The sequence below is a fragment of the Pedobacter polaris genome (assembly GCF_005116505.1).
GTDB classification, from domain to species: domain Bacteria; phylum Bacteroidota; class Bacteroidia; order Sphingobacteriales; family Sphingobacteriaceae; genus Pedobacter; species Pedobacter polaris.
Genome location: NZ_SWBR01000001.1, coordinates 1,153,425 through 1,384,110, shown reverse-complemented (window position 1 = coordinate 1,384,110; position 230,686 = coordinate 1,153,425). Strand labels below are relative to the sequence as shown.

General features: G+C 34.4%; 202 protein-coding genes, 4 tRNA genes and 1 riboswitch (1 of these 207 running past the window's edge). Of the genes, 75 read left to right on the top strand and 131 right to left on the bottom strand.

What is annotated here, in order from left to right:
• Positions 1 to 229: 229 nt before the first annotated feature.
• A complete protein-coding gene (locus FA048_RS06175) occupies positions 230 to 565 on the top strand; it encodes a TfoX/Sxy family protein (protein ID WP_136839314.1) in 336 nt (111 codons plus the stop codon).
• A gap of 226 nt (positions 566 to 791) precedes the next feature.
• Here FA048_RS06175 and FA048_RS06170 read toward each other — a convergent pair whose 3' ends face one another.
• Positions 792 to 2,063, bottom strand: a complete 1,272-nt coding sequence (locus FA048_RS06170) for a DUF1501 domain-containing protein (RefSeq protein ID WP_136839313.1) — start codon at positions 2,061 to 2,063, stop codon at positions 792 to 794.
• A gap of 7 nt (positions 2,064 to 2,070) precedes the next feature.
• A complete protein-coding gene (locus tag FA048_RS06165) occupies positions 2,071 to 4,044 on the bottom strand; it encodes a DUF1800 domain-containing protein (RefSeq protein WP_136839312.1) in 1,974 nt (657 codons plus the stop codon).
• 340 nt (positions 4,045 to 4,384) lie between these two features.
• On the opposite strand from FA048_RS06165, the gene FA048_RS06160 reads away from it, so the two are divergent.
• Positions 4,385 to 8,104 (top strand): caspase family protein, encoded by a 3,720-nt coding sequence (locus FA048_RS06160; protein ID WP_169306817.1) that lies wholly within the window; start codon positions 4,385 to 4,387, stop codon positions 8,102 to 8,104.
• Positions 8,105 to 8,170: 66 nt separating this feature from the next.
• Here FA048_RS06160 and FA048_RS06155 read toward each other — a convergent pair whose 3' ends face one another.
• The 13 genes from FA048_RS06155 to FA048_RS06095 all read right to left on the bottom strand — a co-directional run bounded on the left by FA048_RS06155 (position 8,171) and on the right by FA048_RS06095 (position 20,938).
• Entirely contained in the window at positions 8,171 to 9,625 is a 1,455-nt protein-coding gene (locus FA048_RS06155) for a glycoside hydrolase family 30 protein (protein WP_136839310.1), read from the bottom strand.
• Between the two features lie 102 nt (positions 9,626 to 9,727).
• On the bottom strand, positions 9,728 to 10,993 hold the full coding sequence (locus FA048_RS06150) for an MFS transporter (RefSeq protein ID WP_136839309.1): 1,266 nt from the start codon (positions 10,991 to 10,993) through the stop codon (positions 9,728 to 9,730).
• 4 nt (positions 10,994 to 10,997) lie between these two features.
• Complete coding sequence (locus FA048_RS06145; protein ID WP_136839308.1) at positions 10,998 to 11,222, bottom strand: hypothetical protein; 225 nt, start codon at positions 11,220 to 11,222, stop codon at positions 10,998 to 11,000.
• Positions 11,223 to 11,228: 6 nt separating this feature from the next.
• A complete protein-coding gene (locus FA048_RS06140) occupies positions 11,229 to 11,819 on the bottom strand; it encodes a TetR/AcrR family transcriptional regulator (protein ID WP_136839307.1) in 591 nt (196 codons plus the stop codon).
• Between the two features lie 52 nt (positions 11,820 to 11,871).
• Positions 11,872 to 13,179, bottom strand: a complete 1,308-nt coding sequence (locus FA048_RS06135; protein ID WP_136839306.1) for a M23 family metallopeptidase — start codon at positions 13,177 to 13,179, stop codon at positions 11,872 to 11,874.
• Positions 13,180 to 13,234: 55 nt separating this feature from the next.
• Positions 13,235 to 14,950, bottom strand: a complete 1,716-nt coding sequence (locus FA048_RS06130; protein ID WP_225872482.1) for an STN and carboxypeptidase regulatory-like domain-containing protein — start codon at positions 14,948 to 14,950, stop codon at positions 13,235 to 13,237.
• 23 nt (positions 14,951 to 14,973) lie between these two features.
• On the bottom strand, positions 14,974 to 15,939 hold the full coding sequence (locus tag FA048_RS06125; RefSeq protein ID WP_136839304.1) for a FecR family protein: 966 nt from the start codon (positions 15,937 to 15,939) through the stop codon (positions 14,974 to 14,976).
• A complete protein-coding gene (locus FA048_RS06120; protein WP_205943427.1) occupies positions 15,939 to 16,517 on the bottom strand; it encodes an RNA polymerase sigma-70 factor in 579 nt (192 codons plus the stop codon). The genes FA048_RS06125 and FA048_RS06120 overlap by 1 nt, the downstream gene beginning before the upstream one ends.
• A gap of 57 nt (positions 16,518 to 16,574) precedes the next feature.
• Entirely contained in the window at positions 16,575 to 18,077 is a 1,503-nt protein-coding gene (locus FA048_RS19690; protein WP_169306816.1) for a DUF4833 domain-containing protein, read from the bottom strand.
• A gap of 10 nt (positions 18,078 to 18,087) precedes the next feature.
• Positions 18,088 to 18,741, bottom strand: coding sequence for a head GIN domain-containing protein (locus FA048_RS06110; RefSeq protein ID WP_136839303.1), 654 nt, complete (start codon positions 18,739 to 18,741; stop codon positions 18,088 to 18,090).
• Positions 18,742 to 18,776: 35 nt separating this feature from the next.
• Complete coding sequence (locus tag FA048_RS06105) at positions 18,777 to 19,961, bottom strand: hypothetical protein (protein ID WP_205943426.1); 1,185 nt, start codon at positions 19,959 to 19,961, stop codon at positions 18,777 to 18,779.
• A 222-nt stretch (positions 19,962 to 20,183) separates the two neighbouring features.
• Complete coding sequence (locus FA048_RS06100; RefSeq protein ID WP_136839302.1) at positions 20,184 to 20,489, bottom strand: GNAT family N-acetyltransferase; 306 nt, start codon at positions 20,487 to 20,489, stop codon at positions 20,184 to 20,186.
• Between the two features lie 35 nt (positions 20,490 to 20,524).
• On the bottom strand, positions 20,525 to 20,938 hold the full coding sequence (locus FA048_RS06095; RefSeq protein WP_136839301.1) for a DUF1573 domain-containing protein: 414 nt from the start codon (positions 20,936 to 20,938) through the stop codon (positions 20,525 to 20,527).
• Positions 20,939 to 21,180: 242 nt separating this feature from the next.
• On the opposite strand from FA048_RS06095, the gene FA048_RS06090 reads away from it, so the two are divergent.
• Positions 21,181 to 21,555, top strand: a complete 375-nt coding sequence (locus FA048_RS06090; RefSeq protein ID WP_136839300.1) for a hypothetical protein — start codon at positions 21,181 to 21,183, stop codon at positions 21,553 to 21,555.
• Between the two features lie 56 nt (positions 21,556 to 21,611).
• Positions 21,612 to 22,784, top strand: a complete 1,173-nt coding sequence (locus FA048_RS06085; RefSeq protein WP_136839299.1) for an MFS transporter — start codon at positions 21,612 to 21,614, stop codon at positions 22,782 to 22,784.
• A gap of 90 nt (positions 22,785 to 22,874) precedes the next feature.
• On the opposite strand, the gene FA048_RS06080 is transcribed toward FA048_RS06085, so the two are convergent.
• From FA048_RS06080 to FA048_RS06035, 10 genes are all read right to left on the bottom strand, one after another.
• Complete coding sequence (locus tag FA048_RS06080; protein WP_136839298.1) at positions 22,875 to 24,749, bottom strand: RagB/SusD family nutrient uptake outer membrane protein; 1,875 nt, start codon at positions 24,747 to 24,749, stop codon at positions 22,875 to 22,877.
• A gap of 13 nt (positions 24,750 to 24,762) precedes the next feature.
• Positions 24,763 to 27,810, bottom strand: a complete 3,048-nt coding sequence (locus tag FA048_RS06075; RefSeq protein ID WP_136839297.1) for a SusC/RagA family TonB-linked outer membrane protein — start codon at positions 27,808 to 27,810, stop codon at positions 24,763 to 24,765.
• Between the two features lie 489 nt (positions 27,811 to 28,299).
• Positions 28,300 to 28,524 (bottom strand): CDGSH iron-sulfur domain-containing protein, encoded by a 225-nt coding sequence (locus tag FA048_RS06070; protein WP_136839296.1) that lies wholly within the window; start codon positions 28,522 to 28,524, stop codon positions 28,300 to 28,302.
• Between the two features lie 86 nt (positions 28,525 to 28,610).
• The gene (locus FA048_RS06065; RefSeq protein WP_169306815.1) at positions 28,611 to 29,291 is read right to left on the bottom strand and encodes a GNAT family N-acetyltransferase; all 681 of its coding nucleotides are present in this window, start codon (positions 29,289 to 29,291) and stop codon (positions 28,611 to 28,613) included.
• Between the two features lie 401 nt (positions 29,292 to 29,692).
• Positions 29,693 to 31,666, bottom strand: coding sequence for a heavy metal translocating P-type ATPase (locus FA048_RS06060; RefSeq protein WP_136839294.1), 1,974 nt, complete (start codon positions 31,664 to 31,666; stop codon positions 29,693 to 29,695).
• 44 nt (positions 31,667 to 31,710) lie between these two features.
• Entirely contained in the window at positions 31,711 to 32,124 is a 414-nt protein-coding gene (locus tag FA048_RS06055; RefSeq protein WP_136839293.1) for a Fur family transcriptional regulator, read from the bottom strand.
• A gap of 440 nt (positions 32,125 to 32,564) precedes the next feature.
• Entirely contained in the window at positions 32,565 to 33,809 is a 1,245-nt protein-coding gene (locus FA048_RS06050) for a hypothetical protein (RefSeq protein ID WP_136839292.1), read from the bottom strand.
• A gap of 48 nt (positions 33,810 to 33,857) precedes the next feature.
• A complete protein-coding gene (locus tag FA048_RS06045) occupies positions 33,858 to 34,193 on the bottom strand; it encodes a potassium transporter KefB (RefSeq protein WP_136839291.1) in 336 nt (111 codons plus the stop codon).
• Positions 34,194 to 34,445: 252 nt separating this feature from the next.
• Positions 34,446 to 35,777: a DUF3472 domain-containing protein gene (locus FA048_RS06040; RefSeq protein WP_136839290.1), complete on the bottom strand. Its 1,332-nt coding sequence runs from the start codon at positions 35,775 to 35,777 to the stop codon at positions 34,446 to 34,448.
• Positions 35,778 to 36,248: 471 nt separating this feature from the next.
• Entirely contained in the window at positions 36,249 to 36,821 is a 573-nt protein-coding gene (locus FA048_RS06035) for a dihydrofolate reductase family protein (RefSeq protein ID WP_136839289.1), read from the bottom strand.
• A gap of 452 nt (positions 36,822 to 37,273) precedes the next feature.
• Here FA048_RS06035 and FA048_RS06030 point away from each other — a divergent pair, with 452 nt between their 5' ends.
• Positions 37,274 to 38,329, top strand: a complete 1,056-nt coding sequence (locus FA048_RS06030; RefSeq protein ID WP_136839288.1) for a hypothetical protein — start codon at positions 37,274 to 37,276, stop codon at positions 38,327 to 38,329.
• A 415-nt stretch (positions 38,330 to 38,744) separates the two neighbouring features.
• Here the strand turns inward: FA048_RS06030 and FA048_RS06025 are convergent.
• The 4 genes from FA048_RS06025 to FA048_RS06010 all read right to left on the bottom strand — a co-directional run bounded on the left by FA048_RS06025 (position 38,745) and on the right by FA048_RS06010 (position 39,297).
• A tRNA-Glu gene (locus tag FA048_RS06025) sits at positions 38,745 to 38,816 on the bottom strand.
• Between the two features lie 78 nt (positions 38,817 to 38,894).
• Positions 38,895 to 38,967, bottom strand: a tRNA-Met gene (locus FA048_RS06020).
• Positions 38,968 to 39,067: 100 nt separating this feature from the next.
• Positions 39,068 to 39,139: transfer RNA gene (locus FA048_RS06015), tRNA-Glu, on the bottom strand.
• A gap of 82 nt (positions 39,140 to 39,221) precedes the next feature.
• Positions 39,222 to 39,297: transfer RNA gene (locus FA048_RS06010), tRNA-Met, on the bottom strand.
• A gap of 113 nt (positions 39,298 to 39,410) precedes the next feature.
• Between FA048_RS06010 and era the strand changes: the two genes are divergently transcribed.
• The 3 genes from era (at position 39,411) to FA048_RS05995 (ending at position 42,711) form a co-directional block, all read left to right on the top strand.
• Positions 39,411 to 40,301 (top strand): GTPase Era, encoded by an 891-nt coding sequence (era, locus tag FA048_RS06005; RefSeq protein ID WP_136839287.1) that lies wholly within the window; start codon positions 39,411 to 39,413, stop codon positions 40,299 to 40,301.
• Positions 40,302 to 40,575: 274 nt separating this feature from the next.
• Positions 40,576 to 41,877 (top strand): ribosome biogenesis GTPase Der, encoded by a 1,302-nt coding sequence (gene der, locus FA048_RS06000; RefSeq protein WP_136839286.1) that lies wholly within the window; start codon positions 40,576 to 40,578, stop codon positions 41,875 to 41,877.
• 312 nt (positions 41,878 to 42,189) lie between these two features.
• The gene (locus FA048_RS05995; RefSeq protein ID WP_136839285.1) at positions 42,190 to 42,711 is read left to right on the top strand and encodes a GNAT family N-acetyltransferase; all 522 of its coding nucleotides are present in this window, start codon (positions 42,190 to 42,192) and stop codon (positions 42,709 to 42,711) included.
• A gap of 183 nt (positions 42,712 to 42,894) precedes the next feature.
• Here FA048_RS05995 and FA048_RS05990 read toward each other — a convergent pair whose 3' ends face one another.
• Complete coding sequence (locus tag FA048_RS05990; RefSeq protein WP_136839284.1) at positions 42,895 to 44,505, bottom strand: S41 family peptidase; 1,611 nt, start codon at positions 44,503 to 44,505, stop codon at positions 42,895 to 42,897.
• 471 nt (positions 44,506 to 44,976) lie between these two features.
• Between FA048_RS05990 and murQ the strand changes: the two genes are divergently transcribed.
• The 5 genes from murQ (at position 44,977) to FA048_RS05965 (ending at position 48,141) form a co-directional block, all read left to right on the top strand.
• A complete protein-coding gene (gene murQ / locus FA048_RS05985) occupies positions 44,977 to 45,783 on the top strand; it encodes an N-acetylmuramic acid 6-phosphate etherase (protein ID WP_136839283.1) in 807 nt (268 codons plus the stop codon).
• 118 nt (positions 45,784 to 45,901) lie between these two features.
• Positions 45,902 to 46,468, top strand: a complete 567-nt coding sequence (locus FA048_RS05980) for a hypothetical protein (protein ID WP_136839282.1) — start codon at positions 45,902 to 45,904, stop codon at positions 46,466 to 46,468.
• A gap of 35 nt (positions 46,469 to 46,503) precedes the next feature.
• Positions 46,504 to 47,262: a Bax inhibitor-1/YccA family protein gene (locus tag FA048_RS05975; protein ID WP_136839281.1), complete on the top strand. Its 759-nt coding sequence runs from the start codon at positions 46,504 to 46,506 to the stop codon at positions 47,260 to 47,262.
• 103 nt (positions 47,263 to 47,365) lie between these two features.
• A complete protein-coding gene (locus FA048_RS05970) occupies positions 47,366 to 47,674 on the top strand; it encodes a hypothetical protein (RefSeq protein WP_136839280.1) in 309 nt (102 codons plus the stop codon).
• A 53-nt stretch (positions 47,675 to 47,727) separates the two neighbouring features.
• Positions 47,728 to 48,141 carry a hypothetical protein gene (locus FA048_RS05965; RefSeq protein WP_136839279.1) on the top strand — a complete coding sequence of 138 codons (414 nt, stop codon included), beginning with the start codon at positions 47,728 to 47,730 and terminating at the stop codon, positions 48,139 to 48,141.
• A 239-nt stretch (positions 48,142 to 48,380) separates the two neighbouring features.
• Here the strand turns inward: FA048_RS05965 and thrC are convergent, their stop codons facing one another.
• The 7 genes from thrC to FA048_RS05930 all read right to left on the bottom strand — a co-directional run bounded on the left by thrC (position 48,381) and on the right by FA048_RS05930 (position 55,841).
• Positions 48,381 to 49,688, bottom strand: coding sequence for a threonine synthase (gene thrC / locus FA048_RS05960; RefSeq protein ID WP_136839278.1), 1,308 nt, complete (start codon positions 49,686 to 49,688; stop codon positions 48,381 to 48,383).
• Between the two features lie 79 nt (positions 49,689 to 49,767).
• Entirely contained in the window at positions 49,768 to 50,697 is a 930-nt protein-coding gene (locus tag FA048_RS05955; protein ID WP_136839277.1) for a homoserine kinase, read from the bottom strand.
• An 8-nt stretch (positions 50,698 to 50,705) separates the two neighbouring features.
• Complete coding sequence (locus FA048_RS05950) at positions 50,706 to 51,167, bottom strand: DinB family protein (protein ID WP_205943425.1); 462 nt, start codon at positions 51,165 to 51,167, stop codon at positions 50,706 to 50,708.
• An 8-nt stretch (positions 51,168 to 51,175) separates the two neighbouring features.
• Complete coding sequence (thrA, locus tag FA048_RS05945; RefSeq protein WP_136839275.1) at positions 51,176 to 53,632, bottom strand: bifunctional aspartate kinase/homoserine dehydrogenase I; 2,457 nt, start codon at positions 53,630 to 53,632, stop codon at positions 51,176 to 51,178.
• A gap of 331 nt (positions 53,633 to 53,963) precedes the next feature.
• Entirely contained in the window at positions 53,964 to 54,554 is a 591-nt protein-coding gene (locus FA048_RS05940; protein WP_205943424.1) for a hypothetical protein, read from the bottom strand.
• Positions 54,529 to 55,032, bottom strand: coding sequence for a hypothetical protein (locus FA048_RS05935; protein ID WP_136839273.1), 504 nt, complete (start codon positions 55,030 to 55,032; stop codon positions 54,529 to 54,531). The genes FA048_RS05940 and FA048_RS05935 overlap by 26 nt, the downstream gene beginning before the upstream one ends.
• Entirely contained in the window at positions 55,032 to 55,841 is an 810-nt protein-coding gene (locus FA048_RS05930; RefSeq protein WP_136839272.1) for a TIGR04255 family protein, read from the bottom strand. Before FA048_RS05930 ends, FA048_RS05935 begins: the two co-directional genes overlap by 1 nt.
• A gap of 306 nt (positions 55,842 to 56,147) precedes the next feature.
• Between FA048_RS05930 and rsgA the strand changes: the two genes are divergently transcribed.
• Genes rsgA through FA048_RS05900 form a run of 6 tightly spaced genes read left to right on the top strand, consistent with a single transcriptional unit; the run spans position 56,148 to position 59,756 of the window.
• Positions 56,148 to 57,068 carry a ribosome small subunit-dependent GTPase A gene (gene rsgA / locus FA048_RS05925; RefSeq protein ID WP_136839271.1) on the top strand — a complete coding sequence of 307 codons (921 nt, stop codon included), beginning with the start codon at positions 56,148 to 56,150 and terminating at the stop codon, positions 57,066 to 57,068.
• A gap of 19 nt (positions 57,069 to 57,087) precedes the next feature.
• On the top strand, positions 57,088 to 57,540 hold the full coding sequence (dtd, locus tag FA048_RS05920; RefSeq protein ID WP_136839270.1) for a D-aminoacyl-tRNA deacylase: 453 nt from the start codon (positions 57,088 to 57,090) through the stop codon (positions 57,538 to 57,540).
• Between the two features lie 38 nt (positions 57,541 to 57,578).
• A complete protein-coding gene (locus FA048_RS05915) occupies positions 57,579 to 57,956 on the top strand; it encodes a nucleotide pyrophosphohydrolase (protein ID WP_136839269.1) in 378 nt (125 codons plus the stop codon).
• Between the two features lie 18 nt (positions 57,957 to 57,974).
• The gene (locus FA048_RS05910) at positions 57,975 to 58,289 is read left to right on the top strand and encodes a hypothetical protein (RefSeq protein ID WP_136839268.1); all 315 of its coding nucleotides are present in this window, start codon (positions 57,975 to 57,977) and stop codon (positions 58,287 to 58,289) included.
• Between the two features lies 1 nt (position 58,290).
• Positions 58,291 to 58,626, top strand: a complete 336-nt coding sequence (locus FA048_RS05905; protein WP_136839267.1) for a hypothetical protein — start codon at positions 58,291 to 58,293, stop codon at positions 58,624 to 58,626.
• Positions 58,626 to 59,756 carry a glutathionylspermidine synthase family protein gene (locus FA048_RS05900; RefSeq protein ID WP_136839266.1) on the top strand — a complete coding sequence of 377 codons (1,131 nt, stop codon included), beginning with the start codon at positions 58,626 to 58,628 and terminating at the stop codon, positions 59,754 to 59,756. The genes FA048_RS05905 and FA048_RS05900 overlap by 1 nt, the downstream gene beginning before the upstream one ends.
• Positions 59,757 to 59,832: 76 nt before the next feature.
• Here the strand turns inward: FA048_RS05900 and FA048_RS05895 are convergent, their stop codons facing one another.
• The 6 genes from FA048_RS05895 to rsmA all read right to left on the bottom strand — a co-directional run bounded on the left by FA048_RS05895 (position 59,833) and on the right by rsmA (position 63,739).
• The gene (locus FA048_RS05895) at positions 59,833 to 60,225 is read right to left on the bottom strand and encodes an HIT family protein (protein WP_136839265.1); all 393 of its coding nucleotides are present in this window, start codon (positions 60,223 to 60,225) and stop codon (positions 59,833 to 59,835) included.
• 67 nt (positions 60,226 to 60,292) lie between these two features.
• Entirely contained in the window at positions 60,293 to 60,766 is a 474-nt protein-coding gene (greA, locus tag FA048_RS05890; RefSeq protein WP_136839264.1) for a transcription elongation factor GreA, read from the bottom strand.
• A 139-nt stretch (positions 60,767 to 60,905) separates the two neighbouring features.
• Positions 60,906 to 61,382: an OsmC family protein gene (locus FA048_RS05885; RefSeq protein WP_136839263.1), complete on the bottom strand. Its 477-nt coding sequence runs from the start codon at positions 61,380 to 61,382 to the stop codon at positions 60,906 to 60,908.
• 89 nt (positions 61,383 to 61,471) lie between these two features.
• Positions 61,472 to 62,395: an NAD(P)-dependent oxidoreductase gene (locus FA048_RS05880; RefSeq protein ID WP_136839262.1), complete on the bottom strand. Its 924-nt coding sequence runs from the start codon at positions 62,393 to 62,395 to the stop codon at positions 61,472 to 61,474.
• The gene (locus tag FA048_RS05875; RefSeq protein ID WP_136839261.1) at positions 62,392 to 62,940 is read right to left on the bottom strand and encodes a hypothetical protein; all 549 of its coding nucleotides are present in this window, start codon (positions 62,938 to 62,940) and stop codon (positions 62,392 to 62,394) included. The genes FA048_RS05880 and FA048_RS05875 overlap by 4 nt, the downstream gene beginning before the upstream one ends.
• A gap of 16 nt (positions 62,941 to 62,956) precedes the next feature.
• Entirely contained in the window at positions 62,957 to 63,739 is a 783-nt protein-coding gene (rsmA, locus tag FA048_RS05870) for a 16S rRNA (adenine(1518)-N(6)/adenine(1519)-N(6))-dimethyltransferase RsmA (RefSeq protein ID WP_136839260.1), read from the bottom strand.
• A gap of 157 nt (positions 63,740 to 63,896) precedes the next feature.
• On the opposite strand from rsmA, the gene pdxA reads away from it, so the two are divergent.
• From pdxA to FA048_RS05810, 12 genes are all read left to right on the top strand, one after another.
• Positions 63,897 to 64,976 (top strand): 4-hydroxythreonine-4-phosphate dehydrogenase PdxA, encoded by a 1,080-nt coding sequence (gene pdxA, locus FA048_RS05865; protein ID WP_136839259.1) that lies wholly within the window; start codon positions 63,897 to 63,899, stop codon positions 64,974 to 64,976.
• A 67-nt stretch (positions 64,977 to 65,043) separates the two neighbouring features.
• A complete protein-coding gene (locus tag FA048_RS05860; protein WP_136839258.1) occupies positions 65,044 to 65,784 on the top strand; it encodes a hypothetical protein in 741 nt (246 codons plus the stop codon).
• A gap of 8 nt (positions 65,785 to 65,792) precedes the next feature.
• Entirely contained in the window at positions 65,793 to 66,644 is an 852-nt protein-coding gene (locus tag FA048_RS05855) for a sulfurtransferase (RefSeq protein WP_136839257.1), read from the top strand.
• 99 nt (positions 66,645 to 66,743) lie between these two features.
• A complete protein-coding gene (locus FA048_RS05850; RefSeq protein ID WP_136839256.1) occupies positions 66,744 to 67,277 on the top strand; it encodes a YceD family protein in 534 nt (177 codons plus the stop codon).
• A gap of 17 nt (positions 67,278 to 67,294) precedes the next feature.
• The gene (gene rpmF, locus FA048_RS05845; protein ID WP_131552139.1) at positions 67,295 to 67,486 is read left to right on the top strand and encodes a 50S ribosomal protein L32; all 192 of its coding nucleotides are present in this window, start codon (positions 67,295 to 67,297) and stop codon (positions 67,484 to 67,486) included.
• Positions 67,487 to 67,582: 96 nt separating this feature from the next.
• Positions 67,583 to 68,521, top strand: a complete 939-nt coding sequence (plsX, locus tag FA048_RS05840; RefSeq protein ID WP_136839255.1) for a phosphate acyltransferase PlsX — start codon at positions 67,583 to 67,585, stop codon at positions 68,519 to 68,521.
• 99 nt (positions 68,522 to 68,620) lie between these two features.
• Positions 68,621 to 69,616, top strand: a complete 996-nt coding sequence (locus tag FA048_RS05835) for a beta-ketoacyl-ACP synthase III (RefSeq protein ID WP_136839254.1) — start codon at positions 68,621 to 68,623, stop codon at positions 69,614 to 69,616.
• A gap of 151 nt (positions 69,617 to 69,767) precedes the next feature.
• Positions 69,768 to 70,241, top strand: coding sequence for an acetyl-CoA carboxylase biotin carboxyl carrier protein (accB, locus tag FA048_RS05830; protein WP_136839253.1), 474 nt, complete (start codon positions 69,768 to 69,770; stop codon positions 70,239 to 70,241).
• Between the two features lie 120 nt (positions 70,242 to 70,361).
• Positions 70,362 to 71,702: an acetyl-CoA carboxylase biotin carboxylase subunit gene (gene accC / locus FA048_RS05825; RefSeq protein ID WP_136839252.1), complete on the top strand. Its 1,341-nt coding sequence runs from the start codon at positions 70,362 to 70,364 to the stop codon at positions 71,700 to 71,702.
• 79 nt (positions 71,703 to 71,781) lie between these two features.
• A complete protein-coding gene (tatC, locus tag FA048_RS05820; RefSeq protein ID WP_205943423.1) occupies positions 71,782 to 72,657 on the top strand; it encodes a twin-arginine translocase subunit TatC in 876 nt (291 codons plus the stop codon).
• 61 nt (positions 72,658 to 72,718) lie between these two features.
• Complete coding sequence (gene rpiB / locus FA048_RS05815) at positions 72,719 to 73,159, top strand: ribose 5-phosphate isomerase B (protein WP_136839250.1); 441 nt, start codon at positions 72,719 to 72,721, stop codon at positions 73,157 to 73,159.
• Between the two features lie 146 nt (positions 73,160 to 73,305).
• Positions 73,306 to 74,931 (top strand): M28 family peptidase, encoded by a 1,626-nt coding sequence (locus tag FA048_RS05810; RefSeq protein ID WP_136839249.1) that lies wholly within the window; start codon positions 73,306 to 73,308, stop codon positions 74,929 to 74,931.
• A 62-nt stretch (positions 74,932 to 74,993) separates the two neighbouring features.
• On the opposite strand, the gene FA048_RS05805 is transcribed toward FA048_RS05810, so the two are convergent.
• Positions 74,994 to 75,221, bottom strand: a complete 228-nt coding sequence (locus FA048_RS05805) for a hypothetical protein (protein ID WP_136839248.1) — start codon at positions 75,219 to 75,221, stop codon at positions 74,994 to 74,996.
• A 251-nt stretch (positions 75,222 to 75,472) separates the two neighbouring features.
• Here FA048_RS05805 and FA048_RS05800 point away from each other — a divergent pair, with 251 nt between their 5' ends.
• The 3 genes from FA048_RS05800 (at position 75,473) to FA048_RS05790 (ending at position 79,522) form a co-directional block, all read left to right on the top strand.
• Positions 75,473 to 75,826, top strand: a complete 354-nt coding sequence (locus tag FA048_RS05800; protein WP_136839247.1) for a helix-turn-helix domain-containing protein — start codon at positions 75,473 to 75,475, stop codon at positions 75,824 to 75,826.
• A gap of 292 nt (positions 75,827 to 76,118) precedes the next feature.
• Positions 76,119 to 77,507, top strand: a complete 1,389-nt coding sequence (locus tag FA048_RS05795) for a LutB/LldF family L-lactate oxidation iron-sulfur protein (RefSeq protein WP_136839246.1) — start codon at positions 76,119 to 76,121, stop codon at positions 77,505 to 77,507.
• Between the two features lie 38 nt (positions 77,508 to 77,545).
• Entirely contained in the window at positions 77,546 to 79,522 is a 1,977-nt protein-coding gene (locus tag FA048_RS05790) for an alpha-ketoacid dehydrogenase subunit alpha/beta (RefSeq protein ID WP_136839245.1), read from the top strand.
• Between the two features lie 23 nt (positions 79,523 to 79,545).
• Here the strand turns inward: FA048_RS05790 and FA048_RS05785 are convergent, their stop codons facing one another.
• The 5 genes from FA048_RS05785 to FA048_RS05765 all read right to left on the bottom strand — a co-directional run bounded on the left by FA048_RS05785 (position 79,546) and on the right by FA048_RS05765 (position 85,994).
• Complete coding sequence (locus FA048_RS05785; RefSeq protein WP_136839244.1) at positions 79,546 to 80,835, bottom strand: HlyD family secretion protein; 1,290 nt, start codon at positions 80,833 to 80,835, stop codon at positions 79,546 to 79,548.
• Positions 80,836 to 80,862: 27 nt separating this feature from the next.
• Entirely contained in the window at positions 80,863 to 81,477 is a 615-nt protein-coding gene (locus FA048_RS05780; RefSeq protein ID WP_136839243.1) for a hypothetical protein, read from the bottom strand.
• A gap of 61 nt (positions 81,478 to 81,538) precedes the next feature.
• Positions 81,539 to 81,745, bottom strand: a complete 207-nt coding sequence (locus FA048_RS05775) for a hypothetical protein (RefSeq protein WP_136839242.1) — start codon at positions 81,743 to 81,745, stop codon at positions 81,539 to 81,541.
• Positions 81,746 to 81,955: 210 nt separating this feature from the next.
• Positions 81,956 to 84,172 carry a peptidase domain-containing ABC transporter gene (locus tag FA048_RS05770; RefSeq protein WP_136839241.1) on the bottom strand — a complete coding sequence of 739 codons (2,217 nt, stop codon included), beginning with the start codon at positions 84,170 to 84,172 and terminating at the stop codon, positions 81,956 to 81,958.
• Positions 84,173 to 84,401: 229 nt separating this feature from the next.
• Positions 84,402 to 85,994 carry a cysteine peptidase family C39 domain-containing protein gene (locus FA048_RS05765; protein ID WP_136839240.1) on the bottom strand — a complete coding sequence of 531 codons (1,593 nt, stop codon included), beginning with the start codon at positions 85,992 to 85,994 and terminating at the stop codon, positions 84,402 to 84,404.
• A 190-nt stretch (positions 85,995 to 86,184) separates the two neighbouring features.
• Between FA048_RS05765 and FA048_RS05760 the strand changes: the two genes are divergently transcribed.
• The gene (locus FA048_RS05760) at positions 86,185 to 86,454 is read left to right on the top strand and encodes a helix-turn-helix domain-containing protein (RefSeq protein WP_136839239.1); all 270 of its coding nucleotides are present in this window, start codon (positions 86,185 to 86,187) and stop codon (positions 86,452 to 86,454) included.
• A 55-nt stretch (positions 86,455 to 86,509) separates the two neighbouring features.
• Positions 86,510 to 87,325, top strand: a complete 816-nt coding sequence (locus tag FA048_RS05755; RefSeq protein ID WP_136839238.1) for a hypothetical protein — start codon at positions 86,510 to 86,512, stop codon at positions 87,323 to 87,325.
• On the opposite strand, the gene FA048_RS05750 is transcribed toward FA048_RS05755, so the two are convergent.
• The 9 genes from FA048_RS05750 to FA048_RS05710 form a co-directional block, all read right to left on the bottom strand.
• Positions 87,277 to 87,858, bottom strand: coding sequence for a SprT-like domain-containing protein (locus FA048_RS05750; protein WP_136839424.1), 582 nt, complete (start codon positions 87,856 to 87,858; stop codon positions 87,277 to 87,279). The two genes, FA048_RS05755 and FA048_RS05750, sit on opposite strands and share 49 nt — an antisense overlap.
• 46 nt (positions 87,859 to 87,904) lie before the next feature.
• Positions 87,905 to 90,013 carry a ferrous iron transport protein B gene (gene feoB, locus FA048_RS05745; protein ID WP_136839423.1) on the bottom strand — a complete coding sequence of 703 codons (2,109 nt, stop codon included), beginning with the start codon at positions 90,011 to 90,013 and terminating at the stop codon, positions 87,905 to 87,907.
• Positions 90,014 to 90,026: 13 nt separating this feature from the next.
• The gene (locus FA048_RS05740; protein ID WP_131552127.1) at positions 90,027 to 90,242 is read right to left on the bottom strand and encodes a FeoA family protein; all 216 of its coding nucleotides are present in this window, start codon (positions 90,240 to 90,242) and stop codon (positions 90,027 to 90,029) included.
• Positions 90,243 to 90,356: 114 nt separating this feature from the next.
• Positions 90,357 to 93,137 (bottom strand): outer membrane beta-barrel family protein, encoded by a 2,781-nt coding sequence (locus tag FA048_RS05735; protein ID WP_136839237.1) that lies wholly within the window; start codon positions 93,135 to 93,137, stop codon positions 90,357 to 90,359.
• 276 nt (positions 93,138 to 93,413) lie between these two features.
• Positions 93,414 to 93,821, bottom strand: coding sequence for a VanZ family protein (locus FA048_RS05730; RefSeq protein ID WP_136839236.1), 408 nt, complete (start codon positions 93,819 to 93,821; stop codon positions 93,414 to 93,416).
• A gap of 2 nt (positions 93,822 to 93,823) precedes the next feature.
• The gene (gcvH, locus tag FA048_RS05725; protein WP_136839235.1) at positions 93,824 to 94,204 is read right to left on the bottom strand and encodes a glycine cleavage system protein GcvH; all 381 of its coding nucleotides are present in this window, start codon (positions 94,202 to 94,204) and stop codon (positions 93,824 to 93,826) included.
• An 88-nt stretch (positions 94,205 to 94,292) separates the two neighbouring features.
• A complete protein-coding gene (sov, locus tag FA048_RS05720; RefSeq protein ID WP_136839234.1) occupies positions 94,293 to 101,459 on the bottom strand; it encodes a T9SS outer membrane translocon Sov/SprA in 7,167 nt (2,388 codons plus the stop codon).
• 12 nt (positions 101,460 to 101,471) lie between these two features.
• On the bottom strand, positions 101,472 to 102,056 hold the full coding sequence (gene ruvA, locus FA048_RS05715; RefSeq protein WP_136839233.1) for a Holliday junction branch migration protein RuvA: 585 nt from the start codon (positions 102,054 to 102,056) through the stop codon (positions 101,472 to 101,474).
• Positions 102,057 to 102,062: 6 nt separating this feature from the next.
• On the bottom strand, positions 102,063 to 104,378 hold the full coding sequence (locus FA048_RS05710) for an NADP-dependent malic enzyme (RefSeq protein ID WP_136839232.1): 2,316 nt from the start codon (positions 104,376 to 104,378) through the stop codon (positions 102,063 to 102,065).
• A 422-nt stretch (positions 104,379 to 104,800) separates the two neighbouring features.
• On the opposite strand from FA048_RS05710, the gene FA048_RS05705 reads away from it, so the two are divergent.
• Genes FA048_RS05705 through FA048_RS05695 form a run of 3 tightly spaced genes read left to right on the top strand, consistent with a single transcriptional unit; the run spans position 104,801 to position 110,757 of the window.
• Positions 104,801 to 108,091, top strand: a complete 3,291-nt coding sequence (locus FA048_RS05705; protein ID WP_136839231.1) for a SusC/RagA family TonB-linked outer membrane protein — start codon at positions 104,801 to 104,803, stop codon at positions 108,089 to 108,091.
• A gap of 24 nt (positions 108,092 to 108,115) precedes the next feature.
• Positions 108,116 to 109,891, top strand: a complete 1,776-nt coding sequence (locus FA048_RS05700) for a RagB/SusD family nutrient uptake outer membrane protein (protein ID WP_205943422.1) — start codon at positions 108,116 to 108,118, stop codon at positions 109,889 to 109,891.
• Positions 109,892 to 109,920: 29 nt separating this feature from the next.
• The gene (locus FA048_RS05695; protein ID WP_136839230.1) at positions 109,921 to 110,757 is read left to right on the top strand and encodes an endonuclease/exonuclease/phosphatase family protein; all 837 of its coding nucleotides are present in this window, start codon (positions 109,921 to 109,923) and stop codon (positions 110,755 to 110,757) included.
• Between the two features lie 284 nt (positions 110,758 to 111,041).
• On the opposite strand, the gene FA048_RS05690 is transcribed toward FA048_RS05695, so the two are convergent.
• The 13 genes from FA048_RS05690 to FA048_RS05630 all read right to left on the bottom strand — a co-directional run bounded on the left by FA048_RS05690 (position 111,042) and on the right by FA048_RS05630 (position 123,441).
• Positions 111,042 to 112,451 (bottom strand): lytic transglycosylase domain-containing protein, encoded by a 1,410-nt coding sequence (locus tag FA048_RS05690; RefSeq protein ID WP_136839229.1) that lies wholly within the window; start codon positions 112,449 to 112,451, stop codon positions 111,042 to 111,044.
• Positions 112,452 to 112,526: 75 nt separating this feature from the next.
• Positions 112,527 to 113,951: an Asp-tRNA(Asn)/Glu-tRNA(Gln) amidotransferase subunit GatA gene (gene gatA / locus FA048_RS05685; RefSeq protein ID WP_136839228.1), complete on the bottom strand. Its 1,425-nt coding sequence runs from the start codon at positions 113,949 to 113,951 to the stop codon at positions 112,527 to 112,529.
• A 31-nt stretch (positions 113,952 to 113,982) separates the two neighbouring features.
• Complete coding sequence (locus FA048_RS05680) at positions 113,983 to 114,183, bottom strand: Sec-independent protein translocase subunit TatA/TatB (RefSeq protein WP_169306814.1); 201 nt, start codon at positions 114,181 to 114,183, stop codon at positions 113,983 to 113,985.
• Positions 114,184 to 114,222: 39 nt separating this feature from the next.
• Positions 114,223 to 114,585, bottom strand: coding sequence for a Sec-independent protein translocase subunit TatA/TatB (locus FA048_RS20005; RefSeq protein WP_262709717.1), 363 nt, complete (start codon positions 114,583 to 114,585; stop codon positions 114,223 to 114,225).
• 48 nt (positions 114,586 to 114,633) lie between these two features.
• Positions 114,634 to 115,917, bottom strand: coding sequence for a murein hydrolase activator EnvC family protein (locus FA048_RS05670; protein ID WP_136839227.1), 1,284 nt, complete (start codon positions 115,915 to 115,917; stop codon positions 114,634 to 114,636).
• A gap of 20 nt (positions 115,918 to 115,937) precedes the next feature.
• Positions 115,938 to 116,732, bottom strand: a complete 795-nt coding sequence (locus FA048_RS05665; protein WP_136839226.1) for a DUF4292 domain-containing protein — start codon at positions 116,730 to 116,732, stop codon at positions 115,938 to 115,940.
• Positions 116,710 to 118,407: a tetratricopeptide repeat protein gene (locus FA048_RS05660; RefSeq protein ID WP_136839225.1), complete on the bottom strand. Its 1,698-nt coding sequence runs from the start codon at positions 118,405 to 118,407 to the stop codon at positions 116,710 to 116,712. The genes FA048_RS05665 and FA048_RS05660 overlap by 23 nt, the downstream gene beginning before the upstream one ends.
• A gap of 24 nt (positions 118,408 to 118,431) precedes the next feature.
• Positions 118,432 to 118,863, bottom strand: a complete 432-nt coding sequence (gene dut, locus FA048_RS05655) for a dUTP diphosphatase (RefSeq protein WP_136839224.1) — start codon at positions 118,861 to 118,863, stop codon at positions 118,432 to 118,434.
• Positions 118,864 to 118,896: 33 nt separating this feature from the next.
• Entirely contained in the window at positions 118,897 to 120,387 is a 1,491-nt protein-coding gene (locus FA048_RS05650) for a lipopolysaccharide biosynthesis protein (protein ID WP_225872479.1), read from the bottom strand.
• Positions 120,388 to 120,499: 112 nt separating this feature from the next.
• Complete coding sequence (locus FA048_RS05645) at positions 120,500 to 120,784, bottom strand: acylphosphatase (RefSeq protein ID WP_136839223.1); 285 nt, start codon at positions 120,782 to 120,784, stop codon at positions 120,500 to 120,502.
• A gap of 145 nt (positions 120,785 to 120,929) precedes the next feature.
• On the bottom strand, positions 120,930 to 121,307 hold the full coding sequence (locus FA048_RS05640; RefSeq protein WP_136839222.1) for a hypothetical protein: 378 nt from the start codon (positions 121,305 to 121,307) through the stop codon (positions 120,930 to 120,932).
• A 6-nt stretch (positions 121,308 to 121,313) separates the two neighbouring features.
• Positions 121,314 to 122,267, bottom strand: coding sequence for an NAD(P)H-dependent flavin oxidoreductase (locus tag FA048_RS05635; protein ID WP_136839221.1), 954 nt, complete (start codon positions 122,265 to 122,267; stop codon positions 121,314 to 121,316).
• Positions 122,268 to 122,271: 4 nt separating this feature from the next.
• Positions 122,272 to 123,441, bottom strand: a complete 1,170-nt coding sequence (locus FA048_RS05630) for an amidohydrolase family protein (RefSeq protein WP_136839220.1) — start codon at positions 123,439 to 123,441, stop codon at positions 122,272 to 122,274.
• Positions 123,442 to 123,655: 214 nt separating this feature from the next.
• Here FA048_RS05630 and FA048_RS05625 point away from each other — a divergent pair, with 214 nt between their 5' ends.
• Complete coding sequence (locus FA048_RS05625; RefSeq protein WP_136839219.1) at positions 123,656 to 123,964, top strand: hypothetical protein; 309 nt, start codon at positions 123,656 to 123,658, stop codon at positions 123,962 to 123,964.
• Between the two features lie 73 nt (positions 123,965 to 124,037).
• The gene (locus FA048_RS05620; RefSeq protein ID WP_136839218.1) at positions 124,038 to 125,354 is read left to right on the top strand and encodes a sigma-54-dependent transcriptional regulator; all 1,317 of its coding nucleotides are present in this window, start codon (positions 124,038 to 124,040) and stop codon (positions 125,352 to 125,354) included.
• On the opposite strand, the gene FA048_RS05615 is transcribed toward FA048_RS05620, so the two are convergent.
• Positions 125,351 to 127,807 carry a hybrid sensor histidine kinase/response regulator gene (locus FA048_RS05615; protein WP_136839217.1) on the bottom strand — a complete coding sequence of 819 codons (2,457 nt, stop codon included), beginning with the start codon at positions 127,805 to 127,807 and terminating at the stop codon, positions 125,351 to 125,353. The genes FA048_RS05620 and FA048_RS05615 overlap by 4 nt on opposite strands.
• Before the next feature lie 70 nt (positions 127,808 to 127,877).
• On the opposite strand from FA048_RS05615, the gene FA048_RS05610 reads away from it, so the two are divergent.
• The 6 genes from FA048_RS05610 to FA048_RS05585 all read left to right on the top strand — a co-directional run bounded on the left by FA048_RS05610 (position 127,878) and on the right by FA048_RS05585 (position 133,683).
• A complete protein-coding gene (locus FA048_RS05610) occupies positions 127,878 to 128,567 on the top strand; it encodes a helix-turn-helix transcriptional regulator (RefSeq protein ID WP_136839216.1) in 690 nt (229 codons plus the stop codon).
• Between the two features lie 146 nt (positions 128,568 to 128,713).
• A complete protein-coding gene (locus FA048_RS05605) occupies positions 128,714 to 129,211 on the top strand; it encodes a DinB family protein (RefSeq protein WP_136839215.1) in 498 nt (165 codons plus the stop codon).
• Between the two features lie 116 nt (positions 129,212 to 129,327).
• On the top strand, positions 129,328 to 130,317 hold the full coding sequence (gene rluF, locus FA048_RS05600) for a 23S rRNA pseudouridine(2604) synthase RluF (protein ID WP_136839214.1): 990 nt from the start codon (positions 129,328 to 129,330) through the stop codon (positions 130,315 to 130,317).
• Positions 130,318 to 130,442: 125 nt separating this feature from the next.
• Positions 130,443 to 131,495: a 23S rRNA (adenine(2503)-C(2))-methyltransferase RlmN gene (rlmN, locus tag FA048_RS05595; RefSeq protein ID WP_136839213.1), complete on the top strand. Its 1,053-nt coding sequence runs from the start codon at positions 130,443 to 130,445 to the stop codon at positions 131,493 to 131,495.
• Between the two features lie 97 nt (positions 131,496 to 131,592).
• Complete coding sequence (locus FA048_RS05590) at positions 131,593 to 132,291, top strand: ComF family protein (RefSeq protein WP_136839212.1); 699 nt, start codon at positions 131,593 to 131,595, stop codon at positions 132,289 to 132,291.
• 3 nt (positions 132,292 to 132,294) lie between these two features.
• Positions 132,295 to 133,683: a hypothetical protein gene (locus FA048_RS05585; RefSeq protein WP_136839211.1), complete on the top strand. Its 1,389-nt coding sequence runs from the start codon at positions 132,295 to 132,297 to the stop codon at positions 133,681 to 133,683.
• Positions 133,684 to 133,789: 106 nt separating this feature from the next.
• On the opposite strand, the gene FA048_RS05580 is transcribed toward FA048_RS05585, so the two are convergent.
• Together FA048_RS05580 and glyA are read right to left on the bottom strand one after the other, a co-directional pair.
• Positions 133,790 to 136,561 (bottom strand): PAS domain S-box protein, encoded by a 2,772-nt coding sequence (locus tag FA048_RS05580; RefSeq protein WP_136839210.1) that lies wholly within the window; start codon positions 136,559 to 136,561, stop codon positions 133,790 to 133,792.
• 17 nt (positions 136,562 to 136,578) lie between these two features.
• Entirely contained in the window at positions 136,579 to 137,850 is a 1,272-nt protein-coding gene (glyA, locus tag FA048_RS05575) for a serine hydroxymethyltransferase (RefSeq protein ID WP_136839209.1), read from the bottom strand.
• A gap of 232 nt (positions 137,851 to 138,082) precedes the next feature.
• Between glyA and dxs the strand changes: the two genes are divergently transcribed.
• The 5 genes from dxs (at position 138,083) to FA048_RS05550 (ending at position 146,598) form a co-directional block, all read left to right on the top strand.
• Positions 138,083 to 140,011 carry a 1-deoxy-D-xylulose-5-phosphate synthase gene (gene dxs, locus FA048_RS05570; RefSeq protein ID WP_136839208.1) on the top strand — a complete coding sequence of 643 codons (1,929 nt, stop codon included), beginning with the start codon at positions 138,083 to 138,085 and terminating at the stop codon, positions 140,009 to 140,011.
• 18 nt (positions 140,012 to 140,029) lie between these two features.
• Positions 140,030 to 140,956 (top strand): GDP-L-fucose synthase, encoded by a 927-nt coding sequence (fcl, locus tag FA048_RS05565; protein WP_136839207.1) that lies wholly within the window; start codon positions 140,030 to 140,032, stop codon positions 140,954 to 140,956.
• A gap of 124 nt (positions 140,957 to 141,080) precedes the next feature.
• A riboswitch (SAM riboswitch) is annotated at positions 141,081 to 141,184 on the top strand.
• A gap of 158 nt (positions 141,185 to 141,342) precedes the next feature.
• On the top strand, positions 141,343 to 145,041 hold the full coding sequence (gene metH, locus FA048_RS05560) for a methionine synthase (protein WP_136839206.1): 3,699 nt from the start codon (positions 141,343 to 141,345) through the stop codon (positions 145,039 to 145,041).
• A gap of 185 nt (positions 145,042 to 145,226) precedes the next feature.
• Positions 145,227 to 145,601, top strand: coding sequence for a four helix bundle protein (locus FA048_RS05555; RefSeq protein ID WP_136839205.1), 375 nt, complete (start codon positions 145,227 to 145,229; stop codon positions 145,599 to 145,601).
• 43 nt (positions 145,602 to 145,644) lie between these two features.
• A complete protein-coding gene (locus tag FA048_RS05550; RefSeq protein WP_136839204.1) occupies positions 145,645 to 146,598 on the top strand; it encodes a methylenetetrahydrofolate reductase in 954 nt (317 codons plus the stop codon).
• Between the two features lie 142 nt (positions 146,599 to 146,740).
• Here FA048_RS05550 and FA048_RS05545 read toward each other — a convergent pair whose 3' ends face one another.
• From FA048_RS05545 to FA048_RS05315, 47 genes are all read right to left on the bottom strand, one after another.
• Entirely contained in the window at positions 146,741 to 148,342 is a 1,602-nt protein-coding gene (locus tag FA048_RS05545) for a gliding motility protein RemB (RefSeq protein ID WP_136839203.1), read from the bottom strand.
• Positions 148,343 to 148,357: 15 nt separating this feature from the next.
• Positions 148,358 to 150,292, bottom strand: coding sequence for a polysaccharide biosynthesis protein (locus FA048_RS05540; protein WP_136839202.1), 1,935 nt, complete (start codon positions 150,290 to 150,292; stop codon positions 148,358 to 148,360).
• 157 nt (positions 150,293 to 150,449) lie between these two features.
• Complete coding sequence (locus FA048_RS05535) at positions 150,450 to 151,421, bottom strand: MraY family glycosyltransferase (protein WP_136839201.1); 972 nt, start codon at positions 151,419 to 151,421, stop codon at positions 150,450 to 150,452.
• Between the two features lie 68 nt (positions 151,422 to 151,489).
• Positions 151,490 to 152,629 (bottom strand): mannose-1-phosphate guanylyltransferase, encoded by a 1,140-nt coding sequence (locus tag FA048_RS05530; RefSeq protein ID WP_225872478.1) that lies wholly within the window; start codon positions 152,627 to 152,629, stop codon positions 151,490 to 151,492.
• A complete protein-coding gene (locus tag FA048_RS05525; RefSeq protein WP_136839200.1) occupies positions 152,613 to 153,548 on the bottom strand; it encodes a GDP-L-fucose synthase family protein in 936 nt (311 codons plus the stop codon). Before FA048_RS05525 ends, FA048_RS05530 begins: the two co-directional genes overlap by 17 nt.
• 56 nt (positions 153,549 to 153,604) lie before the next feature.
• On the bottom strand, positions 153,605 to 154,732 hold the full coding sequence (gene gmd / locus FA048_RS05520) for a GDP-mannose 4,6-dehydratase (RefSeq protein WP_136839199.1): 1,128 nt from the start codon (positions 154,730 to 154,732) through the stop codon (positions 153,605 to 153,607).
• Positions 154,733 to 154,757: 25 nt separating this feature from the next.
• On the bottom strand, positions 154,758 to 155,663 hold the full coding sequence (locus FA048_RS05515) for an NAD-dependent epimerase/dehydratase family protein (RefSeq protein WP_136839198.1): 906 nt from the start codon (positions 155,661 to 155,663) through the stop codon (positions 154,758 to 154,760).
• 4 nt (positions 155,664 to 155,667) lie between these two features.
• Entirely contained in the window at positions 155,668 to 156,408 is a 741-nt protein-coding gene (locus tag FA048_RS05510) for a WecB/TagA/CpsF family glycosyltransferase (RefSeq protein WP_136839197.1), read from the bottom strand.
• A gap of 29 nt (positions 156,409 to 156,437) precedes the next feature.
• The gene (locus FA048_RS05505; RefSeq protein WP_136839196.1) at positions 156,438 to 157,436 is read right to left on the bottom strand and encodes an NAD-dependent epimerase/dehydratase family protein; all 999 of its coding nucleotides are present in this window, start codon (positions 157,434 to 157,436) and stop codon (positions 156,438 to 156,440) included.
• 5 nt (positions 157,437 to 157,441) lie between these two features.
• Positions 157,442 to 158,554 (bottom strand): glycosyltransferase family 4 protein, encoded by a 1,113-nt coding sequence (locus FA048_RS05500; protein WP_136839195.1) that lies wholly within the window; start codon positions 158,552 to 158,554, stop codon positions 157,442 to 157,444.
• A gap of 5 nt (positions 158,555 to 158,559) precedes the next feature.
• A complete protein-coding gene (locus FA048_RS05495; protein ID WP_136839194.1) occupies positions 158,560 to 159,645 on the bottom strand; it encodes a hypothetical protein in 1,086 nt (361 codons plus the stop codon).
• A complete protein-coding gene (locus FA048_RS05490) occupies positions 159,646 to 160,236 on the bottom strand; it encodes an acyltransferase (protein ID WP_136839193.1) in 591 nt (196 codons plus the stop codon).
• Positions 160,237 to 160,257: 21 nt separating this feature from the next.
• Positions 160,258 to 161,502 (bottom strand): glycosyltransferase, encoded by a 1,245-nt coding sequence (locus tag FA048_RS05485; RefSeq protein WP_136839192.1) that lies wholly within the window; start codon positions 161,500 to 161,502, stop codon positions 160,258 to 160,260.
• Positions 161,503 to 161,530: 28 nt separating this feature from the next.
• Positions 161,531 to 162,649 carry an N-acetyl sugar amidotransferase gene (locus tag FA048_RS05480; RefSeq protein ID WP_136839191.1) on the bottom strand — a complete coding sequence of 373 codons (1,119 nt, stop codon included), beginning with the start codon at positions 162,647 to 162,649 and terminating at the stop codon, positions 161,531 to 161,533.
• Positions 162,650 to 162,654: 5 nt separating this feature from the next.
• Positions 162,655 to 163,422 carry an AglZ/HisF2 family acetamidino modification protein gene (locus FA048_RS05475; RefSeq protein WP_136839190.1) on the bottom strand — a complete coding sequence of 256 codons (768 nt, stop codon included), beginning with the start codon at positions 163,420 to 163,422 and terminating at the stop codon, positions 162,655 to 162,657.
• A complete protein-coding gene (hisH, locus tag FA048_RS05470; protein ID WP_136839189.1) occupies positions 163,423 to 164,046 on the bottom strand; it encodes an imidazole glycerol phosphate synthase subunit HisH in 624 nt (207 codons plus the stop codon). It abuts the gene before it with no gap.
• 27 nt (positions 164,047 to 164,073) lie between these two features.
• Positions 164,074 to 165,144: a non-hydrolyzing UDP-N-acetylglucosamine 2-epimerase gene (wecB, locus tag FA048_RS05465; protein WP_136839188.1), complete on the bottom strand. Its 1,071-nt coding sequence runs from the start codon at positions 165,142 to 165,144 to the stop codon at positions 164,074 to 164,076.
• A 40-nt stretch (positions 165,145 to 165,184) separates the two neighbouring features.
• Complete coding sequence (locus FA048_RS20060; protein WP_317130517.1) at positions 165,185 to 165,562, bottom strand: acyltransferase; 378 nt, start codon at positions 165,560 to 165,562, stop codon at positions 165,185 to 165,187.
• A 254-nt stretch (positions 165,563 to 165,816) separates the two neighbouring features.
• Entirely contained in the window at positions 165,817 to 167,097 is a 1,281-nt protein-coding gene (locus FA048_RS05455; protein WP_136839186.1) for a lipopolysaccharide biosynthesis protein, read from the bottom strand.
• Between the two features lie 9 nt (positions 167,098 to 167,106).
• The gene (locus FA048_RS05450) at positions 167,107 to 168,150 is read right to left on the bottom strand and encodes a Gfo/Idh/MocA family protein (RefSeq protein WP_136839185.1); all 1,044 of its coding nucleotides are present in this window, start codon (positions 168,148 to 168,150) and stop codon (positions 167,107 to 167,109) included.
• Positions 168,150 to 168,731: an acyltransferase gene (locus FA048_RS05445; RefSeq protein ID WP_136839184.1), complete on the bottom strand. Its 582-nt coding sequence runs from the start codon at positions 168,729 to 168,731 to the stop codon at positions 168,150 to 168,152. Before FA048_RS05445 ends, FA048_RS05450 begins: the two co-directional genes overlap by 1 nt.
• On the bottom strand, positions 168,721 to 169,854 hold the full coding sequence (locus FA048_RS05440) for a DegT/DnrJ/EryC1/StrS family aminotransferase (RefSeq protein WP_136839183.1): 1,134 nt from the start codon (positions 169,852 to 169,854) through the stop codon (positions 168,721 to 168,723). Before FA048_RS05440 ends, FA048_RS05445 begins: the two co-directional genes overlap by 11 nt.
• A gap of 3 nt (positions 169,855 to 169,857) precedes the next feature.
• Entirely contained in the window at positions 169,858 to 171,060 is a 1,203-nt protein-coding gene (gene lhgO, locus FA048_RS05435) for an L-2-hydroxyglutarate oxidase (protein ID WP_205943421.1), read from the bottom strand.
• Between the two features lie 5 nt (positions 171,061 to 171,065).
• Complete coding sequence (locus FA048_RS05430; RefSeq protein WP_136839182.1) at positions 171,066 to 172,340, bottom strand: nucleotide sugar dehydrogenase; 1,275 nt, start codon at positions 172,338 to 172,340, stop codon at positions 171,066 to 171,068.
• A complete protein-coding gene (locus FA048_RS05425) occupies positions 172,337 to 174,694 on the bottom strand; it encodes a GumC family protein (protein ID WP_136839181.1) in 2,358 nt (785 codons plus the stop codon). Before FA048_RS05425 ends, FA048_RS05430 begins: the two co-directional genes overlap by 4 nt.
• A gap of 17 nt (positions 174,695 to 174,711) precedes the next feature.
• Entirely contained in the window at positions 174,712 to 175,518 is an 807-nt protein-coding gene (locus FA048_RS05420) for a polysaccharide biosynthesis/export family protein (protein WP_136839180.1), read from the bottom strand.
• 156 nt (positions 175,519 to 175,674) lie between these two features.
• On the bottom strand, positions 175,675 to 176,418 hold the full coding sequence (locus FA048_RS05415) for a tyrosine-protein phosphatase (RefSeq protein ID WP_136839179.1): 744 nt from the start codon (positions 176,416 to 176,418) through the stop codon (positions 175,675 to 175,677).
• 221 nt (positions 176,419 to 176,639) lie between these two features.
• Complete coding sequence (gene gmd / locus FA048_RS05410; RefSeq protein ID WP_136839178.1) at positions 176,640 to 177,776, bottom strand: GDP-mannose 4,6-dehydratase; 1,137 nt, start codon at positions 177,774 to 177,776, stop codon at positions 176,640 to 176,642.
• A gap of 171 nt (positions 177,777 to 177,947) precedes the next feature.
• Positions 177,948 to 178,808 (bottom strand): glucose-1-phosphate thymidylyltransferase RfbA, encoded by an 861-nt coding sequence (gene rfbA / locus FA048_RS05405; protein WP_136839177.1) that lies wholly within the window; start codon positions 178,806 to 178,808, stop codon positions 177,948 to 177,950.
• 62 nt (positions 178,809 to 178,870) lie between these two features.
• Positions 178,871 to 179,428 carry a DUF3109 family protein gene (locus FA048_RS05400; RefSeq protein WP_136839176.1) on the bottom strand — a complete coding sequence of 186 codons (558 nt, stop codon included), beginning with the start codon at positions 179,426 to 179,428 and terminating at the stop codon, positions 178,871 to 178,873.
• A gap of 36 nt (positions 179,429 to 179,464) precedes the next feature.
• Positions 179,465 to 180,235, bottom strand: a complete 771-nt coding sequence (locus FA048_RS05395; RefSeq protein WP_136839175.1) for a DUF3108 domain-containing protein — start codon at positions 180,233 to 180,235, stop codon at positions 179,465 to 179,467.
• A 91-nt stretch (positions 180,236 to 180,326) separates the two neighbouring features.
• Positions 180,327 to 180,842 (bottom strand): DUF2480 family protein, encoded by a 516-nt coding sequence (locus FA048_RS05390; protein WP_136839174.1) that lies wholly within the window; start codon positions 180,840 to 180,842, stop codon positions 180,327 to 180,329.
• A gap of 64 nt (positions 180,843 to 180,906) precedes the next feature.
• Entirely contained in the window at positions 180,907 to 183,003 is a 2,097-nt protein-coding gene (locus FA048_RS05385) for a peptidylprolyl isomerase (protein ID WP_136839173.1), read from the bottom strand.
• A gap of 127 nt (positions 183,004 to 183,130) precedes the next feature.
• Positions 183,131 to 183,706, bottom strand: a complete 576-nt coding sequence (locus FA048_RS05380; protein WP_225872477.1) for an LptA/OstA family protein — start codon at positions 183,704 to 183,706, stop codon at positions 183,131 to 183,133.
• The gene (locus tag FA048_RS05375) at positions 183,706 to 185,037 is read right to left on the bottom strand and encodes an OmpP1/FadL family transporter (protein ID WP_225872476.1); all 1,332 of its coding nucleotides are present in this window, start codon (positions 185,035 to 185,037) and stop codon (positions 183,706 to 183,708) included. The genes FA048_RS05380 and FA048_RS05375 overlap by 1 nt, the downstream gene beginning before the upstream one ends.
• Complete coding sequence (locus FA048_RS05370; RefSeq protein ID WP_136839172.1) at positions 185,018 to 185,752, bottom strand: type III pantothenate kinase; 735 nt, start codon at positions 185,750 to 185,752, stop codon at positions 185,018 to 185,020. The genes FA048_RS05375 and FA048_RS05370 overlap by 20 nt, the downstream gene beginning before the upstream one ends.
• A 98-nt stretch (positions 185,753 to 185,850) precedes the next feature.
• Complete coding sequence (locus tag FA048_RS05365; protein ID WP_136839171.1) at positions 185,851 to 186,831, bottom strand: DUF6427 family protein; 981 nt, start codon at positions 186,829 to 186,831, stop codon at positions 185,851 to 185,853.
• Positions 186,832 to 187,034: 203 nt separating this feature from the next.
• Positions 187,035 to 188,021 carry a glycosyltransferase family protein gene (locus FA048_RS05360; protein WP_136839170.1) on the bottom strand — a complete coding sequence of 329 codons (987 nt, stop codon included), beginning with the start codon at positions 188,019 to 188,021 and terminating at the stop codon, positions 187,035 to 187,037.
• 115 nt (positions 188,022 to 188,136) lie between these two features.
• Positions 188,137 to 188,988, bottom strand: coding sequence for a UDP-2,3-diacylglucosamine diphosphatase (locus FA048_RS05355; RefSeq protein ID WP_136839169.1), 852 nt, complete (start codon positions 188,986 to 188,988; stop codon positions 188,137 to 188,139).
• 326 nt (positions 188,989 to 189,314) lie between these two features.
• A complete protein-coding gene (locus FA048_RS05350) occupies positions 189,315 to 190,838 on the bottom strand; it encodes a DUF4394 domain-containing protein (RefSeq protein WP_136839168.1) in 1,524 nt (507 codons plus the stop codon).
• Positions 190,839 to 190,881: 43 nt separating this feature from the next.
• Positions 190,882 to 191,181 (bottom strand): hypothetical protein, encoded by a 300-nt coding sequence (locus tag FA048_RS05345; RefSeq protein ID WP_205943420.1) that lies wholly within the window; start codon positions 191,179 to 191,181, stop codon positions 190,882 to 190,884.
• Between the two features lie 127 nt (positions 191,182 to 191,308).
• A complete protein-coding gene (locus FA048_RS05340; RefSeq protein ID WP_136839166.1) occupies positions 191,309 to 193,801 on the bottom strand; it encodes a YfhO family protein in 2,493 nt (830 codons plus the stop codon).
• A 131-nt stretch (positions 193,802 to 193,932) separates the two neighbouring features.
• Complete coding sequence (locus FA048_RS05335; RefSeq protein WP_136839165.1) at positions 193,933 to 194,196, bottom strand: DUF4834 family protein; 264 nt, start codon at positions 194,194 to 194,196, stop codon at positions 193,933 to 193,935.
• A 180-nt stretch (positions 194,197 to 194,376) separates the two neighbouring features.
• Positions 194,377 to 194,577, bottom strand: a complete 201-nt coding sequence (locus tag FA048_RS05330; protein ID WP_136839164.1) for a YwbE family protein — start codon at positions 194,575 to 194,577, stop codon at positions 194,377 to 194,379.
• A gap of 97 nt (positions 194,578 to 194,674) precedes the next feature.
• Positions 194,675 to 196,711 carry an excinuclease ABC subunit UvrB gene (gene uvrB, locus FA048_RS05325; protein ID WP_136839163.1) on the bottom strand — a complete coding sequence of 679 codons (2,037 nt, stop codon included), beginning with the start codon at positions 196,709 to 196,711 and terminating at the stop codon, positions 194,675 to 194,677.
• A 280-nt stretch (positions 196,712 to 196,991) separates the two neighbouring features.
• Positions 196,992 to 199,400, bottom strand: coding sequence for a M1 family metallopeptidase (locus FA048_RS05320; protein WP_136839162.1), 2,409 nt, complete (start codon positions 199,398 to 199,400; stop codon positions 196,992 to 196,994).
• 11 nt (positions 199,401 to 199,411) lie between these two features.
• The gene (locus FA048_RS05315; protein ID WP_136839161.1) at positions 199,412 to 199,996 is read right to left on the bottom strand and encodes a HupE/UreJ family protein; all 585 of its coding nucleotides are present in this window, start codon (positions 199,994 to 199,996) and stop codon (positions 199,412 to 199,414) included.
• An 89-nt stretch (positions 199,997 to 200,085) separates the two neighbouring features.
• Between FA048_RS05315 and FA048_RS05310 the strand changes: the two genes are divergently transcribed.
• Positions 200,086 to 200,607 (top strand): DUF6702 family protein, encoded by a 522-nt coding sequence (locus FA048_RS05310; RefSeq protein WP_136839160.1) that lies wholly within the window; start codon positions 200,086 to 200,088, stop codon positions 200,605 to 200,607.
• A gap of 63 nt (positions 200,608 to 200,670) precedes the next feature.
• The gene (locus FA048_RS05305; RefSeq protein WP_136839159.1) at positions 200,671 to 201,975 is read left to right on the top strand and encodes a polysaccharide deacetylase family protein; all 1,305 of its coding nucleotides are present in this window, start codon (positions 200,671 to 200,673) and stop codon (positions 201,973 to 201,975) included.
• 4 nt (positions 201,976 to 201,979) lie between these two features.
• Here the strand turns inward: FA048_RS05305 and FA048_RS05300 are convergent, their stop codons facing one another.
• Positions 201,980 to 203,911: a glycoside hydrolase family 172 protein gene (locus FA048_RS05300; RefSeq protein WP_136839158.1), complete on the bottom strand. Its 1,932-nt coding sequence runs from the start codon at positions 203,909 to 203,911 to the stop codon at positions 201,980 to 201,982.
• Positions 203,912 to 204,049: 138 nt separating this feature from the next.
• On the opposite strand from FA048_RS05300, the gene upp reads away from it, so the two are divergent.
• The 9 genes from upp to FA048_RS05255 are packed head-to-tail and all read left to right on the top strand — an operon-like array spanning position 204,050 to position 211,348.
• Positions 204,050 to 204,694, top strand: a complete 645-nt coding sequence (upp, locus tag FA048_RS05295; RefSeq protein WP_136839157.1) for a uracil phosphoribosyltransferase — start codon at positions 204,050 to 204,052, stop codon at positions 204,692 to 204,694.
• Positions 204,695 to 204,697: 3 nt separating this feature from the next.
• A complete protein-coding gene (locus FA048_RS05290) occupies positions 204,698 to 205,015 on the top strand; it encodes a low molecular weight protein tyrosine phosphatase family protein (protein WP_136839156.1) in 318 nt (105 codons plus the stop codon).
• 38 nt (positions 205,016 to 205,053) lie between these two features.
• On the top strand, positions 205,054 to 205,746 hold the full coding sequence (locus tag FA048_RS05285; RefSeq protein ID WP_136839155.1) for a YjjG family noncanonical pyrimidine nucleotidase: 693 nt from the start codon (positions 205,054 to 205,056) through the stop codon (positions 205,744 to 205,746).
• Between the two features lie 25 nt (positions 205,747 to 205,771).
• Positions 205,772 to 206,296 (top strand): DinB family protein, encoded by a 525-nt coding sequence (locus tag FA048_RS05280; protein ID WP_136839154.1) that lies wholly within the window; start codon positions 205,772 to 205,774, stop codon positions 206,294 to 206,296.
• Between the two features lie 26 nt (positions 206,297 to 206,322).
• On the top strand, positions 206,323 to 206,919 hold the full coding sequence (locus tag FA048_RS05275) for a hypothetical protein (protein WP_136839153.1): 597 nt from the start codon (positions 206,323 to 206,325) through the stop codon (positions 206,917 to 206,919).
• Between the two features lie 33 nt (positions 206,920 to 206,952).
• Positions 206,953 to 208,281, top strand: coding sequence for a flippase (locus FA048_RS05270; RefSeq protein ID WP_136839152.1), 1,329 nt, complete (start codon positions 206,953 to 206,955; stop codon positions 208,279 to 208,281).
• Complete coding sequence (locus tag FA048_RS05265; protein ID WP_136839151.1) at positions 208,278 to 208,925, top strand: class I SAM-dependent methyltransferase; 648 nt, start codon at positions 208,278 to 208,280, stop codon at positions 208,923 to 208,925. Before FA048_RS05270 ends, FA048_RS05265 begins: the two co-directional genes overlap by 4 nt.
• A gap of 10 nt (positions 208,926 to 208,935) precedes the next feature.
• Positions 208,936 to 209,850 (top strand): glycosyltransferase family protein, encoded by a 915-nt coding sequence (locus tag FA048_RS05260; protein ID WP_136839150.1) that lies wholly within the window; start codon positions 208,936 to 208,938, stop codon positions 209,848 to 209,850.
• A 52-nt stretch (positions 209,851 to 209,902) separates the two neighbouring features.
• On the top strand, positions 209,903 to 211,348 hold the full coding sequence (locus FA048_RS05255) for an alpha-L-fucosidase (RefSeq protein ID WP_136839149.1): 1,446 nt from the start codon (positions 209,903 to 209,905) through the stop codon (positions 211,346 to 211,348).
• A 70-nt stretch (positions 211,349 to 211,418) separates the two neighbouring features.
• Here FA048_RS05255 and FA048_RS05250 read toward each other — a convergent pair whose 3' ends face one another.
• On the bottom strand, positions 211,419 to 212,168 hold the full coding sequence (locus FA048_RS05250) for a class I SAM-dependent methyltransferase (protein ID WP_136839148.1): 750 nt from the start codon (positions 212,166 to 212,168) through the stop codon (positions 211,419 to 211,421).
• Between the two features lie 125 nt (positions 212,169 to 212,293).
• On the opposite strand from FA048_RS05250, the gene FA048_RS05245 reads away from it, so the two are divergent.
• The 3 genes from FA048_RS05245 (at position 212,294) to FA048_RS05235 (ending at position 215,137) form a co-directional block, all read left to right on the top strand.
• Complete coding sequence (locus FA048_RS05245; RefSeq protein ID WP_136839147.1) at positions 212,294 to 213,565, top strand: glycosyltransferase family 4 protein; 1,272 nt, start codon at positions 212,294 to 212,296, stop codon at positions 213,563 to 213,565.
• The gene (locus tag FA048_RS05240) at positions 213,562 to 214,317 is read left to right on the top strand and encodes a glycosyltransferase family 2 protein (RefSeq protein ID WP_136839146.1); all 756 of its coding nucleotides are present in this window, start codon (positions 213,562 to 213,564) and stop codon (positions 214,315 to 214,317) included. Before FA048_RS05245 ends, FA048_RS05240 begins: the two co-directional genes overlap by 4 nt.
• A gap of 259 nt (positions 214,318 to 214,576) precedes the next feature.
• Positions 214,577 to 215,137, top strand: coding sequence for a type 1 glutamine amidotransferase domain-containing protein (locus FA048_RS05235; protein WP_136839415.1), 561 nt, complete (start codon positions 214,577 to 214,579; stop codon positions 215,135 to 215,137).
• Positions 215,138 to 215,253: 116 nt separating this feature from the next.
• Here the strand turns inward: FA048_RS05235 and FA048_RS05230 are convergent, their stop codons facing one another.
• The 8 genes from FA048_RS05230 to FA048_RS05195 all read right to left on the bottom strand — a co-directional run bounded on the left by FA048_RS05230 (position 215,254) and on the right by FA048_RS05195 (position 223,401).
• Positions 215,254 to 215,970 carry a 3-ketoacyl-ACP reductase gene (locus FA048_RS05230; protein WP_136839145.1) on the bottom strand — a complete coding sequence of 239 codons (717 nt, stop codon included), beginning with the start codon at positions 215,968 to 215,970 and terminating at the stop codon, positions 215,254 to 215,256.
• A gap of 182 nt (positions 215,971 to 216,152) precedes the next feature.
• Positions 216,153 to 217,091, bottom strand: coding sequence for a lysophospholipid acyltransferase family protein (locus FA048_RS05225; protein ID WP_136839144.1), 939 nt, complete (start codon positions 217,089 to 217,091; stop codon positions 216,153 to 216,155).
• Positions 217,092 to 217,425: 334 nt separating this feature from the next.
• Complete coding sequence (typA, locus tag FA048_RS05220; protein WP_136839143.1) at positions 217,426 to 219,228, bottom strand: translational GTPase TypA; 1,803 nt, start codon at positions 219,226 to 219,228, stop codon at positions 217,426 to 217,428.
• A 340-nt stretch (positions 219,229 to 219,568) separates the two neighbouring features.
• Complete coding sequence (locus FA048_RS05215) at positions 219,569 to 220,348, bottom strand: alpha/beta hydrolase (protein WP_136839142.1); 780 nt, start codon at positions 220,346 to 220,348, stop codon at positions 219,569 to 219,571.
• 74 nt (positions 220,349 to 220,422) lie between these two features.
• Positions 220,423 to 221,010: a Crp/Fnr family transcriptional regulator gene (locus tag FA048_RS05210; protein WP_136839141.1), complete on the bottom strand. Its 588-nt coding sequence runs from the start codon at positions 221,008 to 221,010 to the stop codon at positions 220,423 to 220,425.
• On the bottom strand, positions 221,011 to 221,466 hold the full coding sequence (locus tag FA048_RS05205; RefSeq protein WP_136839140.1) for a VOC family protein: 456 nt from the start codon (positions 221,464 to 221,466) through the stop codon (positions 221,011 to 221,013).
• A gap of 263 nt (positions 221,467 to 221,729) precedes the next feature.
• A complete protein-coding gene (locus FA048_RS05200) occupies positions 221,730 to 222,500 on the bottom strand; it encodes an ion transporter (protein WP_136839139.1) in 771 nt (256 codons plus the stop codon).
• Between the two features lie 82 nt (positions 222,501 to 222,582).
• Positions 222,583 to 223,401: an alpha/beta hydrolase gene (locus tag FA048_RS05195; RefSeq protein ID WP_136839138.1), complete on the bottom strand. Its 819-nt coding sequence runs from the start codon at positions 223,399 to 223,401 to the stop codon at positions 222,583 to 222,585.
• 161 nt (positions 223,402 to 223,562) lie between these two features.
• Here FA048_RS05195 and FA048_RS05190 point away from each other — a divergent pair, with 161 nt between their 5' ends.
• From FA048_RS05190 to FA048_RS05150, 9 genes are all read left to right on the top strand, one after another.
• On the top strand, positions 223,563 to 224,267 hold the full coding sequence (locus FA048_RS05190; RefSeq protein ID WP_169306813.1) for an esterase family protein: 705 nt from the start codon (positions 223,563 to 223,565) through the stop codon (positions 224,265 to 224,267).
• A gap of 90 nt (positions 224,268 to 224,357) precedes the next feature.
• Positions 224,358 to 225,446, top strand: a complete 1,089-nt coding sequence (locus FA048_RS05185; RefSeq protein ID WP_136839137.1) for an ATP-grasp domain-containing protein — start codon at positions 224,358 to 224,360, stop codon at positions 225,444 to 225,446.
• Between the two features lie 25 nt (positions 225,447 to 225,471).
• Positions 225,472 to 226,575, top strand: a complete 1,104-nt coding sequence (locus tag FA048_RS05180) for a carboxylate-amine ligase (protein WP_136839136.1) — start codon at positions 225,472 to 225,474, stop codon at positions 226,573 to 226,575.
• A complete protein-coding gene (locus FA048_RS05175) occupies positions 226,576 to 227,403 on the top strand; it encodes a type 1 glutamine amidotransferase (RefSeq protein ID WP_136839135.1) in 828 nt (275 codons plus the stop codon).
• Between the two features lie 148 nt (positions 227,404 to 227,551).
• Entirely contained in the window at positions 227,552 to 228,739 is a 1,188-nt protein-coding gene (locus tag FA048_RS05170) for a hypothetical protein (protein ID WP_136839134.1), read from the top strand.
• 63 nt (positions 228,740 to 228,802) lie between these two features.
• Complete coding sequence (locus tag FA048_RS05165; protein ID WP_136839133.1) at positions 228,803 to 228,964, top strand: FeoB-associated Cys-rich membrane protein; 162 nt, start codon at positions 228,803 to 228,805, stop codon at positions 228,962 to 228,964.
• Between the two features lie 6 nt (positions 228,965 to 228,970).
• Positions 228,971 to 229,558 (top strand): Crp/Fnr family transcriptional regulator, encoded by a 588-nt coding sequence (locus tag FA048_RS05160; RefSeq protein WP_136839132.1) that lies wholly within the window; start codon positions 228,971 to 228,973, stop codon positions 229,556 to 229,558.
• Between the two features lie 168 nt (positions 229,559 to 229,726).
• Positions 229,727 to 230,257: a YceI family protein gene (locus FA048_RS05155; RefSeq protein ID WP_136839131.1), complete on the top strand. Its 531-nt coding sequence runs from the start codon at positions 229,727 to 229,729 to the stop codon at positions 230,255 to 230,257.
• A gap of 49 nt (positions 230,258 to 230,306) precedes the next feature.
• Positions 230,307 to 230,686: the start of a pirin family protein gene (locus FA048_RS05150; RefSeq protein WP_136839130.1), read on the top strand. It continues 487 nt past the right edge of the window; the window shows 380 of its 867 coding nt (coding positions 1-380); its start codon is at positions 230,307 to 230,309; its stop codon lies beyond the right edge, outside the window.

The following is a 230,686-nucleotide window of genomic DNA, read 5'->3' as shown; positions in this document are numbered from 1 at the left end:
AAGTTACAGGAAGAGCGAGGAGATAGGAACAAGGATAAAAAGCAAAGACAAAAGCGCTGCACCTTCTCCAAAAACCGCTCGCCCTGTTTAGTTCGTCATTGCCAGCTTGACTGGCAATCTTAATGCTATGAAAGGCTGTTTTAAGACGACACACTACAAAGACGAAAGTGGAGAAATAATAATTAAATTCGTACTACTAAATAACTGAAATAAAATAAGTAAGATATAGATGGCATCAGAACAGAAATTTGTAGATTTTATCGCTGACCAAATTGGTTTTCCAGAACACGTAACGAACAAAAAAATGTTTGGTGAATACGGATTGTATTTCGACAACAAATTATTTGGTCTTATTTGCGATAATAAATTATTTATTAAGCCAACTCAATCTGGAAGATTATATATAAAAGACGTTGTTGAAGCATCGCCATATACAGGAGCAAAACCAAGTTTCTTAATTGAAGAAAAAATAGAAGATAGAGAATGGTTACAAAAATTAGTAAAAATTACAGTTAATGAATTGCCAGAGCCAAAACCTAAAAAAAGTAAGCTCAAAGACAAATAATATAATTTACTAATACAACACAAAATAACGAACCGCTAACATCTGTTAAGCAAAAGTAGGTCTGATGTGTTAAATTGAGCATTTGTGTGCTTCTAATATCTGCCTTTACCAAGCCGCAAAACGTTAATACAACTTATAACAACTTAGCCAAACAAAAAATGGCTCGTAATTTCACGAACCATCTCTATATACTCTATATACTAAGTACTAATTACTATATACTCCTTTAAACCCCTCTCATTACACCAATCTGCTTGCCTACCCAGTCTGGGAACAAAACTTTATCATTATGAATACCTAAATGTTTGTCAGCTACTTCACTAAATACAGCTCTAAAATCTGTAGTTACTGCTAAGTCTCTACCATCTTCTAAATTTTCTTTAGCTAGTGGATTAACGAGCCCATGAACCATACCTCCACTTACACCATTGCCTAAAATGAAGTTACATGAAGCACGACCGTGATCTGTACCGCCTGTTCCATTTTGCGCAACTGTACGGCCAAATTCTGTCATGGTCATTACTGTAACTTCATCTTGATATCTTCCCATATCAGTCCAAAAAGCCATGATACTATTACTTAAATCATTTACATTACGAGCAAAAATTCCAGTTTCAGTACCTTGATTAAAGTGAGTATCCCATCCTCCAGATTCTGCAAAAGCAACTTCCATGCCCACATCCATTTTAATTAACTGGGCAATTTGTTTTAATGCATTTCCTAAAGCTGTGGCAGGATAAACAGCATTATTTTCTGGTTTGTAGTTTTTAGTATCTGTTTTTTGAAGCATTTTAACGGCATCAAAACTTTCTTTACCAGTATTTTTTAGCAAGCCTGAAGAAGTTTGATCATATAAATCTTCGAAACTTTTTGAGGCCATATTTGCTCCGGCCTGGTTGCCTTTCAATTGAATGTTAAAGTCAGCTAGATTTTTAATGGCTACGGCAGAATTATCTCCATAAAATGACCTTGGCAATGATGAGGTTAAACTTACAGCTTGAAGCGGTGTAGCCGCATCATGGCCTAATAAACCAACTGCACGATTTAACCACCCGCTTGCAGTACCTTTATTAAATGGTGTGCCTGATTCCATATAATCTTGCGCATCAAAATGAGACCGTGTATTATTTGGCGATCCTATACCGTGTACAATAGCCATACGTTTTTCTCTAAACATTGGTTCGAATGCACTCATTGATGGATGTAATCCAAATTTACCATCCAGGTCTATTAATGGCTTATTTTTTCCACCTTGTGCTGCGGTCATAAACAAACCTGGTCTAGCCGCTTTTAAATATTGATCTGTAAATGGCGTTACTGCCATTAGGCCGTCCATTGCACCTCTTTGAAAGATGCAAACCATAATTTTTTTCTTTTTAAATAAACCTGGGGTTGTTGTACCAGCAACGGCATCTGCTAAAAAACTAGGTATACCGCCTAAGCCGATACCAAATAATGCTAATCCTCCTGCTTTAATAAATCCTCTTCTTGAAGTCATGATAAATCTATTTACGTTGAAATTCTGGTGAACCTATAATTACTCCTACTACTTGCGAAAGCATGGTGTTTGTTCCTGCTTTTTGTCCTGGAGTTCCGTTAGCTATTGCTTTTTTTCCTTTTTTAATTTTCTCTGCCCCATCATCCATAATGTTGGCATCTTCATTAGCCATGGTATTCATTTGCATTGTAGGTGTACTTTGCTCGGCTGCTTTTGCTACATTACTTTCTAGATTAGGATCATTAAGCATGGGTTTTAGTCTGGCAATTGTGGCCTCTAATTTTCGCTCTGGCATAAACAACTTGCTATAAATGTTTAATGCTGCTTCTGCACTTTCTGGCTCATGGTTATTATTCATTGCCGCCAAATTAAAAGTAATGCCTGGAATTCTTTGTGAGGCCAATGCCAATCCAAAATTCATTCTACTTAACAAAGAACCAGTATTAATCCAATATTGCCCCTTATCTGGGAAACCAGTAGGTGCTTGATAATAGTACATTTGTTGTCCCATTTTATTAATCCAAGCATACAATTGGTAAGGTTGATTTATCTTGGCATCTAAAGCTCTAACTGAGCTTATTGCCAGCTCAAATGGAGATTTTGTTTTTTCTCTTAAAGCATCAGTCGACCAAAATTCTGGAGCAGTTGCCATAGTAATTAAAACCTTTTTAATATCCCCGTCTGTACTTAGGAAAGTTTTAGCCATTTTATCTATTAAGCTTTGAGGTGGGTTATCACTTACAAAACGAACCGCAATTTTCTTTGAAATAAATTTAGCAGCCGAGTTGTGGTGTGCTAGCATTTTTAACAATTCAACACCTTCTTCATAACCTCCTCCAGCTGGGAATTTTTTACCTAAAACAGTTTTCGCGGCATTGTCGTGTCTATTGGGCACGAAAAGAAAATCTCCTTCATGTACAAAACCACGTTTGCTCAGGTTATTGTCTCCAACTCTTTCCATCAGCTTTTTCATAGGAGCTCCGTAGCCATTATCGCCCATTGGTGCTATTGTCCATCCTGTTAAAATACGAGCTGCTTGTGTTACATCGCTTTGCGTATAACCCCCATCAACACCTAGTGTATGCAATTCCATTACCTCACGGGCATAATTCTCATTTAATCCTTGCTTGCCTTTTTTCTGCTTATTTGCCTGCACCTTTTGCATTGCAATTTGCGCTTTCTTATTACGAGTTTTTGCTGGCTGCATAGTACCCATAACCATTTCACTACCTGGCTCTTCCATCGAGACATTATTGCCAGAACTACTAAAATTATCTAAATACATTAGCATTGCTGGAGATTTAGCAGTGCTTAAAACCAATGTTTCGAACCTGCCAAATACATTCGGACGGATCACATCTCTTTCATAAGCTGGGATGTAAGCTGCACATTGATTTTTACTCAATGAGACATTGAAATGGTTAAACCAAAAATCTGTCATTAATTCTTTTAACTGATTATTTGTATATGCTGCTCTTAATATTTTCTGATTGATGAATTGACGATACAAATCTTGTTGAGGTCTGTAACCTTTCTCTTTCATGTAAGATGCAATAGCTGACCGATATTCCTTGCCATTAGCTTTGTTTACCGAATCTTTATGAATTGCGCCATCTTTAATTGCAAACCTTACCAGTTGTGCATTGCGAGGGTAAAGATTTTCTACTTGGGTATTAGTTAGGTTAATTGCATCGAAATTACTTAGTTTCGAATCTAAATCTGTATCCTCTAAATTCCCTTCCAATTGTTGTGCTAACCATTTTTCTAATCCTGTTTTTAAAACATTGTCAATGTCTCCAGATTTAGCACCGTATGTAAAGCGGCTAATTAAATGGGCAGCTGCTTGTTGTTCTGTTAATCCTGCTTGTTTATAAGGTAAAACAAACTGTCCTTTTTCTTGAGAATTTCTTACAAATGAAGAAAAAGCTAGTGCGCAGCTAAATGCAAGAATGCAGATGTAAAAACTGTTGATTTTTTTCATGTCTTATGGCAATTACATTCGTATGACAACAAAAATTTAATAAAGATTAATCGGTATCAGAAATATTAAAAGAATAATTAAAAAAAAATCTCTAAAATATTATCCAATAGGTTTTTTTAATGGTTTTTGATTGTAAAATATTTTTCCTCTTCTATAATAATATACCACTTATTAGGTATTGGTTTAGCCCAATTTTGATATTAACTTGTACGAAGTTTTTCCGGTTATGCTTATTTACCAATTCTCTTTTTTTAAAGTATGTAAACTTAGACTAATAGTGCTCATCGCACTTTTCTTTAGCCTTTCACCTTTTTATTCAAAAGCTCAGCAGCCTAAATTGATGGCTCCTACTGGCCATGTTTTAAGCGTGAGTGATGTAGATTTCAGTAAAGACGGAAAATACATGGTTACTGTCGCTGATAATGAAATTAAATTTTGGGAAACTGAAACCGGAAGATTAATCTATAATTTAAAAGGAAATAGTTATGAGGGTTTTATCAATAACGGCAAAACACTTATCACTACGGAGCTTAAAAATGATTCGATTGGCAAGATAAAATTTTGGGATTTAAATTCTGGAGAAGTTATCGATTCTTTACCTGGCATTACAGTTCGATTTAGCGACGATGAGAGTCTAATGTTGCTAAGTTCTGGTTTAGATAGTGTTGACATTATTCAAGTAAAAACTAAGAAAAAAATAGGCAGTTTACCTGGAAGCATTGGATTTTTTGTGAATAGCGATAAGTTAATTTTTACAGCAACTATATTGGCAGATGATACAGGCTATAAAATGATGTTCTGGGATGCGAAGACTCATAAACACATTAACCAGTATAATGCAGCTTTGGCAGGAGCAAGTAAAAATTTATTTGTTTTAGAGCACGATTCTACCTCGAAGATTTTAGACTTGAATAAAAATGAAATTGTTCAAGTTTTTAATAGGCCTAAATATAACGACAGTAAGAACCATATCTCTTACAAAATGAAGTTTAGTCCAGACCATAAGTTGCTGATGTTTTTTCCGAGAGACAATTATGTGGCGATAATTGACAATGAAACTTATGCGTTAAAAAAAACATTAAATCTTGGCTTTAACATTAGAGATTTAATTTTCAATGAAGATGGATCAATGTTCATTACCACCGATGAAGATAGTAGTGCCACTGCTTGGGATACCAAAACTTTTGAAAAACTATATAGCTTAAAAGGGCATAAGAAATGGATCAATGAGCTAGTTTTTAGTAAGGATAATAAATCTATATTAACCTCTTCGTTTGATAATACTGCCATTTTATGGAATGCAAAAGATGGTTCTTTCATTAGAACATTTACAGGAAAGAACGCAACTATAAATAAAAGCTTAATGAGTACTAATGGAGATTTCATTGCACAGCAAAGTGGCGATTACATTTTCGTGTGGGAAACAAAAACAGCAAAAAAAATTGCCTCTATTAAATGCAAAAGCGATCAAATTAGATTCTCCAGTGATAATAAATACTTGATTGTTAATCAAAATTATGGCTCAAGTGCTTCTGAAACTCGTACACTAATTTTAGATTTAAATATTCAAAAAATTGTTAAAGATCTTTATTTCAGAGGAAATCCTAACAAATACATTATCAGTAATGATGCCCAATACTTTTCTGTTTTTAATGACACAGCAAAAGCTTTAAATGTTTTTGATCTTGATGACAATTTGGTTCTTAGCATAAAAACTCCTGAAGGTAAAATAATTACCAACTCTAATTTTTCTCAAGATCACCAAACACTCATTATTTGTTACCAATTAACCAGTGGTGACAGAACTGGCAGAGAATTAGTGGCTTATCAACTTTCTAACAAACAACAATTATGGAATTATCGGAATAGACTTATTTATGATGATTTTACCGTTACTAAAAACAACAAGTATCTTATTGCCCGCATGGCGGCAGATTCATTGATATGCCTAGATTTGAAAACTGGAGAATCTTTTTATATGTCTTTCGAATCAAAAGGATCTAAATGGAGTGACAGAACTATTGAGAGCAGTGTAGATGGAAAGTATTTATGGGTTTACGATTCTTATGGACTATCAGTTTTTGATTTAATTAGTCGCAAGCAAATTATCAATCATAAAAGTGAAGACTGGATAACTATGGTTAATATAAGTAATGATGGTTATTTAATTGTTGGAGACGTTGCCAATCATCTAAATTACATTCAATTAAGCACAGGAAAAACTACTAAAACCTTAACTACAAGGGGATATGCGTCTGCCTTTTCAAATGGATATTTACTAACCAGCGATAGAACGTTCCTACATTTACACAAAGACACTAAATTACTTTATAGCCTGTTAAATGTTGAAGAGAATGACCAAATTATTGTTGATCCATCTGGAAGATATGATGGAACGGAAGCAGCGAGAAAACTATTATATTTTACCTGTGGCAAAGAAATAATAAGCTTAGAACAAGTAAAGGATTTATTATGGGTGCCAAATTTAGCAGAGCGAATAAGCAAAGCTGAAGTCATAAATGCACCTAAACTTTCTGATCTAGCCATTTGTGGTTTAACTCCCGAAGTAGAATCAATAGACAATAAAACTGATCAGCATGAATTTAAGATTAATCCACGAAAAGGTGGTTTGGGTGAAACCGTTCTTTATATCAATGAAATTGAAGTAAAAAGATACCTTCCTAATCAACTTGTTAAAATAGGCTTAAGCTACAGTTTAAAAATTCCAAAAACCAGTTTAGCTAGTTACTTCATAGCCGGGAAAGAGAATTTTGTAACAGTAAAAGCCTACACAGCTAAAAATGACATTTCATCTCGTGGGGCAAAAGTAACCAACCTTAAAACTCCTGTAAGTTCATTACCACCAAATTTATATGCCGTAGTTGTTGGGGTAAGTGATTATAAGGGCACAGAGCTCGATTTAAAATATGCTGCAAAAGATGCAAATGACATTGCCAATGCTTTAGGAAATAGTGCAAGAAAACTTTTGAATACTGATGGAAAAGAACATGTTTTTATTTACAACCTTAATACTTCAAAAGAAGGTCAATTTCCAGAAAAGCTAAGTATTAAAAATGCCATTGCAGATGTAGGCAAGAAAGCAACGGCCAATGATGTTTTTATTGTATTTTTTGCTGGCCATGGTGTAATGGAGGGTGCCAAAAAACAGTTCTATTTTTTAACTGCCGATGCATCTAAAGCTAGTTTGGCTGCACAAGTTGGTATTAGCACTGATGAACTGAGTGAATGGATGAAACCAGCCAATATTAAAGCTCAAAAACGAATTCTAATCTTCGATGCTTGCAATAGCGGACAGGCTGTTAATGAATTGGTAAAAATTGGGCAGGCAAATCAGCAATATTTGGCAGCAAGGAATGATGACAAATCTCAGCAGATTAAAACCATTGAAAAGCTCAATGAGAAATCAGGATTATTCATTCTATCAGCCTCTGCTAGCAACCAAAGTGCTTACGAAATGGGAAGATTCTCACAGGGCCTTTTAACCTATGCATTACTGAAAGCAATGAAAGAACAGCCAGCTATTTTAGACGATAACAAATTTCTTAATGTTGGCAAATGGTTTACGGCTGCAGAAAAAACCGTTAGTGATATTGTTAGAGAAAGTGGCAATAGGCAAGAACCTCAAGTAGTAAGCATGTCTAATTTTAACATTGGTATTGTTGATCAAGAAGTGATGGCCAAAATTATTTTACCACAAGAAAAAGCATTGTTCGCCTCAAGTAACTTTCAAAATAACGATGAGGCAATTGCTGATGATGATTTGGAATTAAGCAAATCGATTAATCAGGCATTAAACAATATCTCTTCAAGAGGAGTCGATGCAAATATTACTTATGTAATAGGTACAAACTCTCCAGAGGCTTTTGCACTAAGTGGAAGATATGAAGTTAAAGGGGATGAGATTATCGTAAAAGTTAATATTAGGCAGCATAAAGAAATAAAACATAGGTTTGAGCTAAAAGGAAAAAAGGAAAATTTAGCTGCATTAGCAGAAACCATTGTACAACTAGCTGCACAGTGGAGTGCTAGAAAAGAATAGAAAACCACAGATGCACTGATTAAGAATAACAAAATCTGCGTATCTGCGGCCATTTATAGTAAATAGTTACTTTATCACCAAAGTACTAATAGAATGTGGCATGCTTGTAGTTTCTGCAGCATTACCTTGCACCCATAATTGGTATGGTAATTTCTGATCTGTATTGTTCATTACTACTACTACAATAGAACCGTCTGGATTTTTAAACGCTGTGCTAATTAACATGCTACGGCTAGGAGAGCTGATAATCCTTTTCGCTCCTGGCTTAATAAATTTAGAAAAATGACCAATGTAATAAAAGGAGTTTGTATAAAGTAATTTACCAGTTCTTGTGTCGGCATGAATTGGTGCAAAGCAAAAATTACCTACATGATTAGGGCCACCATTTTCATCTAAAAGGATATTCCAATCTGTCCAAGTAGTTGTTCCTGAATTAAAATCGTTGATCATTGATAAGCCGTAACGTTCGCCCAAAGCCCAATCGTTAATTCTATCAAAGCTAAATTTCTCTACACAACCCTCTGTAAAAACCAATTGCTTATCAGGGAAAGCTTCGTTTACTCTTTTAAGGTTTTCAAAATTTTGCGTACTCCCAGTCCATGTTTCATACCAGTGGAACCCAATACCCCAAATGTATTTTGCTGCTTCAGGATCACTTAATAAAGTGCTCGCTCTTTGATAAATTAAATCACGGTTATGGTCCCAAGCAATTAATTTTTTAGTCGCCATTTTATTTTTTTGCAAAGTTGGGCCTAAAAAGTTTTTAATGAAATCTCTTTCTTGTTCAGCACTATACACACATGACTCCCATCTCTGGGTAGCCATTGGCTCATTTTGTACAGTCAAACCCCAAATAGGCATACCCGCTTTTTCATATTCCTGGATAAATCTCACATAATAGTTTGCCCATGATTGATAATAGTCTGGCAACAAATTACCACCTTTTAACATGCTATTATTGGTTTTCATCCAAGCTGGGGGGCTCCATGGACTTACATATAAGTTAATTTTACCTCCAGCAGTTGCTGTAGCTTGCTTAATTAAAGGAATTTTAAATTTACGATCGTGCGCTATATTAAAGGTTTTTAAAGCCTTATCATTGTCGGCAACATAAGTATACATATCACTACTAAAATCGCAACTATTTATGTTTGTGCGTGCAATTGTATACCCAATTCCTTTAGTTTTATCGTAATATGAGGTGAGTAATTCTTGTTGTGTCGATTTTGGTAATTTTGCAAAAACTTCAGCAGAAGCATCTGTTATAGCGCCACCTATGCCAATAAAAGTTTGGAAAGTTTTATTTGGATCTATAAAAACCATTGTTTGGGTTTCTAAAGGTTGCTTTAACGTTTTAAAAGTTAACACATCCGTCTGCTCCATTGGCTTACCAGCATCTTTTACTGTAGAAAATACAGTTACTTTTTTGGCAGCATAAACAACTGGTTTTTGTTGAGCAAAGGTAGCTGTTGAGGCTAAAATAAAACCTGCAAGCAAGATTACTTTCGAATATCTATTCATTACATTTTAATTTGGACCTGCAATTTGCCCAAATAAATTTCCTTAAACAATAGTTATCGAAATTAAGTGTGTAAAATTTACACTATTGAAATAAAATTCCTATTATTCGCTAATAAAAACTTCATCTTTAATCACATCCGTTTTAATCGTTTTATCAGCTACTAATTTGCTTACCCTGTACATTAAAAGTATACTTATGATAGAGATAACTATAATTAAGTAGCCTACTATATTGTAATTTTCTAATGGACTGAATTGGGTTTTTTGTACTACAATTAAGCCCGAAACCGCAGCAGCAACCCCACCTGCAATTTGTTGCAAAGAAGAATTGATACTCATAAATGCTCCCCTATCTGCCATATCGGGCACTGCGCTAGTTAATGCTGATGAGGGCACCATTCTGCTCATGATTCCCATCATCATTAAAATATTTAAAACAACTACTAGCCAGAATGGAGTTGCGCCAAGATTGGTATAGATTACACACATGATCATCATCCAAGTAGATGCAATTGCAAATATTTTGAATTTGCTAACACGATCACTTAAACGGCCAATTGCAGGCATGATCAGTAAAGAACATAAACCAGAAATGGTAAATAACAATACCAACTGTTCATTAGAAATTTTTAAGTTATTAATGGCGAAAGCGCTACCAAATGGCATCATCATAAAACCACCAATAGATAACAATGCCGTAGCCATGAAACCAATACGATGTTTACGTTTTCTGACGGTATGCCATAAGTGTAAAAATACTGATTTATCTTTTTGGATTGCCAAGTGAAGATTAACAGGCTGCAATTTAACAATGATAATTATTGCAATTACGATTGCCAATCCAGCAATCATAAAAAATGGTGCTTCCCAATTCCATTTGTTAGCTAAGGCTAATCCAATTGGCACACCTAAAACCTGGCTCGCACCAAAACCCATTTGTACAAATCCCATTACTCTGCCTCGCTGTTGAAGATTAAAGATATCAGTAATAATGGCCATGGAAATAGAGCCTATAACACCACCAAATAAACCTGTAATGATACGAGCTGCAACAAGTTCTGCATAAGTGTGTGCTAAACCGCAAAAAATTGTTCCGGCAATAAAACCAATATAAAAGAACAGTAATAACTTTTTACGGTCAAAACGATCTGCAAAACCTGCAGTGAGCAATCCAGAAATACCAGCACTGAAGGCATAAGCAGAAACTGCAAAACCAAATGCTTTAGGCTGCAATGCCATTGATTTCATCAATATATCTCCTAATGGAGACATTACCATAAAATCTAATATTACTGTAAATTGTGTAATTGCTAAAAGGAATATAACGAGTTTTTGATAGCCAGTAAACGGTATAACTTCTTGTTTCATTATATTATATTAATTCACAGCAAAAATGACCATGATTATTTATCAATTCAATTATTTGTTGGTGGTTTAAAGTAAAAGACTCTACCCTAAGCACGCAATCTTGATCATCAAGTGCGATATTCCATTTAGCAATACCCTCATGGCCATCTAAAATATTTTGAAGCTTAGATTTGCATTCCTCGCTTGTAATGTCTGTTTTAAATAATAAGATATGATCTAAATTTTCCATTTGCTTTTAATTTTTTAATGCTTTGATCACTAAGTCGAATGTTTGCCATAAAACCCGATCTGTCATTTTAAAGGGCATGCCACCTACACTTTGTCCCTCCCTGTCAAAACGTATTAACGAGTAAAGTGGGGCATAAGCTACAGACCAGAAAACTTCTAATGGCATCATATTAATTTCGCCTCTACCTACTACATTGTGCATAAATTCACTAATGATAACTTTGAATTTTTTCATAAAGTTTTCTAGAAACTTTACTTGATAAGTTGAAGTTCTGAGTTGTTCGAAAAATAAATAAGCGAGTGGGTTCTCCATAACGTATTCATACCTATTCTTCCATTGAATACGCATTCCATCTTCAAAAGAGGCTTTTGGGTCAAAATTTTTAATCATTGCGTCAGCCATTTTATCGCCTTCTTCTTTAGCAATGCTGATAATTAAATCATCTTTATCCTTATAATAGATGTACAGCGTAGCTACAGAAATATTGCAATTTTTGGCAAGCTTGTTCATGCTAAAGCCTTCAAAACCATCCTTTACGAAGCTTTCTAACGCTTTTTGTTTAACAAGATTAACCTTATCCTCATCTCTAATTCTCATGCAACAAATATAAATGAATATTCATTCATTTATAAAGTATTTTTAAATATTTTTATTTGTTAATCCAACCCGATTGATTGTTGCTATTTAACACTAACTGATAATCTCCAAAACTTCCCAGTACGCTAACTATTTCCCCATTTTTAAGGTTAAGTTTAATTGCAGCTGTTGTGTCTGGCTTATCGAAAACAGCTTGGTCATCTATATTTATTTTATATTTTGCAATCGCCTTTACAGTTGGTGAAAGTTTATTACTCCCCAAATAACCAATACTTCCATCAGGCAATTCTATTCTATAATCATTTCCAGTTGCAGCCATAACCCTTAAAATAGTTCCCGCTTTTAATGAGACTTCTTGATTGTCATTTATCTTTAAAATGGCATTGGCATTAGTTCTCATAGTAGCATTTAAGGCAGTTGTTGAACTTAAGATTTTTGGTGGTGCTTGTATCTCTGGATTGATAAAAGGAAACGGATCTATTGCCCCATTGTTTGTATAAATTCCGAAGTGCAAATGCGGTGGTGTTGTTTTTGCATTCCCTGTATTACCCATTCTGCCTAACGTATCGCCTTGCAAAACTGCCTGTCCATCTGTTACCATTTGTTCATCTAAATGGGCATAATACAAAGTGTAATTTTTACCTTCTGGACGAAACCAAACTACTTTACCACCCAAATTATTTGAATTTACCCGAGTTACAGTACCAGCAGAAACTGCCAATACTGGAGTACGGAAGGTTGAAAAAATATCAATTCCTTCATGCTGTCTTGCACCTTCATCTCTTCCAACACCGTACAAACTTTGAATTTGGTTTTTGTTGGCTGATTTTAATGGATAACCTAAAGAGGGGCCAGTTGTAATGGCTAAAGTATATGATCCGCTACCTAACAACTCGGGCTGTAATCTTAAAATGTAGGTACCAGTTTTATCAACATCTAATTGGATGTTATTGCCAAGCGTATCAGCAGATGCAATTAATTTATAATTTACTCCTTCATGTTCCCAAATATCTAGGTAAATCATAAATTCGCTAGTTGGTTTTCTATCTAAATTTACTTGAAGCTTTTGCCCTCTGGTTAATTGAAATTTAAAGGCAACAGCTTCAATTTTATCTGCAGAGAAATATCCCTTTTCTTGGAAAGGTAGTTTAATAGAAAGCGCTTTCTGCAAGCTTTGCTGGGCATTGTTAATCCACATGGTACCCATAGCAGTTTGATTCAGTCCTGCACTAACTAATTTCCTCTCATAAGCCTCATGCGGTGTTGCAGGTTTTAACAAATTAAATGGCCCACTTTTACAAGAAACCAGAATTAAGCTTAACAGCAAAAAACAAAAGACTAAAACACTTAACTTTCTCATTAATTTACAGTTATATTTTTACAACAATAAAAAAGCAATGATGTTTTAGCAGCAATTACATTATGGTTATACCGGCATTAAAGCCTAACCAACCTTTGTAACCGTTTATGGTTTGGTGTTTATTCGGCACAATTTGTTGTTTATAATTTGTAGCACTAGAACCTATTGGAGCATTACTGAAATAGTAATTATAGGTTGGTCCGCCAAAAATGCTAAAACCTTTAAACAATTGTATTTGAAGATTTGCCTGAAACTTGGTTAAAATGTTTGAGTAATCCCAGTTGCCTAAATGTAATTGTTGTGCTGTTAATTCGGTTGCAATTGAGATGGTTTTGTTAAAAATAAAATCATGCCCAAAGCCTAAACCAAAAGTTTCGATTGTTGCAGTGTCAGAAAAGTTTTTTCCGGCCATAAGTATAGTATAGAGTGATGCATTTCCAGTTTTTAAGGAAATATTGGCATTAATCAGATCATTAGTTGATAAGCTGATTTTATGATAACCTGTTTTTACAAAATTGAGCAAACCAAAACTTATCCCAGTTGAGGTATCAGCAACGTTAATTAATCCCAGTTGAAACCCTTTGTTGTTTCTGGTGTAATTAAAAATCCCTGCTATTTGCATCCCCTTTAGTGTCCTAGAACTCATATTTCCTAAGGCTGCTATTTGCATTCCATTCATTTCACGACTACTAATATTTGCCAAACCAGTTAGCTGAACCCCTTTCATACTTTTGGAAGCAACATTACCTAGAGCAGAGATTTGAAATCCCTTTACGTCTTCCTTAACCATGTTCGCTAAGCCAAGTTGTACCCCTCTTGTATTACCCCGAACGTTATTTATTAAACCTGCAACTTGCACTCCATTAACAGAGCCACCAACCACATTAAATAAACCTGCTACCTGTACCTTATTTACATCGCCTTTGGTTAAATTAAATAAGCCAGCAACTTCTACACCATTTACACCTGCAGTATAACCACCTAATAAATTTAAAGAAACCTTATTTACTACTTTAGAACTCATCATTCCATGAGAACTCAACCCAGGCGTTAATGAAGCCTGGAAGGGAGTATTTGCTAAAAAATTAGGAATATTTATATTCTGAATGCGTTGCTTAGTAGATAGAAAAAATTTGCCAATCCCTAAATCTTCTATTGCATTAGAAAAAAATGCTCCTTTTTCTTTATCTGGATCATCATAACCTTGTGGCCTGATATCAATACTAGATAAAAAGACCAATGCTGTATCTCTGTAAGTCTCTTTACTTGCTGTTAAAATAATAGCTGAATGCTCACCCTTAAACTTTAAGTTAAAAAAACCATCGTCATCTGTTAAGGTACTTTGTAGTAGTTTTTTCTCATAAACGCTTGCCTGTTTTACCTTTTTTCCAGTTTCTGTATCAATTACATAACCGCTAATCATGTATAAATTTTCAGCTGTTGTAATGTTCTCTGCTTCTATTGTAAAATGGTTTACCGCATAGCGAAGAATGATATATTTATCGTTCTCTTTGTAATCTACTTTTCCATCAAAAATCTGATCTAACACATCTCTAACTGGTAAACTTTTAGCATTTAACGTTACTAAGCTATCTTGCTTAAACAATGCACCATTGTATGCAAAATAAAAATTTCCGGCAGTGCTAATTTGCTGCAACACTGTACTAACTTTTTGTTTTTTAATATCAAATGTTACTCTCTTAGAAAGATTGTTCTGGTGATTAGCAACAGGCGTTTGTGCGTTACAAAAACTGGCTAAAAAAATAAACATTAGAAGTAGTTTGCTGTTCATTACTATTTATTAGACAACAGAATTTCTTGTTGGTTACGAGAAACTTTTAATTTCAATACATCGCAGATATACTTTAGGTTATTTTCTAAAGAACCTAATTCTAATGTGATATAAATGGTTAAGTTTTTAACATCATCCGTTAATACAATATGGCTACCGTAGGCTTCATTTAAAACTTCTACTAACTTAGGAAGCGGTGTATTATTGGCAATAAAAAGTTGTGTTCTGTAATAGTTATATAACTGATCTTCACTTTTATTTTTGATTAGTTTTTTAGTATTTGCATCTATTAAAATTCGCTCTCCTTTAATTAGTTTAACTTCTTCATTACCCAAAGAAACTTTAACAATTCCGCTTTCTACAACTACTTCAATTTGATCTTTTAGGTGTTTGATATTAAATGATGTGCCCACAACTTCTACAGCAACCTTATCAATTTCAATTACAAAAGGACTACTCTTGTCGTGTGCAACATTAAAGAAAACATCTCCCTTTTTTAAATGTACACTTCTGTTATTTCTAAAATTTCTGGCAAAGCTGATTTCAGAATTTTTATTGATTGTTAATTCAGAACCATCTGGAAGTGTTTGACTGATGATCTCATTTCCAGAAACAATGTCTTTATAGGTTGCTGCAAAGAAATTATAAGCTGACCAAGTACCAATTGCAATTACAAAAACAGCGGCAATTTTTAACCATGTATAATTTCTTTTTAATGGCTTAACTATAGTCTCTTTCTTAACTGGAATAGCCACTGTTTTGGCCTTAAACTTAACCCAAGCTTCATTTTCATCAACAACTGTTTGTTCATTTAAATCGTCACTAGCATCCCATATTTTTTCAAATTGGGCAAAATAAGTTGCGTTCTCGGTACTGGCCGATAACCAATTTTGCACTTCAGCATTTTCTTCCTCGTTAGTTTCTTTAAGCAGAAACTTTATCAATAATTCATCGTTCATGCTTTCCATTAATTTATAAAATCTTTATAATGAGCCATTCCTATTAAGAATAAAATCAGGAAATCTACCAATTTCAAACGCAAAATTTTAAGTGCCTTACCCATTTGGTTTTCTACCGTTTTTATAGATATGCCCAATTGTTCAGCAATTTCCCTATATTTTAGTTCTTCAAATCTGCTCATCTGAAATATTGTTCTGCATTGCTCTGGTAATTCATTTAATGCAATCCTTAAGTTAAATTGCAATTCAGTTAATTCTATTTTAGCAGCGGCAGATTCACTTAATTCGCTTGTCGTGTTTTTTGTAAAATCCTGGTATTTTACTTTCACTTTTTCATGCTTTAAATAATTGAGGCTATCGTTATAAATGCTTTTATATAAATAAGCTTTAATCGAAGTCTCTACATTTAACAAATCTCTTTTCTCCCAAAATCTTAAAAACATATTTTGCACTATTTCTTCTGCAAGGTCTAAGTCTTTTAAAATCATGTTGGCATAAGCATGCAAAGCCTTATAGTGAGCTTTAAATAAGTGCTCAAAAGATTGATCGTTATACGTATTTATAGGAATTGTTTGCGTTAAATTCACTTGTTCTCTTGTTGTTTCAAATATATTGGTTTTTAAGCTTAAGCATGATTCTTAAATTTAACCCAAATTAATTCTTTTTAAAATCTCTATTCCATTTGCACTGCTTGTGGTAAAAAGATCTATATATTCTACTTTTGGAAACCAAAAAGAACCACCCTTAACCTTTACAAAAACTCTTTTTAGCAATAAATTTTTGCCTTCATCTTTAATGTACATTCTATATTGCTGGTCTTCTTCAGATTTTAATAAATACATGGCCATTTTCTGATATGCAGCCAATCTGATCTCAAAGGCTCCATTACCAATTGCTTTACATTTTACACCATAAGCAAACCTTTTTTCAATAGCTGTTAAATCTTTACACCTGCCATTTTCAGTATATCTAATCCAAGAGCCTTTAACTGGCGACTTATAATTTATTGAACCATCTGCTTCATAATTGAGCTCATAAATTACGGTGTTTGCATCAGGGGTTCTTTGTAAAAAAAACAGTAAATCTTTCCCCCTTGGTACTGGCAAATTAGCTTGTTTAGGTTCTTGTGCAATAACCAATTGGCTTAACACAAGCATCAATAAAATAACCACGGTTTTAATTGCTATTGTATTTACTTTTTTAGTTTTTAGCACTGATTTTTCAACCTTGTTTAATTTATGCTTGTATATTTTTGCCGGACTAGCAAAAATAAAGAACAACATTTCTTTAATTCCATCGCTATGTTTTACATCATATAGCATATCTCTATATTCATGGAAATTAAGTACAAACGGATTGGTTTTGTTCTCTACTGGAGTTGTTAATCCATATACAGGTTTTTCTTCTTCATATTGAAAAGAGCCAAAAATATGATCCCAAATCATCAACGTAGCACCAAAGTTTTTATCTAAATATTTCTCTTGACTTCCGTGATGTACACGATGATTTGAAGGTGTGCCGAAGTACTTCTCAAAAAATGGATGCAATTTGCCTATAGCTTCTGTGTGTACCCAAAACTGATAAAGTGTACTTAGTTGACTTGCCACAAAAAATATTACCGGATGAAACCCTATTAGTGCAACCGGAATAAAAAATATAGTTTTAAAATGCTGCACCCAGCTTTGCCTAAAAGCTACCGTTAAATTGTAATGCTCAGCCGAATGATGTACCACATGTGTTGCCCAAAAGAAACGATTGTAATGAGAAAATCTGTGCGACCAATAACTACAAAAATCATAAGCAATGAAACAAGCGATTAGCGTCCACCAGTTCAATTCAATTCGCCATGAGAGTTGATTATAAATCCAAATGGCCCCAGTTATTAACACGGTTTTCATTAATAGATTTACTATTAAATTGCCCAAACCAACCCATAACGACCCCTGTGTTTCTTTGTTCTCATAAGTTTTATGTTCGCTAAAATATGATCCAACAAACTCTAAAACAGTAAATAAAATAATTGCGGGCATGGTATAAACCATTAGGTTTGGAGCATTACTTTGTAAATGATATACATCTGTTAAGGCAATTTTTTCAGCTCCAAAAATAGAGCTGAAATATTGCAAATAAGGTTGAAGGTTGATCATAATCTTAGCTTTAAAGTTTGATTACTTTGCCAGATCCACTGATGTGGGATTCTACTGTTGCATTGCCTGAATAATAGACCTTACCGCTGCCACTAATAAATGCTTTCAGCTTATCTTTAATCCTAATTTTTGCATCTCCACTTCCAGAAATAGTAACATCAGCATAATCACATGTTATTTTTTCAGCGTCTGCCTTACCAGACCCAGAAATGTTAATGTCCATTTCCTCAACAAGCATATTGCTTTTGGCAATAATATCTCCAGAGCCACTGATCTCAAAACTTAAAAAATCAATGAATGGAAAATTTCCATTTAGACCAATTGTTCCACTTCCACTTATAGCTACACTTTTAATGGTTGGCATGGTAACAAATATTTCAATGTCATTCCGTTTAACATTAACATGTTCATAACTTAAGTGCAGTTTTCCGTTTACAACATTGGTTTTAAAGTAAGGTATCAAGTTGCCAGAGCCTTTAAGTTCTACTTTATATTCATTTCCATAATTGACATGAACATTGTTAGATCCGCTGGTATAAATTTTAGTAAAAGTTCCTGGATTCCTTGTTTCTGAAATTACATTACCATCTGCAGTAATCCTATCCTTTTCACAAGAGGTTAAGCATATAATGGCTATAAAACTAACTGTGATTAATTTTTTCATAATAGTAAGATCTGTGTGTGTTAATAATTGGTGATTTAAAAAATGATATTGATACCGCCTCCATAGCCAACATATAGAGTCTGCTGAAAATCAGACCGTTGATTTTGCCATTGTTCAATATGTTTTTTTGGATTTAAAGCCTTGCCTTCAATTGTGTTTGTGCTTACAAAATTCAAAGCAGGTCCACCGAAGATTTCGAGATGTTTACCAAGTTTAAGGGCAGGCAAAAGCTTAAAAGATGTTTTAAAATATTCGCCTTCTTTAAAGCTTTCTATTGAACCTCCTGTTAATTCGACATTAAGCCTGAAGGTGCTAGATTGAAAGAAATGAGCCCCAAAGCCAGCTTCGAAAGCATAAACTTCATCTTCGTTTTTAAAGTTATAGCCAACTCCAAGTATGCCATATAAAGTTCTACCACCAGACCTGAAAGTGAGCATGGTTGTCTGATTTTCATCTGCACTAAGCCCAATGCTTTTTTCTCCGTTTTTAACAAAGTTGAGGATACCAATCGGAAAATCGCTACTGTCTGCAATGTTAATGAAACCGGCTATTTGTGTGCCTTTAACTTTTCTAGCAATATTGATAAACCCAGCAAATTGCGAACCTTTTACATCTTTTGCCTTGTTCATAAAACCTGCTAACTGTGAGCTTGAAGCATTTTTTGCAATGTTCATAAAACCAGCCATTTGAGGGCCTTTAATGTTTGATGACTTATTAAGAAAACCTGCAAATTGAGCCCCATTAACATTCATGGCCACATTGGTAAATCCTGCAAATTGTACGCCTCTTAAATTTCCATGGGCAATATTAGCAAAGCCTGCAAATGCAGCGCCATCTCCTTCATGATAGGTGTTTGCAAAACCTGCAAGTAATGCACCATTTGCTTTTTGACCAATATGATTATAGAAACCTGCAAACTGAGTACCGTAAGTATCGTTACGTACTATATTGGCAACACCTGCAAAAGCAAAGCCTTTTTCTACAGACGAAACTCCGGCTAATAAATTTATCGAAAGGTTATTTGTGTCTAATACAGCATGTTTGCCATTGCTGCTTATCGGATAAATTAAACCAACATGTACTTTTGTTGAATTTTGCTGTTGAGCTTTGCCAATATATCCGCTGGTTAAAAATGCCAGCAATATAATGGCTTTGAAGAATGAGAGACTAAATCTAGTTTTAGCTTTAAAATTATTGTTTTCGTTGGGAGTAATTTTCATTTTTTTGTCTGATTTTAAAATGAGACAACGAAAAGAAGCTTTACCCCTACGTGAGTATAAAAAATATTTTAACTTATATTTAAATATCTATTTATCAAATAATTAAAATAAACTTAAGTTTGTATTTTAAAAGGAAACTAGATTAATTTACTCCTTAAATGCAAGTTTTAAAACCGTTTTTTACTAAGGAAACGGCTGACAAACATGCTGAACTATTGTACTTTACTGATCTTCTTTGGCTTTATTCCAAATATCTTCAAAGTCTGCTGGATGCCTTTTAAATTGAGCATGTACATAGGGACAAAGTGGCGTAACTTTTAAACCTTTTTCTCTTGCATAGGCAACCATTGCATTTAGCATCAACTTTGCTAAACCTTGTCCTTCTGCTTTAGGCAAAACTTCGGTATGGTAAACAACCATTTCCTTATCGAAAATAGCCAGCGCCATTTCTCCTAATTGCTCTTCTCCATCCAAAATGAGGAAAGCACCCCTACCTTGTTCATTTAATTTTAATACTGGATTATTCATCTGTAGCAGTTAGTAAATAAAAAGGGATAGTGGTATTATTTAGAAGATGTTTTTGTTGTTGTTGACTCTGCAATAACTTCACCTTTAAAATAAACAGCCTTTGAAGGTTCTGTTGCATTAGATTTAACGGTAACATTTTTATTAAATGTACCCAATGCTGCTGCATTATAGGTTAAAGTAATTGAGCCCATTTTGCCCTTTAACACAGGTGTGGTGGTAAACTTAGCTATTGTACATCCACAAGTTGGCTCTACACTGCTAATAATTAAAGGTTTATCACCTATATTGGTAAATTTCATTTCTACCGAAACTGGTTTCCCCTGTATAATTTTCCCAAAATCGTGACCATTTGGTTCAACAAACTTAAATTGAGGTTCTGTATCAATTTTCATAGCTGTAATTGCAATGAAACCTAGCACTAGTGTAAATAGGAAAATTAATTTTTTCATGGAATGTTTTTTAATAAACGAATATAAATTCAAATCATTTAAAAACCTAAAATTTAAACAACAATAGCTCATTATATTAAAAAATTCTGCAAATTCTTATCAAAAATAGAGTTGTTAGACCTTAATATAAACTCGTAAAAAATTAGTAGTTAACACTTTAAGTGATTATTACTGTAAAAAAATTTGCTGCTGTATAATTAAATATCGATATTTACCAATCTCCCTAAATTTAATTAATGCTTATGAAAGTAAAGTTTTTAGATTATTACAACATTGCATCCAATTTAGTGCTTTGCACTTTCGTACTTGGATTCATTAATGTTTTTGTTCGCGGGCTTACTAGCACAGAAGATTTAATTATAGCTGGATTAGTGTTGGTTTTAAGGTATTTTTCTGCTATTCTTATTAAAAGACGCTTTGCAATAGGCAAATACTTATTACTTATTTTAATTGCCAGAAACATATATAAGCTTTGTGACATTACAGTATCCACAGGCGCCGATACGGTAGCGATATCACTTATTGTAATTCAAATCATAATGACGGTAGGTGCACTTGTTTTAATTACCAAACTACCTGCAAAATTTGATTTTAGAAAAAAATACATCCGCTCCTAACATTATTGCATATTACTTATTTAAAGCATTATTTTTAAAAAATTAATGCTTTTTTAATGAACAGGATTTTACCCACAATTGTTATCTCTCAGTTTTTCTGTACTTCATTGTGGTTTGCAGGAAATGCCGTAATGGCTGATATTGCACTTCGTTTCAACTTATCTAATAGCTATTTAGCCTACCTTACAAGTGCTGTACTTTTAGGTTTTATTACAGGTACATTAGCCTTCGCGGTTTTGGCAATTTCAGACCGGTTTTCTCCCTCAAAAATATTCTTTAGCTGTGCTATAATTTCTGCTGTAATTAATTTGGGCATTACCCTAAATGAAATTAGTTCAGTAGAGTTAATGTTGTTTAGATTTTTAACTGGATTTCTGCTTGCTGGCATTTATCCCATTGGGATGAAAATTGCAGCAGACCACTACCAAAAAGGATTGGGGAAATCATTAGGCTTTTTAGTAGGAGCTTTAGTTATTGGCACTGCATTTCCCCATTTTTTAAAAAGTATGTTGGCAACATTGCCTTGGAAATATGTTATCTATTCTACATCATTACTTTCAACAATTGGTGGTTTCGCCATGTTGTTTTTAGTTCCTGATGGACCCTTTCGCAAAACTAGTCAAAAACTAAAGTTAAACAGCTTTATGCAGAGTTTTAAAAATGAAAAATTTAAATCTGCAGCATTTGGGTACTTCGGACACATGTGGGAGCTTTATTCTTTTTGGGTCTTTGTTCCGGTTATCTTAACTACCTACAATAATCGGCACCTTAACACTAACCTAGATGTTTCTCTTTTATCATTTGTAATTATTGTTGTAGGTAGTTTAGCTTGTTTATTTAGTGGGCTGATTGCTGAACGTTTCGGGGCCAAGAAAATTGCAACAATTTCATTGGCTATTTCAGGTCTATGTTGCATCATTTCTCCACTTATTTTAGTCAGTTCTTCATCCGTTGTATTACTAACTTTCTTATTGATATGGAGTATGGCAGTAATTGCAGATTCTCCTCTATTTTCTACTTTGGTTGCACAAAATGCACCAGATGCAACTAAGGGGACTTCTTTAACCATTGTAAACTGTATCGGCTTTGCCTTAACTATAATTAGCATACAATTTATTGACGCACTAAGAAATAAGATAGATGCCCAGTACATTTATATGTTTTTAGCAATTGGGCCTGCTTTTGGGTTAGGCGCACTGCTTAAAAAAAGCAAGGTTAGCAAAAGTTAGTTAGTATGCTAGATGATGTGGAGCAATAAAAAAAGGCAGACTTATTAAAGTACTGCCTTTCTTACTAAACAAACTTAACTAAATTGTATTTTAAGGAATTTTATCCAATGCCGGAACATTGTTTTCATATCCTGTATAACCTTTATTTTGGTTGATACGGCCTTGTGTGTTGAAACGTTGAGCTGTTCCTGGTACTGGCCATAAAACGTGAAAAGGAGATATTTTAAAGTTTACACCGGAAATAGTTGGCACTTTATTTCTGTAAAAATCATTTTTTTCGATAATTCTATCGTAGAAAAAGTTATTGTCTGAGAAAGCAGCCAAATTATAGGTTTTGCCATTATATGCAGGCTGACCAGTTTGGGCAAAAATATAAGCTATACGCGTTAACTCAGTTTTACGAGGCTCTTCATAGTAGAGTTCTCTTGCTCTTTCATCTAAAATTGTTCCGATAGTGATAGTAGATGCATTTGTAAGTAAGGTTGCATTAGCTCGGGCTCTAACCTGATTGATATCGGCCATTGCCAACCCTAAATTATTTTTCCAATAATAAGCTTCTGCACGCAACAAATAGGTTTCAGCTAGCCTGAAAACATACCAATCTGTATTTGTACCTCTTGGTGGCGACCAATATTTATCAACTGCTAATGCATTGGTAGAGTTAATGAAAGTTTTGTAGTGCGGCCATCCAAAAAAGTGGCGAATGGTATCTAAACCTTTATTTAAAAACATATTGTTAACGTTACCAGCAGTTACATCTACCAATGGTTTTCCATAAAGTGCTTTTTCCGTAGGGTTTGATGAGTTTTTAAGGGCTGGATTATTATAAACCAAATCGGTCATGTTCACCCACATGCCTGGTGCATGGCGATAATCTGTATTGTCTGTCCATATATGTTTGGTACTATATGATGTCCCACGATACCTTCCGATTCCTCTTCCATACATCAATGTTAAAGGGATTTCTACAGTAACACCATCTACTATTGCCTGTGTTAAACCACTTGGTGTTTTCAAGTTAGCAAAATGCCATGCAGGCACACAATTACGCATTACTTGAGAGCCATTCGCTGTAGCCCCTGCCAATGTTTCTCTATCAATCACTAAAAACAAAGCTTCTCTATTTGTTGCAAGTGCCTTGTTATCCATTCTATGCAAATCCCAAATCACATTTTTTGTAGCATCTGATGCGGTACTTCCAAAACGTGTTGTCATTAAGCCGTATTTGCCACCATTTATTACATTATTGGCGGAAGTAATTGCATCATCAAAATCACCTAAGGCCAAATTAACTTTAGTTAATAAATGACTAACCGCACCTTTGGTAACTTCTCCTTTATCAACTGCATCAAGCACCCAAGTTTGTGCAAATAATAAATCTGATTTCATTTGCTTAAGAATAACCTCTCTTTTTGTAGAGAAATAATCAAGCTTTGGCTCGGTTAAATCTTTCAAGATTAGGGGCACATCACCAAATTGGTGCACTAAACGATAATAATAATAAGCACGATAAAAATATGCAGATCCAAGGATTGCATTTTTTTCTGCATCATTTTTATAAGTAGGGGTATTGATGTTGCTGATGATAGAGTTAGCATATCTTACACCTCTGAAACCTTCCGTCCAATAAAAACCAATACGGTTAAAATCTGGGCTATTCAAGTTAGCATCTGGCGTAACACGGGTATCCATATCCTGAGCTTGGGTGCTTTTATCTGTCGTTCCGTCTACCGCAACATCAGAAAATATAGCCTCGGTAACTATTGGTGCCATATCATCAAAAAATTCTCTTTTTGTATTAGCTCCTAATCCGGCCAAAGCCCCTTTCATACCTGATACACTATTGTATGCAAACTCAGGTTCAAATTTCGAAAGGTATTCTGAGTCTAGGTATGACTTTTTACAGCTACTCACTACTGTGAGAAATAATACTGCAATTATTAATTTTTTATTTAAAGTTTTCATATCGGTCAATTGATTATAAAGAAAGATTTAAGCCCAAAGTGTAATAAGTTGGTGTTGGCCCATTATTTTGAGGATCCCACTGGTTCCAATCTGGTGAGTAAACGGCAGCATTATTAATGTTAAAGTAAACTTTAGCAGTTTGTACTTTCACTTTCTCAAGTAATGATTTAGGAATTGTATAAGCAATGGCAACAGTATTTAACCTAATAAACGAGCTTTTGCTGTATACATTAAAGTTAACACCACTAAAATTAGAGCCTAAACGAGCATATTCGTTTGTTGGATTTTGAGGTGTCCAATACGGTAATATGTATGAACTGGTACGACCAAAACCAACACTTCCTGGTTGATTTAACCTTTGATTATCTTGTGCTTTTTGACCCCAGTTAGAAATCAACTGAAATGAAACATCGAAACTTTTGAAAAGATTAAACTCATTTCTCATTGCCCAAGTGAACCTAGGGTTACGGTATCCTAAAAATTGCTTATCAACATCAGAGTAAGCATAATCACCATTAATATCTTGCAATTTAAAATCACCCGGTTTAATGCCTTTGTTAAATTTATTAGCTTCAGCCACTTCATTTTCTTGCCATACACCTAGAATTTTGTAATCCCAAATTACATCAATATCCTGTCCAATAAACCAACCATTTCCTAAATCATTATTAGGCGTTGCCAGTTTAATAATCTTGTTTCTGTTTAGCGAGAAGTTCATAGAAGTATTCCAAAGCACTTTACCAGATGTTAGGTTTCTGCTGTTTACAGAAATCTCAAAACCTTTATTGCTTACTGCACCAATATTAGAAAACACATTATTATAGCCTGATACATCAGGAAGGGTTTGGCTAATGATTAAATCTGAAGTTTTTTTATCGTAGTATTCGAAAGCACCGCTTACTCTATTGTTTAAAATAGCCCAGTCTAAACCAACATTTAATGCTTTGGTTTTTTCCCAAGCTAAATTTGGATTTCCAATTCTATTGGCAATTACAATTGAATTAACCTCTGCAGCTGCTCCACTTGTGTTCACTGCTTGATATTTTCCGGCATCTACTGAGAATAGGTTAGCATAAGGATCTGAAACCCTATTTCCATTGAACCCGTAAGAAACTCTAATTTTACCGAAGTTAAGCCAAGTAATAGGTTTCATAAATTCTTCTTCGGTAAAGGTCCAAGCTACTGCAGCAGAAGTAAATGTTGCACTTTTATTTTTATCTCCAAAGCCAGAATATCCATCTTTACGAGCCGTAAATGTAAAGTTGTACCTGCTCATTAATGAGTAGTTTAACCTTCCCATTAGCGCATTGCCCGTATACACATTATCATCACTTGTAATTGATGGTTTAATACCACTTCCTAGATTATGGTAACCTAATATATCGCTAGGTGCAAAACCTTCATTGCTAGATGAGGTATACCATGATTGGAATTTCTCTGCATTTGCCAATAAGGTAACATCAAAATTATGTATTTTTCCTATTGTTCTATTCCATTTTAATAGATTATCTGCTTGCCAATTGTAACGAGTTTCTTGAGCCCTTGATGCAGAACCTCCAAGAACTGTTACGTTTGGATTTTTTGATGACGAATGGTTAAAAGTACGGTACATATCTATTCCCGGACTAAAATTTAGGGAATAAACAATTCCAAATGGTAATTCTGCTTTTACCAGCAAACTACCAAATAAAGTATTTTGTTTAACCATCCTGCTATTATAGGTTGGATTTAGAAATGGATTTCTAGCATTTAGACCATTATCATCTGTAGGAATTCTTCTTAGCGTTCCATCAGCGTTATAAAAATCTCCATAAGGAGATAGGTTTGTCAACTGACCCCAATCTGCTTCAATTGCCCCTTCATCACGATCAGCATATTGCAGATTTAAACCTAAAGTTAAAAACTTAGCTGCCTTTGCTTCTAAATTTACTCTTGTTCTGAAAGTACTAAATTCTCCACCTTCAATTAAGTTCTCGTTTTTTAGATAACCCAAAGACATGTAATAATTAAGCTCTTCTTTTCTACCAGACATGCTTACGGTATGGTCTTGACGTTGGCCTGTACGGAATAATAGATCATACCAGTCCGTTTCTTTTCCGGCCAAGTAATTTGCTTTTTCGTTTGCTAATAAGCCCAAACGACTTAACCATAAGTCTGTTGGATTTGTACTCGTTTGACCATTTAACCATTGCGTTAATGTAACGCCTGCGGGTAAATTGTTAGGATCGTTATAGATGTAAGCCGGTTGAGTTCCAGGAGCCCTTAATACATCAGCCCTCCACAAAAGAAAACCTGGCCCATCATAAACTGGCTGATCTTTTGAAAGTGTTGCAATTCCGTAGTTGGTATTGAAATTAATTGTTGGCGTGCTTGATTTTCCTTTTTTAGTAGTGATGGCAACCGCTCCAGTAGCAGCTTTTGAACCATATACAGCCAATGAACTTGCATCTTTTAAAACATCAATTGTTTCAATGTCATTTGGGTTGATATCTGATAACTGACCGATATAAATCACTCCATCAAGAATAATTAGTGGAGATGTGCCAGCAGTTAGCGATGTTTTTCCCCTCACTAGTAAATCGCCCCCTCCTTTTGCACTCGTATTCATACCAACGCTTAAGCCCGGAATGTTTCCTTTTAAAATGTCTGCTACACTTTGTGGATTTTCATTTTCCAGCTGTGTTGCCCTAACACTTGAAACAGCACCAGTTATATCTTTCTTTCGAGCTGTTCCGTACCCAATAACCACCACATCTGACAACTCATTTACAGCTTCAATTAATTCGATATTAATTTGAGTTCTATTGTTAACTGGAACCTCCTGTGTTTTGAAGCCAAGCATTGTAAAAACTAACGTTGCATTGGGAGCTGCACCAATAGCATACACACCCTCGCCGTTGGAGGAAGTCGCTATTTTTGAATTTTTAACGTTTACGGATACTCCAGGTATTGGAGCTCCACTTTTGTCCTTGATACTACCTTTAATCACTACATCTTGTGCGTAACAAAATGTAAAGGCAGTTAGGACCATACTTACAAGTAGGGTAACTGTTTTTCTCATGTTTATATTTGGTTAAATAATTACGTCACAAAACCCTAGGCAATAAGCCTAGTTGCTCCCTCTCTATTAATTAAACACTAATTTTCCAATGCGCCCAGTATCACATTATTTGCTATTAAAATGAATAACATGAGGAACTAAATGAGCGTGATTTGGTAATGCTTAATTAAATTATGCTGGGAGTAAAGCTATTCTAAAAAATAACAAATGCAAAATAAAAATTAACGTAAAATGCTTATTATTAGTTAGTTATATATTTTTTGATACGCTTAATCCGCAAGAAAATTCACGCTAAAAAGCTCTGTAATATTCACGTGACGATTATTTAAGATTTTAGCCAATACGCTTAATGCGCAAGAAAAAAAAACTGTAAAATAGCGTAATTTTAGCGTTTAAGAAGTAGAAATGACTAGGCATAGCTATGCCCTTACAGAAATAGCACTGATAAAAAAAGCAAGGAGAGAAAGTATTAGTGAATAGAGAAAGAACCTAAACTTTTTTAGGAGGCAAATCAAAAGCAATGGCTTCGTGCTCAAAGTGGCCATTATGAGACCCATCACAAAAAGGTTTATTTTTAGAAAGTCCGCAACGGCAGATGGAAAGTACTGTTCTTCCTTGTAAGCCGTATGTATCGCCATTTCTATCAACGATTTCAAAATCGCCTTCTATTTTAACAGAACCGTTATTATTGATTGTAAGTTTAGTTTTCGACATTTCTTTTTGTTTCAAACAAAGCTAGATGAATGGAATGATACCATCGAATCTCATTTTAATTTAGAAACATTCTGTATGCGTAAATGTCAGGCTTTTTGTATCACATAAGCAATCATACTTTTTCTGATTTTAAAGCCAATTTTCTCATATAATTTGATGGCGCCAACATTGTCATTTCTAACATGTAAAAAGGGAATTTCAGATTTACCTAGTATTCGTTTAATTTGTTCACGCAAAAGATGATAAGCATGGCCATTGCCCAAATGTTCTGGATGGGTGCAAACCGCGCTAATTTCGGTATATGGAACCGGATTAAAACGATGGCCTGCCATAGCCACTAATTTCTCATCTTTAAACACACCTGTATAATTACCAAAATCTATTGTTCTTGCTAAAAAAGGTCCGGGTTGGGTAAGTTTTACTAATTCTATCATTTCATCTACATGATGATCTGATAAATCTTTATAATCTTTCTCTTCTCCCTTTGGTATATCTTTTCCCTCATATACCAACTGAAGCATATCAATGTGGTTCATCAGTTTCCATTTAGCTGGTATTTGGAGTTGAATTGGAGAAAAGACAATAAATTTACTTTCCTCAGGGCTATGCCTATAAAGTGTTTCAAAATCCTGATCATCATTATTTTTAAGCCCTGCAAATAAAGCAACTGCTGTGCTGTAATATTTTGCATTTCCCTTACCTTTTGCAAAAGCACTATGACCAGAAATTAAAGCATGATAAATAGGATTATCTAAAATATGGCTCATAGAAAGTATAAGGTTTAGGCTCAAATATAACTTGTTTAGCATTATCAATTAAATGAGCTGTGTAAAAGCTGTGTTGTATTTTGTAAGTTGTTATACTCATATCATAATCGTGATTGGTTAAGCAATCGTTCGAGAAAAAAGCAATTTTTAAAATAACAGCTAGTAAGAACAAATTAGATAATAAGACTTATTTATAACCGATATAGGGGGAGCTATAGGGCTAGATACGAAGCAAACTAGAATATATGTCGCGGTAAGGTCGCCGTAATGTCGCCTTAAGGTCGCTGTAAACTAAGATAATAATTGAAATTTCGACGTATTCGTCGGATGAGAATAATTAATCAAATATACGATTTTATGCCCAAATGTCACAATTTTATGGTCATCTATGCCATTGGAAACTAAACCTTCTTCCGCTGAATTCTGACTGCATTTAAAATTGCCAGAAAAGCTACTCCAACATCAGCAATTACTGCCTCCCACAGATTAGCTACACCAAAAGCTCCCAATGATAAAACGGCAACTTTAACCGACATGGCTAAACCGATATTTTGCCAAACAATGTTACGGGTGAGTTTGCCAATTTTAAGTGCTGTAACAATTTTTAAGACCTGGTCATTCTGAATAACAATATCAGCAGTTTCTATTGCCGCATCACTCCCTAAACCGCCCATGGCAATCCCTGCATCTGCTAAAGCAATTACAGGAGCATCGTTTACACCGTCACCAACAAATGCAATGTGTCTACCCTCATTTTTTAGCGCTTCTACTTTTGCTACTTTCCCCTCTGGCAACAAATCGCCATAAGCATTATCAATTCCTACTATTTTTGCTACCTGATCTGCTACAGCTTGTTTATCTCCAGAAAGCATTACCGTTTTGATGTTGAGTGCGTGCATTTGCCTAATGGCTTCTTTTGCATCTTCCTTAATCTCATCGGCAATGGTAATGTAACCTGCATATTTCTTATTTATAGCAAGCACTACAATGGTATCTATAATTTCTGTTAGCTCTTTCGGATAGTTGATGTCGTATTTTTTTAAGAGCTTCAAATTTCCTGTGAGTACCTCTTTATCGCCAATTATACCTACCAAGCCATGCCCGGCAATTTCTTCTACCTCAGTAGCCTTTTCGTCACCAATTGCTTCTCCAACATAATCAACAATGGCTTTAGCTACCGGATGAGTTGAATTACTTTCTAAAATGGCTGCAAGCTTAATTAGCTCTTTTTCACTTATCCCATCAGCAACTACTACTTTCTGAACTTTAAAAACACCTTTGGTTAATGTTCCGGTTTTATCCATCACAATGGTGTTAATTTTAGTCATTACATCTAAAAAATTTCCACCCTTAAAAAGGATTCCATTTTTAGAGGCTAAACCAATTCCACCAAAATAGCCTAAGGGAATAGAGACCACCAATGCGCAAGGGCAACTGATAACTAAAAACACCAAAGCCCTATACAACCAATCGTTAAACACATAATTTTCTACTACTAAATATGGAATGAGGGCTAATGCCAATGCCAAAAAGAATACAATTGGGGTATAGACTTTTGCAAACCTAGAGATGAAAAGTTGGGTTTGAGATTTGCGGGAAGAAGCATCTTGAACCATTTCTAAAATCTTGCTCAACTTACTATCTTGAAAAAGGGCTGTTACCTTAATTTCTGAAACGGTATTTAAATTGATCATTCCTGCAAGTACAGTATCACCTTTGTATTTCGTATCGGGTCTACTTTCGCCTGTTAATGCCGCAGTATTGAAAGCACCTTGATTAGATAGTAGTTCGCCATCAAGCCCTACTTTTTCTCCGGCTTTTACTTGTATAATCTCATCTAATTTGATTGTTCTGGCATTGAGAACTTTAGCGCTTCCATCTCTAATTACAGTTACTTCATCTGGTCTAATGTCTAACAACGCTTTGATGCTTGCTTTTGCTTTATCAACCGCAGCATCTTGAAACCATTCTCCTATTGAATAAAATACCATTACTGCTACACCTTCTGCATATTCTCCGATGTAAAAAGCACCTAAAGTAGCCACACTCATGAGTACAAATTCATTGAAAATATCTCCCCTCATCACTTTACGGATTGCCAATTTAAGCACTCCCCATCCTGCTAAAAGATAAGCGAAAGCATTTACGGCAAGAGAAATCCATTTAGGAAGTTGAATGCCAAAGCCATAATCCATTACAAGTACACAGACCAATATGCCTAAACCTATCAGTAAACCTAAATGTTGCTTCCATTGCGGCCCATCAGCCTGGCCATGATCGTGGCTATGTTCATCTTCAGCCACTGCTGTTGATTTAGGGTGCGTATGTTCGTGCTTAATTTCTACTATATCATCGTGGTTGCAACAATCTTTCATGCTGTAAATTTACATGGAATTGTATTGCAATGGTATTGCAAAGATTACTCGCTACAATTTGAGCAAATGCCTTTAACTACCAATTGCGTTTCTAAAACTTTGTAGGTACTTGGCAATTTCACTTCTGGAATATGGGTTTTTGGCAGGCAATGCGTCTCTTTACATTCTAAGCAATAAAAGTGAACGTGTAGGTCATGATGGCCTTCTACATTACAGCCTGGTGCACATAACGCAAACTTGGTTATCCCACTTCCATCTTCAATGCGATGTACAAGTCCATTTTCTTCAAATGTTCTAATGGTGCGGTATAATGTTACCCGATCCGTTCTTCCCATTTTTAACTCTATATCGGTGAGGCTTTGGGCTGCAGATTGATCTAACAAAAAATTCAAAACAACCAAACGCATTGCCGTTGGTTTAATTTGGTGTTTTAAAAGTCTTTGTTCTGAATCTTTCATTGCTGTTATTTACAAGCAAAATTAGTGTAATTATTAATCCGCTTGTTCATCTAAGCCATTTTAAATTTAAGGGGTTAAACTGTGCAACTGAATAGGGGTCTTCGACAAGCTCAGACTGACATGGGAATCAGATTGATATGTGAAAACTCTATCTGTAAATTTAAACCGTTAAATTCATTAAATGTATGTTGTCACCCTGAGCTTGTCGAAGGGTATGCAAAGGTCTTCGACAGGCTCAGACTGACAAGTGAAAGTTCTATCTATAAACTTAACTAATAAGTGTGTATTCATTAAACATCAGCTGTCACCCTGAGCTTGTCGAAGGGTATGCAAGGGTCTTCGACAGGCTCAGACTGACATGAGGTTAAGAGTGACATGGGCGTAGTCATAAAAAAACCCTTCAAGATGCTTGAAAGGTTTTTCTTTTATAGGTAATTCTTTTATTTAAAACCAAATATCAATGGGAAAACAAAAGTTACAATAATAGTCCATATAAAATAAACGGGTAAGTAGAAAGCTATTGTTTTTCCTACTCCATTAATCTCAGCTTTTTTGGAAATTACCTTAAATAATTGCACCGTTACCAAGAGCAGATTTATTAATATTAAAATATTGCCACCCAAAACCGCAGTTCTATTTGGTGTAAAACCCCACTCTGAAATTCGGAATACTATAGCTGAAAGTGCAACTCCATTAACTACTATGGTAACAACAGAAAGTAGCACAAGCACCCAGACGCCAGTATAATTTTTAGTTGATTTAGCTGTTTCGGCTATAGAAAAGAAGATAATTGCCATAACGCCAATCAATAAAGCGTTAAAAATCAGCAAAAATTCTCGGTCATTGTAAGGATTTTTACCAGAATAAGCTATTGCAATTAAATACACAACCAACATTACTGCTACCAATGGACTGAATAGCTTAGCAATTACAGGAGAAACTTTACCTACCAATTGCGGATTGGTTTGAGTAAGGTAAGTACCAACAATTGGTGCAGCTGCTAAACCCAAAATTGCAATGTTTTTGAAATAAAACTCTTCTATATTAAAACCAATTAGGGAGAAAAGGCCAATGGTTACACCAGTCATAATTCCACCCGCAATTAAAATCAGGGTTGTCATTACTACAAGATCGCCGTTGTACTTTAAAAAGCCGAGACGCTTTTCTTCATTATTTCCCTGCTCTCCAACAAATGCAAAACCTAATATAGACCATAAAAACAAGAGTAAATGGATACATGATAAAATTAAAGTATCACTTTTCTTAAGGTCTGGAAAGAAATTGATAAAGACTAAGCCAGCAAGAATTGCGACAACAATAAAAGCAATTTTAGGAGTTGATAGTTTATTTTTCCAGGCAAAGTAAGCTGTTAACAAAGGGAAAACGATAAAACCAATATTTCTAGGATAGAAAAAATCTTCATTTATGGCAAAAATTGCTGGTAACTTAGCGATAAGACCCGCCACAAGGGAAGCGATGATTACCAATACCAATTCTCTGCCTGTGCCCCAGTTAATGCCTTCACTTTCATAGCTTAGTCTTTCCTTCCAGAAATCTGCAATTGCATTGTCTTTTAGCTCTGGGTAAAGTTCACTAAACTCTCGTTTAAAAAGCACTTTATTGGTTCTGTATAACTTTTCAAGTTGCTTTGGCTCATTTAGCTGAGCGAGTATTTCTTGTTTCATGAGTTTATAATTAGAAATTTAAGTCAATCTTAATTTTGGTCAATTGGTTTAATCCCACAATGTGCCATCCAGTCCTAAAACAATACCAAGCCATAAGGCGATAATGTATGCCACGACGGTAAATGCGATAGCCAAAGCTTTTTTCCACCCGCCCTGAGCACGAAAATCATCCATCATGTAATTGATTAATCCGGCTCCTGCGCCAGCTAAGGGAACCATAATTAATGGCCTAATCATCCATAGTTTTCCCCATGCAGGTTCTGCTCTTGATCCAATTAGAAACAATGAGACTAGGGCTAAACCAATTCCCGCTCCTAGCAGCATTCGTTTAGCTAAGGAAACAGGATGAATTGAGTTTGCTATTAAATTTTTTGAATGTATCATTTGATTTGGTTATTTAAGTTATCAATATTTTTTGGTTATCTCTTAATTTGTTTGCTTACACAAAGGTATGTAAAAGTACTTTGTATTTCAAAGTAATTTGATAAAAAATTTTCAATTACTCAATTTCCCTTCATTGTAACGCCTAAATAATGAGGGTTAAACATCTTAGAAGTTCATTTTTACTATTAATGTAGTGTTGATGCTTAAAAAAAGTGCAGATCAGTATACATCGTCCTGATCTGCACAAAAAATTTACGGAAGTGTAGTAAGATTTACTGTTGGAGCTGTACCTATCGGCGTTCTATTAAATGTTTGGTTAGCTGCCACATAGTTGGCAAAAAATCCGCCATTCTGTAAATAAAATTTCCCTGAAGATAAACCACCTGCAAAATCCATTCGCTGTTGATTACCGCCTGTTGGATCTACGGTATAGGTAGCTGAAGTGATTTCTGTCCAAGTACCTGCAGCATTACGCAACCATTGATTACCATACTCTGCTTTTCTGCCCAAATAACCCTTATTAACATCGAAGTTCTCTAAAAATGAATGCAATGCCGTTAAATAACTATTGGTATTAGGCCTTTTCCAAGTAGCCATAAATTTCCATACACCAAGTTCGGGCGCATAAAACCATGAGGAGAAAATGGTATTGCCCAATCCATCAGGTTTCCCTTGAGTTAAAAATTTATAGGTATTTCCTGCAAGCCAATTAAAAACCAGGTAAGACTTTCCACCCTCCCCTTCTCCGGCAAAAGTAGTTGCAACAACACCTGGTCCTTTTCTTGTCCAGGTGGTAGTGCCATTAGATGGGTTCCAAACAGAAAAAATCATCCATCGCTCTGTTGCTGATTTAACCTGCATACCAAAATATCCGCCATCGAATCCATTTGCCATATAATAACTTCCAATTTTGTCTTCACCAGCTGGCACAGTAATTTCATTGTAAAACCATTCTGTGTTAGGTTGTGCTGTATAATTTAAATGAACTGATGGTCCTCTTCTAGACCAATAATAATTAGCAGGATCATTAGCATAGTAAACATTTGAAGCTACCGAAGGACCGCTTATCACTAGATCTGAAACATCTGCGAAATAAGAACCAGTTTTAGTTACCCCTTGGAATTTCACAGTGACATACCCTGGTGTAGCAATATTTACCGTACCCACATTATATGTTGTATACGCAGCACCTGTTACCGTTACGTTAAAAATTGTTCCATTGACAGTAATTTTTAAAACGCTTGTTCCTGATGGTACTGAGGCTTTAACCTTAACAGTAAGCGATCCTGTATTTCCGATCCTGAAATAAGAACTGAAAATACTATTTGCATTAGTCCAGTTTCCTAATGTTGTTGTTGTTACTGTTTCTCCACTTCCTGGTGCTAAGGTAGTTACAAAAGCATTGCCACCCATTGAGACCGTTAATGAAGTGCCACCTAGCGATTGAGGTTCTGCTACCGCTACACTTTCGAGTTTATCTAAAGTTGCAGCTTCTGCACCCCCTTCATTTTTTTTACAAGAACTTGTAAATAAAAGTAGGGCCAAAACAAATAGGCTTGAAATTGATTTAATTGGTTTTTTCATGATTTAGGTTATATTATAGTTAATAGTGATGTATCGGATAATAAATGCAGCCTACGCTCGTTCGCGTATTTAATATAACTTAGTCATTTTACTAGTCCGTTAAATGGCAAAACACAACGCAAACGTTTGTGTATAAAAACTTTAAGCCCTAAAGATTCACGTAAATTATTATTGTTAGGAGTTGTGCTCTACTAGTGGATTTCAGTAATTTTTTGCCGCATATCTATTGGGGAATTAATGATTATATCCCTTCTTATGCTAAAATTGGGTTATGATGATCTTTCGGTTTCATGCTTCCGACCTGTCTTAATCGCTTAATTTAAATATTGTGTTAATTATTTATTAGAGGAGATACGACTAAACACAACACAAACGTTTGTGCCATAGCTAGATGAGCGTAATTAGCACAAAAAAACCCTTCAACGAAAGTAGAAGGGTTTGTATTAACGTAGTGGTGAAGGGAGTTTATTGTTATTGCCTGTCTACTGTGTAATTCAGTTCAGTTACCCCGCAAGTAAATTGTCGAGTAGCCAATAGGTTTAGTTTTATTTTCTCTTTGATGTCTACAAACAAAGGAATGCCTTGTCCAAGGATAATTGGATTAACAAATAGCCAGTAGCCATCAATTAAGTTTTGTTCAATAAGTGAATGTGTTGCTGTTGGGCTACCAAAAAGCAAGATGTCTCCGCCCGCCTGGTGTTTTATTTCATTTATGCTGTCCGAAAGGTTATCACTAATAATTTTTGTGTTAGTTAAATCCATTCCTTTCATTGTTTTTGATAAAACAACTTTGTAGACTTTAGCATACCATTTTGAATGTTCAATATCGTGCTTGGTCGCTGTTGGACTGTCTGCTTCCGTAGGCCAGTAATTTTCCATCATCTGATAAGTTACTCGTCCATATAATGCAGTGTCGCCTTCGCTTATCCGCTTACCTACATAATCAAAAATTTCTTCATCAACTTTAATCCAGTCCATTTCTCCGTTCGGCCCTGCCACAAAGCCGTCAAGCGATATGTGCATAAATGAAATTATTTTTCTCATGTAGTTCTATTTTATGTATAGTGTGTTACTGTCTTTGAAGATCAAATATAAAATACTTTAATCATCAAATTAAGGTGAGTGTGGGACAAATAAAATGGTCATTTAAGCCAAAAGATTACATGATGGATTTAAACTTGCTCTCATCGTCCTTATAATTCAACCCGTTCAGAAATATCCGTTATTCGCTTTGTTTGATCGACAATCGAGAATAAAATGACATAAAAAAAGCATCAAACTTTATCAGATTGATGCTTTTAATGTAGCCCAAGCGTTACATTTGTCGAACTCTCTTACTGATGACTTAGTACTTTTGGCTAGTATTAATGACCATATAATTTATATTCTCTATTGATAGTTAACAATTTTACAGTTTTCCTTTGCAATCTTATTATTTATTAGACAGGCTCATTGTTTTATATATATTTAAATTAACAATTAAATATATATAAATTATGCCCCTCACTAAAGAAATTTACCGCGACGAATATTCCCAGTATAGCAAAGAAATATTTTACAATGACAAGCAACAGATTATTGGAACCTTAGACGTAAGTAAGGCAGACGGGAAGGAGCATGGCCAGTTAGGTGTGTATGAATACACAGGGGAAAACTATCGTTTGATTAAATATAAAAACGGTACTAAGGCTTATGCTCATTTTACTTCCCAAGGGCATACGGTATTGGGCAAAACAGGTTGGTATTCGATAGAGGAAGCATCATCTGTTCAGGATTTTAAGTATGAAGAGGGAGTACTGATTGCTGAAAATTACCGGGACGAGGATAAGGCAACGTATTCTCATAGTTACACTTACCAGAATGGTATGAAAGTTTCGGAAACGTCAGTCTCTGTAGATGGTACTGTTACCAAAATTAATTTTACCTATCAGGACAAGACCATGCTGTCAAAAGCGACATTTATCAATGATCAGTTTTCTGATGAAATCCATTATTCGTATCATCATCAGCATAATCTATTATCAAAAGAGCAAAAATTTCTCAAGAATAAGGAAAGTCTCTATTTGTCCTCAGAAATGAAATTTTTCTATAATGCGAAAAAGGAACTTGAAAAAACGGAGTATTATGGCAGGTATGATTCAAAACTGCATCTATATAAAATAGAAGAAACGATTCGTAAGGGAAATGAGCGGACTATGCAACATTTCCTCGTTCCGGACGTGGAGATGGTGATGGGGTACTATGATCTGGCGAGCATGCATGATCAGCTAAAACGAGACAATTTGGAATGGGCTGTTTCAATATTTAATGCGCAATATATGACAACTGTTAAGCTACAAAGAGTCAACCTTACAATCGATAGAGTTGACAACCAGGACAACATTGTTGAAACGAAAATGATGCATCCTGAGAAGGATGAGGAGATGGCAAAGGTGCTTTACCGCAATGAGTATAATGATAAGTCGCTTTTAGAGTTTGTGATTTGTTATAGGGTGACTGAGGACGGGAAAACCGAAGAAAATAGTATCAGGAAGTTTTATTATAAGGATTGAGTTTCCTTAGGCAATCCCTCGTTTTCTGAGAATTATGCGAACTGGTGAATAAAATGGTGGTCGCCAGAAACAAAAAAATCTTGATATTGTGTCTGTAGCCGAAGAGTTATCTAAGATGAACACTTTTGACGAAGATTTGCTGCGTTTATCAGAAATAATGGTTGCTGCAAAATCACAGCATTGATGAGATAGATAAGGAATAATTGTAAGTCAGCACGACAAAAAATAGCCCGAAGATAATCGAACTCTAAAATGTACGCTGATAATGTGCCGAGAAGTTTTTCGAAAAAACGGTAAAAATTGACAGAAAGAATCGAACTCCTTTAAATCGCTATATTAATTATTCAACATTTTAAAAATCAGATAATTAAAGGCATAAAAAAAGGAAAAGTTCAATAAAGAACTTTTCCTTAAGTAGCCCGTAGGGGAATCGAACCCCTATTTCCAGAATGAAAATCTGGCGTCCTAACCGGTAGACGAACGGGCCAAATTAATTTACAATTTTAGATTTCGGATTTTAGATTGGTATCGTCAATCGTAATTCTTCAATCGTAACTTAACTAGGTAGCGGGGACCAGACTCGAACTGATGACCTTCGGGTTATGAGCCCGACGAGCTACCAACTGCTCCACCCCGCACTATTTTTTGATGTTTATATTCTTCGGGTAATAAACCCTCACACATCACTTCTTTTTGGGTACTTATTAAAAAACCGCTCTTGGCAATGCAGTTTTTCTGTAGCCCGTAGGGGAATCGAACCCCTGTTTCCAGAATGAAAATCTGGCGTCCTCACCCCTAGACGAACGGGCCATTTAAATTGACGGTTGTTGATTTTAGAATTAAGATTATTGTATCAAATCGTCAATCCTAATTCTTCAATCGTAATTCAATTTGGTAGCGGGGACCAGACTCGAACTGATGACCTTCGGGTTATGAGCCCGACGAGCTACCAACTGCTCCACCCCGCACACTAAACAATTCTAAAATCATTGGTAAAACTAGGTTTACCCTTTCTCCGAATTGGAATGCAAAGATATAATTCGTTTCTTTGCAGAACAAATTTATTTCAAAATATATTTCCATGTCGCATAAAGCAGGTTTTGTAAGCATAATTGGTAAGCCTAATGTGGGTAAATCTACCCTAATGAATGCCCTAGTAGGCGAAAAACTTTCTATCATTACGCCAAAAGCGCAAACAACTCGTCACCGTATTTTAGGAATTGTGAACGAAGATGAGTTTCAAATTGTTTTTTCTGACACTCCCGGCATCATCAAACCGCTTTACGGACTGCAAGATTCGATGATGTCTGCAGTAAGTGGCGCATTGAGTGATGCAGATTTAATTTTGTTCGTTACAGACATCCATGAGAAACATGATGAGAACGATGTGCTCGAAAAAATCATCAATACTACCATCCCATTGGTTGTGCTATTGAATAAAATTGACAATGCTACACAAGAGCAGGTAGATGAAAAATTTGCTTATTGGCAAGAAAAATTAAATCCTAAACACATCTTCGCTATCTCTGCCTTACATCAATATAACTTAGAAGGTATTTTGCCGATGATTTTAGAAAACATCCCAGAACATCCTGCTTATTATGATAAAGAAGAATTAACAGACCGTAGTCAGCGTTTCTTCGTTTCAGAGATCATTCGCGAAAAAATCTTCAATAACTACAAAAAAGAAATTCCATATAGTACAGAAGTAGTGGTTACTGCCTTTAAAGAAGAGCAAAGCAAAGGTGGACCAATGGTGCGCATTACTTCAGAAATTATTGTAGAAAGAGATTCGCAAAAAAATATTTTGATTGGTACTGGTGGCGCTATGCTTAAAAAAGTAGGCATGGAAGCTAGAAAAGACATCGAAAAGTTTTTAGATAGCAAAGTATTTCTAGAAACCTTTGTAAAAGTGATCCCAGATTGGAGAAGCAAAAAGAATTATTTAAAGAATTTCGGATACGAGAGTTAGTTAGTTCATTAGCTTATCGGTTCATTGGTCAATAGTTCATAGTTAATAGCTTAAACTATGGGCTAACTCACAGGCCATTTACTATTAGCCATCAACCACTAACTTAAAGGCAAAAAGAATTAGAATTTAATCTTCCAATAATTTACCTTACCTTTGCACTCCCTTTCAAAAAGGTTTAATTGTTGATAGTCAATGGCTATTGATAAAAATTTTATATTATTTTACGTTTGTGATTACAAAATCTACAATCGTAAATCTACAATCGTAAATACAAATGAGTAACATTATCGCAATCGTCGGAAGACCAAACGTAGGCAAATCTACCCTTTTTAACCGCTTAACAGAAAGTCGCAAAGCTATTGTTGATGATTTTAGCGGTGTAACCAGAGACAGACATTATGGTACTGCCGAATGGACTGATAAACAATTTACAGTTATTGATACTGGTGGTTATGTTGCCAATTCTGAAGATGTTTTTGAAGCTGCAATTCGCGAACAAGTAGTAATTGCTATTGAGGAAGCAACTGTGCTGGTATTTATGGTTGATGTAACAACTGGAATTACTGATTTAGATGATGAGATTGCACAATTACTTCGTCGCAGTAAAAAACCTGTATTTGTTGTGGTAAACAAGGTTGATAATCACCAACTTGAAAACGATGCTACCGTATTTTATGGTTTCGGCCTAGGTGATATTTATACCATTTCTTCTATGACGGGTTCTGGAACTGGAGAATTGCTTGATGAAGTAATTACCCATTTTGAAGATATTCCTGAAGAAGAAAATGCACTACCTAAAATTACGATTGTTGGACGCCCAAATGTTGGTAAATCTTCATTAATTAATGCTTTAATTGGTAAAGAACGTAACATCGTAACACCAATTGCAGGCACCACTCGCGATTCAATTCATATTCACTATAATCAGTTCGGTCACGAATTTATGTTTATTGATACTGCTGGTTTACGTAAAAAAACCAAGGTTAAAGAAAACATAGAGTTTTACTCGGTTATGCGTACCATTAAGGCTTTAGAAGAAGCAGATGTGGTAATGCTGATGATCGATGCAGAGGAAGGTTTAGAATCTCAAGATGTAAACATTTTCCACTTGGCAGAGAAAAACAAAAAGGGAATTGTGATATTGGTAAACAAATGGGATTTAATTGAAAAAAACAATAAAACCATTAAAGAATTCGAAGATCAAATTCGTACTAAATTGCAACCTTTTACAGATGTGCCAATTGTATTTATCTCGGTACTAAACAAGCAACGTATTTTTAAAACCATAGAAACGGCTTTAGAAGTTCATAAAAACCGCAGCAAGAAAATACCTACATCAAAATTAAATGATGTGCTATTGCCAATTATCGAGGCTTACCCTCCTCCTGCGTTAAAAGGAAAATACATTAAAGTAAAATATATTACTCAAATTAATGCCACATCGCCAATGTTTGCATTTTTCTGTAACCTGCCTCAATATATTAAAGAGCCGTATAAACGCTTTATTGAAAATAAGTTACGTGAGCATTTTGATTTTTCTGGCGTACCAATACAGATTTATTTTAGACAGAAGTAAGATATTAGCTTAAAGCTCAAAGCGGAAAGACTAAAGCTTAAAGAAGAAAGAACAAGGCAAGGAGTAAAGAGCGAAGACTTAACTCCTCCTTACCGTCATTTCGAAATGAGCTTTCGCGATTGAGAAATCTCTTTCATAAGCGCTAATGGCTTAATCTATAAAACAAGGCGTTTAATTTAATAATTCGTCATGCTGAATTTATTTCAGCATCTTTCATGCTATTATTTACATCAGACCCTGAAATAAATTCAGGGTGACGATTAAATTTAAATAATAGCTTATTACAATTCACCATTTCAAACATGCTGTATCATGAATGAATCTCTAGAAATTATCAATAGTACCACTGCAGATGTTGAGACCATATTTGAGTTTTACGACATGGCCATTGCTCACCAAAAAAAGGTATTCAATAAACATTGGCAAGGCTTTAGTTTAGATCTAGTTAAACAGGAGATTACTGAAAATAGGCAGTATAAAATATTAGTGGATGGAAAAGTAGCTTCTATATTTGCTGTAACCTTTAATGATCCACAAATTTGGAAAGAAAGAGATCAGGATTCTGCTATTTATATTCATCGTATTGTTACTCATCCAGATTTTAGAGGTTATGGCTTTGTAAACATCATTATCGATTGGGCCATAGCCTATTCAAAGGTAAACAACATTCAATATGTAAGAATGGATACTTGGGCAGATAATGAAAAGCTTTTGGCTTATTATACTGGCTGTGGATTTACTCATGTAGGCAGCATTAAAATAGCACCAAACAGCGGTTTACCAAAACACTATGAGGGCATTAGTTTAAATTTGTTTGAGATTGAGGCTAAGTAGTTCATTGGTTCATTCGCTCATTAGTTAACCACGATTAACCTTCTCTACGCCGTCATTTCGAAATGAGCCTTTCGCGATTGAGAAATCTTTAACCCTCTTGAGGATTGTATTATGGTCGAAAGATGGTCATTGGCAAACTAAGAGATATCTCGTAGCTGCGCTCAGTCGATATGACGAGACCAACTACTGCAAACTAGCCATTGCCTGTTTTACCACGTTATCGGTTAGGTTATGCGCTTTATAATAACCAGTGTCTCCTAAATGGTATTTACACAACATCACTTTTAAATCGTTATAAATAATTGGTCGTGCAGCTATTAATTGTTTATAGTCTATTACAATATTTTTAGACTGAATATATTTCAATAAATCTTTGTAGTCTGCATCATTAATGGTAAACCCACTTAAATTTTGAGCAAGATAGCTGGGAGTATATCGCTCAGAAAGCACATCAAATACAAAATCAACCAATACTTTTTTATTAGCCAAAGTGATATAGAATTTGTTATATCCAGTTGTATCTAATTTTACATAAACATCTGGCTGAATTCCTCCCCCAGCATATACTCTTTTTCCACTCTCAGTAACATAAGCAACAGTTTTTTGTAAACTATCCTTTGTTTTAACATTACCAGCAGTTAATTCTCCCTCTGCTAAACGATCTTCTATTTCATGGTGGTAAGCTGCATAGCCTCTTTTATAAGACTTTTGGATACTTCTGCCAAGCGGCGTGTAATATCTTGCTATGGTTAAGTTTAAGGCAGAACCGTCATCAAAAGCAAATTGCTCTTGCACTAAACCCTTACCAAATGAACGTCTACCCACAATAATGCCCCGGTCTAAATCTTGTATCGCCCCTGCAAAAATTTCACTTGCTGACGCTGAATTTTCATTGATCAAAACCGCTAATTTACCTTGCTCAAATTCACCACCTCCAGTTGTAAAATAATCTGTTCTTGGTTCATGTTTCCCTTCGGTATAAACAATTAGCTTATTTTCTGGTAAAAATTGATTGGCTAAACCTGTAGCAGCAGAAACATACCCTCCTCCATTGTCACGTAGATCTAGGATCAGTTTTTTCATCCCTCTGGCTTTGAGAGACCTAATGGCATTGATAAAATCTTCGTCTGTATTAGCACCAAACTTAGTGATACGCACATACGCAGTCTCATTATTTATCATATAAGAAGCGTCAATACTGCTCACTTCAACCTTACCTCTTTTAATTTTTAGAACACTTGCTGAAGCAACGCCAGGATGTAATATAGTAAGCTGAACGGAAGTGCCTTTTCTGCCTCTAATCTTCCCAATCATGGCAGATCGAGGTAAAGATCTACCACTAATATAAGTGGTGTCTACTTTTAATATTTTATCGCCTTGCTTTACACCGGCTAAATAGGCTGGGCCATCTTTAAAAACATTTGTAACTAGCAATGTATCATTAAGGATGTAATATTCTACGCCAATCCCTTCAAAATTCCCTTCTAAAGTTTCGGTCATTTCGAATGCTTTTGTTGCAGGCAAATACATGCTATGCGGGTCTAACTGATGGAGCAAACTATCTATCGGCAAATGTTGTAAACTATCTGCATTTATATCATCTACATAGTTTTTGTTAATGATATGGATAATATCTTCAACTTTTTGAGCGTTGTTATCGGCGGTATATCGGTTATCACGTTCTATCTTAAAACCTTGGTCTTTTAAAAATTTATAACCCAAAACCATACCACCTATTAAGGTTACAGAATAGGTTAATGCAATAAGAATATTAAAACGTGTAGTTTTTTTCATTACGGATGTTGCAAAGTTATGAAACCAGCATGATTTTACCTAATCAATAGGCGTTATTTTCGTATAAATTTATTGATACTTCATTCCCCTAAAACCAATGAATACTAGGACTTTAATTAAGCAACAACGGTGTAGCTTTTTAGTTTTTGAATTCTCTTTCAAATTAACCATCATCAATAGTTACCCTGAGCTTGACGAGGGGCGCTTTTGAGTCTTCGACAAGCTCAGACTGACATTTAATATGAGGTATTATAAGGAGATAAACTTGTCACCCTGAGCTAGTCGAAGGGTTATAAAGATGTCTCTAAAAACTCACTCTGATACGTGAATATTTAAACAATTTTTATTTTTTAGAATTATTTTAGACTAAATATTTGCAAGGGCGTAATCTTCTCTCTAAAATTGCATTGATTTAGACTAAATATTTCTTGTTAATTGAAAAATTAACGAACTTTAACACAAATGACTTCCATGAACAGAATTACCGAGCAAGAATCTAAATATAATGACATTGATAAAATGTCCGTCTTAGAAATTTTGACAGGCATAAATAACGAAGACAAACTTGTTCCACTTGCTGTAGAAAAAGCTTTACCTCAAATAGAAAAATTAGCATCGGCAGTTGCCGAAAGAATGAAGAATGGCGGAAGGCTATTTTATATTGGTGCTGGCACGAGTGGGAGATTAGGTGTAGTTGATGCATCTGAATGCCCTCCTACATTTGGAGTACCATTTGATAAAGTTGTAGGCATTATTGCTGGTGGCGACACCGCCATTAGGAGAGCTGTTGAATTTGCAGAAGATAATGAAACCCAAGCTTGGGTAGACCTACAAGAATATAACATCAATGAAAACGATTCTTTAATTGGATTGGCTGCATCTGGTACTACTCCTTATGTAATAGGCGGATTAAATACAGCCCGTAAACACGGGATCTTAACTGGTTGCATCATCTGCAATGAAGGCGGTCCTATTGTTGCAGAATCTGATTTTCCTGTTGAGGTTGTGGTAGGCCCAGAGTTTTTAACTGGTTCTACTAGAATGAAATCTGGAACTGCGCAAAAGCTTGTTTTAAATATGTTGAGCACAACTGTAATGATTAGATTAGGGAGAGTTAAAGGCAATAAAATGGTTGATATGCAGTTAACTAATCACAAACTAGTAGATCGTGGTACGCAAATGGTAATGGATGAATTAAACATTGACCATGAGCAAGCTGCAGATTTACTGAATAAATATGGAAGTGTGCGTAAAGCAGTTGAAGCAAGTAAGTTGTGAGTTACGAGTTGTGGGTTACAAGTCAAATAGCTTTACCTATTTCATTTCTAAACATAGCTTAATCATCACTTTAACATCTAGCCCCGTAACCTTTAACCCATAACCTGCAACCTTTACCATGCACGAAATTGAACCTTTTTATCTATGGAGAGATGATTACATTGCTGCAGAAGATGAGCGTTCGCCCTTTTTTAATACCGAGTACTCCGAGTTTTACTACGATAAACAGCTCTATAATTTTTTAATTCACCCACAGTGGGATGCTTTTGGCTCAAACACGCTTTACATTAAGGTTTTGTTTGTGGATTATGATAAGGAATATGCCATTATTGAGCTAATGGGTGAATGGAATGATACCATCAATAATGATGTGATGATGCTTAAAAGAGAAATTATAGAATTAATGGTGGCTGAGGGCATCAATAAATTTATCTTAATAGGAGAAAACGTTTTAAACTTTCATGCTTCTGATGATAGCTACTATGAAGAATGGTTTCAAGATGTTGAAGATGGTTGGATAGCTGGAATTAATTTTAACCAACATGTTATCCAAGAGTTTCGTGATCATAGCATAGATTATTACATCAACTTTGGCGGTGAATTGGACGATTTATATTGGCGCAAGCTAAAACCACGTCAGTTCTTTAAAAAAGTTGAAGAACTGCTGACAAAAAGATTGAACTAAAATAGTATTTTTAACATAACCAATATTAATTTATAATGGAAGAACAAAATTATCAATATCAACAAGATAGCGTCTTTGTACAAGAAGGCTCTATATCTAAGAAATTCTTTGCAAATGTGTTTCTTTTTATGTTCGTCGCTCTTGGGCTTTCTACTTTAGCCGCTTATTTATTTGGCGTTAATGATGGATTGATGTCGTATCTCGCTAATATTGACCCGATTACCGGCAACATTATTGGCATGAAAATACCTGGTTACATAGTAATGTTTGCACCTCTAGGTTTAGTTTTAACCATGAGTTTTGCCCTAAGCAAGCTTTCTTATCCTGCTTTACTGGGCATATTTATTCTATATTCTGTATTAACTGGAATTAGCTTAAGCTTTATTATGCTAAGTTATACTTCAGGGTCTATAGTTGGATGCTTTGCTTCAGCAGCTGGAATTTTTGGTATCATGGCTTTTTTAGGCTATACCACAAGCGTTGACCTAACTAAATTTGGCCCAATCCTAATGGTAGGCTTGGTAGGAATAATCATTGCAAGTATAGTAAATATGTTTCTTGGCAGCGGTACTTTAGATTACATCATCAGCTTTGCGGGTGTTGCCCTTTTTACAGCTTTGACAGCTTATGATGTTCAAAAAATCAAACGAATTGGACTAGGGATTGAAGCGAGAGGAGATCAGGTTCTTGAAGTTGAAAGCAAAAAAATGGCTATCGTTGGCGCTTTGACATTATACTTAGATTTTTTAAATCTTTTCCTTTTCTTGCTAAGAATTTTCGGAAGCAGGAAATAGAAAAAGATAAATCTTTAAAAAAAGCTATGCAGTTTGCATGGCTTTTTTTGTTAATTGCATTTTTATGGCATTAGCTTAGTGCAACAATGTTATTTTTGCAACAATGAACAGAACTGCTTTAAGACATATCTTATTTGTAATCCTAACTACTGTGATGTGTTTTGGGTTTAGCAGCTATGTTCTATTAGCTCAATATCAAGTTGCTACAACAGTAAGTGAGAGCAACGTGAATGAAGAAGATGCCAAAACAGGTGAGAAATCTCTAATGGAGTTGAATAGCTTTTATCTTCAAGATAATCTACTATTGAATATATTAATGTCTTCAGAGCGTAGCCAAGCGTTTCATCACAGTAATGAGCAATTGCCTGACTTTCATTTAATTCCGAATACCCCACCACCAAATTTGGTTTAATACCCTATAGCCAAATACATTTAATACATCCAAATTTTTATTTATAATTTAATATGAAACGAACAATTTCACTTATAGCTATTGCTATGATGGGTTTTGTAGCGCAGACCAATGCTCAAACCGTAAAACAAGCTAACATTACTCCAATTACTAATTCTCTATCCACCATTGTAAAACTAGATCCTATCAGTTTTACCTATGATAAGGATTGGTTGCAAAAGCTAAATCTAAAGCCTTCCCAAAGTGGATTTAATATTGAACAACTGACGAAAATCAATCCTCAGTTAGTCGTAAATCAGCAATTAAATTATAACGAAGGCAAAAACAATAATAGAACAGTTGTAGTTCAAAAAGTTGATTATGAAATGCTAATTCCAATGTTAGTTGGCAGCATTAAGGAGCAACAACAACAAATTGATGCACTTAAAGCAGAACTTCGAGCTTTAAAAAGTAAGACTGCGAAGTAGTATAGTTTAGTCATTCCGAGTGCAATGAAGAATCTCTCAGTTATTTTGCAATGAGATTCTCCATAAGCTTGGAATGACAAATTACTTGTCGATAGATGATTAATGAGGATTAGAAATCCTTGGTTAGATCAATCGGGATTGCAAATCCCGACTAACAATACTATTCTATTTCAAATTAATAGGGTCGAGATTTGCAATCTCAACCCTATTACCTGCGGATTTGCAATCCGCCATAAGAATTATTTACTTAACAAATACTTTTTAAACCCTTCAAACTCTTTACCCAATTCATCAAACAATTCTGGGTTATTTTTTAGGGTTTCTACTTGTGCAGGCAATTCAATCTTCGCTAAAATATCATCAGGAAAAACTTCTGGAAACTTGCATACATGAGCAGTAGATAAGAACACTTTTGCGCTTTCATCATTAGGATTTTCTTCTGCATAAGCTTTTGTAGCTAAATAAGCAATCGCAGTATGTGGACAAGCAACATAGTTGAATTTCTCAAATATTTCCTTTATTCCTGCCAAGGTTTGCTCATCTGTAAAACGATAAGCTTTTACCAATCCTTGGATTGCACTTCTATCTTCCTTAAACAAATCCATTATACGCACCCAATTACTTGGAGCACCCACATCCATCGCGTTAGCATAAGTTTGCACAGAAGGTTTCGTTTCATAAACCCCACTTTCTAAAAAGCGGGGAACCGTATCATTTGCATTGGTAGCTGCAATAAATTGATGAACTGGCAAACCCATTTTGTATGCTAATAAACCAGCTCCAATGTTACCAAAATTTCCGCTAGGCACAGCAAACACAACATCTTTAAAGCCTTTCCTTTTCAATTGCGCATAAGCGTTGAAATAATAAAAAGTCTGCGGAATTAATCTTGCAATATTTATTGAATTAGCAGAAGTCAACCTGAATTTAGCGTTCAATTCATTATCTGCAAAAGCTTGTTTTACTAAGGTTTGACAATCATCAAAAGTTCCATCAACAGCAATGGCCCTAATATTTTTGCCATTTGTAGTTAACTGTAATCGTTGTACCTCACTCACTTTTCCTTTTGGGAATAGAATGGTTACCCTGGTATTTGCCACGCCTAAAAATCCTAAAGCCACTGCTCCGCCAGTATCACCAGAAGTGGCAACCAAAACATCTAGTAGTTGTTCATCATCCTTTAAGAAATAAGCCATTACCCTACTCATAAAGCGAGCGCCAAAATCTTTAAAAGCTAATGATGGTCCATGAAATAATTCAAGTACAAAAGTCTCTTCATCCAATTTCACAACTGGCGCATTAAAGTTTACGGCATCTTCTATTAAAACTTTTAAGTCCCCCGCAGGAATTTCATCCTTTAACAAGGTTGAGGCAATTGTATAGGCTATTTCTGGCAAGGAATAGTGTTCAATATGATCAATAAAATCTTGTTCCAATTGAGGAATTTCCAAAGGCATGTACAAACCTTTATCTTGTGGCATACTATTAAAAACCGCTTCTTGGAAAGAAACACGTAAATCTTTATTGTTGGTTGAATATAGTTTCATTTGAATTAGGTTGCAGGTTATGGGTTATAGAGTTTAAGCATTGAGCCACGTAACTTGTAACTCACAACTCGTAACTCAATTAAATTACTCTAGGTCCTTCAGCATTTACCGAAGACACATAAGCGTTACTATTGATATTTAATTTTGTTAAGTACTTTTGTTGTGCATCAGTTATTTTTCTAGCGGTGGCCTCATCTTTAGCTAAAGCGAAAACAGAGGGGCCAGAACCAGAAATTCCGAAACCTACAGCACCGTTTTCCATTGCTAGCTCTCTCAAAATTTCAAATCCTGGTATTAAGATAGACCGGGTTGGTTCAATCAGTACATCTTTCATACTCCTACCTACCAAGTCTATATCATTTAAAAATAGTCCACTTACCAAACCCGCAACATTTCCCCATTGGATTACCGCATCTTTTAATAAAACCTTAGCTCTAATCATTTGTCTTGCATCTTTTGTAGGCACATCCACTTCTGGATAAACAATAGCGACAAACAGATCTTTAGGGGTTGGCAAAGCAATTAAATCTAATGGTTCGTAACTACGGACTAACACAAACCCACCCATTAAAGCTGGAGCTACATTGTCTGCATGACCATAACCGCAGGCCAATTCTTCGCCCTTCATGGCAAAAGGAACCAATTCTTTAGCCGTTAATAAATTACCCATTAGTTGATTAATAGCATACAGCCCTGCAACTGTACTGGCTGAGCTTGAACCTAAGCCACTTCCAATTGGCATCTTTTTATGTAGTTCTATTTCTACACCAACATCTTCTCTATTTAAGTGTTTAAGGTAATGTTGTACACTTGCACTTACGGTATTCTTTGCAGAATCTAATGGCAAGCGGCCATCGTCTCCTGTAATTTTTAATAAGCGAACACCAGGTTCATCAACCAATCTCATCACTACTTCATCGCCTGGTTCATTTACAGCAAAACCTAAAACATCAAATCCACAAACTACGTTGGCAACGGTGGCAGGAGCGAAAACTTTTACTTCTTTCATTTTTATTTTTAAGCGTTATAATTTGAATCGGTTATTTGCTGTAAGTGATATTTTAAATGAACAATATAATCTTCTATAAAATAAACCAAGCTATGAACCTCTGCTTTACCCATACCTGTATCACAAGTATTATCTAACTTACTTTGGGGTATTCTACTAATTACTATTGCAATTTGATGATTCAACAGTTTCCACAAAGCTTTGATATCGTCAACATTCATTTCTTGATAGTTTTGATAGCTCACCCATTTATCCTGATCATAAACAATTTTGGTTCCTTGCTCATATTGACCAACTATCAATCTTCTTAAATTATTTGAAGCGCTGTCTATTAAATGCCCTAAAAGTTCCTTTCTTGACCATTTATTTGGATTTGGCTTGGCATTCCAATCTTCAACACTAATGTTTTTAAAGTTAAACAAGGCTTCATCAACTAAAGCCATGATTTCATCTTTTGCTTTTTCTACCAAACTCATACTTATGCCCTTTCTCCTCCAACATTGATGATATCTGCAAAAACCCCTGCAGCAGTAACTTCGGCACCAGCACCTGGACCTTTTACAACTAATGGCCTTACTTTATACCTATCTGTAGTGAAAGATATAATGTTATCACTTCCCGAAAGCATATAAAAAGGGTGATTTTCATCTACCATTTGCAAGGTAATCGAGGCTTTTCCATCTTCCAATTTACCGATATACCTTAATACTTTTTTACTGGCTTCTGCCTCTTGTTTCAGTTTGGTAAAATAGTCTGTATTAAGTGCTAGTTGTTTGTAAAACTCTTCAACAGTAGGCGCTTGCAAACAAGCATCTGGCAACATATTCTGAATACTTACATCAGCTTCTTCAAACGCATAACCAGCATCACGAGCCAAGATTAACATTTTACGCATAAAGTCTTTGCCATTCAAATCGTCACGTGGGTCTGGTTCTGTATAACCTAATTCTTGCGCTTCTTTTACAATTTCATGGAAAGCTGCATCGCCTTTAAAATGATTAAAAATGTAAGATATTGTTCCCGAAAGGATAGCCTCAATACGAGCTATTTTATCACCACTCATCATTAAATCTTTTAACGTTCTAATGATTGGTAGACCCGCCCCAACATTAGTTTCATAATAAAAATCAACTCCAAATTTTCGAGCAGTATTTTTAAATGTTTCGTACTGTTCAAAACTCGCAGAGTTACCAATTTTATTACAAGTTACTACCGAAATACTTGCTTCGAAAATACCTTGATAAAAAGGTACAGGTTGCGGACTAGCAGTATTGTCTACAAACACACAGTTTGGCAAATTCATCGCTTTCATTTGCGCCACAAAATCTGTTAAGTTTGCAGTTTCGCCTTGTACAGTTAACATTTCTTCCCAGTTCTCTAAAGCAATACCATTTGGTGATAAAAGCATTTTACGAGTATTGCTTATCCCCATTACTTTAACCTGCAAATCATTATTTTTGGCTAAGAAAGGCATTTGTACCTGCAATTGTTTAAATAAAGTTTTACCAATATTTCCCGTTCCCAAACAAAAAATATGTAGTGTTTTATTTAATTCTGTGTAAAAAGCATCGTGAACTGCATTTACAGCTTTAGATAAATCTGCTTTTGCAAGAATTACAGAAATATTATATTCTGATGATCCTTGCGCAATTGCATGAACGTTAACTCCATTTCTACCTAACGCATGGAATAATTTGCCCGAAATACCTGGCGTCCGTTTCATGTTTTCACCAACTATAGCCAAAACAGCCAATCCGTTTTCTACTTCAGGTTGTTGTAGTTTTTCGGCTTTTAGCTCTAAATCAAATTCTTTTGAGATTAAGTTAACCGCTTTAACGGCATCATCTGGCTTTACGGCAAAAGTAATACTATGCTCTGATGAGGATTGTGTAATTAAAACCACGTTAATCTGTTCGCGAGACAACAATGAAAACAACCTCCCACTAAAACCCGCCTTACCAACCATTCCGCTTCCTGCTAAGTTAATAATACTGATATCATCAATAGAAGAAATACCTTTAATTGGCAATGGAGATGGCTTTGCACCGTGAAGAATATAAGTTCCTTTGAAATCTGCATCAAAAGTATTTTTAATTACGATTGGGATTTTCTTTAAAAATGCAGGCGTCATGGTTGGTGGATAAATCACTTTTGCGCCAAAATAAGACAGCTCCATGGCTTCGATATAACTCAATTCTTCTAAAGAAAAAGCTTTTTTCACAATTCTAGGGTCTGCAGTCATCATTCCGTTTACATCTGTCCAGATCTGGATTTCACTTGCATTTAATGCTGAACCTAAAATTGCAGCTGTATAATCACTACCTCCTCTACCTAATGTGGTTACACGATTGGCATCATTACTGGCAATAAAACCAGTAACAAAAAGCATTTTACCGGCATTGTTTTCATAAAAATCTTTTACCAAAAAATCGGTGAGCTGCGTATCTACTTTGGCTTGCCCAAATTGACCATCTGTTTTAATGAATTGTGTTGCATCTGCAAAAACAGCTTCAGGAAATTGTTGCTTGGCAATGTGACTAACCATAAAAGTAGAACAACGTTCACCATAGCTTAATACTAAGTCTTTGGCCTGCAAACTCAGTTCTTGCAAATTAAAAACGGCTTGCAGCAACTCTTCTAAATCATTGAAATATAACTTCAACTTTGTTAGAACTGGATTTTGTGCCGAAGCAGGCAACAATGCTCTGATTACATCGAAGTGGCGTTGCTCTATTGCTTTTAATTCTGCACTGTAATCTTCACCCAAGGCTGCTTTTTCGGCCATTGACGTTAAGAGATTAGTTACACCACTCATTGCCGATAAAACTACAACTGGTTTTTCTTGCTGCTGGTTTTCTTTAGCCAAGATGTTCAACAAAGCACTGATACTTTCTACTGAACCTACTGATGTGCCGCCAAATTTTAAAATATTCATAATTTATGGTTAAAAAAAAAAGCGCTCCCGATGTTGATCGGGAGCGCTTTGTATATTGTGTTTAAATTATTCCACTAGCGTTTCCCCATCAGGTATTTACCTGTTGTTGATGTTGTTGTGGTAATAATTGTGTTATTTAAAATCATTTTTGTTCTTAGTGTATTTTCTACACCGCTAAATAGGTGATTATTTTTTACAATGTCAAGTATTATTTGAAAATAATTTTATTTTTTTATTAAAACGGTTTAGTGATTGCAAAATTTGTAAGGATATAAGATTTTTGACATAATTATTAAAATCTACACAGCAATCTGAGACAACTATGAAAACCTTAAGCTATTCTTTTAAAGGAAATTGGCTCATCATTCCAATTTATATCGTTTGGAAATCTATCCAAATGCACTGAATGTCCTACTTCTTTAACCATAGCCTCAGCATACTTCCTATGGTTTATGTTTGGGTTATCAAGTTCAAGTGGTTTATCATAAGATATTTCCGCATGCATAGGTAATCCTTCATCAAATTTATAAAATTTACCTATTAGTGGGCGATAATTACTTTTATTATCAATCGGAGTATAAATTAACCTTGCTTTAACCGAGATACCTGGCAATTCGTTAACTTTTGCAAGATGAATCCCAAGAAAAGATAGAAAACCTACATATTCTTGATTATTCATTTTGATTGTAACTGCTGAATTTTTGCAATTGCTGTCTGAACTATAATCTTTTCGAAATACAGAAACACGACTTCTTTGTTCTATATCGATACTATGAGGTGGTAAAAATGAATTGTATTTTATTTTATTTTTTGATGCACTAAAAAATAAAGGTTTAAAAAGCACCCTTAGAATAAGTTCATTTGGGTCAATATCGTAAGGTATGATAGCATTTTTGTTAAAGCATTTTTTCAAATACTTCAAAAATTTCCTTAGGAACATCATTACCATTAAAATTTAAACCTTCTGACATAAAATTCTCTTTATTTGCAAACTCAGTATAATATCCTATTTTATCTTTTCCTATTTCAATGGAAATTCTGTCTGAATTGTCGAAGAAATCTAGCACAAACGTTCCGTAAGAGGTAGGTTCGATGTTTTCCGTATCTAAATTAAATAAATACCTATCAGGAAGACACGATAGAAATAGGGTTGCATTAGAAAAAGTTTCCTCTAAGGGGAATTTGTATCCTGATTCAGCCCATTTTTCTGATGAAATATTCTTGAACTTTTGAATACCGTTGATAGCAATAGATAGCATATCAAACTTTATAGGTAAATAAACTACGTCCTCTCTTTGAAAATATTCATTGCTTTGAACATATGGTATTTCCTGAGTAACTGGTTTAAATAAAGAATCATTTAAGTACGATGGAGGTGTTGCAAATATTGATAAGTCCATTATTGATTAGGTAAATTTATTAATGTTTTAACTCTATCATTTAAAATGTCATTTAAAATTTCTTTATTGTAGTTATGCAATTTCTGCAAGGATTCTAGAAAGAAATCTTTTTCATTATCTAATAATGAAGATAAACTTTTAAAGTCATCAAACTGTTTTAAAATATTATGACTAATGGTAATATTTTTAGTGATTTTATTATCAACCTTTATATCTAATCTATCAAATAATAAAGAACTTCCATCTTTTTTCTCTGTTGTATAAATAAAATTTGAAGTGTTTGAAGAATCTAAAAATGCCTTAGACATATATTTTGCTTCATCATTAAAAATTTTGTTTAAATCTAAGGGCTCTTGAGAAACCCATGTAAATTCATCAATGTAGTGAATACTTACTGCTCTAATAAATAAAGCCTCATGATTCTGTGATAAAATCGAAAGCACAGATAAGTAATTATCTAAGAACTCTGCCCATCTTTTATAACCAAAACTATGGTAAGACATAAATGTCCTTTCTAATTCGTTAATTCCTTGAAAAACAGTACCTATTTTCCCTTGATTAAATCCAACAAATCTAAAACCTGCATTTTGTTGTGTTGTTTGTTGAGGAGTTAACCCATTTACTCCTGGTTTTATCTGTATTTGAACGGCATTAACATTTTCAAATAAATGGAAATATTCACCCAAACCTTTAGTTATAAGTTCTTGAAATCGTTCAGGTTTTATTATAGGGCTACCTAAAAATATTGTGACAACAGCTTCCCTAATAGAGTGGTTATGGGAGAATGGTTTTAAATAAGTTTCTATCATTCTAAAAAAAAGAAATCATCTTGCTAGCAAAGTTAATAATATTAATTACAAAAATTAATACAACAAGTTAAAAGATGTTAAAGCTTTCTTATTACCTAAGAGTATGTCTCTTAATTGTATTCACCAAATTCTCTAAACCTGACAGTAGTGAAAATCCTTTTTGTCATCCTGAGCGTAGTCGAAGGGCAAAAAGATTGAAACGAATGGCAGGACTATCCTCAAACTGAAATACTGCATTTGCTTTTCAAAAATAATCCACCCCACATTTTCCATCTTACACCTTACATTTTATTACATTTGTGCTTTATGCAAGGATTAGTCATTAAATCTACAGGAAGTTGGTACCAAGTTTATGCCGAAGATGGTAAAACCTATGATTGCCGTATTAAAGGCAAATTTAGGATTCAGGGTATCCAAACCACTAATCCAATTGCTGTGGGTGATAAGGTTGGTTTTGAATTAGAACCAAATGCTGAAACTGGAGTAATTGATACTTTGCAGGATAGAAAAAATTACATCATCCGCAAATCCATTAACTTAAGTAAACAGGCACAAATTATTGCTGCGAATTTAGACCAAGCTTTTCTGATTGTAACCTTGGCTTCTCCACGTACCTCCCTTGGTTTTATTGATCGCTTTTTAGTTACTTCTGAAGCTTACAGCATACCAACTTGTTTGATATTTAATAAACTCGATTTATTTAGCAAACAAGGCTTAGAGTTTTTAGCTGAATATAAAGCCATTTACGAGAAAATCGGTTATCCTTGTTATGAGGTTTCTGCCTTAAAAGGCACAAATGTTGACCAAATACAAGATTTGCTAAAAGACAAAACAACTCTATTTTCTGGTCATTCTGGTGTTGGAAAATCTAGTTTAATTAATGCTTTATTACCTGGTTTTGAGATTAAAACAGGCGAAATATCTGATTGGAGTGATAAAGGTCAGCATACTACCACTTTTGCAGAAATGCATACCTTACCTTTCGGGGGTTATTTAATTGATACACCGGGAATTAGGGAATTAGGTGTCTTCGACATTAAACCTGAAGAACTGAGCCATTATTTTGTAGAGATGCGTGAACGTTTAAATCAATGCCGATTTAATAATTGTCGTCATGTAAATGAACCTGGTTGTGCAGTTATTAAGGCGGTAGAGGATGGTGAAATTGAAGTGAGCAGGTATGAAAGCTATTTGAGCATTTTTCATAACAACGATACTAGAGCTTAAACCCCAAACCACCTAAGGTATGAGAGCAGTTATTCAAAGAGTTACGCAAGCAAGCTGTAAGGTAGATGATCAAATTACTGGAGAAATTGAAAATGGTTTCTTGGTATTATTGGGAATTGAAGATGCAGATACACAAGAAGATTTAGAATGGTTAGCTCAAAAAATTGCGGGTATGCGAGTTTTTGGAGATGAGAATGATTTGATGAATAAATCACTTGCTGATATTAATGGCAACATTTTATTAATTAGTCAGTTTACTTTATTTGCGGCAACAAAAAAGGGAAATAGGCCAGGTTTTACCAGAGCAGCGAGACCAGATAAAGCCATCCCCATGTATGAGGAAATGATTAAGCAATTATCAACCCTGCTAAATAAAAAAATACAATGTGGCATTTTCGGCGCTGATATGAAAGTTAGTTTATTAAATGATGGGCCAGTTACAATTGTGATGGACACTAAAAATAAAGAATAACCCCCTTGCCACCTAAAGAGAGATTAGCTTAATTTAATATGAATAAAAATATAAACGATTTGACCGAAAAGTCCACTTCAGGCGATTTAGGGGTTAGAGAAGCGCAATCTTTAGTTGACAACTGGATAAAAACAACGGGAATTCGTTATTTTAATGAGCTCACAAATACCGCAATTTTAATGGAGGAAGTTGGTGAAGTAGCTCGTATCATGTCTCGTAAATACGGTGAACAATCCTTTAAGAAAAGTGATGAGGAAGTAAATTTAGCAGATGAAATGGCTGATGTTTTATTTGTGTTAATTTGCTTGGCTAACCAGACAGGAATTGATTTAAACGAAGCGTTGATTAAAAATTTAGAGAAGAAAACTATCCGCGACGCGGATAGACATAAAAATAATGATAAATTGGCAAGATAATTTAACCTCCACCATCTGATGAAAAAACTATTACCTATAATTTTATTAGCCCTCATGTTTGCTTCTTGTAAAGAGAAAAATGAAGATGTAGTTAGTGAGCCAAATAAAGATGGCTCTATAGAAACTGTTGTGAGTGTTAAACACGAAAAAGACTTTGACATTTTAACCACTACCCATAAGATTTGGGTAAAAAACCAACTAGATAAAACCTTAATTAAGGTTGATACTTTAAAATCTTTAGGTACCACACTTGCAAAGGGAGAAGATCAAGATGGAAATGCACAAACTGCTATGGTAAGAAAGGATTACGAATTTTATATTACTGTTAAATAGCATGAAGAAGAGTAAATACATTAGTTTGGTTTTAATTACTGCAGCCCTGGCTTCTTGCGATAAAAAAGAAAAAGAGTGGAATGAAGATGAACCTAAAGTTTATATGCGTTCTGATTCTACTGCTAACTACTCACGTTCACATCACGGCGCCGGTATTGGCACAGCCTTATTGTGGTATTATGCCTTTAGACCTTACGGCAGGTATAACAATGGTGTTTACAACAGAGCGGGGTATTACAGCGGCGGCATAAGTGAACGTTCTAACATTGGCTCTAACACTGGCAAGTATGGAATTATACGAGGTGGTTTTGGCAAGGGTGCTACTGTTTCTTCATAATGGAAAGAATAAAAATAGAGCCAAGAAATAATTGGCAATCTGCAGTAGAAAAATTAGGATTTGGATTTCATTCAACCGATGTTCCCTATTGGGATGAAAGTGTATATTATAAATTCTCTCTCACTGAAATAGAACAGATAGAAATTGCTACAGCAGAACTTTGGGAAATGTGCCTAAGTGCTGTTCAATATGTTATAGATAAGAAACTTTATGCTAAATTTCATATTCCAGAATGGATTGTCCCATATTTAGAAAAATCATGGGATGATGATTATCCTTCAATTTATGGAAGGTTCGATTTCGCATTTAAGGATGGTCAACTTAAACTTTTAGAGTTTAATGCTGATACGCCAACTTCTTTATATGAAGCCGGAATTGTACAATGGTTTTGGTTACAGGATTTTGATAAAAACAAAGATCAATTTAATTCTATTCACGAAAAATTAATAGCTTATTGGGGAGAATTAAAGCATTATCTTAATCATGGTAAACTGCACTTTGCATGTATAAAAGAAAGTTTGGAAGATTTAACTACAACCGAATATTTAAGAGACTGTGCCATACAAGCAAAAATAGATACCAAATTGGTATTTATTGATGATATCGGCTGGGACAATGCCCGAGAGTTTTTCGTAGATCTAGAAGATGAACAAATCCGCAACATCTTTAAACTTTATCCTTATGAGTGGTTGTTGAATGAAGATTTTGGCAAAAACTTAACAGTTGATCATACAAATACTTTATGGATAGAGCCCATTTGGAAAATGATTTTGTCTAACAAAGCTATTTTACCAATTCTTTGGGAATTGTATCCTTATCATCCAAACTTGTTAAAAGCTTATTTTGATAAGGGAGACTTGATCAATTATGCTAAGAAACCAATTCTCTCTAGAGAAGGAGCAAATATTGAATTACAAAAAGAAGGCAGGTCTTTAGAGAAAACCAGTGGAGAATATGGTGAAGAAGGTTTTATTTACCAAGATTTGTTTGAGTTGCCAAACTTTAATGGAAATTATCCATTAATTGGCAGTTGGATTATTGGTCAAACTCCCGCTGGCATTGGGGTAAGAGAAGCAAATAGGTTAATTACAGACAATAAAAGTAGGTTTGTACCACACTTAATTGGATAAAGAATAGAAAGATGCTTAGGGTTATTTTAAATTCTCTCTAAATACTCATTACTCTGTCGTAAAAAAATTACCAGACTTACAATTCTGCTTTAATTTTTTCAGCAGCTTCTGCTAATTCTTCTTGAGTAGGTTTAAGTTTTTCCTTACTGAAATTCATATCACTTACATTATTCATTGGAATAAGGTGAATGTGAGTATGAGGAACCTCAAGACCAATAACAGCAACGCCAACCTTTTTACAAGGAAAAGCCTTTTTTAAACCAACAGCAACAATTTTCGCAAACAAGGTTAAGCCAAAATAGCTTTCCTCATCCATATCGAAAATATAATCTATTTCTTTTTTAGGTATTACCAAAACGTGCCCCATTACTAATGGATTTACGTCTAAAAAAGCCATAAACTCTGTAGTTTCGGCTACTACATGCGCTTGGATTTCTCCACTTACAATTTTAGAAAATATGCTCATAATTAAGTTGAGGGTTATGAGTTATGGGTTACAGGCTCGCAACTTGCAACCCGGAACTTGCAACTTCTTATTATCTTGAGATCTCTAATATTTCAAATTCCATTTTACCGGCAGGCACTTGGATTTCCGTAGTGTCTCCAACAGATTTACCTAATAAACCTTGTGCAATAGGAGATTTAACAGAAATTTTTCCTGTTTTCAAATCAGCTTCGCTTTCTGCTACCAATTGATAAGTCATTGTAGCACCGTTTTTAACATTTTTAATTTTAACAATAGACAGTGCTAAAACCTTAGTTAAATCAAGTTTGCTTTCATCTATCAGTCGTGCGCTAGAAAGTGTAGCTTCCATTTTAGAGATTTTCGCCTCATGTAAACCTTGTGCTTCTTTAGCCGCATCGTACTCAGCATTTTCTGATAAATCACCTTTATCCCTAGCTTCTGCAATAGCCTTAGATATTGCCGCCCTGTCTACAGTTTTTAACCTGTGTAATTCCTCTTTTAGTTTATCTAAACCTTCTTGGGTATAATAAGTTACGTCTGACATATTTAGTTATTCTTCTAAAATCCTCTAAAAAACAAACAAGACTACATCGGCATCTAGCCTACATAGTCTTGCTTCAATCAAAACGAAGATATAAGCCTATTCTTACAAAAGCAAATATTTTAAATGAAAAAATATGAGTTTACTCATTTATCGCCTTACAAACTGGCTGATGCTTTATTGGGAAATTCAATGAGTTTGCAATAAAGCACATTTTATTAGCTTCTTCATGCAAAGCATTTGCTTGCTCAATTTGCTCTTTTTTAGAAATGAGAACTTCAGGTTGCAATAAAATGGAGGAGAAATGTCCACTTCCATCTGCGCTTTCTACCATTGTACCAACTGCATTATCTCTATACTCCATCACTACAATATCGTTTTTAGAGCATAAATGCAAATACCAAAGCATGTGGCAAGAAGAAACGGAGGCTAGTAAAAGATCTTCTGGATTGTATTTAGTTTTATCGCCCAAAAATACAGAGTCCGAAGAGCCTGAAATTGGCGCTTTATTTTCAATTGAAACTACAAAATCTCGATCATAAGAACGATAATCCATTGTTCCTGAACCTTTGTTTCCTGCCCAAACCAAATTGGTTTTATATTGATGTTCCTTTGCCATAAAAAAAGTATTTAGTAGTTAGTATATAGTATTTAGACAGAATTATCTTACGCCGCCAACCTTCTACCTTGCAAAAGCAATTTAGGGAATTATAATTTGATTTCAGCTAGCTTTTGCGCTAAAACTTCAGAAATTTTACGATAGGAGTCGAAAGTCCATCCACCAACATGCGGGGTCAAAATAAGCTTTCCACTCGTTTTTAAATCACCATACCAATCTTGTTCTCCCAATGCCGGAAACTTCTCAGTTTCTAGCACATCAAGTCCTGCTCCTAAAATTTTACCTTTTTTTATATTGGCTAGCACAGCTGAAGTATTTACAATTTCGCCCCTAGCTGTATTGATAAAAAATATTGGTTTTTTGAAATGATAAAAATATTCATCATTAACCATTTGTCGAGTTTCTTTAGTTAATGGAACATGTAAACTCAGCACATCACTATGTTTTACAATCTCTTCCATACTTACCTCGCGAGCAAACTCGTTAGTAAAGCCAGTTTTATATTTATCGTAGGCAATTACATTTACTTCAAAGCCAGCTAATTTCTGAGCCATTTTTTGACCCATAAATCCATAACCAATTATCCCTACAGTTTTGCCTTTTAATTCATAACCACGATTGCCTTCCCTATCCCAAACCCCAGTTCTAATCTCATTATCAGCATTGCGGAAATTGTTCATTAAGGAGAGCAAAAGTCCTATTGCATGCTCGCCTACTGCATCTCTATTTCCTTCTGGGGCATTCATCAAATGGATATTTCGCTCATTTGCTATAGCTTCATCAATATTATCTAACCCTGCCCCTGCTCTAGCTACGAACTTTAAATTCGGTGCAGCATTAAAAAGTTCTAGATCAATTCTGAATTTGGTACGCACAGCAATACCCACATAATCTTTAATAATTGCTAAAGTTTCTTCTCTTGTGATTAAAGGTTTATCATCAACTTCAAAACCTAAAGCAATTGCTCTTTCCTTAAATGCAGGATGTAAATCATCTATAATTAATATTTTCATTTACTTTTTGCGTTCTTAAAAAATTCGTTGTTAAAATTACAGACTATTGAAAACTGATGATGTCTTATATAAGGAAACGGGCTTTTGTTTGTAGAAATGTTATAACCGTAAAACAAGTTCAACACTCCCATTACTCCAACTCCTATTTTAGGCGTTAAAATAATATCATTATCTTTAAAATCGGTTTGATATTTAGCTTCTAATCCTAATGCCAGTATTCTTGCATTTAATTCATAACCAGCTTTTATCCCATAAATATGGTTATTAGCATTTGAAAATTTTGGAACCCATTCAACCGAAGTATAATATGCCTTTGATGCGTAACCTAAATCATTATACAAATATTTGTGCCTAGATAAGCCCACTTCGGCAAAAAAAGTTTTTTGTACTCCAAGACCAAAACGTAATGAGGATTTAGAATTTGTCCATTTTTTGTAGCCTGGCCTGCTAACATTATTTACACTTAAGCTGTCTTGTCCAAAAACCATTATGGCTGTAAACGTCAGCAATGTAAATAAGCATCCTTTTATATATTGATGAGCCATAGTAGGTGTAATATTTTTATTTTGTCAACTCAGAAAGATGCTGTGTTAAAGCTATAAAATCTTCTACACTTAATTGCTCCGCTCTTTTATCAAAAAACGGATGGTCATCCATTTTATCTTTCGGAATAGTGCCAGATAATGAATTTCTCAAAGTTTTACGGCGTTGGTTAAATCCACCTTTTACTGCACGCCAAAACAATTTTTCATCGCAAGGCAAGGTTTCCATTTTATTTCTGCTTAAACGAATAACACCGGAATTAACTTTTGGTGGCGGATTAAAAGTACCAGGCTTTACTGTAAATAAATATTCTATATTGTAATAAGCCTGAATTAAAACACTTAAAATTCCGTATTCTTTTGTGCCAGATTTTGAGGCACAGCGTTCGGCAACTTCTTTCTGAAACATGCCTACCATTTCTACCACGTTATCTTTATGTTCTAAAATTTTAAATAGAATTTGCGAGGAGATATTGTAAGGAAAATTACCAATCACGGCAAATTTACCTGGAAAAATAGAAGTTAAATCTAACTTCAAAAAGTCTCCATTTATTAACCTATCTCCCAGTTTTGGATACTTATCAGCTAAGAAATGATATGATTCAATATCAATGTCAATCAAAAAAGTCTCTAGATTTTCTCTTTCTAATAGGATATCGGAAAGAATTCCCATCCCTGGGCCAACTTCTAAAACTTGTCTGTATTGATCGGTATGAATTAGTCCGTTCACAATTTTTTCGGCAATCTTTTTATCTGTTAAAAAATGTTGCCCTAAATGTTTTTTTGCTTTTACTAAACTCATAAACACAAAGGTAAGTATTTTAGGTTTAAGAGCTAACCGCAAAGGTCGCGAAGGACGCAAAGACAGATTTAAACACTTTGCGTTCTTTGCATCTTTGCGGTTTATCGTTTAATTGCGGTTAAATTATTAATTTGCGCTAAATTCTTTCAATTAAGTAATGAGCGATAAAGTTAAAATAGGTATAAGTATAGGTGATATAAATGGTATTGGTTTAGAAGTTATTCTTAAGACTTTTATAGAAACAAAAATGCTAGATTACTGTACCCCAATAATTTATGGACATACTAAAGTAGCATCTTTTCATAGAAAGGCTTTACACATGAGCGATTTCATGTTTAATGCAATCAATTCTCCTGCAGAGGCAAATCCACGTAAGGTGAACATGATTAATGCCTGGGAAGAAGATGTAAAAATAGAACTTGGTGTCGCCAATGAAACAGGTGGAAAATATGCTTTTTTATCACTACAAAAAGCTACTGATGACTTGGTAAATGGGTCTATTGATGCTTTAGTTACTGCTCCAATTAATAAAAACAACATCCAGTCAGAAAATTTTAGCTTTCCTGGTCATACAGAATATTTGCAAGAACGTAGCGGAAGTCATGATGTGCTGATGTTTTTAATCAGCGAAGGCTTACGTGTTGGTGTAGTTACTGGTCATATACCAGTTTTAGAAGTGCCAGCTGCGATAACCAAAGAGAAAATCGTTAAAAAAATCCAATTGATTAACGATAGTTTAAAGAAAGATTTCTGGATTGAAAAACCAAAAATTGCTGTTTTGGGTTTAAATCCACATGCTAGTGATAACGGACTTTTAGGCAAAGAAGAAGCAGAAATCATTTCACCAGCTATACAAGAGGCTTTTGATAAGGGAATCATTTGTTTTGGCCCATATCCTGCAGATGGTTTTTTTGGCAACGGCACTTACAAAAAGTTTGATGCTGTTTTAGCGATGTACCACGATCAAGGTTTAATTCCTTTTAAAACAATTGCTTTTGATACTGGTGTAAATTACACAGCAGGTTTAAAATTTGTACGCACTTCTCCAGACCATGGAACTGGCTATGATATTGCTGGCAAAAATATTGCAGACCCAACATCATTTATGGAAGCTGTTTTTGCAGCAGTACATATTGTAGAACATAGAAGAGAGCAAGAAAGTCTATTGAAAAATCAGTTGCGTAGTGGCGAGAAATTAATAGAAACTGCTAGCGATGTAAAGGATGATGCGAATTAAGGCTTGTATAAAAAATTAAGCATTTATGTTCAGAAAGCTTTTATCCTTTTGTTGTTGCTTTTGCATATTGTCCCTAACAATAGCTGTTTCGGCTCAGCAAAAAAAAATCATTCCAAAGAAAGGAGAAGTAGTTTTCACTTCTGAAAATATCATACTAGACGAAGTGCTGTTTAATGCTACCATGAAGGGAATACAGCAAAAAATGATCAACCATCTACGAGCCAAACTAGAGTTGGAGGGAAATCAAAAGATTGATACTACCTTGTTACAGCAATTCATCAGCACGAACATAATGGCAGACTATATGGTACAGCAAAAACACAAGAATTCTCATCATGTTTATGAGAATAGATTTATAAAAAGCTTTGAATCAGCTGACGAAACTATACCCCATAGCTTCTCATACATTAATCAAGATAGTTCTAACTACGTAAGGAGACAAGTACTGGATGGCGATACCTCCGAAACAGAAGCTACCGCTTTCGAATACCAAAAGAATAGAGACATTACAATTAAGGAATTTAAACAGGAACAAAAAATCATTAATGGCTTCAAATGCTTTAAAGTAACTTATCAATATAAGGAAGACTTTGATGGAGATGAAGAGTTAGGAGCAATCCTAACAACTAATGAATATAGTACCACCGAATTTTGGGTAACGACAGATATCCAATCTTTATTCCATCCGGTGTGTAGGATAAAAGAAATTTTAGTGAAATATTACCCCTTAGAAATAAGTCAACAGTCTTCTTTAGCCAAAGGTTTTAAAATAATCCACAGGTTAAAAAACATCACCCTTTCTAACTGAGAATAGTTATGCACACCCGAATTCCTTCTATCATCCAACCTTCAGAGTTACTTAACTTAAATCCAGATGAATTTGTACTTATTGATGCAAGTGCGGGCTCAAAAGCTAGATATGATGAAAACCATTTAGCTGGAGCTCTATACATTGATTTAAATACAGATTTAGCAAATATTGGAGATTTTACCATAGGCGGAAGACATCCTTTGCCTACGCTAAGTCAATTTTCAGAGGTTTTAGGAAAGTTTGGGATAGACAAAAATAGCCACGTTATTATTTACGATGATAAAAATGGTGGCAATGCAGCTGCCCGTTTTTGGTGGATGTTAAGGGCGATTGGTCATGAAAGAGTACAAGTTGTAAATGGCGGATTTGATGCCGCAATAAAAGCAGGCTTTCCTACAAATAGCTTAGTGCCTAAAGTAGAAACCAAAAAACTTTATGAAATAACCAATTGGAATTTGCCTTTGGCAGCTATTGATGAAGTTGAAACGGCAAGTAAAACTGGCAATCAAACTATTGTTGATGTAAGAGATGCCAATCGTTTTGCTGGCTTAACTGAACCTATAGATTTAATTGCAGGGCATATTCCAGGTGCCTTAAACATACCATTTACAAGTAATTTGGATGAAAATGGATTGTTCCTTGCTCCCGAAGCTTTAAAAGAAAAATATATTACCGCATTGGCTGATGTACAGCCTGAAAATGTAATTGTACACTGTGGATCAGGTGTAACAGCTTGCCATATGTTATTGGCAATGGATTATGCAGGTTTACCAATCCCTAAATTGTATGTGGGTTCATGGAGCGAGTGGAGTAGGAATAATAAGGAAATGGTTTTGGCACCTCACCCTAATGCTTAACCTGCAAATCTGTGGCAATTATTTTAAGATTCAATTTTGCAAAAATATTTCATTTTATAAAAATATTTCCTACCTTTGCAGGCTAAAATTTAGTTACAATTGAAGGCATTAAAACAATTTTCAATCCCGTTTACTGGCTTAAAATTGGGCAAACATCAATTTGATTTTGAGATTGATAAAAGCTTTTTTGATGCATTTGAGTACTCTTTGGTTAAAGATGGAGCACTTAAGGTTGTGCTTGAATTAGATAAACAGGAAACAATGTTGATATTGACCTTCCATATTTGGGGAACAATACAACTAAATTGTGATAAGTGTTTAGCCGAGTTTGGACAACCAATTGAAATTAAAGAAAGGCAGATTGTAAAATTTGCAGAAGATGAGTTAGAGAGCGATGATTTAGAAATCATTGTTTTAAACAGAAAGGAAAGTGAAATTGATGTTTCGGAAATGATTTACGAATTTATCAATGTAGCTATACCTTATATAAATAACTGCGAACAAGCAGGCACAGACCAAAAATGCGATCCAGAAATGTTAGCAACTTTGGAAAAACTGGCAAGCGGAAACGTAGAAAAAGAAGAAGAACAAAATGACGACCCTCGTTGGGAAGCATTAAAAAAATTAAAATAAAATAAAACAAATCAGCAATGGCACATCCAAAACGCAAGATTTCTAAGCAAAGAAGAGATAAAAGAAGAACACATTATAAAGCTGTAGCTCCTTCTTTGGCAACATGCCAAACTACTGGTGCTATACACGTTCCTCACACTGCTTACAATGTTGATGGTAACTTGTATTACAACGGTAAATTAGTTATTGAAAACACTTCAATAGGTTAGTTTTCTAAGAAAATTTTTGTGTTTTCTATTAGTTAAAGTTTAACTTAGATTAATAGATTTAAAAGCAATTTTGCTTACACACAAAAGATTTTTACTATGAAAATAGGTCTCGATATTATGGGCGGAGACTATGCTCCTAAAGCTAATGTTTTAGGAGCAATAGCGGCTCATCAATCCCTAAAAGCCGATGAGCACTTGGTGCTTATTGGTGATACTCAGCAGATTAAACCCCTGCTTTCAGAGAACGGATTCAATCCCGATCACTTTGAATATGTGCATACCGATGAAATTATTGGTATGGGCGAACATCCTACAAAGGCAATTCTTCAAAAGCCGAATTCTAGTATTTCTGTAGGTTTTCAACTCCTTAAAGAAGGTAAATTAGATTCTTTCGCGAGTGCTGGCAATTCTGGGGCAATGCTAGTTGGTGCTGTATTTAGCGTAAAAACTATTCCAGGTATTATTCGTCCGTGTTTATCTACCATTGTTCCCAAACTTAAAGGTGGCATTGGTTTAATGTTGGATGTTGGAGCAAATGCAGATTGCAAACCAGATACTTTATTACAATTTGGAATTTTAGGAAGTTTGTATGCAGAAAATGTAATGCAAATTGAAAACCCAAAAGTGGCTTTAATGAATATTGGAGAAGAAGATGAAAAAGGCAATATGCTTTCATTAGCTACTTTTCCGCTAATGAAAGAAACCAAGCTCTTTAATTTTGTTGGTAATGTAGAAGGACGAGATTTATTTAATGATAAAGCCGATGTAATAGTATGTGATGGTTTTACTGGAAATGTAATGCTTAAATTAGCAGAATCATTTTATGTATTGACCATAAAGAAAGGATTAAAAGATGAATTTTTTGATCGTTTTAATTACGAAAACTATGGTGGTAGCCCCGTATTAGGTGTTAATGCTCCAGTTTTAATTGGACACGGAATTTCTAGTCCAGAGGCAATAAAAAATATGATTTTCCAATCAAGAGATATGATTACTTCTAATTTGGTCGGAAAAATACAAGCTGCATTCCAATAATTTAAATCAAACAAACCACCATGATTTTACAATCACGTAAAAAATACTTAAAATCATGGTAGCTTCATCACAACTGAAGACATATTTAAACAGATGAAAATGAACAAAATTCACGCTGCTATTACTGCTGTTAATGGTTACGTTCCTGATTATATTTTAACAAATCACGAATTAGAAACCCTAGTTGAAACTTCAGACGAGTGGATTACTTCTAGAACAGGTATTAAGGAGCGAAGAATATTAAAGGGTGAAGGTTTAGGGACTTCAGATATGGCAGTTCATGCTGTAAATGGTTTGCTTAAAAAAAGAGGTATTGACGCTAAAGAAATAGAATTAATTATCTTTTGTACTACCACTCCAGATTTCACCTTCCCTGCTACAGCGAATGTTTTAGCAGATAAAATTGGTGCAACAAATGCTTGGGGCTATGATTTACAGGCAGCGTGTTCTGGTTTCATTTTCGGGTTAAGTACTGGAGCTCAATTTATTGAGTCAGGGAAACATAAAAAAGTATTGGTTGTTGGTGGCGATAAAATGTCATCAATCATCAATTATCAAGATAGAACAACATGCATCATTTTCGGTGATGGTTGCGGCTGTGCATTATTAGAGCCTAATGAAGAAGGATTAGGAATTCAAGATTCTATTTTAAGAAGCGATGGTTCTGGAAAAGATTTCTTAGGCATGAAAGCTGGAGGTTCAGTTAACCCCGCTACTCATGAAACCATAGATGCCAATGAACATTATGCACACCAAGAAGGCCCAACTGTATTTAAGTTTGCTGTTACAAATATGGCAGATGTTGCTGCAGAAATAATGGAACGCAATGAACTAACACCTGATGATGTAGCATGGTTAGTACCACACCAAGCAAATAAACGTATTATTGACGCTACTGCTTCTAGAATGGGTGTAAATTCCGACAAAGTAATGATCAATATTCAACGATACGGAAATACAACCAACGGCACAATTCCCCTATGTTTATGGGAGTGGGAAAGTAAGTTAAAAAAGGGAGATAATATTATTTTAGCCGCTTTTGGTGGGGGTTTTACATGGGGATCTATTTACCTTAAGTGGGCTTATAATAGTTGATAGACTATAGTTAATAGTCAATGGTTGGGGCGATTAAGCTATCATCCATCAACTATAGACCATTAACCTTATTTCTTATTAAAATAAACAAAAAAACTATAACTTAGTTAATTCATAAAGACACCAATTTTTTTAACATAACAACAAAAGAATGGATATCAAACAAATTCAGGAACTCATTAAATTTGTTTCTCGGTCGGGAGTAAATGAAGTTGCTATTGAGCAAGAAAACTTCAAGATCACTATCAAAACTAACCAGGCACCTGTTTATGTAAATGCAGCATTACCTGCAGCAGCAGCGCCACAGCCAGTTGCACCGGCAGCCCCAACAGTTGCTGTTGAAACCAAAGCACCAAGTGCTCCAGAAGCTGAGGATACCTCAAAATATACAACTATAAAGTCTCCAATGATTGGTACTTTCTATCGTTCATCTAGCCCTGATAAGCCATCTTTTGCTAACGTTGGCGATGAAGTTGGTATTGGAAAAGTAATATGTATCATTGAAGCCATGAAACTATTCAATGAAATTGAAAGTGAAGTTTCTGGACGTATAGTAAAAGTACTGGTTGATAATGCATCTCCAGTAGAATACGACCAACCCTTATTTTTAGTAGAACCTATCTAGAAATTGATTTCACAGATTAAGTAGATTTCACAGATTAAGAAATTACACAAGTAGATTTTTTTCAATCATTTAAAAATCAGTGTAATCCTAAAAATCGGTGTAATCAAAACGGAAAAAATTATGTTTAAAAAAATATTAATTGCCAACAGGGGCGAAATTGCTTTACGTATAATACGCACCTGTAAAGAAATGGGCATAAAAACGGTGGCTGTTTACTCTACTGCAGACAGAGAGAGTTTACATGTACGTTTTGCCGATGAGGCTGTTTGTATAGGTCCTCCCCCTAGTAAAGATTCTTATTTAAGTATACCAAATATTATATCAGCTGCTGAATTAACTAATGCTGATGCAATTCACCCAGGTTATGGTTTCCTTTCAGAAAATGCTAAATTTTCTTCAGTTTGCCGTGATTATGGAATTAAATTCATTGGTGCTACCCCAGAGCAAATTAATGGCATGGGCGACAAGGCTTCGGCTAAAGAAACCATGAAAATTGCTGGTGTCCCTACTATTCCAGGTTCTGAAGGCTTATTATCAAGCGTTAAAGAAGGTATTGAAATAGCCAAAGGAATGGGATATCCTGTTATTTTAAAAGCTACTGCTGGTGGTGGTGGCCGTGGGATGCGTATTGTTTGGAAAGATGAAGAATTCGAAAATGCTTGGGATAGCGCTCGTCAAGAATCTGGTGCTGCTTTCGGTAACGATGGCCTTTATTTAGAAAAATATATTGAAGACCCACGTCACATCGAAATTCAAGTTATTGGTGATCAATATGGTAAAGCTTGCCACTTATCTGAAAGAGATTGCTCTATTCAACGTCGTCACCAAAAATTAGTTGAAGAAGCTCCATCTCCTTTTATGACTCCAGAATTGCGTGAGAAAATGGGTGAAGCAGCAATTAAAGGCGCTTTAGCTGTAAGCTATGAAGGTGCTGGAACGGTTGAGTTTTTAGTAGATAAACACCGTAACTTCTACTTCATGGAAATGAATACACGTATCCAAGTAGAACACCCTGTTACAGAAGAAGTGATTAACTTCGATTTAATTAAAGAGCAAATTAAAGTCGCAGCAGGTATTCCAATTTCTGGAAACAATTATGTGCCAAACATGCACGCAATTGAATGTCGTATCAACGCAGAAGATCCATTTAATAACTTCAGACCATCACCAGGAAGAATCACAAATTTCCATTCTCCAGGAGGCCATGGTGTACGTGTAGATACTCATGTTTATGCAGGTTATCAAATTCCATCTAATTATGATTCGATGATTGCAAAATTAATTTGTGTAGCGCAAACTCGCGAAGAAGCAATTTGTACAATGGAGCGTGCTTTAAGTGAATTTGTAATTGAAGGTGTTAAAACTACAATCCCTTTTCACCTTAAATTAATGAAAGACCCTAATTTTAGAGCAGGTAATTTCACTACTAAATTCATGGAAACGTTCGAATTCTCAGAATAAAATAATCTTTTTATAGATTTAAACCGTAAATACCATTCTATATCAAACAGAATGGTATTTTTGTTTACAAATAATTTCAATGAGCAAATCACAAGAGTTTATAGATACTATAAAGAAAAAAGGACAGACTTTAGAAGCTGAGATGTCATTCTTTGACCATATTGATGTGTTAAGGAAACATTTACTGAGAGGGCTAGCAGTTGTAACTTTACTAACCTGTGTGGCTTTCTATTTTTCAGATTTCATTTGGAGTAAAATTATAATGGGGCCAAAAGATCCATCTTTTTGGACTTATAGAATGGGTTGTAAATTGGCCTCTATCTTCCCCTCTTTGGCTCAAGATTTTTGTATCACTAAAATAGATGCTAAAATCATCAATACAGAAATGTCTGGACAATTCACCTTGCAAATGACATCTTGTATTATGGCAGGGCTAATCTTAGGAATTCCTTATCTTTTATTTGAAGTATGGTTATTTATTAAACCTGCTTTATTAGAGACCGAAAGAAAATCGTCACAAGGTTTTGTATTCTTTGCATCGATGTTGTTTTTAATGGGTGTTTTGTTTGGTTACTACTTTATTGCACCTTGGTCAATCAACTTTTTGATTAATTTTACAGTTGACCCTGGCATTGAAAACACATTTACCATAGATTCGTATCTGTCTACAGTGCTCACTCTGACATTAGGAACTGGAATAATTTTTCAATTACCTGTTGTTATTTTTATTCTTTCGAAACTTGGGGTAATGACTCCACAATTTATGCGAAAAAATAGAAGATATGCAGCTATATTGATTTTGGTAGTTGCTGCTATCATTACACCAACAGCAGATCCATTTACCATGATGATTGTGGCCATGCCTCTATTCTTACTTTATGAATTGAGCATTATGATCTCCTCAAATATCCAAAAGAAAAAATTAAAGGCTGAAGCATTATTTTTCAAAAACTAACAATTAAATCCCGCAACAAAAAATTTACGCATAAGCTGCAATATTCTATATAAATTTGAAAATGTCTACAGAAAAAAAACTAAAGATTGCAATTGGTGCAGACCATGCTGGATTTGAATATAAAGAAATCTTAAAAGACTATTTATCGAATTATGAAGTTAAAGATTTTGGTACCCATTCTGCTGATTCTGTAGATTATCCAGATTTTGCTCATCCAGTTGCTGAGGCTGTAGAAACTGCAGCATTTGATTTTGGCATTTTAGTATGTGGAAGCGCAAATGGAGTAGCAATAACAGCAAATAAGCACCAAGATATTAGGGCAGCGATCTGCTGGGAGAATGAATTAGCTTCACTGGCAAGGCAACATAACAATGCAAATGTATTGTGCATACCAGCTAGATTTGTTACTACATCTTTAGCAAAAGAGATGGCTACTACTTTTATTACCACAGATTTTGAAGGCGGTAGACATGCAAATAGAGTGAATAAAATATCCTGCTAACTTATATAAAACAACCGATGTGATGTAATAAATCTCACATCAATATTAACTAACAAACCAATGAATCATCATGAGTTCCATTTACAAAATGGCGACAAATAAACTCATGATAGCTTCATAAAACTTAAAAAACAATTATAAAACTGATGAAAAAAACATTTTTATACACTGGTCTTGCTGTATTGCTTGGCTTTAGTGCTGCAGCTCAGAAAAATCCTGATGCAGTAAAATTTAGTGAAACCATTACTAAAGAAAGAGGTTATAGTCACCTATCAATCTTAGCATCTGACGAATATGAAGGTAGAGAGACTGGTAAAAAAGGAGCTTGGATGGCTGCTGATTATATTAAGAAACAATTTCAAAGTTTCGGATTAACCGGTCCTGTAAAAGGTGGAAGTGACCCATACTTTCAAAAAGTTGGTTTTGCTTCAAAAAGTTTAACCAAATCAGAATTGGTTGTTGGCGGACAAGCAAAAACAAATCTTAAGGATTTTTACATCAACTTAAATGATGCTTCCGGAAAAGGATTTAAAGTTAAAGCAAAATCAATTTTATTTGCAGGTTTTGGTATTAGCAAAGAAGGTTTTAATGAATTTGAAGGACAGAAAGTTAAGGGAAAAGTTGTAATGATTTTTGCTTCTGGAGATCCAACTGTAAAAAATACAGCACCTGCTACTGGAGGAAGAAGAGCGCAAACAAGCGTTGGTAGCTTGCAAAGCAAAGTTAAATATCTTACTGATAATAAAGCAGCTGCAATTTTGGTAATCAACCCTGGTGTTGACAATATCAATGATAGAATGAAAGCATATCTATCTGGTAGCAGCGATGGTTTGGTTAAAAAGGAAACTGTAAAAGTTCCTACTGTTAATATTGGTACTGCTGTAGCTAATCAAATTCTGGCCGCAGCAAATACAAGCTTAGATGTAGTAAAAAAACAAATTACAGAAACATTGAAATCAGCTTCGGTTGTGATTAATGTACCAGTTACCTTAACAGCAGAATTACAGACTACAGATTTAAGAGCAGAAAATGTTTTAGGTTTCTTAGAAGGTTCTGATCCTGAATTGAAAAAAGAAGTATTGGTAATTACTGGCCACTATGACCATATCGGATTAGTAAAAGACCCAAATGCAACAGATAAAGTAAACAATGGTGCAGATGATGATGGTTCTGGAACCACAGGTGTTTTATTGTTAGCTGAAGCATTTGCTAAAGCAAAAGCAGATGGCAAGGGCCCTAAAAGAAGTATCTTATTTATGACAGTTTGTGGGGAGGAAAAAGGATTATTAGGTTCTGAATGGTATTCTGAAAATCCTGTATTTCCAATAGAGAATACCATTGTAAATTTAAATACAGATATGATTGGCCGTACTGGTGAAGAATATTTAGGAAAACCTGATAGTGCAAATTATATATATTCAGTTGGATCTTTCAAATTGAGCACAGAATTAGGGAAATTAAGTGAGAGCATTAACGATACTTATACTCAAATGAAGTTAGATTACAAATATGATGACCCAAAAGATACTCAACAAATTTACTATCGTTCTGACCATTATAACTTTGCTAAGTTAGGCATTCCGGTAATTTTCTATTATGATGGTATGTTAGAACAAGATTATCACAGACCTGGTGATGAAGTAAGCAAAATTAACTTCGCTTTACTTGCTAAACGTGCTCATCTTACCTATTATACCGCTTGGGAATTAGCAAATAGACCTAACAGACCATTAGTAGATAAAAACTCAGACGGAACACCAAAGACTAAATAACAATAAAAAAATCCCAACATAACTGTTGGGATTTTTTTATTGTTATTAAATTTCTAATATAACTACTCTATACTTCCCCCCCAATTTTCATAATCACATATTGCTCCAGAAGCCTGTCCAAAAGAACAGGCATTTTGAGCTTGAGTATCACACATCATCCATAAAATATAATCTTCTGGAGTTCCATCATTAACTACACCATGGCTCACTAGACATGCATTATAAAGATACTGTACACTCATTACTCCTCCTAAAACATTTTTCATCTCAGCTTTGCTAAGTAAATTCATTTTTTTCATTGTTAAATTCTAATAGTGTTTATTTAAATATTAAGTCAATCACGCTTGACTTATTAGGCGATACCAGTATCGATAAATATCGTTTTTGGTAATATTTTAAAATATGCTTAACCTTTTTAATTTTATATATAATTAAACTAAACCTAAGATAATTAAACTAAAAAATCGACTAAATTATGCATAAGACTATGCGTAATTAAATAAAACCATTTACCTTGTATTAGAATACTAGGCATCAAAATATGGGTATAAAGGAAATATTATCAAAAAAAACATTGAAAGAAATATTAGGAGGAGATGAACTCAGAAAAATCAGAGACGAATTTTGCTATTCGCAAGAATATATGGCTAAAAAAATCGGGCTAACTCAAAGTACCTATCAAAGATTAGAAAGTGGTAAAATTAGAATCTCAAAAGAACATCAGATAAAGATTGCTGAAATTTTCAATTTATCCATAGAATCATTCAGAAAAGATAATCAAACAGAAGAAATTTTTATCAAAAACAAGGAAATAGCCTTGTTGCAAAATATAATTAGTCAACTAGAAAACCGAATCCTAGAATTGGAAAATACATTAAGGACGATTGTAAAATAGACTAAATAAGTCAGTTAACTGTTGATCAGGAAAAAGCTAATAATAGCAATAAGCAAAATTGATTTCCCAATGTTGGCTAAAAGAGCGCAACTGGTATATTTCACTGCTTGGGAATTAGCAAATGGTGCAAACCGCCCGGTAGTTAATAAAAATGCAGATGGAACTCCAAAAACTAAATAAGAGTTTCAATTAATTTACTAAATCCCGATAGCTTTTAACTATCGGGATTTTTTTTGACAATTACCTTCTATATTTTACATCGTCCCTTTTACATTTTCTAGTATATTTGAGCATGAGTACTACCGCAGAAGAATTTTTGATAAAAGCTGATGAAAAGGCTTTTGATATGCCTCATCGTAAAACCATTAATCATAATATTGGCAAATACAATGTTGCTGTTGAACGCGGTCTTTCTAAATTCGAAAACCTAGAAGCATCTAAGAAAAAAGCACATGTGATTAAATGGCGTGTGATGGAAAATCTAGATAAATTTCTACCCGAATTTGAATCAAACTTTCAAAAAAGAGGTGGTAAAGTAATTTGGGCAAATGATGTTGAAGAAGCCCAAAAAGAAATTTTAAATATTATTCAAAGAAATAACGGTAAAACCGTTATCAAATCTAAATCGATGACAACCGAAGAGATTCATTTAAATGAATTTCTTGAAAAAAATGACATTGAATCTTTAGAAAGTGACTTAGGAGAATACATTGTACAGTTATTAGGGCAGAAACCTTATCACATCGTAACTCCAGCCATGCATTTAAGCAAGGTAGAAATTGCTCAATTATTTCATGAAAAATTTGGTACAGCTATAGATGCAACACCAGAACAACTAACTCAAAAGGCAAGAGAACTTTTAAGAGAAAAATATCTCAATGCAGATATTGGAATTTCTGGAGGTAATTTTTTAGTAGCTGATACAGGTAGTATCGCCTTAACTGAAAATGAAGGTAATGCCCGTTTGTGTACTACTTTCCCAAAAATTCATATTGCTATTGTCGGAATAGAAAAAATAATCCCCTCCATTGCGGATCTAGATCTATATTGGCCTTTATTGGCAAGCCATGGTACAGGACAAAACTTAACTGTTTACAATACGTTATTAAGTGGCCCTAGGCAACCCAATGAAACCGATGGTCCCGAAGAAATGTATGTGATCTTATTAGATAATGGGCGTACAAATCTTTTAGCTCAAAAAGACCAAAGACAGGCTTTATATTGTATTCGTTGTGGAGCATGTTTAAATGCATGTCCTGTTTATAAAAATATTGGTGGGCATACTTACAACACAACCTATAGTGGTCCAATTGGCTCTATTATTACCCCACATTTAAAGGGAATGAAAGAATTTAAGCACCTTAGCTATGCCTCTAGTTTATGCGGTAAATGTTCTGAAGTTTGCCCCGTTAAAATTGATATTCATAAAATGTTGTTGCTCAACAGAAGAGATGCAGCGGCGGGCCATGAGAACACTAAAACTGAAGAATTTGGATGGAATTTGTGGAAAAGAGGAATGAAAAAACGCTCTATGATGGATATGTTTAGTGGAAAAATGAAAAACTTTTTTCTTAAAACCTTCTTCAAAAAAAGTTGGGGCAAATATCGTGACATGCCAGAAATTGCGCAAAAATCATTTTCCAAACAATGGGAAGAAACAAAAAAAAGTCCTGAATCTTAGTAACCCAATCTCAATTCGCTATACCAAATAATTAGAATATGCAATTCGACAGAAAAGATAAGGATGATGCTAAACTTTTAGCCCTATATAAGACATTACTTTATCCACGAATGGTAGAAGAGAAAATGCTTATTCTTTTACGCCAAGGTAGAATTGGGAAATGGTTTTCTGGAATTGGTCAAGAAGCAATAGCTGTTGGTAGTACTTTAGCTATGCAAAACGATGAATATATTTTACCAATGCATCGAAACTTAGGTGTTTTTACCAGTAGAAATATCCCGTTAAAAAAATTAATGGCGCAATGGCAAGGAAAAGTATCTGGTTTTACCAAAGGTCGTGATCGCTCTTTTCACTTTGGCACCCAAGATTACAAAATTATCGGAATGATTTCTCATTTAGGCCCACAAATGGCTTTAGCTGATGGAATAGCACTTGCAGATGTAATTGAAAATAAAAAACACGCAACCTTGGTATTTACAGGAGAGGGAGCAACAAGTGAAGGTGATTTCCACGAAGCAATTAATGTTGCCTCGGTATGGAATTTGCCCGTAATTTTCCTAATAGAGAATAATGGTTATGGCTTATCTACGCCAATAAATGAGCAATTTAACTGTAAACATTTAGTAGATCGTGCAATTGGCTATGGAGTTGAAGGTATCCAACTAGATGGCAATAATATCTTAGAAGTATATGATAAACTAAGCGAAATTGCTTCGAGCATAAGAGAAAATCCAAGACCAGTATTAGTAGAGTGTTTAACATTTAGAATGCGTGGCCATGAAGAAGCATCTGGAACAAAGTACGTTCCTCAGCACCTATTTGACGAATGGCAAAAAAAAGACCCGGTAAAAAATTTCGAAGACTATTTAGTTACCGAAAACATATTAGATGAAGAATTAATAGCAACTATTAAGCGAAGTTATAAAGCTGAAATAGAACAGGAAGTTGAAGAAGCGTTTAATGAGGAAGAACCAGTTGCAAATGATTCAATTGAGCTTAGCGATATGTTTTTCCCTTATCAACAAGAATTAACTCAACCTCAAGCAACAAAAACAGAAAAACGCTATTTAGATGCCATAACTGAAGGTTTAAAAGAGGGAATGCAACGTTACAATAACTTGGTTATTATGGGTCAAGACGTTGCTGAATACGGTGGTGCTTTTAAAATAACTGATGGATTTGTAGCAGCATTTGGGAAAGCCAGAGTTCGCAATACACCAATTTGCGAATCTGCTATAGTTGGTACAGGATTAGGTTTATCTATTAACGGTTACAAAGCCGTTGTAGAAATGCAATTTGCAGATTTTGTAACCTGTGGTTTCAATCAGATTGTAAATAATCTGGCCAAAACTCATTACCGTTGGGGAGAGAAAGCTGATGTTGTAATACGCATGCCAACCGGAGCAGGTAGTGGTGCGGGCCCATTTCATTCTCAAAGCAATGAGGCTTGGTTTACCAAAACACCTGGGTTAAAGGTGGTATACCCTGCTTTCCCGTATGATGCAAAAGGCTTGTTAATTGCAGCAATTGAAGACCCAAACCCTGTCATCTATTTTGAGCATAAGTATCTTTATCGTAGTTTAAGTGGACTGGTTCCAGAGGGTTATTATACAGTAGAAATTGGAAAGGCTAATGTTTTAAAACATGGCGATCAATTGAGTATTATCACTTATGGCCTGGGTGTTCATTGGGCATTAGAATATTTAAATAACCATAATGAAATAAATGCCACATTGGTGGATTTAGTAAGTTTACAACCATGGGATAAGGAAACTGTTGCAAAAGCTGTTAAAGCAACCGGAAGGGTAATTATTCTACACGAAGACACCATAAGCAGTGGTTTTGGGGCAGAACTTTCCGCATGGATTGCCGAACATTGTTTTGAAGATTTAGATGCACCTGTAATGCGTTGTGCAAGTTTAGATACCGCTATTCCGATGAATAAAGTACTAGAAGATAGTTTCTTGGCTAAAAGTAGGTTTGCAAAAACAGTGGAGAAAATATTAGCTTACTAAGCTATAATCAACTAAGTCACAACTCAATTCCCATTATTTAACATCTTGGTCATATTTCTTAAAAAACGTTGCAAAAGACTGCTTTCTCTTGTTATTATTTCAGCGTCTCCCATCATCCCTGTTTTTAAAATAATAGGATGCAGACTATCTTTTTGTTCAAAATTAATAAAATCTATTTTTGCAATAAAGACACTATCCTTTAAAGCTGCATCTGTAATGAAACTAATTTTGCCATTTATTAGCCCATATTCTTCAAAAGGGAAACTCCTCATCTTGACCAATGTTCTTTGCCCAAGACTTACTTTTCCCATGTTGTATTGAGGTATTTGTACTTCTCCAAAAAAATTGGTATTCCCAGGATTCACAATAAACAGTTCTTGGTTAATAGCTACATTTTGGTTCTCCTGTAAAATACCAGCAAACCCTACACGACCTGCTAATGGGGATAGTACTACATATTTCAAAATCCAACTCTCTGTTTCATTTAACATACTACTTAATGCTTGTCTGAACTTTGACTGTTGTTCTCTAATGGTATTGTCTAAAATAGCGATTTCCTTTTCCTTAGCTAAATAGGTAGAATTGTTATTAAGCAATGCCGTAGCTGATTGTTGCAATGGATATTTGCTTGCCAAATACTTATTTTCTTGCTGTTTGAATTCGCTGTTTGAAATTACATTTTTACTTTTTAACTTTAGATAAGCTTGAAATTCTTCCTCAGCATTTGCATATTCTTTTTCCTGTATCTTTTTTTGTGTGTTAATCTGATTTTGTAGTTTCTTAATCTCAGTCAAGTCCTTCTCTAAATAGTTACGCTGTGCAAGGTAAAACCCTCCTTTTTGAGTATTTATAAAAGCCAAATATTCTTGATAAAAATTTTGATAACTGCTCTGTAGTTCACCTAAATTTAATCCTGTTGTTTCAAAATCAGAACTACTTACTTGTGTAGTATTTAACTTTTGTTGAAGTAATTTGAGGTTATTTGCGAACTTGATTACATCTATATGACTAGCTGTACTTTCTATAAATGCCAAAGGTTGTTTTTCGGCAACAATTTGGTTTTCTTTTATAAGAATTTTAACTAATTTACCTTGTTGGTGCGCTATAACAGGTTTTGGCGAATTAAGAGAGTTTACTTTTAATGAGGTTTTAACCACATCTGGATACCTAATAAAAGCCGAAAGTAAAATTATCAAAACCAAAACCAAAAAAATCAAGGTAATACCTCTTCTTAGTATCCAAGAAGGAACTGCTGTAATGATCTCTTGAACCTCTTCACTGTTTTGATAATCTACTTGTTGTTCTATTGGCATAATTAATTATTTTGTTTGATATAAGCTCTAATTTTTCTCTATTAAGGCCTTTACTTCTTGCCCTTTTTTTGAATTCTGAAGGTTTATAGGTAAGTTGTTATAAATTTTCTTATAATCAACAGAACTTCTATAAGTTCTTTTATCTACTCTAATAATTACACTTAATAACATTAATGCTAAAGGTGATTTACTATATTCTTCGAAGAAATTTTTATAATTCCCTGTTTTAGTGGCATCATCCATTGCATATAGTGCTTTGGTATGAATTCCACCCAAAACTTGAGAATCTTTCACATTATCCTTTACATAAATCGATATTGAATCATCCAAAGCAATTATTTTCGATTCAAATATTCCTTTATTTCGATTCTCTACTATATCTGAATAAGTTCTATTAGAATCTAGCCCGAAATAAAGAATGGCCATTTCGAATTCTTTCTCTTTATTTACTAGAAAATTGAACTTTCCATTAATAATAGGCTTTTTAATAGTTAAGTTCCTTTCGCTCAAGAACAAATATGCATATGAATAGGGAGAGGTTTCTAAAGATCCGCTAATCTTTGAAAGATTAGACTGGGCAAAGGAATTTGTGAAACTCAAAACAAGATAAAAGATAATGGTTATTACAATTTTTAATTTCATAAAATATTCTTTTGTAAGGAATTAAGACAGACCAATTGAAAAAACTGATCTGTCATTTTAATTATGAGGGGTTATTATCAGGATTAGAATCCCACTCTCGCAAACAGGTTTCTAATATCAAATTAAATATGATATCATCTTCTATCGGATCACCAGATGATGGTTCACTAGCTGCTTGTTGCAAGCATTGAGATTGATACCATGCTGGACAACCACCACCAAATACATTTTTCATTTCATTTTTACTTAAAATATTATGTTTATTCATTTGTAATTACTGTTTTTTACATTCAAAAACAGTTAAAAAAGTTAGTTTTGCAATTGATTAATTTCTGTTTGCCACTTTGGTGAGCATACCTACGGGCTTGTAGGTTTTACCTAGTTCAGCTACCCCCTTGGGTGGCTGAACTGTTTTAAAATTTTATATTTGCGATTTTTTAATTTAGGTTAACATTCAATTTATTGTTTTTAATTTTATTTATTCGCCCAATTCTAACTGGTTTTTTACCAGCTGATAATATTCTCCCTTATTGTGTGTAAGTTGAGTATGGGTGCCTTGTTCTATGATTACCCCTTTATCTAACACTACAATATTATCAGCATTTCTCACTGTACTCAGCCTATGAGCAACTACTACGACAGTTTTACCCCTAAAGAATTTTTCTAGGTTTTGCATAATAATACTTTCATTGTTGGCATCAAGCGAGTTAGTGGCCTCATCAAAAAAGATGTACTCCGGATTTTTGTAGACAGCCCTAGCAATTAAAATCCTTTGTTTTTGTCCTTGGCTAATTCCGTTTCCTTCTGCTCCAATTTTGGTATTTAATCCGAGTGGTAACCCATCAATTAAATCATCAATGTTAGCCATTTTAACCGCATGTCTCAATTTTTCTATATCTGGATATTCGTCAACCACCGCAATGTTTTTAGCAATGGTATCAGAAAAGATAAAACCATCTTGCATTACAGTGCCGCATTTGCCTCGCCAATAACGGTAACCAATTTGATCTAAATGTGTGGCACCTACTTTTAATTCGCCCTTTTGCGGGTTATAAAAGCGCAACAATAGCTTTAGAATGGTAGTCTTGCCACTACCACTCATACCCACAATGGCAGTGGTTTTCCCTTCGGGAATATCTAAGTTAATGCCTCTTAAAACAGGTTCGTTGCCTGCCCCTGGGTAGGTAAAACTTAGGTTATGAATGCTAATGCTCTTATTGGTGGGCAACTCCTTTAAAAAAGTTTTGTCTACTGGTTCCTCATCATCCATTTGATGTATTTCATTTAACCTCTCCAAGCTGATCTTTGCATCCTGAAGCTGTTGAATAAAGCCTAATAACTGTTCAATTGGACTGTTAACCTGACCTACAATATATTGTATGGCCATCATACCGCCAAGGGTTAATTGCCCATCTATAACAGATTTGGCTACTAAAAAGGTAATGATAATATTCTTGCCCTCATTAATAAAAAAAGTACCAGCCTGTTGAATTTGCCCTAGTGATAAACTCTTTATACTGTATTTAAAAAGCCCTGCCTGTAATCTTTCCCATTCCCAACGTTTTTGTTGCTCGCAATTATTAAGTTTGATCTCCTGCATACCACCAATCAGTTGTACAATGCTACTTTGGTTTTTGGAGGAAATATCGAAACGCTTAAAATCCAGATCGCGTCTCTTTTTTAAGAATGCAATTACCCATAGGGAATAAATTACGCTACTCAGCAAAAAGATAAAAAAAATATTGATGTTGTAATAAGCTAATACACCTGTAAAGATAATTAGATTAAACATGGAAAAAATGATGTTCAGTGTGCTACCGGTCAAGAAGCTCTCAATCCGTTTTTGATCGTTCATCCTTTGCATGATATCCCCTGTCATCTTTGCATCGAAAAAGCTCATGGGCAATTTCATCAACTTGATCAAAAAATCAGTAAGGATTGAAATGTTAATCCTTGTACTGATATGTAACAAAATCCATGAACGGATAAACTCTACACTCATTCTGCCTACAAACAACATCGTCTGTGCAATCAGGATGATATAGATGAAATTAAGATTTCTGGTATTAATACCTATATCTACAATTGATTGTGTAAGGAAAGGAACAATTAATTGTAATAAGCTGCCTACGCCTAATCCGACAAATAACTGTGATACCAATTGTTTATAACGATAAAGATAGCGTAGTAAATAAGCAAAATTAATGCCTTCTGTTTTATCCCCCTCTTGTATATATAATTCAGGAGTAGGAGATAATACCAAGGCAATGCCTTGTCTATGGCTATTATTGTATGTGCTTAACCAGTGCGTGACAAATTCTTCCGTTTTATACTTGATTAAGCCCTTCGCTGGATCTGCAACATGGTAAATCCCATTCTTTATTTTGTATAAGACTACAAAATGGTTTTGATCCCAATGTAAAATGCTAGGTAATTCAATTTCATTTACTTGAGCAAGACTTAGTCTACTACCTGTAGTTCTAAATCCAATTTTTTCTGCAGCCTCGCTAATGCCCAAAAGTGAAACCCCTTCTCTGTTAATTCCCGAGATTTCCCTTAACTGTTGTATACTAAAGTTTTTGCCATAATGTTTGGCAACCATGCGAAGACAGGTTGGCCCACAGTCCATTTGGTCTGGTTGCTTGTAAAAGGGGAAGTTTTTTTTCAAAGGTATTATAAAAAATTTGTATGTCATTATGTTTTAGCTCATTAAGCTAAATTATTAGAGCAATTTTTAAATGGCTATTTTGACTGTAAAATACAGTATTTTATTCTTGTATTAAGAGCTGTTCATAATTTGAATGTTTAAGTTTTAGTAATCCTTCACGCAGGTTTACTTAAGCAGTAGCGATGTACGTCGATACTAGCTGTTGGGGTAGTTTCATTCCAAATCATGCTGCCTTTTTGTACAAAAGATTTTACTATTAATTTAATAAATATTTAATGTCTTCTAATCTATAAGGTTCTGGAAGTTTATAACCATTTATCAAAATAGTGGGTGTAAAAGTGATTTCGGTTAAATCACACCAAGCTTTTTGTTTCTTTGTTACTTCATTCCATTCCCCATCAAAATTGATTGGATGTTTCTGTGCCCAATTTTCATATTTTTTAGTGCTTTGATTATACCAATCGTTAAGTGCTTGTTCTACTAATTTCACATCATTTAACTGACCTAAAGCACTGATATGTCTGGCAACCTTTGTTTTTTCATCGTTATCGTGGTCTGCAGTACTAAAAATGATTTTTACTTGAATATCATCCCTGTAACTTAGCCATCCATCAAGAACTTGATGAGCCTTGGCACAGGGACCACAAAATGGATTGCTGACCATAGTGATGGTCGTCTCGGCATTAGGATTGCCTAAGGTAATGGGCATCAAATCATTAGAAATACTGTATTTAGCTTGGTTTTGTAGTACTTGTTTAAATAAATCACTATTGTACTTAAACTTTTTAAGTTGTTGTTTTAAAGGTTTGCTTAGTGCTGATTTTAAAAGCATAGGTTTTATAACTGCCCAAGTTAAGATGGGTATTGTGAATGCTAATAGAATAGAAGGTATGATCTTAATATAAGTTGAAATTTCAAAATTTAAAATGTTATCTGACAAAATATTGAGTATAAATTCCCCCAATAAAATTGCTTGAACAGCGCAACACAATACACACCAATTTTTATGTCTGTATTGGTAACTTAGAGAATAGATGGTATAAGGTAGAGCGAATACATTTAGCCATGCTAAAATTGATATAGAAAGAGGTAAGAATAATAGACATATAGAGCTGCCTACAAAATAAAAATAACCTACCTCACTCCAGCTTAACCATGATGTTACCTTGGCAGCTTCTGATTTCAAAATAGCATTACAGTTATTTTTGTTACCCATACTGCATAAGTTTTGTATTAATGGATTGTTTGCATTAATGCTGTGCATTAGTAAAAGAACACTGGTTAATACCCCAGTTAATTTTATAAATAATAAGACCCCATAATTGGGATTGATTGTTTGGTAATCAATTGCTAATAATATCCCCAAAATAATGGTGGTGATTAAAAGAGGTAATTTTAACCTACTAAAAATATCTTTAATGTAATTGTTATTATATCCGATTTCACCACTTTTATCAGTTTTGGTAGCATGTAAAGCTACCCCAGACCACTCCTTTAAGAAATCGTTTTCAGATATTAAAGCATTTTTTCCTTTTTCATTACTATAGGTAATTTGATGGTCTTTGATTGCAGTTATTAATATATAATTACCACCATTTGTTTTTAAATGAGCAATAAAGGGGAATTGTAAATCAGAAGGGTCATAATCTTCTTTGTCAATTTGATAAGCATCATTTGCAACATACCATTCTGTTAAACAATCACTAATGGATAACAAACTCGGATAATCTGGATGATCTTCTAATGCGTTTTTAATTGTGCTATCACTAACTTTAATATTTAGGGCTTTTAATAATAGTTGTACGATTGCAACAGCGTTACTTTGCCTTGCTTTAAAAAGATTAAGCATATAATTATATTTTTCGACGTTAATTTTTATGGCAGAAATTATCCTAAACCATCATTTATAAACCTAAAATGTTTGTGTGATTTTTTTTGTGATTTGTTTTCACATTTTGTGATTTATAATCACATGTTGGAAATGAAATATTTTTATTTGTAATTTGCATTAATCTCCCGAATTAAAAATTACGCTACTTATGAAAATTGGATTTATACTTAAAGAGCTACGTTCTTTAAAAGGGGCTACACAGCAAAAAATTGCAGACATACTTAATGTTGAGCGCAGTACTTATTGCAAGTGGGAAACAGATAAAATTACTGTTGATGTGAAGCGACTCCAAGAAATAGCAAACATATATGGATTGGATCTAGAATATATGGGTAGGTGTGTAGAAGCTCAAAAAATAATTTCTAAAAATGATGTAACTAGATTCATTCTAATGGCAGAATCGAAAGCAAAAGTTTAGCCTTGGCACGATAATAGCCTAAGCATACATAAGTTACCTAATTTATGGATGCGTTATGAAAAGTGTATATTTTTTGGTTTTAATCAGTGCTTTTAGTACATTATTAGGCTGCAATAAATTCAAGTCAGATCATCCTGAAGCAGAATTAACAGATCAATACGCTACTAATCTAACTGCAGCTTCCATCTTAAAATATGCAGATCAAATAGATAAAAACTTATTAAAATTACCAAAAAGTACTAGTTTAGTTTACATGATTGGAGACTTATCATTTTATGTAGAGAAATACATAGAAAATGGCAAAACAGTTTTAATAACCGAACATGCCTATAATGGGGCAGCTAGCAATAGCCTAAAAGAGTATTACTTTAGAAATGATAGTTTGATTTTAGAAAAGGTTAAGAATGAACTTTCAAATGATGATGGATTAATTATTAAAAATAGCAGAACTTTTCTACGTAGTAATACCGTTTTTAAAATAGAAAGAAGGACAGCCTCATCAAACGATGCCATTAACTCACTACCATACATTGACGTACCACTAAGTTTGAATAATAAGGCAGATAAGACTTTCCTAGAAAATGTAAAAACTTTAAATGAGGTTTTAAATGGCTCGGATAAGTTTGAAATGGTTTTTGAGAATATAACTACCTACCCCGATAGTAGATATATTGTTCTAAAAAGTAAAAACCAAAATAGTTATACAGCAAGCATTCTCGTAAAAAATAAGGATCAGTATATTGATAGCTTATTGAACAACCCTATAGATTTTAAAGATCAAAAATTAGCTATCAAATGGATTGTTGAAGATAAAGAAGCTGTTTATGTTCCTGTTGCTAGCAACACCTCTGCAAGTGGATTAAATAGATAGATATTCCCGTTATCTAGACAAACACATCTATAACGTTTTCTAATTCTTTCTCCTTTTTTAAATTTTCTGCCATCCTTTAAGGTAAAGACTGTGTTTAATGGCAGTTCTTCTATCCTATTGGTTGCTAAATTTATATCGTACTTTTTTAATGCTCTTGCTAATGTTAAGTCTGTACAACTAGACGCTGCTGGATTATTTAGGTATTTAATTATTGTTTGATGGATATCTGGAGGAAAAACTTGTATTTCAAAGAAAGGATTCATCATTCTTTTAAAATTGTTTTTCCATTCTATCCCATGAGGTTTAGCTTTGTTTTTATGGTCATTCCACGTTAGCAAATGTGCAAATTCATGTACAGTAGTAACCAAAAAAGCGTATTGATTTAGATCATTGTTGACAGAAATTTTATGCCCTTTATCTTTAAAAGGATGTCGATAATCACCAAGTTTTGTAGTTCTATTTTTAGAAATCTTAAATTCACATTGAAAATAATCAATCCATTTCGAAATGATTGGAGCTGCTGGTGCAGGCATATATTGTGCTAAAACATCAACTTTATCCACAAAGCAAATCTACTAATTATTTTAAGAACTGATAAGCAATTAAACTAGCTACATAAGCCATAGCAGTCATGTAAACTAATTGAATGATCGGCCATTTCCATGACTTAGTTTCACGGTAAACAACAGCAACAGTACTCATACATTGCATTGCAAAAGCATAAAATAGCATTAACGAAAGTGAAGTTGCGAAAGTAAATACAGGAAGCCCTGTCTCAGAATTTTTAGCATCTCTCATTTTATTACGAATAGTCGCTGTCTGTTCATCACCATTATCTACACTATAAATGGTAGACATCGTACCTACAAATGCTTCCCGAGCCGCAAAAGAAGTAATTAGGGCAATCCCTATCTTCCAATCAAAACCTAGCGGTTTTATAGCAGGTTCAATAGACTGGCCTAAAATACCTGCGTAAGAATTTTCCAGCTTTTCTGCAGCCTTGTCTCTTTCTAATGAAGCCAACTGAACACTATCTTTTGAAGAGCTTTCAATAGCTGCATACTTCTTCTCAATCGCATCAAATCTCTTACCTGGCCCATAAGTTGCCAAAACCCATAAAACAATTGAAATCGCAATAATTACCTTACCTGCTTCTAATACAAAAGTTTTAGATTTCTCATACATCGTATAAAAAACGTTCTTCCACCTTGGCATTCTATACACCGGCAACTCCATTATGAAATATGATTTTTCTTTGGCTTTAATAATAAATTTCATTACTAATGCTACTAGAACTGCTGCCAAAATACTAATAACGTACATTGCCATTAATGTTAAACCTTGCAAACTGAATATCCCAAAGATCATCTTATCAGGTACAACCAAAGAAATTAATAAAGTATACACAGGTAACCTCGCAGAGCAACTTACCAAAGGCGTAACCATAATGGTGATAATTCTGTCTTTCCAGCTCTCTATATTACGAGCGCTCATAATAGAAGGAACAGCACAAGCAATTCCACCAATCATTGGCACAACAGATTTACCGCTTAAGCCAAATTTACGCATGATTTTATCCATCATAAAAGTAACCCTAGCCATGTAACCGGTATCTTCTAAAATGGAAATTAAGGCAAATAAAATAGCAATTTGAGGAATGAAAATGATAATGCCACCCAAGCCTGCTACCACCCCGTCTAACAATAAGTTTGTTAAAACTCCGGCAGGTAAATGTGCATGCCCAAATTCTGTTAACCAAACAAATCCATTCTCTATCAATTCCATTGGATATGCAGACCAAGAGAAAATAGCATTAAAAACGAAGAATAAGATCAAGATAAAAATTAAAAAGCCCCAAAAACGATTGGTTAAAATAGAATCTAACCTATCCGTTACTTTAAACTTCTTTTCTGCTCCTGTATCAAAAACAATGTCTGTTAAAACAGTACTTAAATGCCTATACCTAGCAATAGTTTCTGCCCCTTGTAATTTTGAAGATTCAAAAACATGTGTTTTTTCAATTGCTTCAATTTCTTTTTGTTCTTCCTCAGTAAAAAAAGCTAGGTGTTCATGTTGATGTAAAACCTGCAACGCATAATAATCATTATCGGTTTTTATTTTTTCTTTAACTTCTGCAATTGCTTCTGGGGCAAAAACTTTCACATCAACTCCAGTAATTTGAGTACTGATAGCCGTAGTATGGGAAATTGCTTTTTTGAGCACATCTAGCCCATCATTTTTTCTGGCAGACATGGCTACCACCTGAATGCCTAGTCTTTCTGAAAGTTTATTTATGTTGATATGGATGCCTTCTTTACGGGCCATATCTGTCATGTTAAGCACCAAAAGCATTGGCAAACCTAAATCTGCAACTTGAGAACATAACAAAAGATTACGTCTTAAATTGGTGGCATCTGCAACTAAAACAACAACATCAGGATGACTACTATCATTTTTATCTGCTAATACCTGAAAAACGATGCTTTCATCCTTACTTTTCGGATACAAACTATAAGTTCCTGGAAGATCAATAATTTCTGCAGTTTGATGTGTAGAAAGCTTACAAAAACCAACTTTCTTATCTACAGTTATACCAGGGAAATTTCCTATTTTTTGATTTAATCCAGTTAAAAGATTAAAGAGGGTAGATTTTCCGGTATTTGGATTACCAACTAATGCAACTTTAATATCGGCCAATTTATTACTGAATTATAATAACAGATGCTTCGCTTTTACGTAAACAAAGTTGATATCCCGCAACCCGGATGGCTATAGGATCGCCAAGTGGAGCAAAGCGCTCTACTTCTACAACTTCACCAGGAAGACAGCCCATTTCCATTAATTTTACAGACATTTCTAAATCTGTAAATGCAACGATTGTTCCTTGTTCTCCTGGGTTTAACTGCGAAAGTTTCATACTTGAAAATATAGCGCAATTTAGCCTTTATTTATATTAAATCCAAATAAGAAAGGGTAATAAAAAAGTCGCTAACCAAGTGGCAGCGACTTTTTATAATTTTAACGATTAGGGTTACATTCCACCCATTCTCATACCACCTTGCCTTTGGCCACCTTGCTGACCACCGCCCATACCTACACCTGCAATTTTACTTAATGAGTAGGTAAGAGAGAACATATAATAGCGTTTCAATACATTATAGTTTAAATCTTGAATTGTATTTGCACCACCATTACGTTCTACACCAGTATTCTGATTTAATAAATCATTTACAGAAGCTTTAAATGTAAGTCTATTGAATTGGCGACTAACGTAAGCATTAATTAATGTATAGTCAGTATCAAAACCAACACCACGTCCAGTCAACTTATTATATGTTAAATCTGTTTGTATACGGATATTACCTGGAAGCAAATAACTGATGTCAATATTTGGCGACAAAGTATAATATTTAGTATTATTATTTTGATTTGCCGAATATCGGTCACGATACATTGTACCTGAAATACCTGCAATTAAATCAAGTTTATCCAAGTTAGAAACTAGCTTATATCCATTAGTGATTGAATAGCTATTGGTAATGTTTTCTAAAGTTCCAGAAAAACCTGTTGTTTTTGAATAACCGCCTCTTAAATCAATTTGAAAATTCAATTTATTGCCTTTAATAATTGGTTGGCTTACTGACCCAAAAACATTCGCACTAAAATTACCATCAACGTTTACACTTTTCTGTTGAATTTTACCGTTATTTTCTGGGTTATTTGGATCATTTTGAATTACAACAGATTGTGTTGAGAATGCATTGAATTGTTGATTGATAAAAGCTCCGATAAACAATGAACGGTAACTTGCAAAATCAAAATTATTGTAAAAGATACTTAAACTATTAGTAAATGCTGGCTTCAAATCTGGATTACCAATTGGCAACGTGGTTGTATTCGTATTATCCAAAACTGGTGCAATTTGACTAATAGAAGGTTGAGAAGTACGACCGTTATAATTAATTCTTAAACGCTTGCTATTGCTAAAATTATATCTAAACTGAGCAGATGGCGTCAAATTAATAAAGTTGCGATTGAAAGCGTCATTATTAGTAATATCAAATCTTTCTTGACTAATGTTTTGAACACCTAAGCCAAGCTGCCAATTGTATTTTTTCTCCGTTTTATTAAAACTAAAACCAACAGCATTTGTGTATGAGGTGTTTTCAAAATTATTACTGAATTTAGCACTAACTAAATCATATTGTTGGGTAATTGGGTTAAAGTCATAAACTGCTCTCTCTTGATTATCAAAAGAATAAACATTTTGATAATTCAATTCCAAACTTAGCGTTTTAGATAATGGCTCGGTATAAACTAATCTTGCTGTATTGGATATTGACCTTGAATCTTGATCATTTAATTGATCTCTATTCACAGCGGAAGGAACTCCATTAACTGATGTACTTTCTGAGAACTTATTAAAGTTGTTACCATCACTATCATTAAAACTGGTGTTAATATTTAAAGATAAGGTACGACCTCTACGTTGGAATTTCTTACGGAATAATAAATTATTATTGATTGAAGGAGTAATAGAATTTGTTAGGTTTGTTTGACTTCCAATTGTATTATTAATAACCTGTCTAGTATAATTATTTGAACTATTACCTTCATTTTCTGAATAGGTAAAACTTGGTTGCCACCTTACCGAAATCGAAGAATCAATTTTGGTATCTAAGGTCGCATTAAATCTATGATTTAAACGTTCGGTTGTACTTACATTGTCCGAAGAACTTGTTGTAATAATATCTCCTAACAAATTTCTAGTAAAGCTATTCTGATCTAAAAACAAAGAGGTTTTGTTAAAGTTATAACTAGCGTTAAATGTAGTTCCGTTTTTGTAAACATTAGCATAATTAAGTCCGGCCATGTTAGTAGTGGTAATACCTTTTTGAGGACCACCATTAAAACCACCGAATCTCATTCCACCACCACCACCAATTCCGCCACTAAAGCTTTGTTTGTTCACATTGTTAAATTGCCCTAACAAAGATATTTGCTCACTTTCATTAAATCTAGAAACACTTAGGTTAACGTCATATCTATCATTAGTTCCGTAACCTACAGTATTATTACCAACAAATCCCTTATTCTTAACACCATTTTTGGTGGTAATGTTGATAATCTTCTCGCGGTTGCCATCATCTACTCCAGAGAATTTAGATTGATCAGACATATCATCTATAATCTGAATTTTATCAACCATATCTGCAGGTAAGTTTTTAGTAGCCATTAATGGATCTGTTCCCATGAAATCTTTACCATCTACTCTTACCCTTTTGATGGTTTCTCCTTGTGTTGTTACCGTACCATCTTTGGCAACTTCAACACCCGGTAGTTTTTTCAATAAGTCTTCTACAACAGAATTCTCTTTTACCTTAATTGTTTTCGCATCGAATTCTAAAGTATCTTTTTTTACAACAACAGGAGGTATTTCGCCTTGTACAACAACAGTATTTAATTGCACACCCGTATTTTCCATGGTCAAATCGCCAAAGTTAATAGTAGGGCTAGCGGCAGTTAATTCGAATTCTTTATTGATTGTTTTTAAACCAATATAAACTACATATAATTTATATTTTCCAAGAGCTAGTCCAGAAATGGTGAAACTTCCATTTGCACCGGTGTTGGTACCACCAACTGTTGTAGAATCGCTTAACCTTTTAACAGCGACTGAGGCATAATCTACAGGTGATTTATCCTTGCTATTTAACACTTTTCCGGTAGCAGAGCCACCAGTTTGTGCATTGGAATAGTAACTTATAAATAATAAGGCAATAAGTATTGTTTTTTGTAAAAAAGTCTTCATTTGTAATTTTTATAATTTTGTAAAGTTACCCTATCAGACTAGCGTAAGCATCAAAAGTTTGTTAAGATGTGCTAAAATGTGGGTAACATTTTAAATACAACTAACTTTATCGTTACAGAGCAACGTTGAAATTAAGCGTTTAATAAAATATTATTGTGCAAAAAATAGAATTAAAATTGCTGGTAGCGGGATTTAGGCATTTTCGGACAATGACATGAAGGTTTAAACAACCCACATGAATTTAATATTAAACTAAATATTACAATTAAAATTAGGTTAACTTTTTTGCTCATTGTAATTTGATAAATGCAATAATGCATAGCTAAACACCCCCATAAATGACCCTAGCATATCACAACCAAAATCCCACCATTCTGCAGAGCGGTAAGTGAAAAATTTCCATTGCAACAGCTCTATACCTCCGCCAAGTACTACCGAAATAAGAATTATTTTAAAAATGGTTAATGAACGGAAACTGAAATTATGTTGGTATTTAATTTTACCATAAAAAAGGAGGATGGTTAACACATAAAAAAAACCTAAATGTGCCATTTTATCGAAACCCTCAAAGAAAAAGCCAGAACCTCCTTTACTTTCTGGCAATTTGATATTACAAAGCACTAAAACAATGATTGCCCAAACTAAAGACCATCGCTGAGTTTTTAGTGCTTTGTAATTATTCATTATTAAGCTCCAACTAAAGCTTTATATTCATCAGCACTTAACAAAGCATCAACTTGTGCAGCATCGCTTAGTGAGACTTTTACCATCCAACCCTTGCCGTAAGGATCTGAGTTTACCAGCTCTGGGTTATCATTTAATTCAGCATTAACTTCTATTACTGTTGATGTAACTGGCATAAACAAATCAGATACAGTTTTAACAGCCTCTACAGTTCCGAACTCTTTTTCTTGTTCTACTTCTTCGCCAACTGTATTGATATCTAAGTATACGATATCGCCAAGCTCACGTTGAGCGAAATCTGTAATACCAATATAAGCTTCATTACCTTCCACTCTTACCCATTCGTGGTCTTTAGTGTACTTTAATTCTGATGGAAAATTCATTGTATCTATGTTAGTTTTATATTTTGTGTTTGTAAGAATAAAATTTACCTGCCATAAAGGTAATTATTAAACTGCTTTATCGCAATTACTAATTAAGTGTCATCCTTAAGCTGAAACCGAAATTACTAAATGAAGTGTTAAATGATTGTGAGGTGTATGGTTTAGTAATATTAGAATCGTAGAATAATTTTACATTAAAACGTTGGTTTAAAATGTAATCAACAGTTGGTCTTAATGTAATGTTTTTAGCTCCAGATGAAACTTCCGCCTCTGCAATATCTGCTCTATAAATCACAGTTTTGTTGTCCCTTATGGCAACATCGAGTTTAAAATCCATATTGTTATCCATTTTTAGTTGGCTAAACCAGCCGAATGGGAACCTGAATTTTGCCGTTCTATAACCTAATCCAAATACCATGTTATTTTCAGATAATTGTGCTAATTGGCTATTAGATAAACTTAAAGCCATAATTCTGGTTTTATTAATTTCAAAATTCGCTGTAAGATTATTTTTTAACCTAGTATCGATACCAATTAAAGGGGAGAATTGCTCTGAAATATTAACTTGTGCAAATTGGTAAAAAGGAAGGAAATTTTGATTTACATCTCTACTATTTACAAAACCATTGGCTTCCTGATATTTCAACAAACTGTTAAAACCATTTACACTATAAACTGAACGATATCCATGTCTTAAGCTTAATTCAGAAAATCTGTCTGCTAGAAAAGGAATTTTAGACAATCCTCCGTAAGTTATTCTCCAATTAGGAAGCGGAATTTTTGGAAGACTATTTAAACTAGATGTGCTGGCATTTTTGCCAGAATAAGCTGCAATAAAAGATGAAATGATAACATTTTGCGAGCTCTTATCGTACCCGTCTGCAAAACCATTTGTAATACCCGAAGAGTTTGGATTTTGAGCACCTAAACGAGCAGAAATTGTCTGTCTATTTGCCATAAAGGTATTAAACAAGGTTGATATTGTACTTCCATTCTTATCTTTAAATGCAGTTCCCAATGTAATAATAGAAATACTATAATCTCCTGTTGTTGTTGGACTTAAATTTCTAAATGAACTGATGCTATTATCGTACCTAAAATTTGTAGAATAGTTTAATGTTTTATTTCTTGTTGCACTTAAGGTCACCTTCAAATCTCTTATTGGCTCAATCGTTCCGGTTAACTGGAAGTCTTCTCTAAGGGTATTGATATACAATTGGGTTTGTAGTTCATCAGTTGTTAACCATCCATTTTGCAAGGCCATGTCTCTAATATCTCTTTGACTACCAAAAACGAAACCTAAACCAGGGGCACCAGTAACATCATCTATCCCAAAATATCTTGTTTTAGGCAGGTATCCAGGCATAAAAGTGCCCTTTGTTTGTGTAAATGCTACATTGATATTTCTAACACTTGTTAAAAAACCAACAAGAACATCAGAAAAACTTTGAGCAGAATCTGCCTTATTCACGCTTCTCCTTATAAAGCCAAATTTATTGTACAAATTACTCAGCGTTAAGGTTGGATTTACCTGTATAGTTCTAGAATTTTGAATGGTATTACCTAAGTTAATCGAAGGATCTCTTAATGTAGAAAGTGGTTCTGTTTGCCAATTGAAATTGGTACCATAAATAGTAGCCACGGTTAACCAATCTAAGCCCGGGATCTTATTAATAGGCAAGTTGTATCTTATATTTAAGTTGTGGCTATAGTCTGTGGTTCTACCTAATGTTTTTAGGTTTTGCCAAAGGGTATCTCTTTTTAATCCTTCAATTCTTCCATCTGGTTCATCAATAATTGAATAATTAGTAGCATCAAAATCTAGACTCAATGAATTTGTTAAATCCCAGGCAATACCGTAAATTCTAGAAACTAAAAAATTCTTGTTAAAGGTTGTATTGATAGGAATATAGTTATTTGGGTCATTATTTCTTAGTGTATTCTCTGAATAGAAGCGATCAACATCAATTCTAAAATTAATGGAGTTAGGCAACAGGGTAAAGTTAAAATCCTTTAATAATTTAAGTGTATTAGATTTTATAATTTTATCAAACGGCATATAGTTCTTTGGCGTTCCGGTATAATTATAACCTAATGATGCTCTATAAGTATGTTGAATACTTGTTTCATTTATAAAATCTCGATGAGAGAATTTAGTCTGGGCATAAGAAACATTAAAATTTTCTATATCCCACAGACGTACTTTCTTTTCTGTATTGGTTCTTTCCTTACGTACATTCGTAAAGTTTATACTGCTCCTTGTGGTGTAATCTTGGGCAAAGTTTAGAATAGAATCTTGTTGTGATTTTGAAGCACCTTCAAGTGCATTTTTCAATTCTATATCTGGTGTACGAGGATCAAATTGTGGTGTTAAAACTTGTTTAGAATAACTTACATACATTGGAATTTTAATACCAGTTTTCTGAGGTAAAAACTTACCCAATTCAATACTTGATGAAATATCAAAAAACTCATTATCAGACCGGTTACGCTCACTCACTTTCTTTTCCAAAGAGCCGAAACCGATAGTTGATTTACTTCCAGAAATATTCAAATCTGCAAAATCAGCTAGCTTTGCATTCATCCTTGCTGTTGCTGCCCATCCTCCACGTTCATCAAACTCCGTTAACCTAAGCTCATTAAACCATACTTGTGCACTTTTATCTAATCCTTCATCTCCAACTGGTAAGACAGGGTTACGCAATGGATTTTTTATGCCCAACATATATACCCTAACCTTACTCATATCCGGCTGCCCTTTTACAACAATTGTATTTCTACCATCACTATAATTAAAAGGAATATTTATTGGCCAAGGTAATCCACCACTTGTACGAGCTTGGTTTCTTGCTGTTTTTGCTTTTTGAAAAAGCTCCAAGTTAATATCCATTTTATTTTGATCTGGCCAAATTGCATATGGATCACTTGTACCTGGTCTGGTAACTTTTAAAGGCTGGTTATATTCGTAATAATTATCTTGGTTGTCTGTTCCAATTCTCAAAAATGCATTTAAATCATTGTCATTTAAATCAGCATTGGCCACAGTCTCCAAGTGAATATACATCTCTAATCTTTTATAAGATCTAAAGTCGTTGATGGCAGTTTTAAATGCTGCTCTACCATATCCATCTCTTAAGTTTTTAATAATAACTGATAATGACTGTTCGTTTTGACGTGTATCTCCACGATAGTTGCTAAAATCTCTTTCACGCTCAATACCTGGAGGAACAACATAAGGTATTGGACTACGTTTACCATTTTCTTCAATATTTACTGTTGCTACCTCAATTGTAGAATTATCTGGGGTTGCTGGTAATAAAGATTGATCAGCAATTACATTGATAGCCTCATTTTTAGCATTATATTGGCGCCAATCTCCTTTTACCAATTGTATTTTTGCAAATCTTAGTATTGCTGTATCTGCAAAGTTTGTCATAAACATTCTTATAAATCTGATAGATTTAAAGTCTTGAATACCACCTACTTTTTGTTGATACTGAGCTAATGGAATACGAATTTGATACCAAGTTGCGTTTTGCGCTTGCCCATTTGCCAATTTAACCGAAGAAACAACCTTATCCGTCACAAAGTTTTGCCCCACAATTAAATCAGAAGGTCTCATTGATATTTTGTATTGAAAATATTCATCAGACTGTGTCATGTTGTTATCTCTGTTGATGTCTTCGCCATCAGGAAGAGAAGTAGATGCAGAGTTTTCTAAACCTAATTCATCAAGAGATTGCTGCGATGTTTTAGAATTTCCTTCTGGACCGTTAAAATTTTGATAACGTTTTAATATACCAGCATTTGCATTATCTAAATTACCACCCCTGAAGTAAGAATAGTCATCAGACGATGGATCATTATTAAATGTTAGTGCAGCATCTGGGTTCAATTGTGTTGTTATTTGACTAATTAAAGCTGCAAATTTTGCCTTTTCACTTACATTAGACAAACCATCCAAACCAACATCCTGTGCTTTTCTAGCTGATGGGTCATTATCAAATGCTTGTATCACTGGTTGCAATTTCGCAACTCTTCCCCAGTTTGTTTCATCATATTTAGAAGGGTCTCCATTAGCAGGAAGACTATTTTCCAATCCTTTTCTACCATCCTTAAGAATATCTTCGGAGATGTTTCCGATATTAAAATATAAATCTCCACCTTGAGATGCGGGTTTATACATAAATGGATCCATCACCCAAAGTTCAATATATTCGATATTATTTGCTTCAAAGTCATTGATATCCACTCTTCTAGAAATACCACCCCAGCGGGATCTAGGATTATTCAAAAATCCATTATTAGCAAACCCAGTTGTTGCATAATTATATGGGCCACGCAACATTGGATAAAAAGCTAAATCTAAAGTTGGTAAATTAATTTGTTGGCCTGTACTAATTTCTTTAAATGGAAAAACTTCTTGTTCAATAATCTCTCTCACATAGTGATTAGACAATTCGTTTCTGTTGTTCCTTAAACTAGAGGGTAAATCTGTAGAGGTTTTATTATAAAATATAGGGTCAATGTTATAAAAAGCTAATTTAGCCCTATTGAAACCGTAAGAAAGATTATCAACCAATTGTGACTCTGAGAAAAATTGTGGTGTATTGGAGATTTGCCATGGCACAGAACTTTTTAGATCTACTATAGAGCGTGAAGCTTCAAAATCATCAAGGTAACTTGATCCCCCTTTATCTCCGCCAGAATTAATTGCGCTCGGATGCCCTGGGATCAGTTTTGCATATTCTGCAGAAAAGCTAATACTTGATGGTGCTTTTGTAGATATGAATGGGATTTTATCGACCAGTTTTGTTAAAAATCTTGAAGGAGAACTATAATTTGCATCGAACCCAAAAATAGTATTTGATATGGGTTCCTCCCGATAATTTACTTTTTGTGTAAGTGGTTTTTCTGATAAATTCATAAATGTACCACCCAAAGTAAGTTTTGGATTAACTCTATAATCGAACCTTGCTCCAAATAATGACCGTTGCTGTAAACCGAAAAGCTCATTATTCTCTGTTGTAATTCTTATCGGCTGACCAGAAATAAGCACTGCTGTATTTACAATTTTTACACGACCACCTTGGTAATCGACTGTGTAATCTGCACCTTCTTGCAATGGAATTGTACCAGCAAAAACTTTTACAGAACCTTCGGTTACATTAATTGAATTTAAAGAAAACTCTGATGCAATTTCTGATTGATATGCACCTTTAATTACATAAAGATCTTTATTATTAAATAGTTGTTGTGCTACTACTTTGGTTGAATCATAAAGTTGCGGGTAACTGTATTTATCGGCTAAAAATTGTTCTGCAGGAAGGTTAAACTTATTTGCTAAATCTTTACCAAATGGTTCTATTAATGGAAAAATAATCCTCCCATTTAATGGATCTATTGTTACATATCCATTATTTGTATTGTTTATTAAGGCGCTTACATTTGCACCTGTTAAACTAGAGGTACTTGAATAAGCACTTTGATTTTGTGGTTGTTGATTTGCAACAAATGGTTTATTTTCTGCTTCAAAATCAAATACACCATCTGGTTTCTTTTCTTTTTGTTGGTTTAACTGATCTAGATTAGTTAATGAAATGAATTGTTTAAGTGAGGTTCTAGTGCCTTCCCTAATTAAAGGCATTTCTATTCCTGTTTTATCATCGATTCTAAAGATATCTAATTTAAAGTTTTGGTTGCTGATCTGGTAACCGCCTATTGAGTAGATATTTTTCATCATCAAATCCCAAGTTGGAAGATTTGTTTTGATGGTTTCATTTTTTAAAAGTTTTGAATACAATACCTTTGGCACAGCTTGATCAAAAGATACATCTGTAGAAAACTCCCCTACCTGGTACTCAACCCCATTATAAGTATAACGATAAGAAACTGCTAAAACTTCATCAGCATTTAAGGCATTGTTTAATGATATATACCCAAGTTGAGGTTGAAAATTGTATTCTCTTTCTGTTAATTTTCTACCGTAAGTTAGTTTAGCGAAATTATCTGTACCACCATTTGCAGCAAAGTAAGATATTACACTGTTGCTATTGGTTTGTCTAGCATCTTGGGGTAAATTGGCTAATAGATTATTGGAAGGAGTAGGAAATGTTGGATTTGTAAATCCTGAAGGCAATACTGAAGCACCACCAATAATTTGGCCTGTATTATAAGGCTGGTTTTCACCTAAGTCTAAAAAAGCCAAAACATCTCTCGAATCTTGAGTATTACCTGTTTTATTTGTAATCCAAACCTCGATTTTTGTAACTAGAACACCTGAGAGAACTGTTGGTGGATTTGCAAGTGCTCTGTTGTAATTATCCCTAAAATATTTTGCTAAAAAATAGTGTTTGTTAGCTTCATATTCACTCCCACTTAAACGGTATTCATTTTGTTGAGCTCCATTATTAATTTGAAGCTCTTTAGATTGTGATTTCTGTTGACTAAATACTGCTGAAACATCTAATTTACCAAACTGTAATTGAGTTTTCACACCAAATAAAGACTGTGTTCCATTAATTAACGTACTATTTAATGGCAGACTTACATTACCAGCTTCAATTTTCTTAATGATATCATCCTTACCGCCAGTATAATCTAATTTAATTTGGTTTTCGAAATCAAACTGAGCTTCGGTATTGTAGTTCATTTTAATTTTCAGCTTTGTACCAATATTACCGGTTACATCCATTTGGATTCGCTGGTTGAAATCAAAATTACTTTGTACGCGTTGTCGTTCATTAAATAATGGATTTTCGTTTTTATTGATACGGCCTAAAAATGTAAGTTCTGCATCACCTCTAGGTTGAATGTCTATTGTTGTACCACCAAAAATCTTCTCAAAAATCTTACTATTAATTTTAACAGCTGGAATAATTCCTGTTTGCCTTACTTGATTAATCTCTGCATTTGATAAGATCCGCCAATTTTCGCGTTTGACTTCGCTATTAACTAGCCTAAGGTATTGCTCTATTGTTAAGTATTGTGGAGCAGAGAAAAGTCTATCGCCGATACGTTCAGTAATCACATAGCGTTTATTCTGCGCATCATACTCTACAATCCTTTTTATATTCTCTGGAAGTCCTAAAAATGGATTTGTATTTGTTCTTAAACCTAGCCCTAGCTTTTCGCGAATATTGAAAGAATTTTTGAGCGAATCCGCTCCTGTTTTTGCCGGTACAACTTGAGAAAAGATGTTGCCACATGCAAAAATAAAGAGTAAAAGTACAATTAGTGCAAGTTTTTTTCTCAATCGCTGGTCAAATTATAAGTTCTTCAAAGCTATTTTGATCATTTGTTCTACAGTTAAGTCTTGATCAGCCTTTTTAACTGCATTATCTATTGCCTTTTCTGCAACTTGCTTGCCAAAGCCCAACATAATCAAGGCAGATAATGCTTCATCTCTCGTTGTATTATGTAGAGGCATAGAAATTAATGAATCTGGCCCTTCTTTCTTGAGTTTATCCTGTAACTCTAATACAATCCTTTGGGCAGATTTTACCCCAATACCCTTAATTTGTTGTATCAATACCACATCTGCATTAATAATTGCATTTTGTATTTCTACAGGTGTAATAGAAGACAACATCATTCTGCAGGTAGTTGGACCAATGCCAGAGACTGAGATTAAATGTAGAAATAATCTTCTTTCCCCTTCATCTGCGAAACCATATAAGGTATGGGCATCTTCTTTAACATGAAGCCAAGTATAAATTTTACATCGTTCTGCATTACCTATAGCAGAATAAGTGTTTAGCGATATATTGATGTGATATCCCACACCTCCAGCTTCTACTACCACATAAGTTGGACACTTAAAGGTTAATTTCCCATCAATATATGCAAACATTATCGCTTATTTTTTAGCTAATTTATTTAAAATTCCTCTTCTCTTTGGATTAGCAGCTTCTTCTTTTCCTTGCACATCTAATACTGCAATAGTAACCATATTCACAATTTCTCTTACCGAACTACCTAATTGAACAATATGAACAGGTTTTTTCAATCCTAATAAAATTGGGCCAACTGCTTCTGCGCCACCTAGTTCTTGTAATAATTTATACGCAATATTACCAGATTCTAAATTGGGAAAAACTAAAGTATTTGCAGGTGCAGCTACTAAGCTACTAAAGGGAAAGTTCTCTTTCAATAAAGAATTATTCATAGCAAAGTTACCTTGCATGTCTCCATCAACAACAATTTGCGGATATTTGTCATGCAATATTTTAACTGCTTTTCTTACTTTTTCTGGCACAATACCTTCGTTTGAGCCAAAGTTAGAATAAGATAATAAAGCAATGCGTGGTTGTATGTTAAATTTCCTTACAGATTTCTCTAACAACAAAGTTAAATCAACTAATTCTTCTGCAGTGGGATCAACATTTACAGTAGTATCCCCAAAAAATACCGGGCCTTTTTGAGTCATCATCATGTACATTCCTGCAACACGATTAACGCCTGCTTCGGTACCAATTACTTGCAATGCTGGTTTTATAGTTGAAACATAGTTTTTAGTTAGGCCAGAAATCATGGCGTCTGCTTCACCAAACTCAACCATAGATGCGCCAAAATAGTTCCTATCACGCAATAGCTTACTAGCCTCAAATAATGTTACACCTCTCCGTTGTCTTTTATTGTAAAGCGACTCGGCGTATTTTTTCATTCTTGCTGGCTCTAATGCTGGCTCAATAATTTCAACACCTTCAAGTTCTAATCCATTCTCATCAATAATTTGTTGGATAATTTCTTTATTCCCTAATAAAATAGGGATGGCAATATTATCATCCTTAACAATTTGAGCTGCTTTTAAAATTTTGTAATTGTCTGCTTCTGCAAAAACAACACGTTTAGGAGCCGATTTAGCTTTATTAGTAATGGCACGCATAATTGAATCGTCCATACCTAGGCGACGTTTCAATTCTTCTGCATAGGCATCCCAATCTGTAATTGCTTTACGAGCAACACCACTTTCAATTGCCGCTTTAGCTACAGCCATAGAAACATTGGTCATCAGGCGAAAATCCATTGGTTTTGGAATAATGTATTCTTTACCAAATTTGATATTGCGTTCATTATAAGCCATATTCACGGCCTCAGGAACAGATTTCCTAGCCAATTCAGCAATGGCACGAACTGCAGCAATTTTCATCGCTTCGTTTATGCTTGTTGCTCTAACATCTAAAGCACCCCTAAAAATATATGGGAAACCTAGTACGTTATTAACCTGATTTGGATAATCTGAACGGCCAGTGGCCATGATTAAATCTTTTCGAGAACTAATAGCTAAATCATAAGCAATCTCTGGATTTGGATTAGCCATTGCAAAAACGATAGGGTTTTTAGCCATCGATTTTAACATATTAGCTGTTACGCAATCTGCAGATGAAAGACCGATAAATACATCCGAATCTTTCATTGCTTCTTCTAATGTGTTTAGATTTCTGTTGGTCGCAAATTCTTTTTTAATATCGTCTAAAACTGCTCTATCAGCACGAATAACACCAGTCCTATCACACATTACTATATTCTCTTTTTTTGCTCCTAAAGAAACATACAGACGAGAACAAGAAATTGCAGCGGCACCTGCGCCATTTACTACAATTTTAACTTTGTCTATTTTTTTCTTTTGTAAATCACAAGCGTTTAACAAAGCAGCTGCCGAAATAATTGCAGTTCCATGCTGGTCGTCATGCATTACAGGAATATTCATTTCCTCTTTTAAACGGCGCTCAATTTCAAAACACTCTGGTGCTTTAATATCTTCTAAATTTACACCACCAAAAGTTGGTTCTAAAGCTTTAACGATTTTTACAAAATCATCAACATTTTTTGTATCTAATTCTAAGTCAAAAACATCAATATCAGCGAAGATTTTAAACAATAAACCTTTACCTTCCATTACGGGCTTGCCAGCTTCAGGACCAATATCTCCTAAACCTAAAACAGCAGTACCGTTACTAATAACAGCTACTAAATTGCCTTTAGCTGTATACTTATATACATCCTCTACGTTTTCAGCAATTTTTAAACAAGGCTCTGCCACACCTGGTGAATAAGCCAAAGTTAAATCCCTTTGCGAAGAATATGGTTTTGTAGGTACAACCTGAATTTTCCCTGGCCGCCCTTGTGAGTGGTAATCTAAAGCGTCTTGTTTTCTATTGGTTTTACTCATAAAATACTTTTTTGTAACGGCCAAAGTTACAATTATTTTATTCGTTATATAAGTGTTTTTTATTCGTTGTTACATGCTTTACATGTTTAAAGTTATATTAATATGGGCTAGCCTACTACAGTTTTTGTTTTGCAGTTTAGATGTTACTTGGTGAAAAAAATACACGCCCAGTTTCTTAACAAAAGTTTAAAATTAAAACCTATTCTTTTTATCAAATTAATATTGGCTTCACATTGTGCAAATACTTTTGCGCTGTTCAAAAACATACATATCCCAACAGCTCAAACAAGTCATGGTTAAAAATTAATAAAAAAAAGAAACCGATTCTGAAGCAGAATCGATTTCCTCTGCAGTAAATTGGATTGAGGCCCATACTGCTGAACTCAGCAACGATAATTATTAATCACTAAGTATTCAAAAATATGAAAATAAATTTACTAGAATTACGTAAAGCTTTTTTTACTACACTAATTCTTTGCGCTCAAATCTTATTCATCTTTACCCAACAAGTTCATGCGACGAGTCATGTTAACTTTAACATAGCTGACCCTGGGAAAATTACTGGGAAAGTAATGGATGAAAATGGCCTACCTTTTCCTGGTGCTACCATTAAAATTGTACAAACTAATCAAATCTTACAAAGTAACGCAGATGGCAGTTTTTCATTTAGCGTACAGCCTGGAACATATACATTAAATATTTCTTTTCTATCTTATCAATTGCAAGTAATTGATAACGTAATTGTTAAATCTGGCGAAACCACTAATCAAACCATTAAAATGGTTCCAGATCAAAAATCACTTAGTGAAGTTGTAGTGGTTGGTTATGGCACACAGAAAAAAGAGAATTTAACTGGTGCTGTAGATCAAATAACTTCAAAAGCTTTAGAAAATAGACCGATTACCAACTTAACCCAAGGTTTACAAGGTGCATTACCAAATCTTAATTTAAAGATGATGGATGGAAGACCAACACAATCACCAAGCTATAACATTAGGGGCACAACTTCTATTGGCCAAGGTGGTAATGCCTTAGTTCTTATTGATGGTGTAGAAGGAGATCCGAGCTTACTTAATCCAAATGATTTAGAAACAGTAACCATGTTAAAAGATGCAGCTGCATCTTCAATTTATGGCGCAAGAGCTGTTTTCGGCGTAATATTAATTACTACAAAAAAACCAGCTGGTGGCAAAAATACTATCAATTATTCTACAAATTACGCAACTAAAAGCCCATTGCAAGTGCCAGATTTTGTAACGGATGGTTATACTTGGGCCAAAATGTTTGCGGAAGCATTTGTAAATGGAGATGGGGCCTTTCCACAAAACGCAAACAAGTCTCAAAAATTCTCTCAAGCATACTTGACCGAGTTTAAAAGAAGAGCGGAATCTGGTCAGCCATACAATCAGGTTGAGGTAGATCCAACTACAGGAGAGTACGTTTATTACGGTAGCACCAACTTTTATGATCAGCTATACAAAGAAAATACTGGCGCATATGAGCACAATCTATCTTTAACGGGGAGTGGAGAAAAAATTTCTTACTTAGTTTCTGGCAGGTATCAAAAGCAAGCTGGTTTATTTAGGTATAACTCTGATGATTACAGCATGAAAAACTTTAGGGCTAGAGGTGCTATCCAATTGCTTCCGTGGTTAAAACTAGATAACAATGCTGATTTCTCTGTGATGAACTACCATAATCCTTTAAGTGTTGGTGAAGGTGGTGGTGTTTGGAGAAATATTGCCGATGAGGCACACCCCACATCTGTAATGTTTAATCCAGATGGCTCTTTATCAATGTCTGCAGCTTATGGCCCAGGTGATTATTTTTATGGAAAAAGTGGTTCTGATACTAAAAGACAGGTTTTTAGAAATACAACCTCATTATCTTCTAGTTTCTTAAAGAACAAGCTTAGTGTTAATGGTGATTTTACCTTTCGCATAACCAATAATGACACTGAACAAAAAAGAGTACAGTTGCCTTATAGTAACAAACCAGGAGTTATTTCTTATTTAGGGACGACTACTAACGACCTATTGTTTGACAGAAGAGAAACCCAATACTTTGCCAATAACCTTTATGCAGCTTATGAAGACACATTTTCAGGTGCACATTATTTTAAAATAATGGCAGGTTATAATTATGAAGAATCTACTTATAAACGTCTAGCGGCTCAAAGAAATGGTATCATTTTCGAAGACGCAACAGATTTAAACTTAGCACTAGGCCAGGCAATTACAACTGGCGGAGGTTATGAGAAATGGAATGTTTTTGGAGGGTTTTCTAGATTAAACTATGCTTTTAAAGATAGGTATTTATTAGAAGTAAATGCAAGATATGATGGTTCATCAAAATTCCCATCAGACCAAAGGTTTGGCTTTTTCCCATCAGTCTCTGCCGGATGGAGAATTGCAGCAGAACCGTTTTGGAAAGTTTCACCAAAATTTATATCTGATTTAAAAATAAGAGGTTCATACGGCTCACTTGGAAATGGTAATATCTCATCTTATTTATTTCAAGAAAATTTTTCTATCTCTCAATCTAGTATCATTTTGGGTGGAGTAAAACCTCAACGTACTGGACAACCAGGTGTTTTACCAGATGGTTTAACTTGGGAAACATCAACTACAAGCAACATTGGTTTAGATCTTTCGGTGTTAGCTAACCGTTTAACGATTACAGGAGATGCCTACATTCGTAATACTACAGATATGTTTACCGTAGGTTTAACTGCACCAGCTGTATTTGGGGCAACTGTACCAAAAGGTAACTATGCAGATTTACGCACTAAAGGCTGGGAACTTAGCGTAACTTGGAGAGATAAAATAAATACCCAAAAGCCAATTAATTACAACGTTAGGCTAACAGTTGCCGATAATACATCAAAAATAACGAAGTACAACAATCCTGATAAGTTACTTTCCGATTATTATGTTGGACAAACCATTGGTGAAATTTGGGGATACACTACAGAAGGTTTCTTTATTGACCAAGCTGATATAGATTCTCACGCCAAACAAAGTCCGCAAATGAGGGCATCGCCAACAAATGTTTGGTATCCTGGAGATATCAAATTGCAAGATTTAAACAACGATGGTTTTATCAACGTAGGTAAAAATACTGTAAATGATTCTGGGGACAGAAAAATTATAGGTAATGCAGCCCCTAGATATACTTATGGGATTAATGTTGGTGCAGACTGGAATAACTTTTTCTTCTCTACCTTTTTTCAGGGCGTAGCTAAACAAGATTGGTACCCGAGTACAGAAACAGAATTTTTCTGGGGACAATATAACCGTCCATACAACAATATACCTACTTTCCACTTAGGTAACATGTGGACTCCAGAAAACACCAATGCCTATTTCCCTAGAACAATGTCTCGTGCCGCTTCATCAAATACCAATAGAACTCTAGGTGTGGCACAAACAAAATATTTGCAAAATGTGGCTTACATCAGAATGAAGAATATCCAAGTAGGTTATACTTTACCTGCAAAATGGGTATCAAAAATCAAAGCTAGCAGTGCAAAGATTTACTTTTCTGGAGAAAATTTATTTACCTACTCTCCACTTTACAAAATAACCAAAACACTTGACGTGGAGAACACCGTACCTGCAGATCAGGGTTTTAACTCAGGTGCCACAAATGGAGATGGATATAATTATCCGTTATTAAAAAGCTATTCTATTGGTTTAAACTTAACCTTTTAATCATAAGCATTAAAAAATATCATCATGAAAATAAATAAGTTATGGTTGCTTTTAGTTATCGTTAGCGCAGTAACCGCTTGTAAAAAACTAGATCAAGAACCTGAATCTACAGCATCTAAATCAGCTATTTTTGGTAGCGAAAATGGATTACAGTTGTACGCCAACTCATTTTACAGCATATTGCCAGGCAACTCTACCAGCTTAGACGCAATGTCTGATTACCTAGCTGTTAAAGAGGTGCCCAGCTTTATACAAGAAGGTGTTTATGCACCTAACCTAAGCTCTGGCTGGAGTTGGTCTGATTTAAGAAACATTAATTATTTCATTGTAAATAATAATGATCCAAAAATATCAGCAGAGGCAAGAAAAAACTATTTAGGTCTTGCCAGATTTTTTAGAGCCTATTTTTACTTTGAAAAAGTAAAAAGATTTGGTGACGTGCCATGGATAAATAAACCATTAGAAGTAACAGATCCTACTCTTTACAACGGAAGAGATAAAAGAACTTTAGTTATGGATTCTGTACTGGCTGACATTAATTATGCCGCAGAAAACATCAGGAGTGCTAATGATCCAACTAGAAGCACTATTACAAAAGATATAGCCTTAGGCTTAAAATCTAGAATTTGTCTTTTTGAAGGTACTTTTAGAAAATACCACACAGAGCTAAATTTACAAAGCACAGCAACAGAATGGTTAACCAATGCAGCAAGTGCTGCTAAGCTAATAATGGATAAAAACACTTATTCTATTAACACAACTGGAGGGACTAGTATCTCTTACCGTCAAGTCTTTATTAGCCCAGCCCCTGTTAGTAGTGAAGTAATGTTATCATCAATATGCGATTTGACTTTGAATGTATTAAACGAGGCAAACTGGTGGTGGACAAGTGGAACTTATGGTGCTAAGGCTAGTTTTACAAGAACCTTTATCAATACTTATTTAAATATAGATGGGACACCTTACACCAACAATCCTAACTATACCACAATGTTATTTAAGGACGAAGTTAAAAACAGAGATTTAAGGCTAAAACAAACCATTCGTTCTGGTGACTATAAAAGGATAAGTGGTGGCGTACAAGTTCCTGCACCTCCTGTATTTTCTTATACATTTACTGGGTATCAGCCTATAAAATGGACATTAGATGATATGTATTATGATGCTGGCGCACTAAATATTAATTCTATTTCTTTAATGAGGTTTGCAGAAATACTTTTAATTTACGCAGAAGCTAAAGCAGAATTAGGCACCTTAACAGACCAAGACTGGGCTATAACAGTAGGCAGATTACGCGCTAGAGCAGGCATTACTGGCGGATTAACTGCAAAACCAACTGCGATTGACCCTTATTTAGTTACCAACTATTTTCCAAATATTACTGATGCCAGTATATTAGAAATTAGAAGAGAAAGAGGTATTGAATTGAGTTTAGAAGGGCACCGTTTTAGCGATATACTAAGATGGAAAAGAGGTGAATTAATGGAAAAAGAATGGAATGGCTTCTATGTGCCTGCACTTAACACTCCTATGGATTTAAACGAGGATGGCATTTTAGATGTTGCATTCTATCAAGGTACAAGACCCACACCAGCTGTGGCGGGCGTTACCTATGTAGATGTTTCTAATACAATTAGTGGAAAAGTAAATTCTCAGAGATTAAAAAATGGCACTTCTGGTCAGCTGATTTGGATGAACGAAATCTCTAGAAAGTGGAGTGACAAGCAATATTATTACCCAATTCCTCAAGCAGACGTGCTTAGAAATCCAGCTCTTGGCCAAAATCCAGGTTGGTTTTAATTATTCATAAAAATAAAATATAAAGATAGATGAAACTAAAATTCTTATTTATTATTTCGTTGTTTATCACAACATCCATTAGCCTAAAAGCACAATCATTTAATGTTGCCACTTTTAATATTAGGTATGATAATCCTAGAGATTCGGGAAATCTTTGGATTGATCGTGCACCAATAGTTTCTAATCTTATTCGCTTCCATGACTTTGATGTATTCGGAGTTCAGGAGGGATTAAAAAATCAATTGGATGACATGAGCAAGGCTTTGCCAGAATACTCAAGATATGGCCTTGGTCGTGATGATGGCAAAGAAGCTGGCGAGCATTCCGCTATATATTACAAAAAAGATAGATTTAAATTAATAAAAAGTGGCGACTTTTGGTTATCAGAAACTCCTAATACTCCAGGCAAAGGCTGGGACGCCACTTGTTGCAATCGCATTTGTACCTGGGTTTATTTAGAAGACATCAAAACCAAGAAAAAATTCTACACCTTTAATGTGCATTTTGATCATCAAGGCGTAATTGCCCGTAAAGAAAGTGGCAAATTAATGGTGCAAAAAATAAAGGAAATAGCTGCTAACGAACCTGTATTATTAACCGGCGATCTTAATGGAAGTAGAGAAAGCGAATGGTATCTAACTATCGCAAATTCTGGAATACTTAATGACGTTTATAAAGGTGTAAAATATCCTTATGAAAACAATTCATCTAGCAACGGTTTTAGAACTCCTCGTGGAATGGGTGTTATTGATCATATTTTTATGTCAAAACAATTTAAAGCTAGTAAATGGGGAATATTAACAGATACCTATTTTGGTAAGTTCCCTTCAGATCATTTTCCTGTAATGGCAACCGTTAGTTTGTAATACAGAAGATAATATTATTTAAAAAGGCTTGGAAACTAAACATTTCAAGCCTTTTTTATGGCAACAAGATATAGTATTCCATGGTTCTGTGGCACACAAAACACCTAGAATTGTCATTCCGACTTTGGAGGAATCTCGGAGATAAGGTAAGAGAGAAAAATATAAAGAGATTTCACAATGCTTAGAACAACAAAATTAAGGTTTTAGCTATTTTAGGTCTTTTAAAGCTATCCAATATTCAAATTGCAGACTTAATCCTATGTTTATCTATGTGTTTAAAAAAATTAACTCTTAATCTTCAAAACCATACCTGGTTGTAAAGTAGCTTTCTTTAAACCGTTAGTTTTCTTAATACTGGCTACAGTTGCCCCATCAAACTTTTCAGCTATGCCCGACAATGTATCTCCTACTTTAACTCTATAAGTAATAAAATCAGGCTTCAGCACTTTTTTAACAATTGGAGCAGATTTGTCACCATATATTTTTAGCGATTGCCCTGGAACAACGGTATTGCTTTTTAAGTTATTCCATACTTTTAGATCTTGAACTTCTACATTGTATAAGTCGGCAATAATGCCCAAATTCTGACCAGGTTTAACTTTATAAGTATTTGTATTAGATTTAGCTATTATCTTTTTATTGGTTAATTTAAGTTTACGTAAATCTCTAACATCATCTGTTGATGCTAAAATAATATCTCTTTCAACTTCGATATCGTTATTAAGCACATCGTAGAGTTTAGCATAACTGCCTTGTTCTACTTTCGGTAAAATTATTCTTTTAGGTAAAAGTTCTGTGCCATTTACAATCTTCTTCTTATAAGATGGGTTTAAAATTGACAATGTAGATTCTTCATGATTAATTGCCCTTGCTAAATCGGCTAATGCAACAAAATGATTTACCTGAATAGTATCTGTCTTAAAATCAATTGAAGCATTTTGGGTAGCAATCCCATGGTTATCAGCATAATTCATTAAATAAACCGCAGCAATAAATGCAGGCACATAATCACGAGTTTCTTTTGGCAAATATTGACGAATTACCCAGAAGTCTCTAGAACCAGCTTTTCCTATGGCACGAGTTACATTTCCTTTTCCACAATTGTAGGCAGCAATAGCCAAAAGCCAATCGCCAAGTTCTTCGTAGGCATCTCTAAAATATGCCGCTGCAGCATAACTAGCCTGAATGGGGTCTTTACGTTCATCAACAAAATTGTCCATGTTTAATCCGTAAGCTCTTGCTGTACTAAACATAAATTGCCACATGCCTGTTGCACCCACTTTAGATATGGCATGCGGATTCATTGATGATTCTATAATAGGCAAATACTTAATTTCTTCGGGAATATTGTAAGCTTTTAATGCTTTTTCGAAAATCGGAAAATAGTAGTTTGATAAACCCAACATCTTTCCCATTCTATCTTTCTGTTTACCTAAAACATCAATAAAGTTCTGAACATACTCATTATAGCTTAACGGAACTGTTTTTTGAATAGAATCTAAACGAAATTTGAATGTTATATTTTGATTGTAGAATAAAAGTTTATCTACAACTGGAGCATGAACAGAGTCTGGTATTGAGTTAGCTGCTATTCTTTTTAAAACCGAATCGGCTTTTGCTGTATTTAGGGTTACTTGACCAGCGGCCGTTAAGAAAGTAAGAAAACTTATGGTAGTTAGTATTATTCTTCTCATAGGCATTTTATCTATCCACTTATACTAAACAGCTTTCTTCCTTGTAGAGCAATGGGCTGTCTAATGGTGGTTCAATTAGGCTTCGTTTAAGAAACGATATGATAAATTAAATAATTCTTGCTCGTTAAAGTGTTTGGTCATTAACTGTACACTTAACGGTAAACCGTCTTTATTATTGCCAAGTGGTAATGCAACTGCCGGAATACCTGCTAAAGAAGCCAAAACTGTATAAATATCTGCCATATACATTACCAGAGGATCTTGCATGTTTTCGCCAATTTTAAAAGCTGGTGTTGGTGTTACAGGACTCAATAGAAAATCGTAATCAGCTAATAAAGCCTCTACCCTATCTCTAATTAGCCTTCTTACCTGCTGAGCTTTCTGGTAATAAGCATCATAATAACCGGCACTTAAAACAAAAGTACCCAACAAAATTCTACGTTTAACCTCCTCTCCAAAACCTTCGGCTCTAGAAGTTTTATATAAGTTATTTAAGCTTTCTGCTTGTGTATTTCTATAACCATAATGAACCCCATCATAACGAGAAAGATTTGATGATGCTTCTGCAGTAGTTAAAACATAATAAGCCGGAACCATATAATCAAGTAAATCAAAAGACATATATTCAATTTCATGGCCTTGAGATTTTAAGGTTTCAATTGAATTTAATATTGCAGTTTTTATCTCTGGATCTAAGGCATCGTTTTCAATGGTCTCTTTTAAAACAGCAATTTTCTTCTTGCCACTTTGAGTTAAATTTTGCGCATATCTTGGCACGGGCAAAGAAGACACAGTACTATCGGCCTCATCTACTCCTGCTAAAATTTCTAATAACAAAGCAGCATCGCTAACCGAAGATGTTATCGTACCAACCTGATCGAAAGAGGAAGCATAAGCAATAATGCCGTATCTAGAAATACGACCATAAGTAGGTTTAAAACCAATATTACCACAAAAAGCAGCTGGTTGACGGACTGAACCTCCTGTATCTGTGCCTAAGGCCGCTAAACACATATCTGCTTGCACAGCAACTGCTGAACCTCCAGATGACCCTCCAGCAACTCTTTCTTCATCAATGGCATTTTTTACTGGCCCGAAATAAGAAGTTTCATTGGAGCCACCCATAGCAAATTCATCGCAATTTAGTCTGCCAATAATAATTGCGTCTTCACTTAATAAGCGTTGCACTACAGTTGATGAATATGGAGAAACAAATCCATCCAACATTTTAGAAGAAGCAGAAACCTTATGGTCTAAATAACAAATATTGTCCTTGATACCAATAACCATACCGGCTAGTTTACCAGCGGTACCATTTTCTATTTTTTGTTGAACAAGGTTTGCTTGTTTTGTTGCTGAATCAAAAAACACCTCATTAAAAGCATTGAGGTGTTGATTTTTTTCTATCTGCTCAAAATAATGAGCCGTTAACTGTGATAAGGTAAGCTGCTTTTGCGCAAGTTTCCCTTGTATCTCTGTTAAAGAGGTATATTTCTTCAAAGTTTAAATTTAAATCAAGAAATGGTAGAACTTATGGTTTAGTCTGATTTGGATTGTTAGTTGTATTATCACTATCAACTCCATCTTTCCCATCTTTAAATTCCTTCATTCCTTTTCCTAATCCACGCATTAATTCTGGAATTTTCTTACCTCCAAATAATAATAACAATGCTAATACAATTAGCGTAATTTCCATAGGGCCCATTCCGATTAATATGGTTGGTTGTGTCATGATATTTTATATTTAATTTTTTAAATCAGTTTGAATAAGTTAAGAATGAGTTTCGTTACTCTTATTCTCAATTTTTATTTTTTCTCCTTCAGTAGGTTTATTTTCTTCGGCTAATGAAGAACTTTCATTAAGAATCTCATCTTCTACTGGGTGGTGATGAAATGCATGATTTTCTTCTTCCTTTTTCTCTTCCTCTACATCACTAGTTACGGAATTTATGTTCCTATGGATTTCTCTCTTTACGCCTTCCGAAGCATCTTTAAATTCCCTAATCCCTTTCCCTAAACCTCTTGCCAATTCAGGCAATTTTTTACCTCCAAATAACAAAAGTACGGCTACCATAATGAGCATCATCTCTCCGCCGCCCATATTTAAGAACTCTAAAATTGTGCTCTGATACATTTCTAATCGATTTTAATACAAATATAGACAAATAAAACATCGAATAGTTTATCTTGCTACCCAACTTTCTGGAGGAAGTGGAATACCACCACGATTAATTTGAAAACCAACCTCTGGCGTACCATCATTATTTGCAGCAGTACCTATAGCTTGTTTGGTAGTTACACTTGTTCCCTCAGACACACTTACGTTTTTTAGGTTCTGATAGATTGTAAAGTATTCACCATGCCTAATAATAACAATATATTTCCCTAAAATATTTCTGATTTTACTTACTTTACCATTAAAAACGGCCCTTACACTTGCATTTTCACTTGTTTGATAAACTACCCCATCATTTTGACCTCTAGCTGTTCCAACTGTATAAGGACCAAAGTGTGTTGTTATAACTCCAGAAGCAACAGGCCAAGGTAAATTCCCTTTATTATTCTCAAAAGCATCCGAAAGTTTAGCATCTTCTGGGCTATTTCTTAAAATCTGACTCGTTGTTCTAGGTTTAGCACTCACAACAGGCGCTACCTTCCCTTCTGCTTTAGCTTTTGCGGCTGCTAATCTCTCTGCTTCTTTAATTCTAGCTTCTTCTTTTCTTCTTTCAGCTTCAATTATTCGATTGATCTCAGCTTTCATCTGACGGTCAATTGCTGCTTGCTGCTGTCTATTTTTTTGAATGTCTTGTCTATATTTTCTTTCGTCTTTGCTTAAATTATTTAAAACGGCAGCTTGTTCACTCTTTTTTCTATCTAACCTACTCTTTTCACTTTCTTGTTGTTTAAGTAGACTAAGTTTATTTTTCAAATCTCTATCTAAAACAGAGATCTGATTGTTTAAATCTTTTTCTGTACCCTGAATATAAGCAGCTTGTTTTTTACGGTATTGCCCAAATTGTTGTAAGTATTTAATCCTTTTATAACCTTGATTAAAATCTTTAGCTGCAAAAATGAACATCATCTTATCGTAAGAGTTTCTGTTGCGCTGAGCAAATCTAATCATCCCTGCATACTCTTTTTTCAAATCGCTTAAACGAGTTTGCAAATTGTGTACTTTACCAGTATTTTCAGTAATCTGATTGTCTAAACTTCTCATTTCTGAGTTGATTGTAGAGATCTTTTCCTGCATTAAGCGTACCTGAGCCTTGATGGTATTGATTTGGCTTAACGTTAATTTTTTACCACTGGTAGTTTTGTTGAGGTTTCTTTGCGCTAACTCAATTTGTCTCTCAATAGCTTCTTTTTTTTGCTTAAGCGCTTTAAGCTCATTACTGGTTTGTTGTGCAAAAGCGGTTGTACTCAGTGCTATAAAAAGCAGAGAAAGAAATAGTTTGTTTAACTTCATTTGCACCAAAAATATAAAAATTAGTTAACTAGCTCAAAGTTTTTAGGAACTGAGAATGGAAATTCGACCGCAACATTGCTTTCTATTTTAATAAATTCTATTGATATATTAATTTTTTTAGCACCTGCCATCGAATTAATTTTCAAACTTGAAGGAAACAATGAACTGTTTATTGGGGTATAATCTCCATAAGCAACTTTAAAAGCTTGGGCATTTTTTGCATCATTCAAATTTACTTCTGTAGGCTTTAATAAGGTATTAAACAGAATTCTATATGCTAAATCTTGAGCATTTCCACTCAAAACCCATACTCCATTTTCTTGTACCAAATCAGACTTTTCTACCATAAAATCATTAATCGTATTACCTGAAAGTACTGCTTGCAACATTCCAAAGTTGACTTGTTTATTGGTAAACCCATAAATATAATTAAAAGGTTTTTTTGTAAATGTTTTTTGCAGGTTATTTCGCAATAGCAAACTATCTGGAGTAATTACTGCACGTACTCCCTCTATTCCTGCTAATCCTGTAACGCTAACCCATATTTTTTTATCTTTTTGAATTCTGATGTTCATAGTAACATTATTTACATCTCCATTCACATCTAAGCTAGCTTTTCCCTTCAAAGACAACGTATTAAATGGCAAATCTTTACTTTTTAATAACGTTAAATTTTCTGGTTTCTTATCTGCACTTACCTCTACTTTTTCAGCACTTGCCGATGGGGTTGCAATAATTACTTTTTTTGGTCTACAGCCAACAGCAAACGTAGCAAATACTGCTAAAATAAGGCTATTTAATATATTTCTTTTCATTGATTTTCTTAGTTAATTTTTCGGAACTATTTCCTGCTTGTTTGGCTTTTTGCCATTGCAATAGGGCATTTTCCTTTTCTCCTTTTAAGAAAAGAATATCACCATAGTGCTCTAAGTAAACAGGGTTTGATGCTTCATTGTTTTGCAAAGCTCTCTCTATCCAACTTAATGCTAAATCATATTTACCTAATTTAAACAACACCATTGCATAGGTGTCTAAAACAGATGCGTTTTTAGGAAGTGCCGCAGCTGCTTTCGCTGCAAGTGTTTCCGCCTTACTTAAATTCTGATTTCTTAATGCTAGATAATAAGCATAATTGCTTAAGGTTAAATAATTATCCGGAGCTAATGCAATGGCTTTATCAAATGCTGCATCTGCTTCTTTTAATTTCTCTTGATCTATTAAAACTTCTGCCTGTAATGCGAAAATCATTGCTTTTAAATTTTGATCATCTCCATCTAACTGCAAAGCTGATTTAATTTCTATTCCTGCCTCTGCATTTTGGCCATTTCTATGGAGAGCAAACGCTCTATAATAATACAATATTGCTTGATTTGGATAAATAGATAATGCCTCTTCTCCAGTTTTAATGGCATCAGTATATTGGCCCATTAAAGTTTGTATGCCTAAAATTTTCTCCCAAGCTAAATAATTCTGTTCAGCTACTTTAAGAACTGCCTGATACTGTTCCTTGGCATCATTTAATTTTCCCTGCTGGTAAAGTACATCTCCATATAACAATAAAAGTTTTGGATCATTTGGATGAGCTTTTAAAGCTATTTGGGTTAAATCTGTTGCGTCTTTTACCACTAACTGATTGTTAAACCTTGGCAACATTAAACTCACAATTTTAACCTTACTAGCAATAGGCATTGCTGTTTGGGCAAAAGCAGATTTTAAAGGTAGAATGGCCAATTCATTCTTTTTTTGAGATTGATAAATATCTGCCATGGCCAAATCAATCTCAAAATTATTTGGCTCTAAAACTTTCGCTTTCTGGAGTAGAGCTAAAGCTTCTTCTTTTTTATTTTTCTCTAGCAAAACCCCACTTAAATAAAGATAATTTTTAACATCAGCTGGGTTTTCTGCTATTAATTTATTAATCGATTCATCAGTAGGCGTTGTAGCACTTTGGAGGACAACCCGTTGCTTAGCTAATGTTAGCTCTTTTGAGCTCCCGAATCTTTGTTCAATTTCATCATAAGCATTCTTAGCTTCTGGTATTTTTCCTGCAATGAAAAAAGCATTTGCCCTATCATAATAAAAATCTTCATTCTCAGGAGACAAAACAATGAGTTGGTTAAAAACTCCAACTAAAGCTTCCATATTGCCGTTGCGCTTATAAATTTCTCCCTGTAACCTTAAATACCAAACGTTATTTGCTTTTAAAGCTATTGCTTTTTTTATGGCTACTTCAGCATCCAATAATTTATTTTGACGGAAATTTAAGGTCGCTATCTCAAAATATGCGGCATCATTTTTTGGGTCTATATTTACAATTTTTGTAAAATTGGTGTTGGCATTGGCATAGTTTTCAGCCATTTTTTCTTTCAATCCAGCAAAAAAAAGCTCTTTCACAACATTCCCTTCTTTGCCTTCTACCACAGGGGGTTCTTGCGCAAACAATGTAATGCCTACAAAGCATAAAAAAAGAAATACCAATGTGACCTTCATTTTGTTGTTTTAACCTACTTAAAACTATTTCCCGGTATGCCCATAGCCTCCGGCACCACGAGCTGTATCATTCAATTCTACTACACTTTCCCAGCTTATTGTTTCGTGTTTAGCAATTACCATTTGTGCAATTCTATCACCATCATTAATTACAAAATCAATGTCTGATAAATTAACTAATAAAACTTTAATTTCCCCACGGTAATCTGCATCAATTGTTCCGGGTGAATTTACAATCCCAATTCCATGTTTATAAGCCAGTCCACTTCGGGGCCTAATTTGCGCTTCATATCCAATTGGCAGTTCTATATGCAAACCCGTTGGAATTAAAAGTCGTTGCAAAGGTTTAATTGTAATCTGTTCTGGCGTAAATGCTCTTAAATCCATTCCTGCAGCATGAGCGGTTTCATATGCTGGTAGTGGATGATTTGAATGGTTAATGATTTTGATGTTCACTTTATTTAGATTTGAGATAATAGAATTGAAAAGTTAAGTTGTACGCTTTAATATCTTCATTAAATCATTTTTTTCAAAGTAGGCAACTCCAGCAATAAATGCAATTAATAACGCATTGCCTATATATATATTTCGATTAAATATAAAAAATGAAATAAAAACAATAGCAGTTGAAATGATTAAATAGATTGAAATCTTTTTTAAATTATAAGGGATTGGATAATATTTTTGGCCTAAAACGTAAGAGATTACCATAATGATAAAATAAGCTAACATGCTTACCCATGCAGAAGCCATATAGCTGTACTTTGGAATGAGTATGATGTTCATCACAATAGTAAAGACTGCCCCAACCAAAGAAATGTATAGACCATAACGTGTTTGATCTGAAAGACGATACCAAACTGATAAGTTCATATAGATGCCCAAACAGACGTAACCAAAAAGCAAGAAAGGAACGGCTGGTAAACCAATCCAATAGCGCTTATCAATAAAATGTTTGATTAAATCAATATTTGCTATTAAGCCGACAAATAAAATTGCGAGTGCCAACACAAAATAATTAAGAATATTAGCATAAGTTGTTTTAGCATTTTCATCTTTAGAGTGACTAAAAAAGAAGGGTTCAGCTCCAAGTCTAAAAGCCGTATTAAAAATACTGATGAAAATAGCCAGTTTACAAACTGCGCCATAAATACCTGTTTCATAATCTGCAATATTTGCTGGAAGATACTTTCCTAACAATATTTTATCTAGGTTTTCATTAATGATAAACGATAGATTAGCCACCAAAACTGGCCAACTATAAGCAAACATTTTATAGAAAAGTTGTTTATCAAATTTCAATTGAAGAGCTCCAAATTCTGGAAGCAATAATAGGAACGTTGATATGCTAGCAACTAAATTGGCAACAAAAACATAACCAATCCAATCCGGTTTAAACCAAGATGATAACCATTCTGCTCCTGCTAAATCGTGTTTTATTACCGCTGGAATAACATAAATAAACACCAGGTTTAACACTACAAAAACACCAATATTAAAAAACTTGACCACACTATATTTAATTGGCCTACCATCTGCCCTTAATTTAGCGAAAGGGATTACACAAATAGCATCTGTAAATAATATCCATATTAAATATTGAACGTATTTTCTTTGTTCGTCATAGCTTGCGTGACCATCGCTACTTGAGGTAAACCTTGTTATATAGTCTGTAAAAATTAATCCGGTAACCAAAAAAAGAATGGAAATAAAAGCAATAACTAAAAAGCTATTGTTATAAACCTCTTGCTTTTTATCCTCATGTTTATTCAAGTAACGGAAAAAGGTGGTTTCCATACCAAATGCCAAAATTGCATTAATAATGGAAGCATAACTGAACATTTTAGTGAAAATACCATATACACCTTGTGCATAAACACTAGTGTAAATTGGAGTTAGGATAAAATTAAATAGTCTGGAAAATATGGTACTTATACCATAAATCATTGTTTGACCAGCAAATTTTTTATATACAGACAAATTATTTTAGATTTTAGATTTTAGATTTTAGATTTCTAATTGAAACTTCAATCTAAAATTTATTATTTTTTCGGCAAATCGTAATTCGTAAATTTAAAATCGTAAATCAGCTTTACCACAATAAATTCTTTTTTACAACCTCAAAGTTGCGATAATTTTTAATTTCTCCATCTTCTACAACTACATTTTCTACTTTAGCTTTTTCTGGACCTTCATCACACCAATCAACAAACATTTCTAAAGTAGTAGCATCAGCCTCTGCTTCTATGTAAACAGAGCCATCCTTTTCATTTTTAACCAAGCCTTTAACACCCATTTGGTCGGCTACTGCTTTGGTGCTCGCCCTAAAAAAAACGCCCTGAACCTTACCGGTTACTTTTATATTAATATGTTTCATTCTTATTTAGTTCTTGTTGGGGTTTATTCTTAGGCATTTGTTTGGCTCTTTTTTTTATCAATACAATTGCAATGATTACTAAAATAATCGTTATAACCGCCAATACTCTTTTAAAAATCATTATATTATTCTAAGCTGTAATCGATTAAACTGGGCTACTAAACATTACTTTTCCAAATAGCAATGCAAATATCACATAGATACCCAGTGGAATTAAAATCAATTTTAAGTCGGTGTGGGCCATAAAAAATTTGACCAATGCAAGGCTACTTACCGCATAGTGCATAAAATTTCCTATTACAACAGGCTTGCTATAAATACCACCTATCAAATTTGATTTTGCCATCCAATTTAAAATGGCGAAACCCAAATAAGTTGAACCCAAAACTTGGATAATTAAGGGAAGAACAATGAATTCTTTAATACCAAAATATGTTAAAACTTCGTCTGGCATAAATGAACAAACCAAACCAATTGTTGCCATGACTATGGTACTTGAAGTCATTAATATTTTAGTATTCATTATAGTTTATGTGGTAAAATTAATTCTATTCAAGTTCTCTTTTTCTGTTAAAAACTCATCCCAAATTTCATTTAAAATTTCTGCAGCAGGTTTAATTTCATCAAGCATCGCTGATACTTGACCAATTTCTAGTTCACCTTGCTCCATATTTCCTTCAAACATACCTAATTTTGCTCTTGCCCTACCTAAAAGTTCGGCCAATTGGGCCATATTAGCACCGTCTGCCTCTGCTTGAGCTACTTTATCAGCAAATTCATTTTTTAATAAACGGACTGGCACTAATTTTTTCATTCGTAATTTGGTATCTCCTTCTGCAGAGGAAATTATTTTTTCTTTAAAATTTAAATGGGCCGATGATTCTTCAGCTACTGCAAAAGCAGAACCGATTTGAATTGCATCTGCACCCAAAGCAAAGGTAGCCAACATGGCTTTTCCACTTGCAATTCCACCTGCAGCAATTACAGGAATTTTAACCGCAGCTTTGATCATCGGAATTAAACATAAAGTGGTTGTTTCTTCTCTACCATTATGACCACCTGCCTCAAAACCTTCAGCAACTACGGCATCAACGCCACATTCTTGTGCTTTTAAGGCAAATTTGGTATTGGCAATAACGTGCACTACTATAATCCCCTTTTCCTTCAAGAAACTTGTCCATGTGACAGGATTACCAGCGGATGTAAATACAATTTTTACATCTTCTTCAACAAGGATATCCATGATTTCTTTCACGTTAGGATAAAGCAATGGAACGTTTACTGCAAACGGATTCGAAGTTGCTTGTTTGCATTTCTGAATATGTGTTCTCAAAATCTCTGGATACATTGAACCCGCACCTATTATACCTAGGCCCCCAGCATTAGAAACAGCTGAAGCTAATTTCCAACCACTACACCAAACCATTCCTGCTTGAATAATTGGATATTTGATATTGAAAAGTTGTATAATACGATTGATCATTTCGCTAAAATAAACGTTTTATGGTTGTTTTCTCTGTTACCGTTCCATCTACAACATTGCTTATGTTTAATATGCCAGGCTTTTTACCAACAGTTAAACTTCCATATTGCAATTCAATTGCTAAAAATTCAGCTCCATTTAGAGTAGCCCATTTTAACATCTCTTCAAAAGAAACTTTTTTGTAGTCTTGCAAAGTTTGCATTTCTGCCAAGATATTTAATTGATGATTACTTGCCAAACTATCGGTTCCAAGTGTAATTTTTAGATCTTCATTCTTCAATAAGTCTACATCTGGCAAGTTATTTTCTATATATAAATTTGCATTTGGGCATAAACACCAATACAATTTTTGATGCTGTTCTTTAGAGAAATCCACATCTGCCTTGTCAGTAAAAGTGTTATGCACTAAAAGAGTGTTAGTATATTTAGGTAGTTGAGGCAAATGGTAGTTTAATGAATTTCTTCCTTGGTTATGAGCATCGCTCTGCGCAATCCCTAATTCTGCAAAAAAATCTGCAAATGCTCCGACACCTGATTCAAAAAGCTCATTTTCTCCTTTGGTTTCTTGGTTGTGGATTGTTAAAATATCATCGCTTTGAGTAACCTTATTTATTTCATTAAACAATTCGGAAGAAACTGAATAGGGCGAATGAGGTACTACTGATGCTTTAAGGGGAGCAAAATCATCTTTTAATTGAACCCCAGCTTCAATAATTGGCAAAGATGGTCTGTTAAACCCAAAAACTTCTACAAAAGTATGATAGTAAACTTTACTCTTAAGCTTAATTGATTTTGAAATTAACTGATTTGAGATGTCGCCAACGGCTACAATTCCATTTTCATACATTTCTTGATCAGCTTTTTGCATAGCCAAAAGAATATCTTCTTCAGGTTGTTGCCTATGTGCTAAAATTTGTTTGATAAAGCTTGGCAAACCTGTTCCTTCATTTATTATTCCTCGCATATGCGATAACTCTAAATGGCAATGGGTATTTACAAAACCCGGAATTAACCACCCTTCGAAATGTTGGATATTATTGATTGCTTTAGCTTTAGCTTCTTCTGCTGTTAAAACCTGAAGAATGACACCATCAGCGTCAATCTCCAAAACTCCACCTTCTATAGGTTTAGCATCTACTGGAAATATCCACTTGGCAGATATGAAATTTTGCATTTACAAATTAAGCGGAATAAGTGTAAAACCAAAGATTATAATTAAACATTGTTGATGTTCGCTACAATGTGTTGCACTTCTCCACAATTTTTAAAATGAACAAATTAAACAAAGACCTAAAAACCAGCTATTTAAAAGATCACAGTCCTTTTGGCATCATTCTGTACTATAGCCTTGTATAGTTTCACTAAATAATATTTTAAAACTTTTAATTATGAAAAAATTAATTTTATCAGCTGCAATTTTAGCTTTCGCGGGATTTACAACAGTACAAGCAGGAGAAATCAAAAACAAAATCGAATTAGTTTCAGTACAAGATAGCGTTGTAAAAACACCAATTAAATTAGAAGAACTTCCAAAACCAATTGCCGACATTCTTAAAACAGAACCATATGCAACTTGGACACCAACTGCTGCATTTAGTGTTAAGGACGGAGACAAATTATATTTCCAAGTTGATGTTAAAAAAGAAGAAAAAGTAGGTTCATTAAAATTTGACAAAGACGGTAAACCAGTAGAGTAATTCCCAAATATCTATATATCGTAATAAAAACAACAAAGGCCGGATTTTATCTGGCTTTTGTTATTTTTGCTCTATGTCGCAGATACTAATTGTTGAAGATGATACTACTTTTGCTCAAATCATTGAAGGGTTTTTAGGTAAGAACAACTATGCCCTAGAAATTGCAGTTGATTTAAATCAGGCTTTTAAATTAGTGGATAAACAAGAGTTTGAACTGTTATTGATAGATTATAGATTACCTGATGGAACTGGATTAGATTTATTAAAACATGTAAGAGACAGAGGCCTAACAGTTCCCATTATTATCATGACTAGCTTTAATGATGTAAGAACAGCTGTAAAATCTATTCAACTTGGTGCTTTCGATTACATTACCAAACCAATAAATCCAGATGAGTTACTAATGGTAATTAAGGGTTTATTAGAAAAGAAGAAGACCAAAAATAACGAAGGCAAGGATTTTATTAAAGGCAAAAGTGCTGTAGCAGATCGATTATACGAGCACATAGACTTAGTTGCTCAAACAGATATGTCTGTGATTATACAGGGTGAAAGTGGAACGGGAAAAGAATTCGCGGCAAGAACCCTACACCTACAAAGCAAGAGAAAAAACAAACCATTTATTGCAATTGATTGTGGTGCTTTATCTAAAGATTTAGCTGCAAGTGAACTTTTTGGACACGTGAAAGGGGCTTTTACTGGGGCAGTAAATGATAAAAAAGGCCAGTTTGAAATAGCTAATGGTGGAACGCTCTTTTTAGATGAAATAGGAAACTTAAGTTACGAGGTTCAAATAAAGTTACTTAGGGCTTTGCAAGAGCGTATCATTCAACCTTTAGGTAGCAATAAGCAAACAAATGTTGATGTAAGAATTATAGTTGCTACAAATGAAGACCTTAATAATGGCATGAAAACCGGTGAATTTAGGGAAGATCTTTACCATCGTTTAAATGAGTTTAAAATTATCATTCCGCCTTTGCGTGAAAGAGGAAAAGATTTGGAACTTTTCATTTATCATTTTGTAGAATTAGCCAACAAAGAATTAAATAGGAATGTAAAGGAAATTGAGCCAGATGCAAAGGCATTATTATTAAAATATGATTGGCCAGGAAATTTGAGAGAACTAAGAAACGTAATCAAAAGAATGGTTTTATTAAGCCCAAGTAATTTAGCTACCCTTAGTGGTTTACCTGAGGAAATGACAATAGCTGTTGATCAAATTCCAATTTCAAGCTCTTCTGACTTAAAAGCGATAAATGAGGTAAATGAAAAAAACCTAATTGTTGAAACGTTAAATAAAGTAAGGCACAACAAATCTAAGGCCGCCAAACTTTTAAACATTGATAGAAAGACTTTGTATAGCAAAATGGAAAGATATGGCATTGATTAATCTTCCATTCCAATCTGTTTTATCAAATCCTTTAACTTAACAATCAAACTATTAAGTTGCACTTTTACCTGTTCGGTAATTGAAGTTTGATCAGCAATCTCTTGCTCTATTAATCTAAATTCAGTTCCTAGTTCATTAGCACCAATTTGGGCTATTCTACCAGCTAAACGATGCACAATTAATCTAATTTTGCTTATTTCCTGCACAATAATACTTGTTTCTAAGTCCGCAATATCATTAAAACAGTCATTTTCAAATTGAAATAAGATTTTCTTCATCATTTGTTTATCGCCCATTGTCATACGTTCTAGTGAGGTTAAATCGTAAGAAATTGTTCCAGAAATGAATGTATTGTTAAATATGGAGAGTAAATCAGCCGATTTAAAAGGTTTCATTATAATTCCTTCAAACCCAACATCTAAGATACTCCCTTTTTCATTAGGTAATACTTGAGCTGTAATTGCATAAAATTTAACATCAGTTGGCATTTTAACTTTAAGCAAAGTGAACAATTCCAATCCAGACATTTCGGGCAAACGTATATCTATTAAAACAAATTTCACCTCTTCATCTATTGGCGCTTCTAACACTTGCTGTGCAGAGCTAAAACTTTGGTAAGGTGTTTTTTGCTGGCTAAATATTAATCCACACAGTTCTAAAATCAACAAATCATCGTCTATAACCCAAACTTTCGGCAAATCTGTATTGGTAGAATCATCTAAAAGTAATGGCGCTTCATTTTGTAGGGATGCTGTTTGATATTTTAAAAAGATATTAAAGGTTGTACCAACATCTATTTTACTTTTCACATAAATTCTTCCGGCCTGACTTTCTACCAACTCTTTAACAATAGCTAAGCCTAATCCCGTGCCTTCCTTATTAATTACATGCTTCTCGGGTTCCTCAATCTGTTCAAACTCATTAAAAATTATCTTAACATCAGCCTCATCAAATCCAATTCCTGTATCTTCAATTATAAAGTTAAAGTGCATTTCTTCACCTTGTTTTTTACAAGAAACATTAAATACAACTTTACCTTTTATCGTAAACTTAACCGCATTTCCTAAAACATTAAATAAAATCTGTTTTAATCTAAAGGGATCTCCATTTACAAATACCTCATTTAAATCTAGATTAGAAATGAACTGAATATTCTTTTTCTCCGCTAAGGGAAGCATGCCAGCAATCACTTCATCCAATAATTTCAACATGTTAAAATCTTGGTTGTTGAAACTAAACTTGCCAGAAATAATTCTATTATAATCTAAAACTTCATTTACGATTTGAAGCAAATGTGTTGAAGAATTATAAATGGCACTAACATCTTTTTTTCTAGGATTTTCTTGCCTTAATATTAACTCCGAATAACCCAAAATTGATTGAAGTGGTGTTCTAATTTCATGGCTCATATTTGATAAAAATCGTTGTTTTGCCGAGCCATGATATTCGGCTTCTTCCTTGGCTTCTTCTAAAGCAAGTCGGTATCTATTGCTTTTTGCAATATCAGTTAATATGAGGTACCCTAAAACAAGTGTAATCAAAAAGAACACAATAATAATTACTGTAATTTGTTTTACTCCATCACTTACAACTTCTTTTGCCTGCACGTTTTTTACATCAATTTGTGTAACGGTTTCTGCCTCTACTTCACGTAAAACTTTTAACATTTGCCTTGTTATCAAATTGCTAGCATTGGCCAGGTCTGCTTCCTTTTTTAAAAATCGGTTGCTTTTATAGCGTTGTTCTTTTTCTATGCTCAATAAAGATGATTCGATACCCTTCATAATGCTATCTTCTACAACAGCATTTAGCGTATCTCTCTTTACTTTAAATTCTTCATTGATGATTTTGTAAACTTCAGCCTTTTTCTTACCAAACAATCTATTTAAAAATCCCTTAGATTTGCCTCCATCCTCCTGTGCTAACGTTGTTGTAGAAGTAGCTGTTTCTGTAGTTAAAATGGCCCTATCAGCTTCTCTAGATCTTTGTGAAACTAATTCGTTTAATTTCTGTACTTCATTAGAAAAAGACTTGGTATTTACTAAAGTCTCTCGAACTTCTAGGTACATCAAAAACTGTTTATCTCTATCAGATAATAATTTCTTTATGGATTTAATTCGATTTAGTTGTGCTTCATCATTTTCGAATAAGCGGGAAAGCGTGTCTAACTTTTTTCTTAATCGCCTAGTTTCTAAAATAAAATTATTTTGATTTGCAGACCTATTAAATGCTTGGTCTTTTTGTAGTTGATCTAACCTTGCTGTTTGATGTGAGAGTTCATTAACAATTCTTAGTCTATTGTTTGGAGCAGAAAGTTTCTCAACTGTGTGCAACATTTCCCCGAACACAAATTTACTAATTCCCCAAGCTAGTAATAGCGCAAAACAGGCAAATAAGAAGCCTATAATCACTTTACCTTTTGTTGCTTCAATAAATCTTTTTGGAACAGCCATTAATCTAATCTTATTTATAAGTTATTTTATAACGAAATAGTTTTCAGAAATAACATATCTTTAATTAATAATGAATCGCATCGATAGACTTTTTGGGATTTTAATCCTTCTACAATCTAGAAAATATGTAACTGCAGAAAAAATTGCTAATCAATATGGTATTAGTGTAAGAACGGTTTACAGAGACATGAAAGCATTAGGGGAACAAGGCATTCCTTTAAGTTTCGAACAGCATAAAGGGTACTATATTGTTCAAGGTTATTTTTTACCCCCTGTTTCTTTCAATTCTGATGAAGCTAATGCATTACTTTTAATGGAACGTTTTTTAGAAGGTTTTGCTGATAGGTCTATTCTAAATCATTACACCACAGCGTTAAATAAAGTAAAAACTGTACTTCGCACTGCACAAAAAGAAAAGTTAGAAAGCTTAAATGAAAACATCAAACTACAGCTGCCCAATCGCTTAGCTAACAACTTTGAATATCTTTCTGTCTTACAAAATGCAATATCAGCCAAATGCGTTATAGAAATAGACTACAAAAATAATAAGGGAGAAATAAGCAAACGTGAAGTAGAACCTATTGGATTAGTTTTTTACGCTTTTAGCTGGCATTTAATTGCCTGGTGCCATTTAAGAAATGAATATCGAGACTTTAAAGTCAATAATATCTTAGAAGTAAAATGTACTGATGTTCCATTTAGAAAACTTGAACATATGTCATTAAACGACTATATGAAACTGCTTCCGGTCAACTATTAATCCCCAATTAACCAGATAGCCAATAAGAATTTCTAATTATTTATCTGATCTCTAAATTACGTTTTAAATAATTTTAAAATTTATTTTACACTGCCATAGGGTTGTCAGTTGCCCCTCTTTTCTTTGTTTTATAAAACAGAGAAATTATGAATATTATTGAATTATTATTAAGAGAATTAGAAAGCGAAGCGCAAACTACTCGTAAATTTTTAGCATTGGTTCCATTTGATAAAGCTGAATGGGCACCTCATGAAAAAAGCATGAAAATGATGCCATTGTCAACTCATATTGCAGAGTTACCCAGTTGGATAAGCTTAGGTTTAACAACTGATGAATTAGATTTTGCCACTGCCCCTTACGAACCTATTGTAGTAAACAATAATGAAGAGTTACTAGCAATATTTGAAAAAAGTTATGAAGGAGCAAAAGCAGAACTGACAAAAGCAAAAGAAGAAGAATTAATTAAAAGATGGGTTTTGCGTAATGGTGAACAAATTTTGAGTGATATGGATAAATATGGAATCATTCGCATTGCATTTAGTCAAACTACACACCATAGAGCACAATTGGGTGTGTATTTCCGTCTTTTAGGTATTCCGGTACCATCTAGTTACGGACCAACTGCAGATGACCAGAGTTTTTAAACCATTTTCATATAGGCACATCGGATTTATAACGATGGGCCTATGTTTCTACATTGTTGTAATGTATAGATGTGTTAAAATGTTAACTTTGTAGCATTAATTATTAATTCTACCCAATGACTGATCCAACAACAAGGTTAAACAAATACATTAGTGAAAGCGGTTTATGCTCAAGAAGAGCTGCAGATAGATTTATTGAGCTAGGCCAGGTTTTTATCAATGGGCGTAAGGCCAAAGTTGGCGATAAGGTATTTTTTGGAGATTTAGTAAGTGTAAATGGGAATACCATTGAACCCAAACAAGCAGAAAATTCTATCCTTTTAGCTTATAACAAACCTGTTGGCATTACCAGTACTACAGAAGCTAATGTAAAAGGCAACATTGTTGATCATGTAAATCATAGTGAACGTGTTTTTCCTATTGGAAGATTGGATAAAGATTCATCTGGTTTAATTTTCTTAACCAATAATGGCGACTTAGTGAACAAAATTCTTCGTGCTGGCAATAATCACGAAAAAGAATACATCGTTACAGTTAACAAACCTATAACCGATCAATTTATTGAAGGGATGAGTAAGGGTGTTCCGGTATTAGGGGTAATGACTAAAAAATGTAAAGTAACTAAAGAAAGTCCTTTTGTTTTTAAGATTACGCTAATACAAGGGTTAAATCGTCAAATACGTAGAATGTGTGAGCATTTTGGCTTTGAAGTAACAAAGTTAGAAAGAACTCGTATCATGAACATTACTTTAAAAGGTTTGCCTGTTGGCGATTGGAGAGAGCTAACCGAGCAAGAACAGGCTGAGATTTTTAAAATGGTTGCTAAATCTAGCTCAGAAAAACCTGTTGTTCCCAAAAGGGTTAATAAGAAATCAGCTGAAGAAAAAGAAGAAAAGCCAGCACAACGTTTTGCTAAATCTAAAGGTAGGCCAACAGGAAGCAAAGCAAATGCAGATAATAGATCAACTGGCGGTGCTCCAAGAAGTAGCAATGCCACTACTAGCGATTGGTTTAAATCTAATGGCCCTAGTAAAAGGCCAACTCGCCCATCAAATGGAAAACAAGGTGCACCAGCTGCAAAAACTCGTAGTCCGAAAAGGAAATAAAATTGTATTAAAAGTTGAAAGTTCCGAGTTAACTGTCTGGATGTAAAGTCATTTTGCATTTAATACATCACTCAGAACATTCAACCTGTAATCCATAACACAAAATTAATTACCTTTGCATTAACATGATTAGCACTAAAAAAATAGATATCCGTTCATTAGATTTGCCTCAGCTGCAACAACATTTCACAGAAATGAAGGAGCCAGCATATAGAGCAAAACAAGTTTATCAATGGCTTTGGGAAAAATCTGCTCGTAGCTTTGAAGAGATGAGCAATCTATCAAAAGACCTTCGTAAAAAACTAGATGACAGTTACGCGATTAACATTGTAGAAATAAATAGTGCTCAATTTAGTAACGACCATACCATTAAAAATGCCTTTCGTTTATATGATGGCAACATTGTAGAAGGAGTATTAATTCCTACTGAGGAAAGAATGACCGCCTGCGTGAGTTCTCAAGTTGGCTGTAGCTTAACTTGTAAGTTTTGCGCTACAGGATATATGGACCGCAAACGTAATTTAAATGCCGATGAAATTTATGATCAAGTTGTTTTAATTGACCAACAGGCCAAGAAAAACTACAATATTCCATTAACAAACATTGTTTACATGGGCATGGGAGAGCCTTTGTTAAACTATGCGAATGTGCTAAAATCCATTGAGCGAATTACAGCTCCTGATGGTTTAAATATGTCTTATAAAAGAATAACTGTTTCTACTGCGGGCATTGCTAAAATGATTAAAAAACTTGGTGATGATGGCGCTAAATTTAACCTAGCACTCTCATTGCATGCGGCCAACGATATAAAACGTAATGAAATTATGCCAATTACTGAGCACAATTCATTAAAAGCATTAGCAGAAGCGTTAAAATATTATTTCCAAAAAACTAAAAACCCCGTTACCTACGAGTATATTGTATTTAACAACTTTAATGATGAAATTCAAGATGCAATGGAGCTCGTTAAATTCTGTAAACACGTTCCTTGCAAAGTAAATTTAATTGAATACAACCCAATCCAGTTCGCTGATTTCATTAATGCGGAGGGCGATAAAATTGATGCTTTTGCTACTTATTTGCGTAATCATGGTGTAAATACAAACATTAGACGTAGTAGAGGTAAAGATATTGATGCCGCTTGTGGGCAATTAGCTGTTAAAGAAACAGCCGAATAATTTTTAACTGGCCTCTTCCGCTAGTCTTACTATTAACTATTTCTCTCTTACATTTTCAATAAGTTTTCTTTTTAGTAGAAATTTACTAAATTGAATTATGATAGCCGTAAAACGTTTAGCTACTGATGTAATCAATCTGCTCTTTCCAGAGTTATGTAATGCTTGTGGTACAAGTCTTTATTACGGTGAAAAAGAGATTTGCATTAAATGTTTATATGATTTACCTTATACAGATTACCATTTATATCCAGACAATCCGGTAGCAAAACAGCTTTGGGGTAGACTAAATTGTAACGCTGCTATGGCGATGTTATATTTTAGAAAAGGAACTAAAGTTCAAAATCTAATGCATAGTTTAAAATATAAATCACAAACGCAAGTTGGTGTTAAACTCGGCTTTTTACTTGGCGAAAAATTGAAATTAAGCAATCATTATGATGGTATTGACTTGGTTATTCCTGTCCCACTACACCCTAAGAAGGAAAGGCTAAGGGGTTATAACCAAAGTGAATATATTGCAAAAGGAATAGCGGAAGCATTACAAATCCCAATGAGAATTGATCAGTTACTCCGCAATAAATCTACCGATAGTCAGACCAAAAAATCCAGATACAATAGATATGAAAATATGCAATCTGTATTTAATGTTAGAGATAAGGAAGAGTTAGAAAATTTACACATTCTTTTAGTTGATGATGTGATTACAACTGGAGCAACACTAGAAGCATGTGGGAATACGTTATTAAATTCGGGTATTAAAAAATTGAGTATAGCTGCTATAGCTTTTGCAGAATAAAATATGAGTTCAAAATTATCAATTTTAGGTTTACTATTTATCCTCTTCTTTGCAGCTTGCAATAAGGATGAAGACCTTACTTTAGAATTGGATGCTAAACTTGATTTTTCTACAGATAGTGTTTTATTTGACACCGTATTTACCTCAATTGGCTCTAGCAGTCGAAGATTAAAAATTTCTAATCCAAATGGGCAAGCCATTAACCTTAATAATATTAAATTAAGTGGGGGAAACTCTTCAGCGTTTAGTTTAAATATAAATGGTCAGCCTGTAGCTGAAACGAATGATATTAAAATAAATGGCAACGATTCTATTAATGTTTTTGTAAAAGTTAACATCAATCCAACTACAGAAAGTTTACCGTTTATTGTACAAGATTCTATCTTATTTTACTTTAACGGAAAGAAACAAAGCATTCCTTTAGTAGCTTATGGACAGAATGCAAATTTTGTAACCAATACAACTATTACTGAAAATACTATTTGGAATAGCAAGTTGCCTTACATTATTTATAATTCTTTAACAGTTGCAGAAAATGCAACTTTGATAATAAACCCAGGTAGTAAAATTTTATTTCATGGCAATAGTACGTTAAGTGTTAAAGGAACATTAAAAGTTAATGGCAGTAAAACGGATAGTGTTTTATTTGCAAGCGATAGGCTAGAAAAACTATATCAAAATGAAACTGGCCAATGGAATGGGATTCACCTTTACCCAGAAAGTAAAAATTCTACAATTAATTATGCCATAATAAAGAATGCAACCGCTGGTATTACATTAGATGGAAGATCTACTACAACTAAGCCAAAATTACTTTTAACGAATAGCGTAATTAAAAATATGGAGGTTGTTGGCTTTTTAGGTTATGAAACTGAATTAATTGCATTTAACAATTTGTTTTTTAACTGTGGACAGTATTTACTGTACGGTGCAGGTGGAGGGACTTACAATTTAAAACAGAATACTTTTGCAGGTTACAATGATAATAAATTTGCTCGTAAAACTGCATCTGTTTACTTATCAGACTATATTAGTGACACACAATCTAGTAATTTAAATTTAGTGCTTATTAACAATATAGTTTATGGTAAATTACTGGATGAATTTTTAATTGATAAAAAATCAGCTTCAACATCACTTACTTCAACTCTAAAGAACAATCTATTCAAAACAACAAATTACAGTTACAACAACAATGGAAATATTTTAAATACAGATCCACATTTTATTAGTTCTGAGAAATATATTTTTAAGTTGGAAAAGAACAGTATAGTAAATAATAAAGGGCAAAATTTAAGCTCAGATGCCTATTTTGGCGATTTTTTAAATAAAGATTTGAAAAACAATTCAAGATTATTTCCTTCTGAATTAGGTTGTTATGAAAATAATTAAAAAATTATAAACTTTTTTAAAACAAAAGGTATTCGCTTGCGTTTATTATATCGAGAGCGTTAATTTAGATGGTAAGGGTCGATATTTCTTCTGAAGTATCGGCCCTTTACTTTTTAAGGTAAGTTGCTAAGATACCTTTAATTTCCTCTGGATTAAATGGCTTTAGGATGTGTCCATTCATACCAGATTCCTTAAATTTCATATTCTCATTGTGTAACGTTGAAGCAGTTAGGGCAATTATAGGTAGCTCCTTATAATAATCGCCATCAAGCTCACGGATAATTTTAGTTGCATCAAAGCCATCAATTCCCGGCATCCGAATATCCATAAATACCAAGTCGTAAATATTGTTTACAACTTTATTGATAGCCTCTTCTCCATTAGATGCAAAATCTAATACCAATCCCCATTTGCTTAAAAATCTCTTCGCAATTAGAATGTTTACCTCATTATCATCAACCACTAAAACCCTCTTACCTGTAAACAAACTTGGCAATGGATCTTTTGTCGGAACTAAAGAGGAATTAGAAAGTCTATTGAAATTAATAGCAAATGAAAATATAGTTCCTTTTCCTTCAGTACTTTCTACCTTAATTTCAGATTGATACAGCTTAAGCAATTTTTTTGTAATGGCCAAACCTAATCCTGTACCGCCATACTTTCTAGAAATATCAGTTCTAGCTTGTGTAAATGTTTCGAAAATGTAAGATTGCTTATCTTCTGGAATACCAATTCCGTTATCTCTAATCTCAAAATAAATCAAAGATTCGTCTTCATCATCTTTCTTCAGTTTTACAATTAAATCTACTTTACCATTATCTGTAAATTTAATTGCATTACCCAGTAGGTTTATTAGAATTTGGTACAATCTTGTTTTATCGCCTAATAATTTCGCTGGTATCTTATTATCGTAAATTAATTTTAATTGGTTTCCCTTTTTGCTAGCATTAACTTGAAGGGAATTAATTATGTCAACAGATAAAGTGTGTAAATCAAACGGAACCGCTTCTAATTGAAGATTGCCTGTTTCGATTTTAGTAAAATCCAAAATATCATTGATGATATTTAATAAGTTTTCTCCAGAAAATTTAAGAATATTTAAATCATCAATCTGCGATGCTTTTGGTTCATTCTCTAACAACAAATGAGTCATACCTATTACTGCATTTAAAGGAGTACGAATTTCATGGCTCATTACAGATAAGAACATCTCTTTTGCCTCGCTCAGCTGCAAAGCCTGTTCACGGGCTTCAATCATTTCACGCTCTACCTGTTTGCGTTGCGTAATGTCATAAATAAGCTCAACTTGGCGTTCTAATTTTCCATTTACATCAAGAATTGGAGTATTTGCAACAGACAGCCAAATTGGGGTTCCATTTTTCTTATGTGCTAAAACTTCTATGGTATATGCCTGTTTATTTATAGCTTTCTTTCTAGATTCCTTAATCAGTTCTTGATCGGTTTCTTTGCTAGACAACATATCACCCAACATATTGCCATAAAGTTCATCTAAAGTATAACCCACTAACTCTTCAAGAGCTGCATTAACCCAGGTAATTTCTCCCTTGTCATTTGTAATGGCTACGCCTGTATCTGTTTTACTTGCAACTAATGATAAGATCTGCAGTTCTTCTTCAACCTTTTTCTTTTCTGTAATATCTATAATAATCTCAACCTCTGTTTCTACCTTACCATCATTGTCTAATACAACAGTATTGTAAATTGAAAGCCAAATTGGTTGTTTATCTTTTCTATAAGCTAAAATATCAACTGTGAAAGATTGTTTTTGTTGAGTAAGTTTTCTTGCATTTTCAATTTTAGCCCAATCTGTTTCAGGACCACTAATTAAATCGCCCAAAGGCTTACCCTTTAAATCTTCTAGGTTAAAACCTGTTATCTTTTCAAAGGCCTCATTAACCCATGTTACGTTATTCTGATCATCATTAATAACAACACCATTATTAACTTTACTCGCAACAAAAGACAATTTCGTCAATTCATTTTCAACCTTTTTTCTTTCAGTAATGTCTCTGCCATAACAATACCATCGGTCTTCTTTAGAAACCATTCCCCAGCCAACCCATTTTACTAGCCCTGTTTTGCTAACTAATCTAAAATCGATGCTGAACTGCTTATTTTTATTTTTAAGCCCCTGCTCTATACCAAAAACTGTTCTGTCAATATCATCTTGGTAGCAATAGTTCCATATACTTTTCCCAACCACCTCCTCTACACTATATTCTAGCATAGTTGTAACGGCATTGTTAATAAATAATATGCCCCCACTCCTATCTAAAATGCAATGGATTTCTGGCGAAACTGTAAAAATATCTAAAAATTCATCAAAGCGTTTAGTTTGTAATAGCAATTGAGAATTTTTCCTTTTCAATGCTAACTGTGCAATAACTTGAACGGCCAAGGTTTGTAAAGCTTCGATTTGATACTCATCTAAATTTCTCGGAACTACATCCAATAAAACCAAACAACCTAAAGCAAAACCATCTGCATCCACTAAAGGTGCGCTTACATAAAACCTAATGCCTTTACCCAAAGAAAGCGCGGCATTATTGATCAAATTTGGTTCTAATTCAACATCTGGAACAATATAAATATTGTCATACATCATTGTGTATTGACAAATTGTTAGCTTTCTTGATACGTTTTTATATTCAGGATTAATGCCCAAAGAAGATTTTAGAACAATTTCATCTTTGTCTACAAATGAAACATAAGCCATTGGTACTTTAGCAATCTGTGCTGCCAATTTTACCAAGTTATCTAATTCATGTTCTAATCCCTCTCCTAAAATATCATAAGAATACAAGGCTTGTAGGCGTTGTTCTTCAAATTCAGGTGATAGAATAGGGTTTATAAACATTTAGAGAGGCTACAATCTTATTTATAAAGTGGAAAACGGCTCACTAACTTTTGAACTTTTAATTTAACAGTTTGCAAATTATTTTCATCTTCTGGGTTAGTTAATACTTCATCTATCAGATCCACAATTTCTTGCATTTCAGTTTCTTTAAAACCTCTTGAAGTTATAGCTGCAGTACCAACACGCATTCCTGAAGTTACAAATGGAGATTTATCATCAAACGGAACCATATTTTTGTTCACGGTAATTTCTGCTTTTTCTAATGCACCTTCTGCAACTTTCCCAGTTATATTTTTATTACGAAGGTCGATAAGCATTAAATGATTATCTGTACCACCAGAGATAATACCATATCCTTTAGCTACAAAAGCTTTAGCCATTGCTTGCGCATTTGTACCAACTTGTTTAATATAAGTTAAATAGTCGTCTGTTAAAGCTTCTCCAAATGCAATCGCCTTAGCCGCAATGATATGCTCTAATGGACCACCTTGAGTACCTGGAAATACAGCCATGTCCAATAGGGCCGACATCATTCTTACTTCACCTTTAGGAGTTTTTAATCCCCATGGATTTTCAAAATCTTTACCCATCATGATCATTCCACCACGAGGTCCACGTAAAGTTTTATGTGTGGTTGTGGTTACAATGTGGCAATGTGGAAGTGGGTTAGCTAATAATCCTTTTGCGATAAAACCTGCTGGATGAGAAATATCTGCTAATACTAAAGCTCCAATTTTATCGGCTACCTTACGAATAAAAGCATAATCCCATTCTCTAGAATAAGCTGATGCACCACAAATAATCAATTTTGGTTTTTCGGCTAAAGCAACTTCTTCCAATTTTGCGTAGTCAATTAATCCGTCTTCTTTTTTAACACCGTAGAAATGAGGCTGGTATAACTTACCTGAAAAATTAACTGGAGAACCATGTGTTAAGTGTCCACCGTGTGATAGATCAAAACCTAAAATTTTATCTCCCGGTTGTATTACAGCTAACATTACTGACGCATTTGCCTGTGCACCAGAATGTGGCTGTACATTTACCCAGGCAGCACCAAATAATTTTTTTGCTCTTTCAATAGCTAAATTTTCAATTTCATCAACTACTTGGCAACCACCATAATAGCGCTTACCCGGCAAGCCTTCGGCATATTTATTGGTTAAAACTGAACCTGCAGCTTCCATTACTTGTTTGCTCACAAAATTTTCTGATGCAATAAGTTCAAGGCCGTGCTCTTGTCTGTCTAATTCTTTGTTGATTAAGTCAAAAATTATAGTATCTCGTTTCATTATGGAATAGTATTTTTGGTAAAAATAATGATTTTATCCTTTAATTCAAGGCTTTATAAGTAATAGTCTATATTAATGCAATACACTAAGATAAACTTGTATTTTTAAGTCAATTGCAGTAGAATAGCTTTTAAGTTGTGGTTATAAAACTCTTTATCATGACGCAAATTTGAAACGATTCTTAATAAAAGTATTAAACAAAATACCGTACTTTGTATTTTTAAAATAATGCATGGAAGTTAAGACTGGGCCTTTATTATCTACTATCAATTATCCTGTTGATTTAAAGCAGTATAGTGAACAAGATTTAGAGCAAATATGCCAAGAATTACGTCAATATATTATTGATGTTGTAAGTGTGAATGGAGGGCATTTTGGTGCAAGTTTAGGCGTTGTAGAATTAACTGTTGCTTTACACTATGCACTAAATACACCTTATGACAAGCTAGTTTGGGACGTAGGCCACCAAGCTTACGGGCACAAAATCCTAACGGGAAGAAGAAGCCAATTTCACACCAATAGAATTATTAATGGAATAAGTGGTTTCCCTAAGATAAGCGAAAGTGAATATGATACTTTTGGTGTAGGTCATTCATCAACTTCTATTTCAGCTGCTTTAGGCATGGCTGTTGCTTCTCAATATAAAGGCGAGAAAGACAGACAACATGTAGCAGTTATTGGAGATGGAGCTATGACCGCAGGTTTAGCTTTTGAAGGATTGAACCATGCAGGCATTGAAAATTCAAATCTCTTAGTGATTTTGAATGACAATTGTATGTCTATTGATCCAAATGTTGGTGCGCTTAAAGAATATTTAACAAGCATTACAACTTCAAAATCTTACAATCGCTTCCGAGAAGATGTTTCGCAAGTATTAAGCAAACTTTCAGCACTTGGTCCGAATGCGCATAAATATGTTAAAAAGATTGAAAAAAGCATAAAGGGCACGCTTCTTAAGCAGAGCAATTTATTTGAAGCTTTAAATTTTAGGTATTTTGGTCCGGTAGATGGCCATGATGTTAAGCGTTTAGCTGCAGTAATTAAAGATTTATCAGCTATTCCTGGCCCAAAACTTTTACACTGTGTAACCGTAAAAGGTAAAGGGTTTGCCTTAGCAGAAAAGGATCAAACTAAATGGCATGCACCTGGCTTGTTCGATAAAATTACCGGAGAAATTAAAAAATCTATTCCAGATAAACCTCAACCTCCAAAATATCAGGATGTTTTTGGGCATACTATGGTTGAATTGGCACAAGCAAATGCAAAAATAGTAGGTATCACACCTGCAATGCCTTCTGGCTCATCATTAAATATCATGATGAAAGCAATGCCAGATAGAGCATTTGATGTAGGTATTGCTGAGCAGCATGCAGTAACTTTTTCTGCAGGATTAGCAACGCAAGGCTTAGTACCTTTTTGTAATATCTATTCTAGTTTTATGCAAAGAGCATTTGATCAAGTAATTCACGATGTGGCAATCCAAAATTTAAACGTTGTTTTTTGCTTAGATAGAGCAGGTTTAGCTGGTGCCGATGGCGCAACTCATCATGGCGCTTATGATTTAGCTTATATGCGTTGCATTCCGAATATGGTGGTAGCTTCTCCAATGAATGAAGAAGAACTACGTAATTTAATGTTTACCGCACAGCAAGATAATATTGGACCATTCACTATTCGTTACCCTCGTGGCAGTGGTGTAATGCCCGACTGGAAAAGACCATTTAAAGCATTGGAAATTGGCAAAGGAAGAAAAATTTGTGATGGTGAAGATGTTGCAATTCTATCAATAGGACATGTTGGAAATTTTGCAGTTGAAGCTTGCCAAGAATTAAATAGTGAAGGTATCCATCCTGCGCATTTTGATTTAAGATTTGTTAAACCTTTAGATGCCGCAATGCTTCACGATGTTTTTAAACGCTATACAAATATCATCACTATAGAAGATGGCTGCTTGCAAGGGGGAATGGGAAGCGCTATTTTAGAATTCATGGCCGACCATAATTATAAAGCAAATGTGGTAAGACTAGGTATTCCTGATGAATTTATCGAACATGGGGAACAGCCTGAGCTTTGGGCAATATGTGGGTACGATAAAAATGCTATCATTAATGCTGTAAAAAAAATAGCTGTGGGTAGAACTACAAAAACAATGGCTTCTTAATCTTATTTCTGTAAATCATTGGAAAAGAATTCAAAAATATACATCGCAGGCCATAGAGGCATGGTTGGATCTGCCATTTACCGTAAACTCATAGAAGAAGGTTTTACAAACATAATTACTAGAACATCTGAAGAATTAGATTTAAGGGATCAACAAGCTGTTAAGGATTTTTTTGAGCACGAAAAGCCCGAATATGTATTTCTAGCAGCAGCTAAGGTTGGTGGTATTATTGCCAACAATACATATCGTGCAGATTTTCTTTACGAAAATCTAGCTATACAGAATAACGTAATTCATCAATCTTATGTAAATGAGGTTAAAAAACTGATGTTTTTAGGTTCTAGTTGTATATACCCTAAGCTTGCACCACAGCCTCTAAGAGAAGATTACCTACTAACTGGTTTGCTTGAAGAAACCAATGAGCCATATGCCATAGCAAAAATTGCAGGAATAAAAATGTGTGATGCCTATAGAGCTCAATACGGATGCAATTTCATTTCTGTAATGCCTACAAACCTTTATGGGTATAATGACAATTATCACCCTCAAAATTCTCATGTATTACCTGCACTAATCAGAAAATTTGATGAAGCTAAAAAATCTAATACAAAAGAAGTAGTAGTTTGGGGTTCTGGCTCTCCTATGAGAGAATTTCTATTTGCCGATGACTTAGCAGATGCCTGTTATTTTTTAATGCAAAACTATAATGAGCCTAATTTAATAAATATTGGTACAGGAGAAGACCTTACTATAAAGGATTTGGCACTGTTAATTAAAGAAACAGTCGGCTTTGAGGGTGCCTTAGTTTTTGATCAATCTAAGCCTGATGGCACACCACGCAAGTTAATGGATGTTTCTAAACTTCATTCTCTAGGGTGGAAACATCAAATTGAGCTAGAACAAGGCTTGAAATTGACATATCAAGATTATCTCAATAAAATTTAGCACTTATTATATAAAATCAGAATATTATATCGAAGGCTGGGCACATTTGCTTAGCCTTTGTAATTTTATTTGGCATTACAACTCATTTTTTTGGAAATGATAAGCGGATGTTGCACCTTTGCATTGCTTATTAAGAAAGACGGAGGGACTAGACCCAACGAAGTCTTAGCAACCTGTGCCAACAAGGTGCTAATTTCTAATCTCAGCAGTGGCGAGAGAAGATAAGTTAAGGACCAATCCATACTTTAGGATAAGCTTTTTATTATCATATAGTGTCTCAAATATCGAGAGCCGAAGTGCTGGGTATATATTTGTCTCAAGTATGAAGTTAGTGCATTTATTAAGAAGTCTTGATACTTGATACTAGCGACTTGCTACTACAAATTATGAGCATTCGAGAAGAACTAAAAAAACGTATTTTAATCATCGATGGTGCAATGGGCACTATGATTCAACGCTATACTTTAACCGAAGAAGATTTTAGAGGGGAGCGTTTTAAGAATCATCCTTGTGATGTAAAAGGCAATAATGATTTACTAAATATAACTCGTCCTGATATCATCAAAGCTATTCACTTAGAATATTTAAAAGCGGGGGCTGATATTATAGAAACCAATACATTTAGTACACAGCGAATTTCTATGGCTGATTACCAAATGGAAGACCTTTCATACGAATTAAGTTTTGAGGGCGCAAGAGTTGCAAAGGAAGCAACGATAGAGTTTATGGCTGCAAACCCCGACAGGAAATGTTTTGTAGCCGGTGCAGTTGGCCCTACGAACAGAACACTATCTATGTCGCCCAATGTAAATGACCCTGGTTATAGGGCAGTTTATTTTGACGAACTAGAAGCAGCTTATTACGAGCAAGTTAGAGGTTTGGTAGATGGTGGTTCAGATGTGCTATTAATTGAAACCATTTTCGATACCCTAAATGCAAAAGTGGCTATTGTTGCCATTAAAAAATACGAAGAAGTAATTGGCAGAAAATTAGAAATTATGATTTCTGGTACAATTACTGATGCTTCTGGAAGAACTTTATCTGGTCAAACAGCCGAAGCCTTCCTCAATTCAGTGATGCATGCCAATCCTTTAAGCATTGGTTTTAACTGTGCTTTAGGGGCTAAGGAAATGCGCCCTCATATTGAAGAGCTGGCTGCAAAAGCTGGCTGTTACGTTTCTGCTTATCCAAATGCTGGTCTGCCAAATGAATTCGGTGCTTATGATGAAATGCCACATGAAACTGCTCATTTAGTGGATGACTTTATAGCCTCTGGTTTTGTAAATATAGTTGGTGGTTGCTGCGGCACAACACCTGAACATATCGGCTGCATTGTCGAAAAAGCAAGAAATGCAGCCCCTAGAAAAATCCCTACAATTGAGCCATATATGCGCTTAAGTGGATTAGAGCCAGTTACCATTACACCAGAAAGCATTTTCGTAAACATAGGTGAAAGAACAAACATTACAGGATCCCCAAAATTTTCAAAGTTAATTCTTGGTGGCGATTATGAAGCTGCTCTTGCAGTTGCCCTACAACAGGTTGAAGGTGGCGCACAAATCATAGACGTGAATATGGATGAAGGTATGCTAGATTCGGAAGCCGCTATGACCAAATTCTTAAATCTAATTGCATCCGAACCTGATATTTCCAAATTGCCAATTATGGTGGATTCATCTAAATGGTCAGTGATTGAAAATGGACTTAAATGTTTGCAGGGAAAAGGAATTGTAAATTCGATTTCCTTAAAAGAAGGCGAAGAAAAATTTAGAGAAAGTGCTCGCAAAATTATGCAATATGGAGCTGCAATTGTTGTAATGGCTTTCGACGAACGGGGACAGGCAGATAATTTTGAACGTAGAACTGAAATCTGTAAAAGAAGTTATGACATTTTAGTAAATGAAATCGGCTTTCCTCCTCAAGACATTATCTTCGACCCAAATATATTAACTGTTGCAACCGGATTAGAAGAACATAATAACTACGCTGTAGACTTTATCAACGCCACCAGATGGATTAAGCAAAATTTGCCTTATGCAAAAGTAAGTGGTGGTGTTTCGAACATTTCCTTTTCATTTAGAGGCAATAATACCGTTCGTGAGGCAATGCACTCTGCGTTTTTATATCATGCCATTCAAGCTGGCTTAGATATGGGCATTGTGAATGCAGGAATGTTAGAAGTTTACCAAGAAATTCCACCTGAGTTATTAGAGCGGGTGGAAGATGTATTGTTAAATCGTAGAGATGATGCAACAGAACGATTAGTTGAATATGCGGATACCATTAAAAGTAAAGGCAAAGAAATAGTAAGAGATGAAGAGTGGCGCAAAGGAACTGTTGAAGAAAGGTTATCCCATTCCTTAGTAAAAGGGATTGTAGAATATTTAGATGATGATGTGGAAGAGGCTCGCCAACAATACACAAGGCCAATTCAAGTAATTGAAGGCCCTTTAATGGACGGAATGAATATCGTAGGCGATTTATTTGGTGCCGGCAAAATGTTCTTACCACAGGTTGTAAAATCAGCAAGGGTAATGAAAAAAGCAGTTGCCTACCTCCTACCTTTCATTGAGCAAGAGAAATTAGATAACCCAGATCAAGATCAGAATTCATCTGCCGGAAAAGTATTAATGGCTACTGTAAAAGGTGATGTTCATGATATTGGAAAAAATATTGTCGGAGTAGTTTTAGCCTGTAATAACTTCGAAATTGTAGACATGGGCGTAATGGTTCCTGCACAAGATATCATTAAAAAAGCAAAAGAAATTAATGCCGATATTATTGGCTTAAGTGGTTTAATTACCCCATCGTTAGATGAAATGGTTCACTTTGCGAAGGAGATGGAGCGCGAAGGATTTACCATTCCATTAATTATTGGTGGAGCTACTACCTCAAGGATTCATGCTGCTGTAAAAGTTGCTCCAAACTATTCTGGTCCTGCAATTCACGTTTTAGATGCATCACGAAGTGTTACAGTTTGTAGTACTTTGATGAATCCAGAAACAAAAGATGAGTATGTGGCAGGCATAAGAGCCGAATATGATAAGGCTAGAGAAGCTCACTTGAACAAACGTTCTGATAAAAGATACAAAACCATTGAAGAAGCGAGAGCTGATAAGTTCCAGATAGCCTTAGATAAAGTGGTAACTGAACCAACTTTTACAGGAACAAAAGTTTTTGAAGATTATCCATTGGAAGAGCTAGTTCCTTATATTGATTGGACACCATTTTTCCATACTTGGGAACTTCGTGGAAGTTATCCTAAAATATTTGAAGATAAATTTGTTGGTGATGAAGCAAAAAAGCTATTTAATGATGCGCAAACGTTACTACAACGTATTGTTAACGAAAAATTATTAACCGCAAAAGGTGTAATCGGATTTTGGCCAGCAAATGCAGTAGGGGACGACATAGAGTTACAGGTTACAGGTTATGGGTTACAAGACCTGCAACACACAACACATAACTCGCAACCTATTATGATCCATACCCTGCGTCAACAGGCAGAGAAAATGGCAGGCGAATCTTATTATGCTTTATCTGATTTTGTGGCACCAAAAGAAAGTGGCGTACAAGATTACTTTGGTGGCTTTGCAGTAACTACAGGTATTGGCATTGATGAGCTTGTAGCAGAGTTTGAAGCTAAATATGACGATTACAATAGCATTATGGTAAAGGCTTTGGCAGATAGATTGGCTGAAGCATTTGCAGAACGCATGCATGAACTTGTTCGTAAGGAATACTGGGGCTATGCAAAAGATGAAAATTTGAGTAATCAAGAATTGATTAAAGAAGAATATGCAGGTATTAGACCAGCTCCTGGCTACCCAGCTTGTCCGGAACACACAGAAAAGGGAACTTTATTTAGCTTGCTAGATGCCGAAAATAAAATTGGTTTACGCTTAACCGAAAGTTATGCAATGTATCCAACCGCAGCAGTAAGCGGGTTTTATTTCGCCCATCCACAATCACGTTATTTCGGATTGGGAAAAATTACAAAAGATCAAGTTGAAGATTATGCCACAAGAAAAGGAATGAGTTTAGAAGAGGCAGAGAAGTGGTTGAGCCCGAATTTGGCGTATTAGGGTTGAAGGTTACGAGTTAAAAGTTACAGGTCAAAGTGTAAAAAGGTTGAAGGTTACGAGTTAAAAGTTACAGGTCAAAGTGTAAAAAGGTTGAAGGTTACGAGTTAAAAGTTACAGGTCAAAGTGGTAAAAAAGGGTTGCAGCGAGGGCTTCACTTGAGCTAGCGTAAAATTACACCAATTAAAATGGAGAAAGAAAAAAAGGCATACATAGATTTAGATGTTTGGAAAGAAGCTAGAGCTTTAGCTAATGACATATATGTTGCTACCAAATCCTTTCCAAAAGATGAAGTATTTGGATTAACAAGCCAGATGCGAAGATGTGCTGTTTCAATTCCATCAAATATCGCGGAAGGTTGCGGAAGAAATTACCCAAAGGATAGTATTCAATTTTTCTTTATAGCTAGAGGTTCTATTTATGAATTAGAAACTCAACTTTATATTTCTTTCGACCAACACTATATCGATCAATTGATATTAAAATCTACCCTAGTGAAATTAGAAACTACTAGAAAATTATTAAACGGATTCATAAAATATTATCAGCAATTAGTTAAATAAGCATCTAAACCCATAACCTTGAACTCGTAACACGTAACTCATTATGAAGATTACAGAACATATAAAAAACGCAAAAGGTAAAACCTTATTCTCATTTGAACTCTTGCCTCCTATAAAAGGCCAAAGCATTCAATGGATATATGATGCCATTGATCCACTCCTAGAGTTTAATCCGCCTTTTATAGATGTGACCTCACTAAGAGAAGATTACATTTACAAAGAGCAGGAAAATGGGTTATTACAGAAGGTTTCCTATCGCAAGCGTCCAGGAACTATAGCTATTTGTGCGGCTATTATTCATAAATATAAAATTGATGCTGTTCCGCACTTAATTTGTGGTGGTTTTACTAAAGAAGAAACTGAAAACGCTTTGATTGATTTACAGTTTTTGGGAATTGATAATGTATTGGCTTTAAGGGGTGATGCTCGTGCAGCCGACTCTTCGTTTATACCAACAAAAGGTGGGCATTGTTACGCAACAGATTTAATTCAGCATATCAAAAACCACAACGATGGCAAGTTTTTACACGAAGACATAGAAACATTTAAAAGTGATTTCTGCATAGGTGTTGCTGGATATCCTGAAAAACATTTTGAGGCACCCAACTTAAATGCTGACTTTAAATTTCTAAAGCAAAAAGTTGACATGGGTGCCGAGTTCATCGTTACCCAAATGTTTTTTGACAATCAAAAATATTTCGACTTTGTAAATAAATGTAGAGAAAATGGAATCAATGTACCCATCATTCCTGGTTTAAAACCAATTAGCACACTTACACAATTAACTGTATTACCTAAGATTTTTCACATCGATTTGCCAGATGATTTAACAGATGCACTCTCTCATGCAAAAAATAATGCAGAAGCAAAAGAAATAGGAACAGCGGCAATGATTAAGCAGTGTAAAGAATTAATCGAATTTGGAGCCCCAGTTTTACATTTTTATACGATGGGCAAACCAGAACAAACCAAACAAATAGCTAGAGCGATATTTTAAGGTTTTAACTACATTAAATTTTTCATTCTGAGCTTGTCGAAGAATCTCTATGTAGATTTTAAATTAATATTCCTCCGAGGTTGGAATGACATTATTTAAAGGAATGACAAAACCTAATCGTCCCCTTTAGGGGATTTAGGGGTTAAAAATCCTGATAGATATTTCTAAAGCTACTTCTCAACCCAAAAGTAACCATAGTTGTTTTGTCTTTTAACAGACTATTTTTTTCCTGTCTAAATATTGCACCAGCTTCGAATCTTAAATTGTATTTGGGATTAAGTATATAAGATACCCTACCATCTAAATAGACAAAGTTTGTCTTTAGGCCATCACCCGTTTTATAACCATTGTCACGGGTACGAGTAAAATATGATTCGTTAATATCTTTCCCGAAGTTTTCTCCACTTAAATTTAAGCCATATTGTGCATAATTAGCTTGCGCAGAAACTGCCCATTTCCCAAGCTGGTAATTCCAAATGGTTAAAAATTCTTTAAAATTAGCCCCCATTGGATGTGCTAATGCTTCAACATAATGTCCGTAATTAAGCAAAGAACTTCTTTGTGTGTATGTAAATGGTCGAGCAGTATTAAACTCAACTAAATAATTTAAACTAGGCACCTTAAAAGCATTAAAACCTTTTAAGCCAAGTTGAAAAGCAGATTTATTGGCCCAATAACCATCTCCTTTAAAAACTTCTTTAGCCGTAAACTCATCTAAAGCCAATTGGCCATAAACAGTCATATTTCTTAATAATTTATATTTCGCCGTAAAACCAATTAAGGCATTGTCTGGCGAACTGTTCATGCCCTCTACTGTTCTTAAAAAGATAATCGGATTTAAATAAGAAACATCAAATCCTCTTTTGCCATCAACATCTGCATCTTGCCAAATGATAGAATCAAAGAAACCAAGTGATAAACGGTTATTCACATTCCAATCTAAATAATGAAAAGCACCCCACTTTTTTCTGAAGCCATTATCATAAGAAAATACTGGCGATAGTGGATCTTGAAATTGAGCCCACATGGCCATATACTTTACGTTACCCAATGTTGTAGTTACCTTAAAATAGGGATAAGCTGCAGAGACATCAGAAAGCACCATTGAACGGTAACCATCTCCTATAAAATTTTTATCGTGGCCTAAAGTAAAAGTAAAATATTTATTTGCCGTGTAATTTAGTACTGCCGTTGCATATGCCCAATCTTTTGTTGCTCTTCTGGGAGTTTCATCTTTAAATTTGTCATTCACCATTCCTGGAATAACATTTTTACTGTCGATATATCTGGTTAAATAATCATTAAATCGCGACTGATTTTCGAAGCCACTGCTATAAAAACTAAATTTTTTACCAATGTTCCCTCCAATTTGATAACCTCGGGTATTTAACCAAGTCGTAATCCCATGCTCTATATCTCTACCAATCTGAAAATCTGGTAAAAAATCCATATATACATTAAAATCTTCTTTGTTAATTTCTACCAAATGTTCGTTAAATAATTTACGACTTACCCAAGAATTACGAGTTCTGTCTGTACCTACCAACAAAAGTGAATCTAGTTGAGCAGTAATGGTGGTATCATCACCTATCACAGGTTTTAATGAGGTATGAAATCTGGTATTTAAGTTATATAAAGACTTATTTAACTTTTGATATTGATAGTGACTATATGGTATAATTTGCTGTGCAAAAGAAGATAAGGTTGCCGTTATAAGTAACAGCAGGAGAAAGTATTTTTTCATAGGTTATATATACTATTAGTTCTGGCTGTCCAACTCTTCAAAAATAGAATTTTTACTTTTGTATTCTTTTACCAGAGCTTTCATTGCCATTACTACTTGTCTATCATCATTTTGTTTGGCGTACTGTAATAGTGTGTGAATTTGGGTCTCTATTTCAGTAAACACATACTCTCTTACCTTTCCAATCATAATTTTTTCATGATGTGTAGGCATGGTATTTTCATTATCGTTCAGTAATTCTTCAAACAGTTTCTCACCGGGCCTAAGGCCACTATATTGAATTTTAATGTCTTGATTAGGCACTAAACCAGCTAAGCGAATCATTTTTTTGGCCAGTTCTACAATCTTCACAGATTTTCCCATGTCAAAAATGAATATTTCTCCGCCTTTACCCATACAGCCAGCCTCAAGCACTAAACGACAAGCTTCTGGGATCGTCATAAAATAACGTGTAATTTCGGGATGGGTAACCGTAACAGGGCCACCTTTTTCAATCTGCTGCTTAAACCTAGGGATAACAGAACCATTAGAACCTAAAACATTACCAAACCTAGTGGTGATAAATTTAGTGATTGGTTTTACATTTAATTCATTGATATAACTTAAACCATTGCTAAACACAAAGTCATTGGTACCTAAAGAATTATTTAAAGACTGCACATAAATTTCGGCTATTCGTTTAGATGCACCCATTACATTGGTTGGATTCACCGCTTTATCGGTAGAAATCATTACAAATTTTTGCACCCCATGTTTTACTGCCATATCTGCTATGGTTTTGGTACCCATTACATTCGTTTTAATGGCTTCTGCAGGGTTATCCTCCATTAAAGGCACATGTTTATAAGCGGCGGCATGGTATACGTAGTGTGGCTTAAAAGTCGCAAACAGATGGTCCATCCGCGTCTCATCCCTCACATCGCCTACAAAAGCGTGAAAGTTAGTATTGGTATGGGTTTCCTCTAATTCTAGGTAAATATGGTGTAATGCTGTTTCAGATTGATCACAGAGTATAATTAGTCCAGTTTCAAATTTCATCAACTGTCTAACTACTTCACTACCGATAGAACCTGCAGCACCAGTAATCAAAACTCTTTTGTCTTTTAGTTCCTTTTGTATCCCATCAATATTAATTTGTATGGGCTTTCTATTTAGCAAATCTTCAATATTAATATTCTGGATTTGTGTAGTATGTAATTTTCCGCCAGCCCAAACATCTGCAGGCGGAATGTTCAAAACTGTAACATCGTTTTCTAAACAAACATCAACAATCTCATTTTTACGATCAACAGGAATACTATAAGAAGCAAAAATGATCTCATCTACTTCATGTTCCGTAATTAAATCTTCTAATTTCTTGGCGGCAATAATTTTGATGCCATCAATTGTTTTGCCAACTTTACGATCATCATCATCAACAAAAGCGATAATTGTTTTATTTACCTTGCCATCATGATCAAAAGTACGTTTGGTAGCTAAACCAGCTTCTCCTGCACCATAAATAATTACTTTTTTCTTATCTAAATTTAAATTTTTAATATATAAGAAAAAATATTTAATCATTACCCGATAGGTGATTAGCAATAAAAAGCTAGTTAAACCATTAACAATAATGATGGTATTGGAAATGTATGGATTTTTACCAAAGGCAATAATTCCTAGGTTAAGGAAAAAGAAAAGCCCATTGCTGATGATCACAGCGAATAAAATACGAAAGGTATCCTGAGCACTTGTATACCGAATGATTCCTGAATAGGTTTTTACATTGAAGAATACAACAATGTTAATTATGGTAAGGATTAGGATATTTCTACTAAATTCTACAAAACTCAGATCAGAAAGATCAAAGTTGAATTTTAAGAAATAAGCAATGGTTAAAGAGACCAAGCAAACGCCTAGGTCAAGCAGAAAGATAATCCAACGCGGAACAATATTTATTTTACCAAACAAAATAGAATAATCTTAGTTGACAGTAAAGGTAAGATAAAAATTGATTCATCTCAAAATTTTTACTTAATAAGAAACTTGTCATTCTGAGTGTATGCGAAGAATCTAAATGACAAAGTATACAAAAATATATTTAATAGAAGCTAATCTTCTAAATCAATTAATGACTTTTCAATAAATGTGTTTTGCCTTCAACCAAAAACCTCATAATAAAAAATGAAGTAGTAAAAACCGTTATGAAGATTAACGCAAAAACCATCGAATCCTTGATCACCAAAACGATAGTACAATTAATCAATAATTGAACAACCACATACAGTCCAGATACAATTAAATGATTCCATTTTAATTGGTTAGCTAAATATTGATAAAAATGGCTGCGATGTGCCTTAAATATATTTTCCTTTCTAATTTTTCTAAAAAATACAGTTGTTGCTGTATCTAAACCATAAAAAAGTAGCAATAAAATATAAGTAGAACTTTCGCTTTTTAAAATAAGCTGTCCAACTAGGAAAGTAATGATAAATGCAATGCTCACACTGCCCACATCCCCAGCAAAACATTTAGCTTTTTTTCTGAAATTAAAGAAGTTGAACACCAATAATGATAAGCCCACAATGATCAACAAGTCATTTGAAGTAAAAACAACAACCTCAGTATTGATGTAATACAAACTGGCAATGGTAATCAAACTATAACCACCAGTGATCCCATTGATGCCATCCATGAAATTATAGGCGTTAATAGTTCCAATTACAAAAATTGCAGCAATAATTAATACATACCAGGGTAGTACAAAAAGCTGCCACTGGTAAAATAGCAGCAAAACAGCAAGTAAATGAACCCCTAAACGAATTTTATTGTTTAATGTTAAAATATCATCTAAAAAGCTAATCGTACCAATGGCGAACAACCCGATGATAAAAAATGAATATTGAAAGCCTGCAAATAGATAAAAAATTAATCCAGCGATGACAAATATAATCCCACCACCACGTAGGGTAATGGTACTATGAGAACTTCTAGCATTGGGTTTATCAATGATGTTATAGTGATCTGCGATTTTGAAGTAAATAATCTCGAAAAAGAAAAGCGCAATTAATATTATTAAAAAATGTAAAAATTCTAGCATGGTTACACAAAAACACAAAGATAGTTTAATAATCGAAAGGATTAGAACATTTAACTAATGCTCACGATTTACTGATATTCGTTACCGAAATCCTTAACCATCTGCCCAGCAATTTGTTTGATTTCCTGCTCATCAGATTTAGGATAAATCAACAATACCTTACCATCATCTACGATTATATAATCAGACAAGCCTTTGATCACAGCTGCTTTATTTGCAGGTAATTGTATCAGGCAATCTTTTGTATTTTGAAGATTTATATGTTGGCAACGACAGGCATTTCCATCCTCATCCTTTTCTACCACGTGATGAAGAGAAGCCCAAGTCCCTAAATCAGACCAACCAATATCAGCTGGAATGGTATATACATTATCCGCTCTTTCTAAAATAGCATAATCGATAGAAATATTAGGTGAACTAGGATAATTTGAATTGATAAACTCCTTTTCCGTTCCAGTATTGTAACTATCCAGCCCTTTTGCAAAGAGGCTTGCTATTTCAGGTGCATATTTTTCAAATGCTTTGATAATGGCATTAGCCGACCAGATAAAAATTCCTGCATTCCATACATAATCACCACTATCTAAATAACTTTGTGCCTTTTTTAAAGAGGGTTTCTCCATAAAATCAGTTACTTTTTTGATCTCAGCATCATTATTCTTGATGCTTGATACCTGCTTCTCGATACTGGATACTTGATGCTCTACACTTAGATTTTGATACTTAATGTAGCCATATCCCGTATCTGGTCTTGAAGGACTGATTCCTAAAGTTAACAAAGCCTCATTATAGCTACTGAATGATAGCGCTTGATTAATTTTATCCAAAAAGAAATCTTCCTTCAAAATCAAATGATCTGAGGGTGCCACCACAATATTTGCAAGTGGATTGCTTTTAGAAATCTTGTAGCTAGCATAAGCAATGCAAGGAGCAGTATTGTTCCTACTTGGTTCTAACAAAATATTTTTCTCTAAAATATATGGCAGTTGTTCTTTTACCAATTGTGCATAATTTTCATTGGTAAGTATAAAAATCTGTTCATTTGGACAGATTTTTAAAAACCTTTCGTACGTTAATTGCAATAAAGATTTTCCTAAGCCTAAAATATCAATAAATTGTTTCGGGAAATGATTGCGACTTTTTGGCCAAAAGCGTGAGCCAACGCCTCCCGCCATAATTAAAATATAGGTATTATTTGCTCCAGTCATTATTTTTTACTTCATTATAAACTTTAGTAATACCTTCTTCTAAGGTAATTGTAGCTTTCCAACCTAAAGATGTAAGTTTGTCCACACTCATTAACTTTCTTGGGGTACCATCTGGTTTAGTTGTGTCTGTTAGAATTTCTCCCTCAAAACCTACAATTTTTCTAACTAATTTAGCTAAATCCAATATTGAAATATCCTCTCCCAAACCGATGTTTACTAAACCAGCATTATTATAATTATGCATTAAAAAGACACATGCATCTGCTAAATCATCAGCATGCAAAAATTCTCTTTGCGGTTTACCTGTACCCCAAATTATTACTGAAGGATATCCATTCTGCTTTGCTACAATAAATTTACGGAGCATTGCAGGTAGCACATGAGAATTATTTAAATCATAATTGTCATTTGGCCCATATAAATTTGTAGGCATTACCGAGATGAAATTACAGCCATATTGAGCCCTGTAAGCATCACACATTTTAATACCAGCGATTTTTGCAATTGCATAGGGTTCGTTGGTATCTTCTAATGTACCAGTCAACAAATATTCCTCTTTTAAAGGTTGAGGCGCCAACTTAGGATAAATACAACTTGACCCCAAAAACATCAGTTTTTTAGTCTTTTGCAAATAAGCTTGATGGATCACATTGTTTTGGATCATCAGATTCTCATATATGAAGTCAGCGCGATAAGTATTGTTTGCTATGATGCCACCCACCTTAGCGGCAGCTAAGAAAACATAATCTGGTTTTTCCACAGCAAAAAAATCAGCCACAGCCACCGTGTCTCTTAAATCGAGTTGAGAAGAGCTTCTAGTAACGATATTGTTGAAACCATGTTGCTTCAGATTTCGCATAATGGCAGAACCCACCATACCTTTGTGCCCTGCAATGTATATTTTATCAGTTTTGTTCATTTTTTTTGATCGTCATTGCGAGGAAGAATAATGAAGCCATCTTCCTGTATCTAGTTTTACTCAAATTGATTTTTAACACTGTAGCCAGCAGCCCTTAACATTAATTCTTTTTTGAAATGATCAACATCCGAAGACATCATATCTTCAACTAATCCAGCTAAATCATATTGCGGTTTCCAACCTAATTTAGTTTTTGATTTTGTTGGGTCACCTATCAACAAATCAACTTCTGTAGGTCTGAAATAAGTCGCATCAACAGCTACTACTTCTTTCCCGATCTCCATTTGATAATCCGGATTTGAACAGGATACCACATAAGCTTTCTCTTCAACACCTTCCCCTTTAAATGTTAATTCTATTCCTACATGTTTAAATGACAATATCACAAAATCCCTTACTGTTGTGGTAACACCAGTAGCAATCACATAATCTTCGGCTACATCTTGTTGTAAAATTAACCACATGGCCTCCACATAATCTTTCGCATGACCCCAGTCACGTAGCGCATTGAGATTACCTAAATAAAGCTTATCTTGAAGACCTAATGCAATTTTAGCAGTTCCTCTGGTAATTTTACGGGTTACGAAAGTTTCCCCTCTAAGAGGACTCTCATGATTAAACAAAATCCCATTACAAGCAAAAATCCCATAAGCTTCGCGATAGTTTTTAGTGATCCAAAAACCGTATATCTTTGCTACACCGTATGGTGAGCGAGGGTAAAATGGTGAATTTTCATCATAGAATCCTTTATCATTTTTATTTTCTGGCATACCACCATACAATTCAGAAGTTGATGCCTGATAAACTCTTGTTTTATTTTCTAAACCTAAGATTCTAACTGCCTCCAATATCCTTAGGGTACCAATACCATCTACATTAGCAACATATTCTGGCGAATCAAACGAGACTTTTACATGACTCATTGCGCCCAAATTATAGATTTCATCTGGTTGTACTTCCTGTACTATTCGAATAAGATTAGTAGAGTCGGTTAAATCGCCATAATGCAATTTAAAGCGCACATTACTCTCATGTGGATCTTGATATAAATGATCAATACGATCAGTATTGAACAATGAACTTCTACGTTTAATACCGTGAACTTCATATCCTTTTTTCAATAATAAATCTGCGAGGTAGGCTCCATCTTGCCCTGTTATACCAGTGATTAATGCTTTTTTCATATTTATGTTATAGCAACTAGAATTACTAATTTTTAAATGAATTTGCCGTAATGAGCAATCCATCCTTTGTTGTGATTGGCAAAGATAAGTTTAATGCTTCTTTTATTTTTGTATTGCTGACAATGTAATTTTCTGTTAATTTATTTAATCTTTCGGTATTTAATGGCAACCTTAATATATCGCCTATTTTTGATAACCCATAGATCAAATTTGAAGGAATTGCCCATAATTTTGGTTTTTTAGCTAATGAACTGGCAAGAATTTTTACAACTTCATTTGTAGATAAAGCTTCGTCATCAGCTATGTGATATATACCAGATGGAATTTTTTTATCTAGAAGAGAGGCAATAACAAAACATAAATTTTCTATGCTCAAAAATGAACGTTTATTTTCGAATGCTGCTAATGGATATGGTATGCCTTTTTGCACAAATTTATATAATAAGTTTAAATTTCCCTTATTTCCAGGCCCATGGATCATACAAGGACGTAAAATATAATATGATTTACCCAGTGGTAATGGCTGTTCTTGGATATAACGCTCTGCCATTAGCTTCGATTTCCCATAATCAGTTAATGGCGTAGGAATCGCCTCTTCCGTTAAAATTCCATCAACAGAATCTGCAGCTGCTTTTACTGAACTTACGAATATAAATTTCGTGGAATCAGACTTTAAAAAAGCATCATATAGTTTTGTAGTCAATTCAAAATTTACTTGATAGTACTCCTCGGGGTTTGAATTTTTTTTTAAATCATGAGCTTTACCAGCTAAATGTACAATTGCATCACCATTCGAAAAATAATTATTATCAAGATTACTTAAATTATTTCTGCTAACATTCTCAAGCTGTATACCGTGTATCTTATTTAAATATTTATTTAAATTTAAACCTACAAAACCATTAGAGCCAGTAATAAATATTTTTCTCAAAATGTTATTTCTTTAATTGGTTTCTTAACTTTCTTTTTTCCTGAAAAAATAATTTGGGGATAACCTTAATGTAAGGTAAAATTCTAGGCAATTGTTTCATTGGTTCACTAAAAATTCGGCTTACCCATATAAACTTAAGAGCTCCAATTTTAGCATCAGGTAAAGCTATATTCCCGATGTAAAAATTAAAAGCGGCACCAATCCCAAACATTATTCCCTTATCTAAATATGGTAATAGGTTAGACATGAACACTTCTTGTTTTGGTGCACCTAATGAAACCCATATAATTTGAGGTTTTATACCGTTTATATATTTTGATATCTCAACATAGTCAAATTCTTCCACTGCTTTAAAAGGTAATGGCATTACAGACAAATGGCGGTTATCAATGCCTTTCTTCTCTAAAATTTCTTTGATCTTATTTGATGTTTCTTCATTACTTCCCAATAAAAGCTGACTATATTTTTTCTCGATATAATGAGCAAATAGTGTCGGTCCATTTAATGCCCTGTAATTCTGTTTATAAATTATACCGGCTAACATTGCAATAGAACTTCCATCACAGGTATTAACCATCGAATTGTTAAGTACTTTACGAAATTTTGTATTTTTTTGAGCTATTGTTAAAACATTAGCATCCACAACACACACATAACCTTTTCCGTTATTTTCTATATTTTTTTCAATCGTATGTTTAAAAACCTCATGATCAAATTCGAGTGAAACATTGAAATATTCTTGCATTAATTATTTTTATTAATTGTAAAGTAAGGTCAGTATTTATTTTTCCAATACTCAAAATTCGGTTTACCTTTATTTTTTAGCCAATCTATTGTTTCCTTCACATTTTCATCAAGATTTGGATTTGACAATCCAAAAGCATCAATTGTTTTTTTCATAGGAGTTTCATAGTTATCCAACATATTGTTAAATCTTTCTGAGTGTAATGGAAAGGGTATTTTTATCTTTCTAAGTATATCTCCTACAAATGAAACTGAGTGTAAAATAAAAATTGGAAATGACTTTACTGTTTTACCTGTTAATTCTCTAGAAAATGAATTAATCCATTGAAGAGATTTCATTGGTTCATCACCAACATAATAAGTTTGATGATTTACATCTGAAATATCCGATTGTAAAATTTGAAATATCTGATGAACAACATTTTTAACATACGCATATGACTTAACGGGATTTGTTTTTCCTGGATGAAAGTACCACCCTTTATCAACGATTTTCAAAAGTTCATTTGGATAACGCATATTCCAGGGACCCCATACATTTGTTGGTCGAATTACTGTCCATGCAGCTTTCATTTTTGAATTATGGGTTAGCTCTTCTGTTATCTTTTTACTAATGCCGTAGGTTGTATGTGGGATGTAATCCTTGTCACTTCTTGGCAATGGATTTTCTTTTGACTTATAAACATACTGTGTTGATGTAATAACCACATGTACTACTGTATGGGTTTTTTCAATTGCTTCAATTAGGTTTGCAGTACCATCAGTATTTTCATTATAGTCTTCTAGCTTATCACTAGCAGTATCTGTTTTTGCGGCAAGGTGCACTACGTGTGTAGGTTCAAAAGCAGTAAATACTTCTAATAATTTTTTTTTATCTAGTATATTACAATCAACCCAAAATTTACTATGTGCATCATCTAGTGGTTTTTGCTTATCAACATTTATAAAATTATCTACATTATTTACAAGCAATAATTCAAGTAGATTAGTTCCGATAAATCCAGAACCCCCAGTTATTAATAGTTTCATATTCTTTATACTTTGCTAAAAACGCTATCCATATTTTTTAAGAAGGTATCAATTGAGTAATTCTCTTCGAATTTTTTCCTTCCATTATTACCAATTTCTATTCTTAAAGCTTCATTATTAATTAATAACTCCAATTTTGCTGCTAAATCTGTAGCGTCATTTGGATTTACTAATAAACCATTTTTTTGGTCATCCACTACAAAAGGAATTCCATTCCATCTTGCTGCAATAATTGGGACTTTAAATTGCATAGCTTCTATCAAAACAATCCCAAATGTTTCTGATGGAACACGTGTAGGAAAACAAAAAATATCTGCTTCTGAAAAAATTTTCCACTTTTCCTCATTAATCTTAGTGCCTAAAAAGATAATGTCGCTATCTAATCCATAATTTTTAATAAGCAAATCGATCTGTTCTTTGAATGATGTATCAATAAATATACCTACCAATTGAAGACAAAAATCAATATTTTTTTGTTTTAATAAATGTACAGCCTCTACTAGCTCAATTATTCCTCTTTCTTCATACATAGCCCCAACATATACCAAGTTAAGCTTTTGATTTCTTTGATTGCCAAATTTCTCTACATATAATGGATATTCATCCTTTATGCCATTTGGCACAACAAAAAGTTCTTTTGCTTTCATAACAACCTCATCTCCGTGACTATATCCTGTTAATGTAATTAGAACATCCGGCTTAAAGAATGCTATTCTATAAATTAGTTTTGCAATTGGATTAAGGTCTTGATAAAGTCTACTAGATCCTCCAGCATGTGTATGAATAATTGTTTTCTTAAAAATGAATCTAATAGGTGCTAATAATAAAATATCTCTGTACATCCCCAATTTATTTGGTCCAGCCGGACCATAGTAAAGAATGTTAGCCCCATAATAAAATCTATATACCCAAGTTAAAACAATAGCTTTAAACAAACTCCAAAATTTATATAACTTGAAACTTCCCATGTCGTCAAAATCTCTTGAAAATTCTAATCTCACATGAAATAAATCAGCATTTTTATATTCTCCATTTAAAAGTGTTTGAAGCATCAAAGCTTGACCTCCGTATGGAGGTGGGGTTTGCCCAAGTACTAGAATTCTCTTTTTTCTCTGCATATTTTTTAATTGGAAATTGTATCTAAAGTTTTATTAATATTATTATCCTCATTTATCAAATCACTATAAGAATAAACAGCAAAAAAGACTAAAAACATAAGATAATAGCTAAATACCATATCAGCATAAAAACCATATCCAAGAAAAATGGTCAGAAAATAAAAATTCTTTCTATTTATTTTTTGTTTTAAAAAGAAGTATAAGAAATAGATAGCACCAAAAATGCCGAAATGGGCTATTAGCATAAAATATAAATTATCAAAAGTATTTTCTAAATCCAACACTGTTAAATCTAATCCTGTAAAGAGATTTGATATTGATCCATTAGACAATACCTTATCTAAGAATTCAACCCTACCATTAAATGTTCCATAAGCAAGCATGCGTGAACTTGCTTGGTCTGAACTAAAAAAAATTGGGAAAATAAATACTAGAAATAGAAATAACAATAGTGATGTAAAAAATGATAAGATGAGATATTTTCTATTACTTTTACCCCAGATAAATACAAAAAAATACGCTACTAAAGTAGAAATGAATACACCCCTAGAACCGGCCAAATAGAGCATCATGAAGGAAAAAAGTATTAATAATTTCTTTTTTTGAACTGAGAAATGATATAAATATATCGCTATAAAAAAGGTAAACTCTGGCATACTTGCAAATGTTGAAAAAGGTCTTATATCATTAGAGATAAACTCCCTTTCATCTGCAAAACTAAGCCCCGACTGAATCCAATTTATTTCAACTGAAGAATACCCGAAAAGTTTCTGAGAAATGCCATACAATGAAACCAATATAAAAAAATAAAATGATTTGTTCAGTAATCCCTCAAAACTTGTCTGTTTAAACATAGGAATTGCTAAAAGAAGAAGAAAATACATAATAAACTTACCATACGCATCAATGTTCCCCGTAATTAAAAGCAATATTGAAAAAAAGAACACAAAAAATAATGCTTTTTTCGAAATCCTTATTGTTAATACCGTAAGAAGAGGAATAAAAACAATAGTATTATATATGGTGGCATTAAAAGCAAAAAATCTTTTAATGAATGAAAATATATTAACTAAAATAAATCTAAAAAACATTTATATTTTCTTAATCAACTTTGCTGGATTTCCAGCATAGACACTTTGATCTTCAGCAGGTTTAACTAAAACACTTCCTGCACCTATAACACATCTGTTTCCAATACTTGATGCTATTACCGCATTACTCCCTATCCAAATATCAGACCCTATTGTAATCATAGACCTTCCTAAAGCTTTTTGATTACTAATTGTTTGTGTTTGGTCTTCAAATGAATGTTGAGTCGTTCCACTTATAAAGTTTACAAATCCACCAATTACAACATCATCTCCTATTTCAACCTCTCCAATCGCATTATAATACCCTATTAGAACGCGATTTCCAATTCTTGCCGAAGGATATTGACAGAAACTACCATACTTAAACGTAACGTTCTTCCCTAACTTCTGCAGAGTTGCCTTATAATAATAATAACGAACTATTTGCCCAAATAGAAATGGTATTTTTGAAACTATAATAGATACCTCTGAATACGCACCTGCATAAATAGCCAACCTACCCATTATTAAAAAAACCAATGCAAATGGAAGCGCTAGAATTGTAATAATTGAAATATAAGTGTTTTTAACTGCTTTAAAAATAAATCTCATTATTATATTTCCCTTTAAACATCAATTATTTGTTACCTCTTCAGGCCTACTTTTACCGGTATTCTCAATTACATTTTCGAATACTTTAACTAATTCACTTGTAAGGCTTTCTCTAAGGTATTTAGAAATATTAGTTCTTTCTACAGGCTTATTACTTCTTTTAGTGTATATCATTTCAATTGCATCTGCAATCTTCTCTGGTTCTTTGTTCTCTATCAAAGTAATTTGGTCAATTCCATTTACTACATCTGCAATGCCGCCCTTTTTAGCAGCTAGAGCTAAGATTGGCCTTTTACTGCCAAGATAGTCAAAAATTTTCCCTGTTTGCTCCGTCTCTTGTCCACTACCAATTAATAATAGCAAGTCTGAACCTTTCATATGTGCAATAGTATCAAGGTACGACATATAGCCAACACCTTCAAAATGATCTATTACTCCAGCTTCCTCGGCAATTTTGGAAACTTCTTCATTCAGCTCGCCGACATACTTAAATACCACGTTTATACCCCTTTCCTTTAATATTTTAATTGCCTTTAAAAAATAACTGGGATTTCTGAAAGACTTTCCAGATAAGAATTTCCCTGCATAAACTATTGTAAAATCATCGAATTTTTTTGGAACAATTGGATCATAGTCATCTGGGTCGTATCCATTTGGTATAACAATAAAATCTTCAGGCAAGCGCTTTGGATAAGCCACTCTATAATCTTGCGCCATTTTTTCTGAAACCACAATAACCTTTGATGCTCCATTTAGTACAATAGGCTCTAAAAAATTGTTTAAGGGACCAAAAATCTTCCCCTTTATACCTTTTAGAGGATTATCGATCACAGCTAATTTCCATGGATCGCGTAAATCGATTACATATTTTAAACCGTAAAATCGCTTTGCAAAAGGAGCAACAAGCAATGGAAAAAATGGATCACCTGTTGCAAATAAAAGTGCTGGCTTTTCTTTTTTTATAATTGACCCAATGGTTGTAAATAATGGGCGTAACCATCTTGTTGGCAAACCATTGAGTAAACCTTTCAGCATAAAAGCTTTACCTCCTATATTAGTTCTATAGATAGTTAAATCCTTAGGAACATCTTTAAGTAAGCTAGTATCTATTAAAAAATTACTCTCTTTATAAGACATTTCATTTACCGTAAGTACAACGGGTTCACAATCAAATTTTGGCAGAAATTTAACGAATTTAGTAATTCGAAAAGTACTGATACCACCTGCAGGAGGAAAATAAGTTGCAAGCATGATTATTTTTTTCATAGAGTATCTTAATATTTTTATTGAGCGATTACTTTTTAAATGATCTATACATTTTCCTCAGAACGCGATATAGTAATGTTCTATAAATTCTACCATATGGAGCATAATCCCAATATGATTTTTTGGGCAAATTCATAATTTCATCTAATTGATCTTTCGTTAAATCAAATTTCTTTAAAACGTATGCGGTGTCTTCTTTTTGCAATTCTTCGGGATAGGTAGATTTTTTTAATTCTTCTAGCGCCTCTTCTCTTGTCATTTCTCCCGAGCATACTACACTTGATAAGTGAGACCTACGTTTATCATATCCAAATTTTGTGGGTAACCAATATCCCTGAAACCATCTAGTATAGATTGATTCGTAATGTTTTCCACCATAATACCTCCATCCAATTTCCTTTTCTAAAATTGGCATTGCGTCTTTTTTAGAAAAATCTATATAATCAAGTATATTAATAAATTTCTTACTATATGGAGGAAAAAGGAAGTGCATCAGATTTAAATGAGGAAAAGTTTTCAATTTAACCTTACCAAATTGTTTGTGAATATTCTTAATGTATCCCCAATCGAAGTGACCTTGTGACCATTCTGCTGGCAAGTGTGTTTCAGTTTTCACATTATAACCAGTAAGAATATGACCTACATTAATCATCTTAGCAGTTTTAAGCATCGAAACCACAATAGCATGGTCGCTAGGAATTTCAGAATCAGGTGTAGAAGCTTTCAAAAATGCAATTTGAAGATCTCTAAATTCATTCCAATCCAATACAATGGTATGCAAATCGATTTCTAATTTTCTACAAATATTTTCAACATTTTTAATGGCCAACTCAGAATCCCAGCCATTATCGAGGTGTACAGCTAATGGACGTAAGCCTAGCTGTTTAACTTTATATGCCACATATGTACTATCTACCCCACCGCTAACTCCTATTACGCAATCGTAGTCATTATTTTTATTTTGCTCTTTAATTTTAGCTACTATCTCTTCAAGCTTTTTTTCTCCCTCTTCACCTGAAACTACCTTTCTTTGAATTTGTAGATCATGTGTATGACAATGATTACACACTCCTTGTTCATCAAATACAATTGCAGGGTCTGAAGTATCCATCACACATCTTGTACATATTTCGTAAGCTCTTGCCATATTTGTTATTTTGTATTAAATAAAGTTAGTAATTCTTGATATTGCGGATAGGTAATCAATACCGCTCTATGAGGTCCATGAAACACAAAGAAAGCTCCTGCTGCTACCGCACTTGCACCTGCCTCTACGGCCTGTTTTATGTCTTTTAAGCTAGCTATTCCCCCTAGAGCTATTAAAGGTGCTGATATTTCTTTACTCGCTTGTTCGATTATTACTAAATCAGGCCCTAGTAATGTTCCATCTTTGTCAACAGCATTTAACAAAATCTCTCCTGCTCCAGCATCCACTGCATCTCTTATAAAGGTTAACCAATTTGATGAACTGTTTTGATGATTGGAAGATTTAAAAAGTTTAGGTCGTTGTAGCCAATCTTTTTTTACATCAACTGAAACAACAATTGCAGAGCTACCAAAACGATCAACTAAATCTCTTACTAATTGCAGATTTTCAAGAACTGCTGTTTGTAAACAAATTTTCTCTACACCTAATTTAAATATTTTATAGGCCTGATCAATGGTTCGAATGCCACCGCCATAGCATAGTGGCATAAAGCATTCGCCCGCAAATTGTTCAATTAAAGCATAGTTAGGTTCACGCTGCAATTTGCTTGCCTCAATATCCAGCACCATTAACTCATCAACTTCTTTTGTATTAAAAATCCTGATTGCATTAAGTGGGTCTCCAATATATTTAGGATTAGTAAATTTTGTAGTTTTTACAAGACCACCATGTTGGTTTAGTAATAATGCAGGAATTACTCTATGTTTAAGCATTTAAACCGATAAAAAATTTTTTAACAAATCCATTCCAAACCGATGACTTTTTTCGGGATGAAACTGGAAACCATAAATATTATCATTTTGAACTGCGGCAGTAACATCAGATCCGTGGTAAGCAGTTGCAATTACATGATCGCTATTTGCACAAACGGCATGATAAGAATGTACAAAATAATACCTTAACTCTTCTTCTTGCTGAGGAATTAACCCATCAGCTTTATTCACTTTTACAGCATTCCATCCCATATGGGGAACCTTTATGGGGTTTTGTTCATTAGAAACAAATCGCTCCAATTTCCCTGGAATCCAACTAAGTCCAGGTAATATGCCCTCTTCACTCTCATCGAAAAAGAATTGCATGCCCAAACAGATACCCAATATTGGCACCTTATCTTGAAGAACTAATTTATTTAACGCCTCAATCCACCCTCCATCTTTTAATTCTCGCATGCCAACATCGAAAGAACCTACTCCTGGCAGGATGATTTTCTTTGCATTTAATAATTCATCCGGTGTATTTGCTATGATCACTTCACCGCCGAGGCGATTAATCATATTCACAACTGACTTCGTATTACCAAGCGATAGATTTGGTATATATATTTTTGTTTCTTTCATTCTACACTACGCTGCAAAAGTAATCAATTATTTGTTAACCATAATTATTTCAAGTAATCTCTTACCAGTCTGCCCATCACCATATAGATTTAGCTTTTCATCAATTTCCAATCCTATCATTGATTTTAAGGCTGCAACAATATCTGCGGTGCCTGGTGCGGCTAATATATTTACTCCTGCATCTACCAACTCTACCCATTCGGTTTCGTCTCTGAGTGTAATACACGGTTTGCGGTGAAAGAAAGCTTCCTTTTGAACTCCGCCACTATCTGTCATTACTACTGAACATTTTTGCAATAGCCAGTGCATCTCTAAGAAGCCTACAGGGTCTATTATTTTAATGTTCTTATTTAATTGTAATGATGGCATTTTCTTAATTACGCCAGCAGTTCTTGGATGAACAGGTAAAATTATGGTGTGCTCTTTGGCTATTACATTTAATCCATCCAAAATGCGTGTTAATCTACTTAAATCATCCGTATTCTCTGCCCTATGGATAGTACATAAAATAAAACCTTCTGCTATTACTCCGATTGAGGAAGGTCGTTTTGCACTTTTACGATAATATAAAGTCGCGTCGTACATTACATCTCCAACTTGATGAACTTTAGCCGAATCTATGCCCTCAATGTTTAGATTGTGTACAGCAGTATCTGTTGGTGCAAATAATAAATTTGCAGCGTGATCGGTAAGCACCCGATTAATTTCTTCAGGCATACGTCTGTTATATGATCTTAATCCAGCTTCGACATGCGCAATTGGAATATGAAGTTTAACAGCCGCCAGTGTACCTGCTAAGGTAGAATCCGTATCGCCATATACTAAAACCCAATCTGGTTTTTCTCTTATCAATACTGCCTCGATTGCTTCAATCATGCGGCCGGTATTCTGCCCATGCGTTCCGCCACCAATTTTTAACTGATGATCAGGTTTACGAATGTTTAACTCCTCGAAAAATACATCCGACATATTTGCATCAAAATGTTGGCCAGTATGAATTAAGGTTTCACTCACACCTTCTGTTTCTTCAATTACTCTTGATACGACGGCAGCTTTTATAAATTGTGGGCGAGCGCCAATGATTGTGCAAATTTTCATATATAATAATACAATATTTTAGTGGTATAAAATGCTAATCTTACTCAAAAATTCTAAGCTTCTCTCGCTTAAATTTTTCAAACTCATGGTGTTGGATATAACCATTGTATTTGTAAGGGCTTTCATATCCTATACATTTATCTTTATCTAACAATTTAATAACTTTGGCTGGATTACCTGCAATTACACAATATCCATCAGGGAAAGACTTGGTGACCACTGAACCGGCGCCTACAATTGTAAAATCTCCCAATTCAACTTTAGGAAGAATAACACAGTTCATTCCTATCCAACAATATTTTCCAATCCTTACCGTACTTTCTTCGTGTTTAGATGTATCATAAAGATCATGATTACTACTTATAATACCCACATTCGCGGCGAGCTGAGTATAATCTCCAATAAATACTTTTCCCATTCCTTGAATATAGCATCCCGGCATCATCCCAGGAGATGTTTCAATTCCAGCAACCACATTCAGTGGGTATGTGATAATACTTGTAAAGTGTACTTGCCAGTATGCACCTCTATTAAATCCTAAAACCTTTTGAAAAAAAAGATATCTAAAGTTAATAGGAGTTTGGGTATTCCTCGTTTCATATATGCATCGAGTAAATGGGATAAACTTGATAATTCCCCAGTAAATTCCCTTGACTGTTTTTTTTATGAAGCTCATATCGTCGATTTTTGTTTTGAGAGCTGAAATGATCGCACTAAATAAATAAGATAAATTATTGAAAAATTAATGCTATAAAGTTTAACGGTAATAAATATATCTTTATAAATTACTGCCCCAATATATAGGACAAGTAAAGTGGTAGCCAGAATATAAATATGCCATATAAAATCTTCTTTTTGCCTATTAACGATGTAAAAAATAAAACTCAGAGGACTTGATATGAACTTAAAAAAAAACATTAAAAGTAAAATATTTAGAAATTTTCCAGCAGGGGCCCATTGATCCCCAAACAATAAAACAATTACATCATTACCAAAAAAATAGAGCAAAATAAAAGGAAATATCGAAATCATTAACATTTTCTTAAATGTACTCATATACGCTTTCCTACAACTTCCAGTCTCTCTATAATCTTTTGAAGCTCTTTCTTTAAAAACATCAAGAATGGCTCCAGCAAGCAGAGAAATAGGTATATTTAACAAAGTTAGAATAAACGAGAAGTAACCGGATTCTTTAGGATTAAAAGCCCACAAAAAAACAAATACAGGTAATTGAGCACATATAACATTCATCAATTCTGCAGGCAAAATATAGGTAGGAAATTTACTATATTTCTTACCTATTTCCTTAAACCTCATTCGTTTTTCAGCAGTTAACAATAATGTAGGCCTCAAGCTAAAACCTTTAATTCTCTGTCTCAAAAAAAGATTTGAAAAAAGATGACTTAACATTAGGCTCATAGCTAACCAGATAGCTTGTGGCCAAAAAAAGCCTAAAAAGAGTGCAAAAAAGCCGAATAAAAAGCTCCTTAAAATCTTATTAAGTGAGAGTACGGCAAACATTTTTTCTCTTACAAACCAATAATTTAATACTTGAAAAGACCCCAAAAGAAAGGTGGCTAAAGGGATAATCAAGAAAATCAATCGGCTTTTTAGTTCGATTCCAAATACCCAATTTAAAGAAGATAGTGGCGAAAAAATCATGACAAGACTTATTACTCCACAAACAAGAAGATTAATCCAATTGCACAATTGCATTAAGATAATTACCTCTGCATTATTATCTGGCATCATAATAGCGAGTTCGTATTTCCCCGTAGTTAAAATACTCAGAATAGTCACAGATGCAAGAAATCCTGCATATATACCATATTGCTCCGGACCGTATTGTTTTGCAATTAATGGGATAACTAGAAAAGATATAGCTTGCGCCATCGCTGTTCCGGTAAACAACTTTAGAATATTCTTATCATATTCTACCATTTTTAATCCCATCTGTTAATCTTACTCTCCACCGTGATATATTCTTTCAATGATATCTACAACCTTTAACCCCTCAAGTGCATTTGTAGTAATATTTCCTTGGCCATTAATTACATCAACAATATTTTCATAAATATAATGGTGGTTGGCTGCTGAGCCTTTATAGGGACCATAATCATTTGGAGGGTTACTTTCCTTTAGAACTGGCATATCATATCCTTTAATATGGCAATACTCTACTTCATTCATATATTGCCCTCCAACTTTTATAGAGCCATTTTCTGCAATAACCGTAATTGAGCTTTCTAAATTTTTATCCCAAATTGAAGTCGAATAATTTAAGCTACCCATCCCTCCATCTACGAAATCGAAATTTACAAATCCTGAATCTTCAAAATCAGTAGTATTGTTGTGGGTAAAATCGTTTAATCTCGCATTAATATTTTTAATATCACCAAAATACCAATACATCAAATCTATAAAGTGAGAAAATTGGGTAAATAACGTACCGCCATCTAAAGTCTTTGTACCGTGCCATGTACTTGGTTTACCGGTTTTAGGATCAGGTTTATAATAACGATCGTCACGATTCCAGTAACAATTTATCTGCACCATAAAAACCTTACCCAAAATACCTTGTTCCAAAATACCTTTTAACCATTCAGAAGGCGGTGAATATCTATTCTGCATCACACAGAAGACCTGCTTATGTTTATGAAGTGCTTTAAATATTACCCTTTCGCAACCTGCTTTTGTTAAAGCCATTGGCTTTTCTACTACTACGTGGCAGTTTCTATCTAAAGCTTTTAAAGCCTGCTCCTCATGAAAACCATTAGGGGTAGCAATTGAAACCACATCAAACTCTAAATTAGAACTAAGTAGCTCATCAACTGATGAAAATAAAGTAGCCTCAGTATATGCCTCTATGCCCAATTCAGATTTTGGCCTTGTATCGCATAACGCTACCAATTCACAATCTTCATTCCCTTGTATCATACTAGCATGTCTTTTACCAATATGACCGCAGCCAATTACCGCAAACCTTATTTTTTTATTACTTCCCATTATTTAATCCTTTTAACCGCATTACTTTCTAATTTATATTCTTGTTTACTCTCTGTGCAAACCGCAATTCCTTCTGCATTAAATTCTAAACGATGTCCATACTCACTTACCCAACCCAACTGTTTGGCTGGATTACCAACAACTAAGGCAAAGGCCGGTATTGTTTTCGTCACTACAGCTCCAGCTCCAATAAAAGCATATTCTCCGATATCATTGCCACAAACAATAGTCGCATTTGCACCAATGGAAGCGCCTTTACCCACATGCGTTTTTGCATATTGATCTTTACGATTGATCGCACTCCTAGGATTAATTACATTTGTGAATACCATTGATGGCCCTAGAAATACATCATCATCACAAATTACTCCTGTATAAATAGAAACATTATTTTGCACTTTTACATTTTTTCCTAATGTTACACCTGATGAAATTACTACATTTTGACCAATGTTACATTTTTCACCAATTTTACTGTTTGGCATAATATGAGAAAAATGCCAGATACTAGTATCCTCTCCGATGATACAACCTTCGTCAATCACGGCAGTTTCGTGTGCCTTATAATTTTTAGCTTCCATAAAACTCTTTAATCGCATTAATGATATAGTCTTGAACGCTTTCTTTCATTTCGGTATGGATAGGCAAAGATAGTACAGACTGGCACAAAGCAGTTGACACTATAAGATCGCCAATTACTCTGCTTATTCCTTTAAATGCTTCTTGTTCATTTAAAGGAACTGGGTAATAAATCATTGCTGGGATACCCTTGCTTTCTAAAAACTTTTTCAGTTCATCTCTCTTACCATCTTTCACTAACAAAGTATATTGGTGGAATACATGAGTCGATTGAGGATTTCTTACAGGTGTTTGGATGCCATCAAGGTCAGCTAATCCTTTATCGTAATAAGAAGCCGCCGATCCTCTTGCTGTCGAGTATTGATCAAGGTATTTAAGTTTAACACTTAATATACCAGCTTGTAAGGTATCTAACCTAGAGTTTACGCCAATGTATTTATGCACATATTTTTTTACCTGGCCATGGTTAGCCATCATTTGAATTTTGGCACCTAATTCATCATCATTCGTGCAAATAGCTCCTCCATCCCCATAACAACCTAAATTCTTAGATGGGAAAAATGATGTTGTACCAATATGACCAATAGTACCTGCTTTTACTTTCCTTCCATCTGCAAAAGTATATTCGGCGCCAATGGCTTGTGCATTATCTTCAATTACACATAAATTGTGTTCATCGGCTAAAGCCATAATTTCTTCCATGTTTGCGCTCTGCCCAAAAAGATGAACCGGAACCACTACTTTTGTTTTAGCTGTTATGGCGGTTTTAATAAGGTCTGCAGTGATGTTAAAGGTATTTGGATCAACATCAACCATTACCGGCACTAAACCAAGTAAAGCGATTACTTCTGTTGTGGCTACATAAGTAAATGAGGGCACAATTACCTCATCTCCCGGCGTAAGCTCTAAGGCCATTAAGGCAATTTGTAAAGCATCCGTTCCATTAGCGCACGGAATCAAATGTTTAACATTTAAATATTGCGCCAAGCTCATTTTAAACTCGCCTACCTGCGGTCCGTTGATAAATGCAGTAGTATCAATACAGTGTTGTATAGCCGCATCAACTTCATCTTTAATTTTCAAATATTGACCTTTTAGGTCTACCATTTGGATAGCGTCTTCCATATATTAATTTAGAATTTTTTCACTAATCAATTTCCCTATAGCTAATGATGATGTTGCTGCTGGAGAAGGGGCATTCCTCACATGAACGATATTTTCATGCTGCAAAATGTTAAAATCATCAATTAAATTTCCTTTTTTATCGCAGGCTTGTGCCCTAACCCCTGCTCCTCCTTCCATTAAATCATCTTGTTTAATCTCTGGAATTAGTTTTTGTAAAGAGCGTGTAAAAGCAGCTTTAGATAAAGATCGATATATTTCCCCCATTCCAGTCTGTCCATATTTTGCTACAATTTTCCAAAAGCCAGGCCAACTTAAAGTTTGCCCCATATCTTTTAGACTGAAATCAGTAAATTTATAGCCTTCTCTTTTAAAGGCCAAAACCGCATTTGGGCCAGCCTCAATGCCCCCACCAATCATCCTTGTAAAATGCACCCCTAAAAATGGAAATTCTGGATCTGGTACTGGATAAATTAAATGTTTAACCAAACTTTCTTTCTCAGGCTTTAACTTATAATATTCGCCTCTAAAGGGAATGATCCGAAGGTTATTATCGTCTTCTGTTAAAGAAGCAAGACGATCTGAAAATAGACCTCCACAACTTACTATTTTTTTTGTTAGATAAGCATTACCACTGGTCTCCAGTATTATTTCTCCAGTATTTTGGAGTATCTTCGTCACCTCTTCACCAAATATTGCTTCTCCACCTAACTCTCTATATAACTCCAATATCTTGAGTGACATTTTAGGGTAATCAATAATTCCGGTTTGAGGTACATAGATAGCTTCTAAGGCTGCACAATGAGGTTCAATTTCCCTACTTTCTGCTGCAGAAAGTTTTCTTAAACCTTCTAAGCCGTTTTCTATGCCTCTCTGATAAATGTTATGTAAGCCAACTAATTCTTTTTTCTCTGTGGCTACAATTATTTTACCACAAATATCATATGGAATTTCATGTTGCTCAGCAAATTGGATGATAGCTTGATAACCCGAAATACAGTTCTTTGCTTTTAAACTGTCCGGCTTATAATATATACCACTGTGTATGACCCCACTGTTATGACCAGATTGATGTTTAGAAACGCCATCTTCCTTATCTATTATTAAAACTTTAAAATTAGGTTTGGCTATTTTCAATTGATAGGCGGTAGCCAAGCCTACCAAGCCCGCTCCAATTACAATAACATCATATTTTTGAGTTGACATCATTTCTACTATAACCTTCCGTCAACAATATCTCTATCTATAAATGATTTTGTGTCGAAGATAACAGCTCCATTATCCTTGTAAGCCTGAAAGTCTATTGTCAAAAACTCATCATGAGCCACAGCGACTATGATCGCCCTGTAATCTGTACCATTTAATTGATTAATGATTGGCACATTGTATTCATGTTTCACATCAGCTGCATCCGCCCATGGATCATAAATATCTACATCTAAGCCAAATTGCAGTAATTCTTGATAAATGTCAATCACTCTTGTATTTCTAGTATCAGGGCAATTTTCTTTAAAGGTAAAACCTAAAATTAAAGCTTTAGAACCTTTTACCAAATGTCCTTTGCCAATCATCAATTTAATCACCTTGTTAGCTACAAACATCCCCATGTTGTCATTCACTCTTCTTCCAGATAAGATAACTTGCGGATGATAGCCCAGTGATTCTGCTTTATGGGCTAAATAATAAGGATCAACACCAATACAGTGGCCACCCACTAAACCTGGTTTATATTTTAGAAAGTTCCATTTAGTGCCGGCAGCTTCGATCACATCAGTAGTATCGATACCAATGCGATCAAAAATTAAAGCTAACTCGTTAACAAATGAAATGTTCACATCTCTTTGTGCATTTTCGATTGCTTTGGAAGCTTCAGCAACTTTTAAACTTGGTGCCTTATGTGTACCGGCAGTGATAATGCTTCCATATAATTGATCTACAACCTCTGCTATTTCTGGGGTTGAACCAGAAGTCACTTTTTTGATTTTGGTTAAAGTATTTACTTTATCACCTGGATTAATACGTTCAGGAGAATAACCACAATAAAAATCTTGATTATATTTTAATCCACTAAATTTTTCCAAAACAGGAACACAATCTTCTTCAGTACAGCCAGGGTAAACAGTAGACTCGTAAATAACAATGTCACCTTTTGATAAAACCTTACCCAGCATTTCTGAGGCTTTGAGCAAAGGTGTTAGATCTGGTGCCTTAAACTGATCAATAGGTGTAGGTACAGTTACAATAAATACATTGCAATTGGAAATTTCTTGAATTTTAGAACAAAACCTTAAGCCAATGTCATTATTAAATTTTACACTGCTTAATGTTTCTAGGTCTGCTTCTTGTGTACGATCTTCACCTTTAGATAACTCATCTATCCGATCCTGATTAATATCAAATCCGACTACCTCATATTTTTTTGCGAATTCAATGGCTAAAGGTAACCCTACATAACCTAGTCCGATAACTGCTATGGATTTTTTTTTCATTTTAATTTTACTAGCTTTTTAAACCAACCCTGTTCCTTTTCTTGTCCATAATTCCCATACCCATACCCATACCCATCATATTTACCAGAAATATCATTCACCACAATACCCATATTTTTCATTTTATTGGCTTGGTATAAATCCTCTACAATTTTGAGCTGATCTTTTTTAGTTACACCTTGTCTTACCAAATATAAAGTAACATCAGCATAATTTGCCAGCAGTTGGGCATCTGCAATGATACCAACTGGAGGTGCATCTAAAATAATGTAATCAAATTGTTTTTTCAACTCTTCCATTAAAGGGGCTGTATGTTCAGACATAATCGTTTCTGCCGGATTTGGAGGTAATGGTCCAGATGAAATGAAAAACATGTTTTTATTGATGGCTAATGGTTTAATGATGTCAGCAATTTTAATGTCTTCTCTAATGGTATAATTACTAAAACCTATATCATTAGCAATTCCTAATTTTACTGCTAAGCCTGGTTTACGTAGATCCATCTCCATTAACAGTACTTTTTTACCCGCTAAAGCTAAGATATTACCCAGGTTAATGGCTGTAAAAGATTTCCCTTCTCCACTCATGCTAGAGGTTAATAAGATTACTTTTTCATCTACGTTCTTTAGATAGAATGATAGATTTGTACGTAATGCCCTAAACTGTTCGGAAATTGCAGATCGACTTTGATTGGCTACAATCAAATTATCATCACTTAAATTATGACTAATCTCCCCTACAATAGGCACCCTAGTTAATCCACTAACGTCTTCCTTAACTTTTATAGATACATTTAAAACTTCTCTTAAGAAAATTAAACCACTAGGCAAAATTATGCCGGCTAGAAAGCCAAATAAGTAAATTACATTCTTTTTAGGACTAATCGGCACAACACTAGACTTTGGTGGATCTACAATTTTTGCTATAGCCATGTTTGCCGTTTTAGAAATGGCTGTCTCTTCCGCTTTTTGCATTAAGAAAATATACAATTCCTGCTTTATTTGCTGATTTCTAGCCAACTGTAAATAATTTTTTTCAACTGCTGGAACTGAATTTATTTGACCTTCTGCACTGCTCAATTGATTGCGTAACCTATTTCTAGTAACCATAACACTATTTTTAGCACTCTGGATATTACTTAGTATGCCTCTTCTTAAACCTATAATTTGCGTATCAATATTTTGTACAAATGGACTTTCCTCGGTAACTCCCAATAATAGCTTTTCACGCTCTAGGAGCAGCGCGTTATACTGGCTCATCATATTAGAAAAAACTAAATCTTGCGCAATTAATGACGATGGAAATACCCTTTTGTTATTAGCTTCATCTTTCAGATACTCTTCCAATTGATTTAAGATAGAAACTTGGGTCTCTGCAGCTGCCAATTCAGAAGTCAATTGCCCAGTAGTCTGCACCAATAGTTTTCCCTGCTCAGACATATCTGCAAGCTTAAATTTCTGCTTATAGTCTTCTACATTATTTTCTACACCACTTAACTCACCACTAATAACTGCTAATCGTTCCTTGATAAATTTACCAGTACTATCTGCAATGGCATTTTTATCGCTGATGTTAGCTTGGGTATATTTTTTGATGAGCACATTTAAGATGTCCTCACCTTTTTGTGGCACTGGATATTTTAAACCTAAATTGATAATAGAAACTTGCTTATTAACTGGTGCAACTGTGATATTAGCCATCAAAGAAGCAACTCGCGAGTCCAAACTATGTATATCTACTAAATATTCATTATTGCTAAAAGTGAAAATTGGATTTGATATCAATTTTATCTGCCCAATATTATTTAAGGTAAAAATCTCTCCTTCTAGCACTTCTTTTTCGATACCATTGGTAATCACCTTGAATTTGTTGGCACCAAACTTTTCAACCTTAAGCTGAATATCCTGTATAGTATCTAATCTCTTTACAATCTCTAAAATAAATGGTGGATTGTAGATTTCTCTTACTCCAATTTTACCTTTAGCATTGTATACAATATTAAGATTCATTTCTCGAACGACTTGCTCAACCAGAAAACGGCTTTTTAAAATTTCCACTTCATTTTCAACCGAATTATTGTTTCCCATCAAACCACCAAGATCCATTAATCCACTCACTTTACCTGCAGCAGATCCACCTTTGCCTTGATCAATAACTAGAAGTTTTGAATTTATTTGATAAATAGGGGCAGTATATCTAACATATAAAAAAGTCGCTAACAAGCAAATTGGAACACTAACAACAAACCATATCCATTTATCGATAAGTTTGGCTAAAATCTGTTTTAAATCAATACTAATTTCATCGTTATTTCTATTATCACTTGGAATATTGTTGTTGGAAGAATTAATCATGTAAGATATATATTGAATTACTTTAAAACAGAGACAGCTAGAATTAGTACCGAAAGTACTGAGGTAATGATACCAATAGTTTGCAATTGAGGTGCATTGTTGGCAGAAGCTTTTGCTTTATTAGGCTCTACATATACAACGTCATTTTGTTTCAAATAATAAAAAGGACTATTAAAAATTTCTGAAGAATTGAGGTTTAAACGGGCAAATTCTTTTTTGCCATCCTGGTCACGTACAATCAATACATTTTCACGTTTACCGTATATAGTTAAATCTCCTGCCAAACTTAAAGCGTCCAAAATGGTTACTTTTTCGTTCGGCAAGGTATAAGCCGATGGATTATTCACTTCACCCAAGACTGATACTTTAAAATTGGCAAAACGGAGCTGCACATTAGGATCCTTATAGTCTTTTGAGATAACCTTACGAACCAATTCTCTGGCTTCATATGTAGTTAAACCAGCCACTTTAATTTTACCCGCCAAAGCCAATTCAATTTCTCCATTTTTATCTACCAAGAAGGCATTTACTAATTGATTACCCCCAGAAGCTGTATTACTACCAAGCACAGGTGTAGAAGCAGATTGATTAACGACTGCACCACTAGTAGGACTTAAGGTAAAAATATTAATGCTTAAAATGTCATCCGGTTGTATTTTTGGTTCTACAAATGCGACAGCATTTTCAAGCTTAGCTCTGTCAACACCTTGTATATCCTGGAAATAAGCAATATTTTTATTACTTACACAAGAAGAAAACGTAGTAAGTGTTAAAATTAGAAAGGTAAAGAAAACGAAATTTCGTTGGGTATTTTTTTTATTCATAGTTGTTAGAGAGTTACATTAAGCTTCCTATTTATTGAGAGCAAAACGTCGTCAAATTTAAACATTTAATTGTAATTATTTAGCTATACTTAGATTTAGCATGTCAACTTCGACCAAAAGCAAAAATCAAGCCAAACACAATTAAATGAAACAATATTAAGCTAATGACTTTACAGCCATTAATTGTTTGTTTTTAAACTGAAACTGTCCTAATAACTCAAATAAACGTCCTGATTGCACTGCTTCCGTTAACGTTGCTAAATGTTTCTCATGGTGCAAATCTGTACCAGCGAAATCATACAAATTTTCTTTCAATAGTGCTTCAGCTAATAATTTCACTTCTTTACCATAATAACCCAAAATAGAGAGCAAGTTGAGTTGTAGCAAACAACCCTTTTCTTTGAATCTTTTTAAACGACTTTTGTCTTTAAAATAAAAGGTATATCGTTCTGGGTGAGCTAAAATAGGCTGTACACCTTTGATCTGGATATCGAATAAGGTCTGGCTAATATTTGGACTTTCATTGAGGTAAGACATTTCTACCAACAAATATTTGCCTTCAATGGTACATAGGTCATCATCTTTCCCAAAATCTTGATCCAGCATATACTCGGCAGCCGCACCTAACGTTAATTGTACCCCGTCCTTGTCCATTGCCTTTTGCAGCTGTTGTTGGGCCGTAGCAATAGTTTCTTTGGTATTTGGATACAAATCTTTATAAATGTGTGGTGTACATATTAATTTATTAAAACCTAAGTTTTCGAGGGCTTTCACAAACTGCAAGCCGGAAGCCACATCTTGGGCGCCGTCATCAATGGCAGGCAAGATATGAGAATGCATATCTACACTTAACCAAGAGATATCGGTAACCTTATTCTTCTTGTTAAAAAAGTTTAACATAATTTACTAGAGGATTTTGAGCAATAATTTATTCTAATCTATCTTAAAAGTACTGAAAGTTAAGGACTTATTTTTTAAACCCCAACAATTGAACAAAAAAATAACATTAAAATAATAACGCTAAGGTACTGTTAATCAATTATGTTTGCAATAATAGTCTATTAACCCTAAGTTAAAGTAGATTAACTATGTTTTTGAATAGAAATGTAAAAGAAATGAACTTATTCGAAATAGTTTAAGGTGTTAAATCCCCCATTTTTTAAATGTTCGTCTTTTTTCATTAATTGTAAATCAGCAATCATCATGTCATTCACCAATGCCGCTAAATCATATTTTGGCTGCCAGCCCAATTGGGTTTTCGATTTAGTGGGGTCCCCCAATAATAAGTCCACTTCTGTTGGTCTAAAATATTTAGGATCTACCTTTACCACGGTTGTGCCTAAAAATAATTGAGTAGGATCTAAGCCTAAACTATTTAATAATTCAACATCCAGCCCTACAATTACTCCTTTTTCATTTTCGTCCTTGCCAGAAAATTCAATTTCGATCCCCAATTCAGCAAAACTCATTTTCACAAAATCACGAACGGTAGTGGTAACACCTGTTGCAATTACAAAATCTTCTGCTTTTTCTTGTTGTAAGATTAACCACATGGCTTCTATATAATCTTTGGCATGGCCCCAATCACGTTGGGCAGATAGATTACCTAGATATAAACAACTTTGTAAGCCTAATGCTATTTTACAAGCGGCTCTGGTAATTTTACGTGTTACAAATGTTTCGCCCCTTAGCGGACTTTCGTGATTAAATAAAATGCCATTGCAGGCAAACATACCATAAGCTTCTCGGTAGTTTACTGTAATCCAATACCCATAAATTTTAGCTACGGCATAGGGAGAACGGGGATAAAACGGGGTAGTCTCACTTTGGGGAACAGCTTGAACAAGGCCATACAATTCGGAAGTTGAAGCTTGATAGACCTTTGTTTTTTGAGTTAGTCCTAAAATCCGTACAGCCTCCAATAAGCGTAAAGTTCCAATCCCATCAGCATTAGCTGTATATTCTGGCATTTCGAAACTCACCTGTACATGGCTCATTGCCGCCAAATTGTAAATCTCATCTGGCTGGGTCTCCTGAATGATACGAATTAAATTGGTAGAATCAGTTAAATCTCCATAATGTAACTTGAAACGAACATTACTTTCATGCTGATCTTGATACAAATGATCAATGCGATCTGTATTGAACAAAGAACTACGTCTTTTTATACCATGAACAAAGTAACCCTTTTTCAACAAAAACTCTGCTAAATAGGCACCATCCTGTCCGGTAACTCCAGTAATTAAGGCAACTTTCATCTTATAAATACAGCTTATTTAAGCTTGTAAATGTATGAAATTATTTTTGCGCATGAGGTATTAAAGTTACACTAAGTCTCCGTTTGATATGATTTTTTGTAATATCTTCTTTTAGTCATGAAGCTATATTATAAATTAGCTTACCCTTTGAAATGGTAAGTTGATAAGGCACTACTTAAGAACCCTTAACAGATACTCCCCATAACCACTCTTAACCAAAGGCAATGCAATTTGTTTTAGCTGGTCTCCTGTAATAAATCCCATTCGATAAGCAATCTCTTCTATGCAGCCAATTTTTAAGCCTTGGCGTTCTTCTATAATTTGTACGAATTGACCAGCTTGCATTAAGGAAGTAAATGTGCCGGTATCTAACCAAGCTGTACCCCTACTTAACACGCCAACTTTAAGTTTTCCTTGTTTTAAGTATTCTTTATTTACATCAGTAATTTCGTACTCTCCCCGAGGTGAAGGTTTGATGTTTTTAGCAATTTCTACAACAGAATTATCGTAGAAATAAAGTCCTGGAACAGCATAATCCGATTTTGGATGCTCCGGTTTCTCTTCAATAGAAATTGCTTTTCTATTTTCATCAAATTCTACAACACCATAGCGTTCTGGGTCTGATACCTGATAAGCAAATACAACACCTCCATTAGGATCTGAACTAGCTTGTAGCAGTTTTGCAATTCCATCGCCATGAAAAATATTGTCACCTAAAACCAAAGCTACTTTATCTCTCCCAATAAAATCAGCACCAATTACAAAAGCTTGGGCTAAACCGTTCGGCTCATGTTGAACTGCATAAGAAAATTTACAGCCAATACTTTCTCCATTACCTAATAGCTTTTCAAAGTTTGGTAAATCATGGGGTGTAGAAATAATTAAAATTTCTTTAATTCCTGCCAACATTAAGGTAGACAAGGGGTAATAAATCATTGGTTTGTCGTAAACCGGCATCATTTGTTTACTAGTAGCCAATGTTAATGGGTGCAAACGTGTACCACTACCTCCTGCTAAAATTATACCTTTCATTAGCTATAAATAAGATTTGAAATTATTATTGCAATTTTTGAAGCACTGCTGACAAAAGTAATTTATTTTACTGAATTCTCTAATTCAGTATACCAATCTAACCCATACTTTCTAATTAATGGTTCTTTTAAGAATTGATAAACTGGAACTTTTAATTCTCTGCCGAAAGTACAGGCATCACGGCATATGTGCCATCTGTCGTAATTTAAAACATCAAACTCGGGGTATTTAGTAATTCTAATTGGATAGAGGTGACATGAAATTGGTTTTTTCCAGTCTACTAAGCCTTGCTCGTAAGCCTTTTCAATTGCACATTTAGTTATGCCGTTTTCGAAAGTTACATAGGCGCATTCCTTATTTTTATCTACACAAGGTGTCGTTAAATCACCATCATCATCTAGTACTGAAGTGCCTTGCTCTTCAATTGCCTGAATGCCTTTTGGTGCTAATAAATGTTTGATTTTAGGGTAAATTTCTGCTAAAATTGCTGTTTCTGCTACTTCTAAAGGGGCACCTGCATCACCTTCAATGCAACATATACCTTTACACTTATTCAAATTACAAACAAAGTTTTCGCTTATTACATCCTCATGAACTAAGGCTCCCTGTACTTCTATCATTTATGCGTTATTTGTAAGTGCTGTCTTAACACCAACCTATTTTCCTATAGGATATCTTAATCCCTCTGCAGATTTAATTTCTAATGTAACTGATCCAACCAAAATTTCAACTTCAGCCTTTACCGGAACTCTATTTCCATCATCGGTGATCCAAAGATACAATTTACTGTCCTTTTTAAAAATACGCCCTGGTTTAATAGAAGGACTAAATTTTAAACAGCGAATGTTTCCTAGTTTCGTTTTTATGGTTTCCTTACCTATATAAGCAATCTCTAATTGTGAAATTTCATCTCCTAAAAAATAGTTCAGCTTAAATTCATCACCTATTTTTAATTTAGAAATATCCAAGCTCCTCGAAAAATAATAGGCTGAAACAAGATCGAATGTTTGTGTGGTAGGTGTAGAAAAGGTTCCCCTATTAGCTACTACTTTCTTTGAATCTTGATAAAATCTTGCTTTATCAGTACGTCTATAGCTTGCTTCTCGAATATTTTCTTGATAGAAATAAGGCGTTAAATCAGTTTTATCGATGTACGAATCATAGTGATCTCTAATTTTATAGAAAATATCAAAAGTACCAGAAGTCTGTGCATCTACAACCAACCTATAGGTTGGTTTGTTATCAAACTTTAAATCGCTAGCCATTACTTTTATAGTAGCTTCTGCTGCAGTAATGAACCCGTATTTTAATTTATATTGTAATACTTCTCCTTCTTGAAAGATAGGCTCTTTTTTAAGAGGAAGTTGTTGAGCAATTGTCGGCAGGCCGAATAATGCTAAGATGAATAATAGGATTATCTTTTTCATTTGTGTGTTTTGCTTGTTGTGTGTTGGTGCTAAATTATCAACAGTTTAAAAAAGCACTATTATTGTGCAAACAAAAAGCAATCCAAAATTGTTAGTCCTTCCTTTTGTAAATAGGAACTGTAGAACATGGCTCCCCGTACATGATACTTTTTACTACTGGCGTGAGTAATGCTGTAATTTCTACATAAGCAGAAACTGGAACATCTAAATCAGCACAGCCTTTAATCACTACTCTTTCTCCAGCAAATTCACTTACATTAATCTTAGCTAATGCTTTTGTGTATAATACAGTTTCTAGGGTTTCTAAGCTACCAAATACAATTTCATGAGCAAAAGGCTTCATTTTATTTGCCAAAAGCATATAAGCCCATGTTGGCACAATGGCATCTGCACTGCAAGTGATTGCTACGTTCTTACCAGCATATTGCTCCCAATTGTGTTCTTTAATAAATGTCCTAAAATCTTGCTCTTTTAATATTAAGCCATGAAATAGATTGTCTTTAATATCATACACTAAGCGTTCTCCTTTATGGAAATATTCTTCCAAGTTTAAGGTTACTAACCCACTGCTCGCTACTTTGTTAACAATATTCTCTTGAATTTCCATATCTCTAAAAATAAAAAAACCGTTCCGAGTTACTCGGAACGGTTACAAAATTACGTAAATAAGATTAATAGAATTTCACCCTATTGTCTTTTATATCGCTTTTCTCTTGTAACGCTTGGAAAGCAGCTCCTAGAGAACGTTGGGTAACACCCAAAATCATAGTTTCTTTTTGTTTAAATGTATTGCCAATCGGGGCTGGGTTTGTAAACCCATCTACAGTAAATACATATACACCTTTGTCTCCTTCAACTGGTTTAGATAATTTACCAACTTGTGAGCCAAATACAGCACCTACCACTTTATTCTCTTGCGCTTGGCCCGGAATAATTGGGTTTGAGAATACCATATTTTGAACAGGAGTAACAGTTTTACCAATTTTTTGTGCAACAGCATCAATGCTACTAGTACCTGATAAAGCTTTATTTAACTTCTCAGTTAGCAATTTAGCTTTAACTGCATTCATCACCATTGGTTGAATTTGTTTTTTAACATCTTCTAATGCCAATTGTCCTTTCGGTTGAACCTCTGTTAAATGCGCTACAACGTAACCATTGTCCATTGTATACACTTGAGATAGCACATCGCCTTTTTCTGCTGCATAAGCATCCTTAATTAATGGACGTGGACTGTCTAAGCCTGGTGCAAAACCTTGAGTTGGTGTAACTTTTTCAGCAACGCCAACAGTATAACCATGTTTTTGAGCTAAAGAACTAAAAGTATTACTTTTTACTTCGTTTAAAAATGCAGAAGCTTTTTTATAAGCTACGTCTCTAGTTTTAGAACTTGGAAGTAAGTTTTTCTCTATGTAAGCTAATTTAGCAACTTTAGATGAACCAATTTGCTTGTCAATTTTAAGTACATGAATACCAAATTGTGATTTCACTACCTTTATATCTCCAGTGTTACCATCAAAAGCTGCATTTTCAAATTCTGGAACCATTGCTCCACGTGCAAAAGTACCTAAATCACCACCTTTATCTTTTGAACCATCTACGCTGTATTTTGCTGCTAATTCTGCAATGCTACTTCCATTTTGTATCAATGATTTTAAAGAGTCTGCTAGTTTAAGTGCATTCACTTCACCACCTATTTTACTTGGGTCGATTAAGATATGACTTGCTTTTACCGAGTCTGGAGAGAATCTACTAGCAATAACCTTAATCAACTTGTAAGAATTACCAGAGAATACTGGTCCGTAAAAACTTCCTGCAGGATAATTAAAGATAACTGAATCTACAGCTGGAGCTAATTTTCCCTTAGAGATGTAAGTAAAAGGAACTTTAACATCAGAGTTATTTGCTGCAAACAAAGAATCATTAGGTGTAGTTCTAAAATCTGCTGCTAATTTTTCTATTTGAGCTTTTACAGCTAGCGTGTCAGCAGATGTTGGCTGAATGCTAAAATTAACGTACTCAAAATTTCTAGTCTCAGTTGGATTATCAAAACGTTTTTTATTAGCGTCATAATATGCTTGATAATCAGCATCGGTAATTTTTACATCTTTATCTAAGATTGAACTATAATCTAAACTAACATATTTAAAGTTAGCTAACTTATTACGGTTCATATACTCATCATTAGCTTCTAAAGAAGTTACATAAACGGAATTACGAATAAGATTAGCATATTTTTGTTGCAAAGCTTGTTTTTCAATTTCAGCTTGCAATAAATCCCATTGTTGTTTTAATTTAACATCTTTCGCTTGTGCTTTTAAAGAGGTTAAAACTGCAGCTCTATCTACTTGTCCTGTTTGTTGATTACCAAAGTATTGTACAATAAGTGGACTTGGGTTTTTACCTTGTAAAAGATCAAAAAGCTCATCTCCAGAAACTGTTAAACCTAAACGTGTATATTCTTTATTTAAAAGAATAGCACCAATTTCTGCTTGCCATGCATTATCCATAGCCATAGCTTGCATTTGGGAATTTACATTACCACCATATTGTTGCTTAAATTGCGCAACACTTTGTTCTACTTTTGGATTAAACTCATCGTATTTAATTTCTTCCCCATCTACAGCACCTACCACATTTCTTGAAGAACCGAAAATAGCGGTACCTTGCTGAAGCAGAGGCTCTAAAACAAATAATGCTAATACCACTGCAATACCTCCTACTAGAAAATATCCCATCTTGGTACGCATGAACGTCATTACTCCCATATTATTTCTTATTTTTTATTTTTTTAAGAGGGCGCAAGATACAAATTTGCAATTAATATGGAAACATTAAATTGAATTTGATATCTACCATGAAAATTAAGTAGATAGCGCTTTGAAAATTGTTTATTTATTGTGTTAAATCACCTTTTATTGATGTAGTTCCTGCAGCCTGAATTATTTTATAAGTACTAAAGTCTTGTGGTGCATAGAATTCTGTTCCGGTAATTACATCACCATCCTTAGTTGTAACAGTTCCATAAGGAGAAAAATACATTTTTTTATTTTCGTCCCATGTTAATTCTTCAGTGGTAAAGGTTATTTTATCATTAACCACAACTACGTTCTTTCTAAAGATGGTAATTTTTTCTGTTGTCTTTTGGATGGCATAGTTGGAGGTAATTGTCCCTGTCTTTTTCATAAATTCATCAAAAAACTCAATCTTAACTCCTTTAGGCATTTCATTGTAGATGGCACCAACAGATGGGGTTACTTTATCAAGTACTGGAGCAAAACCTATAGCCTTAACATGAGCAGAGTCACTGTAGGTAACATCTACACCGTACGATCTGTCTTTGCTTAAAGTTATTTTTTTGGAAGAAATTGTGGCTGTATTCTTTAAATCATCATCAGTACAAGATGAATACATTAACAATTGCAGCATTAAGATAAATAAAATGCCAGATTTAAAACCCGACGTTTTCATTAATCGAATTTAAATCTACGGAACCAAGAGCTGTCATTAAGCGTAAAGCCTAAATGGATGTTGATATATTTCTCTTGTAATAACCCATTACTAACCGTTCCTCTTTTACCAAGTTCTGCAGTTAGGTTCATTTTATAAAAGGAGCCTCTAGAGAGTGTAGATAATGGCAACCCTAAACCAAGTGTAATTGCAGTTTGCTTAACATCCTGGTTGCTCATTTGGATATATGATTTATCATAAGAAAATCCTAATCTATAATCTACTCTTTTAAAATAACCATTAATTGCTGTAACATCTGGTGTATACTGACCACCCACTGAAACACCATAAGTATCTTGCAAACCTTGGTTAACGTTATCTATTGTAAGACCAGACCATTTGCCCATTCTATAATCTGCTCCGATTAACCATTTGTTATCTCTTTGCAAGCTAATCCCAAAGTTATGTACCAAAGGTAATTTCAAATTTGTAGGTGCATTTTGAACTAATAATAAAGTATCAAAAGCTTCATCTTCATTACCTTCTGCATCATTAAAGTATTGCGTAACCACTTGGCTCTTTTCAGAGTTTAGTTTAGATGAAGCAGAGCCTGAATATCCAAACACCAATGATGTTTTATTATCTAATCTAATGTCATATTGTGCACCGTAAGAAAAACCAACACCGCCAATGCTATTTTTAGATTGCATACGAGAATTAATTGCTCCAGGCTCGTTAACATATTCTGTAGATCGATTTTCAGAAAGGTTTCCGAATAAATATTCAACATTTGCACCTACTCTAAAATGGTCGCCGAACTGAACACCATAACCTAAATAAGCTTTGGTTAAACCACCTTCGCCCGTATATTTATAATCAACTGTTTTGGTATTGGCAGCTGTTGTACCAATTTTTACAGTGTTCTTAAAATCGTAACCCAATTGTGAATAAGGTAAAATACCAAAACTTAATGCAGATTTAGTTGACAATGGAAATGCAAAAGCAACATGGCTTAAACTAGCATTAAAGCTATTTTCTGTTTGACTACTGTTTTTTAATTCTGTACGACTACCAGTTAAACCAATATCTAATGTGGTTGCGGTAATACCTGCATAAGAAGCAGGGTTTTGCATATTGATATTGTTAAAAAATCCAGGTCTGTATACTGCAGTAGAAATACCACCCATTGCTCTATATTGAGGCAACAATGAGCCTTTGATGTTTCCAACCCCAAATTTAGAGTATGGAGATTGTATAGTAACCTGAGCATTTGCAATAACGCTTGTTAATAATAGGCAAACTGCAAATGTGTATTTTAATTTATTGTACATATTATAATGTAATAACTTCATTTAATCCTTTTAAAACCAAATATGGTTCATGTATAATTTGGGTGGCAAAGATGCTGTTTTTTAATTGTTTGTTCAAAAAATCTGCATCACCGCCTGTAATTATTATTTTTAGGGCCTTGTTTCTATTGTTTTCCAAGGCTATAAAACCTTCAACTTCATTCAAAACTCCTTGTAAAACTCCATTTCTAATGGCATTTTCTGTATTTGTTCCTTCAGGAACATCGTTATCTTTATCCCACTTTACAAGAGGTAATCTTCCAGTATAATGGTTTAGTGCTTCAAAGCGCATGTTAATTCCTAAGCTTATACTTCCTCCAAAGTATTCGTTCTTCGCTGTAAGTACATCATAAGTTATACATGTTCCAGCATCTATCATCAAACAGTTGTTGTTCTGATATAAACAACTTGCGGCTATTACTTTTGCCCATCTATCTAACCCTAAAGTGGCTAATGTTTGATAATTGTTTTTTATTCCTGCTGCAATTTGTGTGGTGAAGGGAATGTAGTTAACTGATTGTTTTAAAAAATTACTCAGTTTTTCGCTATTCTCATTTACACTTGAAACCGTAGCATTTTTTATTTGGTACTTTTCAATTATTTGTGCTAAAATATCCTCGTTTAGCTCTTTTAATCGCTCATAATAAACCAGCTCTTTTTTATTAAAAACTGCTAGTTTACTATTAGTATTCCCTATATCAATTACCAGATTATACATTAACACTGTTAAAGCAAAGCCATAAGCAAACACCAAACTTTACGGCACAAAGCTATTAATCTTTAGCAAGTTTCAAGGTATCAAATTGTTAAAAAAGGTTAAACAAACAAAAAATACTGAATGCTAAGTACTAATACTGCAAATAACGATTCGTAAAACCATCGCTTTTTTGCATTAGAAAAATAGTAGGCTAACAGTACGGCTCCAGGCGGCACGCTCAATAAAAAATGATATACCCTAAAATCTGGCTTGGTGTAAAAACTTATAATTGCAATAATGAACATAAAGAATAGCATCTGAAATGCTTTCCTTGTGCTGATAAAACTTCTGAAAAAGTTCTCTCTTAGCTGTAATGTTGCCAAAATTATAATTACACTTACAGGCATGAGCACTAAATAATCGTTGAAATTTATTTTTAGATTAGATGGGAATTTATTTACCAAAGGCCTCCATATTCTATAAAACTGCGTAATATTATCATTCCAATAATAAAAAACAGCGATAAAGAAAAATATGGTTAAAAAGCCAATGATTCCTGCAATCCATTCTCTCCAACTAAATGAACGATATAGCAATAAACTAAGCCAGAGCATTGCTAATAACACAATAAATGGGAAATAAATTAATGTACCAAGGGCGATGATCATTCCAATATCAAACATGGTCATCATTGCATTTGGTGTTTTACCTATTTTTAAAAATTTATCCATTATCCATATCAGCAAAAAATTACAGATTAATGGTGGACTTAAAATTAAAAACTGAGTAAACAAACTTGCCCCTGTAATGTAAAGTAAGGCTGACAGATAACTAGGTTTTGCTAATAAACCATGGTTATTTACAATTCTATTAAATAGAATAGCTTGTACAAACGTAATCACCGCAGCTAAAAACAAGTTTGCGGTAATAGAAAAAGAGTTTTCTAAAGGTATTTGAACTAGGAGCTTAGCATAGGGCTCTAAAAATTCGAAATTTAATTGATCTGGTAAGTTAATGAAAATGGCAAGGCGCATAAAAATTGTATATGCGGCCAATATGACAAGGTTAACTGGGTTTAAATTTCGAAATTGATTAATCATGCCTTTTTGCTAGGGCAAAGTAAAGAAAATTATCTCTAATTTAACCACACCTGAGTGGGAATGACGTGTAGTATAGAGAAGGGTCGTCATGCTCAGCTTGACTGGGCATCTTAATGCAATTTATCATCTAGTAACTTCTGCACCTTGCAATCGCTTTAAGATTCCCACCTGCGTGGGAAGGACGTTCCGCACTTACTAAGCAATCACTTAGCATATTTTTTCACTACGTCATCGATAATCATTGCAGTTTCATCAGGAAAATTAAATTGATGTTCTTGGGGATTAGCCACAAATTCTTTTAAAATGGGCAGCCAATTTTTATTGCTACCCCAAACAACCGGAAGCCCTAGCTGCTTTAGTGCATAAGCATTACATTGTTGCTCATACTGGAAGCGCATGGGGGCAACAAGTAATTTCTTGCCAAGATACAATGCTTCTGCCGGGCCTTCAAAACCACCACCAGTAAACAAACCCTCACAACTAGCCATGCTAATGTTAAATTTTTCATTATTTACGGGTTCTACAAAAACATTAGCTACCCTGTAACTTGAACGAGTATGTTTAGAGAAAACCTCCCATCTTATGTTAGGAATTTGTTGTAAAACCTTAACCAAGAGCTTATCGTCTATTGCTGGAAGATAAACTGTATAATGACCTAAATTAGTGGGTGTTAGTTTTCTTATTTCACCTCTAATTACAGGTGTATAAATAAAATCATCATATTTTTCGAAGTGAAAACCAACATGATGTGTAGTAGGCGCGTAATGACTTAAAATAAGTTTTCCCCAATCTATTGTTCTTGGGCGGGGGACTTTTTTTGATTTAAAAGACGCTTGATGGCTTAACGAAACACTTTCTAAACCTTGACTTCTACAAGCCCAGGCAGTAACAGGTTCAAAATCGTTAATGATTAGGTTATACTCTTTTAATGGAACTACTTTCATGTCTTTCCTAAATCTAGGAAGGTTCATATTGGCCCAAGTTTTATAATGATCTACTCCACCTTTTTTACCAAATACAAAACTAAAACCATGTAATTGATATTTTATTTCTTGTGTAAGTTTTACATCGGCTTGAGTTCCGGAAATTAGGATATCCAGATCGCCATATTGCTGTAGCAGCGGAACAATTTCTCTTGCTCTGCTGATATGACCATTTCCTGTACCTTGAATAGCATAAAGTATCTTCATCCGCACCTAATATCTGTATTTTTCGTCAGTATTTATAGTTTTAATGGAAACGAAGCTATCATGATTTTATGTTGTGCTCGTTTTGTAATTTATAAAATCATGATGGTTTTATGCTTTAGCCAATTTCTAGTTTAATCTTTTGCAATAAAATATTAATATCAAGTTTACTGTGCAGGTCTTCTCCATCAGAAAGTAATCCTAGCTCAACATCATCCACTTTAAAATCTGCAGGATTGTACTTAACAATCTGCCATTCACCTTTGTGATATTCTAAAGCAGTTAAGCTTTCTACCCAATCGCCACTATTCAAGTAAATTACATTTCCAGCTTCTGTTACCATTTCTCTAATTTCTGGCTGATGAATATGTCCACAAATCACATAGTGATAACCTTTTTCTATTGCCAAATCTGATGCTGTTTGTTCAAATTTATTAATGAATTTAACTGCATCTTTAAATTTAGCTTTTATTTTTTGAGAGAAACTCATCTTTTGTTTCCCAAATAAAGCAAGAGTCCAGTTTACAAAACTGTTGATTAATATTAAACTATCATATCCAATAGCACCCATTTTTGCCAGCCACTTAGAATGCTGCATGGTTACATCAAATATGTCGCCATGAAAAAACCAAGCTTTTTTGCCCTCTAGTTCTAAAACCAATTTATTCTGAAGGTGGAAAGTACCCAGATGCATGTCTGCAAACTTACGCAGTAGCTCATCGTGGTTTCCAGTTAGGTAGTAAACCTGAACTCCTTCTACCACAAACTTCATAATTTTACGCAGAATTTTCATGTGGGTTTCTGGCCAATACCTTTTGCTAAATTGCCATATGTCAATAATATCGCCATTAAGGACAATTGTTTTCGGCTTTATGCTTTTAAGATATTTGAGGAGTTCTTTGGCGTGGCAACCATAAGTGCCCAAGTGAACATCAGAAATTACTACGATTTCGACTTCCCTTTTTTCCATAATTAATCTTCGTCCTCGCCTACAGTTAATTCATAAGGACTAAAGAAGAATGCGATGATGACTACTAAACAAAGTCCTAAAAATAGTTCTGTCATTTGAATTGTTTTATAGCACAAAAATGCAATTAACAGATTAATAAGATGTTAAGTTATTATTATTAAAAGTGGAATATGTAAAATGGAAAGTAATTATGCAATGAGTTCTATTACATTTTAAAGCGTGACAGCAGCATTGGAATTCTATGTAAGGATAATACTAGAATATAAAATTATAAAAAACCGCAGACTAGCAAGATATGCCAATCTGCGGTTATCATTAAATAGGAGTTAAAAACCTAAACCAAGGGTAAACCCTCTAGCTGCTGCTGTAATTGTTGCGCCAGCTGTTGCGGCTCCAGATGTTAAATTAACTGCATATAATTTTTGAACACCTGCAACGGTAAAAATACCATAAGCTAAGCCACTAGTTGAACCTATATCAAAACCATTAGTTGCTTCTACATTTACACCTAGCGCACCAATGTCTACCAAAACACCATTGTTAGGTGGGTCTTGCTTATATAAACGATCTCCCGAAGCATCAATATCAAACAACATGGTTGTTGTTGAACCTGCAAAGTTATTTGTATAAGCTGCACCGCTAACTTGAGCTGTTGTAGAAACAATAGGAAGATCTACAGTAATTGCACCATCGGCAGGGTTAAATCTTAAGTTCTGACCTGTGTTACTTACAATTCTAATTCTATCAACCGTTGGGTTAAAATCAAAACCAAATTGGGCACCAATTAACAATGTTGTAAATGTGGTGGCACCTACTGGTGTAGCTAAACCAGATGAGGCATTAATTGTATACACCCTACTTGTGCTGCCTAAAGCATAAAGCTGACCATTAAGCGGTCTCATATCTATCCCTAAAATAGATTCGCCAGTTGCAATTCCAGTAATTGCTTTTACAACTGGTGTTGGCGTAATGGCTAATGGATTAAAGATCAACAACTCGTTGTTATTAGCTATTGCATAAGCAACTGCCTCAGTAGGGATTGCTAAACCTATTATTGTTTGTGCTAAATTGCCAATTTTTGCTGCTTTACCTGTATTAAGGTCAATTGAGAACAATGCAGATTTATTTGCAACAGACAATGCAGCTAAGGCAACCGTACCATCGGGATTAATGTCGAAACCACCAGCTTCATCAACATCATATCCTAAGGAACCTATTTCAACCAAGGTGCCATTGTTAGGTGGGTCTTGTTTGTGTAATTTATTATTTACAACATCGATATCAAATAAAACAGTTGTTGCCGCACCTGCTTTATTCATGGAGTAAGCAGCCGAAGAAACTTTAGCATTTGTTACGCCATTAATTGCACCATCTTCTATCTGTACAGTTCCTGTTTCAGGATTTAAGCGAAGGTTTTGACCATTTGAAGTTACCAATCTAATTCTATCAACTGTGGGATTAAAATCAAAAGCAACGCTAGTACCATTGATTGCTGGAGTAAAAGGAACAGTTGAAATTGCTCTAGAAGCACCAGTTTTAGGGTTAATAACATATATCCTACTGGTACTGCCAACAGCATACAGTTCACCTGTAGCCGGGCGAAAATCAATTCCCAAAATGGTTTCGTTGGCCTGTAAGCCAGAAATTGTTACTTGGGCAGCGACAGAAGATGGGGCTTTAGCATTTAACGACAGTATTTTGTTGTCATTTGTTAAAGCAAAGAAATTTAAATCCGGCCCTGGAATTAAAGTTTCCTGAGCAGTAGGTACTCTATCTTTTTTACAAGAGCTGATTGAAAGGGTTAGCACAATACCAAATATGGTAGCTAACAAGTTATATTTTTTTAACATGTTTTAAAGTTTTAGTGAAAAATTGATTAAGTTCTGCTTAAGCTTAGTGCTTTGGTGGTCTTTTTGGAAGGCTACTATAGGCTGCGGGCAAATTGAATTTGAATGAATTAAATTTCAGATTGCTTTTATTGGATGCAACCGTGTTTTTAGCTTGAAACTGAAAGACTATGATCGTTGCTAATTTCTCTTGTGCATTAAAGCTCTTTTCAGTACTATCTTTTTCATTTGCCTCACTGAAATGTGTTTTTGCTTTAAATACCAGTGGTATTGCAATAACCATATTTACCGAAAAGCAAATTAGGCATATGAATGTAATGAATAACTTAAAGTAGAGATTTTTCATCAGCTATTAGCGGCTTAATAATCACACTTACGTTATTTTACTCCTAACAGTTTTATTTCTTGATATAAAAACAAAAAAGCCGATCTCAAATGATGAGATCGGCTTTTATATTAATTTATAGTTCTTTTTAACCTACTTTTTTCTTTTTGTTCTCCGTATAAAAACCAAATCCTAAAAACAATACCAAAAGGATTGATCCTGCTAAAGATATTTTTTCTCCAGTATAGTATGATGTTGGTTCGAATTTGAATTCAACAGTATGGTTACCTGCTTCTAATTGGGCTGCCCTTAAAACATAATCAGCTCTAAAATATGGTTTTTGCTTACCATCAATATACATATTCCAGCCTTTATCATAATAAATTTCAGAGAATACAGCAATTACATCTCTTGGTGCGCTGTAAGAATATTCAATATGATCTGGGTGATATTTTTCCATTTTGATGAAAGCAGTTGGGTCAGCGCCTAAACGAGTAGTATCAATTAGCTTTTTATATTGCTCATCAACAATTGCTTCTTGTTTGGGATCGAAACTGTTAATCGCTTTCATTTCTTCGTCTGAGTTTTTAACAAACTGTACACCTTGCACAATCCATGCATTGCCTAAGGCTGTTGCATTTCTAGACATTTTAAATGAACCATTTTGAGGATCTTGTGTAATGAAATATTTAGCGTTCAACATGTCTAAAACATCTTGATTTACACTCTTAGAGAATTGATTTGAGATCAACTCATCATATCTCTTCAATTTTGCTGCATGATAACCGCCAATTGTTTTATGGAAAGATGAGGTACTTGCATCACTAAAAGTGTTCACGCTTTGGTCATAAACTCTAAAGTTTGGATCTTTATCTGCCATGATAAAAGTATCTACATCACGGGGCTGGAAGTAATTAGCCAGTGTAGATTTACTTTCAAAGTTTTTGTTATTTAAATAACGACGATCTACTTGCCACATGTCTATCAATACCGCTAATGCCAATAAACCAAATGCCAACTGCATATTCAATTTTTTAGTAATGAATGCCCATACAATGGCAAAACCTATCACAATGAATAAGAAAGAGCGAAATGCGTCTTCACGAGCTATTGATATTCTATCTTTAATTAAGCCATCAATAATTTTTTGTGCCACACCTGCATTGTTACCTGTATTTTGTGTAAGTGCCTGAACAATCTCTAAGTGGTTAGCCGTCTTGAAACTAAAAAACAGTGTAGGAACTACAGCAACCAATAATGCAAATCCGCCAGTAATACCAGCAGACCATGTTAACTTTTTAATTAATACTTTCTGATCAATACTACCTTCTTGCGCCTCTTTAACTGCCAAAAACGCAAGTAGTGGAACCATTAATCCTACAACAGCAAGAATAGATTCTACTGCTCTAAATTTATTATATAATGGGAAATAGTTAAAGAATAAATCTGAAACAAATGGGAAATTTTTGCCGTAAGATAACAGCATAAACAACACGGTTGTAGCTAATATCCACCATTTTAGGCGACTACGTACAATGAATAAACCAAATACAAAAAGGAAACAAACAATTGCTCCGAAATAATATCCTCCAGAAGTACCAGGTTTTTCTCCCCAGTATTGCTGCATGTTTAATTGAGGAGAAGAAGCCAATTGCTGAATAACTCCTATAGTTTGCTGAGGATCGCCAGCAGTTACTTCTGCAACAGCTTTGTACATATTGCTTTCTGGTTTTACCAATTCATCAATGCTAGTTGCGCCACCGTATAAATTAGGAATTAGAAAGGTAAAACTTTCACCAACACCTTGGCTCCAGTTATAGGCATAGTCTTTAGACATGCTTTCTTGCTTACCTGCCGCATTTGTTAAATTAGATTTACCACGATTTGTTTCCGCAGCATATTCAGTGGTGGTCCATAATAAGCTTGCATTTACCATTACGGCAAGTAGTACTGCTGCCGATAAGAAACCAATTGCCTTACCCAAAGCAGGCAATGCTTTTGCTTTATAAGCTTGATAAATTTCAATACCAATAAAGATTAAAATACAAATGAACAGATAATAAGTCATTTGAACGTGGTTTGCTCTAACTTCTAAAGCTAAAAATAACGCTGTTAAACTGGCTCCGAGCCAATACTTACCCCTCAGCGTTAGTATAATACTTGCAATAATTGGTGCGAAGAAGCCAATTGCCAAAGCCTTATTGCTGTGGCCTGTGGCTATTAACACAAAGTTGTATGTTGTAAATGAGAAGGCTATTGCTCCTGCCGCAGCGAGCCAGGGATTTATTTTTAATACAATAAACAAAAAGTAAGAACCAATTAAAAGTAACAAAACTGTTCCTACTGGATTTGGTAATACTCTAGTAATTAAAGCAATACCATAAGTAGCGCCATTATAAGCATATTGTACCCAAATTTGATAGGCCGGCATACCGCCAAACATCTGGTTTGTCCAAAGTGGTCCTTTACCATCTTTGTCTTTATACTCCATTATTTCTTTTTGCATCGCTTTAGACTGTATTACGTCACTTTGAGCGGGTGCTTTTCCCTGCAATACAGGACTGAAGTACACAAAACAAATAACTAAAAATGCTGCAACTATGGCTACGTGGATGCCATTTTTGTTAAACCAATTGTTCATTAGGCTATTTTAAAATTAAACTTAGCCTCAAAAATAGAAAATTGATACAGATTAGGAAGTATTATTTTTTAATACCAAGTATTGAGCGAAGCTTATTAAGCGATTAGCAGCTGAAAACTGTCAACTGAAAACTATTTAACCTCTTCGTATTCTACAAAATCACCAAGTTTATCGGCATTGCCTTTCTTTTCTTTTTTAGGCATGTAATCAATAGATATGGAACCTTCAGGTTTTGTAGATCTTTGTTGTTGTTGCTGCTGCTGAGTGCCTGTTGCTTGGTTTTGCATATTACCGAAAGCTTTTTTAAGCATAACAGGAAATATCATTCGAATTAATACTCGAATAGCCCAAAGAACAAGGATAGCTATGATTATGAAATTTAAAAAGTAACCCATTTTATAAGTTTATTAACACAAATATAGACGAGAGAATTAATTTTTTGTTACTTCTCTAAAATTTAATTGCACTTTAATTACAATACAAGCTAGTTGTTTGTTTCGGAAATTAATAAGTATTTATGGAATTATCTTGTTATCGAGGTTTATTTTTGTCTCTTCATCAAGTTTAGAATTAAATTAATCTTCTTCCACTATTTCACAAACTCTACCAACTTGGCCATCTTCCAAACGCACTTTAATTCCTCTCGAATGGAATGATGATGAGGTTAATAAATCTTTTACTACACCATACGTTACATTTCCACTTCTTTGATCCTTTTTTAAGATGATACCTACTTCTAGACCTGGGTAAATATCTATTCTGTTTTGTCCTTGCATAATTTTGGTTATGGGTTGTGAGTTATAGGTTATGAGAAAGCGTAGCTAACCTTGCCAAAATAAAGGTTAATTTCACAGAATTTTATCAAAGTAGAATTTATTTACTAAATCGTTCTGCAAATACTTTCTCTAGGGCAAACATCTCATCCCGCATACGAGCTGCCATTAAGAAGTCCATATCTTTTGCTGCTTTTTGCATGTCTTTACGCGTTTTTTCAATTGCTTTCTGCATCTCTGGTTTAGTCATATATTGTATAACTGGATCGGCTGCAATGCTAACCTCATCAATTTCTACATAAGCTTTATTACGAGCTTTACTTTCAGAGAAATCTAAAACGGAACTTTGTTCAATAATTTCTTCTCTAGTTTTGCCAACCGTTTTAGGGGTAATGCCATGTTCTAAATTATAGCTAACTTGTTTCTCCCTACGCCTATTGGTCTCATCAATGGTTCTCTCCATAGATTGGGTAATACTATCTGCATACATAATTACCCTACCTCTATCATTACGAGCAGCACGCCCAATAGTTTGGATTAAAGCTCTGTCAGATCTTAAAAAACCTTCTTTGTCTGCATCTAAAATGGCTACTAAACTTACTTCGGGCAAATCTAATCCTTCCCTTAATAAGTTAATCCCCACTAAAACATCAAATTCACCCAAGCGTAATCCTCTTAAAATTTCAACCCTTTCTAAGGTTTTCACTTCAGAGTGAATGTAACGACATTTGATATTTAAACGATCCATGTATTTGGTCAACTCTTCTGCCATACGTTTGGTTAGCGTAGTTACCAAAATCCTATCGCCCAATTTAATGGTCTTGTCAATCTCATCTAATAGATCATCAACCTGATTAATGGCTGGTCTAACTTCTATAACTGGATCTAATAATCCGGTCGGTCTAATTACTTGTTCAATTACTACACCATCTGTTTTTTCTAACTCATAATCTGCCGGGGTTGCGCTCACATAAATAGTTTGTGGTGCTAAACGCTCAAATTCATCAAAGTTTAAAGGGCGATTATCTAATGCAGATGGCAAGCGGAAACCATATTCTACCAATGACATTTTACGCGACCTATCACCACCATACATGGCTCTAATTTGCGGAACAGTTACATGGCTTTCATCAATCACCATCAAATAATCATCTGGAAAATAATCTAACAAACAGAAGGGTCTCATCCCTGCAGAACGTCCATCGAAAAATCTTGAGTAGTTTTCAATTCCAGAACAATAACCTAGTTCCTTCATCATTTCGATATCAAAGTTTACTCTTTCTTCTAATCGTTTTGCTTCTAATAATTGTCTATCATTTAACAATTGATTTTTGCGCAATTCTAATTCTTCCTGAATCCCCCAAATTGATGAATTGAATTTCTCTTTTGGTGTAACGAAAAGATTGGCTGGATAAATAGCCATATCTTCTAGTTTTGCCAATGTTTTCCCTGTTATTGGATCTATTTCAGAAAGTTCTTCAATATCATCTCCAAAAAATGAAATGCGATAAGCATTATCTAAATAAGCTGGAAAAATATCTACCGTATCTCCTTTTACCCTGAAAGTTCCCCTTTTAAAATCGTTAATTGTTCGTGCATATAAAATCTCAACCAAGCTATGCAAAAAAGAGTTTCTGCTAATTCTGGTTCCTACTGAAAAACGGAAAACAGACCGAGAAAAATCTTCGGGATTTCCCATACCATAAATACAAGAGATGGATGAAACTACAATTACATCCCTTCTCCCAGACATTAGAGATGAGGTGGTTCTTAGCCGTAGTTTTTCAATCTCCTCATTTATACTTAAATCTTTTTCGATATAAGTATTTGTGGTTGGCATGTAAGCTTCTGGTTGATAATAATCGTAGTAGGAAACAAAATAGTTAACAGCATTTTCTGGAAAGAACTGTTTAAATTCTCCGTACAGCTGTGCGGCTAAAGTTTTGTTATGACTTAAAATTAGTGTTGGTTTTTGAGTTTGCTCAATTACGTTGGCTACAGTAAATGTTTTGCCAGACCCTGTAACCCCTAGTAAAGTTTGGTAGTTTTCATTTGCATTAACACCTTCAACTAGTTGTTTAATCGCATTTGGTTGATCGCCCGTTGGCTTATACTCTGATACTAATTTGAACTTCATTGTAAGTAAAGATAAGGGTTATAGCTTAAAGCGAAAAGACCAAAGCTTAAAGATTGGACAACAATGATAAATGGGGAAAGGTTTTGAGATGAGCAAAAAGCTTAAGGCAAAATATATTTAACGCAAGGTTATTATCTTTCACCTATAAGGGAGATTGCTTCGCCCTGTGCACAGAGGCTCGCAATGACGATTTAACTAAAAAAACCCGAAGTATTTTATTTCTTCGGGTTCTTATTTTCGATGTTATCAAGTCTAAATACTTGATACCGCTTACTCGATACTATTTAGACTTCTTCTCCAACTGCATTGGGTTTGAACCAACTGATTGGCCACGAGCTGGCCCAGCACCAGTACGCATTTTAAATAACTGAAATTTAGAAGGAGATGCACTTCCGCCCCAAGTGTTATTTGTTTCATTAATATCTGCAGTTTCTCTCATTGGATCTATTTTAATTGAAGCTACTTCTTTATCTTGAACATAGAATTTAGAGGTTTTCAATTCATTTAATCTCCAGATTTGAGCAGGAATCCTGTCTATAGATTTCGTCCCATCTTTAAATGTAAACTCAACAATAATTGGCATCACTAAGCCACCTTTGTTACTGAAATTTAACTCGTAGAAAAATTTGTTGCCATATTTGGTTTTTTCTTCAGCGGTAAACTCTTCCATTGGTAACCTTGCAGGTTGAGTTTGAGGTTTTGCATTTAAGGAAGTATCAATATTTACTAAACCTCTATCATATTTCCAGTAGAAATCTCTAGCTTCTAGGTCTCTATCTGTGTAAAATTTTATACTGCTATTTTCACGGTTTCTGATTTTTGAAATGTCTTCGAATGCATTAACCGCTGGCGGATCTACTCTTGACCCTCCTGGCCTATTGCCAAATCTATTCCCTCCGCCAGCATTTGCTGTAGTTGAAAAATCTGGTTTAGCATACCTCACACTATCTAAAGAGATATCAACAGGGTCGGTTCCATAAAACCAACCTCTCCAAAACCAATCTAAGTCTTCACCACTTGCATCTTCCATTGTTCTAAATAAATCTGCAGGTGTAGGATGTTTAAAAGCCCATCTCCTAGAATATTCTTTGAAAGCGTAGTCAAATAATTCGCGACCCATAATTGTTTCACGAAGTATATTTAAACCTGTGGCAGGTTTTGAATAAGCATTTGGACCGAAGTTTACAATATTTTCTGAGTTAGACATAATTGGCTCTAACTGATCTTTTGGTAATTTCATGTAGGGTACAATGGTATAAGCAGGACCTTTTTTACTAGGAAATTTATTATCCCAAAGCTCCTCTGTTAAATACTCAACAAATGAATTTAAACCTTCATCCATCCAAGTCCATTGACGTTCATCACTATTTACAATCATCGGGAAAAAGTTGTGCCCTACTTCGTGAATTACTACACCCAACATTCCGTTTTTAGTACTTTCACTATAAGTTCCATCCGCATCTGTACGGCCATAATTGAAACAAATCATTGGATATTCCATTCCGTTTGCTGCCTCAACACTTTGTGCAACAGGGTATGGATATGGAATAGTAAAATCTGAATAAGTTTTAATAGTGTGTGCAACTGCACGCGAAGAAAATTTGCTATACAAAGCGTAAGCTTCTTTGCCGTAAAAACTCATACACATTACATTTTTACCTGCAATTGGCTGAGCCATTGCGTCCCAAATGAATTTTCTTGAAGATGTCCATGCGAAATCACGAACATTATTAGCTTGGAAAACCCAAGTTTTTTTGGCTTCAGTTTTTTTAGCTTCAGCAGTTTTTGCTTCTGCTAAAGTTACAATCTCAACAGGTGCGGTAGTGCTTGTTTTAGCCTTATTGTATCTTGCCATTTGTGTAGGCGTTAATACTGCGCTGTAGTTGACACATTCTCCTGTAGAACCCACCATATGATCAGCAGGCACAGTCATTTGAACATTGAAGTTTCCAAAAGTTAAAGCGAATTCTCCTCTTCCAGTAAACTGATGATTTTGCCAGCCTTGAACATCACTATAAACACACAAACGTGGATACCATTGTGCCATTGTAAATAAGTGGTTTCCATCTTCTGGAAAAAACTCATAACCACCACGACCACCCCCTGCAATTCTATCTGTAATTTTGTAGTTCCAATCGATATTGAAGATAAACTGGGTCCCAGATTTTAATGCAGGAATTTCTATGCGCATCATTGTTTTATTCACAGTATAGCTTAGATTTTTCCCTGTTGCATCAGTTATTTTAGTAACATTTATACCATACCCATTATCACCCTGCGAACCAACTTTCATATTATCTACTTGAGTTGTTAATGCCCCACTAGGCATTCTAGAGCTACTTTGGTAGTTTGCATTTTTTAGATTGTTATGCTCATTTTCATCCAATTGAATCCAGATATAAGTCAGCACATCGGGAGAGTTGTTGTAGTAAGTAATAGTCTCACTACCTTTTAGTGTTAGCTTTTTCTCATCAAGTTCGCATTTGATTTTATAATCTGCTCGTTGCTGCCAATACTTTACGCCAGGCGCACCACTTGCGGTACGCTGTTCATTAGGTGTATTTAAAATTGTACCTAGTTGCTCAAACTTATTACCGTGGTTACTACCAGGATTGTTTAAAATATTTTGAGCTAACGCGATTTGCCCTATCAACGTTAAAAGAATGAAACCTTTGTAAAATTTTTTCATTGTATATTTAATTAGTATGGAATTCTTTCTAAAGCCATTTTTAAAGCCAGGCTAAATACTGCTGCTGATAAAAATATGACCCATTCTCTACGTCTAATTCTAAAAAAAGACAGACCTAGCCAGGTAACACATAAAATGATAATCACAAAAACAATTTGACCAACCTCTAAACCTACATTAAAACCGAATAAGCCCCAACCTATATTTTGATCTTTTGCCAACATCATACGAACAGAATTTGCAAAGCCCATTCCGTGGATCAATCCAAATAACAATGCAAGATAGTAATTTGTGTTTACTGCTCTTACTGAAAAATCCTTTTTAAATACATTACTTAGTGCTGTAATAAAGATGGTACAGGGAATTAAGAACTCTACCCATTTGCTTGGAAATCTAATTACATCCAATACACTCAATAATAGGGTAAGTGAATGCCCAATGGTAAATGCAGTAACCAGAATTAGTACCTGTTTAATATTTTTAGCGGTATAAACTGTTACTAGCGCTAGAATAAATAATTGGTGGTCTAGCGCATCTAAACTCACAATATGAGACCAACCCAATTTAAAATAGAACAAAAAATCCTCTAAAGGCATAATGAATATTAAGATTATCCAAATAGCTTGCTAGCTTTGTAAAAGCTAAAATAAATTCTTTTTTAATCATTTAAGTAATTCTATTGCAAATGCAGGCTATATATTCAAAATTGTTACTTGTTTCTTTAATTTTTACTTGTTTTTTACCAGCAACGTCTGTAAAAGAAAGTAAACATCCACTACATGTAAGTACAACTGAGATAAATTTCAATTCAAAAGAAAAAAGTTTAGAGATAAGCTGCAGAATTTTTACAGATGATTTTGAGAATGTGTTGACTAAAAGCTATAATGTAAAAACTGACTTAAATAAACCATCTATGCAAAAAGCAATGGATGAACTAATTAAAAAGTATTTAACTGCTCATTTACAATACAACGTGAATGGGAAAACTGTTAATGCTACGTATGTTGGGTTTGAGAAAGACCAAGAGGCTACAAACGTTTATTTAGAAATAGGAAATATTACCTCCCTCCAAAAATTAAGCATAAACAACACCATTTTATATGACCTGTTTGATGATCAAATGAATATTTTACATGTAGAGAAAGGTGGGATAAGGAAAAGTGTTAGGGCAAATTACCCCTCAAATGCTTTAGTAGTAAATTTTTAATACCAATAAATATTACAAATTGATTCATTAATATACAACTATTAGGAATATATTTAAAAAATCATGCACTTGTTAATATACAACCCTAATGTTACACCTAGAATAAAGTACACCTTCAACTTTATATTTAGAGAAATTCTAATTTGCGACTTTGAATTTACCAGTATTGCAGCTGACTTTATCAAAAGTGAATCTCCAAAGTTTACTTATGCTGATGCACCGTTAGCAGATGAGCTTTTCTTTTATTGTTCACATTTTATAACACAGCATAATATAGAGCCAATTCAAGTAAAAGAAACAACTTTTGGCGACCAGCGGGTTCCTTTTCCTGTAAATAATAGTGCTCTCCCTTTCGAAATTTTTGCTGCTTCATTTTATTTTTTAAGTAGATATGAAGAATACTTACCTTTTGAGGCTGATGAACATGGACGTTACCCTGCAGAGCAAAGTTTACAATATAAACTTAACTTATTAGGAGCCCCTGTTATTGATGGATGGGCAATGATTTTAAAAAATATCCTGCTCAAAAAATATCCTTCACTTACTTTTGGGAAACGAAAATTTAAATTCACACCTACTATCGATGTAGATAGAGCCTACCATTTTCGCTCTAGCGGTTTGGCTAAAAACACTGCAAGAATTTTAAAAGCTGCGGTTAACTTAAATGCAGAAAAGATTTTAAATATTATCAAAACCGGACTTGGACAACCAGATCCTTTTGATACTTATGGTTTTTTAGAAGAAATTCATGAAAAACATAAATTAAGTCCGATTTTCTTTTTCCTTTTAGCCAATCAGGGTCATGAAGAATTTGACCAAAATATTAATCCCGAAGATGAGGCTTTTAAAACATTGATTAGTGAGGTTTCTAAAAAAGCACAAATTGGCATTCACACTTCTTATGCTTCAAATACAGAAACAAAAAAGATTAGTGAAGAAATAAAGACACTAGAACAAATCACGAATAAAAAGATAAATGCATCACGACAGCATTTTTTAAAGTTACATTTACCAAGAACCTATTTAAAACTAATTAAAGCAGGAATTAACCACGACTATTCAATGGGATATGCATCGCAAGTTGGTTTTAGAGCAGGCACTTGCACTCCATTTTTTTGGTACGACTTACAACTAGAAAAGCAATCTCATTTAAAGATTCATCCTTTTGCAGTAATGGAAGTTACTTTGCAACAATACCTAAAATTAAGCCCTAATGAAGCCATACAGAAAATAGACGAACTACTTGCCAGCGTTAAACTGGTTGAAGGAAATTTCTATAGTTTATGGCATAATGAATCTCTCTCTGAAAGTGGAAAATGGAAAGGCTGGAAAGCTGTTTATGAATTTATGTTACAAAATGCTAACTAAAAATCTATTTTTTAATCAAGATAAGTCTATGAATATGTATATTATTTCTTTCCTTGTCTGCTTTAAACTGTAGGGTTAATGTATTTCTAAATTCATCAATATCCAAGTCGCAAATAAACTTTTTAGCTTCAAATTTTTTAGTGGTATTATAAAATGAAATTGCCTTACTAACTTGGGTTTGTCTTTGCCAAAAAACAATATCGGCGCCGTTTGGTGCTGTTTCTACATCTAAATAAAGCTTATATTTTCCTTGCGGAATTTCCTGCAAATCAATCCGTAGGCTACCTCCATTTCTCGCCGTTAGATTGTTGCCATCTACAGTGATATTTCCATTAAAACTAAAATTCATTAGCTGCGGATAAACCATTAAGGTATCTGGTAAAAAAACCTTGCTTAATTTATTTGTGGGCACTACCGATGTTGCAATAGATTTTGGCGCATAATAAAATGCAACAGAAGTATAATCTGCGGGCTTATTATTGTTTTCTGGGCCATGCTCTATGGTATGATTGATGCTTTTTGCAAATGGCATTTTATCAGAAAGAAATAATCTGTATCCACCGGTGCGGCTAAATGGCAATGAATAATCTAAAGAACCATGTAAAGGCAAACTCATTTTCCTATCCCACCTATCTAAGAGTGCGTACCAACCACCATTAAAATAATCTTCAGAACCTGTGCCATGCACTGTCGTTTGTCCATCAATAGCAGTGTAATCATCACCTTCAAAAAATAAAGTCATACCAGGTGTTAAGCCTTGGGCTTGTAATATGGTACCTACATAATGGCCACTACCATTACCTTGTAAAAAAGTATGCGGTTTACCTATCGGAGCTTGCAGGTCTTTGTTCCAATAGGCATAAAATTTACCTTCTGTTTTAGGGTTTCTTACCTGTGGCAAATAATAAATCCTACCAGAAACTTGAAGCGGTTCATTTTTTCCACCAGCTGTTCTATATATCATCTCTATTTTCGCCGCCTTATCAAATGGCATTGGGAAATAACAATAATTTATATTTTCTTTTGTGCCATGTATTAAACTTTGCATTGATATTTTACCAAAAGCATAACCAAAAAAGTCTGTTATGGGCAAATAGATTGCCGGTTCTACTTCATTATCCCACGTTATTTTAATATCAATTTGTTTAGTTAGGCTTTCATATTGTTTGGCATTGTCTAATTCAAAACCAACAATCCTTCCTCCCTTTAAAATGGAAGAAAGTAATATGGTTTGGCCTGCATTAATGGTCTTAGCAATAGAAAGCTTTTGGACATTTTTATCTTTACTTATTTTTTCGTTTTTGATGTCATTCCAAGAACTGGCAACTTTAGCCAATGTTTCTCTTTCTTCTTTTGTTAAATTTCCATTAAATGTTTTTCCAACACTACCTGCGGAGAGATTGCTATACTGGATTTGATAAAACTCCAATTTCTTGCCTCTAAAAACCACTTTGCACCCATTTTTGTAAGGGATAGGGAAATAACAAAAATAACCTCCAACTTGATTGCCACAGAGTGGAAGATTAAAAGGATACACTTTACCAGAAAAGAGGTCAGAGAATTTGATCGTATAGGATGGCTTTTCACTACCATCAAAATAAAAATCTATGCTATCATTGGTTGGGGTTGGGGTCCAAATCCTATTGATTACACCTGCGCCACTTGCTTCAAAAATAACCAGACTGCTATCTGGATTTTTTCGCAAAAAAGAATATTTCCCACTAAAACCATCATCATTGTTGCCTGTTGTATCATAAGATGAAAACTGCCTAATTTTAGCAGTTGTGTATTTTGGCAAATCAGCTATAGTTAACATTTTTTCTAATTCAGAATTGATACTTACTTGCTTAATTTGAGCTTTAACGATACTGGTACTTGCATAAAGCAACATCATCGCAATCATGAAAACAACTTTTTTACCCTTAAGATTTTTCATACACTAGTGGAGACAAGAATAAATATTTGGTTAATTTTAGGCTTACTAATACGATTTAGTAAGATAAAAACTAAGATATAACTATTTTGCTTTAAAAAATAGCCTGATAAATGTTAATTTTATACAAATAGTCAGCCCATGATTTTCGACCTAAGTAAAACCAATACTATCGCTAATACTTTCATTGCCGAAATGAGGGATGAAAATATCCAAAAGGATTCGATGCGGTTTCGTAAAAATCTGCAACGATTGGGAGAATTTTTTGCTTATGAAATCAGTAAAACTTTAACTTATACTGAAATTGAAACGCAAACGCCATTGGGTATTGCCAAGAGTATGGTTTTAAAACAGCAACCTGTTTTAGCTACCATTTTAAGGGCGGGGCTACCTATGCAAGATGGCTTACTAAAGGTTTTTGACCGTGCAGATTGTGCTTTTATTACTGCTTATCGTAAAACGAAAAAGAATGGAGATTTCGTTATCCAAATAGAGCACATTTCTGCTCCAGATTTAGAAGGTAAAACTGTAATTTTGGCAGATCCAATGTTAGCTACAGGCTTAAGCATGGTACTTTGCGCTAAGGAATTAATCAATCGTTACAAAATCAAAAAGCTACATGTTGTTGCAGCAATTGCAAGTACTGAAGGAGTAAAACATGTTAGAGCTAACTTACCCAAAGCAGATTTATGGTTGGGCGCCATAGATGATGAAATGACTAGCAAGTCCTACATCGTTCCTGGTTTAGGTGATGCTGGAGATTTAGCTTTTGGGATTAAGGCATAAATCATGAATATTCTTTTTGTTTGTAGTAGAAACAAGTGGCGAAGTGCGACGGCTGAAACCATTTATCAAAATCATCCATTACATCAAGTAAAATCAGCTGGGACATCACCTTCTGCAAGAATAAAAATCAATTCAAAACTAATTAGTTGGGCAGATTTAATATTTGTAATGGAGAAAAGGCATAAGCAAATATTAGCAGAGAATTTTAGTGATTATTTGGCCGAAAAAGAAGTGATTATTTTAAATATACTGGATGACTATCAATATATGGATGAGGAACTCGTTTTAGAAATCGAAACAAAAGTTACCGCTTATTTCTAAATAACGGCTTACCTTTGCCATTATTAAACTTTAATATTTTGCAGCAATACAAACATATCTTCTTTGATCTTGACCACACCATTTGGGATTTTGACCGCAATGCCCAAGAAACCTTATTAGAACTTTATGAAGTATACCAATTAAAAGCTTTGGGATTAAAGTCGACTGATTTTATTGAACTTTATACTGAGAATAATCATCGCCTTTGGCAACAATATCATTTAGGAGAAATTACCAAAGAAAAATTAAGAGAAGAACGTTTTAGAAAAACATTTTTAGAATTAGGTATCAAACCAGAACATGTTCCACAGCAATTTGAAGATGACTATGTGAAGATTAGTCCTACTAAAACTAATTTATTTGCTGGTGCAGAGAGGGTTTTAGCCTATTTACAAAAGAAGTATCAACTACATATTATATCTAACGGATTTAAGGAAACTACGCTAACCAAGATGAATCTTTCTGGGTTAAATCCTTATTTTACCAATGTTATTATCTCTGAAGATGTTGGTGTAAACAAACCTAATAAAAGAATTTTCGAGCATGCTTTAGAAAAAGCCATCGCAACAAAAGAAGAAAGTATTATGATTGGCGATAGCCTTGAAGCCGATATTCGTGGTGCCCAAGATTTTGGAATGAAGGCCATTTTTTTTAACCCTTTAAATGTAGAGAAACCAGCAGATATAGAATGGCAAATTTTACATTTGGAAGAGTTGCTCAATCATTTCTAAATAGAATAAAGTTTAACTTTATAGAATGAATATAGCCAAAGTGCACCAATCTATTCTAAAAGTGGTAAATGCATACCAAACAAAATTATCCACCAAAGGTGAAGAGGATTTTGTACTTACTCCGCCAATTGGGGGTTGGAGTTATAGTGAAGTTTACTCACATATCTTCGATTCGAGTTTACTTTCCTTAATGGCATTAAACAATTGTATTAAAGGTGAGGGAGAAATTAAACCAACTCACTTTGGCACCAAGGCTGTTTTATTTTTCGGGGCACTACCTCCAGGAAAAAAATATATTGTACCAAAACGACTTGCAGAAAGAGTAAAAAAGATTAACTTAATGGCTGCTCAGCAATTTATAGTAGATTTTGAATTACAATTGTTAAAACTCTACCCATTAGTAAATAATGCAAATCCTAAAATAAAAGTCAAACATCCGAGGTTAGGTTATTTGAATGCAAAGCAATGGTTGAGATTTATTGAAGTGCATCTTAACCACCACCTGAAGCAATTGAAGCGCATCGAAAATAGCTTTCAATTACACCAGTAAATCTATCATATTTTAAGAAATAGGCCATGAAAAGGATCTTATATATTTTATTTGCAATAGGTATGGTTGCTTGTAACACTAAAAAACAAGAACCAGCACAAAATTATACTGCAACGCCAAATGGATTAGCCGATTTGCAAAAACCAGCTGTTACTTCAACAGGTGCCGTACCTGTAAATCAAAGTAATTTACTTTTAAACCCTAAACACGGCGAACCAGGACATGATTGCAGTATTGCTGTAGGTGCTCCATTAAAAGCTGGCACAAAAGCAAATACAGCGCCTGCAGTTACAACACCAACTGTTACGCAAGTTGTATCGCCACAGCCTACAGCTGCTGTAACAAGCACCCCTCAATCAACCGCTGGTACAGTAGATTCAAAAGGCCAAAAATTAAATCCCGCACATGGACAACCAAACCATAGATGCGATATTGCAGTTGGCGCTCCATTAAATTCAAAGCCTGCTCAAGCTTCAGTTAAACCACAAGTCACCGTTTCACAACCTACCGCAACTGCTACCCCCCAAGCTCCTGTTTTAAATGAAAAAGGTCAAAAGCTTAACCCTGCACATGGACAACCTGGACATAAATGTGCAGTTGCAGTTGGTGCTCCATTAACATAATATGACCGTTTTTATTTTTGCATCTTTGTACTAATGAAATTACCCATTCTGAAAGGTTTTGATGAAGAAGCATTTAACAAGTATTTAAAAAATACAGGTTGGTTAATGTTTGGTCGTATTGGTAGCATGGCCATTAAAATGTTAACTAGCATTCAGGTTGCTAACTTTCTATTACCAAATAACAATGGGCTTTTTAATACCTCTACTTCATATATCTATTTATTTGCAGCATTAGCTAGTTTAGGATTAGATAGTTTCATTGTAAAAGAGCTTCACCAATTTCCTAAAAAAAGAGATACCATTTTAGGAACTTCATTTATCTTAAAAACTTCAGCTGGATTGCTTTGCCTTCCTTTGATTTACCTGAGTTGGCTATTTTTTCCGCTGTCAGATATTCCATATCTTTTTATCCTTATCCTTTCTTTTACAGGAATTTTTCAATCTTTAACAATCATCGACTCTTATTTCCAATCTGAAGTAAAGTCAAAGTATATCATGCAAGTTCAGATTGTTAGCAATATATTGTCGGCAGGCATTAAGCTTTTACTGATTTTCTTTTTCAAAGCAGAGCTGATTTATTTTATTTATGCCTATGTCTTCGATATTTTACTAGTTTCAATTGGTTATTTAGCCGTTTATAGCAAGCGGGGCTTAAGTATCTTTAAATGGAATTATGATAAAGAACTAGCAAAAAAACTCTTGAATTTATCTTGGCCACTTATCATTTCTGGAATCATGGTTTCTGTATACATGAAAATAGATGTTATTATGCTTAAGGAGATTTTAGGTGAAGAAGGAGCGGCAGCTTCAGGATCTTACGCAACTGTTGTAATGTTTAGTGAGGCTTTAAACTTTGTTCCGGTAGTCATTGTAAGCTCACTCTTTCCGGCAATCTTAAATGCCCGTAGAGATGATCCAGAGCGTTACAAAAAAAGGCTTCAAAATCTTTTCGATTTAATGGTTTGGTTAAGTTTGACATTTGCAATATTCATCAGCCTTGCATCACCTATAATTTATAAATTCTTTAAGCCAGAATTTGCTTCAGCAGCACCTGTTTTGGCTGTTCATGTTTGGGGGAGTTTATTCGTATTTCTAGGTGTGGCAAGTAGCCAGTTTTTAATTACCGAGGGTTATAGTAAACTAACCTTTACACGTACTGGTTTTGGAGCGATAATAAACATTGCATTAAACTTTCTTTTAATTCCAAAAATGGGAATGATGGGTACAGCAATCGCAACTGTAATTGCCTATTTTTCAGCTACATTTTTAATTCTCTTCATCCCTAAAACCAGACCACAGGGAATAATGATGTTAAAATCACTATTTTTGGTCTCCGCATTTCAAAAAATTTTTAAACGTTGAGTAAACTAAAAGCATTAGCTACATTAATTGGCAAGCCAAAAAGGCTTAGCGCATTATTATCTTATGGCCACAAAGGTTATCTATCTACTATTGGTTGGTTCACTGCATTTGATACCCATCAAGCAGTAGATGAATCTGGAAATCCTTTACCATGGGTTACCTATTCCTTTATCGATTTTATTAAAACCCGATTAACCAAAGACCTTTCCATCTTTGAATATGGTTCGGGAAATTCAACCTTGTTTTATGCCAAAAGAGTTAAAAGAGTAGTCTCTGTTGAACATGACGAAGCTTGGTTTAACAAAATTGTAAAGGAAAAAGCAGCTAATGCCGAAATGATATTTACTCATTTAGAAAAAGGTGGTGAATACAGCAAAAAAGCATTATTGTTAGGTGAGAAATTCGATTTGATTATTGTTGATGGCAGAGATCGAGTGAACTGTTGTAAAAATAGTATTGATGCCTTATCGGAAAATGGTGTTTTAGTATTAGATGATTCTGAAAGAGAAATTTATCAGGAAGCCAGAACATTTTTAACTGAAAAAGGGTTTAAAGAATTACCCTTTACAGGAATTTCGCCAGGCTTGTTTTACAACAAAGCAACTTCTATATTTTATAAGGCGGATAATTGTTTAGGAATCTAACTCTATCAATATGCAAAATCTTGCTCCAATTGCTTTATTCGTTTACAATCGCCCGCAACATACTGAGCGTACGGTTAAGTTTTTAAAACAAAACGAGTTAGCAGCTGAAAGCCGTCTATTTATTTTTTCTGATGGGGCAAAAACTACTGCAGATGAAGACAAAGTGAAAGAAGTTAGGGATTTCATTAAAAAAACCGAAGGCTTTAAATCTATAGAGATTATAGAAAGTAAAACCAACTTAGGCCTTGCTAATTCTGTAATTTCTGGCGTATCTCGTTTAACAAAAGAATATGGTCAAGTTATTGTTTTTGAAGATGATTTAATTTCTTCTCCATTTACTTTAACCTATTTTAACGAAGCTTTAAATCGTTACCGCAACGAAGAAAAAGTTATGCATATTGGTGCTTATATGTATGTTTTGAGCGATAAAAATTTACCTGAAAGCTTCTTTTACAGAGCAGCAACAAGTTGGGGCTGGGCAACTTGGGAGAGGGCCTGGGAAAATTTCGAACCGAACATTAATACTTTAATGAAGCAGTTCGATGCCAAAAAGAGAAGTGCCTTCTCTATCGATAAATCGATGAACTTCTGGAAACAGATGCAAGATTTTAAAAAAGGTAAAAACAATTCTTGGGCAATTAGGTGGTATGCTTCTATCTTCTTAAAAGGCGGATTAACTCTAAATCCATCACAATCTTTAGTTAATAATATTGGTCACGATGGAACTGGTGTTCACTCCGGAATGAATGATATTTATAACGTGATTATCAACCCTAAGCCTATCAAAGAATTTCCAACCTTGTTGGAAGAAAATACAGCTGCATATACCGCTATTAAAATATTTTTGCAAAATAGAAAAGGTTCTATGGTGAACCGGATTAAACGTTTTGTAAAAGAAAAACTACATCAGTACTTCTCTAAATAGCTTTAAAAATTTCTTGTTTAATATTTGTACTTTGCATTATAAATAGGCAATAATGAGATCAATTTTATCAATTCTATTATTTATTAGCTTTTCTGCTTTTACACAAACACCACCAAAAAAATATGGTGCTGTTCCAACCCAGAGACAACTTGCTTGGCATGATATAGAAAGTTACGGGCTTGTTCATTTTACACCAACCACTTTCGAAAATAAAGAATGGGGATATGGTGATGCAGATCCTAAAACATTTAACCCGAATAATTTTGATGCTGAACAAATTATAAAAGCAGCAAAAGCTGGGGGTTTGAAAGGAATTATTTTAGTTGCTAAACATCATGATGGTTTCGCCCTATGGCCAACAAAAACTACAGCTTATAACATTAGCAAAAGTCCTTTTAGAAGCGGGAAAGGAGATTTGGTTAAAGAAATGGAATTAGCCGCCCGCAAACATGGATTAAAATTTGGTATTTATTGCTCTCCTTGGGATAGAAATAATGCTAAATACGGTACAAGTGAATATCTGAAAATTTATCAAGCGCAGCTTAAAGAATTATACAGCAATTACGGCGAACTTTTTATGAGTTGGCACGATGGGGCAAACGGTGGTGATGGTTTTTATGGCGGTGCAAAAGAGAAAAGAAGCATTGACAATACAACTTATTACGACTGGAAAAACACTTGGAAAATTACTAGAGAGATGCAGCCAATGGCAAACATATTTAGCGATGTTGGCTTAGATGTGCGTTGGGTTGGTAATGAATATGGGTTTGCAGCAGATACAAGTTGGGCAACTTTTACACCAATGCCACCAAAAGGTGTAAGTGTTGCGGTTCCTGGTCAAGCTAATTATCCGGAAAGCCCAGCCGGGATAAAAAATGGTAAATTCTGGATGCCTGCAGAATGTGATGTACCATTAAGGAAGGGCTGGTTTTTTCATGCTGATGAAAAACCAAAAAGCGTAAGCTCGTTGGTAGATTTATATTTTAAAAGTGTAGGCAGAGGAGCTGCCTTAGATTTAGGCCTTGCTCCCGATACAAGAGGTCTGTTACACGAAGATGATGTTGCTAACCTAAAAGAATTTGGAGATATTATTAAAAAAACCTTTTCAGAAAACTTGCTAAAAGATGCTGACCTCTCAGCGAGCAATACTCGAGGAAAAGTGTATAATGTAAATTTATTAAAGGATCGCAATAAGAAAACTTATTGGGCAACTACAGATCAAACTCATCAAGCAGAGCTTATTGTAGATTTTAAAAGAAATGTGACTTTTGATGTGATTAGCTTACAAGAATACATCCCATTGGGACAGAGAATTGATAGCTTTATCATTGAAATTTTTGAAAATAATACCTGGAAAAAAGTTTATGCTGGAGCAAGTATTGGTGCAAAAAGATTAGTTAGGTTAAGTAATCCAGTAAATACACATAAAATGCGTGTAAAGCTTAAAGCTCCTGTGGCAATAGCTTTATGTGAATTTGGAGTTTATAAACTAGAGTGAACTAACGTAAAAAGAAACCTATTTTTTTGCTTCCTTCAGCTTTAATCGTTTGAATTTATTGCCATGTTCTTTAAATTTTCTTAGCTGTTAAGATAATATAAGGAGATAAATTTTTACTCTCAAAAGGAATAATTTTAGTGAACACTTTTCCTGTTAGCCAAACAAATTTCTTGAATAATCTTACTCCTATTGATTTTTGTTTTTCATTCTCTAACCAAACACTAAACTTGCCAAAATAGCTTGCTTTTACTTCTTTTAACCCTGCTTTTTCGCAAATAGAAGCAAGTAAAACAGGATTCATGCTATCAATATTATGTTTATTGTAATTTTCCTTGTCGAATTTTTTCTGAAACCAACCATTCACTGCAGTAAAATTAGGAAGGGTAATAAATAAGGTTCCGCCAGATTTTACTAAGGCAATATGGCGTTTAATGATATCTTCTGTATCTAAAAAATGTTCAATCAAACCACAAGAAAGTACCAAATCATATTGTGTTGGAGTTTCATAGTTAAACAAATCAGCCTCAATAACCTCAATATCGTTTTCGGCTAAACCATTTGTTTTTAACAATTGATGGGTAATGGGTGGATGAACAAAATAATCTAAAAGCGTAACATCTAGTTTCAGGTATTTCTTTAAGAACACTGCATAATAACCTGGGAAACCTCCCAATTCAATTGCTGTTTTTACATTATTCTCGCTCACAATATCCGCCAGTTGGCGATGAAATGTATAGTTCTCTGGTATAACGACTGATAAATCAGTTTTACTTTCCCAATATTTTACCCAAAAATTTCTGTCGGTTAAAAGGTTCTCCATATGTTTAACAAAGAAACATAAAGTATAATGAATATTAAAATTGTTATAGTGTTAGATTGTTCAATTGTTAATTTAACAAATATTAACAATTTAGTTTTCTTGAATTAAATGTATTTTTGGTTGATTTGAAAGTTGTACACTTAAATACCTATGATGGAAATGGCGGCGCAGGAAGAGCATGCCTTCGTTTAAGCGATTCGCTGAATGCAAACGGGATAGATTCTAGGGTTTTAGCTTACTATAAATTCGGTCAAAACCCAAAAATCACTAATTTAAGCACAAGTCTTTTTGCTAAATTAAAAGCTATTTTCAATATTATTGCAGAACGATATCTTGCTAAAATATTTGTAAAAGCTGTTAAAACTCCCTTCTCTTTGCAGTGGTTTGGTAAATCTTTAATTCATATAAAAGAATTAAAAGAAGCTGATATCATTCATTTACATTGGATTAATCATGGCTTTTTATCACCAAAGTTTTTAGCTGAGTTAGATTTATTAGACAAGCCAATAGTATGGACTTTTCATGACAGCAATGCTTTTACAGGCGGTTGCCATGTGCGCTACAGTTGCGAACATTTTCATCAGCAATGTGGTAATTGTCCATTGCTAAAGTTTGATGGGCCAAATGACATCTCTCATAAAAACTGGCTTCGCAAACAAAAAGCATATTCAGAATTAAATTTCCACGTTGTGGCGCCGAGTAATTGGATGGCAAAATCTGTAAAGGAAAGCAGCTTGTTGGGAATGAGAAGCGTAGCTGTAATACCCAATACAATTGAAATTGAAATTTTTAAACCTTATGTAAAGGCAGAAGCTAAAAAAATATTAAAAATACCAGCGCATCATTTTGTAATTATGAGTGGGTTTATGCCATCAAAAAACGACAAGCATAAAGGAACTCAATATTTAATTGAGGCGTTAAATGAATTGGCATCTAGACCTGAAATTCCAAAAGAGCAAATTGAGTTGGTAATTTTTGGCAACAAAGACACCAAGGATATGCCCGAATTTCCTTTTAAGACAACTTTTTTAGGAACGATAAATAAAGATGATCATCTTGCCAAATGTTATGCTGCCGCTGATGTTTTTGTTCTACCCTCTCTTGAAGACAATTTGCCAAATACAGTAATGGAAAGCCTAGCCTGTGCAACACCAGTGGTGGCATTTAAAACAGGCGGGATACCAGATATGGTAAAACACTTAGCAAATGGTTACTTAGCCGATTATAAATCATCATCGGATTTAGCAGATGGCATTGAATGGCTATTTTTGCATGAAGATGCAGAAAGTATACAGAAAGAAGCCAGAAGAACTATTTTAAATCAGTTTGCACCAACGGTTATTGCCAACAAACATGAAGAACTATACCAAACCCTAATTAACGCTTTGCCCCAATGACAATAAATCCAAAACTTAGCGTAATTACCATAGTATATAACAATGCAAAAGACATTGAGCGCACTATGCTTTCGGTATTAAATCAAACTTATACTAATATTGAATATATAATAATTGATGGCGCCTCAAATGATGGGACAGTAGCTATTATTGATAAGTATAAAGATCGTTTAGCCATATTCGTTTCAGAACAAGATAGAGGAATTTACGATGCCATGAACAAGGGTTTAGCCTTAGCTACAGGTGACTATGTACTGTTTATGAATTCTGGGGATGAAATTTATGCTACAGAAACAGTTACAGATGTTTTTGCATCTGCGCCATCGGGCGATATTTATTATGGTGAAACTGAAATGTACGACGAAAATTGGAAAAGCTTAGGGCAAAGAAGACATAGGGCTCCAGAGCATTTTGATTGGCATAGTTTCAAATTCGGAATGAATGTAAGTCACCAAGCTATTTACATTAAAAGAAGTTTAACCGAGCCTTTTGATTTACGTTATAAGTATAGCTCAGATATTGATTGGATAATTAAAGCAGCTAAAAATTCATCTAACGTGGTAAACACGCACATGTACGTAGCCAAATATCTAGTAGGTGGGATGTCTAAGAAAAAGCATTTGGCAAGTTTAACAGAACGCTTTAAAATACTTAGTCACTATTATGGTGTTATTCCAAATGTAATTAACCATGTATTTATTGCTTTAAATTTAGCCCAATACTTTATCCGGTATAGAAGAACGAATGATTAGAAGCCTGTCTGTTCTTCAACGTCATTCGAACTCGATTCTTACTCGGGTGAGAACCCCGAAGGGTTAAGCAAAGCTAAATCTGATTGTTTTTAGCACAAGCCAAAGTTTTGGTAGTGAGGAATAGGTTAGAGATATCTCCTCACTTCGCTTCGTTCGATATGACGAAAAAGACAAGGATCCTCCTTTAAATTCAAATTTCTAAAAACAATAATTCCCCATAGCTGTCTTTAATTTATCATTTCTATTGAAAACGAAAATTATGGGACAATTAAGTAATCGCACTATTGCAGTGCTATCAGAAAGTGGTTTTGAAGAAGTTGAATTAACTGAACCAGTAAAAAGATTAAAAGAAGAAGGTGCAATTGTACATGTTATTTCTTCTAAAAGTGGCAAAATAAAAGCATGGAATCATGACCATTGGTCTATAGAGGTTGATGTTGATAAAACGTTAAGCGAAGTAAATGCTGATGATTATAGCGGTTTAGTTTTACCAGGTGGAGTAATTAATCCAGATCAACTTCGTGTTAACGATGATGCTATTGCATTTGTAAAAGCTTTCTTCGAAGCTGGGAAACCTGTTGCTGCTATTTGCCATGGGCCACAAACCTTAATTAATGCGGGGGTAGTTAAAGGAAGAAGGATGACCTCAGTAAAAAATATTTCACAAGATTTAATCAATGCTGGGGCAGATTGGTCTGATGAGGAGGTTGTGGTAGACCAAGGTTTAGTAACTAGTCGCACACCAAAAGATTTACCAGCATTTAATGATAAGATTGTGGAAGAATTTGCAGAGGGTATTCACAAAGGACAACACGCTTAAAAAGAGATGAAAATTTTGTCATTCTGAGTGAAGCAGTCTGTTTCGAGACTCAGAAAAAGGCTCTTCAATTTATTGAACCTATTAGATTCCTCGAAACTCAGAATGACAAAATTTTATTATGGATTTGTAGACCAAATTCCACTTTCCTTAACGAATACTCTTCTATTTAATTTCAATTGAGCGATTAATAGTTCAGCAAAATCTTCTGGCTGCATTACCTTGTCAGGATTTCCATCTGTTAATTTCAAATCAATTGCCATATCTGTTGCAACTGTACTTGGTAACATGGTACTCACTCTAATATTATGTTTACGCACTTCTTGCATTAAAGATTCTGATAAACCAATCAACCCAAATTTCGAGGCACTATAAGCACTTGTAACCGCAGCTCCATTTTTACCCGCTGTAGATGATACGTTGATAATATCTCCGATTTGTCTTTCAATCATTTCTGGCAATACAGCACGAGTTACATAATAAACACCTAACAAATTAATTTCAATGATTTGTTTCCATTTGGCCGGTTCTAATTCCATAAACTTACCGAAGGCACCAACACCCGCATTATTAATTAGAATATCAATAGCACCAAGTTCCGTTTTTATTTTGCCAACTGCTGAATTAACTGCATCAATATCAGACACATCTGCAATAGCGATTACCGTTTTAACATTATAAGTTTGTAGCTCATCTGCAACGTTGATTAAGTCTTTTTCTGTTCGACCAACTAAACCAACATTTACCCCTTCTTGAGCTAGTGCAATTGAGATTGCTTTACCTAAACCTTTACCTGCTCCAGTAACTATAGCATTTTTTCCTTGTAGTGATTCCATAATATCTGTATTGAACTGCTAAATTAGATAAAAGAGATTTTAAGGAAGTTTGGTTGATGTAAAATTTGGGCAATCCCTAGAAAACGTCTGCCTTAAAAAGAGTAAGATTATATTTATCATATAAATATAAGAGCAGCAGAGTTGGGAATAATTTGAAGATGTAAAATCTAGAGATATACAAATTATAGATGGTTAAGACTGGAACATTTTCCATTAGCTTTATGTTCACGCTCCGTCTTACGAGCTAATTTTTCAGGTTTGTATTTCCATCTCCGGTGGCTCCAAAGCCAATAAGCTGGTTCTTCCTTAATCAAGTCTTCTAAAAAGCGTGTATGCAATTCGGTTATTTCAAATTCTGCAGTACTTTCAGGATTAAGGCAAATTGGCACGCAATCCACCTCATAATAACCACGTTTTAAATAACTGATTTTTAAATAAAAAACAGGTCTATTGGTTTTTCTTGCAATTTTTTCTATCCCCAATTGGATAGAAGCTTCTTGATTTAACAGTGTAGTCCAATATTGAGAATCTTCTTTTGATGGCGCCTGATCGCTCCCAAAAGTAAACATGCTTGGATAATGCTTTGTAGCTTGAATAGCTCTAATTGTTTGGCGCATGGAAATCATCTGATTACCAAATCTACTCCTCATTCTTAAAAACCAGTTATCAAAAATCTCATCACTTAATGGTTTGTAAATTGGGTAATGTTGACCAGAAAAGGCCATCCCAATTGCCATACATACCCACTCGTAGTTTCCATAATGAGCTGCACAAAAGAGTACACTTTCGTTGTTTTTTAGGTAGGCTTCTACCAAATCTACATTTTTAAATTGCACACGTTTATTCAACTCTTTTGCAGAGATGCTCTTCATCTTGATGATTTCAAAGATTAAAGAAGCCAAATATTTAAAGAATCTCTTTTCGATTACAATGATTTCTTCTATGTTTTTTCCAGGAAAAGAATTCAATAGATTCTCTCTAACTACCTTTTTACGGTAGCCAAAAACGTAATAAATCAACACATAAAAGATATCTGCCAGAAAGTACAAAAGTCCTAAAGGCAATAAAGATAAGCTTGTTAAAAAAAATATTCCCAAATAGGAAAATGCCTTTTCAAACATATAAATAAGGATGATAGTACAAACGTACAACCTTTAGGAATACTAATTGCCATTAGATTGTTAGATTTTAACTTTAAAGAAAATTGCATGTGGGTTCAATGCATTTATGCCTTAATAAAGACTTCTTAAGTTTCTTTAAAGTAAAAAAGAGCTATTGGAAAGAAGGGCTAATTTTAATCCAAGCACTGCGACTACTTTTTTAAAAATAAGCATTAAGAAATTACGGGAAAATTAAGCTTAACCTTATTAATTTCTTAATGTTTCGAAACAAAAAAGCCTGCAAAATTCACTTGCAGGCTTCAATATTTAAGTCCCCTTTAGGGGATTTAGGGGCTTAGCTTTTACTACCGTTTGCTTTACGTTGTTGTTCTGTTAAGAAGATTTTACGTAAACGCATACTTACTGGTGTAACCTCGATATACTCATCAGCTTGAATGTACTCCATACATTCTTCTAAAGAGAATTTAATAGCTGGTGCAATACGAGTGTTATCATCTGTACCAGAAGCACGCATATTGGTTAATGCTTTCCCTTTAACAATGTTGATTACCAAATCATTATCACGGATGTGCTCTCCCAAAATTTGTCCTTCGTAAATATCAACTCCTGGATCTACAAAGAAACGACCTCTATCTTGTAATTTATCAATAGAATAAGCGGTAGTCATACCTTTATCCATAGAAATCAATACACCATTCAAACGACCAGGGATTGTACCTTTCCAAGGCTCATAAGCTTTAAAACGGTGAGCCATAATTGCCTCACCAGCAGTTGCAGTTAATACGTTGTTACGTAAACCGATAATACCACGAGCTGGAATTTCGAATTCTAAGTGTTGTAAATCGCCTTTTGGCTCCATGATTAACAACTCACCTTTACGTTGAGTTACCAATTCAATTACCTTACCAGCAACTTCACCAGGTACATCAACAATTAATGTTTCAATTGGCTCACATTTTTTACCGTCAATTTCTTTAACAATAACCTGTGGCTGTCCAACCTGAAGTTCATAACCTTCACGACGCATTGTCTCAATAAGTACCGATAAATGGAGAATACCACGGCCGTATACCAACCAAGAATCAGCACCTTCAGTTTCTACAACTTTTAGGGCTAAATTTTTCTCCATTTCCTTCATCAAACGATCTTTGATACGCTGTGAAGTAACTAATTTACCTTCTTTACCAAAAAATGGAGAGTTGTTAATGGTAAACAACATGTTCATTGTTGGTTCATCAATACTAATTACAGGTAATTGTTCTGGTGCTTCAAAATCAGCAATGGTATCACCAATATCAAAACCATCAATACCAACAACCGCACAAATATCTCCAGATTTAACTTCAGTGGTTCTAATTTTACCTAAACCTTCAAAAGTATAAAGTTCTTTTACCCTAGATTTAACAATTTTACCATCACGTTTAATTAACGTTACCGGCTGGTTTTCTTTAATTGTACCACGGTGTACACGTCCAATTGCAATACGACCGACAAAAGATGAATAATCTAATGATGTGATTTGCATTTGCAAAGTACCTTCTAACATCGGTGGAGAAGGGATGTTTGCCACAACAGCATCTAACAAAGCAAAAATATCAGTAGTTGGAACTTTCCAATCTGTACTCATCCAACCTTGTTTAGATGAACCATAAATTACAGGGAAATCTAATTGATCTTCAGTAGCTTCTAAGTTAAAAAATAGCTCAAAAATTTGTTCGTAAACCTCTTCTGGTCTACAGTTTTCTTTATCAACTTTGTTTACAACAACAATTGGTTTTAAACCTAAAGCCAAAGCTTTTTGTGTTACGAAACGAGTTTGTGGCATTGCACCTTCAAAAGCATCACATAATAACAAAACACCATCAGCCATTTTCAATACACGCTCTACCTCACCGCCAAAATCCGCGTGACCAGGAGTATCAATGATGTTAATTTTTACGTCTTTGTATTGTACCGAAACGTTTTTAGATACGATTGTGATCCCACGTTCACGCTCTAAATCGTTGTTATCTAATATCAAATCTCCTTTCTGTTCGTTATCACGAAAAACAGAACAAGAGTGTAAAATCTTATCAACCAATGTAGTTTTACCGTGGTCAACGTGTGCTATAATAGCTATATTTCTAATCTTTTGCATAAAATGCGCCTATAAATTTGGCGCAAAGATATGATTTTTTATTGGATTTTTAAGGGTTTTGCTTACTATTTATGTCATTATATTTTTGTTAAATTTTGATTGTCAATAGCTTGACCCCTATTCGTCATTGCGAGGCACGAAGCAATCTCATAGTTGAATCAGTCTGAGCGAAGTTGAAGACTATAGTAAAGCAAAACCAATGCTCTTCAGAAACATCAGTCCCGCTCTCCGCTACAATCTTTTACCCCTAAATCCCCTAAAGGGGACTTGGTAAAAGGATTTTCACTCCTATCGGGTTTAGAAAACAAAGCCCGTACTAAAATGAGACTGATGTCTCTACTTATTTACTAATCCAGTTGTAAACGTAAGTTGCTACTTCTTCCCAGTTCTCGTCTCCACAAATGTAATGACCACGACCCTCGAACATTTTAAAGTCTGTTATACTATCTGCATTTTTATAGGCTTTAAAGTTTCTTTTATTCAAGCTAGCGGGCATAATGTTGTCTTTTTCGCCAGCAATGAACAATAAAGGCTGATGTGCTTTTTTGAAATCAACTTTAGCATAACTTTTTAAAGTTCCCCAGGCAATTGCCCTACTTTCTGGCACCGCAATTTCATCAAACACTTTATCAGATTCGGTTCTGCTTAAAGTATTTCCGAAAGTATAATGAAACCACTCTTTAGTAGGCATAAAAACAGAATTACCTTTAAACGGATTAACTACTGTGAGATTAGATTTCCAAAAACTGAATTCGAAAGGGATAACACCCATTGGAGGAGCACCATCTATCATTACACCAGCTTCGCCTTTACCTAAATCCATTAATTTCTGAACAGTTAGCCCACCTAAGGAATGTCCGATGAGGATTGGTTTTTCTGGCAAAGCATCAATAAATTTTACTAAGTTTTCTACTACGTCTACAAAATTTACTTTGGTTAAATTTGGATCAATGTTGGTTCTTAAATCTGCTGGATTACCTAAGTGAGATGGATTTGCAGGATTGTAAACTGTATAACCTTTAGCCTCGAAGAAGGCTTTCCAACCTTCCCAGCTTTTATTGTTTACAAATAGACCATGTACTAATACGATTGTTTTTGATTTTAGATTTAAAGTTTTCATAATGTTTTTTTTTAATTTGACACCTCAAATCTCCAGCTTAAAAACATCAATAATTTTAACCTAAGTTAAAATCGTTATTTACCTGTTAATCTTTTTCTTATCCTACTTAATGAAGGCCCTTGAATACCCAAATACGAAGAAATATGGTACAAAGGAATGCTGTTAAAAATCTGTGGGTGGTATTTAATTAAATCGAGATAACGTTGCTCTGGCGTTTTAAAAACAAAACTCTCCGCTCTATCCATGGCAATGTTAAAGGCTTCTTGTGCTAAAAGCCTACCAAAAGTTTCCCATTGGTGAGATTGTTGGTATAGTTGTAGTAAATCGTCAATATGAATGTAAACAACAGTTGCATCTGTCATGGCTTGCGTGTGGTAATCGCAGGGCATTTGATTAATGAAACTTTTAAAAGTAACTACAAACTGATTGCCAGAATACAGAAAGACATTTTTCTCTTCGCCACTTTTTTCATCTACCACATAAGAGCGAAATACGCCATCTATAATGAATCCTAAAAACTTACAAACGGTTCTATGTTGGTTGTAAAACTCTCCTTTTTTATAATGTTTTAATTTCCAATGAGGCTTTGAAAGTTCAAATTCTGCATTATCCATTTTGGCAAATTGGGAGAAGGCATAAGCGACGATGTCTATTTCTTGCATTTATTGAGCGGTTAATTTTAGCCAATCCTCATAAGAAACAACTCCTAATTCCGGCCGGCCTTCTCCCTCTAATATCGCAATAAATTCTAAATCATGCCCATCTGGATCTTTAAAATAAATAGCAAGTGCTGGCATCCAAGCAAAAACCATTGGCTTTTCATTTCCATCTTTTAAAAAATTGTAAGACTTTAGGTTATTTTCTTTTAAAAACTTAACAGATTTATTCAATACATCATTAACATCACATCTAAATGCAAAATGCCTGATATCTATTTGGTCTTTTGGCTTTTCCCACAAGCCAAGCATTGCCTCTTTTGGTTTACCTATCCAAAAAAAGGCAATTCTTCGTTCATCGTTATATCCACATGCTGTTAGTCCTAAAACATTTTTGTAAAAATCAACTGACCTTTCTAAGTTCTCTACAAATAGGTGAGTTTCGAATAATCCTTTTATCATGCTATGAAATTACAGTTTAGCCAAGGCGAAAGAAAATCACTAATATCAATCTGCTTATCAATAGAATTGATACTTTATTTTATGACATAAATTGAAGAATACAGAATAGTCTGTTGTCCTTTCACCGTCCGTATAGGCTCGGTATACCGTCGGTTGACCGTCGAAATAGGCTTTTCGACGGTCAACCGACATAGGATTGACGGTGAAGCGACGGTGAAATGATACGTTTTTATCTAAAATAAGGAAGAACGCGAAGACAGGGGTTAAAATTTAAGTCCGCATTGATTGCAATATTGTGCATCATCTGGATTATCATGGTTACAAACCTTATCTTCTGATTTTTTAGATGCTAGTTCAACTGTAATTATACCAGTTGGCACAGCTATAATGGCATAGCCCATAATCATGGCAATAGATGAAAGAAATTTCCCTAAAACAGTTTGAGGAACAATATCGCCAAAACCTACGGTTGTAACGGTAACTATTGCCCAATAAATACTTTGTGGAATACTTGTGAACCCATTTTCGCCACCTTCTATAACATACATTAACGTACCCAGTATAACCATTATGGCAATTACCGCCATTAAAAACACACCCATTTTATATTTGCTAGCATTTAATGCCAATAACAATTTTTGGGCTTCTCTATTAAACCTAACCAGTTTTAATATCCTGAAGACTCTTAATAACCTAAATATTCTGATGGCTAATAAGTAATGAAAACCGAAATTAATGAGCTCTAAATAACTGGGCAAAATAGATAGTAAATCTACTAATCCCCAAAAACTAAAAATATACCTTAAAGGCGTTTTACTACTCCAAATCCTTAATATATATTCAATAGTAAATAAAATGGTGATTGCCCATTCTGCATAGAAAAAGAGGCTAGCAAATTGCTTATTTAAAGAAGGAATACTTTCTAAAATAACAATTAATACACTAAATAAGATTATCCACAACAAGATTACATCAAACAACTTGCTTGATTTTGTATCATGTCCAAAAATAATCTGGTTTATTTTTTCTCTCATATGCTTACCAATTATCCTAGAACACCAAAAACTGAATGAAGTTCTAAAATAAGAAAGAAAAAATAGTAGGAATGAGTACTTTTTAAGAAATTAGGGGCTTAAAAGCCCATTCCAAAAATTTAGGCATTGCCTTAGCCCAAGTTGGCACATCGTGTTTACCACCCACCATTTCATAATAGAAAATATCTTGAGGTCTTTGGTATCCTTTTTTCATTAATTCTTTAACCACATCAATCGTGTCATCAATAGAATCTATAATAAAGTTGTGGTTACGATCAGCTATTTCATCATCAGTCCCAGTCATTAACCAAAATTTAACTGCAGGATTAGTTTTAGTATCGCGAATCATTTCATGAACTATGCGATCATCATCGGTATAACCTGCATTTAAATCTTTTTTCCTCCACCAAAAAGAACCAGAGAAAACGCCTACAGCATCAAAATAATTATCGTGGTTCCAAGCAATATCAAAAGCAGTAATTCCACCTAAAGAAAAACCCGCGAAAGCGCGTCTACCATTAATGGTTACATCAACTTCGCTCTGCACATAAGGCATCAGTTCTTTTATTACAAAATCTGTATAAGCATTAGCCTTTGAGCCTCTTTTTTTAAAATCTGGTTTTCCAGCAATACCATATTCTAACGTTCTTTCTTCGCTTGCTTTAATCCCGATCACCACTGTTGGTTCAATTTTCCACTTGGCATAAAGTGCATTCAGCACACCTTCCATATCCATTTGAGCCAAATCTTGTCCATCGTTTAACAACAGAAGATTAACACGCTCATTCCCCAATAAATTATCAGGGCTGAAAATTTCTATCTCTACTTCTCTCTTTAAGTATGCAGACTTTAGCTGACGGGTAGTTTTAATAACGGTAGGTAATGTTAGTGTTGTGTACATAGCTTTCTCACAAATCTTGCGCAAATGTACAAATCTTGTTAAAAAATAGATTATTGCTATTCAATTTTTACATAACGCACAGATTTATAGTAATAAATAGATTTATTTCTTTGTGTTTTGACATAGATTTTTATACCTTAAAGCATCTAATCTAAAAGCCGGTGAAAGAAGAACTAAAAGAATGGTACAGTCCTAACCTGAATATGGATATTAAAACCCTAGTTTTTGGGCATAGCGGATATCCCATCCTACTTTTCCCAACGAGCATGGGAAGTTATTATGAAAATAAAGATTTTAAACTACTTGATGCCATTGCTGGTTTTATTAACGATGGAAAAGTAAAGGTATATTGCCCAGATGGGATTGATAAACTGAGTTGGTATAATAAAGGAGTTCATCCTGCAGAGCGTGTTAAAAATCATATTTGGTATGATAAATTTTTGTTAGAAGAACTTGTTCCTTTGGCAAAACATGAAACGGGACATCATAAGGTAATTACTGCAGGCTGCAGTTTTGGTGGTTATCATGCAGCAAATTTTGCTTTTCGTCATCCATGGACAGTGAGCCATATGTTTAGTATGAGTGGTGCTTTTGATATTACTGGTCAGCTAGATGGTTTCTACAATGATGAGGCTTATTTCAATAATCCAGTAGATTTTGTACCAAATGACATGAATCAAGAACTTTGGCACATGAAAATTGTTCTAGGTACATCAGACAGAGACATGTGCAAAGGGGACAATGAAAGATTATCAGCTATTTTACATCAAAAAGGAATAAATCACTGGCTAGATATTAGACAAAATGCTGATCATGATTGGCCAACTTGGAGACAAATGCTTCCAGAATACTTAGCCCAATTATAGATTTAGCCAGATAATACTGATTTGGAAAATTAGCTATTTAGATAACCTTTGAACAAATACACATTAAACAATTAACTACTACAAATATTTATGAAAAAAATTGGAATTTTATTTGGTCAAGAACGCTCATTTCCTGAAGCTGTAATCAAAAGGATTAATGAAAAGGCCGAAAAAGGCATCACTGCCGAAGTCGTGAAAATTGATAAAATGTTTCAGAATACGCCTTTAGATTATGCTGTAATTATAGACCGTATTTCTCAAGATGTACCTTTTTATCGTGCATCATTAAAAAATGCTGCAATTACAGGAACAGCCGTCATCAATAATCCATTTTGGTGGAGTGCAGATGAAAAATTCTTTAACAACGCATTAGCTGAGCAAATTGGAGTACCTGTGCCTAAAACGGCACTAATTCCATCAAGACAACATCCTACAGGAACAACGAGAGAATCGTTTTCGAACTTAACAATGCCTTTAGATTGGGATGCAATTTTTGAATACACCGGCTTCCCTGCTTACATGAAACCATTTGATGGTGGCGGTTGGCGAGATGTTTATAAACTACATGATAAAGAAGATTTTTTTAGCAAACATGGCGGAACTGAACAATTGGTGATGCTTTTACAAGAAGAGATTATTTTTGAAGAATATTTTAGATGTTATTGCATTGGAGGAAAACATGTTCGCATTATGCAGTATGAGCCACGCAATCCACATCATTTACGTTATGAAGTAGGAAAAGCGCCATCTAGTGAGAAACTATTGAAAACAATTGAAGAATATACCCTGAAATTATGTACTTACTTGGGTTATGATTTTAATACCGTAGAGTTCGCAGTGCGAGATGGGATTCCTATCGCTATTGATTTCTGCAATCCAGCACCAGATGCCGACATTAAGAGTGTTGGACAAGAAAATTTCGACTGGGTAGTAGAAACTACTGCTAATTACGCAATTGAAAGAGCAAAAGCGCAAAAACCTGGTCAGGACAATTTAACTTGGGGTAAATATGTAAAATCTTCTGCTGCTGGCCTTCCGTTAACTACCGAAGCTTTACCAAAAGGAATTAAGGTTAGTCCAACTATTAAAGCGGTTAAACCTAAAGACGAAGTTAAAGCCAAAGCCCCTGCAAAAGCTAAAACTGCTGCACCTGCAAAAAAAGCAACATCTAAAAAATAATTGGGATAATTTAAAAGGGAATAAGATGATGAATGAATTTACGCTGGGCATAGAAGAAGAGTACATGGTAGTTGATCCCGTTACCAGAGAACTAACATCGCATGATCAAAAAATTGTAGAATCTGCTCAAAAAATCCATAAGGATCAAGTAAAAGCAGAAATGCACCAGGCTGTGGTTGAAGTTGGAACTGGCATTTGCCACAACACAGATCAAGCTAGAAAAGAAATATCGCAATTGCGTTATACCGTTTCTCAATTGGCAGGAGAACAAGGGCTACGTATTGGTGCTGCTGGCACACACCCATTTTCTCATTGGGAAAAACAACTAATTACTGAACATCCACGTTATAGTGAAATTGTAAATGAGTTACAGGAAGCCGCTCGTTCAAATTTAATTTTTGGCCTGCATGTGCATGTAGGCTTTCAATCTCGTGAGCTAGCTATCCATATTGCCAATCAAGTAAGGTATTTTTTACCTCATGTTTTTGCCCTTTCTACAAATTCTCCATTCTGGGAAAGTAGAAATACAGGCTATAAATCGTTTAGAACAAAGGTTTTTGATAAATTCCCAAGAACTGGAATACCTGATATTTTCAATAGTATTGAAGATTACGATAGCTATGTAAAACTGTTGATCAAAACGAATTGTATGGATAACGCAAAGAAAATTTGGTGGGACATTCGTGTGCATCCATTTTTTGACACTGTTGAATTCCGCATTTGCGATTGCCCAATGTTAATTGACGAAACAATGGCCTTTACTGCGCTATTTCAGGCATTATGCGCTAAGCTGTATAAATTACGACTACAAAACATGGAGTTCATCAGTTATTCTAGAGCCCTAATTAATGAGAATAAATGGAGAGCTGCCCGTTATGGAATTGATGGAAATTTAATCGATTTCGGAAAAGAAATGGAAGTGAATTGCCGTAATCTAATTTTAGAATTACTTGATTTTATTGATGATGTTGTTGATGAATTAGGCAGTAGAAATGAAATCAACTACGTTCATAAAATTCTAGAAAATGGGACAGGAGCAGATAGACAATTGGCAGTTTATCAGAAAACTGGTAACTTTGAATCGGTTGTAGATTACATTACAACCCAAACGTTAATAGGTGCAGGATAAATGAGCGAGAAAAATAACATCAAAGTAGCCGTTATAGACATGAACAATGGCAATCCTAATCAGGGTATGAGAGGGATACAGGAAATTCTACAAAGCTACCGCGATAAAAATCAATTAAATTTAACATTCGATATTTTTGATATACGCCAAAAGGGTGAAGTTCCAGATTTAAGCTACGATATTTATATTTCTAGTGGTGGCCCTGGTAGTCCGTTTGAAAGCGAACAAGATCAATGGGAAAGTGATTTTTTTAACTTGTTAGATTCAATCGAATCTTTCAATGCAGAAAGTGAACAAAAAAAATATGTCTTTTTAATTTGTCACTCTTTTCAATTGGCCTGTAGAAAATACGGCTTAGGTACTGTTACCAAAAGAAAATCTAACGCTTTCGGAATTTTCCCAATCAGCTTAACAGCAAGTGGACTTGAAGAAGCTGTATTTGATGGTTTAAAAGATCCTTTTTATTCAGTAGACAGTAGGGATTGGCAAGTGATTAAAGGAAATGAAGCTGATTTTGTAGCGAAAGGTGCACAAATTTTAGCTATTGAGAAAGAGCGTCCACATGTGGCTTTAGAACGTTGTGTAATGGCTATTCGCTTTTCTGAACAGGTTATAGGCACTCAATTTCATCCAGAAGCAGATCCGGTTGGAATGAAAATGTATTTACTGCAAGAAGAAAAGAAAGCTGCAATTATTGAAAACCATGGAGAGGATAAATATTTTGACATGTTATATAGTTTAGATGATCCGGATAGAATTACCTTAACACAAAGTGTGATTTTACCTAATTTCTTAAATCAGGCCATTCATACTTTACAAGAAGCTTAAACCCCAACCCCCTAAAGGGGCTTAAACCACATAGGCACATAGCTATAACCTAAGTATTTCTATGTTACTCTGTGGTTTTATAATTAGCATATAATCGTCACGAGAAACAAAAACCTTAAGTGGTAAATATATTTTTAATTCATCTACCATGATTGAAAAATACCGTAAAACTTTTAATGAGAATTTCACAGTAGAAAAATACAATCAATTTGCAGAGAAGCTAGGAAAAGGTTTCCCTGAAATTCCATTTCGTGTAGCAGAAACACCTATTTTTATACCTGAGGCTTTAAAACAGAAACTAATTGCTGCAGGAGAGGAAATCATTTCCCTAATAAAACAAGATAACTTCAAAGAATTAACGCAGAAAGCTATTCCGCAAGAATGGAATGTACCAAATGAAACTGGTCATCCTCATTTTTTAACATTCGACTACGGTATATGTAAGGATGAAAATGGCGAGGTAACACCCATGTTAATTGAGATGCAAGGCTTTCCATCTTTATATGGATTTCAAACTCATTTAGCAAAAACCTATAAGGAAGAATTTGATTTAGATGAGAATCTAAGTCCATATTTTAATGGATTAGATGAAAAATCTTACTTCGAGTTATTTAAAAAAGTAATCATAGGAAACCATCAACCTCATGAGGTTGCACTAATGGATATTGATGCGCTAAATCAAAAAACGGCGATAGATTTCCTCGTTACGGCCAAGCATCTGGGTATTAAAATTCTTGCACTTGAAGATATTAGAAAAGAAGGAAAGCAGCTTTTTTATGAAGAAGGTGGAAAAAAAATACAGCTGAAGCGAATTTATAACCGATTGATTTTTGATGAAATTGGAGAAAATACAGCTATTTTTAAAAACAGCTTCGACCCTAGAGAAGAATTAAATATAGAGTGGATTACTCATCCAAATTGGTTTTATCGCATTAGCAAATACACAATGCCATTTCTAAAAAGTGAATTTGTACCCGACACTCGTTTCTTAAACACCATAGAAAGCATTCCAACAGATTTAGGAAATTACGTACTAAAACCACTTTTCAGCTTTGCTGGTATGGGCGTAATTATAGATGTTACTGACACAGATATTAAACAAATTAACGATCCAGAAAATTGGATTTTGCAAAGAAAAGTTACCTATGAACCAGTAATTAAAGCTCCAGATGCTGGTGTAAAGGCAGAAATTAGAATGATGTACTTGTGGCCAGAAGGCGAAGAACCTCAACTTTGTATTAATTTAGGAAGGTTAAGTAGAGGAAAAATGATTGGTGTGCGCTACAATGCAGATTTTGATTGGGTTGGTGGTACAGTTGGGTTGATGGAGAAATAATTAGCTAATTAAATTTGACAGTATTCTGAACCCTCCTATTTAATAAATCGTAATTTTGTAATTATGGATATCCAGTTCATCTTAATGATTGTCATTTTCATTGCCGCATTATTATATGTAGGCCGAATGATTTATCGTTCTGTTTCTCCAAAAAGTGATGGTTGTGCTTCTGGCTGTGGTAAATGTGCAGCAAACTTTGATAACATTCCACAACCCAAAAAATAATTGCTGATGCTCGATAAATTTGCAACCTATCTCAAAAACCGATTAGCCATTACCGAAGAACAGGCTGTTGAAGCTGTAAGCTGTTTAAAAATCAAAACCATCAAAAAAGGTCAAATCCTTTTAAATGCTGGAGATTTAAAATCTGAAGCTTATTTTGTGAATAGTGGGTTATTAAGGTACTTTTCTATTGATGAAAAAGGGAAGGAGCATATCATTCAATTTGCACCAGAAGATTGGATGTTGTCAGACAGGGACACTTCGGTTTTTAATGAACCGTCGGCATTTTATATAGATGCTATTGAAGATACCGAAGTGGTTATCGTTAAAAAAGATTTTTTTCCAGCTATCAAAAACATTGTTCCAGAAATATTAGAACTCAATATTTTAATGTTGCATAACTCTATCCGTTTTATGCAAAAAAGAATAAACATGTTATTAAGTGCATCTGCTGAAGAACGGTACTTAAATTTTATCAAGCTCTACCCAAATCTTACCTTACGCGTACCACAATGGATGATCGCTTCCTATTTAGGCGTTACTCCAGAATCATTAAGTCGCGTTCGTAAAGACCTCGCCAATAAACATTTTAGGTAAAATTGGTCAAGTTGCTGTATCAATGAACAATTGAACCAATGAACTCATTTCTAGCTAGAAAGTCCCCTTTAGGAGATTAAGGGTTTTCTTATCATACATCAATGCGTAGCTCAACTGCCTACCTTAACTTTGTGTTATCAAATTTAAAAACACAAAATTTAAAATATTATGGCAACTACTAAATGGATATTAGATCCAACACACAGCGAACTACAATTTAAAGTAAAACACTTAATGATCACTACAGTTACTGGTAGCTTAAAATCTTTCTCAGCAGATTTAACTTCAGAAGGTGATGAATTTACAAATGCAGAAATCTCATTTAAAGGCGATATCAGCTCATTAGATACTGGAAATACTGATCGTGACAATCACTTAAAAAGTGCTGACTTTTTTGATGCTGAGCAATTTGCAAGTATCGAATTTAAATCTACCACTGTAGAAAAAGATGGTGATGATTACAAAGTTAGCGGAGATTTGACCATTAAAGGGACAACAAAACCTATTAAATTAACAGCAGAATTTGGTGGTATTGCAACAGATCCTTGGGGACAAACTAAGGCTGGATTTACTTTAAATGGAAAACTTAATCGTTCTGACTTTGGTTTAACTTGGAATGCAGCTTTAGAAACTGGCGGTGTAATGGTTAGTGAAGAAGTTAAAATTTTAGGCGAACTACAATTTGTGAAACAAGCTTAATCAGCTCACAATTTCCAGTTTGCATTTCGCAGTACTCAATACCAATTCTATGAAAGTAAAACAAGTTTCGGCAATATTAAATCCACCCGCACCGCACATGGTTGGCGATGGGTTTAGGGTACATAATTTTTTTCCTAGTGGATATAAATTAAACATGAGCCCTTTTTATATGCTCGATTACAATGCAAAGATTGAATTTTCTGCTCGGAATGAACCTCGTGGCGTAGGCGTTCACCCACATCGTGGATTTGAAACCGTAACTATTGCTTATCATGGCGCAGTCGCTCATCACGATAGCGCCGGCAATAGTGGCATTATCTATCCAGGCGATGTACAATGGATGACGGCAGCAAAAGGAATTTTGCATAAAGAATACCACGAAGAGAACTTTAGCAAAAAAGGTGGATTATTTCAAATGGTTCAACTTTG

What these genes read in the sequence shown, in the direction of transcription:
- rpmF (WP_131552139.1), top strand. Translation starts at nt 67,295, where the DNA reads ATGGCACATCCAAAACGCAAGATTTCTAAGCAAAGAAGAGATAAAAGA.
- FA048_RS05310 (WP_136839160.1), top strand. Translation starts at nt 200,086, where the DNA reads ATGCAGGCTATATATTCAAAATTGTTACTTGTTTCTTTAATTTTTACT.
- FA048_RS05795 (WP_136839246.1), top strand. Translation starts at nt 76,119, where the DNA reads ATGAGTACTACCGCAGAAGAATTTTTGATAAAAGCTGATGAAAAGGCT.
- FA048_RS05505 (WP_136839196.1), bottom strand. Translation starts at nt 157,436, where the DNA reads ATGAAACTATTAATAACTGGGGGTTCTGGATTTATCGGAACTAATCTA.
- FA048_RS05355 (WP_136839169.1), bottom strand. Translation starts at nt 188,988, where the DNA reads ATGGAAAAAAGGGAAGTCGAAATCGTAGTAATTTCTGATGTTCACTTG.
- FA048_RS05225 (WP_136839144.1), bottom strand. Translation starts at nt 217,091, where the DNA reads ATGTTTGAAAAGGCATTTTCCTATTTGGGAATATTTTTTTTAACAAGC.
- FA048_RS05635 (WP_136839221.1), bottom strand. Translation starts at nt 122,267, where the DNA reads ATGATCAATCGTATTATACAACTTTTCAATATCAAATATCCAATTATT.
- FA048_RS06035 (WP_136839289.1), bottom strand. Translation starts at nt 36,821, where the DNA reads ATGAGAAAAATAATTTCATTTATGCACATATCGCTTGACGGCTTTGTG.
- FA048_RS05610 (WP_136839216.1), top strand. Translation starts at nt 127,878, where the DNA reads ATGAATCGCATCGATAGACTTTTTGGGATTTTAATCCTTCTACAATCT.
- FA048_RS05585 (WP_136839211.1), top strand. Translation starts at nt 132,295, where the DNA reads ATGAGTTCAAAATTATCAATTTTAGGTTTACTATTTATCCTCTTCTTT.
- FA048_RS06135 (WP_136839306.1), bottom strand. Translation starts at nt 13,179, where the DNA reads ATGAGAAAGTTAAGTGTTTTAGTCTTTTGTTTTTTGCTGTTAAGCTTA.
- FA048_RS06100 (WP_136839302.1), bottom strand. Translation starts at nt 20,489, where the DNA reads ATGAATAATCCAGTATTAAAATTAAATGAACAAGGTAGGGGTGCTTTC.
- FA048_RS05385 (WP_136839173.1), bottom strand. Translation starts at nt 183,003, where the DNA reads ATGGGAGTAATGACGTTCATGCGTACCAAGATGGGATATTTTCTAGTA.
- FA048_RS05415 (WP_136839179.1), bottom strand. Translation starts at nt 176,418, where the DNA reads ATGTTAAACTTTTTTAACAAGAAGAATAAGGTTACCGATATCTCTTGG.
- FA048_RS05980 (WP_136839282.1), top strand. Translation starts at nt 45,902, where the DNA reads ATGCACGAAATTGAACCTTTTTATCTATGGAGAGATGATTACATTGCT.
- FA048_RS05550 (WP_136839204.1), top strand. Translation starts at nt 145,645, where the DNA reads ATGAAGATTACAGAACATATAAAAAACGCAAAAGGTAAAACCTTATTC.
- FA048_RS05705 (WP_136839231.1), top strand. Translation starts at nt 104,801, where the DNA reads ATGAAAATAAATTTACTAGAATTACGTAAAGCTTTTTTTACTACACTA.
- FA048_RS05810 (WP_136839249.1), top strand. Translation starts at nt 73,306, where the DNA reads ATGAAAAAAACATTTTTATACACTGGTCTTGCTGTATTGCTTGGCTTT.
- FA048_RS05305 (WP_136839159.1), top strand. Translation starts at nt 200,671, where the DNA reads ATGCACTTGTTAATATACAACCCTAATGTTACACCTAGAATAAAGTAC.
- FA048_RS05905 (WP_136839267.1), top strand. Translation starts at nt 58,291, where the DNA reads ATGAAGAAGAGTAAATACATTAGTTTGGTTTTAATTACTGCAGCCCTG.
- FA048_RS06155 (WP_136839310.1), bottom strand. Translation starts at nt 9,625, where the DNA reads ATGAATAGATATTCGAAAGTAATCTTGCTTGCAGGTTTTATTTTAGCC.
- murQ (WP_136839283.1), top strand. Translation starts at nt 44,977, where the DNA reads ATGAACAGAATTACCGAGCAAGAATCTAAATATAATGACATTGATAAA.
- FA048_RS05390 (WP_136839174.1), bottom strand. Translation starts at nt 180,842, where the DNA reads ATGGAAATTCAAGAGAATATTGTTAACAAAGTAGCGAGCAGTGGGTTA.
- FA048_RS05670 (WP_136839227.1), bottom strand. Translation starts at nt 115,917, where the DNA reads ATGAAGTTAAACAAACTATTTCTTTCTCTGCTTTTTATAGCACTGAGT.
- FA048_RS05215 (WP_136839142.1), bottom strand. Translation starts at nt 220,348, where the DNA reads ATGAAAACTTTAAATCTAAAATCAAAAACAATCGTATTAGTACATGGT.
- FA048_RS05180 (WP_136839136.1), top strand. Translation starts at nt 225,472, where the DNA reads ATGATGAATGAATTTACGCTGGGCATAGAAGAAGAGTACATGGTAGTT.
- uvrB (WP_136839163.1), bottom strand. Translation starts at nt 196,711, where the DNA reads ATGAAGTTCAAATTAGTATCAGAGTATAAGCCAACGGGCGATCAACCA.
- FA048_RS05785 (WP_136839244.1), bottom strand. Translation starts at nt 80,835, where the DNA reads ATGCCAATAGAACAACAAGTAGATTATCAAAACAGTGAAGAGGTTCAA.
- FA048_RS05345 (WP_205943420.1), bottom strand. Translation starts at nt 191,181, where the DNA reads ATGAAAAATCTCTACTTTAAGTTATTCATTACATTCATATGCCTAATT.
- FA048_RS05665 (WP_136839226.1), bottom strand. Translation starts at nt 116,732, where the DNA reads ATGAAAAGAAATATATTAAATAGCCTTATTTTAGCAGTATTTGCTACG.
- FA048_RS05170 (WP_136839134.1), top strand. Translation starts at nt 227,552, where the DNA reads ATGATTGAAAAATACCGTAAAACTTTTAATGAGAATTTCACAGTAGAA.
- FA048_RS05955 (WP_136839277.1), bottom strand. Translation starts at nt 50,697, where the DNA reads ATGAAAGAAGTAAAAGTTTTCGCTCCTGCCACCGTTGCCAACGTAGTT.
- FA048_RS05510 (WP_136839197.1), bottom strand. Translation starts at nt 156,408, where the DNA reads ATGCAAGAATATTTCAATGTTTCACTCGAATTTGATCATGAGGTTTTT.
- FA048_RS05900 (WP_136839266.1), top strand. Translation starts at nt 58,626, where the DNA reads ATGGAAAGAATAAAAATAGAGCCAAGAAATAATTGGCAATCTGCAGTA.
- FA048_RS05580 (WP_136839210.1), bottom strand. Translation starts at nt 136,561, where the DNA reads ATGTTTATAAACCCTATTCTATCACCTGAATTTGAAGAACAACGCCTA.
- FA048_RS05970 (WP_136839280.1), top strand. Translation starts at nt 47,366, where the DNA reads ATGAACAGAACTGCTTTAAGACATATCTTATTTGTAATCCTAACTACT.
- FA048_RS05250 (WP_136839148.1), bottom strand. Translation starts at nt 212,168, where the DNA reads ATGGAGAACCTTTTAACCGACAGAAATTTTTGGGTAAAATATTGGGAA.
- FA048_RS05400 (WP_136839176.1), bottom strand. Translation starts at nt 179,428, where the DNA reads ATGATAGAAGTACAGGGAGCCTTAGTTCATGAGGATGTAATAAGCGAA.
- FA048_RS05735 (WP_136839237.1), bottom strand. Translation starts at nt 93,137, where the DNA reads ATGAAGACTTTTTTACAAAAAACAATACTTATTGCCTTATTATTTATA.
- FA048_RS06125 (WP_136839304.1), bottom strand. Translation starts at nt 15,939, where the DNA reads ATGGAAAGCATGAACGATGAATTATTGATAAAGTTTCTGCTTAAAGAA.
- FA048_RS05375 (WP_225872476.1), bottom strand. Translation starts at nt 185,037, where the DNA reads ATGAAGTTATTACATTATAATATGTACAATAAATTAAAATACACATTT.
- FA048_RS05155 (WP_136839131.1), top strand. Translation starts at nt 229,727, where the DNA reads ATGGCAACTACTAAATGGATATTAGATCCAACACACAGCGAACTACAA.
- FA048_RS06150 (WP_136839309.1), bottom strand. Translation starts at nt 10,993, where the DNA reads ATGAAACAAGAAGTTATACCGTTTACTGGCTATCAAAAACTCGTTATA.
- FA048_RS05990 (WP_136839284.1), bottom strand. Translation starts at nt 44,505, where the DNA reads ATGAAAAAAACTACACGTTTTAATATTCTTATTGCATTAACCTATTCT.
- FA048_RS05530 (WP_225872478.1), bottom strand. Translation starts at nt 152,629, where the DNA reads ATGACTGGAGCAAATAATACCTATATTTTAATTATGGCGGGAGGCGTT.
- FA048_RS06075 (WP_136839297.1), bottom strand. Translation starts at nt 27,810, where the DNA reads ATGAGAAAAACAGTTACCCTACTTGTAAGTATGGTCCTAACTGCCTTT.
- FA048_RS05545 (WP_136839203.1), bottom strand. Translation starts at nt 148,342, where the DNA reads ATGAAAAAATACTTTCTCCTGCTGTTACTTATAACGGCAACCTTATCT.
- FA048_RS05445 (WP_136839184.1), bottom strand. Translation starts at nt 168,731, where the DNA reads ATGGAAGCTAAAAATTATAAGGCACACGAAACTGCCGTGATTGACGAA.
- FA048_RS05200 (WP_136839139.1), bottom strand. Translation starts at nt 222,500, where the DNA reads ATGAGAGAAAAAATAAACCAGATTATTTTTGGACATGATACAAAATCA.
- FA048_RS05420 (WP_136839180.1), bottom strand. Translation starts at nt 175,518, where the DNA reads ATGAATAAAAAAAATACCCAACGAAATTTCGTTTTCTTTACCTTTCTA.
- FA048_RS06065 (WP_169306815.1), bottom strand. Translation starts at nt 29,291, where the DNA reads ATGAGCCATATTTTAGATAATCCTATTTATCATGCTTTAATTTCTGGT.
- FA048_RS05645 (WP_136839223.1), bottom strand. Translation starts at nt 120,784, where the DNA reads ATGAAACATATTAATATAAAAGTAACCGGTAAGGTTCAGGGCGTTTTT.
- lhgO (WP_205943421.1), bottom strand. Translation starts at nt 171,060, where the DNA reads ATGATGTCAACTCAAAAATATGATGTTATTGTAATTGGAGCGGGCTTG.
- FA048_RS05475 (WP_136839190.1), bottom strand. Translation starts at nt 163,422, where the DNA reads ATGCTTAAACATAGAGTAATTCCTGCATTATTACTAAACCAACATGGT.
- FA048_RS06095 (WP_136839301.1), bottom strand. Translation starts at nt 20,938, where the DNA reads ATGAAAAAATTAATTTTCCTATTTACACTAGTGCTAGGTTTCATTGCA.
- tatC (WP_205943423.1), top strand. Translation starts at nt 71,782, where the DNA reads ATGAGCAAATCACAAGAGTTTATAGATACTATAAAGAAAAAAGGACAG.
- FA048_RS05485 (WP_136839192.1), bottom strand. Translation starts at nt 161,502, where the DNA reads ATGAAAAAAATAATCATGCTTGCAACTTATTTTCCTCCTGCAGGTGGT.
- thrC (WP_136839278.1), bottom strand. Translation starts at nt 49,688, where the DNA reads ATGAAACTATATTCAACCAACAATAAAGATTTACGTGTTTCTTTCCAA.
- rluF (WP_136839214.1), top strand. Translation starts at nt 129,328, where the DNA reads ATGACTGATCCAACAACAAGGTTAAACAAATACATTAGTGAAAGCGGT.
- FA048_RS05855 (WP_136839257.1), top strand. Translation starts at nt 65,793, where the DNA reads ATGCACACCCGAATTCCTTCTATCATCCAACCTTCAGAGTTACTTAAC.
- FA048_RS05775 (WP_136839242.1), bottom strand. Translation starts at nt 81,745, where the DNA reads ATGAATAAACATAATATTTTAAGTAAAAATGAAATGAAAAATGTATTT.
- FA048_RS05910 (WP_136839268.1), top strand. Translation starts at nt 57,975, where the DNA reads ATGAAAAAACTATTACCTATAATTTTATTAGCCCTCATGTTTGCTTCT.
- FA048_RS05360 (WP_136839170.1), bottom strand. Translation starts at nt 188,021, where the DNA reads ATGAAGATACTTTATGCTATTCAAGGTACAGGAAATGGTCATATCAGC.
- greA (WP_136839264.1), bottom strand. Translation starts at nt 60,766, where the DNA reads ATGTCAGACGTAACTTATTATACCCAAGAAGGTTTAGATAAACTAAAA.
- wecB (WP_136839188.1), bottom strand. Translation starts at nt 165,144, where the DNA reads ATGAAAATTTGCACAATCATTGGCGCTCGCCCACAATTTATAAAAGCT.
- rpiB (WP_136839250.1), top strand. Translation starts at nt 72,719, where the DNA reads ATGTCTACAGAAAAAAAACTAAAGATTGCAATTGGTGCAGACCATGCT.
- rfbA (WP_136839177.1), bottom strand. Translation starts at nt 178,808, where the DNA reads ATGAAAGGTATAATTTTAGCAGGAGGTAGTGGTACACGTTTGCACCCA.
- FA048_RS05300 (WP_136839158.1), bottom strand. Translation starts at nt 203,911, where the DNA reads ATGAAAAATCTTAAGGGTAAAAAAGTTGTTTTCATGATTGCGATGATG.
- FA048_RS05365 (WP_136839171.1), bottom strand. Translation starts at nt 186,831, where the DNA reads ATGATTAATCAATTTCGAAATTTAAACCCAGTTAACCTTGTCATATTG.
- glyA (WP_136839209.1), bottom strand. Translation starts at nt 137,850, where the DNA reads ATGAAACGAGATACTATAATTTTTGACTTAATCAACAAAGAATTAGAC.
- FA048_RS05370 (WP_136839172.1), bottom strand. Translation starts at nt 185,752, where the DNA reads ATGTATAATCTGGTAATTGATATAGGGAATACTAATAGTAAACTAGCA.
- FA048_RS05760 (WP_136839239.1), top strand. Translation starts at nt 86,185, where the DNA reads ATGAAAATTGGATTTATACTTAAAGAGCTACGTTCTTTAAAAGGGGCT.
- FA048_RS06160 (WP_169306817.1), top strand. Translation starts at nt 4,385, where the DNA reads ATGGCTCCTACTGGCCATGTTTTAAGCGTGAGTGATGTAGATTTCAGT.
- FA048_RS05260 (WP_136839150.1), top strand. Translation starts at nt 208,936, where the DNA reads ATGCAAAATCTTGCTCCAATTGCTTTATTCGTTTACAATCGCCCGCAA.
- FA048_RS05185 (WP_136839137.1), top strand. Translation starts at nt 224,358, where the DNA reads ATGAAAAAAATTGGAATTTTATTTGGTCAAGAACGCTCATTTCCTGAA.
- gmd (WP_136839178.1), bottom strand. Translation starts at nt 177,776, where the DNA reads ATGAAAGTTGCCTTAATTACTGGAGTTACCGGACAGGATGGTGCCTAT.
- FA048_RS05440 (WP_136839183.1), bottom strand. Translation starts at nt 169,854, where the DNA reads ATGGAAGACGCTATCCAAATGGTAGACCTAAAAGGTCAATATTTGAAA.
- metH (WP_136839206.1), top strand. Translation starts at nt 141,343, where the DNA reads ATGAGCATTCGAGAAGAACTAAAAAAACGTATTTTAATCATCGATGGT.
- FA048_RS06060 (WP_136839294.1), bottom strand. Translation starts at nt 31,666, where the DNA reads ATGAAAGATTGTTGCAACCACGATGATATAGTAGAAATTAAGCACGAA.
- FA048_RS05800 (WP_136839247.1), top strand. Translation starts at nt 75,473, where the DNA reads ATGGGTATAAAGGAAATATTATCAAAAAAAACATTGAAAGAAATATTA.
- pdxA (WP_136839259.1), top strand. Translation starts at nt 63,897, where the DNA reads ATGAGCGATAAAGTTAAAATAGGTATAAGTATAGGTGATATAAATGGT.
- FA048_RS05275 (WP_136839153.1), top strand. Translation starts at nt 206,323, where the DNA reads ATGAAAAGGATCTTATATATTTTATTTGCAATAGGTATGGTTGCTTGT.
- FA048_RS06080 (WP_136839298.1), bottom strand. Translation starts at nt 24,749, where the DNA reads ATGAAAACTTTAAATAAAAAATTAATAATTGCAGTATTATTTCTCACA.
- FA048_RS05315 (WP_136839161.1), bottom strand. Translation starts at nt 199,996, where the DNA reads ATGCCTTTAGAGGATTTTTTGTTCTATTTTAAATTGGGTTGGTCTCAT.
- rsgA (WP_136839271.1), top strand. Translation starts at nt 56,148, where the DNA reads ATGCAAGGATTAGTCATTAAATCTACAGGAAGTTGGTACCAAGTTTAT.
- FA048_RS05430 (WP_136839182.1), bottom strand. Translation starts at nt 172,340, where the DNA reads ATGAAAAAAAAATCCATAGCAGTTATCGGACTAGGTTATGTAGGGTTA.
- FA048_RS05765 (WP_136839240.1), bottom strand. Translation starts at nt 85,994, where the DNA reads ATGCTTAATCTTTTTAAAGCAAGGCAAAGTAACGCTGTTGCAATCGTA.
- FA048_RS05755 (WP_136839238.1), top strand. Translation starts at nt 86,510, where the DNA reads ATGAAAAGTGTATATTTTTTGGTTTTAATCAGTGCTTTTAGTACATTA.
- accB (WP_136839253.1), top strand. Translation starts at nt 69,768, where the DNA reads ATGGATATCAAACAAATTCAGGAACTCATTAAATTTGTTTCTCGGTCG.
- rsmA (WP_136839260.1), bottom strand. Translation starts at nt 63,739, where the DNA reads ATGAGTTTAGTAAAAGCAAAAAAACATTTAGGGCAACATTTTTTAACA.
- FA048_RS19690 (WP_169306816.1), bottom strand. Translation starts at nt 18,077, where the DNA reads ATGATCAACCTTCAACCTTATTTGCAATATTTCAGCTCTATTTTTGGA.
- FA048_RS20060 (WP_317130517.1), bottom strand. Translation starts at nt 165,562, where the DNA reads ATGGGAAAAGTATTTATTGGAGATTATACTCAGCTCGCCGCGAATGTG.
- FA048_RS05425 (WP_136839181.1), bottom strand. Translation starts at nt 174,694, where the DNA reads ATGATTAATTCTTCCAACAACAATATTCCAAGTGATAATAGAAATAAC.
- FA048_RS05175 (WP_136839135.1), top strand. Translation starts at nt 226,576, where the DNA reads ATGAGCGAGAAAAATAACATCAAAGTAGCCGTTATAGACATGAACAAT.
- FA048_RS05730 (WP_136839236.1), bottom strand. Translation starts at nt 93,821, where the DNA reads ATGAATAATTACAAAGCACTAAAAACTCAGCGATGGTCTTTAGTTTGG.
- thrA (WP_136839275.1), bottom strand. Translation starts at nt 53,632, where the DNA reads ATGAATATTTTAAAATTTGGCGGCACATCAGTAGGTTCAGTAGAAAGT.
- FA048_RS05195 (WP_136839138.1), bottom strand. Translation starts at nt 223,401, where the DNA reads ATGTACACAACACTAACATTACCTACCGTTATTAAAACTACCCGTCAG.
- FA048_RS05995 (WP_136839285.1), top strand. Translation starts at nt 42,190, where the DNA reads ATGAATGAATCTCTAGAAATTATCAATAGTACCACTGCAGATGTTGAG.
- FA048_RS05875 (WP_136839261.1), bottom strand. Translation starts at nt 62,940, where the DNA reads ATGGCTCATCAATATATAAAAGGATGCTTATTTACATTGCTGACGTTT.
- FA048_RS20005 (WP_262709717.1), bottom strand. Translation starts at nt 114,585, where the DNA reads ATGTATCAGAGCACAATTTTAGAGTTCTTAAATATGGGCGGCGGAGAG.
- FA048_RS05480 (WP_136839191.1), bottom strand. Translation starts at nt 162,649, where the DNA reads ATGGCAAGAGCTTACGAAATATGTACAAGATGTGTGATGGATACTTCA.
- accC (WP_136839252.1), top strand. Translation starts at nt 70,362, where the DNA reads ATGTTTAAAAAAATATTAATTGCCAACAGGGGCGAAATTGCTTTACGT.
- FA048_RS06030 (WP_136839288.1), top strand. Translation starts at nt 37,274, where the DNA reads ATGCCCCTCACTAAAGAAATTTACCGCGACGAATATTCCCAGTATAGC.
- FA048_RS06055 (WP_136839293.1), bottom strand. Translation starts at nt 32,124, where the DNA reads ATGAAAGATTCAGAACAAAGACTTTTAAAACACCAAATTAAACCAACG.
- FA048_RS05930 (WP_136839272.1), bottom strand. Translation starts at nt 55,841, where the DNA reads ATGATAGAAACTTATTTAAAACCATTCTCCCATAACCACTCTATTAGG.
- FA048_RS06145 (WP_136839308.1), bottom strand. Translation starts at nt 11,222, where the DNA reads ATGGAAAATTTAGATCATATCTTATTATTTAAAACAGACATTACAAGC.
- dxs (WP_136839208.1), top strand. Translation starts at nt 138,083, where the DNA reads ATGGAAGTTAAGACTGGGCCTTTATTATCTACTATCAATTATCCTGTT.
- FA048_RS05350 (WP_136839168.1), bottom strand. Translation starts at nt 190,838, where the DNA reads ATGTTAAAAAAATATAACTTGTTAGCTACCATATTTGGTATTGTGCTA.
- FA048_RS06165 (WP_136839312.1), bottom strand. Translation starts at nt 4,044, where the DNA reads ATGAAAAAAATCAACAGTTTTTACATCTGCATTCTTGCATTTAGCTGC.
- FA048_RS06070 (WP_136839296.1), bottom strand. Translation starts at nt 28,524, where the DNA reads ATGTCGAAAACTAAACTTACAATCAATAATAACGGTTCTGTTAAAATA.
- FA048_RS05590 (WP_136839212.1), top strand. Translation starts at nt 131,593, where the DNA reads ATGATAGCCGTAAAACGTTTAGCTACTGATGTAATCAATCTGCTCTTT.
- FA048_RS05770 (WP_136839241.1), bottom strand. Translation starts at nt 84,172, where the DNA reads ATGACATACAAATTTTTTATAATACCTTTGAAAAAAAACTTCCCCTTT.
- FA048_RS05965 (WP_136839279.1), top strand. Translation starts at nt 47,728, where the DNA reads ATGAAACGAACAATTTCACTTATAGCTATTGCTATGATGGGTTTTGTA.
- FA048_RS05615 (WP_136839217.1), bottom strand. Translation starts at nt 127,807, where the DNA reads ATGGCTGTTCCAAAAAGATTTATTGAAGCAACAAAAGGTAAAGTGATT.
- upp (WP_136839157.1), top strand. Translation starts at nt 204,050, where the DNA reads ATGATTTTCGACCTAAGTAAAACCAATACTATCGCTAATACTTTCATT.
- FA048_RS05235 (WP_136839415.1), top strand. Translation starts at nt 214,577, where the DNA reads ATGGGACAATTAAGTAATCGCACTATTGCAGTGCTATCAGAAAGTGGT.
- FA048_RS06130 (WP_225872482.1), bottom strand. Translation starts at nt 14,950, where the DNA reads ATGTTTATTTTTTTAGCCAGTTTTTGTAACGCACAAACGCCTGTTGCT.
- FA048_RS05330 (WP_136839164.1), bottom strand. Translation starts at nt 194,577, where the DNA reads ATGCAAGGACAAAACAGAATAGATATTTACCCAGGTCTAGAAGTAGGT.
- FA048_RS05230 (WP_136839145.1), bottom strand. Translation starts at nt 215,970, where the DNA reads ATGGAATCACTACAAGGAAAAAATGCTATAGTTACTGGAGCAGGTAAA.
- FA048_RS05205 (WP_136839140.1), bottom strand. Translation starts at nt 221,466, where the DNA reads ATGATAAAAGGATTATTCGAAACTCACCTATTTGTAGAGAACTTAGAA.
- plsX (WP_136839255.1), top strand. Translation starts at nt 67,583, where the DNA reads ATGAAAATAGGTCTCGATATTATGGGCGGAGACTATGCTCCTAAAGCT.
- ruvA (WP_136839233.1), bottom strand. Translation starts at nt 102,056, where the DNA reads ATGTTTGCATATATTGATGGGAAATTAACCTTTAAGTGTCCAACTTAT.
- FA048_RS06175 (WP_136839314.1), top strand. Translation starts at nt 230, where the DNA reads ATGGCATCAGAACAGAAATTTGTAGATTTTATCGCTGACCAAATTGGT.
- FA048_RS05455 (WP_136839186.1), bottom strand. Translation starts at nt 167,097, where the DNA reads ATGGGATTAAAAATGGTAGAATATGATAAGAATATTCTAAAGTTGTTT.
- FA048_RS05700 (WP_205943422.1), top strand. Translation starts at nt 108,116, where the DNA reads ATGAAAATAAATAAGTTATGGTTGCTTTTAGTTATCGTTAGCGCAGTA.
- FA048_RS05380 (WP_225872477.1), bottom strand. Translation starts at nt 183,706, where the DNA reads ATGAAAACGTCGGGTTTTAAATCTGGCATTTTATTTATCTTAATGCTG.
- FA048_RS05835 (WP_136839254.1), top strand. Translation starts at nt 68,621, where the DNA reads ATGAACAAAATTCACGCTGCTATTACTGCTGTTAATGGTTACGTTCCT.
- dtd (WP_136839270.1), top strand. Translation starts at nt 57,088, where the DNA reads ATGAGAGCAGTTATTCAAAGAGTTACGCAAGCAAGCTGTAAGGTAGAT.
- FA048_RS05280 (WP_136839154.1), top strand. Translation starts at nt 205,772, where the DNA reads ATGAATATAGCCAAAGTGCACCAATCTATTCTAAAAGTGGTAAATGCA.
- FA048_RS05555 (WP_136839205.1), top strand. Translation starts at nt 145,227, where the DNA reads ATGGAGAAAGAAAAAAAGGCATACATAGATTTAGATGTTTGGAAAGAA.
- FA048_RS05320 (WP_136839162.1), bottom strand. Translation starts at nt 199,400, where the DNA reads ATGAAAAAATTTTACAAAGGTTTCATTCTTTTAACGTTGATAGGGCAA.
- FA048_RS05210 (WP_136839141.1), bottom strand. Translation starts at nt 221,010, where the DNA reads ATGCAAGAAATAGACATCGTCGCTTATGCCTTCTCCCAATTTGCCAAA.
- FA048_RS06140 (WP_136839307.1), bottom strand. Translation starts at nt 11,819, where the DNA reads ATGAGAATTAGAGATGAGGATAAGGTTAATCTTGTTAAACAAAAAGCG.
- FA048_RS06040 (WP_136839290.1), bottom strand. Translation starts at nt 35,777, where the DNA reads ATGAAAAAACCAATTAAATCAATTTCAAGCCTATTTGTTTTGGCCCTA.
- FA048_RS06085 (WP_136839299.1), top strand. Translation starts at nt 21,612, where the DNA reads ATGAACAGGATTTTACCCACAATTGTTATCTCTCAGTTTTTCTGTACT.
- era (WP_136839287.1), top strand. Translation starts at nt 39,411, where the DNA reads ATGTCGCATAAAGCAGGTTTTGTAAGCATAATTGGTAAGCCTAATGTG.
- FA048_RS05690 (WP_136839229.1), bottom strand. Translation starts at nt 112,451, where the DNA reads ATGAGAAGAATAATACTAACTACCATAAGTTTTCTTACTTTCTTAACG.
- FA048_RS05915 (WP_136839269.1), top strand. Translation starts at nt 57,579, where the DNA reads ATGAATAAAAATATAAACGATTTGACCGAAAAGTCCACTTCAGGCGAT.
- FA048_RS05160 (WP_136839132.1), top strand. Translation starts at nt 228,971, where the DNA reads ATGCTCGATAAATTTGCAACCTATCTCAAAAACCGATTAGCCATTACC.
- FA048_RS05340 (WP_136839166.1), bottom strand. Translation starts at nt 193,801, where the DNA reads ATGAACAATTGGTTTAACAAAAATGGCATCCACGTAGCCATAGTTGCA.
- FA048_RS05495 (WP_136839194.1), bottom strand. Translation starts at nt 159,645, where the DNA reads ATGTTTTTTAGATTTATTTTAGTTAATATATTTTCATTCATTAAAAGA.
- FA048_RS05680 (WP_169306814.1), bottom strand. Translation starts at nt 114,183, where the DNA reads ATGACACAACCAACCATATTAATCGGAATGGGCCCTATGGAAATTACG.
- FA048_RS05500 (WP_136839195.1), bottom strand. Translation starts at nt 158,554, where the DNA reads ATGCAGAGAAAAAAGAGAATTCTAGTACTTGGGCAAACCCCACCTCCA.
- FA048_RS05975 (WP_136839281.1), top strand. Translation starts at nt 46,504, where the DNA reads ATGGAAGAACAAAATTATCAATATCAACAAGATAGCGTCTTTGTACAA.
- FA048_RS05270 (WP_136839152.1), top strand. Translation starts at nt 206,953, where the DNA reads ATGAAATTACCCATTCTGAAAGGTTTTGATGAAGAAGCATTTAACAAG.
- typA (WP_136839143.1), bottom strand. Translation starts at nt 219,228, where the DNA reads ATGCAAAAGATTAGAAATATAGCTATTATAGCACACGTTGACCACGGT.
- FA048_RS05240 (WP_136839146.1), top strand. Translation starts at nt 213,562, where the DNA reads ATGACAATAAATCCAAAACTTAGCGTAATTACCATAGTATATAACAAT.
- FA048_RS05740 (WP_131552127.1), bottom strand. Translation starts at nt 90,242, where the DNA reads ATGAAACTTTCGCAGTTAAACCCAGGAGAACAAGGAACAATCGTTGCA.
- hisH (WP_136839189.1), bottom strand. Translation starts at nt 164,046, where the DNA reads ATGAAAGAAACAAAAATATATATACCAAATCTATCGCTTGGTAATACG.
- FA048_RS06045 (WP_136839291.1), bottom strand. Translation starts at nt 34,193, where the DNA reads ATGATACATTCAAAAAATTTAATAGCAAACTCAATTCATCCTGTTTCC.
- FA048_RS05710 (WP_136839232.1), bottom strand. Translation starts at nt 104,378, where the DNA reads ATGAGTAAAACCAATAGAAAACAAGACGCTTTAGATTACCACTCACAA.
- FA048_RS05605 (WP_136839215.1), top strand. Translation starts at nt 128,714, where the DNA reads ATGAATATTATTGAATTATTATTAAGAGAATTAGAAAGCGAAGCGCAA.
- FA048_RS05395 (WP_136839175.1), bottom strand. Translation starts at nt 180,235, where the DNA reads ATGAAAAAGATAATCCTATTATTCATCTTAGCATTATTCGGCCTGCCG.
- FA048_RS05525 (WP_136839200.1), bottom strand. Translation starts at nt 153,548, where the DNA reads ATGAACAAAACTGATAAAATATACATTGCAGGGCACAAAGGTATGGTG.
- FA048_RS05620 (WP_136839218.1), top strand. Translation starts at nt 124,038, where the DNA reads ATGTCGCAGATACTAATTGTTGAAGATGATACTACTTTTGCTCAAATC.
- FA048_RS05165 (WP_136839133.1), top strand. Translation starts at nt 228,803, where the DNA reads ATGGATATCCAGTTCATCTTAATGATTGTCATTTTCATTGCCGCATTA.
- FA048_RS05780 (WP_136839243.1), bottom strand. Translation starts at nt 81,477, where the DNA reads ATGAAATTAAAAATTGTAATAACCATTATCTTTTATCTTGTTTTGAGT.
- FA048_RS05885 (WP_136839263.1), bottom strand. Translation starts at nt 61,382, where the DNA reads ATGGCAAAGGAACATCAATATAAAACCAATTTGGTTTGGGCAGGAAAC.
- FA048_RS06050 (WP_136839292.1), bottom strand. Translation starts at nt 33,809, where the DNA reads ATGAAACAAGAAATACTCGCTCAGCTAAATGAGCCAAAGCAACTTGAA.
- gmd (WP_136839199.1), bottom strand. Translation starts at nt 154,732, where the DNA reads ATGAAAAAAGCATTAATCACTGGTATAACAGGGCAAGATGGAGCCTAC.
- rlmN (WP_136839213.1), top strand. Translation starts at nt 130,443, where the DNA reads ATGATTAGCACTAAAAAAATAGATATCCGTTCATTAGATTTGCCTCAG.
- FA048_RS05625 (WP_136839219.1), top strand. Translation starts at nt 123,656, where the DNA reads ATGAAAAAATTAATTTTATCAGCTGCAATTTTAGCTTTCGCGGGATTT.
- gcvH (WP_136839235.1), bottom strand. Translation starts at nt 94,204, where the DNA reads ATGAATTTTCCATCAGAATTAAAGTACACTAAAGACCACGAATGGGTA.
- FA048_RS05450 (WP_136839185.1), bottom strand. Translation starts at nt 168,150, where the DNA reads ATGGGAAGTAATAAAAAAATAAGGTTTGCGGTAATTGGCTGCGGTCAT.
- FA048_RS05490 (WP_136839193.1), bottom strand. Translation starts at nt 160,236, where the DNA reads ATGAGATTTATTTTTAAAGCAGTTAAAAACACTTATATTTCAATTATT.
- FA048_RS06105 (WP_205943426.1), bottom strand. Translation starts at nt 19,961, where the DNA reads ATGAAAATTACTCCCAACGAAAACAATAATTTTAAAGCTAAAACTAGA.
- FA048_RS05790 (WP_136839245.1), top strand. Translation starts at nt 77,546, where the DNA reads ATGCAATTCGACAGAAAAGATAAGGATGATGCTAAACTTTTAGCCCTA.
- FA048_RS05640 (WP_136839222.1), bottom strand. Translation starts at nt 121,307, where the DNA reads ATGAATACTAAAATATTAATGACTTCAAGTACCATAGTCATGGCAACA.
- FA048_RS05535 (WP_136839201.1), bottom strand. Translation starts at nt 151,421, where the DNA reads ATGCTAGAATTTTTACATTTTTTAATAATATTAATTGCGCTTTTCTTT.
- FA048_RS05805 (WP_136839248.1), bottom strand. Translation starts at nt 75,221, where the DNA reads ATGAATTTACTTAGCAAAGCTGAGATGAAAAATGTTTTAGGAGGAGTA.
- FA048_RS05880 (WP_136839262.1), bottom strand. Translation starts at nt 62,395, where the DNA reads ATGAAAATATTAATTATAGATGATTTACATCCTGCATTTAAGGAAAGA.
- FA048_RS05630 (WP_136839220.1), bottom strand. Translation starts at nt 123,441, where the DNA reads ATGCAAAATTTCATATCTGCCAAGTGGATATTTCCAGTAGATGCTAAA.
- FA048_RS05750 (WP_136839424.1), bottom strand. Translation starts at nt 87,858, where the DNA reads ATGCCTGCACCAGCAGCTCCAATCATTTCGAAATGGATTGATTATTTT.
- der (WP_136839286.1), top strand. Translation starts at nt 40,576, where the DNA reads ATGAGTAACATTATCGCAATCGTCGGAAGACCAAACGTAGGCAAATCT.
- FA048_RS05255 (WP_136839149.1), top strand. Translation starts at nt 209,903, where the DNA reads ATGAGATCAATTTTATCAATTCTATTATTTATTAGCTTTTCTGCTTTT.
- FA048_RS05695 (WP_136839230.1), top strand. Translation starts at nt 109,921, where the DNA reads ATGAAACTAAAATTCTTATTTATTATTTCGTTGTTTATCACAACATCC.
- FA048_RS05290 (WP_136839156.1), top strand. Translation starts at nt 204,698, where the DNA reads ATGAATATTCTTTTTGTTTGTAGTAGAAACAAGTGGCGAAGTGCGACG.
- FA048_RS06110 (WP_136839303.1), bottom strand. Translation starts at nt 18,741, where the DNA reads ATGAAAAAATTAATCACAGTTAGTTTTATAGCCATTATATGCTTAACC.
- FA048_RS06170 (WP_136839313.1), bottom strand. Translation starts at nt 2,063, where the DNA reads ATGACTTCAAGAAGAGGATTTATTAAAGCAGGAGGATTAGCATTATTT.
- FA048_RS06090 (WP_136839300.1), top strand. Translation starts at nt 21,181, where the DNA reads ATGAAAGTAAAGTTTTTAGATTATTACAACATTGCATCCAATTTAGTG.
- FA048_RS05335 (WP_136839165.1), bottom strand. Translation starts at nt 194,196, where the DNA reads ATGGGTTACTTTTTAAATTTCATAATCATAGCTATCCTTGTTCTTTGG.
- FA048_RS05935 (WP_136839273.1), bottom strand. Translation starts at nt 55,032, where the DNA reads ATGGACTTATCAATATTTGCAACACCTCCATCGTACTTAAATGATTCT.
- FA048_RS05660 (WP_136839225.1), bottom strand. Translation starts at nt 118,407, where the DNA reads ATGAAGGTCACATTGGTATTTCTTTTTTTATGCTTTGTAGGCATTACA.